Here is a 230686-nt window from a genome sequence, read left to right as displayed (position 1 = left end):
GAGGTCGCTGTTGCCCGAGGGTTCAGAAGGCAATGCGCTCCTCTCAGAAGGCAAGGAAGACGGTCTCCTTGTCGCCCTGCAGGTGGATGTCGTGGCGAAGGTACCCGTCCGGGGTGCGCGTGGCGATGAGCGACGCGCGCTCGGCCTCGCTCAGCTGCGACAGGAAGGGGTCGGCCGCGAGCAGCGCCTCGTCGTCCGGAAGGTAGATGCGCGTGTGCAGCTTGTCCGGCAGGCCGCGGGCGTAGACGATCGCCGCGAAGAAGGGCGCCTTGCCGCCGACCGAGCCCGGGTTGCGGGTCCAGAAGTGGTAGCGGCCCTCGTCGGAGGTCATCGCGCGGCCGAAGCCCGTGAACGTGTGCCCGTCGCGGTGCAGCGAGCCGCGCGCGTCGGGGATCGTGCCGTCCGAGTCGGCGCCGAAGATCTCGACGCACGAGTCGGGGATCGGCGCGCCTTCGCCGTCGTACACGATGCCGGTGAGCGCGATCGAGCCGGGGCTGTGCGGGAAGGCGACCTCGCTCATCCCGTCGTACTCGAGCCCGAACTTGAAGAACGGGCCGATGGTCTGGCCGGCGGTGGCCTCGAGCTTCTTCTCGCCGAGAGCGGTGGGGGTGGGCGTGCTCATCAGTGCTCTCCCTCTTCGGGCTCGAACCAGGTGGCGTCGGGACCGTCGACGACGATGTCCCAGCGGTAGCCCATCGAGAACTCGGGCACCGTGAGGTCGTGGTCGTAGTCCGCGATCAGGCGGTCCCGATCCTTCTGCTCGCGGATCGAGTTGTAGATCGGGTCGAGCGCGAACAGCGGGTCGCCCGGGAAGTACATCTGGGTGATGATGCGCTGCGTGAAGCCCGCGCCGAACACCGAGAAGTGGATGTGCGCGGGGCGCCAGGCGTTGAGGTGGTTCTTCCACGGGTAGGGACCGGGCTTGATGGTCGTGAAGTGGTACTCGCCCGCGTCGTTCGTGATCGTGCGGCCCGCGCCCGTGAAGTTGGGGTCGAGGGGGGCGGGGTGCTGGTCGCGCTGGTGGATGTAGCGACCGGCCGCGTTGGCCTGCCACACCTCGATCAGCTGGTTGCGGATCGGCCGCCCCCAGCTGTCGAGCAGACGGCCCGTGACGGTGATGCGCTCACCCTGCGGCTCGCCGGTGTGCTGCAGTGTGAGGTCGGACTCGATCGCCGCGACGTCGCGCTGGCCGAACGCCGGCGAGAAGAGCTCGATCGTCTCGGGGTCGACGAGGCGGGGGTTCTTGGTCGGATGGCGCAGGATGCTCGACCGGTACGGCGGGAAGTCGCGGACGGTCTTGGGAAGCTGCTCACCCCCCGCGACCCGCTGCGCGAACTCGGCGTGGAGATCCTGGATCTCCTGCGTGATCTGGGACTGCGGCGGGAAGTCGTGGGACTTGAGAAGCGACTCCGGCGCGGCCGCCTGAGGGGCGGTGTCAGTCATGGCGTCTCCTTCGACGGACGGGTTCCTCCAGGCTGACACCGGGGTTCCGGAGCGCTCCGCGTTTCTCCCATCCAGTGGGAGTCTAGCGGGTGCTTGTCCCATCTCGAGGGAATCTACGGCGCCGCGGGTCCGGCCGGCTGAGCCGTCGCCTCCGCGAGCAGGCGCCGCAGGGTGAGGGCGTAGAGGTCTGCGGACGCGCGCGCCGCGGGCGTGTCCGGCACGCGGATGACGACCGACAGCCCATCGTGGTCGCGGTTGATCCACAGCGCCGAGTTGGCCGTGCGGCCCTCGCCCGTGAAGTGCAGCGCGTTGCGATAGGCCGGCAGGTCGGAGCCCGGGAACCGGCGCAGGTCGAGGTACGACACCATGTGCGGGTTGTACAGCTGGTCGGGTGTGGTCGCCTCCTCGGCGAGCAGGACGCCGAGCGCGGCGTGAACCGGCATCGCCGCGACCTGCTTCGCCACCTGCAGCGCGTGCTCGGCCGCCGGGATGGTCTCGGCCATTCCGGCCCGGATGGGGAACTCGACGGGCGCGAAGTTGCAGAACCAGCCGTGCGAGGTGGCGGTGCTCTCGTCGCGCGTGCCCAGCACGGTGACGCCCCAGTACCGCTGCGCTCCGCCCAGCTCGCGCTCGACGAGGCCCAGCGCGGCGTACACGCCGCTCGTGAAGCGCGCGCCCGCCGCGCGGCACAGCCGCTCCAGAGCAGCGCAGCCGTCCCCGTCCAGCAGCTCGTAGCCGCGGATGGCATCGGGCGCGGTCTCGCCCGGCGCCAGCCCGAGCGGCAGCGGCAGCGCCGGCATCCGGCCCTCGTGGCGCACCACGACGTCACGCCACACCGAGACCTCCGCGGAGGCGGGTGTGAACGTCGCCGCGTGGGCGCGCTCGGCATCGGCGTAGCCCGGGAACCCTGCCGCGGGCGGCAACGCCACCGGCTCGCCGCCGGTGCGCGCCGCGTAGGCGAGCGCGAGCTCCACCGGCGCCATGAGCTGCGACGCGCCGTCGGTGAAAGCGTGATCGGCGCCCCAGAACAGGCTCCACGAGCCCGCGCGCACGATCGCGCCGAGCACGAAGCCCGGCCAGGAGTCGGGCGTGCACGCCTCGTCGTACAGGGCGACGATCGCGTCGTACCACTCGGCGTCCCAGTCGGCCGGCGGGGAGACCTCGCGCGCGACGAACGGCGGGACGTCCGCGATCATCCGCTCGACCGATCCGTCGGCCGCGCCGAAGTCGAACCAGGTGCGCAGGCCCTCGTGGCGGCTCACGAAGGCGGCGAGCGCCGCGGCGAGCGCGGCCTCGTCCAGGTCGCCGGGCATCTCGGTGACCGTGCCGGTCCATGCGCGGCTGCGGCCGCCCGCGGCCCGCAGGGCCGCGAAGGCCCCGAGGTGGTCGGCCTGCAGGAACGACGGCTCGCCGGGCAGCGGACGCGACGTCGCATCGGCGGCGGGAAGGAACACCAGGATGCGACCGGGCTCGGGGCGCCAGTCGCGGAAGGGACCGAGTCTCATCGCGCCGTCACCCCGCGGTCGGAAGGGCCATGTCGGCGGCGGAGGCCTTGCCCATCACGTGCAGGTGATGGCCGACCCGGTCGAGCAGCGCGCGCACCGCCCGCTCGGCCGCCAGCGTGGCCGGGTAGCGGGCCGAGACGTTGAGCCCCTCGCGCGTGCGGATGAACCAGAAGTAGATCTCGTCGCCCGCGTACGAGGTCGAGCGCAGAGCCCGCGCGGCCCACTCGTCCCACCGGTCGGCGCCCGGCACGAAGCGGGTGTCGACGTACGAGATCGCGAAGTGCGGGCGATCCTGGATGCCGCCGAGCTCGGCGATGCGCGGGAAGGGGAAGTGCACGAGATCCTTGCCCTGGCCCGTGGCCGCGTGCACCGCCGCGACGAGATCGTCCACCTGCTCGATCCCCGTGATGTCGATGTCGATCGGGGCCAGACCGACGTACCAGCCGACGGCCGCCGTGTGCTCCGCCGAGGCCCGGGTGTGCATGGGCAGCACGTAACGCAGCCGATCGATGCCGAACGCCTCGCGGAACGCCACGCTGACCGAGGCGAGCAGCCCCGACTGCATCGAGGTGCCGAGGTCGCGGCACACGGCGCCGAGCCGCTCGGTCTGCTCGGCGCCCGCCAGCCAGACCGAGATGCTCGTCTGCGGCAGCGTGATGCGGCCGTCGAGGTCGATCGGCACCGGGAAGCGCGGGAACGCCTTGCCCTCCCCCAGGAACTCGAGCCACCGGGCGACGGGCGCGCTGGACTCGTCCAGCGCCGCCGCGATCGCCCGCTCGCGCTCCGAGTGGTCGACGTGGCTCCCGACCTCGAACACGATCAGCTCGGCGGCCGTGGCCCCGGCGGCCGCGCGCTCGTAGAGCCCCGCGAACTCCTCGAACCAGAGCAGCTGCGAGTACGCGTCCATCACGCTGTGGTCGGCGCCGAACGCGAGCACGAAGTCGTCGCGCTCGGGATCGGCGACCGTCGCGAACAGCAGATGCGGCCACCGGAGCGGGCTGACGGTCGCGAAGAAGTCCTGGATCCACCGCTGGCTGTGCCCGGCGCCGAGCCATCCGATCTCGGTCGACTCGATGTCGACCGCGCGGGCGGGCACGATGCGCCTCGTCCAGCCGCCGCCGTCGGCATCCGCGACGACGTCGCTGCGCAGCGCCTCGTGCCGGTCGATCCACGCGACGAGCGCCGCCCGCAGCGTCGGGGCGTCGAAACGGTGGGGGATGCGCATGACGGAGCCGATCCATGCGCCGGTGTCGCCGCCGCCGAGGTGCGCCTCCTGATCGGGCGACAGCCCGCGGTCGTCGCGCAGCCACGCCGACTGATCGGCGATCGGAACCCAGGTGGTCACGACGCCGGGCGGCACGTCATAGGCGGACAGCTCGGTGTACTCCATGCGGACGGAGCCTCTCTCTGCGGCGCTCGTGGGGCGAGGGCGGTGCCCGTGGGCGTGCGGTGCTCGTGGGCGGTGAACACGGAGGCGCCCGGCGGCTCCATTCCGGTCTGATTACTATATTGCGACGGCGAGAGCGTGATGCGCTGACCGCTCGCTCGCCCCACCCGAGCCCCGAATGGAGTGCCGATGGCGTCTCGCCTGGATCGTCTCGAGTTCGCCGACGACATGTTCCTGCGGCTCCACCGCGGCGCCGGCAGTCCGGCGGTGAACCAGTTCGTCTGGCGCCTTCCGGGGGCGTACGACCCGCGCAGCCTGCACGCGTTCGGCGAAGCGCTGTCGCGGGGCGCACTGCACCGGCGCGTCGCCCGCACCCCCGTGCCGCTCGCGCGCGACCGGTGGGCCCCCGCGGCGGTGCCCGCGGTCGTGCGCGTGCAGCGCGAGGCCGTTCCCGTGGACGGTGTCATCGACTGGATGGAGGCGCAGGCCGCTCTCGACGTCGACCCCCACCGCGGCACGGCGTGGGCGCTGTCGGCCGCCCCCGCGGACGACGGCTCGATCGTCTCGCTCACGGCGACGCACGCCGCGGCCGACGGGGCCGCGCTGCTCGAGGCGATCCGACGCGCCGCCGCGGGCGACGCGCCCGCTCCTCCCGCCCCGCTGCCCCCGATCGGCGCCCTGATGGCTGACGACGTGCGCGACGCCGCCGCTCAGGTGCGTGCCATCGCCCAGTGGGCGCGCAGCCGCCGCGGCGCGGCTCCTGAGCCCGCGCGGGCCGCGCTGACGCCGCTCACGGACGAGCCGCCGCTGCCGGCCGAGTGGCGCGTTCCGATCGCCGTCGCCGAGATCGCGACCGCTGACGCAGAGGCCGTCGCCGCCGCGCGCGGCGGCACCCTGAACTCGTGGTTCGTGGCCCTCACGGCACGGATCTCTGCCGCCTCCGGGCGGGTCGCCCCGGGTGACCACGTGCCCGTGGCGCTGCCCGTCTCCACGCGCCGCGATCGCGACGACCGCCGCGCCAACACCACCGACATCGCGCGGGCCGACATCGACCCCGAGACTCTGGCGGCGCGCGACCTCGGGCGCGTGCGCGCCCTGTGCAAGCAGGCGTACGTCGAGCTCGCCGCGGCTCCGCCGCCCCCGGTGCCGCTGGCGGCGCTGCAGATGCTGCCGGATGCCGTGGTCAAGCGTCTGCCGCAGCCGCCCACCGCGACGCTGCTCGCCTCGAACGTGGGGCTCTTCCCCGATGTGGCGCGCTCGGCGTTCGGGCCTGAGGCCACCGCGATCACGGGCCTCGCCCACCAGATCGGCGCGAACGCCGAGGCGATCGATGCGGCGGGAGCCGGCATCTACGCCTGGACGACCCAGAGCGGTCCGCGCCTCACCGTCACGCTCGCCGCCTGCGACCCGCGTCGCATCACCGACCGCACGGCGCTGCACCGCCTGCTGCAGGACGAGCTGGCGGCGTGGGACCTCACGGCCCGGCTGTGGTGATCGCGGCGACGCCCGGCTCAGCGCGCCTGCTCGACCAGCCGCGCCGTCTCGGCCACCGCCACGCCCGCCGGCGTCATCCGGTCGCGGATGCGCGCAGCCCGCTCGCGGACCTCGGCGCCCAGCACGCGCGCGAGCGCCTCCCGCAGCCGGCGTCGGTCGAGGCCGGCGGCCTTGACCGACGCACCCGCCCCCGCGCGGCGCAGCAGCTCGCCCCACATGGGCTGGTCGGCCGAGATCCACGCCACGAGCGACGGGATGCCCGCGCGCAGCGCGGCGCCCACCGTGCCGGCGCCGCCATGGTGCACCGCCGCGACGCAGCGGGGGAAGACCGCCGAGTGGTCGGCGGCTCCGATGCGCTTCACGTGCGCGGCGCTGTCGCGCGGCGCCCATCCGCCGCTGAGCAGGGCACGCACGCCCAGATCGGCCGTGGCGTGCTCGATCGCGCTCAGCAGCCTTTCCGGATCGTCGACGGGCATCGACCCGAAGCCGATGTACACGGGCGGCTCGCCGTCGTCGATCCAGCGCCCGAGCTCGTCGCCCACGCCCGGCTCGGCGAGGAGCGCACGGTCGTCGGCCCGGAAGTCGAGGAAGCCGGTGAAGGGCCGGTGCGCTCCCCATCCCGCGGGGAGGCCCGGGACCAGCAGCGGGTCGTAGACCTGGATCTCCAGCGCGCCGCGGTCGCGCAGCCGCTGGGGCAGGTCGACCACGGCCGGCGTCAGACCGAGCGCCTCCCGCTGCGCGTTCTCGGCACGACGCGTCAGGGCCCAGCGCAGCCGCTCGCCCGCACGCCACGCCGCGCGCTGCACGCTGCGGGCACGCACTCCGGGGATCAGCGGGGCCGCGTCGTTGGCCCGCACGGGGCAGTAGTGCAGGGCGGCGAATGCCGCGCCCTGTCGCTCGGCGACCGCCGAGCCGATCTCCTGCCCGAGCAGGCCCGTCACGATCGTGTCGGCGTCGGCGGCGAGCGCCGCGACGTCCCGACGCAGCTCGTCCCACCCGTAAGCCGCGACATCCTGCAGGGCGCGGTAGCGGATGCGCGGATCGGCCGCGCTCTGATGCAGCCGGAAGGCCTCGGACGAGAGCAGGTCGCCCGTGGGTCGGCCGATGGGCCGCGGGTCGAGACCCAGCCGGGCGGCGAGGTCGAGCAGGTCGGGGGCCACGCCCACCGCGACGTCATGCCCCCGCCGGCGCAGCTCGAGCGCCACGGAGAGCGCGGGCTGCACATCGCCGCGGCTCCCCGGCAGGGCGAAGGCGTACTTCACGAAGAACCAGCATATCGGTGCGAAAGGCGGCCACGATCGTGACCAGCACTCCCCCATCGGCGGGGTCCGCCCGTCGGAAGGCGCTCCCGGGCCCACCCGCGGCGACGAATCGCCTCACCTACGACGACGACCTCTTCCTGCGCATCCACCGAGCGCTGCGGACCCCGCTGGTCAATCAGATGGTGTGGCGCTTCGACGCGCCGCTCGACCTCGAGGGCGTGCAGCGGCTGCACGAGGGACTGTCGCGTGGCCCCCTGAACCGCCGTGTCGTGTCGGGCGCCGTCCCGGGCGCGCGCGACCGGTGGGTGCGCTCGTCGCACACGGTGCCGGTGCGCGTGCACCCGGCTCCGCTCGCCGCCGGCGAGATCACCGCCTGGCTCGAGGCCGAGGCGCAGATCGATCTCGACCCGTACGACGGACCGTCATGGGTGCTCGCCACCGCCGCGACGGCCGAGGGCGGCTCGGTGCTGTCGTACCTCGTCTCGCACGTCGTGGCCGACGGCGGCATGATGGTCGCGGCGCTGAAAGCGGCGCAGAACGCCACCACGCAGAACGCCACCCCTCAGGACGGCCCCGTGCGGCGCCTGCCCGTCGACGACCTCGGCGCCGCCCAGGTCACGCTGCGCGACGAGTGGCGTGACGCGCGCGCCCAGCTCATGGCAGCGGCACGCGGGCTGCGCGACGCGCGCCGCCTGCCGCCCGCACCCGCGCACGACGTGCCGGTGCAGCGCTCGGCCGACAAGCCGCGACCGCCCCGGCGCGCGGACGACCACCTGCCGCCCGATCTCGCCAGCGTGTTCGTCGACTGCCGCGCCGCGGACTGGCACGCGGCGGCCGAGGCCGCCGGCGGCACCGCGAACTCTCTCTTCATCGCGATCGTCGTCGAGATCCTGCTCGCCGGCGGCGGCGCCGAGGCCGGCCGCCCCGTCGAGGTGTCGCTTCCGGTCTCGACCAGGAAGTCGGACAGCGATCTGCGCTCGAACGCGACGAGCGGGGTGGCGATCGTCGTCGACACCGAGACCCGTGACGGCGACCCCGTGGTGCGGGACCTGGCGCATATCCGCACGCGGTCGGGTGCCGAGTTCCGCGGGCTCGTCACGGGCACGCGCCGCGACGAGCTCGAGCCGCTCAAGCCGTTGCTGCAGATGGTGCCCGACGCGCTGGCGAAGATGGCGAGCGCCAATGCGGCCACCCCTCTCGCCCTGGCGTCGAACATGGGGGCCGCGCCGTCCGCGGTGACGGCGCCGCTCGGCGAGCCCACGCGGTCGATGATCATGCGCTCGGTGACGCAGCACGCGACGCGCGGCATGTTCCGCCGCATGCGGGGCGGGCTCACCGCCTGGTGGAACGAGTCGGGCGAGCGGTGCACGCTCGCCCTGCTGGGATTCGACGAGTCGGCGTTCCCCGACCGCGCGGCGCTGAACGACGCCGTGGATCGCGTCTACCGCCGCTGGGGGCTCACGCCCGAGCCGTGGTGAGGCCGGTCAGGCCGAGCGCAGCGCACGGCCCAGATCGGTGGCCGTCTGGGTCACGAGCGCGCCGAGCCGGCGCGTATCGGCGCCGTCGATGCGCGTCACGACGCCCAGCGCCGTGGGGGGCAGGCCCGCCACCGAGCCGACCGGGGCGGCCACCGAGACGTTGCCGAGCGTCATCTCCTCGCGCGTGGTCGCGTAGCCGCGCGCCCGGGCCCGGTCGATCTCGGCTCGCACGGCGTCGGGGTCGATGATCGAGTGCATGGTCTCGCGCTCCAGCGGGCGCGAGAGGAACCGATCGAGCCAGTCGCCGCTCTGCGTGGCGAGCAGGGCCTTGCCGACCCCGGTCGTGTGCAGGGGCTGCCGACCGCCCATCCTGCTCAGCGTCGGGATCGACGAGCGGCCGGTGAGGCGCCCGACGAACAGCGCGGTGGCGCGCTCGGGGGCCGGGCCGTCGAGCACCGCGAGGTGCACGTTCTCGCCCGTGGCCTCGTACAGGCGCGACATATAGGGCAGAGCGGTCTCGCGCAGTCGCAGCGCGAGCGGCGACAGCTCGCCGAGCTCCCACAGGCGCGCGCCGACCGCGTAGCGGCGTCCGGGTGTGCGGGCGAGCAGGCCCAGTTCGAGCATCTGCGCCAGGATGCGGTGCAGCGTCGACGACGACAGGCCGGTCAGCGCTCCGAGCCGCGACGCCGACAGCTCGGGCTCGTCCGCGGTGAAGCAGCCCAGTATGCGCATGGTGCGCGAGAGCATGCCGTCGGCATCGACGGAGGTCGGCGCGATCTCTTGAATCGTTGCGGTCGACATGCCGAACACCGTAGCGATGCCGGACGATCTGCACAGAGGGGGTTGACGGATCGGCGCGGCAACGCAAGCCGGTATCTCGGTCGGCCGGCCGGATGACGCGGGGCGCGCGAGGCGTCGATACCATCGACGGATGCGGATCGACGGCCTCACCGACCATGCCGGCCTCATCGTCTCGGGCCCCGACCAGCAGGGAATCGTGGCCGCCATGGCGGCGCTCCTGGCGCGACACGACGGCAACATCGTGTCGCTCGACCAGCACTCGACCGACCCGGTGGGTGGCGACTTCTTCCAGCGAGTGGTGTTCCACCGCGCGGGCCTCCAGGCAGCGCTCCCCCAGATCGAGGCCGACCTGGCGCGCACGCTGGAGCCGTTCGGGATGACGTGGACGCTGCGCGACATGTCGGTGCCGAAGCGGATGGCCATCCTGGCGTCGACCGAAGACCACTGCCTGCTCGACCTGCTGTGGCGCCACCGCCGCGGATCGCTGCCCGTCGACATCCCGATGGTGATCTCCAATCACACCCGCGCGGCCGAGGACGTGCGCTCCTTCGGCGTGCCGTTCGTGCACGTGCCGTCGCAGCCCGGGCCCGACAAGAGCGAGTCGGAGGCCGAGCTCCTGCGTCACCTGGACGGGCAGGTCGACTTCGTCGTGCTGGCACGGTACATGCAGATCCTGTCGGGCGACTTCCTGAGGAAGGTCGGCGTGCCGGTGATCAACATCCACCACTCGTTCCTGCCGGCCTTCATCGGCGCCAACCCGTACCAGAAGGCCAAGGACCGGGGCGTGAAGCTCGTCGGCGCGACGGCCCACTATGTGACCGAGGACCTCGACGAGGGCCCGATCATCGAGCAGGACGTCGTTCGCGTCACGCATGCCGACTCGACGCCCGAGCTGCGCCGCCGCGGCGCGGACGTCGAGCGCGCCGTGCTCTCGCGCGCCGTGCTCTGGCACGCGCAGGACCGCGTCATCCGCCACGGCAACCACACGATCGTGTTCTAGAGACGCCTCGCGTCAGCCGGGTGAGCCGGGCGCAGATCCGCGCGAGCTTCGCGTTCACGGCCTCGTCGGCCCACGCGAACGCGTCGGTGCCGCGCAGCACGACCTCCGCGCCGCTGCCCGAGGGCAGGAGCTCGCCAGGCATGGCGCTGAGCACAGCCACTGCCGAGACCACACCAATGTGCGTGTGGTCTCGGGCCGGTGGATGCTCGCTCCCCCGGATCAGGCGCCTCCGCGACGAGCACGCCGAGCACGTGCGACGGCGGCCCGTTCCCACCCAGTGGGACGTGTCGACGCACGAGGGCGCCGAGGCGCGGGATAGAGTCACGCCCTGTGACCGATGACGCGCAGATCCAGGATGTCCGATCCGGCGAGCGCGCATCCGGGACGCGGCGCGCCGCACGGCCCGTGCATCTGGGCTTCCTGCTGCTGACCCTGTGCCTGATCGCGGTCAACATGCGCGCGACCATCACAGGCATCGGCCCGCTGCTCGAGCAGATGACGGCCGACACCGGCGCCTCGCTCACCACGCTCAGCGCACTGACGTCGGTGCCGCTCGTGGCGTGGGCGCTGTGCTCGCCGCTGGCCCACACCGCGGCGCAGCGGTGGGGCATCAACCGCGTGCTCACGATCTCGCTCGTCCTGCTCACCGCGGGCACGCTCATCCGGTCTCTGCCCGGCCCGGTCGCCAGCGTGTGGATCGGCACGGCCGTGATCGGCGCGTCGCTCGCGGCGGCCAACGTGCTGCTGCCGGCGGTCGTGAAGCAGTCGTTCGGCACGCGCGTGCCCGCCGTCACGGCGCTGTACACGGCCCTGCTCGCGGGATGCGGCGCGGTGGCCTCGGGGCTGGTCGTGCCGATCTCGCACGTGACGACAGGCGGCGAGCAGTGGGGCTGGCGCGCGGCCCTGGTGGCCGTCTGCGCCACCCTGCCGATCGCCGCCGCGCTCTGGATGATCCACCATCGCCGCGCGGGAGACGGCCGCCCGCCGGCACGGCAGCCGGGCGTGAAGCGGGGCCCGAGCGTGTGGGGCGACGGCGTGGCCTGGCAGGTGGGCATGTACTTCGGCGTGCAGGCGTCGCTGTTCTATGTGCTGCTGACGTGGATGGCGCCGATGGCGCTGTCGTACGGGCGGGGCGAGGCGCAGTCCGGCGTCGACACGATGCTGTTCCAGATGACGGGCGTGATCAGCTCGCTGGCTCTTCCGCTGGTGCTGCGCGGCCGCCTCGAGCGCTGGGTGCCCGCTCTGCTGCCGGTGCTGGCACTGATCGCCCTGATCGGGTTCGTGCTCGCGCCCGGAGGCATCCTGTGGTGGGGCATGCTCGCGGGCCTGACCAGCGGCGCGTCGCTCGCGATGGCGCTCACGCTGATGGCCTCGCGCGCCCGCGACCACCACACCGCGTCGGCGCTGTCGGGCATGGGCCAGTCGGTCGGCTATGCGTTCGCGGCGTTCCCGCCGATCGTGTTCGGCCTGCTGCACACGGCGACCGGCGGCTGGGTCGCGCCGCTGGCGTTCTCGGGCGCCCTGCTGGTCGTGCAGGGTCTGCTGGGCCTGCTCGTGGGACGCGACCGCTACGTGCTCGAGCCCCGCTGAGCCACCCGGGATCGCGGCGCCCTTCGGAAGGGATGCCTCGGCCCGAGCGCCGACGCCGCCGCGGCCACCGCGCGTTCAGGGGGCGGGAGGACAATGGACGGGTGACCGACACGTCCCCGCATCTCGTCGCCCCGCGACCCAAGGACGTGTTCCGGATGGCGCCCGGTCAGCGCGAACACTGGGTCGCCCTGCGAGCACTGCTGTCGGTCGGTGCGCCGCTGCTCGTGCTGTGGTCGATCGATCGCGTCGATCTCGCCCCTTTCGTCGTGTTCCCCGCCTTCGCCGCGGTCTTCGGACGGCGCCATGGCCACCGGCACCGCGTCCGGCTGCAGGCGATCGTCGCCGCGACGCAGGTCGCATCCCTGCTCCTCGGCGCCCTGGTGCCGGTGCTCGAGGCCGGCCCGTGGGCGACGGTGGCGGGCGCGAGCGTGCTCGCGTTCGGGATGTCGCTGCTCGGCGACCGGGTGCGGTGGACGCCCGTCGGGCCCATGTTCCAGGTCTTCGGGTTCGTGACGCTCGCCGCGGCGCCGGTGACGGTCGAGAGCCTCGGCTGGGGAGCCGTCGCGGCCGCAGGGACGGCCGCCTGGGTGCTCGTGCTCGCGCTGGTGTGGGCTCTGGTGCGCCGGGCGGCTCGCGCCCGCGGCGCCGTTGACCCCCTCCGGGCGCCCGCGGCGCCGCGACCGGACGCGAGCCGCATGTGGGGCGACGCCGTGACGTACACCGTGGCCGTGGCGATCGCCGGCACCGTGCCGACGCTGCTCGGCATCGGGCACGTCGGATGGGCGATGGTCGCGGCGATCGCCGGACTCGCGGCGCCGACCGTCTTCCACCGCGTGCTGCGCGCGACGCAGCGCCTGTTCGGCACGCTCGTCGGACTCGGCGTGGCGGCGCTGATGGTGCTGCTGCAGCCGACGGGCGTGTGGACCATGCTGCTGGTCATCCTGCTGACGGGGCTGATCGAGCTGGTCGTGACGCGCAACTACTCGCTCGCGCTCATCCCCATCACGCCCCTCGTCGTGCTCATGGGCCAGCTCATGAACCCGTCAGCGCCGCCGTGGCCCATGATCACCGATCGCCTGATCGAGACCGTGATCGGCATCGCGGTCGCGGTGATCGTCGCGCTCACGGTGGACGCCATCCGCCGGGCCCGCACGCGCCGCGTCGAGGCGGGCTGAGGAGCGAGGCGGGTTGAGGAACGAGGCCGGTTGAGGAGCGAGGCCGGCTGAGGAGCGAGGCGGGCCGTCAGGCGTACAGCTGCCGCTCGAGGTCGCGCGCGGCCTCCAGCAGCGCCGGCACGTGGTCGAGGTGCCTGCCGTCGGACATGCGGCTCAAGGGCCCCGCGATCGAGAGCGCCGCGATCGCCCTGCCTCCCCGGTCGCGCACGGGCACGGCCACCGCGATCACGTCGTCGCGCGTCTCGAGGTGGTTGACGGCATAGCCCTGCTCGCGCACCCGCGCCAGCTCGGCCTCGAAGCCCGCGCGCCCGCCCTTCCGCAATGCCAGCACCTCCGGCTCGATGCTGTCGAGAATGCGTTCCAGCTGCTCGGCGGGCAGCTCGCTGAGCAGCACCTTGCCCCCGGACGACGCATGCCCCGACCGGCTGTCGCCGACCCGTGAGCCGACGCGCACGGGCTGGCTCGACTCGACCGAGTCGATGAAGCGGGCGTCCTTTCCGTCGCTCACCTGCAGGCTCGCCGTCTCTCCGGTGACGGCCGCGAGCCGCAGCAGGAACGGGTGGGCCTTCTGCCGGATGTCGAGCTGCGTCAGGGCGGTGATCCCTGTCTCGACGAGCTCAGGACCCGGCTCGTAGACGTGACTGCCGTCGTTCTGCCGCGCGAACCCGCGGTACACCAGCATCGTCAGGAGACGATGCGCGGTCGACTGCGCGACGCCGAGTTCTTCGGCTGCCTCACGCACGCGGATGCTGGGACGATCCTTGAGCAGCAGCAGCAGCCGCAGTGCATGGTCGACCGACGCGATGCGGTACGCGGGCGGCTGCTCTGCCGAGACCATCTCAGGATCCTAGCGCCGAGCCCGCCGCCTCTGACGGATCCTGCGACGCCCGCTGCAGCGTGTGGTAGCCCTGCGCTCGGCGTGCCTCCGCGATCGTCGATCCGGCGAGCACCGCCTCGACGATCCGCTCCTCGCGCTCGTGGATGCCCGACGCGATCTCCAGCACCTCGGCTTCCAGATCCAGCGGCACGGCGAGCACGCCGTCCGCGTCGCCGACGAGCAGCTGCCCGTTCTTCACGTTCACACCGCCGATCGAGACGGCACCGCCCACCTCGGCGACCTCCACACGGTCCTTGCCTGTGCGCATGAAGCGGCCGCGGCTGTAGATCGGGTAGCCGTTGCCCAGCGCGCGCTCCACGTCGCGGCACACGCCGTCGATCACGGTGCCGCCCACTCCGCGCGCATGCGCCATGGCGGTGAGGATGTCGCCCCAGACGGTGCAGTCGGTGCGGCCCTGGTTGTCGAGCACGACCACACGGCCGGGCTCCACGTCGTCGAGGTAGTCGCCGACGGTGCCGACCGGATGCCCGCCGGTCACGTATCGCACGGTGAACGCACGGCCGCAGACGCGCACGTCGTCGGTGAGGGGCGCGATGCCGAGCATGCTGCCGGGCCGGCCGAGCTTGTCGAGCGCATCCGAGATCGTGGCCGTCGAGAACGCCGCGAGCGGCGAGACGGCCCGGGATGATTCGAGGTTCGTCATGGGGTGTTCGCTTCCTGTGGGGGCCGTCACGCGGCGGGGTCGTCTGCCGACGGGAACTCGGAGTCGTGCATCACGTCGGTCACACGGCCGCCCGAGCGCACGGCCTCGGCCATGCGCTCCTCTCGCGCGGCGATGCGCTCGGCCAGCGCGACGACGCGCTCGGCCTCCTCCGCCGGCACGAACACCGTGCCGTTGCGATCCGCCACGACCCAGTCGTGCGCGCGCACCGTGACACCGCCGAACTGCACGGGCTCGTCCTTCGCCAGCTGCACGATGCGTCCCCGCGCGCTGACGGGGACCACGGCCCTGCCGAACACGGGGAAGCCGAGGTCCTCGCTCTCGCCGATGTCACGACAGGCGCCGTCGATGACGACGCCCTCGATGCCGCGCGATGACGCGGACAGAGCCAGGATGCCGCCCCAGCACGAAACATCCAGGCGGCCGTCGTTCGCGATCACCAGCACCTCGCCGGACCCCGCATCGTCGACGGACGCGGCGGCGATGTGCGCCGCCGGCGCGTCGGCGCGCCGCGGACCGGCCTGGATCGTGCGTGCCCGGCCGACCACGGGCCGCCGGACATCCCACAGGGGCCGCACTCCGAGGGTCGCCCCCGGCATCCCCAGCGTGTCGAGCGCGTCAGACAGCGCGCACGAGTCGAGAGCCGCGATCCGGCCGGCGATGTCGCCGCGGGCCGTGTCAGAGGTTGAAGAGGGCACGGGCGTTCCCCTCGAACAGCGCGGTGCGCTGGTCATCCTGCAGCCACTCGATGTCGTCGATGAGCAGCTTGATGTCGTCGTACCAGCGCCCGGTCTCGGGGTTCTTCGCCGAACCGGTGCCGGGCTTCTCCGAGCCGAACAGCACGCGGTCGGTGCCCACCGCCTTCAGCAGCAGCTCGATCGAGTCCGAGGTGTACAGGCAGCTGTCGTAGTAGAGCTTGCGCAGCGCATCCTCGAAGTTGCGGCCGTTGCGCACGGCGCCCGGGAAGTACCGCCCGCGCTGGTAGGGGATCGCGCCGCCGCCGTGCGAGACGATGATCTTCAGGTCGGGGAAGTCGTCGAACACCTTCGACCGCGTCAGCGCGTCGACCGCGAGCGTCTCCTCCTGGATGAAGTGCAGCGAGTAGCTCTCGCGCGCCGGCGGCTTGGACGCGGCCGAGTGGATGAGCGCCGGCACGTCGAGCTCGCAGAGCGCCTCCCACACGGGGTACCAGAACCGGTCGGCCAGCGACGGCGGCTGTGCCGCGCCCTCGCAGGGGTCGGGGTTGAGCATCACGCCGACGAAGCCGAGCTGCTCGACCGTGCGGCGCGCCTCCTTCATCCAGTGCTCCGGGCTCGTGTCCATGGACTGCGGCAGGCCGGCCATCCCCTTGAAGCGGGGCTCGATCTGCGAGACGCGGTGGATGATGTCGTTGGTCTCCTCGGTGAACCAGTCGACGAGGAACGCGGGCTGCTCGCTGTGCATGGCCTGGTACGGGCGCGGCGAGATGATCTGGATGTCGATCCCCGCCTCGTCGAGGTGGTCCATGTGCGACACGTTGCCGAAGCTGGGCTGCGGCGCGTACAGCGCGTCGCGCAGCTGGTCGTCGCTCATGTGCGTCTTCCCGCGGCCGTGCGCGCCGCGGTGCGACAGCAGTCCGGCCTTGTACGCGTAGAGGTCTGCGGGGGCGCTGAGGTGACCGTGGACGTCGATGATCATTCGCTGTCTCTCCCTTGAGGTGCGGCGTTCTGCTCGAACGCTAATGGGGCGTTGCGGATCTGTGACCGCGTTTGGGAATTTCCTGGAGTAACGTTCTGCACCACGGAAGCGGCCACCGCTTTCGCACCCCCTGCACCGCTGTCGATGGAGATGAACGGTGATCCAGAACTACGCCCCCGGTCCCACGCCCGCCTATCGCGTCGCTTCGGTCGACCACGCCCTGCAGCTGTCGATGCTGCTGTGGCAGTCGCGCACGCTGCGCGTCTCAGACGCCGCCGAGTACCTCGGCGTCGCCCGCTCCACCGCCCATCGGCTGCTCGCGATGCTCGTCTTCCGCGGCTTCGCGCGCCAGCTCGAGGGATCGCACCTCTACGTCCCCGGCCCCGTGCTGTCAGAGGCCGGCTCGCGCGCGATGAGCCAGCTCGAGATCCAGCGTCGCGCGCAGCCCTTCCTGCACCGCCTCGCGGATGCCACGGGCGAGACCGCCACGCTGCAGACCCTCGACGGCCGGCAGGTCGCGTTCGTCGACACCGTGCTGCCGGCGAACGCGGTGCGGGTCGGTTCGCGCACCGGCCTGACGCTGCCGGCTCACACCAGCGCGGGCGGCAAGGTGCTGCTGGCGCAGCTGGACGAGGACGAGATCCAGCGCCTGTACCCGGCCGAATCGACGCTCGAGCAGATCACGCCCAGCTCGGCGCCTCCCACGCGCGAGACGCTGCTGCGCGAGCTGCGCGAGATCCGCCGCACGGGTCGGGCCATCGACATCCGCCCGGCCGTGGTCGCGGCCGGCGTGCCGGTGATCGGCCGCGGCGGACAGGCGGTCGCCGCGCTGGCGGTGGCCGCGCCTCGCGCCCGCACCGGCAAGGAGACCGTCCGGGCGCTCGTCGACGAGCTGCAGTCGGTGTCGTCCGATCTCTCGGAAGCCCTGGCCGCGTGACCCCGGGGTGAGGGGCGCGGCGCCCCTCGCCCGGGCCTTTCCGGGCTGCGGAATCGCCTCTCGAACGCCCTGGCGTCGCCCGCACCGCGCCATAGAGTCCTCACGCGCCCGGCGCGAGCCGGAATCGCGCTTCACGAATCGAGGGATCTCATGGCTGACATCGTGCTTCCGCAGAGCGCCGAGAACCCGCCGGTCGCGGGGCTGCACGACGACCTCGTCCGCCTCGGCACCGCGACGCTGTTCGAGGCCTCCAAGCTGCCCATCGCGCTCCCCTCGCGGCTTCGGCCGACCTGGCCCGGCGCGACGGCCATGGGCCGGGCGCTGCCCGTGGCGTGCGTCGCCGGCGACAACCTCGCGCTGCATGTCGCGATCGAGCGGGCGCAGGCGGGCGACATCCTGGTGGTCGACGCCCAGAACGCGCCGCACGGCTATTGGGGCGAGGTGATGGCGGTGGCCGCGATGGCGCGCGGCATCCGCGGCCTCGTGATCGACGGCGGCGTCCGCGACACCGCCCGCCTGGAGGCGCTGGGCTTCCCGGTCTGGAGCTCACACGTCGCGATCCTCGGCACGGGCAAGACCTCCTCGGGCGTCATCGGTCAGCCGATCGTGCTGGGCACGGCCACCGTGCGAGAGGGTGATGTCGTCGTCGCCGATGCGGACGGCGTCGTCTCGATGTCCGCCTCCGAGGTGGCGCGGATCCACCAGGCGGGCCTGGCCAGGGAGGCGGCGGAGGAGGCGCACTTCGAGCGCCTGCGCGCGGGCGAGACCACCATGGAGATCTACGCGCTGCCGCGGGACGTCTGACGCGGCCGATCGCGCGACGCGTCGGATCGTGCGGGGCCGACGGCGCCGACTCAGGAGATCACGGGTTCTCCGGGGCCGAACGCACATCCGCGCCCTGAGAACGCGTGATCTCCGGCCCAATCGACGCCGATTCGAAACTGCCTATGGACATTCCCTATCGCCATAGGTAACGTGCCTCGCGGATGCGCAAGGAAGCGCAGCAGACCCGGAAGGACGACCCCCCGTGTCCGACAACGTTGCAGACACCACTTCGCCGCAGGCGCGCCTCGCGGCCGACTACTCGCTGGAGATGACCGGCAAGGATGTGCCGGGTCTCCATGAAGCGCAGGACGTGATCCCCCCCGGCACGCGCGTGAACGTCACGTTCCTCGGCAACGAGGATCTCGAGATGCGCGTCGCCGCCGCCAAGGCCGTGAAGGACGCGGGGTTCATCCCCGTCCCGCACATCTCGGCCCGTCGCCTGTCGTCGCAGGCGCAGCTCGAGGAGTTCCTCGACCGGCTGCAGCAGGTGGGCGCCACCGAGCACGTGTTCGCGGTCGGCGGCGACCCCGCGACCCCCGAAGGCCCGTACGACAGCGCGTTCGACGTCATCCGCTCGGGGGTGCTGCAGTCGTACGGCGTGCGCGAGGTCTCGATCTCCGGATATCCCGAGGGACACCCCGACATCTCCACGGACGTGCTGTGGGACCACCTCGAGAAGAAGGCCGAATCGCTCAAGGATCAGGGCCTCGGCGCGGTGATCCTCACGCAGTTCGCGTTCGACACCGACCCGGTCATGTCGTGGATCGACGGCGTGCGCGACCGCGGCATCGACGCCACGATCCGCATCGGCACCCCCGGGCCCGCGGGCATCAAGCGCCTGCTGAACTTCGCCCGCCGGTTCGGCGTGGGCGCCAACGCGATGATCGTGAAGAAGTACGGCTTCTCGCTCACCAACCTCCTCGGCACCGCCGGCCCCGACACCTTCGTCACCGAGCTCGGCGACCTCGTCGCGAACGACCCGAAGGCCGGCGATGTCAAGCTGCACATGTACGCATTCGGCGGCCTGCGCGCCACGGCCGAGTGGGCGCGCGAGTACCAGCGGAAGGTCTCGTCATGACGGTGCACACCGCCGCGGGCCTCGACCACGCGTGCCTGATCGTGCACGGACCGGATCAGCCCGGCGTCGTCGCCGCGATCGCCGCGCTCATCACGCGCAACAAGGGCAACATCATCTCGCTCGACCAGTACTCGACCGACCCCGAGGGCGGCGACTTCTTCCAGCGCGTGGTGTTCCACCGGCCCGACCTGACAGCCGCGCGGGGCGACATCGAGGCCGATCTCGACGAGACGCTCAAGCCGTTCGGCATGACGTGGACTCTCACCGACCAGTCCATCCCGAAGCGGATGGCCATCCTGGCGTCCAAGAGCGACCACTGCCTGCTCGACCTGCTGTGGCGCCACCGCCGCGGCGAGCTGCCCGTGACCGTGCCGATGGTGATCTCGAACCACACCAACACGGCCGAGGATGTGCGCTCGTTCGGCGTGCCGTTCTTCCACGTGCCGTCGCAGGCCGGGCCCGACAAGAGCGAGTCGGAGGCCGACATCCTGAAGCTGCTGGCCGGCAACGTCGACTTCGTCGTGCTGGCCCGCTACATGCAGGTGATCTCGGGCGACTTCCTGCAGAAGGTCGGCGTGCCGGTGATCAACATCCACCACTCGTTCCTGCCCGCCTTCATCGGCGCGGGGCCCTACCGCAAGGCCAAGGAGCGCGGCGTCAAGCTCATCGGCGCCACCGCCCACTACGTGACCGAGGACCTGGACGAGGGCCCGATCATCGAGCAGGACGTCGTGCGCGTGACGCACGTCGACACCGCCGAGGACCTGCAGCGCCGCGGCGCCGACGTCGAGCGCGCCGTGCTCTCGCGCGCGGTGGCCTGGCACGCCGAGGACCGCGTCATCCGGCACGGCAACCACACCATCGTCTTCTGACCCCCAACACCACCACCCACCCCAGACAGAGAGGTTTCACCGTGGGACACAAGAACCTGCAGGAGGTGCTCGACGCCAAGGGATCGGCCGTCGAGCTGCTGCGCAACTCCCAGATCGGCTCGTACATCTACCCGGTCGTGCCGGCCGACTTCCAGAACTGGATCAAGGAGCAGCGCGCCTGGCGCGAGACCGCGGTCCTGTACGACCAGTCGCACCACATGGACAACCTGTTCCTCAAGGGATCCGACGCGATCAAGCTGATCAGCGACACCGCGATCAACTCGGTCGCGAACTTCCCGGTCGACAAGGCCAAGCAGTACGTGCCGACCAGCTCGACCGGCGGGGTCATCGGCGACGGCATCCTGTTCCGCGAGGCCGAGGACGAGTACGTGTACGTCGGCCGCGCGCCGGCGGCCAACTGGCTGCTGTACCACGGTGAGACCGGCGGCTATCAGAACCTCGACATCGAGGTCGACCGCCGCTCGCCGTCGCGCCCCTACGGCGACGCCGTGACGCGCAAGTACTACCGCTTCCAGATCCAGGGCCCCCGGGCCTGGGAGGTCATCGAGAAGCTCAACGGCGGCCCGCTCGAGCAGCTGAAGTTCTTCAACATGTCGACCATGACGATCAAGGGCAAGACCGTGCGCACCCTGCGCCACGGCATGGCCGGCGCCCCGGGCCTCGAGATCTGGGGTCCCTACGCCGACCACCACGAGATCCGCGACGCGATCGTCGAGGCCGGCGCCGAGTTCGGGCTCGTGCCCGTGGGTTCGCGCGCCTACCCGTCGAACACGCTCGAGTCGGGCTGGATCCCCTCGCCGCTGCCCGCCATCTACTCGGGCGAGGCCGAGCGCGCCTACCGCGAGTGGCTGCCCGCCGACAGCTACGAGGCCACCGGAACGCTGGCCGGATCGTTCGTGTCGGAGAACATCGCCGACTACGAGCTGACCCCGTGGGAGCTCGGCTACGGCTCGTTCGTGAAGTTCGACCACGACTTCATCGGCCGTGACGCGCTCGAGAAGGTCGACCCGGCGTCGCAGCGCAAGAAGGTCACGCTGGCCTGGAACCCCGAGGACCTGGGCAAGGTGTGGACGTCGCTGCTCGACGTGGAGGGCCCGCAGTACAAGTTCTTCGACCTGCCGCTGGCCAACTACGGCTCAGCCAACTACGACAAGGTCGTGGACGCCGACGGCACGGTCGTGGGCTTCTCGATGTTCACGGGCTACAGCGCCAACGAGAAGCGCGGCCTCTCGCTCGCCACGGTCGACGCCGATGTGCCCGAGGGCACCGAGCTCAAGGTCGTGTGGGGCGAGCCCGACGGCGGATCGAGCAAGGCCTCGGTCGAGCCGCACGAGCAGTTCGAGGTGCGCGTGGTCGTCAGCCCCGTGCCGTACTCGACGGTCGCCCGCCAGGAGTACCAGGGCGGCTGGCGCACGGGCTACAACGCCTGACCGGCGCGAACGAGGGGCCCGGGCCGCACGATTCGGCGCCCGGGCCCCTCGTCCTATACAAGTGGATGACGATCCCACGGCGATCGTGCCGAGAGGAGGGGCAGGATGAGCCTTCGCTATGCACTGCTGGCGCTGCTGCGCGTCGGCCCGATGTCGGGCTACGACCTGCAGAAGCAGTTCCAGGTGTCGGTGGGCCACCTCTGGCACGCCCCGGACAGCCAGATCTATCCCGAACTGCGCAAGATGGAGTCGGACGGCCTGGTGGTCGGCGAGGACCAGCCCCGCGGCGAGCGCGGCACGCGCCGCGTGTATCACCTCACCGAGGAGGGCGAGCGCGACTACGTCCGCTGGATGGAGGAGCCGCTCGCCTACCAGCGCGTCCGCGAGCCTGCGAGCCTGAAGGCCGCCTACCTCGAGGCGGCGTCGCCTGTGGCGGCGCGCGCCTTCCTCGACGAGCACATCCGGCACTGGAGCGGGGAGCTCGAGCAGTGGGAGGCCGAGCTCGAGCGCATCGATGCACGCGTCAACCCCATGCTCATGCGGCGCCTCGAGGCGAGCGCCGCCGCCGACCACGATCGCGTCGTCGCCTTCAAGCGCTTCGGCTACGAGGGTCTCGTCGACCGCGCCCGGGCCGAGATCGCGTGGGCCGAGCGCGGCCTCACGCTGCTCGACCGCCTCTACGGCGCCTGACCTGCGAGCGCACATCCACCGCGCGAGACCACACGCACATTGGTGTGGTCTCGGCAATCGGATGTGAACTCAGCGGCTGGACGTGCGCCGCCCCGGCATCACCCGACTCCGTCGCCGACCCCGACGACGGCCTTCGCGCGGGAGCGGCCGCTGGCGCTCTTGAGCACGACGTACGACGCGTCGACGTGGGGCTCGAGCGCGCTCACCTTGTCGTTCGGCGCGCCGATCACGAGCTGGAAGCCGAGGCCGCGCCAGGCGCCGACCGCGCGGCCCGAGAACTGGGCATCGGCCTTGATCAGGGCCTCGTCGAGCAGCACGGGCGCGTAGCGCGGCCGCTCGGCGCGCGCGTCGCCGAGCTGGTAGCGCAGCGCCGCGCCGACGATGAACGCGACGAGCTCCTGCGACTCGCCGCCCGACTTCTCGCCGATGTGGTCGTAGAGCGCCACGTGCCGCCCCTCCAGGTCGACCTTCTCGGCCGACAGCCGCACGTGCCGGCGCACGTCGATGAGGTCGGCGAAGTCGGGCGAATCCCGTCGGATCCGGTCGATGAGGCGCGCCATCCGGACGTACCGCGCCTCCCGCTCGGCGTCGGTCGCCTCGCCCGACAGCACGGTGCGCAGCTCGCGCAGGTCGCGGCGGAACCCCTGCAGCACGGTCGAGTGCACCTGGCGCGCGTCGATCCTCAGACGGTGGGCGTCGTCCGCGAACGGCAGGTCGGAGAGGATCTCGTTCACGGGCGCGATGCGCTGCGTGATCTCGTCGCGGGCCCGGCGCAGCGCGTTCTCCAGGTCGAGCAGGTCGGCGCCCGACAGGCGCATGAGGCTGCGGCGCCATTCCTCCTCGAGCTCGTGCAGCTTGTCGGCCTCAAGCGCCGTCAGCACCCGATCGAAGTCGTCGTACGCGTCGACCGGGTCCGTGCCGAGGTTCGGATCGGGCCACTGCCGCAGGAACGCCTCGAAGATCGTGCCGAGCGCGTCGAGCGCCGTGCGGACGGCCGTCTCGGCGGCCTCGCGATCGCGGCGCAGGCGCTCGGATGCGCGGGCCGCGATCGCGTCGAACGCCGCCAGCGCCGCGGCGGGCGTGGCGTCCGGAGACACGCCCGTGTCATCGGCGAGCAGCTCCGCGAGGTACGCGTCGTGCGCGGCCGTGACCCGCTCGTCGCCCGCGTCCGTCTCGGCGGCGTCGATCACGCGAGCCGATGCGTCGACCTCGTCGGTGATCCGTTCCCACTCCGCGCGCAGGCTCGCGGCGGTCGTCTTGGCGGCGCCGAGCTCCTGGGCGAACGTGTCCACTGCGACGTCCAGCTCCGCAGCCCGGCGCTTCAGCTCGGCCAGGTCGGCGTTCTCGGTCGATACCCGCTCGATCGCGGTCGCCCAGCGGGCGCGCTGGGCCTCCGCCGCGCCGACGTCCACCTGCTCCCATGCCAGCTCGGCGACCGCGCGGTACGCGTCGCGCTCGTCGTCGAACGCGTCGATCCGGCTGTCGGCCTCGCGCAGCCCGGTGCCGATCTCCTGCAGCGCGCGCTCGGCGTCGGCGATCTGACGATCCAGCTCGGCGAGGCGGCGGTGGTTCGTGAAGCCCAGCGCGTTGCGGGCGCCGTGGCCGCCGTGCGCACCGCGCGCCCCGTCGCTGGTCTGGCCTGCCCGCGTGAGCGCCTTGTCGTGGTGCGCGAACTCGGCCGGGCTGTCCACGCACACGTACGCGAAGCGCTCGGCGAGGCGCGACCGCAGCCAGCCGCTGAACGGTCCCGGCGCGTAGTCGAGCCGGCCCGGCAGGGTGCGGTGGTCGAGCCCCACGTCGGATCGCAGGCCCGTCGGCGCCCCCTGGAAGCTGATGCGCTGCGCCGACGGCACGCCGTCGATCGCCGTCCGGAAGCGCGCGAGGTGTGCGGCATCGACCAGCATGGTGTTCTTGAAGCCGCCGAGAGCGAGGTTGAACGCCTCGCGCCAGACCTCGTGCGGCGTCTGCACCTCGATCAGCTCGCCGACGAACGGCAGCTCCTCGATGCTGAGCCCCGCTGCGTGGGCCAGCGCGACGCGGGCCTGGTGCAGCCGCTCGTCGATGTTGCCGCGCCGGCCCGCCAGCGCCGCCCTCTCGGCACGCAGCGCCGAGAGCTCCGCGTTGGCTTCGCGGGCGCGATCGCGCACCCGGTCCCGCTCCTCGAATACCGCGTGACGCGCGTCCTTGCTGGCCAGTCGGGTGCGCGCCGCGGCGGCGAGACGGTCGAAGTCGTCCGCCGACGCCACCGTCGCGCCGAGCGTCTCGAGCGCGCGGTCCAGCCGCCGACGGGCGGCCTGCACGGTCTCGAGGCGGCTCTCCGCCGCCGCGAGCTCACGCTCCGCGGTCTGCAGCTGCTGTCCGCCCGATGCCCACAGCATCTCCCTCACGCCGCCCAGCTCGGCCTTGCGAGCCCGCACCGCGACCTCCAGGTCGACGACGCGATCCTCCGCGGCGCGTGAGCGCGCCCGCACGTCGTCCTCGACGGCGCGCAGCAGGTCGCGCCGCCTGCCGTGGCGCCAGACCGCGACCGGAGAGGCGTCGTCCTCGGGGCGCCCGACCGCCTCGATCAGGTCGAGCCGGGCGCGCGCCTGGTCCATCGCCGCGCGATGCTGCCGAATGCCCGACAGGGCGCGCACCTGCTGTCGCGCGGTGACCATGCGCGCACGCGTGTCGGCGAGCTCGTCGAAGTGCTGCACGACCTCGTCGGCCTTGGCGAGGGTCTCGGGCTCCTCCAGCACCATCGCCTTGTACAGCGCGTCGACCGTGGTGATCTGCTGCCCGGCCTGGATGCGGGCGAGCAGCGAGACCGCCTTGGCTCCGCCGCCCGCCGCGCCGATGCCGAGGGTGGAGTGCAGGCGGGCCGTGAACTCCTTGTCGGTGTCGAAGCAGGCCAGCCCCATCCGCGTGAGCGCCGGGCGGGGGAAGCGCTGCGCGGCCGCGGCGCCGAGCTCCGTCAGGTCGAGCTCGCCGCCGAGCGTCATGCGCACCGGGGTCAGCTCCTCGAGCGCCCGCGCCCCTGCGGGCACGTACCAGGCTCGGATGGCCGTGAACATCGATCCGGCCTGATCCGACCAGGTCATGGCGATCGCCGACCAGATGTCCTCGCCGTCGCCGCGCAGCACCCGCTGCTGGGTGCCCTCGTCGGTGCGCGACTCGTCGATCTTGCCGCGCGCGTACGAGAGCACGTTGCGCTGGTCCTTGCCGCGCGGGCGGCCGATGACTCCGCCGTTCGACGCGCCGTTGAAGGGCACGGTGTGCGGCATGAGCAGCGCGATGTAGGCGTCCATGAGCGTGGACTTGCCCGATCCGGATGCGCCCGACAGCAGGGTCGCCCCGGGCGCGAACCGCACTCGGTGGTGACCGTCGTAGCCGCCCCAGTTGACCAGCTGCAGGTCGCGCGCGATCCACTGGCGCCCGGTGGACGCCGCCGGGATCAGCCCGAACAGCGTGTCGATCATCGTCATGCGTCGTCCTCGTCGTCCGCGCGGTCATCCGCATCCGAGCCGTCCGGCCCGGCCTCCGTCGTCCCGGCGTGTTCCGCGCCGCCCTCACGGTGCGCTCCCGAGCGGAGCCAGGCGAGCAGCTCGGTGAGGCGCTCGACCGACAGCACGACCTCGACCAGCGGCGCGACGCGGTAACGGCCCTCGGACTCCTCCTCGAGGAAGCCCTCGGTCGCAAGCCGCGCTACGGCCTTGCGGATCTCGCGCTGCCGCGCGGCGACATTGGTCTCGTCGGGATCGAGGAAGCTGAGCGCGGTCTGCTCGAGATCCTCGGCGTCCACGCGCGCCGAGACCTCGCCCGCTCCGCTCTCGCGGTGGAAGAGGCTGCGCAGGTGCACGAGCAGCACGGTCTCGATGCGGGTGTAGGGCTCGTCGCGCAGCAGCACCGGCACTTCGATCTCGCGCGAGCGCACCTGCTGCTTGTAGGCCAGACCGCGGTCGTGGTCGACCACGAGCCGCACGAACATGTCGTGCAGCCGCGACTCGATCACCTGCTGGTGCGCGATCAGCGCCTTCCACTGCTGGGGGTTGACGTCGGCACGCAGGTAGCGGCGCCGCAGCAGCTGCACCAGCACGCGCCGCGCCTCGACGTCGAGCGTGCCGGTGTCGCCCGGGAAGAGGTCGGCCGGATCGTCCTCCATCGCGACCGGCTCGATGAACGCGCTCTCCGTCACAGCGCTCTCCGTCACAGCACTCTCCGTCACAGCACTGTCCGTCACAGCGCTGTCCGTCACAGCCGTGTCGCTCATGCGGGTGCTCCTTCGTCGGCGGGCTCACGGGCGGGAAGGCGGGGATCCGGATCGGCGGCATCCGGCTGAGCAGGATCGGCGGCATCCGGATGATCCACGTCCTCACCGCCGCCGGGCTGCGGGACGCGCGTGGTCACGCCCGCGAAGGCCAGCCGCCGCCGCGTGCCGTCGGGGCGCACGGCCACGACCTCGACGACCTCATCGCCCTCGTCCAGCCCCCATCGATCGGCGATCTCGAACAGTCCGACCAGGTCGGCCGGGCGCCGCAGCTCGTCCGGCGCGGCCTCGAACGCCGCCGCGAGGTCGACCACGCCGCCCCGCCTCGTGAGCTCCTCGATGTGCGCGCGCAGCTCGGCATAGCGCGGGCCGCCCCAGCTGCGCGCCTCGGCCAGGGTGGCCGGATCGTCGTCGTCCGCCCACACGGCCAGCTCCGCCGGGGCCCGCTGGGGTCGCAGGGCGTCGAGCGTGGTGCGCAGCGGCCCGACCTGGGCGCGCGGCAGCCGGCGCAGGCCTCGCACCGGCTCGTTGCGGCGCGTCGTCGGCATCCAGCCCGCGAGCTCGACCATCGCGTCGCGCAGCAGGTCGTCGACCTGTCGGTCACGCAGGGGGTCGTGGTGGCGCACCTGCGTCGTGATGACACGCGAGGCGGTGCGCTGCGCGGTCAGCACCGTGTCGAGGCCCTGCTCGATCTGCCGCGACAGATTCGCCAGCTCGTCCCTCTGCTGCTGCGGCAGGCTCGTCGCGAAGGGCTGGCGCAGCACGAGGTCGAGCTGCGCCGAGAGCTCCTCCAGCCGCTCCGGGTCGCCGACCAGCCGCAGCGCGCCGGCGAACGCCCTGCCCTCGGCCGTGGCGTCGAGCACGTGCTCGGCGCGATCGAGATACTCGCGCAGCACGTCGCCGGTGGGGCGCTCATCCTGCCGCAACGCGGCGACGACCTCGCGCTGGAGGGCGCGGATCGACTCGGCCACGCGCGTGAAGTCGGCGGGCAGCTCGCGCACCAGCGACAGCACGTTCTCGGCATCCTCGCGCAGGCGCTCCTCGTCGGCGGTCTCCACGACGCCGGTGCGGTCGAGCCGGTCGAGCTCGCGCTTCAGACGCAGGATCTCGGTGTTCAGCCGGGCGCTGCGGCGCAGCACGTCCGGATCGGCGTCCTGTGCGAGCCGCTCGACCGCGTCGAGCAGCGTGCGCACGCGCGAATGGGTCACGCGCGCCCGCGGCCCCCCGGCCCGGCTGGCGATGTCGAGCGCGCCGACGGCGTGGGCCGAGAGGCGGTAGACCTCGGTGTCGGCGTCGTCGGCCTGCCGCACGAGCCATCCGGCGTCGACCCACTGCCGGCACAGCTCGCGCGCCGATCCGACGGGCAGGGCCTCGCGACCGGCGGCCCGCAGCTGCTCCAGCGCGTCGCCGATCTCGGTGTGCGCGTCGGCCACCGGCACGCTCGGCCGCACGCTCGTGAACACCGACGCGAGCAGCGTGACGACGAGCGGAGCGTGCCTCTTGTGCAGCAGCGCGAGCATCGGGCTCTGGAAGGCTCGCAGCGCCCCCTCGTAGGCGCCCTCGATCCGCGTGCTCATAGACGTTCCAGGCTAATCGGCGCAGCCGGCATCCCCGCGCGCGATCAACCGTCGACCAGGCCGCGGAAGTCGGCCGCCGTGAGCGCCCCGAGGCCCTCGGGGTCGTCGTCACCCAGCACGTCGCGGAACAGTCGCGACTTCTTCTCCTGCATCTGCACGACCTTGGCCTCGATCGTGCCCCTCGAGATCAGGCGGTAGACCATGACCGGCCGCGTCTGGCCGATGCGGTGGGCGCGGTCGGTGGCCTGCGCCTCGGACGCGGGATTCCACCACGGATCGAGCAGGATGCAGTAGTCGGCCTGGGTCAGGTTGAGACCGAACCCGCCGGCCTTGAGCGAGATGAAGAACACCGGCACGTCGCCCGCCGTGAAGCGCTCGATCATGCGCCGACGCCTGCCCGCGCCGACCGACCCGTCGAGGTACGCGTAAGGGATGCCGCGTGCGTCGGCCACGCCGGCCGCCCGCCCCAGGAACGAGGTGAACTGGCTGAACACCAGCGCGCGGTGCCCGTCGCCCACGATCTCGTCGAGCAGCTCGCCCAGCTTGTCGAGCTTGGCCGACGGCGCCGTGCCCTCTCCGACCAGCTCGGGATCGAGCGCCAGCATCCGCAGCGTCGTGAGCGAGCGCAGGATCTCCATCCGGTTCGCCTGCACGTCGTCGAGCAGGTTCATGACCTTCTGCCGCTCGCGCTGGAGTCGCAGCGTGTACGCGCGCTGGTGCGCGGGATGCAGCTCCACCTCGAGCAGCTGCTCGGTCTTCTCCGGCAGATCGGTGGCGACCTGCTCCTTCGTGCGGCGCAGCATGAACGGCCGGATGCGTCGGCGCAGGCGGGCGAGACGGGCCCCGTTGCGCTCGCGCTCGATCGGCTTGCGGTAGTGATCGGTGAACGACTTCTCGCCGCCCAGCAGGCCCGGGGCGGTGAGCGTGGCGAGCGCCCACAGCTCGAGCAGGTTGTTCTCGAGCGGCGTGCCCGTGATCGCGAGCTTCGTGGGCGCCGACAGCAGCCGAGCGCACCGGTAGCCCTGCGAGCGGTGGTTCTTGATCTGCTGGGCCTCGTCAAGCACGAGCACCCGGAACCCCATGGCCTGATACTCGTCGAAGTCGAGGCGGAACAGCGCGTAACTGGTCACGACCAGGCTCGCCCCCGCGGCCGCCTCGGCGAGTCGGGTGCCGCGCTTGCCCGTGGTCTCCTCGATGCCGACGGGTGCCAGCGCGGGTGCGAACCGCTCGGCCTCGCCCACCCAGTGGCTCACCACGCTGGTGGGCGTGACGACCAGGAACCTCGAGCCGGGCTCATCCTGGCGCGCCTTCTCGAGGGCGGCCAGCACCTGCACGGTCTTGCCGAGGCCCATGTCGTCGGCCAGGATGCCGCCCAGCCGGTGCGCGCGCAGGAAGTCGAGCCACGCGTAGCCCGTGCGCTGATACTCGCGCAGCGTGGCGCGGAAGCCCTCGGGTGTCGGCACCGGCTCGAGCCGGTCGATGTCGCTCAGCGCACGCAGGCGCTCGAACCACTCCTGGGTCTGCGCCTCGACGACCCCGCTCGCCACGAGCTCCTGCCAGAGATCGACCTGCCAGCCGCTGATGCGCAGCGGGCCGCCCTGGCGGTCCTGCAGCCCGCGCGCCTCTTCGATCATGTGCCGCAGCGGCTCGAACTGCGCCGCCCCCAGCGTGAACACCGTGCCGCTCGGGAGCACGAGATAGCGATGACCGCCCACCAGCGCGGCCAGCAGCGTGCCGAACGGGACCGGCTCGCCGCCCACGTCGACGCTGACCTCGAGGTCGAACCAGTCGTTGCCCGACGGCTCTGCCGACACGTGCACGACGGGCAGCTCATCGGCGAAGCGGTACTCGGGCAGCGCGTCGGTCTCGTCCACGCGCAGGCCCTCGACGCCGCGCAGCGCGGGCAGCACCTCCGCCAGGAACTCCACCGTCTCGTCACGGGTCAGGCTGGCCGCGCCGAAGGCAGTGCCCTGCCGCACCCCCAGCAGCCCGGCCCGCTCCCCCGCAGCCGCCACCACCGCGTCGCCGACCTCCCGCTCCTGGGCAGGCATGCGCGTGCCGCCGCCGTCGGGGTACTCCCAGCTCCACGCGAGCCGCGCGAGGTGGTCGGCGTGCGCGACCGTCAGGACCAGGATGGGCCGGGCGGGCGCGGGGACGTCGTAGGTTCCGCCCAGCGAGCGCAACGGGGCGATACGCCGCAGCCGCGGCAGGTAGTCGCGCTCGAAATCCGCGATGGCCTCCTCGGGCACCGTGAACGGCTCGCCCTCCGCCAGACGGGCGAACGCGTCGTCCAGCGGCTCGGCCAGCGGCACCAGCTCCCGCACGCGATCGTCGTCGACCAGCGCCATGCCGACCACGGGCGACCCCAGCGGCATCAGCCGCAGACCCGGATCGGCATCGAGGTCGATCACGGGCTGCACGACCAGCGAGCCGTCGCGGCGGGCGAGGTCGAGGAAGTGGCGGGCCGGCTGCGCGCGCAGGCCGACGTCATCCTGCGTCTTCGACGCGCCCACGAACGGCACCGCCGCGTCCCGCAGCTCCTGCAGCACCTGCCACAGGCCGCGACTGGGCAACTCGTCGAGCCGGATCCACTGCGGTGCGCGATCGTACGAGCCCCAGCGGCTGGCGTAGGCGCGGCCGCCCTGGCCGCGCGCGGCCGACTCGAAATGCTCGCGCGACTCGTGCAGCGCCGCGATCTCGCCCAGCGCGCGCACCTGCGCCGCCGACAGCCCCTGTGACGCCAGGTCGCGCCAGCCGATGCCCGTGCGGATCCACGTGCCCCGGCTGCCCTTGATCGCCGGGCGCACCTGCACGCCCGGCCGATCGCCGCCCTCGTCGACGCCGAACAGCAGGGCGACCTCCGCCGGACGCTCGTCGGCCTCGCCGCCGAACGCCCGGTCGAGCGCGCGTCGCCACGGCTCGACGCGACCGCTGCCGCCGCCCACCGGACGCGACCCGCTCGCCAGGGCGTACAGAACGCCGGCCGAGTGCACGCACAGCCGGTCGCCGCAGGACTCGCACTCGAACGCCACACCGCCCGTGCGGTCGTCGACGTCGACGAACACCGCGAAGCGCCCCACCTTGGCCTCGTACGACGTGACATCGCGCGAGACCGCATCGGCGATGATCCGCACCGTCCCCTGTGCCGCGAGGTGCGCCCCCGAGCGCATCACCCACTCGGGCACGGTGGCCTCGAGCCCGGCGAGGTCGAGTTCGAACGGCACCCGTCGAGCCTACGTGCGCCCTCCGACAGTCGGCCCGATGGTCAGAGGGCTCGCTCCATGAGGTCGCGCCCGAGCGCGTGGAACGCGCTGTGCACGCGGTGACGGTCGAGCGCCGACTCGTCCTCGAACGCCACGATCAGCGCGAACGCGAACGCTCCCCGGCGACCCGCGACCACGCCGGCCTCCGCCCGTGCACCCGCCTCGCGGCCGGTCTTGCCGAAGAACGTCACGCCGTGGTCGTCGCGCCCGCCCCAGAACGGATCGACCCCGAGCATCGCGCCCACGAGCCCGGCATCGGCGGGAGGCGAGAGCCAGTCGACCACGCGCGAGCTGACCGACTCGCTCACGGCTGTGCCGGCCGCCAGCGCGCCGAACAGCGCCGCGAACTCCCGCGCCGTTCCCAGCGCGAGGTGCGGCGCGTCGTCGGGGCCCCGGCGGTCTCGGAACCGATCGAGCAGCGCCGTCCGCGGCATCCTGAGCGCCAGGATGCGCCGCGTGACGTTCTCGTGGCCCACGCGATCCAGCAGAGCATTGGCCGCGAGAGCGTCTCCCGCGGCCGCCAGCACGGCCAGATCGGTCACGGGAAGCGAGGGGACCGCCATGGTGCGCCACAGCCCGGTCGGCGCGGCGCCCTTCTCCTCCGGCCGGTCGACCAGCTCGAACGGCTCCAGTGAGCCGTCGTCGAAGCGCGCCGCGGTCTCGATCAGCAGCGGCACCATGCCGAGACCGCCCACGGGCAAGGGCACGTGACCATCTCCCGAGAGCACGCTTCCGCCGGGGAGCGCCATGCCGCCGGGGGGCGCCGTGCTCTCGGGGAGTGCCGTGCCGTCGGGCAGCGCCGAGCCATCGGGGAGCGCCGGGCCATCGGGGAGCGCCGGGCCGCCGCCGTCCAGGTCGACCACCTGCACCGCGACGCGGGCACCGTGCAGCGAAAGCGACTCGAGCGCCGCCAGCGTCGCCCCGAACGAGCCGCGAGCCGACCGCGCGCGCCCACGCCGGGCGCCGGCCGGCGCCTGGGTGCCGGTCACACCGAGCCGCTCCTGGCGGTTGTGTCTGCGGGGGTCTGCGCCCACGTTCGGTTCCTCCGTCGATCCGTCCTCGCGCGGCGGCCGGATCTCTGCTTCCTCGTCGCACGATTCTGCACCCGTCCCGAGGCGCCCCGACATCCGTCAGGCGAAGATCCGATGAAGTTCGCCGAAGGACGCCCGGTCAGCGGCGCATCTCGGCGATATTCCGCTCGGGCCACCCCGGGCGTGGCGCGCCCGCTTCCATGGTCGTCCCAGCGGGGTCGCGGCACAATCGGTGCGTGCCCTCCGATACCGCGTCTGCCGCCGCGCCGGCGATCCCGTCCGTCGACGCTCCCCTCGCGCAGGTCGTGCTGATCGGGGGCGCCAGCGGATCGGGCAAGTCGCGGCTCGCAGCGCAGTCGGGGCTCCCCATGCTGCGGCTCGACGACTTCTACCGCTCGGGCGACGACCCCGCCCTGCCGCGCCGCGACAACGGCGAGGTCGACTGGGATCATCCGGGCTCCTGGCACGGCGACCGGGCGCTCGCCGCGCTCGAGCAGCTGGCCCGCACGGGCAGGGCCGAGGTCCCGGTCTACGACATCGCCGCCAACGACACGGTCGGCACGCGCCTGCTCGAGCTCGACGGATGCACGCGCTTCGTCGCCGAAGGCGTGTTCGTGGCGGAGGTGGCGGCCGAGGCCCGCCGCCGCGGACTGCTCGCCGATGCGCTCTGCGTGCGTCGTTCGCGCTGGATCACCATGGTGCTGCGGTTCGTGCGCGACGTGCGCGAGCACCGCAAGCCGGTCGGCGTGCTCATCCGGCGGGGCGTGCGGCTCGCGCGACAGGAGCCCGTGATCGTCGCGCGCCTGCGCACCGCGGGCTTCCGCACGGTCTCGGTACGCGGCATCCGTCGCCTCCTCGCCCGCCCCTGACCGGGCTACCAGATCGTGACGCGCTGCTCCTCCGGAAGCCACAGCGCATCCTGCTCGGTCACGTCGAACGCCTCGTAGAACGCGTCGATGTTGCGCACGATCTGGTTGCAGCGGAACTCGTTGGGCGAGTGCGGGTCGATCGTCAGCAGGCGGATGGTCTCGGCCTCACGGCCCTTCTGCTGCCACACCTGCGCCCACGAGAGGAACAGGCGCTGCACGCCCGTGTAGCCGTCGATCACCGGCGCCTCCTCGCCGCCCAGCGACAGCTCATAGGCCTTGAGCGCGATGCCCAGGCCGCCCAGGTCGCCGATGTTCTCTCCGATCGTGAGCGCGCCGTTGACCTTGTGCGACGCATCGAGGCCGACCGGCGTCAGCGCGTCGTACTGCGCGATCAGCGCCTTGGTGCGCTGCTCGAACGCTGCGCGGTCGGCGTCCGTCCACCAGTCGGTGAGGCTGCCGTCGGCGTCGTACCGGCTGCCCTGGTCGTCGAAGCCGTGGCCGATCTCGTGCCCGATGACCGCTCCGATACCGCCGTAGTTCGCGGCGTCGTCGCGCTCCGGGTCGAAGAACGGGTACTGCAGGATGGCCGCCGGGAACACGATCTCGTTCATCAGCGGGTTGTAGTACGCGTTGACGGTCTGCGGCGTCATGAACCACTCGTCGCGGTCGATCGGCTGGCCGACCTTGGCGATCTGGCGGTCGTGCTCGAACGCGCTGGCCCGTCGCACGTTGCCCAGCAGGTCGGCCGCGTCGATCTCGAGGCCGCTGTAGTCCTTCCACTTCGCCGGGTAGCCGATCTTGGGCACGAACGAGTCGAGCTTCTTGAGCGCCCGCTCGCGGGTCTCGGCACCCATCCACTCCAGGTTCGTGATGCTCTGGCGGTACGCCTCGATCAGGTTGGCGACCAGCTCGTCCATCGCCGCCTTTGCAGCCGGCGGGAAGTGACGCTCGACGTACACCTTGCCCACGGCCTCGCCCAGGGCCCCTTCGGCGAGCGCGACGCCGCGCTTCCAGCGCTCGCGGATCTCGGGCACGCCGGTGAGCTCGGTGCCGTTGAACGCGAAGTTCTCCTGCACGAACTCCTCGGTCAGATACGGCGCCGCGGCGCGCACGATCTTGAACCGCAGCCAGGCCTTCCAGTCGTCGATGCGCGCATCGGTCAGCAGCGTGCCGATGCCTTCGAGGAACGAGGGCTGGTACGCCACCACCTCGGCGAAGGCCTGCGGGTCGCCCGGTGCGACGCCGTCGAGCCACGGCGTCAGATCAAGCCCGGTGAGCCGCTCGATCTCGTCCCACGTCTTGAGGTTGTACGTCGCGACGGCATCGCGGCTGCGCACGTTGTCCCAGTGGTGGGAGGCGATGTCGGTCTCGAGCGCGACCACGCGCTCGGCCTGCGCGGCCGCCTCCGGGATGCCGGCCAGCTCGAGCATGCGCTCGACGTGCTGGCGGAACTTCGCGCGGGTGCCGGCGAAGTTCTCGAGGCGGTAGTAGCTCTCGTCGGGCAGCGACAGCCCGGCCTGCACCAGGAAGGGCACGTAGCGCGTCGGGTCGCCCGGGTCGGGCTCGACGAACACGGCGATGACGTTGGCCACGCCCTGCCGGTCGAGGGCCCCCACCGTGCCGAGGAACGACGGGATGTCGGCGACCGCGTCGGCCAGCGCCAGCGGCTCCGCCAGGGGTGCGGCGCCGAGCTCGGCGATGCGCTGCTCGTCCATGAAGCTCGCGTAGACGTCGCCCACCTTGCGGGCCAGGGTGCCGGGCTCGGCCTGCTGCGACTCCTCGACGATCGCACGCACATCCTTCTCGGCCTGCTCGGCCAGCAGGTGGAAGGAGCCCCACCGCGCCTTGTCGCCCGGGATCTCGGTGCGCTCGATCCAGGCGCCGTTCACGTGGCGGTAGAGGTCGTCCTGCGGGCGGATCTGCGGGCTCAGCTCGTCGAGGGCGATCCCGGATCGGAGAGTGGCGGCGTCGGTCATGGCACCACCCTACGGGCGCGCTTCCCAGCACGAGTCCATTCGCGCCCACCGCACATCGGCACCGCCCGGGACACATCCGTCCAGCCGACGCACATCCCTCCCGCCAACCCACATCCCTCCCGCCAACCCACAGCCACCCGGATATGCCGTGGCGGGGACCATATGCACTGAGCGCTGATCATGGCCGGATGCCGAAGTGCGCAAGTCGTCGACGCAGTGCGTCGGCAGTCTCCATGTGGGTGTCCATCCACCTCACGTACGGGTCCCGGGAGTGCCCGCGGATCCAGTCGCCTCGCTCCTTCTCGTCGAGCAACGCCTCCTGCGGGGTCCTTCCCGTCACCTCACCCCCGTCCGGATGCGCTTCCACGCCGTGGATGTGCGCTCTCCGCGCAGGATGGACTCTCGGCGCAGCACGGGGCCCACGTGTCGGGGGCCCGAACTACCCTCGAACGGTGACCCGCACGCGCACGCTGAACCGCGACATCCTGCGGCTGGCCGTGCCTGCGCTCGGCGCGTTGGTGGTCGAGCCGCTGTTCCTGCTCGTGGACGCCGCGCTGGTCGGGCATCTGGGGGTCGTGCCGCTCGCCGGACTGGGCATCGCGTCGTCGATCCTGCAGACGATCGTCGGGCTGATGGTGTTCCTCGCGTACTCGACCACGCCCGCGGTCGCACGGCGGTTCGGGGCCGGGGATCTCCGCGGCGCCGTGTCTGCGGGCGTCGACGGCCTCTGGCTCGCGCTCGCCATCGGAGGCGTGCTCGCGCTCGCGGGATCACTCGCGACGCCGGCGCTCGTGTCGGCTTTCGGGCCATCAACCGCGGTGGCCGCCCAGGCGCAGACGTACCTCGGCATCTCGATGTGGGGCCTGCCGGCGATGCTCATCGTGTTCGCCGCGACCGGCCTGCTGCGCGGCCTGCAGAACACGGTGACCCCCCTGTGGATCGCCGGCCTCGGCTTCACGGCCAACGCGGCCCTGAACGCGCTGTTCATCTACGGGGTCGGGTGGGGCATCGCCGGGTCGGCGGCGGGCACGGTCGTCGCGCAATGGGGCATGGTCGCCGCGTACGTGGTGGTGGTCGGGCGGCTCGCGCGCCGGCATGCGGCGCCGCTGCGTCCGCACCGGGCCGGGATCGGCGGCTCCGCCAGGGCCGGGGGCTGGCTGTTCCTGCGCACCGTGAGCCTGCGACTCTCGCTGCTGCTCACCGTCGCCGTCGCGACCGGGCTCGGCACACACGAGCTCGCGGGATGGCAGATCGTGTTCACCATCGCGTCGACCGCTGCCTTCGCACTCGACGCGCTGGCGATCGCCGCGCAGGCGCTGATCGGCAAGAGCCTCGGCGCGGGGGACGTCGACGAGGTGCGGCACGTGCTGCGGCGCACCGTGGCGTGGGGCGCCTGGTTCGGCGCCGCACTGGGCCTCGCGATCGCGGCGCTGTCAGGGGTGCTGGGCCTGGCCTTCACGAGCGACCCGCAGCTGGCGACGCTCATCCAGCCCGCACTGCTGCTCATGGGTCTGCTGCAGCCGCTCGCGGGCGTCGTGTACGTGCTCGACGGCGTGCTGATGGGGGCGGGCGATGCTCGCTACCTCGCGCTCGCGGGCGTGCTCACCCTCGTGCCGTTCCTGCCCGCCCTCGCGGTGATCGCATGGGCCCACCCCGCCGGGCCGGCCGGCCTCTCGTGGCTGACAGTGGGGTTCTTCGCGATCCTGATGGCGGCTCGGCTGGCCACGCTCGGCTTCCGCGTGCGCGGGAGTCGCTGGATGACGGTCGGCGAGCGCCCGGTCGAGGTCGCGCCCTAAGGTGGCACGCGTGACGACCGAGACCACCGCCGTGACCGACCTCATCGAACTGGGCGACGGCCTGCGGGTGCCCCGCCAGGGCTATGGCGCGATGTCGCTGAGCGACATCTACGGCCCCGTGACCGACGACGACGCGCTGCGCACGCTGACGCACGCGGTCGACGCCGGGGCGACGTTCATCGACACCGCCAACATCTACGGGATGGGCCGCAGCGAGCGGATCATCTCGCGGCTTCTCCGCACCCGTCGCGACGAGGTGCAGCTCGCGTCGAAGTTCGGCATCGTCGCCGGCGGCGGCGTCGGACAGCGCGGCATCCGGGGCGATCGCGCGTACGTGCGCGAGCAGCTCGAGCTCAGCCTCGAGCGCCTCGGCACGGATCACCTCGACCTCTACTACCAGCACCGCGTCGACCCGAACGTGCCCATCGAGGACACCGTCGGGGCCCTCGCCGAGCTCGTCGCCGAGGGCAAGATCCTGCACATCGGCATCTCCGAGGCCACGGCCGACGAGCTGCGCCGGGCGGCGTCCGTGCATCCGATCGCCGCGGTGCAGAGCGAGTGGAGCATCGTCAGCCGTGACGTCGAACAGCACGTGGTGCCGGCTGCGCGTGAGCTCGGCATCGGCTTCGTGCCGTATTCGCCGGTCGGCCGCCAGTGGCTGACCGGCCTGTTCGATCCCACGGCGATGGAGGCGGCCGACGGCCGCCCCAAGTTCCCGCGCTTCGCGCCCGAGAACCTCGCGGCGAATCAGCCGCTGCTCGACGAGGTGCTCGCGGTCGCCGACGAGGCCGGCGTGACGGCGGCCCAGTTGTCCATCGCGTGGCTGTACGACAAGGGCCGGGCGCTGGACCTGCCCGTGGTGCCCATTCCCGGCACGCGCTTTCCCCACCGGGTCGACGAGAACCTCACGGCCGCCGGCATCACCCTCTCCGCCGACCACGTCGCGCGGCTCGATGCCCTGGCCGCACGGGTCGTCGGCCACCGCTCGTTCAACCCGACGTGGGTGTCCTCAGGGCGGGAGTGACCGCTACGCCAGGGCCTCGAGCTCGGCGATCTCGATCTTCTTCATCCGCATCATCGCCTGGATCTGCTCGGGCGTGCGCATGAGCGCCTCCATGTCGGCGGGCACGATCTGCCAGCTGACGCCGAACCGGTCCTTGCACCAGCCGCACTGCTCCGACTCCGGCACGGCCGAGAGGCGATCCCAGTAGTAGTCGATCTCGGCCTGGTCGCGGCACGCGACGACGAAGGAGATGGACTCGTTGAACGTGAAGTACGGACCGCCGTCGAGACAGCCGAACGGCACGCCGCCGAGCGTGAACTCGCCGTTGATGACCTTGCCGGCCATGCCTTCGAAGTGCGGGTCGATGTTCTCGTCGGGGTATTCGTCGACGCGATCGATCCGGCTCTCGGGGAACACCTCGCAGTAGTACTCCATCGCCTCTCGGGCATTGCCGTCGAACCAGAGAAAGGGGCGGATGAGGGGAGCGCTGATCATGGACGACCTCCTTGTCGCGGGTCACGCTACGCCGGGCCTCGGCCGCCCGACACCCTCAGATCGCGGCCTGCGCCACTCATCCCCCCGCGAGCGCCACCCAGCGGCGGCGGCGAGCGCCGCTGAGACCTCGCGCGACCCCCGCACCGGGCACGCGCCCGGCGCCAGGATGGACCCCGAGGTGAGGACGCCAGACATGGAGCATCGCAGGCACCGCTGCATGGGTAATTCAACCCAGGGCCTTCCATCCCTCGCCCAGCGCAGGCACCATGAGTGCGGAGCGACTCCGTCGACCCTCCGGAAAGACCAGATGCAGACCCCGATTTCGAAGCCCGTGCAGCACCTCGTGATCACACGGCGTGGTCATGAGCTCCGGGTGCGCGCAGGCCGTTCGGCGTCCGCCATGGCTCTGCTCGCGGTGACGATCGCGGCCACTGCGGCCGCCGTCCCGCGCGATGCCGAGGCCCCCTCCGCTCCGGAGCCCGTCTCGATCGTCGCGCAGGCCGCGTACGCCGGATCGCCCGCAGCCGCGGAGGACGAGGGGTTCGGCGCCCCCGACCTCGAGCTGCCGCGCTTCGAGGGCGAGGGGCTCTCGCACGAGGCCGCGCAGTTCGCGGAGGAGGCGCAGACGCTGCCGCCGGGCTTCGAGACGCGGTCGTACGCGGCCACCACCCCGGAGGAGCTGAAGGAGATCCAGCGCAAAGCGCGGATGGAGCTCATCCGCAAGGCCATCGCGGCCGGCATCCCTGTCGATCTGTCGCGGTTCTCCGACGCCGACATCGCCCGGCTGGCCTCGCTCGACTCTCTCGCATGGCCCCTTGCGGGGGGCGCCCTCACCGACGGATTCGGCGCGCGCGGCGGGCGCCACATGGGCCTCGACATCGCGGCGCCGGCCGGCACGCCCATCGGCGCGGCGGCGCCCGGCATCGTCATCCTGTCGAGCGAGAGCTATTTCGGCTACGGCGTGGCCGTGATCATCCAGCACCTCGACGGCATGCAGACGCTCTACGGCCACATGCTGCACGGCAGCCGAGTCGTCGAACCGGGCGACTGGATCGAGGCGGGTGACCCCATCGGCCTGGTCGGCAACACGGGGCGCAGCTTCGGCAACCATCTGCACTTCGAGGTGCGCGTGCGCGGCACCGCGGTCGATCCCCTCGCGCATCTGTCGCGCGACAAGCGCGGCCCGGTGAACCTGGCGTCGTGGAAGCCGTCGTCCGTTCCCGTGCCGGATGAGTCGGAGTCGGGCGCACCTCGGCCTGCGGCTGTGCGTCCGGCGCCGTCGACTCCACCGAAGCCCGCGCCGGCGGCCGTGCCTTCGCGCACCCCCAAACCCGCGGTCACACCCCCTTCCGGCAGCACGCCGACGCCGACCCCGGGCACGCCGAGCCCCACGCCGTCGCAGACGACTCCGCCGCCGGCCAGCCCTCAGCCGGCGCCCGCACCGACCACGCCGGCGCCCGCACCGGCGCCCGCCCCGACGCAGAGCACCCCCGCTCCCGCGCCTTCCACGTCGGCGCCGGCCCCCGCTCCCAGCTCGCCGGCCCCGGCACCGAGCCCGTCACCCACGCCGGACGGGGGCCTGCTCGGCGGGCTCCTCGACACCCTGCTGGGCGGCTAGCCCGCGTATCGCCGGCACGGCTAGCCCGCGTATCGCCGGCACCACTCGTACATCACGACCGCGGCGGCAGCCGAGGCGTTGATCGAGCGCGTCGAGCCGTATTGGGTGATCTCGATGTGCCCCGACGCCGCGGCGAGCGCCTCGTCCGAGAGCCCGGGACCCTCCTGGCCGAACAGCAGCACGCACCGCTCGGGCAGCTCCGCCCGGTCGACGGGAACCGCGTCGCCCACGTTGTCCACCGCGATGACCGGGATGCCCTCCCCCCGCGCCCATGCAGCGAACGTCGCGACGTCGGGATGGTGCACGACGTGCTGGTATCGGTCGGTGACCATGGCTCCTCGGCGGTTCCAACGACGCCGTCCGATGATGTGCACGGTGTCGGCGAGGAACGCGTTGGCGCTGCGCACGATCGATCCGATGTTCATGTCGTGCTGCCAGTTCTCGATCGCGACATGGAACGGGTGGCGTCGCTCATCCAGCGCGGCGACGATCGCCTCCATGCGCCAGTACCGGTAGCGGTCGATGACGTTGCGGCTGTCGCCCTGCGCCAGCAGCTCCACGTCCCACACCGACTCGGGGTCATGCGCATCCGGGGGCCACTCCCCCGGCCAGGGACCGACACCGTGGGTCGATCGCTCGGGCGAGGCCTCCACGCTCTCGGGCAGCTGGGCATCCGTCACCCCGAAAGGCTATCCGCGCGCGGCACGCCGGAGGTGCGTCGCCGCTACAGTTTTCGGTGCACCTAAATCTCTGGCAGACTGTCCGCACCGCCCCCGCCGGATGACCAGGGAGAACGCATGACGACACTGACGTCTCAGCCGCCCACCGCCCGCCCGCCCCGGGTGGCGTGGCTGCTCGGCCCCGCTCTCGTGGCGGGCGTCGCCTACCTCGATCCGGGCAACGTGGCCAGCAACATGACGGCGGGCGCGCGCTACGGCTATCTGCTCGTGTGGGTCGTGGTCATCGGCAACGTGATGGCGTGGCTCATCCAGTACCTGTCGGCGAAGCTGGGCGTCGTGACGGGCCAGAGCCTGCCCGAGCTGCTGGGGCGGCGCATCCGGGGACGATGGGCACGGCGCGGGTACTGGCTGCAGGCCGAGCTCGTGGCCATGGCGACCGACGTGGCGGAGGTGATCGGCGGTGCGGTGGCGCTCAACCTGCTGTTCGGCGTGCCTCTGCTCTGGGGCGGCGTCATCACGGGCGCGGTCTCCATGGCGCTGCTGGTGATCCAGTCGAAGCGCGGGGCGAAGCCGTTCGAGTTCGTCATCATCGGCCTCATGGCGATCATCGCGATCGGCTTCGCGGTGGGAGTGTTCGTCGCCCCACCCGACGGTCCCTCCGTGCTCGCCGGGCTCGTGCCGCGCTTCACCGACGCCGGATCGGTGCTGCTGACGGCGTCGATCCTTGGTGCGACCGTCATGCCCCACGCGATCTACGCCCACTCCGCGCTGAGCCGCGACCGGTTCGCGCCGCGAGGCACGACCGAGCCGGTGTCCGGCGGCTCGCTCCGCGCGGGTGGCGTGAGCGTCAGCCGCATCCTGCGCGCGACGAAGTGGGACGTGACGATCGCGCTCGGCGTCGCCGGCACCGTGAACCTCGCGATCCTGCTGCTGGCGGCGGCCAATCTTCCCGGCGTCGCGGGCACCGACAGCCTGGAGGGTGCGCATGCGGCCATCGCAGAAGGCCTCGGCCCGGCGATCGCGACGCTGTTCGCGGTGGGGCTGCTGGCGAGCGGCCTCGCGTCGACGTCGGTGGGCGCCTACGCGGGCGCCGAGATCATGCAGGGCCTGCTGCGCGTGCGGGTGCCGCTGCTCGTGCGGCGCCTGGTGACGCTCGCGCCGGCGCTGATCATCCTGGCGGTCGGGTTCGACCCGACGCTCGCGTTGGTGCTGAGCCAGGTGGTGCTGTCGTTCGGCATCCCGTTCGCGCTCGTGCCTCTCGTGGTGCTCACGGCGCAGCGCCGCACGCTCGGCGAGCACCGCAACCGTCCGTGGACGACGGTCGCGGGCGCCGGCGCGGCGACGTTCCTGATCGTGCTGAACTCGCTGCTGCTGTGGCTGGTCGCGACCGGCGCGTGATGGTCATCCGGATCTTCCCGGGCGAGCCGCTTACGATCGACCCGTGCCCAACTCGCCCGCCGTCGACGACTACCTGAAGACGGTGTACGCCCACACCGAGTGGCAGGATGCCCCGATCACGCCGTCGGTGCTCGCCGCGAAGCTCGGGATCGCACCGTCGAGCGTGACCGAGATGGTCAAGAAGCTGAGCGCCCAGGGGCTGGTGGCGCACGAGCCGTACCGCGCCGTGCGGCTCACGGCCGAGGGAGAGCGGCGCGCCCTCGAGATGGTGCGACGCCACCGGCTGATCGAGACATGGCTCGTCGAGGACTTCGGGTACGCGTGGGACGAGGTGCATGAGGAGGCCGAGGTGCTCGAGCACACGATCAGCGATCGGCTGCTCGAGAAGATTGACGAGCGGCTGGGCCGGCCCCGCTTCGATCCGCACGGAGACCCCATCCCGGATGCCGCGGGCCTGGTCGAGCGCGAGGGCTTCGTGCTGCTCGCCGAGGCCCCGGTCGACCACCGGGGGCGCATCCTGCGGGTCAGCGACCGCGATCCCGGCCTGCTGCGGCTCATCGAGCGCGCCGGCATCGGCGTGGGCCAGGAGGTGCGCGTGAGGCCCGGCGGGATCGAGCTCGCGGGCGACACGGTCGACCTGCCCCCGGCCGCAGCCGAGGTCATCTGGCTCACCGCCTGAGCGCGCCTCGCACGGGGATCCCGCGTACTCAGGATCGGGATGCCCTGCCAGGTCCTGCGAAACCGGGATGTCCGGACGAAGCGATCACCGCGCGGCGCGCGCCGCGCGGGCAAAGGGCCACTCGATGCCCGTGAGCCGCTCGCACTCCTGCCACACGCGCGTGCGCACGTCCTGATCCAGCGCCCGACGCGACGGACGCTGGCGCACGGGCCGGCCCAGCGTCCAGAACCGCGGGCCCCAGTACTCGCCGCCGCGCACGTCGGGGTCGACCAGCGCGCGCACGAGCGACTCCGCGCCGCGCTCCTTGCTCTGCGCGAAGGGCTGCAGGCCATCGCGCACGCGCTTCCACCGACTCGGCTCGTTGACGCCGTGCACCCGCGGCGTGCGGCCGCCGATCGAGTAGCCGGGATGCGCCACCACGCTGTCGACCGGCACCCCGGCCTCACGCAGGCGCGCGTCGGCCTCCAGGCCGAGCGCGTGCACCACGAGCTTCGACTGCACGTAGGCCTGCCAGGCGTCGTAGCGGTTCTCGAGCTGGATGTCGGTGGGTTCCGGAGCGCCGAGGTGCGTCGACATGCTGCCGAGCCAGACGATCCGCGTGTTCTGGCGCCGGCTCGCCGACTTGGCGAGCGTCGTGAGCAGCTCGGCCGCGAGCACGAAGTGGCCCAGAGCGTTCGTGGCGAAGACGAGCTCGCGCCCGTCGCGCGTGAGCTCGCGGCGGCGGGGGGTGTGCACGATGCCGGCGTTGAGCAGCACGCCGTCGAGCCGCGAGCGCGAGAACAGTCCGCCCCGCACGGAGGCTGCTGCTGCGCGGATGGAGCCGGGGTTGCTGACGTCGAGCAGCAGGGTCTCGACCGACGCGCCGGGGTTGCGCGCCTCGAGGGCGTCGTGCGCGGCGGCGAGCCGATTGGGGTTGCGGCCGCTGAGCACGACGTGCGCTCCGGCGGCGGCGAGCTGCTCGCTCGCGAAGAACCCGAGGCCGGCGTTGGCGCCGGTCACCAGGTACATGCGGCCCGAGAGGTCCGGCAGCGCGGCCGGATCCCAGTCGTCGCCGCCGTGTTGGATCACATCCGAACGATATCCCCCGGGCGTGCCGCACCTGCACCGACGCCCCGGTCGCGACACAACGCAGCACCGTGCCGCTGCCGCGGCGGGTCGCACGGTGTGCTCGACACGCCGGAAGCCGTCGGCGGTTCCTGCGTTGTGGCACACCACCCGCCCACGACAATCCGCGGCGCCCCGCAGCCGCCCATGCCGCGCATGCATGCCAGCCCACCCGCCCACTCCCGCACCTACTCTGGTGCCATGGCGCGACGCGACGAGATCGAGTGCTGGCTCACCGACATGGACGGCGTGCTCGTGCACGAGAACGTCCCCATCCCCGGCGCCCGCGAGCTGCTGGCGAAGTGGCGCGACGACGAGACCCCGTTCCTCGTCCTCACGAACAACTCGATCTTCACGCCCCGCGACCTCAGCGCCCGGCTGCGCTCCTCGGGCATCGAGGTGCCCGAGGACCGCATCTGGACCAGTGCGCTGGCCACCGCCGACTTCCTGAAGTCGCAGGCCCCCGGCGGATCGGCCTTCGTGATCGGCGAGGCCGGCATCCTGACGGCCATGCACGAGGCCGGCTTCATCATGACCGAGACCGACCCCGACTACGTCGTGGTCGGCGAGACCCGCAACTACTCGTTCGAGGCGATCACCAAGGCCATCCGGCTCATCGGGCGCGGCGCGCGCTTCATCGTCACGAACCCCGACGCCACGGGGCCGAGCGCCGAGGGGCCGCTCCCCGCGACCGGCGCGATCGCGGCCCTGATCACCAAGGCCACGGGCCGCACGCCGTATGTCGTCGGAAAGCCGAACCCCATGATGTTCCGCTCGGCGCTCAACCGCATCGGAGCGCACTCCGAGAACACGGGGATGATCGGCGACCGGATGGACACCGACATCGTCGCGGGCATCGAGGCCGGGCTGCACACCGTGCTGGTGATGACCGGGATCAGCGACGAGCGCGAGATCGCGCGCTATCCGTTCCGCCCGAACGAGGTGCTGGGCTCGGTGGCCGACCTGCTGCATCCGGCGTCCGACGACGAGCAGGATGCGCCGGGCCGGGCCGCCGCAGAGCCCGCGGAAGGCACCCGCCCGCGCACGTCGACGGGCGAGGGCGCCTCGTGACGAACGCCGCGACCGACGTCGCCCTCAGCCCCGCGCGTGTGCTGCGTTGGAAGGCCGCGATCTTCGCGGTCTTCCTCACCAGCGGCCTCAGCGTCGCCACGTGGGCATCGCGCGTGCCGGCGATCAAGACCGCCCTCGGCATCGACAACACCGAGGTGGGCGGGATGCTGATGGGCGCGGGAGTCGCCTCGATCCTCGGCCTGTCGATGGCCGCCGCTCTGATGGCGCGCTTCGGCGCCCGGCGCGGGATGCTCGCGAGCATGCTCACCTTCATGGTGGGCATCGTGCTGATCGGCGTCGGCACCGACGTCGTGGGCTCGTTCCCGGTCGTGCTGGCGGGGCTCATCCTGTTCGGCTTCGGCAACGGGTGCGTCGACGTGATGATGAACGTCGAGGCGACCGCGATCGAGCAGCTCGCGAAGAAGACGATCATGCCGCTCTTCCACGCCTTCTTCAGCTTCGGCACCGTGATCGGCGCCGGTCTCGGCGTGCTGGCGGTCAACCTGGGCGTCGACGTGCTGGGCCACACCTCCGCCGTCGCCGGGCTCATCGCCGTGATCGCGATCGTGGCGGTCGCGAACGTTCCCCGGCGCGATGCCGTCGACCCCGATCCGGCCGAGCACGGCGCAGGATGGCGCGAGCGCCTGCACGTCGCACTCTCGGCATGGCGCGAGCCGCGCACGTACCTGCTCGGCGTCATCATGCTCGGCATGTCGTTCGCCGAGGGGGCGGCCAACGACTGGCTCGCGCTGGGTGTGGTCGAGGGCCACGGCGGCGAGGAGGCGCTCGGGGCCGTGGGCCTGACGATCTTCTCCGTCGCCATGACGACCGTGCGCGTGCTCGGCGGTCCGCTGGTCGACAGGTTCGGCCGCGTCACGATGCTGCGCGCGCTCGCGGTCTCGGCGGCGGGCGGCCTGACGCTGTTCATCCTGGCGCCGAACCTGCCGCTCGTGCTGGTGGGTGCCGCGCTGTGGGGCATCGGGGCGTCGCTCGGCTTCCCGCTGGGCATGTCGGCCGCGGCCGACGATCCGGCCAAGGCGGCGGCGCGAGTGAGCGCGGCCGCGACGATCGGCTACGTCGCCTTCCTCGCAGGCCCTCCTGTGCTCGGCGCGATCAGCGACACCATCGGCCTGCTCAACACGCTGTGGATCATCGTCGCCCTCACGGTCGCATCCGGCATCGCGTCGGGCGCCGCCCGTCCGCTGGCGCCCGCCCGGGACGCGGCCGACCGCAGCCGCGCGGACGGTTAGGCTCGACCGGTGCGTCTCGTCATCGCCCGCTGCTCCGTCGACTACACCGGCCGCCTCAACGCGCATCTGCCGCTCGCCACGCGACTGCTGATGCACAAGGGCGACGGCAGCCTGCTCGTGCACTCGGACGGCGGCTCGTACAAGCCGCTGAACTGGATGAGCCCGCCCTGCCGTCTCGACGTCGTGCGGCCGAGCGAGGAGCTCGTCGAGGCCGGGGTCACCGAGATGTGGAAGGTCACGCACCAGAAGACGGGCGACGCGCTCACCGTGCACATCTACGAGGTGCTGCACGACTCCAAGCACGACCTGGGTGTCGATCCGGGACTCATCAAGGACGGCGTGGAGGCCGATCTGCAGCGCCTGCTGGCCGAGCAGGTCGACCTCATCGCCGAAGGCGCGAAGCTCGTGCGTCGCGAGTATCCGACCGCGATCGGCCCCGTCGACCTGCTCGTGCGCGACGCGGGCGGCATGCCGATCGCGGTCGAGGTCAAGCGCCGGGGCGACATCGACGGCGTCGAGCAGCTCACCCGCTACCTCGAGCTGCTGGGCCGCGACCCCCTGCTGTCGGGCATCCAGGGCGTGTTCGCGGCGCAGGAGATCAAGCCACAGGCACGCGTGCTGGCCGAGGACCGCGGCATCCGCTGCCTCACGCTCGACTACGACGACATGAAGGGCATCGACTCGGGCGCCCCCCGGCTGTTCTGACGCCGCCGGGCGCGTTCCGCCCCGCCTGGGCGCAGCACCCCAGTGCACACCAATGTGCGTGTGCACTGGGCCGACCCCGAGTACACACGCACATTGGTGTGCACTCGAGGGCGAGGGGGCCACATACGCGCCGTTCGCACGGACACGTATGCCGCCTCACTAGGCTGGCCCCATGACGTCGTCGCCCTGGTCGTGCATCCTCTGGGACGTCGATGGCACGGTGGCCGACGCGTCCGCCGGCATCCTGCCGCGCATCACCGAGGTGCTCACCGCGCTGGGCCGCACCCCTCCGGGGCCCGACGAGCTGCGGCACTGGATTGGGCCGCCCCTGCTCGAGTCGTTCCAGAAGCGCGCGCTGCTCAGCCCCGAGCAGGCCACCGAGGCGGTGGCCGCGTATCGCGCCCTCGCGTCGCGTGACGGCTACGCCGCATCTGTCGCGCTGTACCCAGGCGTGCCCGCGCTGATCCGCGAGCTGCACGACGCCGGCGTGCCGCAGGCCACCGCCAGCACCAAGCCGCAGAACCAGGTGCGCGCGATCCTCGAGCACTACGACCTCGACCACGCGTTCACCGCCATCGCGGGCGCACGCCCGGAGGCGGACGTGCTCGACACCAAGTCGGATGTGCTGGGCCGCGCGCTCGAGGGACTCACCGCGGCCGGCGTCGACACCTCGCGCGCGGTGCTGGTCGGCGATCGTCACCACGACGTGGACGGCGCGGCCGAGCACGGCATCCCGGTCGTGTTCGTGCGCTGGGGGTTCGGCAACCCCGGCGAGGAGGAAGGCGCCCAGGCCGTGGTCGACGACGCGTCGCAGCTGCGCGACCTGCTGCTGTCGGGGGCGTGACGTGACCGCCACCGGGTTCGACCTGCTGAGCTGGCTGGTTCCGGCCCTGGTCGTGCTCGGATCGGCGGCGGTGCTGGTGGTCGTGGTTCGGGTGGCCGTGCGGCGCCTGCGACGTGGCGCACGCGCCCGAGGGCGCGCGCAGCTCGCCGTCGAGAGCGCGGGGGCCGCACTCCTGCACCTCGACGAGGCGGTCGACGAGCTCGACCTCGAGGTCGGGCTGTCGGGGGCCCTGTACGGCGGCGACGCCCTCGCGTCGCTGCGGCGCGCCCGGATGACCGCCCAGCACACGCGCGACGACGGGTTCGCCGAATTCCGCGCCTTCGACGATCCCGCGGCAGTGCCGGCCGTGACCCGGCGCGCAGCGCGCGACCTGACCGGCCGGATCGAGCGCGTGCTCCAGGCGGTCGACGCCGCCCGCCGCGAGCACCGCGCGTGGATCGACGCGCACGTCACGGCGCCGGAGCAGATCGCCGCCGCCGACCGCCGGCTCGCCGAGCTGCGCTCCCGCATGGGCGATCCGGCCGGTCTGCTGCGCGAGCTCGCGCATCGCGTCGACGCGGACGAGTGGGCAGTCGCCGCGCGCGCCGCCGAGGAGGCCGAGTCGTCCGCCGACGAGGCCGCGGCCGCCATCGCCCGGGCGCACGCGCTGGCGCCGGATCGGTCGCGCGCGGCCCTCGATGAGCTCGCGGCGGCCGAGCGGGCCCTCCGTCGCGCCGACGCCGCGTCGCGCACCATCGAGGAGACGCATCGCCTGGTCACGCAGGCCGGGCTGGCGGTCGCGGATGAGATCGCGGCTGCGCGTGCCGCCATCCGCTCGGCGGCTTCCCTCCACGCCTCCCTCCCGGCGGACGAGGCTGACCGGCTCGGCGCGGAGGTCGTCTGGGCGCGGAAGGAGATCGAACGCATCGAGCCGACCGCGACGCGCCGCCCGGTCTCGGCGAACGAGGCCATCGCCCGCGTGCGCGAGCGGCTCGATCTGGCGCTGGGCGACGCCCCCACCGCCCAGCAGCGCGTGCGTGGCGCCCGCAGCGCGCTCCCCGGAACGCTCGCCGCCGCGCGAAGCGCGATCGCGCGCGCCGAAGCCGCTGTGCCGCCCCCTGCGGGCGGTCTCGACACGCGGGTGCGTCTCGACGCGGCGCGGCAGGATCTCGCGTCGGCGCGGCAGATGCAGGATCCGGTCGCGGCGCTCGACGCGGCGCGGCGCGCCATCCGTCATGCCGACGACGCTGCGGCCGAGGCCGGCCCCGATCGGCGGGGTCGGTCCGACGCGCCCGGTACCTCCGCCGATCCCGCGCCCGATCCCGCCTGATCCGCGAGCACGAGCAGACCCCGGGCAAGACGAAGGGCCCGGTGCGTCAGCACCGAGCCCTTGCTGCCGATCCGCTATGCGGAAGGCGTGGTGAGACCGCTGATCAGAGCGGGCGGATGTTCTCCGCCTGCAGGCCCTTGGGGCCCTGAGCGATCTCGAACTCGACGCGCTGGTTCTCCTCCAGTGCGCGGTATCCGGAAGACTGAATCGCCGTGTAGTGCGCGAAGACGTCAGAGCCGCCCTCGTCGGGAGAGATGAAGCCGAAGCCCTTCTCCGAGTTGAACCACTTGACGGTGCCCTGCGTGCTCATTTACTGCCGTTCTATCGGTATGAAATCGGCACGAATGTCCGTGCCGACGATCCTCACGCTAACGGAGTCGCCGGGAAAGGGATAGGGGTACGCGAAACGTGACGCAACCGTTGCCCCGCCTGGTGGGAGTGTTCCGCTCGTGAACGCGCTCGACGGGGTGCGCGGCGATCCGAGACCGTCCTGAAACGGAGACGGCCCTCACCGGAGGGGGGATCCAGTGAGGGCCTGACGACCGTTAGGGGGGACGTCACAGACAGAGTATCGGAGATCCCGACCATTTGTCCCCCATTCGGTGGACATACCCGGGCACCGGCGCCGTCTCGGTTTGGCGCGAACGATGCTCTTCCGCACGATGGACGCATGCCCCTCGCGTCGTCGATCCGCCGCCGGCTCGCCATCGCGCTCGTCGTCGTGGCGGCTGTGCCGCTGACCGGATGCGCGGTGGGGCTGTCGTCGCACGCGGGGACCCCGTTCACGGCGTGCCTGCTGACATCCGGGGTGGATCTGTCCGCCATGGGCTCCTGGACGCGGGACGAAGAGCGCGAGACGCTCAGCGACCCGCGCGCGCTGGAATGCGTGCTGACCGATCTGCCGGTCGAGGAGCGCCGGGATGTGCTCGGCTGGGCGTTCCCGGATGTGGCGGAGGATGCCGCCCCGGAGGCGCAGGCCGGCGTCGCCGACGCGGTCGCCGGGTTCCTGGAGCAGCGGGTCGCGGCCGGTGGCGGTGCGGCGGCCGACCAGGATCTGGCCGATGCGGGCATCCTGCTCGCCGCGCTCGGAATGAGCGGCGCCGAACCGCCGAGCGTGCGGGAGGCGGTGGCACTGCCTCCGCACCTCAGCGCGGCCGGGCCGCTGTACGAGGCCTGGCGGGAGTCGGAGGCGCTCGACGACGACTTCGCCGCCCGCGCGCGCTTCGTGGAGGAGCAGCTCGCGGCGGGAGGCGCGCTCGCGGAGTTCTTCACCGAGACAGCGGATGCGCTGCTCGCGGCTCAGCAGTCGGCCATCGCCGCGCGGTCGGCCGGCTGACGCGCTCCCGCCCACCCGGCGCGACCCCCGCGGGCGCGTCAGGCCTGCTGCGGCGGAGCGGGTGCGAGCAGCAGGATGGGCGCGTTCGCGTTCATCAGCACGTCGTGCGTGAGCGCGCCGATCGGGGCGGCTCCGGCGGCGCGTCCCCGGCCGCCCGCTCCCAGCACGAGCAGCTGCTTGTCGAGCGCGGCGTCCAGCAGCGCGTCGGCGGCGGGGCTCGAGAGCGATCGGCGCGTGATGGTCGGCGCGTCGCCCGCCCGCTCCGGGTCGCCTGTGACGGCGCGCTCGGCGGCGTCGAGCGCGTCGTCGCAGCGCCGCGGACAGGAGCCGTGCACGAGCGTGAGGGGCGCGCGCATCCGGCGCGCCTCGGCTGCCGCGGCGAGCGCGACGGGGCCCGCCGTGCCGGCCCCGCCGATGCCCGCCACCACACCGCGGCGGAATCGCAGGTCGAGGTCGGGTACCACGACGAACTCGGCGCGTGTGGCGAGCGCGAGCCGCAGGGCCAGCGATCCGGTGACGCGGCCGTGGGCGAGGCCGGTCTTGTGGGTGCCGATCACGAGCCGGTCGTCGGCGCCGGCCGCGCGCGACAGTTCGCGCCAGGCGGCGCCGACGAGCGGCAGCTCCTCGACCGCGAGCTCGGGATGCTCGGAGCGGACGAGGGATGCGGCGTCGGCGAGCAGGGTATCGCCGACGCCGCTCTCGTCCTCAGGGGATGCGACATACGCGAGGACGAGGGGTGCGCCATCCGGGGCGGCTCGGGCAGCCGCCCAACGCAGGGCGGCGCGGCTAGGGGGGGACCCGTCGACGCCCACGATGGTGCGGGGAAAGGGGGACTCGTTCGTCATGGTGCTGATCAAGCATCCGATCGTCCGCCGAATGTCAATAGGGTCGAAGGTCCCACGGCGGCGCCGCTACCTTGCCTCGGCAGGAGGTGGCACGTGCCCGAGCAGTCAGGTGTCTCCGAGCCGCCGCGCCCACGACGGGAGAGCGCGCCGGCCGGGAGGGCCCCGCATGCCCGGGGCGTGCCCGAGGACCGCCTGCCCGAGGACCGCCTGCGCCAGCTCCTGACCGCCTATCGCTCCGTGGTCGAGACACTCGACATCGACAGCGTGCCGCGGCGGATCATGGACGCCGCCGCGTCGCTCGTCGGTGCCTCGGCCGGCGCGATCGCGCTCTTCGACCGGTCAGGCGCGCTGGAGAACCTCATAAAGGTCGGCTCACAGCGGGATGCCGACGCGCTGAGCCGTGCGCTGTCGAGCGCTCGGCTCATGCCGCTCGACGGTGTTCGGCGCGACGCCGGAGCCGCGGGGCTGTCCGACGATCTCGGCGAGGGGTTCCTCGCCGTGCCGATCCGCTCCCATCAAGGCGCCTACGGCACGCTGTATCTCTGCCGCGGCGAGCGCGGTGCGTTCTCGTCCGAGGACGAGGACCTCGTCGGGGCGCTCGCGGCGACCGCTGGCATCGCGCTGGAGAACGCGCGCATGTATGAGGAGTCGCGCCGGCGCGTCCGCTGGAGCTCCGCCCTCACCGAGGTCTCGTCCGCGCTGCTGTCCGAGGACGTCACGGATGTGGTGGGCGTCGTGCTCGCACGCGTCGGCTCGGTGGTCGAGGCCGACATGATCGCCGTCGTCCTGCCGCTCCCCGACACCGGGGAGCTGATGATCCACACCGCCCGCGGCCCCGGGTCCGAGCCGCTCGAAGGGCGCCGCTACGAGCGCACCGGATCGCTGGTCGACCGGGCCCTCACCGGCCGCCAGGTGGTGCTCGCCGATGCGAGCCCGGCGCAGGTGGCGATCGATGCCGACCTGGGCCCGAGCATGGTGCTGCCGGTCGTGGTGTCGGGAGATCCCGTGTGCGCGCTCACCCTGTCGCGGGCGGCCGGCGGCGCCCGATTCACGGCCGGCGACGTCGACATGGCCGCCGAGTTCGCCAGTCAGGTCGGGCTGGCGGTCGAGCTGACGCGGGCACGTGCCGACCGGCAGCGGCTCGAGCTGACCGACGAGCGCGGCCGCATCGCTCGCGACCTGCACGACCACGTCATCCAGCGCCTGTTCGGGGCGGCCCTGTCGTTGCAGGGCCTGGCGGCGCGCTTTCCGCAGGCCGCCGCGGGCCTGCAGCAGCAGGTCGACGCGATCGACGCCGCGATCGCCGAGATCCGCACGGCCGTGTTCGCGCTGTCGGCGCGCACCACCTCGGCAGCCGACGGCACGCGGCATCGCCTGCTCGACGTCGCCACCGAGATGAGCGGATCGCTGCCCGCCACTCCCCGCATGACCTTCGGGGGCGCCGTCGATCTGCTCGTCACGGGCGAGCTGGCGGATGACGTGGTGGCCGTGGTGCGCGAATGCCTCGCGAACGCCGCCCGTCACGCCCAGGCCGATCAGGTGAGCGTGGACGTCTCGGCCGACGACGGCGAAGTGGTCGTCACGGTGATCGACGACGGCGTGGGCATCTCGGCCGCGCCGGCGCGGCGCAGCGGCACGGCGAATCTCGAGGAGCGCGCGGGTCGCCACGGCGGCTCGTTCGACGTCGGCCCGGCCGAGGCGGGTCCGGATGGATCCCGCGGCACGCGTGCGGTGTGGCGCGCGCCCCTGGATGCCGAGCGGAGGCGCGCATGACGCGCGTGTTCCTGGTCGACGACCACGAGATCGTCCGGCGCGGCGTGGCCGACCTGATCGGCGCCCAGCCCGATCTCGACGTCGTGGGCGAGGCCGGCTCGGTGCTGCAGGCGCTCCCCCGCGTCGCCGCCACCGCCCCCGACGTGGTGGTGCTCGACATGCGGCTGCCCGACGGCGACGGCATCAGCCTGTGCCGCACCATCCGATCCGCGAACCCCGACATCCGGTGCCTCATGCTCACGGCGTACGACGACGACGAGGCGAGCATCGCCGCCGTGCTCGCCGGCGCCTCCGGATACGTGCTCAAGGACATCCGCGGACAGAGCCTCACGGACGCCGTCCGCCGGGTGGCACGCGGCGAGGCGCTGGTGTCACGCGCGCTGGCCGAGCGGGTCGTGGACCGGATGACCGAGGCCGCACCCCGCCACTCCGCCGGCGTGGCCCCGCCCGAGCTGACCCTGCGCGAGCGCCAGGTGCTGCGCCTCATCGGCGACGGGCTCACCAACCGGCAGATCGGCGAGCAGCTGGGCCTGGCCGAGAAAACAGTGAAGAACTACGTGTCGGGCCTGCTCGGCAAGCTCGGCATGGAGCGCCGCACGCAGGCCGCCGTCTACGCGACGCAGCACCTCGCCGATCGCTGACCGCCCGGGAGACGACGAAGGCCCCGGCATCTGCCGGGGCCTTCTGTGCGCTGTGCGCGAGGGGGGAGTTGAACCCCCACGCCCTTTCGGGCACTGGCACCTGAAGCCAGCGCGTCTGCCTATTCCGCCACTCGCGCGAGACCGGATCGCTCCGGACTCAACTTTCCGAGGATATCACGCCTTCGCGCGCTCCGCGAACTCGGCCCCGCACCGCACTCGCCCCGCAGCGGCCGGATCGGGCGCCGAGCCGCCCCCGGCGAAGGCGGTGCCCAGGCATGCTGGCTACGATGTGCCTACCGGTCGGCCGGACTGAGGAGACCCGTGGGACTACTGGACAGCTTCGAGCAAGGTCTCGAGCGCGCCGTCAACCGCGCGTTCGCGAAGACCTTCCGCAGCGGCATTCAGCCGGTCGAGATCGCCTCCGCGCTGCGCCGCGAGCTCGACACCAAGGCGGCCGTCGTCGCGCGCGACCGCATCCTCGTGCCCAACGACCTGACCGTGCGGCTCAGCCCCGCCGACCATGAGCGGATGCGCGGCCTCGGCAGTGCGCTGGTCACCGAGCTCGACACCATGCTGCGCGGGCACGCCTCGGCCCAGGGCTACAGCCTTGCGGGGCCGCTGCGCATCTCCCTGCAGCCCGACGAGTCGGTCACCACGGGAACCGTGACGGTCGAGTCGCGCAGCGCCGACGGCGAGGTCGAGTGGCGCGCCGTGGTCGATGTGAACGGCCGCCGCGTGCCGCTCCTGAAGGCGCGCACGGTGATCGGCCGGGGCAGCGACGCCGACATCACGGTCGACGACCCGGGCACGAGCCGCGCGCACGTCGAAGTGCTGTGGGACGGCGAGCGCGCCATGGTGCGCGACATGGGATCGACCAACGGGTCCAAGCTCGACGGCGCACGCGTGACCCAGGCGCCGCTCGCGGACGGTCAGACGATCACGATCGGCCGCACCGACATCGTCTTCCACGTCGTGCCGCTCGCCTCTCCCGAGACGCGCCGGCCCACACGCGACGCCCGCACGACATCGACGCGCATCCTGCCGCAGAACGGGGACTGGTCGTGAGCGAGCTGACGCTGCTGATCCTGCAGGTGGGCTTCCTCCTGCTCATGTGGCTGTTCGTGTTCGCGGTCGTGTTCGCGCTGCGCTCCGACGTGTTCGGCGTGCGGGTGCGCCGCATGCCCGACGCCGCGCCGGCCCGCGCGTCGGCCAAGGCTCCCGCGGCCAAGGCTCCCTCTGCCGCACCGCGACCGGCGCCGGCGCCGAGCGCCGCGCCGGCCGGGCCGGCCACGACGACCACCGCCTCGCGCATCGTCATCACGTCGGGCCCGAAGGCGGGGCTCGAGCTTCCGCTCGGCACCGATCCGCTCACGATCGGCCGCTCGAGCGAGGCGGGCCTGGTCATCCGCGACGACTACACGTCGAGCCAGCACGCGCGCCTGGTGCTGTGGGGCGAGCAGTGGATGCTGCAGGACCTCGAGTCGACCAACGGCACGTTCCACGGCGGCGAGCGCGTGTCGCCGAACTCGCCCGTGCCGGTGCAGACGTCCACGCCCATCAAGGTCGGCGCCACGACGTTCGAGCTGCGGAAGTAAGCCCCCATCGACATGTTCGTGGGATCGAGTGCCGCCATCTCCCATACGGGAAAGGTGCGATCAAACAACCAGGATTCCGGGTACGCCGGCTCCAACCTGTTCGTCGTCGCCGACGGCATGGGCGGTCACGCGGGCGGTGACGTGGCGTCGAGCGTCGCCGTGAACACCCTGCAGGAGCTCGACCACACGTATCCCTCTCCCGAGGACGCCGAGGCCACGCTGCGCGAGACCATCGCCGCGACCGCGGGCGACCTGATCCACCTCGTGGGCCGCCGCCCCGAGCTCGCCGGTCTGGGGACGACCGTCAGCGCGATCGCCATGGTCGACGACTACGCCGTCATCGCCCACATCGGCGACTCGCGCATCTACCTGTGGCGTGACGGCGCGCTGACGCAGATCACGACCGACCACACGTTCGTGCAGCGCCTGGTCGACTCGGGCCGCATCACGCCCGAGGAGGCGCGCTACCACCCGCGGCGCTCGGTGCTCATGCGCGTGCTCGGCGACATGGATCCCGATCCCGAGATCGACACGTTCATCATGCCCACGCGTCCGGGCGACCGCTGGCTGCTCTGCTCCGACGGTCTCAGCGGCGTGGTCGACGAGGCGCACATCCAGAAGGCGCTGAAGCTCGGCCTGCCGCCGGGGCGCACCGCGGACATCCTGCTGAAGTACGCGCTCGACGGCGGCGCGCCCGACAACGTCACGATCGTGATGGTGGATGTGGGCGGTCAGCACCCGCTCGTGAGCGGCACCGCGACGATCGTCGGCTCCGCGTCGAACCCGCAGGGCATCAAGGTGCCGGCCGTGACGGGGCGCGCGCTGCTGTCGACCGGATGGCTGCACCCCAACCGGCACGCCGCGAACGAGCCCACGCACTTCGAGCCCGAGCCCGAGTACCTCGAGGAGCTCATCGAGGAAGACCGCCGGCGCGCCCGCCGCCGGCGCATCGGCGTGATCGCGGTGCTCGTGCTCATCGCGGCCGCCATCGCGGGCGGCTTCGCCGTGTTCTACAACTGGACGCAGACCCGCTACTACGTGGGAGCCGACGACGACACGGTCGTGATCTACCAGGGCATCCAGCAGTCGATCGGCCCGCTCCAGCTGTCGTCCGTGCACGACGACACCGAGATCGTGCTCGCCGATCTGCCGGCCTATCAGCGAGCACGCGTCGAGTTCACGATCCCGGCTCGCTCGCTCTCCGACGCCGAGGCGATCGTCGATCGGCTGCGCGACGCCGTGCCCGAGCCCGAGCCGTCTCCGCTGCCCACGCCCGTGCCGTCGCCCTCGGGCGCGCCGACGCCGAGCTCCACCCCGGGAGGCGAGGGATGACCCAGGTCACCACCGACACCGCCGTGCTGAAGGCGCTGCGCCGCGTGCGCCAGCCGCAGCCGCAGCGCAATCGCGAGCTGGGGCTGCTGCTCTTCGCGATCCTGATCATGCTGGGCGCCACCGCGCTGTCGCAGCTCGGCGAGCTCGGGTCCATCGATCCGGGCGTGCTCGTCGCCGAGGGCGTGCTCGCGGTGCTGGTGCTCGCGCTGCACGTCGTGCTGCGGCTGCGCGCGCCGCAGGCCGACCCGTTCGTCGTGCCGATCGCGACCCTGCTCACCGGCCTGGGCATCGCGATGATCTATCGCCTCGGGCTGTCGCTCGAGGAGTGCGTGGGCGGACAGCGCTGCGTCGACCCGTCGGCGGGCGCCAAGCAGATCATCTTCGCGGGCGTCTCGGTCGCCGCTGCGGCCGCCCTCGTGTGGTTCCTCGGCAACTACCGGGTGCTGTTCCGCTACACCTACATCTTCGGCTTCACGGGCATCGTGCTGCTGGTGCTCCCGTTCGTGCCGTTCATCAACGGCGGCGGCAACGCGGCCGTGTGGATCTCGATCGGCGGCGTCAACTTCCAGCCCGGCGAGATCGCCAAGATCTGCCTCGCCATCTTCTTCGCCGGCTACCTGGTGCGCACGCGCGAGAGCCTCACCTCCACCGGCCGCCGCTTCCTGGGGTTCACGTTCCCGCGGGCGCGCGAGTTCGGCCCGCTGCTCGTGATCTGGCTCATCTCGATGGTCATCATCGTCGCGCAGCGCGACCTCGGAACCGGTCTTCTGATCTTCGGGATGTTCGTCGCGACGCTGTACGTCGCGACCGGGAAGACCGGATGGGTGCTCATCGGCGTGTCCCTCGCCCTCGCGGGTGCCATCGCGGCCTCGTACGTGCTGCCGTACGTGCGCGGCCGGTTCGACGCCTGGCTCGGAGCGTTCGAGCCCGAGCTCTACGACAGCACGAGCTTCCAGCTCGTCAACGGCATCTTCGGCCTGGCGCACGGCGGTCTGCTCGGCACGGGGCTGGGGCTGGGCCGCCCGTACCTGACGCCCGTGTCGCAGAGCGACTACATCATCCCGAGTCTCGGCGAGGAGATCGGCCTGATCGGACTGTTCGCCGTGCTGTGCCTCTACCTCGTGTTCGTGGCGCGCGGCCTGCGCATCGGCGTGGCCGGCCAGGACGACTTCGGCAAGCTGCTGGCGGTGGGTCTGTCGTTCACGCTCGCGCTGCAGGTGTTCATCATGGTGGGCGGCGTGACGCGTCTGATCCCGCTCACGGGCCTCACGACCCCGTTCCTTGCGGCGGGCGGGTCGTCGCTGCTCGCGAACTGGCTGATCGTGGGCATCGTCCTGCGCATCAGCGACGCGGTGCGCCAGCAGCCCAGGGCGGTGATCGGCTGATGCTCGTCTCGCAGACGTCCGTCACGTACCCGGAATCCCGCAGGGAGGTGCCCGCCGCATGACCAAAGAGCTCCGACGACTGAGCATCATCGTGCTGGTGATGTTCCTCGCGCTGTTCGGATCGACCAGCGCGATCCAGGTGATCCAGGCCAACCAGCTCGCCGACATGCCGCGCAACAGCCGCACGCTGTTCGACAGCTACGAGACGCAGCGGGGCGCCATCATCGCGGGCGATCAGGAGATCGCGGTGTCGGCGCCGAGCGGCGACCTGTACGCGTGGCAGCGCCAGTACGCCGACTCGCCGATGTGGTCGGGCGTGACGGGCTATCTGAACCCCGTGCTGCAGTCGGCGACGGGCATCGAGCAGATCATGGGTCAGGAGCTGTCGGGAACCGCCGGCTCGGCGTTCTTCTCGCGTCTCGACCAGATCGTGACAGGACAGCCGCCGCGCGGCTCGAGCGTCGTCCTGAGCCTCGACCCGGCCGTCCAGAAGGCCGCCTTCGACGCCCTCGGAGGCCTTCGAGGCGGTGTCGTGGCGATCGAGCCCGACACAGGGCGCATCCTCGCGATGGCGACGACGCCCGGATACGACGCCAACTCGCTGGCACAGCACGACTCCGAGGCCACCGACGCGGCATACCAGTCGCTGCTGGACGATCCGCTCCGCCCCCTCAACAACCGCGCGCTCACGGGCGACAACCCCCCGGGCTCGACCTTCAAGCTCGTGGTCGCCGCCGCCGCGCTCGCATCCGGCGACTACGACGAGGACTCGCAGCTGCCCAACCCCGCGTCGTACACGCTCCCGCAGTCCACCCATCCCGTCCGCAACGCGAACGGCGGCACCTGCGGCGGCGGCAAGACGGTGACGATCGCGACCATGCTGCGCCTGAGCTGCAACGTGCCGTTCGCCGAGCTCGCTGTCGAGCTGGGCGACCAGCCCATCCGCGAGATGGCCGAGCGCTTCGGCTTCAACCACGAGTTCGCGACGCCCCTGCCCGCGCAGATGTCGAGCTACCCCGACGCGCTGGATGACCCGCAGACGGGACTGACGGGCTTCGGGCAGGGGCAGGTCACCGCGACGCCCCTGCAGATCGCGATGGTCTCGGGCGCGATCGCGAACGACGGGGTCGTCATGAACCCGCAGGCCGTGGACGAGATCGTGGGTGCCGACCTGTCGGTGCAGCAGAGCTTCGGCCCGTCCGAGTTCGGCCGCGCGATCGAGTCGGATCTCGCCCAGGTGATGACCGACATGATGGTCGCGAACGTCCAGGATGGCGTCGCGTCGGGTGCAAGAATAGACGGCGTCGATGTGGCCGGGAAGACGGGCACCGCGGAGATGGGCGACGACCGCCCGTACACCCTGTGGTTCACCGGATTCGCGCCGGCCGACGACCCGGAGGTCGCTGTGGCCGTGGTGGTCGAAGACGGCGGCGGGCAGGGTCAGTCGGGCAGCGGAAACACGATCGCGGCACCGATCGCGAAGAAGGTCATGGAGGCGGTGCTGAGCAGATGAGGCCAACACAGGGCGTGTCCTTCGGCGGTCGGTACGAGTTGATCTCGCGGATCGCGATCGGCGGGATGGGCGAGGTCTGGGAAGCCACCGACCACGTCATCGGACGCACGGTCGCGATCAAGATCCTCAAAGACGAGTACATGGGCGACCCGGGCTTCCTCGAGCGCTTCCGCGCCGAGGCGCGCCACGCCGCGCTCGTGAACCACGAGGGCATCGCGAGCGTCTTCGACTACGGCGAGGAGAACGGATCGGCGTTCCTCGTCATGGAGCTCGTCCCGGGCGAGGCGCTGTCGACCATCCTGGAGCGGGAGTCGAAGCTCCCGCCCGAGCGCACGCTCGACATCGTGGCGCAGACCGCGTCGGCGCTGCAGGCCGCGCACGCCGCGGGCCTCGTGCACCGCGACATCAAGCCCGGCAACCTCCTCATCACGCCCGACGGCCGCGTCAAGATCACCGACTTCGGCATCGCGCGCATCGCCGACCAGGTGCCGCTGACGGCGACCGGTCAGGTCATGGGCACCGTGCAGTACCTGTCGCCCGAGCAGGCGTCGGGTCATCCGGCCTCGCCGGCGACCGACATCTACTCGCTCGGCATCGTCGCGTACGAGTGCCTCGCGGGGCGCCGCCCGTTCACGGGCGAGTCGCAGGTCGCCATCGCGATGGCGCAGATCAACGAGCAGCCTCCGCCGCTGTCGGACGAGATCCCCGAGCCGGTGCGCAACCTCGTGCTGGCGATGATCGCCAAGAAGCCCGAGGACCGGCCGGCCTCGGCAGCGGTCGTGGCCAGGGCGTCGAACGCGCTGCGCCGCGGCGATGTCGCGGCCGCCGCGGCAGCCGTGCCGGCCATCGCCGGAGGCGCCGCCCTCGCCGGGGACGCCTTCACGCAGCTGCTGTCGCCGGGCGACGACAGCACGACCCGCATGCTGCCGCGCACCACGCCCGTTCCGGTCGGCGGCGACGTCGCGGCCGCCCCCGAGGACGACAAGCCCAAGAAGAAGCGCAGCCCGTGGACGTGGCCCCTGGTGGCGCTGATCGTGCTGCTGCTCGTGGTGCTGGGTGGCACGATCTTCGCCCTGTTCGGCGGCGACCTGTTCGGCTCCCCCGAGGAGACGCCGTCGTCTGCGCCCACCTCGAGCGCTCCGTCGCGATCGGCGACGCCCTCGAGCACGCCCACGCCCACCCCGGAGCTGGTCGACATCAGCGCGCTGCCCCTGCAGGGCGCGACCTGCCAGGAGGGAGAGGCCATCCTGGCGGAGGCCGGTCAGTTCGGCTGGACCTGCGAAGAGGACACCCCGGCGCCGTCGGCCGACCTCGAGCACACGATCTACGACTGGAGCCCTCGCGGCTTCCAGGCCCCCGGCGCGAACATCTCGGCGCGCGCATACGGCCCGATGGCCGCCGTCGGCAAGCCGTCGGCCGCGCCGACGTTCGAGGCCGACGGCGCAACGACGACCGAGCTCACCGTGGGCGAGCCCGCCACGGTGCGGTGGAGCGTGTTCAACTGCCCGAGCGGCACCGGCACGATCACGGGGTACACCGTCAGTCTGCAGGGCCCCGCGACGTTCGCCGACGGCTCGCAGCAGCACGAGAGCGGTGACCTGTCGGCGCCGATCACGGTCACCGGCACGGGCGACATCACCGCGACCTACGTGGCGCACTGCTCGGGCGCCGACGGCGGCACCGCCCGCGACTCCGAGGCCTCGGATGTCGGTCAGGCGCGGGCCGTCGCCGCCGCGGAGGTGCCCGTCCCGACCCCGACCGGCGACCCGAACGGCGCAGGCGCGGACGACACGGGCTCGGCCGGCGCGAACGGCACCGGCGCCACGGGCAGCGGCAACGGCTGACACCTTCGGGGGCTCTCCTGCCTCCGGCACACGAACGCACGTCTGATCCGGGGGGATTGATGACCGACGAGAGCCGCTCCACGACGGGGCGCATCGGCGACGACGCGGGTGACGCCCGCGTGCTCGCCGGGCGCTACCGCGTGGGCGAACTCATCGGACGCGGCGGCATGGCCAGCGTGTACCGGGGGTACGACCTGACGCTGGGCCGGGATGTCGCCATCAAGATCCTCAAGCGCGATCTGGCGGGCGACAGCGCGTTCCGCACCAGGTTCCGTCTCGAGGCCCAGGCCGCATCGCGGATGGCCAACCAGGCGATCGTCCGCGTGTTCGACGCCGGTGAGGACGTCGCCGCCGACGTCAACGGCGAGCGGCCCATCCCGTTCATCGTGATGGAGCTGGTGCAGGGCACGCTCCTGAAGGACATCATCTCCCGGGGCCCCGTCCCGGCGCAGGACGCCGTGCGCTACGTCGATGGCATCCTGGAGGCGCTCGAGTACTCGCACCGCGCCGGCGTCGTGCATCGCGACATCAAGCCGGGCAACGTGATGGTCACCGACGCGGGACAGGTGAAGGTCATGGACTTCGGCATCGCCCGCGCGGTGTCGGACAGCTCCTCGACCGTCGCCGAGACGACGTCCATCCTGGGCACGGCGGCCTACTTCTCGCCCGAGCAGGCCAAGGGCGAGCCGGTCGACGCCCGCGCCGACGTCTACTCCACCGGCATCGTGCTGTACGAGCTGCTCACCGGACGTCCGCCGTTCCGCGGCGACTCCCCCGTGGCCGTCGCGTACCAGCACGTCAGCGAGACTCCCGCCACCCCGTCGCAGGTCAACCCGGCGTCGCCGAAGTCGTTCGACCCGGTGGTGCTGCGCGCGCTCGCCAAGGATCCGTACCAGCGCTTCCCGAGCGCAGCGGCGTTCCGCACGGCGCTCGACGCCGCGTCAGACGGCAAGGAGCCGTCGAAGCGCGAGCTCGGCGCCCTCACGAGCGAGCTGTACGGCCCGAACCCGCGCCAGGCCGCCGAGACGGCCCGGTCGCTGCGTCAGCTCTCGACCGACAACACCATGACGCGCACCCAGTCGGGCCCGCCCGTCGCGTGGATCTGGGCGGGTGTGGCCCTTCTGGCGGTGCTCATCGTCTCGGTGCTGTTCTGGGTCGTCACGATGCGTCCGGTCACCGAGGTGCCCGCGAACGCCCGGCTCGTGCCGGACGTCACGGGCATGACGCTCGAGCGCGCGACGGAGGAGCTCACGGGCGACGACCTGACCGCGGTCCCCCAGCACGAGCCGAGCGACACGGTGGCCGAGGGCGTCGTGATCCGCACCGATCCGCTGGCAGACGCCTCTGTCGCGCCGGGCACCGAGGTGACGGTCGTGGTGTCCGAGGGCGCCAGGATGTCGACCGTGCCCGCGCTCGAGGGCAAGACCGAGAAGGAGGCGCGCGACGCGATCGAGCGCGCCGGGCTCTCGGTGGGATCCATCACGCCCGAGAACGACCCGAGCCTCCAGGCGGGCATCGTCATCACCGCCGCCTCGGGCGGACGCGAGGTGCTGGAAGGTGACGAGCTCGAGGAGGGCGCCGTGGTCGACCTGGTCATCGCGTCGGGCCGTGTCACGATCACCGACTATCAGGGCTTCCCGCTCGAGGTCGCTCAGAGTCAGCTCGAGGAGCTCGGACTCACCGTGACCCTCGAGCCGCTCGCCGACTGCGAGCCCACGGGCGACCAGGAGGTCGTGAGCCAGTCGGCTTCCCCCGGTGACGTGCCGGTCGGCTCGACCGTGCAGCTGCGCTACTGCGAGGGCACCGAGGGCGAGTGACGCGGCGCCGCGGCGCGCCGCGCGGGATCGTCCCTACTGGACCGTGACCTCGTCGGGCACGAACGTCATCGCGATCCATGGGTAGACGTAGACGAACAGCCCGTAGAGCACGGCCCCGAGCAGGATCAGCAGGATGAGCACCCGCACCCACCAAGGGCCGGGAAGCAGTCGCCACAGCGCCGCGTACATCAGATCAGCTCCTCGGTCAGGGCGGGCGGCGTCTCGCCCGTCGAGCGCGGCAGGAACGACTCGAAGACGCCGTACCCGACCAGGCGCTCGGTCATCGCGAAACGCGGCGAGCAGGTCGTCAGCGTGATGTAGCGCTCGCCCTTGGGCACCTCGGGGGCCTGCGGCACGTCGGCCAGCACGTCGTACTCCCCCGGCTGCACGTACTCGAGCGTGCGGAACCGGTACGTGTACCAGCCGACCTCGGTCTCGACCACGATCGGATCGCCCACGCGCAGGTTCTGCAGGTTCGCGAACGGCTTCCCGAACGTGGTGCGATGCGCCGCGAGGCCGAAGTTGCCGACGTCGCCCGGCATCTCGGTGTCGAGGTAGTGGCCGATGCCGATCTGGTCGAGCGTGCCCGCCCGCGTCACGCCGCCGGCGATCGTCACGGCGTAGTCGTCGCCCCACCGCGGCACGTGCATCACGCCGAACTCCTCGCGGTCGGCCGGCTGTGGCAGCACGACCGGCTCGTAGGTGCCCTCGGTCGGCTCGGGTGCCGGCTCGGGCGACTCGATCTGCGCCCACTCACGCGACTTCTCGGCGGCCTGGGCGTTGTGCTGCGACGCGTAGATCACGTCGCCGATCCAGATCTGCCACAGCACGTAGAGCAGGATGACCGCACCGAGGGTGACGAGGATCTCGCCGAGCACGCTGGCGAACGTCGCGCTGCTGCGCCGCCGTCGCACCCGTCGGTTCTGCGCCAAAGCCGTCACGGTGCCAGCTTACCGAGGCCGGTAGGATGTCTCCCATGGCCCGATCCAACAAGCCCGCCCGCCAGAACGGCGACGACGAGCTCGTCGAGCGCACCAGCCCCGAAGCCGCGCCCAATCCCGTGTGGTTCAAGCCCGTCATGATCGGCTTCATGCTCATCGGGCTCGTCTGGATCCTGGTCTTCTACCTCTCGGGCATGCAGTTCCCGATCCCGGGCATCGAGGCCTGGAACCTCGTGATCGGCTTCGGCATCGCCTTCATCGGGTTCCTGATGACCACCCGCTGGCGATAGCCCCTCGCTTCGAAGGCGCCTGACGACCGGATCGTCAGGCGCCTTCGGCATGTCGAGGTCGTCCGCGAACGGATGTCCCGACAGGAATTACACGCGTGTGATTCATCCCCAGCAGGGGATAACCCTGTGGATAACCGTCACGCGTAGAGGAACGCGGGCACCACGAGGAGCGCGATCAGCGCTGCCACGACGACCCCCAGCAGGACGAGCTGCCTGCGCCCGTCCCGGGCGCCCCGCGTGGAGGCGAACACGAGACCGACCGCCGTGCCGGCCACGAGACCGCCGACGTGGGCCTGCCAGGAGATGCCGCCCAGGAAGAACCCGACCACCAGGTTGATGCCGAGGATCACGAGGATGCCCGTCACGTTGCCGCCGAGGTGCCGTCCGATCACCACCAGCGCGCCGAGCATGCCGAACAGCGCGGCCGACGCGCCCACCACGGGAGTGGTGAACGCGAGCAGCGCCGCCGCGGCCGCCCCTCCGAGCCCCGAGATCAGGTACAGCGCCAGGAAGCGCCAGCGCCCGAGCATGGGCTCGAGCAGGCGGCCGATCATCCAGACCGACAGGAGGTTGAGGCCCACGTGGATGAACCCGCTGTGAACGAGCAGCCACGTGAACACCCGCCACGGCTCGAAGGCCCCGAACTGGGGGTAGAGCCGCGGGGCGAAGAAGGCCAGCAGCGGCTGCAGGTGGATGCCCGCCAGACCGAGCAGCAGCTCGAGCAGGAACGCGCCGGCGGTGATGCCGACGATCCAGTTGGTGACCGGCGCGCCGCCGGCCGTCGCGACGACGCCACCGCCCCGACCCCATCGCCTCTCGGCCCGCTTCTGCGCCGGCGTGCGCGACTGGCGCTGCGCCTGCAGGCATTCGGGACAGATCACGCCGACAGCCGCCGGGGTCTGGCACTCGGGGCAGATGGTGCGCTGGCAGCGCTGGCACAGCGCGAAGCTCATCCGGTCGGGATGCCGGTAGCAGAAGTTGTCGGGATTGCGTGAGAGATCGGACGTGGTCACGGCGGTGGCGTCGTGCGACCGGGGACGGTCAGACCGCGGCGATGTCGATCGACTGCAGCACGACCGGCTCGAGCGGCCGGTCCTGCGCGCCGGTCGGCACCTGCGAGATGGCGTCGACGACCGCGCGCGACGCGTCGTCGGCGACCTCGCCGAAGATCGTGTGCTTGCCCATGAGCCAGGGCGTCGGGTCGGTCGTGATGAAGAACTGCGAGCCGTTGGTGCCGCTCATCCGGCCGGTGATGGCGTTCGGGCGCTTGCCGGCGTTCGCCATCGCGAGCTTGTAGGGCGCGTTGAAGTCGAGCTCGGGGCTGATCTCATCGTCGAACGTGTAGCCGGGGCCGCCGATGCCCTGCCCTAGCGGGTCGCCGCCCTGGATCATGAAGCCCGGGATGATGCGGTGGAAGATGACGTCCTTGTACAGGGGGCCCTCGCCGGGCTGCCCCGTGGCGGGATCCGTCCACGAGCCGGTGCCGTCGGCGAGTCCGACGAAGTTCTTGACGGTCTTCGGGGCGTGGTCGCCGAAGAGGTTCACGACGATGTCGCCGTGGTTGGTGTGCAGAGTGGCGACGGCAGTGTGCTGAGGCATTTACACATTCTCTCAGAGACCGGCAACCCTCTGCCGCTGAACGGGTGATCTGGCAGGATGGGGTCACACCACATCCCCACGACAGGGAGGGCAACGTGAGCCTCAGCAAGAAGCGCAAGAAGGAACTCCGCAAGCTGCAGGAGTCGGCCACCCGGCTGTGGGAGGCCCAGCAGGTCGTGCTGGCCGGTGCGACGGACGTCGCCCGCGAGGCCGGGCGCCAGCTGGGGAACCTCAACCGCGAGCAGGTCGCTCCGGTGATCGACGAGAAGTACCACCACTACGTCGAGCCGGTCGTGGGCCGCGTCACGCCGTACGTCGAGACGAGCCGTCAGGCGTCGAAGGCGTTCCTCGACAAGCGCGTCGTTCCCGCTGTGGGCGGCGCCATGGGCAAGGCGCTGTCGGCGCTCGACGCCGCCAACGAGGCACGCGTCAAGATCGCCGCGAAGCGCGCCGGCGTGCCCATCGTCGAGCCCAAGAAGAAGCGCAGCGCCGGCCCGGTGATCGCGCTCGTCCTCGGTGTCGCCGCGGCTGCGGCGGTGCTCTACGCGGCCTGGCAGACCCTGCGCGCCGACGACGAGCTGTGGGTCGCCGACGATCCGCTGGCCTCGCCCGACGCGTGAGCGGACGGGAATCCGACCCCACTTCGCGCGTACGCGAAGCCGCGGCGGCTCGTGGTCTCGAGATCGAGATCCGCGAGTCGCCGCGGGCGTCTTCGCTGGAGGAGGCCGCGGCGCTGCGCGGCATCACCCCCGCCGACATCGTCAAGACGCTGGTGGTGAAGGGCCGCGGAGACGACGGGTTCCTGTTCGCCCTGATCCCCGGCGATCGCTCGATCTCGTGGCCGAAGCTGCGCGCACTCGTCGGCGTCAACAAACTGCGGCTGCCCGAGCCCGAGCTGGCGTTGGAGGCCACCGGCTACGAGCGGGGCACCATCGTGCCGATCGGCAGCACGCGCGAGTGGCCCGTGTACGCCGACGAGCGGATGACCGGGCGCCGCGTCTCGATGGGCGCGGGGGCGCACGGCTGGACGCTGTTCGTCGACGCCGACGCGCTCATCTCCGCCTACGGCGCGACCGTGGCCGACATCTCGGACCCGATCGACGCGATCCGCTGATCCGCTGACCCGCGAGCGCCGCTCATCCGAGTGCAGCTCATCCGAGCGTCGCGGGTCACCAGCTTTCGCTGACCAGCTTCGTGACGAAGTAGTCGGCGATGCCCTCGCTGCCGCCCTCCGAGCCGTAACCGCTCTCCTTGACCCCCCCGAAAGGGGTCTCGGGACTCGTCAGCCCGAAGTGGTTCACCGCGAGCATGCCCGCTTCGATCCTCTCCTCCACCTCCACCGCGGTGGCGGCGGACCCGGTGAAGGCGTACGAGGCCAGCCCATACGGAAGCGCGTTGGCGCGCGCGATCGCGTCGTCGACGTCGACGAACGGCACGGCGAGCGCGACCGGGCCGAACGGCTCCTCGTTCATGATGCGCGCGCCGTCCTCGACGTCCGCGATCAGCGTGGGCTGCCAGAAGTATCCGGAGCCGTCGATCGGCGTTCCGCCCACGACGACCCGCGCCCCTCGATCGCGTGCGTCGTCGACGAGCGCCGCGACGGCGGGCGGTCGCCGGTCATGCGCGAGCGGACCCATCGTGACCTCCGGGTCCAGGCCGTTGCCGACCCGGAGCGCACGGATGCGCGACGCGAACGCGTCGACGAACCGGTCGTAGACGCCCTCCTGCACGAGGAACCGCGTGGGGGCGATGCAGATCTGGCCCGCATTGCGGAACTTGGCCGATGCCGCCATGGCCGCGGCCCGCTCGACGTCCGCGTCGTCGAAGACCAGCACCGGGGCGTGCCCGCCGAGCTCCAGCGTGGCGCGCTTGATGCCCTCCGCCGCCAGGTGCGCGATCTGCCTGCCGACCGCCGTGGATCCGGTGAACGACACCTTCCGGATGCGCGGATCCCGGATGAGCTGCGTCGAGATGGCGGCGGGCTCGCCCATCACCACGTTCAGCACACCGGCGGGCAGGCCGGCATCGTGCAACGCGCGGGCGAGCGCGAGACCGGTCGCCGGCGTCTCCTCGGCCGGCTTGAAGACCATCGTGCATCCCGCGGCGAGCGCGGCGGCGATCTTGCGGGCCGGGATCGTGATCGGGAAGTTCCAGGGCGTGAAGGCCGCGACCGGTCCCACGGGCTGGCGCAGCACCAGATTGCGCACGCCCTCGCGCCGTGACGGCACGACGCGTCCGTAGGCACGTCGCCCCTCCTCGGCGAACCAGTCGAAGATGTCGGCCGCCGCATGGACCTCGGCCGTCGCCTCGCCGATCGGCTTGCCCTGCTCGACGGTGGTGGCCCAGCCGATGTCGGCCGCGCGCTCGCGCAGGAGCTCGCCGGCACGTCGCAGGATCCGGCAGCGGTCGAACGCCGTCGCGCTCCGCCAGGCGGGGAAGGACTGTGCGGCCGCGGCCGCGGCGTCGTCGAGATCGGCCGTGGTCGCCACCGGCAGCGACGCGAGCGCCTCTCCGGTGGCCGGGTTGACGACGGGCCGCGTCTCGCGGCCCGTCGCGCCGCGCCACTCGCCCGCGATGAACAGGCCGATCGGCGGGTACTCCCCCGTCACCGTCGGATCTCCAGGCCCGCGATGCGATCCGCGGCGATCCGGATGCGCTCCACGAACGGATCGGCGGGATCCGTCGCCGGTCGCGCACCGCCGCGCAGCACGGTGTCGAGGGCGCTCTGCAACGCCACGGTGGGCTCGGGGGGCGCCTCGAGCACGCGCCAGGCCACCATCCAGTCGGGGCGGACCAGGAGCGCACCGGACGGCTCGATCTCGCGCACCGCCGTCCACTCCTCCTCCCTCTCGGGGATGGCGACGACCGAGACCGGCAACGTCGACTCGACGCCCGCCACGGCCTCACGCCACGCGTCCTCCGCGTCCTCGCTCACGAACAGCGTGAACCCGTCGTGCGCGACGAGGTCGACGGTCGACACCGGCTCGGCCGCCGTGCCACCGTGCGATCGCCGCAGCCACGCGTGCGGGATGTGATGCCCCGGGCGCGAGACGGGCTGGAACACGATCGGCGAGTCGTACCCCTCCGGCAGCGGCGAGTTGTCGGGCACGAGCGCGCCTGCCGAGTAGTGATAGCCCGCCTCCACGTTGAGCTGGCTGAAATCGTAGGAGTTCGCGCTCACCGCGGTCCGCACGCGCTCCCGCATCGCGTCGGACTCGGGCCCGTCGCCGACGAAGACGTCCAGCGACCGCTGCTCCTCCTCGATGGAGCGGTCGTCCGAGAACCCGAGCGCCTCGGCGATCGGAGGGTGCCGGTTCGCGTTCTCCAGCGAGTGAGCCGTGTAGAACGCCGCGACCGGGCGGCGCTCCTGCTGGTAGCTGTCGAGCAGCGACTCGGGCGCGCGGCCGTCGAGCACCGCCGCGAGCTTCCAGGCGAGATTGCCCGCGTCCTGAATGCCCCCGTTCAGCCCCAGGCCGCCGGTCGGGGGGTGCCGGTGCGCCGCGTCGCCGGCGAGGAACGCACGCCCGACGCGGTACTTCTGCGCCACCACGCCGTTGTACGTCCAGCCGTTCACGGAGTGGATCTCCAGCGGGTGGTCGTCGGAGAGGTTCAGCAGGCGCCGGATGGCACGGTCGTGCGTGGCCCGGTCATCGGGATCGCCCTCGAGCATCCAGCCCGCGAGTCCCACGAGCCACTCCTCGGACTCGCGGCTGTAGTTGACGGGACCGATGGCCTGCATGGTGCCCATGCGGCGGCCGTGCCCGGACGGATGCACGAAGTGCGCGAGGATCGCGTCCGGCTCCGTCCACATCGACAGGTCCGTGCTGACGTGGTACGTCGTGACGTTGCGGATCGCCTTCACGCCGTCGAACTCGATGTCCAGCAGCTCGTTGCTGGTGCGGCCGCCGTCGGCGAAGATCGCGTACTGCGCGCGCTGCTCGCGCACGGTGCCGGTCTGCAGGTCGACGATCGTGACGACGACGCCCTCGTCGTCCTGCGTGAAGCCCCGCACCTCCTGATGGCCCCGCAGCCGCCCGGGAAGCGCCGCGGAGGCGTGCGCGTGGATCAGCGGGTCCAGGCGGATCTGCGGCAGGTTCGCGTACCCCCGCGGGCTGGCCTGCGCGTACCGCTCGCGGTCCTCGCCGCCACCCCAGGCCTGCACCTCGCCGATCTTCAGGCCCTCGTAGGGCGTGCGGGGGTCGACGGAGGTGTACCACGCGACCTTGTGCCACCGGTCGTGGTCGGGGCCCATCCGGTAGATGTCGTCCGCCACGCCCATCGCGTGGAAGATCTCCATCGTCCGCACGTTGAGCAGGTGGGCTCGCGGCAGGCGGAACTCGAAGTCGCGGCGGTCCACCAGCAGCACCTCGATGCCGCGCTGGGCCAGCAGCAGGGCGCACGACATGCCCACCGGTCCCCCGCCGATCACGATGACGGGGACCTCGTCGGGCCATTCGCCGGGGGCGAGCGGGGGGAGCAGCTGCGGCCGGTCGACGGCGGGCATGGGCATTCGTTCTCCTCGGGGGTGAAGACGGACCCGCTCAGGCGGGTACGCGGGTCGTCATGGTCGATGCGATGGGCTCGGAGTGAGCGTCGTCGTCGGGCGCAGGCAGCCCGACCAGGTGCGAGGGCGAGATGCGCAGCGAGACCGGGTGTCCGTCGACGAGGTCGTCGGGGCCGTAGCGGCCGAAGTCGCGCTCGTCGATCTGTGCGCGGATGACGCCGTTCGCCGTCTCGACGAGCACTCGCAGCGAGGTGCCGAGATAGGTCACATTGCGGATGCGGCCCGCGATCGAACCAGGGACGTCGCCCGCGAGCGACACCTCCACGTGACTGGCGCGGAAGGCGACCAGGAGGGCATCCCCCACGGCACGGGGCTCGTCGGAGGCCATCTCGATCCGCGCGTCGATGCCGTCGAGCTCCACCACCGCGCTCGAGGAGTCGGCTGTCACCACCGTGGCGGGCAGGATGTTCTGGAACCCCATGAAGTCGGCGACGAAAGCGTTCCTCGGTCGCGCGTACAGCTCGCGCGGGGTGCCGACCTGCTCGATCCTGCCGGCGTTCATGACGACGACTCGATCGGCGAGGGCGATCGCCTCCTCCTGGTCGTGCGTCACGTAGACCGACGTGGTGCCCAGCTCGTTGTGCAGCTCGCGGATCTGCGTGCGCATCGAGTTGCGCAGCTTGACGTCGAGGTTCGACAGCGGCTCGTCGAACAGCACCAGCGACGAGCGGTTCGCCATGGCGCGGGCCAGGGCCACGCGCTGCTGCTGGCCGCCCGACAGGGCGACCGCCTGGTCGTCCTTGCGTGCCAGCAGATGCACCCGGTCGAGCATCTCGTCGATGCGCTCGAGGCGCTCGGCCGCCGGCACCTTGGCGAGCTTGAGCGGATAGCCGACGGTCTGCGCGACGGTCATGTGCGGCCAGAGCGCGTAGCTCTGGAACACCATGCCGATGGCGCGCTTCTCGGGCGGCACGAACTTTCCGGTTCCGGCCGAGTACACCGTCCGATCGCCGATCGTGATCGTGCCGTCCGTGGGCACCTCGAGTCCGGCCAGGCACCGCAGCGTCGTGGTCTTGCCGCAGCCGCTCGGGCCGAGCAGGGTGACGAACTCGCCGTCCGCGATCTCGAGCGAGAGATCATCGACGGCGGCGGACGACGCGGAGCCGTACCGCTTCGTCATGTGCTGAAGCGAGACGGCGCTCATGCCGCGGGCGACTTCCAGGTCATGAACCCCATGCCGCAGCCCGTGCCCGCCTCGGTGCGGTACGCCGGCACGTAGTCGACGATCTCGGCCTGCAGTCCGGCGGCGTTGGCGGCGGCGCCGGCGACGATCCAGTTGCGGATCTCCGAGGACCCCGCCACCAGGACGTCGTCGCGGAGCCCGCGAAGCGGCTCCGCCTCGCCCTCGACGAAGGCGTTGAGCACCGTGCGGTCCAGGTCCTCGTCGATCACGAAGTGCGACAGACCTCCCGAGCCGACGACGCCGACCTTGATGTCCTCCGGGTAGCTCTCGATCGCCTTCGCGAGGGCGAGGCCGAAGTCGTACGAGCGGTCGGCGGTCGGCGGGTTGGGGTGCCAGAAGGTGTTGACGAAGATGGGCACGATCGGCACCGGCACGTCGCCCTTCAGCACCTGCTGCATGATGAAGCCCCAGCCGTGAGGGATGCCGTGGTCCTCGAACTTCCCGGCGGGCAGCATCCGCGACGCCGCGGGGTCGAAGCCGCTCGCCTGCACCGACTGCAGCAGGTGCAGCGCGAGCTCGCTGTGGCACTGCCGCGTCGTGCTCACGTCGGGCACGTTCTTCGCCTCGGCGATCGCGAGCCCCGGCGCCATGGCATCGAGGTCGGCCTGGCTGAGCGGTTCGTGCTGCACCGTGTCGCCCCAGTAGATGACGAAGGGCGCGAGCTCCTCGTCGGTGAAGGTCTCCTTGTGGTCGCTGCTCACGATCACCAGCACGTCGACCCCGGAGGAGCGCACGAAGCTCTCGAGCTCGTCGATCGCCGCCCGGCAGCGCTCGTACTTCTCGCGGTAGATGTCGACGGACAGCTCGCCGGCGAACGCCGATCCTCGCAGCTCGTTGAGCTCGTCATACGGATAGGCCTCGCCGCGGAACGCCAGGCGCTGGTTCTTCTTGTCGGCCGCGGCCCGTCCGTCCCAGTTCTCCGGGGGCGTGCCCAGCTGGGGAGCATGCGAGGTCGCGAAGGCCATCGTCACGGATGCCATGTTCTTCTGCCTTTCGGATCAGTTGAACGCGCCCTGGACGATCTCCAGGTTCTGCGCGTTGATGGTGCTGAGGTCGGTCAGGCTGAACGGCTTGAGCAGCTCGAGGTCGTCGATCGAGGGGTACCCCGGCACACCCTCCTGGCCGGGAACCAGCGGGTAGTAGCCGATCTCGGCCATGGCCTGCTGGGCCTCGGGCGTGAACAGCCACGTCATCAGCAGCTTCGCGGCCGCAGGGTTCGGGGCACCGTTGATCAGTCCCAGGTAGTGGGGCGAGATGTGCACGCCGCCCTCGGTCGGGAAGACGTACTCGACGGGTGCGCCGGCGGCCTTGTCTCGCATGAAGAAGGGCATCGGGTACCAGCTCTGCAGGGCGTACTCGCCCGTGGCCACGGCGTTTCCCGCCGCCGGAGAGGACGCCTGGAACACGATGTCCTGCGCGGCGAGTCCCTCGATGAAGTCCGCGTCGGCGGCGCCGTCCCAGAGCAGGTGCGACAGCGTGCCGAAGCCGGCGCCGTTGCGCGTGACGTCGTCGGTCGTGATCCGGCCGGCGAGAGCCGGGTCCAGCAGGTCCTCCCAGCCCGACGGCGCCTCGTCCGCCGACATCTCGTTCGTGTTGTACATGTAGCCGAAGGCCGTGCCGCTGGCCGCCCAGACGGTGCCGTTCTCGTCGGAGTACGACTCCTGGTCGACCTCTCCCGCGGTCACCGGCTGGAAGGCCTCGTAGTAGTCCTGGCCGAGGCCGGGGGCGATCGAGGTGTCTCCTGCCTGGACGAGATCGGCGACATGCTGACCGCTCGCGAACTCCGCCTCCAGCTTGGCGGCGTAATCCGGGCCGAGGAGGTACACGCCCTTCACCGAGATCTCGGGGAAGCGCGCGGAGAACAGGTCGTCGTAGAGCGACTGCTTGTCGGTCTCGCCGGGGCCGTAGATCGTGACGGTGGTCTCGCCGGCGTCGAGCGCCTCCTGGTAGAGCTCGTCGAGCGCTGCTGCGGCCTCTTCGCCGCCGAGCAGCTCGACGTCGTCGCCCGGGGCGGCGCCGGGAGCGGCCGGAGCGGTCTCGCCGCCGCTGCAGCCGGTCAACAGGAATGCGACGGCGACGATGCCGCTCGCGACCTTCAGGGTGGTTCGCATGATGTCGGGTCCTAACTCTTGCTCGCTGAGGCGATGGAGGGGCGGTTGTCGGAGAGGGAGCCCGCGCCGGGCGCGACCGGGCGCCGGGAGGCGGCTGCCCGGCCGGCCTGTGCCGCGGCGCGGCGGGAGCGGACTGCGGCGGTGACGATGCGCTGCGCCGCCAGGAGCAGCAGCATGCCCACCGTGAGGGTGCCGAGCACCAGCACGAGCAGGGCCGCCGCACGCGAGGCGTAGCCCTGCGTGTTGAGGTCGTAGACCAGCAGCGGCACGGTCGGCGTGAGGGCCGACGAGAGCAGCACGGGGATGGCGAGATTGCCGGCGATCACGATCGCGACGACGAACCAGCCGGAGAAGAAGCTCGGCGCGATGAGCGGAAGCACGACGCCCAGCACCACCCGCGTCGGGCGCGCCCCGCTGATCCGAGACGCCTCCTCGAGCTCGCGGTTGATCTGCATCAGCGCCGGCTGGATCGCGCGTGTCGCGATGGGCACGGCGGCGATGACCAGGCCCATCCCCACGAGGAACATCGAGCCATAGAGCTGACGCAGTCCCGGGATGCTCACGTACGTCCACGACAGGCCCAGCGCCAGCACGATGCCGGGCAGCGTGAAGGGCAGCCACGTGAGGAGGTCGAGAACCCGTCGCATCATCGTCTCGTTGTGCGTGACGGCGTACATCGTGATGAACGCGAGCGCGACAGCGGCCAGCCCGCCGACGATCGCCACGACGATCGTCGACTGGATCGCCTCGACCGTCTCGGCGTCTCCCAGCAGCACGTCGTAGTTGGTCGTCGCGTAGACCCCGCCTCCGAAGAACGGCTGGAAGCTGCCCAGCAAGAGTTGCACGATCGGCAGCACGACCCCGAAGAGCACATAGAGCGCGATCACCGCTGTTCCGACCCAGCGCCAGCCTCCGATGTTCCAGGGGCTCGTGTTGTAGCTCTTGCCGGTCACCGTCGTGTAGCGCTTGCGTCCGAGGAGAGCCCACTGCACGCCGACCATGAGCAGGACGAGCGCGACCAGCAGCAGCGACAGCACACTGGCCCCGCCGTAATCCGCCGGCGTCTGGTCGGAGATGTAGCCGTAGATCTCCGTCGAGAAGACGTCGATGCCGGCAGGTGTGCCGAGGAAGAGCGGGACCTCGAAGGCCTCGAGCCCGATGATCAGGTTGAGGATGACGACCCCCGAGATGGCCGGAAGCAGCACAGCCAGGTCGATGTTGAAGATCGTGCGCAGCCGCCCCGCGCCCGACATCTGCGCCGCCTCCTCGAGGCTCCGGTCCATCGCGCGGAACGGGCCCAGCAGCAGCAGGTAGCAGAACGACGTGCCCTTGAGGATCATCACGGACACCAGGCCCAGCCACGAGTACGCCGAGAACAGGGGCTCGTCGCCGCCGGTGACGCTCATCCACCACTGGTTGACGAGCCCGAGCTTGGGGTTCCACAGCATGCCCCAGCTCATGGCGTAGAACAACGGCGGCAACGCGAGCACGAGCACCATGACCGGGGTCACGATCTTCCGCAGCGGCGCGGTGGTGCGCACCGCGAAGAAGACGAGCACGAGCGCGAGGATCACCGAGCACGCCGCGCACACGACCGCGATGACGACCGAGTTGGCGAAGGTGGCGTACGTGTCGGCGTTGCCGAGCGTGCGTCCGAAGGCGTCGAACGACCAGTTCGCGCGCTGTCCGGGCGGGGCGTTGCGGAACGCGCCGATCACGAGCATGACGACCGGCAGCGCGAAGAGCAGCGCCGCGATCACGACCAGCGGCAGCATGCTGCGTGATGTGCTGAACGCGCCGTTGCTCGGCTGCCTACGGGTCTTCATCACGTGCGCGATCCCTCACTCTTCGTCGAGTCGGTGACACCGCTGCGGATCTCGGGGCATCCGTCCGCGGTCAGCACCTAATCTGCAGGCATGGCGGCCCACAGTGGGAATGCGCGGACTCCCTCTTCCGCTAGGAGGAATCCGGACGACCGCTGAGCGCGCCGTCCGGCACGGCGCGACGCCCCTGACCGGCGCGCACCGGGCTGCTGCGGAGAACCCGGGCTACAGGATGGCGGCCAGGCGGCGCACCGCGAACTCGTAGCCCTGCACGCCCGCCCCCACGATGACGCAGCTGGCGACATCCGAGAGGTACGAGTGGTGCCGGAAGGGCTCGCGCGCGTGCACGTTCGAGATGTGCACCTCCGCGAACGGCAGGCCCACGCCCGTGAGCGCGTCGCGCAGCGCGATGGATGTGTGCGTGAAGGCGCCGGGGTTGATGACGATGCCGTCGCAGTCGGCCTTGGCCTCGTGGATCACGTCGATGAGCGCGCCCTCGTGATTGCTCTGGAACGCGCGCAGGTCGAAGCCCACCTCCGCCGCGACCGCGGTCGCGCGGATGAAGACGTCGTCGAGCGTGTCCGTCCCGTAGATCTCGGGCTCCCGGGTGCCCAGCAGGTTGAGGTTCGGTCCGTTGACCAGCAGCAGGCGGTTGTTCACGAGGGGATTCCGTTCGGCTCGGCCCGAGTGCGTGCGTCTCAGTGCGTCGGTCTCAGTGCTCAGGTCTTCGGTCTCAGTGCTTCAGGCCGGCCATGGCCAGTGCGGTATCGACCAGCGCCACGCGCTCGATGCCGCGCACCTTCGACAGGGCGATCCACTCGGCCATATCACTCGAGCCGTCGAGCTCGTGGGTCAACGTGCCGCCCGTGACGGTGGCCCGGTAGACGATGCGCAGCGCGTGCAGCGGGCCGACGGCTCCGGGAGCGAGCCGCTTGCGCGCCGGGATCACGTGGGAGTCGACGCCCAGCAGACCGTCGAGGCGCACCTCGTAGCCGGTCTCCTCGCGGGCCTCGCGGCGTGCGGCGTCGGCCGGGTCCTCACCCGGCTCCAAGCCCCCGCCCGGCAGGGACCACGCCGGCACACGTCCCTCGATCCACCGCGTCAGCAGCACTCGCTGCTCGTCGTCCACGATGACGCAGTAGGCGGCGACGCGCATGTCCATGCGCACAGCCTAGCCATGCGACACGCGCGACGATGGCCGCCCCCGTGGGGACGGCCATCGTGCGCGTAGGGGGCGCGCTTACTTGAACGCGTCCTTGATGTTCTCGCCGGCCTTCTTCAGGTTGGCCTTGGTCTGGTCGCCCTGGCCCTCTGCCTCGAGGCGCTCGTTGTCGGTCGACTTGCCGGCCGCCTCCTTGGCCTTTCCGGAGAGGTCCTGGGCGCCGTTCTCGATCTTGTCGTCGAGTCCCATATGCGGCTCCTTCCGTCTCGGATCCGGGTGTCTCCCGGATCAGTCACGTTAGGCGACTGCCTCGGAACGAGCACGGGGGTCGCGCAATCGACGCCGATGCGCTAGACGGCGGGTGCTCACCCGCCGCCCCCGCGCTCACGCCGCTGAGGTCATGCGCCGGCCTCCTCCGGGCGGCCCGCCGCCTCGATCTCGGCGTCATCGGGCTCGTAGCCGTCGATGTGCCGCTCGTCCGGTCCGTTGTAGGCCGACAGCGGGCGGATGAGCGCGTTGGAGGCCTGCTGCTCGAGGATGTGGGCCGTCCAGCCCGTCACACGCGAGGCGACGAAGAGCGGGGTGAAGGTGAGCGTGTCGAAGCCGATGAGGTCGTAGGCCGGCCCGGAGGGGTAGTCGAGGTTCGGGTAGATGCCCTTGCGCGCGACGAACTCCGACTCGAGCGCGTCGTACAGCTCGGCGACATCCGGCCGGTCGTAGTGCGCGACGAGCGCATCCAGAGCCGCCTTCATGGTGGGCACGCGCGAGTCGCCGCGCTTGTACACGCGATGCCCGAAGCCCATGATCTTGCGCTTCTCGGCCAGCGCCGTGTCGAGCCACGGCTTGACGTTCGACGCGTCGCCGATCTCGGTCAGGATGTGCAGCACGGCCTCGTTCGCACCCCCGTGCAGCGGCCCCTTGAGGGCGCCGATCGCGCCGACCACCGCGGAGTACAGATCGCTGAGAGTCGAGGTGATCACACGCGCGGTGAACGTCGACGCGTTGAACGAGTGCTCGGCGTACAGGATCATCGAGCGGTTGAACGCGTCGACGACGACCTCGTCGGCCTCCTCCCCGAACGTGAGCCACAGGAAATTCGCCGCGTAGTCGAGATCGTCGCGCGCCTCGACGGGCTCCAGGCCGCGGCGGCGACGCTGCCCGTAGGCGACGATGGCCGGCAGCTGCGCGAACAGACGGATGCTGCGCTCGAGGTTCTGCTCGGGAGTTCCGACCGCGTCGAGCACGTTGGAGATGCCCGCGGTCTCCTCGGCCCCGATCGCGCTCACAGCGGTGCGCACCTCGTCCATCGGGTGCGCGTCCACGGGCAGTCCGTCGATCACGTCCTTCACGCTGGGCAGCAGCGCCCGGTGACGACGCTCCGTCGCGCGCAGCTCGGCGAGCTGGGCGTCGGTGGGCAGCTCGCCGTGCCAGAGCAGGTACGCCACCGCCTCGAACGGCTGCGTGGCCGCCAGCTCCTGCACCGGGTAGCCGCGGTACAGCAGGCTGTTGGTCTCGGGGTTGACCTTGCTGATGGCGGTGTGGTCCACCACGACGCCTGCGAGGCCCTTCTTGATGTCGGTGTCGCTCATGTCTCTCCCTTGAGTGTGTGGAACCGCGTGATCCGGCGCTCGAGCGGAATCAGCGCTGGATCGTGAAGTCGAAGACGCTCGTGTCGAAGTGGCTGTAGCCCTCGTAGTCGACCAGCTCGTAGAGGTCGGCGCGATGCTGCATCTCGTCGAGCTTCGACGTCAGCTGCCCCTCGTCGGTCAGCGTGTCCAGCGCTCTGCCGGCCGCCCCCATGGCGATCCGCAGCAGCGAGACGGGCCAGATGACGATGTTGACGCCGACGTCGCGCAGCTGATCGACCGAGAACAGGTCGGATTTGCCGAACTCCGTCATGTTGGCCAGGATCGGCACATCCACTGCGGCGCGGATGGCCGCGAACTCGTCGAGCGTGCGCATCGCCTCGGGGAAGATCGCGTCGGCGCCCGCGTCGACCAGGGCCTTCGCCCGGTCGACCGCGGCGTCGAGTCCGTCGACCGCGCGGATGTCGGTGCGCGCCATGATGAGGAAGTTCGCGTCGCGGCGGGCGTCGACGGCGGCACGGATGCGCTTCAGCGCCGTCGACTCGTCGACCACGGCCTTGCCGTCCAGGTGCCCGCAGCGCTTCGGGTTGATCTGATCCTCGATGTGGGCACCGGCGAGTCCCGCGTCCTCGAGCGTCTGGATCGTGCGCGCGACGTTCATGGGCTCGCCGAAGCCGGTGTCCGCGTCGATGATCGCCGGCAGCTCGGTCATGCGCGCGATCTGCTGGCCGCGCCCGGCGACCTCTGTCAGGGTCGTGAGACCGATGTCCGGCAGCCCGAGGTCAGCGGACAGGACGGCCCCGGAGATGTAGACGCCTTCGAAACCCTTGCGCTCGATGAGGCGCGCGGACAGCGGGTTGAAGGCCCCCGGGAACCGCAGGATCTCGCCGGTGGCGAGCCGCTCGCGGAACAGCCGGCGCTTCTCGGCCGCGGGCGTGGTGGCGTACAGCATCAGAACAGTCCCTTCGGGCCGCGCACGATCACTCCGGGCTTCGCGACGATGCTGAGCTGGCGCACCTCGTCGGCCGTGAGCTCGGGCAGACGCTGCACGAGCGCGAGGAAGCGCTCGATCTCGGCCGGCTCGAGCACCGGCTCGGCCAGCAGGCGGAACTTGCGGATGTAGTCCTCGCGGGCGAACGGCCGCGCACCGAGCGGGTGCGCATCCGCGACGGCGATCTCGTCCTGGATCGTGGATCCGTCGGCGAGGGCGATCTCGACGCGGCCGCCGAACGCCTTCTCGTTCGGGTCCTCCGAGTGGTACCGGCGGGTCCACTCGGCATCCTCGAGCGTCGTGACCTTGTGCCACAGCTCGACCGTGTCGGCACGGCCGGCGCGCTCGGGGGTGTACGAGTCGACGTGATGCCAGGCGCCATCCTGCAGCGCGACCGTGAAGATGTACGGGATCGAGTGGTCGAGCGTCTCGCGGGACGCGGTGGGGTCGTACTTCTGCGGGTCGTTCGCGCCTGATCCGATCACGTAGTGCGTGTGGTGCGACGTGTGCAGCACGATCGAGCGGATGTTCGCCGGATCGCGCAGCTCGGGCCGCTCGTTGCCGAGGCGGCGCGCCAGATCGATCCAGGCCTGCGCCTGGTACTCGGCCGAGTGCTCCTTGGTGTACGAGTCCAGGATGCCCCGCTTCGGCTCGCCCACGGCGGGCAGCGGCACGTCGTACGCGGCGTCCTTGCCGTCGAGCAGCCAGGCGATCACGCCGTCCTCGCCCTCGTAGATCGGCGACGGGCTGGTCTCACCGCGCATCGCGCGGTCGACCGCCTCGACGGCCATCTTGCCGGCGAACGCGGGGGCGTGCGCCTTCCACGTCGAGATCTCGCCCTTGCGAGACTGCCGCGTGGCGGTGGTGGTGTGCAGCGCCTGGGCGACGGCCTGGTAGATCGTCTCGGTGTCCAGTCCCAGCAGCGTGCCGATGCCGGCGGCGGCCGACGGGCCGAGGTGCGCGACGTGATCGATCTTGTGCTTGTGCAGCGAGATCGCCCGCACCAGGTCGATCTGGATCTCGTATCCGGTCGCGAGGCCGCGCAGCAGGGCCGCGCCATCCTGTCCCGTGTGCTGGGCGACCGCGAGGATCGGCGGGATGTTGTCGCCCGGGTGCGAGTACTCCGCCGCCAGGAAGGTGTCGTGGTAGTCGAGCTCGCGCACGGCCACGCCGTTCGCCCAGGCCGCCCACTCGGGGCTGGTGACGCGCTCCAGGGCGCAGCCGAAGACGGTCGCTCCGGCTCCCCCGGCCGAGACGGCATGGTCCTCGGCCTGCTGGCGTGCCGCAACGACGGGACGCCGCGTCAGCGATGCCGCGGCGACGGCGGCGTTGTCGATCACCCGGTTGACGATCATGTCGGCCACCTCCGGCTCGACCGCGACGGGGTCGACGGCGACCTCGGCGATCTTCCAAGCCAGCTGCCCCTCGCGCTCGAGGTTCTCGTCGCTGCGGTGCACACGAACGTGGTGGGTGACGGTCATGAGGGCTCCTCCTGGAGGGATTCGAGGATGGTGGTCAGGGCGTTGTGCAAGTGCACGTGAGTCGCGTGGGCGGCCAGATCGGCGTCGCCGGCGGCGATCGCCGACGCGATCAGCCGATGCTCGGCGACCGACTGCGCCAGCCGGCTGGGATTGTCTCGGGCCATCCGACGCACGCGCACGAGGTGCGTGCGCAGCGTCCGCAGCGCCGAGACGAGGTGCGCGTTCGCGACGGCCGCGTCGACCGCCGCGTCGAAGCGCGCGATGAGCTCGTAGTAGGCGTCGGCGTCGACACCGGGATGCGCGCCGGCGAACTCGTCGGCGAGGGCCGCGAACAGCGCGCGATCGGCACGCTGCGAGGCCAGCCGCACGGCCGTCTCCTCGAGCGCGCGACGCACGTCGAACAGGTCGCGGATGTCCTCGGCGTCGATGTCGGCGACGACCGTCACGCGGGGAGACTGCTGCACGACGAGGCCTGCCCCGATCAGGCGGCCGATCGCCTCGCGCATAGGCGTGCGGCTCACTCCGATGCGCGTCGCCTGCTCGACCTCGCTGATGACCGCGCCGGCCGGCAGGCGCCCGCACTGGATGTCGTCGAGCAGGATGGCATACGCCCTCTCGCTGGCCTTCATTCCGCGCTCCGTCCGTCTTTGTATACACTAACGCGGCCATCGCCCCCTGTCGAGAGGAAAGCTAGGCGTAAGGGATACATTAGCCGTCGCGACCCGCGGCCGGACGTTGCGGGGGGAGCCCGAGCCGCGCTACCGGACCGTGGGCATCCGGACGGTCGATCCACCCGCCGTGGGCCGGGCGGCGGTACGGCGGATGCCCGACAGTCCGCCCAGGGTGCGCCCCAGGGGCGATCCGATGAACAGACCGAGGGTCGCGCCCGCGGCGAGCGCGATGCCGACCATGCCGGCAGTGATGAGCGAGGAGGTGGCGAACAGGATGTGCTCGGTCTCACCGCCCGATTCGACGAGGCCGAGCAGGCCGCGGAAGACGGCGGCACCCGGAACGAGCGGCAGGATGGCCGCGGTCGTCACGGCGACGGACGGCACGTGCAGGCGGGCCGCGAAGAGCGCGCCGATCACGCTCGCGACCAGAGCGCCCACGAAGCTGGCGGGCGCCTGCTCGAGACCCGTCGCGCTCGCGCCGGCGAAGCCCGCCCAGGCGATGATGCCGAGCACCGCGCTGACCACGATGATGCGCATTCCGGCGCCGTTGAAGACGGCCACGGCGACCGCCACCACGACGGCCCCCGCGAACTGACCGGCCAGGCCGCCCAGTGGCAGCGGCTCGCTCGGCGGCTGCATCCCGACGCCCGTCGCGCGGGCCAGCTCGAGGCCCACCACGATGCCCAGCACCACGCCGAGCGTCTGCACCGTCAGCTCCAGGATGCGCCCGCCGGCCGTGAGCGAGAACCCGTCGATCGCGTCCTGCGCGGCCCCGACGACGGCGAGACCGGCCAGCATGAGCACGATGCCCGACGAGACCACGATCGTGGCGCGCACGTCGACGAAGGGCTCGATGCCGGCCCGCCCCAGCATGGCCGTCACGACGGTGAGCGCGGTCAGCACGAACGCGCCCGCGATCTGGCTGAAGAACAGGGGAACCTGCAGCTTGGCCAGCCCCGCCTGCGTGAGCGCGACGCCGAGCGCCGCGACGAACGTGACGGTCAGGATCACCCACGACGCCCCGAACATGGCGCCGACCCCCACGGCGAGCAGCGCCTGGGACAGGATCACCATGGCCGGCCGGTACCGGAACGGCATGCGCCGGATCTGGTGGAAGCGCACCCGCGCCTCGCCCAGGTCCAGCCCGGACTCCACATCCCGCACGAGCGCCTGCAGGCGCTGCAGCTTCGAGTGATCCGGCACGGCCGAGCGCACCACGCGCATGAGCGTGATGGGCCATTCGTCGCCGTGCCGGTGGTCGGACACGGTCACGGAGTTGAAGGTGACGTCGACATGGACGGTGCCGAGGCCGTAGGCGCGCGTGATCCGCAGGGCGGCCAGCACGACCTCCTTCGCCGACGCGCCGACCGAGAGCATGACCTCGGCGACGCGCATCGCGAGATCGATGACGCGCACGGCCGTCTTGTCGTCGATGATCGGCAGCGCCTGCGTCGCCGTGCGGTCGGACGCATCCGCGTGGATCGCCCTTCGCACGCTCTCGATCACCCGTCGACTGCGCTCGCGAACCATGCCTCCATCCTCTCCGACGATGCTTCCGAGGACGCCGGGCGCTCCCGCCGTCGCTCCCGCACGACCCGCAGGATTGCTCGCGCGCCCGAGCCACCGACCCTTGTCGCGCAGCGACACGCCACATAGGATCCAAAGGTCCAGCCATTGCAGAGGAATGGCCCAGACCACGCGACAACGGGATGGACGGCTCGTCGTCGCCGAGGTGCGAAGAGCCGAGAGATGAGCAAAACGGTGCAGTTCCAGCCTACGAAGCCCCGGCGTGCAGTCGACGACATCATCGAGCAGGTCCGCGTGATGCTCGACGAGGGCACGTTGACGCCGGGCATGAAGCTGCCCAGCGAACGCGAGTTCGCGGAGCAGCTGGCGGTCAGCCGGAACACGGTGCGCGAGGCCCTGCGCATGCTCGAGGTCGCCGGTCTCATCACTATCAAGCGCGGCGCCACGGGCGGGGCGTATGTCGTGGATTCGAACACACAGGCGATCACGCAGAGCCTCGTCGACGGCATGACGCTGACGAAGTACACGCTGCTCGACATCATCGAGGCGCGTATCGCGATCGAGACCAGCGCCGTCATCAAGGTGGTGGAGAACGCCACAGACGATGAGCTCGACGAACTGGACGAGCTCGTCGCGCAGTCCGCGGCGATCGACCCCCAGGCAGACTGGGAGGGACGCCTCGCGTCGTACTTCCGGTTCCACGACCGCCTCATCGAGCTCAGTGGAAACCCGATCTTCCCCGTAATCGCGAGGCCGCTCCACGAGATGGCGAACCGGGTCTCGGCTCGCATCGGGTCCTTCGCCGGCGATGTCATCATCCAGTCCCGACACCGCCTGATGCACGCCCTCCACGCCCGAGACGCCGAGGCCGCCGTGGCTGAACTGCGCTCCTATCTCGAGCTGCTCTACGAGCGCTGGGTCAGCCGCCCCATCGACTGAGCCACGAGGCCTTGACATCGGACGGCCCTCCATCGAGAATCGCAAATGTTGGACCAATAGACCAACGGTATCGACGAGGAGCCGTACATGGATGTTCAGACGACCGCCGCGCCCGAGCGCGTGCTCTTCCGCCATAGCGACCTGTCGCGCCTGATCGACCCGAAGGTCATCGCGGTCGTCGGGGCCTCCCCCACGCCCGGCGCATTCGGCCAGCGCACGCTCGAGAACCTCGCGGACTTCCCCGGCGCCGTCTACGGCATCAACCCGAAGTACGACGAGGTGATGGGCCGCCCCTGCTTCCCGTCGATCGCCGATCTTCCCGAGGTTCCGGACGCGCTCATCGTCGGTGTCGGCCAGGCCTTCGTCGCGCAGACCCTCGAGGATGCCGCGGCGGCCGGCGTCGGAGGCGCGATCCTCTACGCATCCGGCTACGCGGAGACGGGCGAGCCCGAGAACATCCAGGCACAGCAGGAGATCGCGGAACTCGCGCAGCGCACGGGCCTGCGCGTCGCGGGCCCCAACTGCGTGGGGCTCGCGAACCTCGGCACCCGCGCGATCATGAACTTCATGACCGACTGCGGCGAGGTCACCCGAGGCGCCGCGGGAGGCATCGGCATCGTGTCGCAGAGCGGAGCGCTCGGCTACACCGTGCTGCAGGCCGTTCAGCGCGGTGTCGGCATCAGCCACTATCTCGCGGCCGGCAACTCGGCCGACGTCGACGTCTGCGACTACATCGCCTACCTCGCCGAGGACCCTGCGGCGAAGGCGATCGTCTGCCTCATGGAGGGTGTCAAGAGTGGCGAGCGCTTCCTCGAAGCCGCCCGCCTCGCCCAGCGGTCGGGGACCCCCCTCATCGTCTACAAGGCGGGAAACAGCGAGGCCGCCGGCAAGGCGGCACTCTCGCACACGGGCACGCTGAGCGGATCGACCGCGGCGTACCGCGCGGCGGTCGAGGAAGCCGGCGCGATCTGGGTCGAGGATCTCGAGGCGCTGACCGAGGTCGCCTCGTTCTTCGTCAAGAACCCGACCCCCCCGCGCACGGCCGGGGTCGGCATCATGGCGACGTCCGGTGGCGCTGGCGTGATCAACGCCGACAAGGCGGAGGAGCACGGCCTCACGCTGCCGCCGCTCTCGCCCGAGACCGTCGCGACGTTGGAGACGATCGTCCCGTCGTTCGGGTCCGTCGGGAACCCCGCCGATCTCACGGCGGAGGTCTTGAAGGATCCCGAGACCTTCGTCCGCTGCCTGGATGCATTCACCTCCGACCCCATGCTCGGCGCGCTCCTGGTGCCGCTGGTGTTCGCGCACGAGGCCACCACCGGCGCGCGAGCGAAGGTGCTGTGCGAAGCCGCTCGCCACACCGACATCCCCCTCGTCGCGGTGTGGATGAACGACTGGCTGGAGGGCCCGGGCAGCCACACCCTCGACGCCGACCCTCGCGCAGCCATCTTCCGCTCGGCCGATCGCGCGGCGTGGACGATCCGCCAGTGGCAGCACTGGCACGAGCGTCGTGCGAACAGCGGCGGCGCTCCCGCACGGATCTCGGATCCCGGCGCGCGAGCGATCGCCGAGGGGATCCTGCGGTCCGCCCATTCCGGAGAGGCCGCCGACGGTCGTCGGGTTCTCAGCGAATCCGACTCGAAGGCGATCCTCGCCGCATACGGCATCCGGGTGCCCGGCGAGAAGCTCGCTGCCACACCCGCAGACGCCGCGGACGCGGCCGACGCGATCGGCTACCCCGTCGTGCTCAAGATCGCCTCGGCCGACATCGCTCACAAGAGCGACGTCGGCGGCATCCGGCTCGATCTGGGAAGCCGTGAAGAGGTGGTCGCCGCCGCCACGGAGATCCTCGAGAGCGTGCCGCGGAAGGTACCGGATGCCACCATCGACGGTGTGAGCGTGCAGACCCAGATCGCCTCGGGGCCCGAGCTGCTCTTGGGCGCACGCATCGACGCGCAGTTCGGTCCGATCGTCACCATCGGCATGGGCGGAGTGCTCGTCGAGGTGCTGCGCGACGCGACGATCGAGCTCGCCCCGTTCTCGGCGTCGACCGCGCGCCGAGGTCTCGAGCGCCTGCGCGGCTTCGCTCTGCTGGAGGGCGTGCGCGGCGACACCTCGTACGACATCGACGCCGCGGCGGATGCCGCCGGGCGATTCTCCGAACTCGTCGCCGATCTCGCGGACGTGCTCGACGAGGTCGACGTGAACCCGCTGATCGTCGGCAAGAACGGGGCGACGGCGGCCGACGGCCTCGTCGTCACACAGGTTCGCACTGCGGCTCTCGTCGGCTGACGCATGAGCACCGGACCGCTATCGGGTCTCCGTGTCGTCATCCTGCTGAGCCCGGGCCCGACCGCCCACGCCGGGCTGATGCTCTCCGATCTCGGCGCAGATGTCGTGCAGGTCGCGCGTCCGGGCTGGCTCGCCCAGCAGGTCGGCGGCCCTGACCACACACGCCGCGGACAGCGGATCGTCGAAGCCGACCTGAAAGACCCCGCACAGCATCGTCAGGTCTTCGACCTGGTGAGCCGGGCCGATGTGCTGGTCGAGGGATACCGGCCAGGCGTCGCTGAACGCCTCGGACTCGGTCCGGAGGACTTCTCCTCCGCGAATCCGGGCCTGGTCTACGGACGCATGACCGGCTGGGGGCAGAACGGCCCCCGCGCCCAGTCGGCCGGCCACGACATCAACTACCTTTCGCTCACCGGGCACCTGCACGCGATGTCTCGTCAGGGCGCGCGCCCTCAGCAGCCTCTGAACCTCGTCGGTGACTACGGGGGCGGATCGATGTTCCTGATCGTCGGTGTGCTGTCGGCCCTGCTCGAGCGCGTGCGTTCGGGTCGCGGCCAGGTGGTGGACGCCGCGATGGTCGACGGGGCCAGCATGCTCGGGCACTGGGTCTGGGCGATGCGGGCACGCGGGCGCTGGAGCGATGCTCCGGGCACGAACATGCTGGACGGCGGGCTGCCCGAGTACGACGTGTACGAGACGGCCGACGGCCGATACGTGGCCGTCGGCGCACTGGAGGCCCCGTTCTACGCGCAGCTGCTCCACGGTCTCGGCCTGAGCGAGAACGACCTCCCGCTGCAGACGGACGTGACAGGACGCGAGCGACGCCGCGCGTCGATCAGCGCCGCCTTCCGCACGCGCACGCGCGAGGAATGGGTCGAGACGTTCGCCGGCACCGACGCGTGCGTCACCCCGGTCCTCGGCTATGCGGAGGCTGCGGCCGACGAGCATGTCGTCGCTCGCGGCACTCTCATCGAGATCGACGGCGTCACGCAGCCGGCGCCCGCGCCGCGATTCTCACGAACCGCGGCCGGGCGGCCCCAGCCGCCGGCGACGAGGCTGGACACGATCGCGACGATCTGGGCCTGAAAGAGCTGCGGCCGAAGGCCCGGCGCACGCTGTTCAGCGCTCGCGGTTCCCGAGCAGCACGGCGGCTCCCGCGGCGGTCGCCAGCATCGCCATCGTCACCGATACCGCCGCGAACCCGACGCTGCCGAGGAGGGTTCCCCCGAGCACGAACGTGCCCAGCGCGGTGCCCGCCCACATCGCCGAGGTGTTCCACGACCCCGCCGATGCGCGCATGTGGGGATAGGCCGCCACGAGCATCCCCTGGCTGCCGCTGATGAACCCGGAGCCACCGAAGTTCGACACCAGGAAGCCGAGGATGCAGACCCACTCCTGGTCGCCCAGGGTCGCCGCCACCAACCCGCCCGTGAGGAGCAGGCCGTTGACGATGTTGACCCGCGCGGGGTTGCGGTCGCGCGCGCGGAAACTGTCGATCCAGAATCCGCTCACGAGCGCTCCGAGCAGCGACGACAGTCCGACGGCAGCGCCGAGCACGCCGATCTGCACCACGTCGAAGTCGAACCTCAGCGCGAACAGCGCTCCGGCGAACGCGTACGTCGCGTTCCTGGCTCCCTGGCCGAACAGATTGGAGACCACCAGGAAGGTGAACCGCCGCCGCCGCCACAGCTGCGCCGACGTGAGGAACGAACGCAGGAACGGCGAGTTCCGCTGCGGCACGCGCTCTTCCTCGCCGAGCCGCAGCAGGATGACCAGCGCCAGCCCGCCCAGCGACACGGCCAGGACGACGAACACCCACCGCCAGGACGCGAAGGCCGCCAGCAGAGAACCGAGCGGCACACCCACGATCTGCCCAGAGGCGAAGATCGCCGCCACCCGGGAGGTCGCCTTGCCCCGTTCGGAGGGAATCGCGGTCTCGGCAGCGTAGGCCCAGATCGTCGGCCCGATCATCGCGCCGCCGGCACCCGAGATCGCGCGTCCCGCGATGAGGACGGCGAACACCGGTGATGCGGCGCTGATCGCCCCGCCGACGACGAAGATCGCCGCCCCGGCGACCACCGCCGAGCGCCGCGTCATCCGGTCGCCGATCACGCCCATGATCGGCGAGACGCAGGCGTAGGTCACGGAGTACGCCGCGACGGTGAGCGCGGCGGTCGCGACGTCGACATCGAACGCGTCGGCGATCAGCGGGATCAGCGGCGTCAACAGGTAGAGCTCGGCGCCTATGACGAAGAAGAGCGAGCTGAGCAGTGCCTGTTTTCCCCAGGGTGTGCGTTCCACTGAGAGGTCCGTCACTCCACTGTCGTGCAGATGGACGGCAGGAGATCGGCGACCCATCGCGAGTCGGTCTGCTCCTCGATCCGCATGATGGTCGCGTGCAGCTGCTCGGCACGCTCGGCCCCCAGGCGAGGGGCGGCGAGGGCGTGGAACTTGCGCTGCACCGCTGCCGCATCCAATGGATTGCCCAGGGACCCCGCCGGCGCATCGCACTCCGCGGTGGCTCTCGTGCCGTCCGCCCACACGGCGGTGACGCGCGCCGAGTTGTACTTGAACCCGGCCTGCTCCACGCCGTCGGTCAGCTCCTGCACGCGGATCCGCGGCAGCAGCGCCTGCACGCCCGCGTCCGCGAAGCGGGACGTGAACTCCGTGCTGTGCTCGGGAGCGATGGGGTACACGCCCTGCGCGACGAGGGCCAGCATGTAGTTGAGGTGGAACCGCGCGTCGTTCTCGGAGCGCGGCGGGGCGTCCTTCGCCACCACGAGCCGTACGTACGCGGGCACCTCCACGATGATCTCGTTCGCCGAGGCGACGTCATGTCCCGCGACGACGAGCTCACGCACGGCATCGAGCGACGCGTGGATGTACCCGCAGCATGCGTGCAGCTTCCGTTGCATCTGGTCGGTCAGGCACCACCCGGTGCGTCCGAGCATGATCTCTGCGTCGTAATCGCTCGCGGCCGTCGAAAGCCATCCGATCGGGCTCTCGAGGATGCGGGGCGGCCCGGTGAGGCCGGCACGCGCCGCGGCCACCGCGCGGAGCCCCTTCTCGGCCGGCGCGGCCCCGAACTGTGTCGGCTTGAGGGTCCCGCCGTCACCGAAGATCACTTCCGCAGGCCCCCACCCGGCAGTGGCGATCGCGAGCGCGAGCGCCTCGCGACGTTGCTCCGCGGAGATGTCGGTCATGAGCGAAGCCGCGGCGGCTGCGCCCGCAGACGACAGGACCGTCGTCACCACCGCGCCGAAATTGTCGTACCCCTTCCAGAACATGGAGTGCGAGCGATACAGGCGTGCCGTCGTCTCGACACCGGCGACGACCGCACGCAGCAGGGTCTCTCCGTCGGCATCGGATGCCTGTGCAGCGACGAGCACCGTCGGCACGGTGCCGATGCTCGCATGCCCGCCGATCAGATCGTTGAGCTCGAAGATGTCGCCCTGATAGGCGAGCTGTCGGGCCACCCGGATCTGGGCGCCGAGGCCGCTCGCGCTCCACGTCTCGCTCTCGCCCCGCGCGAACGCCCGGGCCGCGGGATGCCCGGAGCCCGCGATGACGCACCCGATGGTGTCGAGCAGGCAGAGGCGGCCCTGTTCGCGAACCGCGCCGGGCAGGTCGCCTCTTGCGATCTCTCCCGCCTGATCGGCGACGGCATGGATCAGGGGCACCTGCGCTGCACGGGCGGTCATCGCGCTCTCCTTCGAGCCGGGGATGGGCGGACTTCCGTGAATCCACCTTTGGTCCTACCAAAAATGACATCGCTGAGGGGGCGCGTCAACAGGAATCTCACGAGCCGGACGCCCCTCTTGACACCCCAGAGTGCGAGGACCTAGCGTGGCGACCGGAATCCACCTTTGGTTGAGCCATTGGCCCGAAAGATCAGCCACAGCCACTCCGGACAACGATGTCTGCGCGACACCCGACGTCGCGCGAGGAATGAGTGCCCATGAAGACCACCCCTCTCACGCGAGGTCTCGACCGCGCATTCGCCTGGGTCGGCGGGATCGCGCTCGTCGCGCTCATGCTGCACACCGTCGCGAACGCGCTCTCGCGCTATCTCGGCGGGCGCCCCATCGAGTACTCCACCGAGATCATCGCGGGCTACTACCTGCCCACGCTGGTGCTCATGGGCATCCTGCTCGCCCACCTGCGCCGAGAGCACACGTCCGCAGACCTGCTGACGGCGAAGCTCACTCCCGCCGGCCAGAAGGCGCTCGCGATCGTCGCCGAGGTTCTCGTCAGCGTTCTCGCGATCGGCATCGCCGTCTTCTCCGCCCAGGAGGGGATGCACGCCATGTCGATCAATCAGGTCTACGGCGTCACGGACGTGCCGATCTGGCCCATCAAACTCCTCATCCCCCTGTCTTTCGCCCTCTACGCCGTGCTGGCCATCGCCACGCTGGTCGCGACCATCCGCCACGGCGTGCCCGTCCAGCCGCACGACGACGTCCAGCCGCATGAGGAAGAGGAGGTCGTCGCATGACCATCGCCGATGACGTCATCACCATCACCGCGAAGACCATCCCGCCGAAGCGCAGCCGCAAGGCGAGCACGATGACATGGGTGCTCGGTGCCCTCTCCGTCCTCGCCACGGCCATGATGTTCACAGGGCTGCTCACCCGTGAGGCGATCGCGGCCTGCGCGATCGTCCTGATGATCGCCCTGGTCATGCTCAACATCCCCGTCGCCGTGGCGCTCACGGTCCCGGGAGTGCTCGGACTCATCGCCATCCGCGGATGGACCGCCGGCTTCGCCGCCCTCGCCGACATCCCCTTCGAGTCGATGGCCTCGTGGTCGTTGAGCGTGCTTCCCATGTTCATCTTCATGGGCATGCTGCTCTGGCGCTCGGGTCTGACGACGAAGCTGTTCGACGCCGCCCACCAGTGGCTGCACTGGCTCCCCGGGGGGCTCGCCGCGTCGACCGTCGGCGCCGGCGCGGGTCTCGCGGCGATGAGCGGGTCGACGATCGGCACCACGCATGCGCTCGCCCGGGTCGCCGCTCCCGAGATGATCAGAGCGGGATATCCCAAGCACTTCGTGACCGGAAGCCTCGCACTGTCGGGACTTCCGGGTCAGCTCATCCCGCCGAGCATGACGCTGATCATCTATGCGGGCATCGCCGAGGTGGCAGTCGGACCCCAGCTCATCGCCGGCATCCTGCCGGGCGTGCTGATCGCCGTGATCTGCATCCTGCAGATCATCATCATGGGCGCCGTGTCGAAGAAGCTGCGGGCGGCGACGGCAGCCGTCGGGCAGTCGCCCACGTGGGGCTCCCGCTTCCGGAGCATCGGGCCCATCTGGCCGCTCCCCGTGCTGATCGTGATCGTCATCGGCGGCATGATGTCCGGCGCCATGACGGCCACGGAGGCCGGATCGGCGGGAGCCCTGGGCGCGCTCATCATCCTCGTCGTCGCGAAGCTGCGTGACGGCGCGATCGGCGCGATCGGGAAGGCTGTGGCGAGCACGCTCACCGCCACCGGCTCGATCTTCTTCCTTCTGATCGGCGCGCACTTCCTCACCCGCATGTTCCAGATGTCGGGGCTCGGAGCGATGCTCACCGAGTGGATCTCGGCGCTCGGCTTGAACGCGACGACGTTCCTGCTGCTGATGTTCGTCGTTTACATCCTGCTCGGCATGGTGATGGATCCGCTCGCGATGATGCTGCTGACGGTTCCGCTGCTGATCCCGACGCTCAACGCGCTCGAGATCCCGCTCATCTGGTTCGGCGTCTTCGCCGTGTTCCTGGGTGAGCTCGCGATCCTGACGCCCCCGGTCGGCATCCTGACCTACGTGCTGCAGGGCATCCTCAGCGACAAGGAGATCAGCCTCGGCACGAAGTTCTCCGTCGGGGACATCGTGAAATCGCTCGGCTGGTTCGCGCCGGCCATCGTGCTCTTCGTGCTGCTCCTGATCTTCTTCCCGCAGCTCGTCATGTTCCTTCCCAGCATCTCCGCCCAGTAGTCCGGGCGCACGCACCCACAGATCCGGCGCACGCACTGCGCCCTCACACCCGAAATGAGAGACCGTCATGTTCACACGTCCGACGCGACACCTCCCCCGCACGACCGCGCTCGCCGCGGCCGCGGCGACCATCACCCTCACGCTCGCGGGCTGCGTCGGTCAGCCTGCCGGCAGCGGCGGCGCGGGTAGCGCCGGCGAAGGCGTCCCTGTCGGCGCGACGAAGGAGGAGTACATCGCCGCCTTCGAGAACGTCGATCCGATTCACATCATGATCCCCGAAGCCGCGCAGGCCGGCTCGGTCGGCGCGAAGAAGACCGAGATGTATGCCGAGGCGCTCGAGGAGTGGTCCGGTGGGAAGATCACCACGGAGATCGGCTACAGCAACTCCTTCGCCGCAGCGCCCGAGGTGGAGGGTGCGCTCTCGGACGACCGGGTGCAGGTGGGAACGTTCTATCCGTCGATGAACCCCGCCGGGTTCCCGGTGCTCACCGACGTGATGAACGTCAGCAACCAGACCCATGTGTCCCCGGTCGTGGGACTCATGCAGGCGCTCGGCGCGATGAATGAGACGATCTGGTCGAGCGAGGAGATCCTCGGCGAGATCGATGAAGCGGGCATCGCGCCGCTGCTGCCCGGCATGTCGCAGTCCGTGACGCAGGGTTTCATGTGCACCGAGCCGCTCAACAGCGCGGACAACGCCGCCGGTCGCCTGGTGCGCGCCCCGAGCTCGCCGGTGAGCGGTCAGATCGAGGCGATCGGCGCCACTCCGGTCTCGATCACGACCGCGGAGATGTACGAGGGTCTGCAGCGCGGCACCGTCGAGTGCAACACCGCCTCGATCTATGGCAGCTACGTGCTGAACGCCGTGGACGTCGCTCCGCACTTCTCCACCAGCGAGAAGATCGCGACGATCGCAACGGTGGGGTCGCTCGGCTTCAGCAAGCTCACCTGGGATGAGCTGCCGCTCGTGGCGAAGCAGCTCCTATGGGATCGCAGCGACGCGTTCCTCGTCGGATACATCGAGGGGATGATCGAGTCCGACGTCGAGGGCATCGAAGCGATCAACGCCGCGGGCGGATCGATCACGGAATGGGACGACAGCATCGTGAGCGCACTCGAAGAGTCGCGCGACGAGGCGATCGCCGGCGTCGCCAACCCGGAGCTCGCCGAGCTCTACGGCGAGAACGCGGAGAAGTGGTACTCCATCGTGACGGATGAGCTGGGCTATGACGACGGGGGCTCGCTCGCGGAGCTCGCGGACTGGTACGACCCGGCCGAAGCCGACTACCAGCCGTTCGCCGACTATCTCCTCACCGACGTGCTCGCAGAGCACCGCCCGTCCTGACGGGGACACAGATGAAGATCGTCGTCCTCATGAAGGAAGTCCCCGACACCTATGGGGATCGCATGCTCGACCTGGAAACGGGCTTGGCCGATCGCGGTGCCGGTGACCGCGTTCTCGACGAGATCACCGAGCGGGCCCTCGAGGCGGCGCTCGCGTACGCGGATGCCGCGGGCGACGCCGAGGTGATCGTGATGTCGATGGGCCCCGAAGAGGCGTCGGCGGCGATCCGGAAGGGTCTCGCGATGGGAGCGGCGCGCGCGGTGCAGATCGTCGACGAGGATCTCGTCGGCGCCGACCTGACGCTCACGGCCGAGGTACTGGCCGCGGCGCTCACGCGCGAGGGATACGACCTGGTTCTCGCAGGAAACGTCTCGACCGACGGATCCGGCGGCATGCTGCCCGCCATGGTCGCCGAACTGCTCGGGGTGCCGCAGGTCACCGGCCTCAGCGACATCACGATCACGGCCGACAGCGTCTCCGGCACGCGTCGCTCCGACGCCGCGACGCTGCAGGTCACCGCACCGCTGCCGGCGGTCGCATCCGTCACCGAGGCTCTGCCCGATGCGCGCTTCCCCAACTTCAAGGGCATCATGGCGGCCAAGAAGAAGCCGTTCGACACCGTCTCGCTGGCCGACCTCGGCGTCATCGCCCTCAGCCCCGAGGCGCCCCGCGCGATCATGACGGCAGTGAGCGCGAAGCCGCCGCGCGCGGCCGGCGTGAAGGTCGTCGATGAGGGCGATGCTGCCCAGCAGCTCGCCGACTTCCTCGTGTCGAAGAAGCTGGTCTGAAGGGGTTCACGATGACTGTTCTCGCTGTTCTGGATGTCACCCCGGATGGTGCCCTGGCCTCGAGCGCGGCCGGCCTGCTCGGCGCCGCGTCCGAGATCGGAGCCCCCGTCGCGCTCGTCGTGACCGCTCCCGGCCAGGGAGACGCCGCCGCTGAGGCGGCTGCGGCCCTCGGCGCCACGAAGGTCCTCGTCGCGGAGACCGCCGCTCTCGCCACGCAGGTGACCGCGCCGGTTGTCGACGCGGTCACGGCAGCGGTTGCGCACACCGACCCCGAGGCGGTGCTGTTCTCGCACTCGATCGAGGGCAGGGACGCGGCCGGCCGCTACGCCGCACGCTCACGCTCGGCCCTCCTCGTCGACGCGGTTGGCGTCGCCAAGGACGACGAGGGCGTCATCGCCCATCACTCCGTGTTCGGCGGGGCCTTCACCTCGACGTCGGCCGCCACGTTCGGCAGACCGGTCATCACGGTGCGCGAGGGCGCGGTCGACACCCGCGCGGGTGCGAGCGATCCGGTCGTCGAGCCGCTGGTCGCCAGCCCGTCAGGCGCCGCCGCGGCGACGGTCACTGCGATCGAACCCGCAGTCGTCGAGACCTCGCGCCCCGAGCTCAAGGGGGCAGCCAGGGTGGTCGCGGGCGGCCGAGGTCTCGGGTCGCAGGAGCAGTTCGCGCTCGTCGAGCAGCTCGCCGACGCGCTGGGGGCCGCCGTCGGGGCCTCGCGCGCCGCGGTCGACGCCGGGTACGTGCCCTACGCGCACCAGGTCGGCCAGACGGGAGTCTCCGTGTCGCCGCAACTGTATGTGGCCCTGGGAATCTCGGGCGCGATCCAGCACCGTGCCGGCATGCAGACCGCGAAGACGATCGTCGCCATCAACAAGGATGCCGACGCCCCCATCTTCGACGTCGCCGATTTCGGCGTCGTGGGCGATCTGTTCACGGTGGTTCCCGCGTTGATCGACACTCTCAACCGACGAAAGGGCTGATCATGGCCACGACCGTGCGACGCGGCCTGCCGCGCGCGCGCGGCGGCGCGGCGTGGCCGCCCGCCGATTTCGCGCCCGAGGCACCGATCGCCTCACCCGAACTCGCGAACGTCGCGGAGGATGCGCCTCTCGCGGGCGCGCCGCCGGTGGCGCGCCCGCGAGAGGCGTCGACTCCGGTCGATGTGCCGGTCACGACCACGGCCGCACCGGCCGCCGTTCGTCGCGGCCTGCCCCGCGTCGCCGGAGGAGATCCCTGGCCTCCGATCAGTTCCGGCCTCGCCACGGCAGCTCCCGTCGATGCCGTACCCGTCCGTGTGGAGACACCCGTCACCGAGCCGGCGCCGGTCCTGCCCGGGACGCCGGGGGTGGCGCCGGTGCGGGTCGTCACCTCATCGACCAGCGCGCGTCGAGGGCTGCCGCGCACCGCGGGCGGAGAACCGTGGCCTCCGGCTGACTACGCACCCGTCCTGCTGGTCGCCGAGGCCGACCCTCGTGAGTCGACTCCGACGGCCGCGCCCGTCGGAGATCACCACTCCGTGCCCATGGACGCGGTCGCCCCAGGACCGGCGGCACCCGTGGTGCAGCCCCCGGTCAAGGCCCGTCCCGTCCTCAGCCCGGTGGCTCAGCGCACACTCGCGAACGCGGCGAAGACAGGGGAGGTCGAGCCGGTTCCCGCTCCGACGGTCGCGTGGCCCCGCGTCCTCCTGGGGCTGCTCGCCCTCCTGGCGCTCGGAGCCGTCGCGTTCACCCTGGTCTTCTTCGTGCGCTTTGCGCTCAGCACCGGGCCCGGCATGGACTTCCTCGCCCGCTACCCGGGCGAGTATCACCCGGCGGTCGAGGTCGCCGAGGGTTTCCCCGCCTGGGCGCGCTGGCAGCACTTCCTGAACTTCTTCTTCATGATCCTCATCATCCGCTCGGGCCTGCAGGTGCGTCACGAGAAGAAGCCGCCCGCCTACTGGGCGTCGAAGAACGGCAAGAAGATCTCGATCAGCCTGTGGTTGCACCAGAGCCTCGACATCCTCTGGCTCGTCAACGGCGTCGTCTTCATGGTGCTGATCTTCGCGACAGGCCACTGGGCGCGCATCGTTCCGACATCCTGGGAGGTCTTCCCCAACGCCCTCAGCGCGGGGCTGCAGTACCTCTCCATGGACTGGCCGACCGAGAACGGGTGGGTCAACTTCAATTCGCTGCAGCAGCTGGCGTACTTCGTCACGGTGTTCCTCGCGGCACCGCTCGCGGCGATCACGGGAGTGCGCATGTCGGGAATCTGGCCGAAGAACGCGACCGCGCTCAGCAAGGCGTATCCGCTGGAGGTGGCCCGCGCGCTCCACTTCCCTGTGATGCTGTACTTCGTGATCTTCGTGATCTTCCACGTCGCCCTCGTCTTCGCCACGGGTGCCCTGCGCAACCTGAACCACATGTACGCAGGCCAGGACGTCGTCAACTGGGCGGGGTTCGGCATCATGCTGCTGTCGGTCGGCGCGGTGGTCGCCGCGTGGATCGCGGCGCGACCGGTCGTGCTCGCGCCGATCGCGTCGCTGTTCGGCAAGGTCAGCGAACGGTAGGTCGCACGGCGGCGTGGCCGGGCGGAACGTGCTCTAGGTGCGCCCCGCCATCATCCCGGCCGCCATGGCCTGAGAGATCTTCGCCGCAGCGGACGTGAGGACGGTGATCGCCGCGTCGACGCTGCGATAACCGCGGGGGACGACGACGTTCAGCGCCGCGACGATCTCCTGTGCTGCTCCGAAGACGGGAACGGCGATGCCGTCCGAACCGTCGATGATCTGGCCGCGCGAGACGCACGCCCCTCGCTTGCGGATCTCCGCGAGCTCCGTGCGCAGGGCGACAGGACTCGTGAGGGTGTGCTCGGTGAACGCCGGGTGCTCCTGCGAGAGGAATGCCTCGCGCTGCTCCTGTTCGGCATAGGCCATGAGAACGAGCCCCGATGAACAGGCGTGCGTCGGCAGGCGGCCGGCGATCTGGGCGATGTTGCGTGCAGCGCGGGCCGAGCTGAGCCGCTCGACGTAGAGCACTTCGCCGTCGTTGATGATGGCGAGGTTCGTGTGCTGCTGGATGTGGCGCTGCACCTCGTTCATGTAGGGCAGGGCGACCTCTCGCAGGCGGCGGACGGAGAGGCTGCGGTAGCTGAGCTCCCAGATGCGCATGCCGACGCGCACCTTGCCGTCGGGCAGGCGGTCGACGACACCGTGCCCCGCGAGTTCTGCGATGAGTCGATAGGCGGTTGCCCGGGGCAGGTCGGCACGGCGCGCGATCGCAGAGATCGTCAGCTCGCTGTGCCGGGCATCGAATGCCTCGAGCACGCGCATCACGCGGTCGATCATCGACTCGCCGGATCCTGAGTTGGCCATGTCGCCGCTCCCTTCCCATCCCCATCGTGCTGCGTCCGATGAATGAGACGTGGAGATGTCCATTGAACGGGACGGAAAGTCAGGCGCGCAAGCCCCGATCCTAGGCTCGCCTCTCGTCGGTCATTGCAGGCCGCACCCGCTTCCAGACGATGACGTCGAAAGGTCCAACATGAAACTGGTGAACGGCGAACTCGCCCCGCGCTACGACGTTGTGGTGCTCGGATCGGGCGCGAGCGGCCTCGCTGCCGCGGCGGTCGCCGCACGCAAAGGCAAGAAGGTGCTCGTGCTCGAGAAGGCGTCGCTGCTCGGTGGCACATCGGCGGTGTCGGGAGGCATGATCTGGGTGCCCGCGACGACCCACGCGGCCGCCGCGGGCAACCCCGACACGCTCGACGAGGCGGCGACCTACGTGCGTGCGGTCGCTCGCGGACGCGGACGCGAGGAGCTGCTCGATGCCGCTGTGCACTATGGCCCCGAGACCCTGACGTTCCTGGAGGAGGAGTGCGGTATGCGCTTCATCTTCCTCGATGACTTCCCCGACTACCGACAGGATCTGCCGGGCGCTTCGGCGGGCGGTCGCACTCTCGAGCCGGAGCTGTTCGACGGCACCGTGCTGGGCGACCTCATCGACCATGTGCGCACCGACGGTCGCGCGCCGTTCACCATGCAGGAATACGAGCGCTGGGGAGCCTTCACGAAGTTCCCCTGGGACGAGCTCGCGGAGCGGCAGAAGAAGGGTCTCCTCGCGAAGGGCCGTGCCCTCGTCGCCGGACTGCTCGCGTCGTGCGTACGCGATGGCGTCGACGTCGCGATCGAGGCTCGCGCGCTGACTCTCCGCACGTCCGACAACGGCGTCGACGGTGTCATCCTCGAGGACGGCACCGCTGTGACGGCCGACAACGTGGTCGTCGCGACCGGTGGTTTCGAGTGGGACAAGAAGCTCGCGGATTCGATGGTGCAGTCGCGCATCTACACGCAGTGCTCGCCGCCCTCGAACACGGGCGACGGCCTGCGCATGGCCCAGCGCATCGGATCGATGACACGCGGCACCCGCGAGGCGTGGTGGGCGCCCATGTCGGTCATCCCGGGCGACCTGCGCGATGGCGAGCAGATCGGATCTCTGCTGCGTTTCGAGCGACAGGGACCGGGCTCACTCATGGTGAACCGCAACGGGGTGCGCTTCGCGAACGAATCGCAGAACTACAACGACCTGGCGCGCGCCCTGCACTCCTGGGACTCGCCGAACAACCGGACGCTGAACTCGCCTGTGCACGTCGTGTTCGACACGACCTACCTCAAGCAGTACGGCGTGTTCGCGCACCGCTATGGGCAGCCGACGCCTGAGTATCTCATCGAGGCCCCGACGCTCGCCGAGCTCGCTGCGAAGATCCACGTACCGGCCGAGGCCCTGGAGGCGACCGTCGCCCGCTTCAACGGCTTTGCCGAGCAGGGCGTCGACAGCGACTTCGGTCGTGGCGAGTCGGCGTACGACAAGTACTGGGGTGACCAGGACAACCCCTGGCCCAATCCCTCGCTCGCGCCGCTCACCGAGGGCCCGTTCTATGCCCTGCCGGTCGTCAACGGCGTATTCGGCACCAACGGCGGCATCGCCACGGACGGCGAGGGTCGAGTGCTCGACGTCGACGGCCAGGCGATCGCGGGACTCTACGCCGTCGGCAACGTGACCGAGAGCGCGTATGCCGCCGGATACCCGGGTGCGGGTGCGACGCTCGGTCCGATTCTCGTGTTCGGCTACCGCATCGGCCAGGCCATCGCCGCATGATCCGCCATGTCGTGATGTTCCGCTGGAAGGACGAGTTCAGCGCCGACCAGCGGAGCTCCTGGATCGACGCCGTGCGCGCCCTGCCGGCGTCGATTCCGCAGATCCGGAACATGACCGTGGGGTCCGACGTGGTCGGCTCCCCTCGATCCTGGGACGCCGCGATCGTCTGCGAGTTCGAGACTCTGGACGATCTCGCCGCCTACGCGGATCACCCGGACCATCTTCCCCTCATCGCGATCTCGGGGGCAGGGGCGGAGCAGATCTGCTCCGTCGACTTCGTCCTCGATCGACACCACCAGGAGATCTGACAATGACGTCAGCAGTGACACCTGCACAGACCCCGAAGAAGGCGGCGCTCGCCTCGTTCCTCGGCAGCACGCTCGAGTACTACGACTTCTTCATCTACGGCACGGCCGCAGCGCTGGTATTCCCGGCGCTGTTCTTCCCGACGAGCAATCCGACCATCGGCCTCGTCTCGTCGTTCGCCACCTTCGGCGTCGCCTACATCGCTCGACCGCTCGGTGGTCTCGTGATGGGGCATTTCGGCGATCGCATCGGCCGCAAGCGTGTGCTCATGCTGACGATCATGTTCATGGGCATCGCCTCGCTCGGCATCGGCCTGCTGCCCACCTATGACGCGATCGGCGTGTGGGCTCCGATCCTGCTCACGTTCGGTCGTCTGCTGCAGGGATTCTCGGCCGGGGCGGAGTCGGCGGGCGCGTCGACCCTCACCCTCGAGCACTCGCCGGTGGGAAAGAGAGGCTTCTTCACCTCCTTCGTCATGGGCGGCTACGCGATGGGCATGGTGCTCTCGACTCTCGTCTTCGTTCCCATCACCGCGTTGCCCGAAGAAGCGCTCTTCTCCTGGGGCTGGCGCATCCCCTTCCTGCTGTCGGTCTTCGTGCTGATCATCGCCTACTGGGTGCGCACGCATCTCGACGAGACGCCGGCCATCACCGAGGCTCAGAAGGTGGGCAAGACCCAGAAGGTGCCGCTGCGCGAGGTGCTGCGGTTCCAGTCCGTCGACGTCGTGCGCGTCCTCTTCCTCTCGACTTTCTCGGCGATGCAGACGCTGTTCACCGTGTTCGGACTCTCTTACGCGACCGAGCAGGCGGGCTTCGACCGCGGCGCGATCCTGGCGATCAACGCGACCGCCGTCGGCCTGTCGATGATCGCGATGCCGCTTGCGGCCAACTGGTCGGACCGAGTCGGGCGCAAGCCCGTGATGGGCATCGCCATCGGCGGCGGCATCGCGTCGCTGTTCCTGTACTTCCTCGCACTCACGACGGGGAACCTCTTCCTGGTGTTCGGCGCGAGCTTCCTCTTCATGACCGTCTTCTACTCCGGGTACAACGGCCTGTGGCCCGCATTCTTCGCCGAGCATTTCGCAACGCCCATCCGCTACTCGGGCATGGCGCTCGGAAACCAGCTCGGTCTGATCGTCGCGGGATTCGCGCCGACCATCGGCGGCCTCCTCATGGGAGAAGGCACGTGGGGCTGGATCCCCGTCGCCTTGTTCGGACTCGGCACGGCGGTGCTCGCGTTCATCACGCTCCTCACCTCGCGTGAGACGGCGTTCACGCCGATCGCCGAGCTCGGCGAGCCGTATCTCCGGGCCGAGCTCCGCTCCGCTGCGTCCGAGAAGGTGACGCTCCCGTGACAGGCCGCGTCGCCGGGAAGACGGTGCTCATCTCCGGCGGCGGTCGCGGAATGGGCGCTGCCCACGCGCGCCGCCTGGTCTCTGAAGGGGCTCGCGTCGTGATCGGCGACGTGCTCGTCGATGAAGCGGAGGCGCTCGTCGCCGAACTCGGACCGGACGTGGCGATGGCTGTCCGGCTCGATGTCACCGACTATGAGAACTGGCGGCGCGTGGTGGACGAGGCGACAGCGCGATTCGGTCATCCGGACGTGCTCGTCAACAACGCCGGGATCTTCACCCGCGGCGACGCGGAGATCGCCGACATCGAGGAATGGCGTCGCACGATCGATATCGATCTGACGGGCGTGTTCCTCGGCACGAAGGCCGTGATCACGGGGATGAAGCGGAAGGGCGCGGGGTCGATCATCAACATCTCGTCGATCGCGGGCCTCGTCGGCTTCAAGAACCGCGCGGCCTATGCCGCGGCGAAATGGGGCGTCGTTGGGCTGACGAAGACGAGCGCACTCGACTTCGGGGAATTCGGCATACGGGTCAACGCGGTGCATCCCGGCAGCGTCCGCACGCCGCTCACCGCGGGCCTGGAGCGCGGATTCGGCCAGATTCCCCTGGGGCGCGACGCCGCGGCCGACGAGGTTTCGCAGCTGATCCTCTTCCTCGCGAGCGACGAGTCGTCGTTCTGCACGGGAGGATCCTTCGCCGTCGACGGTGGGGAGACGGCGGGCAACAACCTGCGCGCTGACGCGTAGCCGCCCTCGTCTTGAAGCGCGCCTCTGCGTCACACGCTGCGTGCGGCGTATGTGGTGAGGTCGCGGTACTGCACGGCCACCAGCTCGACCGGGCTGTCGAGCGGCGTCGTGACGGGTCCCAGGAAGCGCGTCGCCAGGCGCACGCCCTCCTCGAGGTCGACGATCGCCACGCAGTACGGGACCTCGGCGGCGAAGGCCGTCGGGGCGGCATGGATCTGCGTGACCGAGTACAGCAGGCCGCGACCTGACAACTCGACCCATTCGACGTCCTTCGACCAGGTCGCCTTGTCGAAGGCCCGGGGCGGGAACACGGGGGTGCCGCCGGGCGTGCGGGTCGTGAGGAACCGGGCCTGCTTCAGCCCGTCCCAGAACGGCCGCGTCACCTCGGTGATGACGGGCGGATAGGGGTGCTCGCGGTCTTCGACGACGGTGGCGATCACGGGCGCACTCCTTCGAGAATGTGTACCATCGCGGCGTTGTAGTTGCCGAGTTCGGCGGTGGTGAGGGCGAGTTCTGCGTTCGGAACCTGTCGTGACCCGGCTCGACCGGTGACCTGCTCGAACGACTCGAGCAGGGAGTACAGAGGCGTGACATATGACGGGTGGCCGCGTGAGGTGAGGCCGCCGGATGTCGCGACCGGGATGTCTCCGTCGAAGCGGGTGCGCCCTTCGCGCGCCCAGTACGCCCCCTCGCCGGTGGGGATGAGTCCCAGCGCCTCGGTCACGAGTACCTCGACGATCGTGCAGGGGGCGTACAGCTCCGACACGTCGATGTCGGCGGGAGAGAGGCGTGCCGACTCGAACGCGGCCGCGCCCGCACGCCGCGCGGCATTGAGGCGGATCATGTCGCTGGGAGCCGACGTGATCTGGTGGGCGCCTTCATGGTGGAATCCGTGTCCGCGCACGAGCGCGTACGGCCGGCCGCTGGCCTTCGCGAATTGCTCCGACGCGAGGACGAGGCAGATCGCGCCGTCGCCTCGCGGCGGGACCTCGTACAAGCCCAAGGGCTCGACGATCGGGCGCTGTGCGAGTACGTCGTCGAGCGTCAGCGCCTTCTGAAACTGGGCGACCGGGTTCATCGACGCGTGCAGCCGGTTCTTCACCGCGACCGTGGCGATGTCGGCGCGCGTCACGCCGTGCTCATGCATGTAGCGCATCGCGTCCATCGCGTACCAGGCGATCGGGCTGATGCCGAACTGCGCCTGGAAGTTGACGTCGCCGACCGCTCGCATGGAGCTCATCATGTGCTCGGCGGCGGAGGTCGCCGTCTCGAAGTTCACTCCGAGTGCGAGGGCGACCTCGGCACGGCCGGATCGGATGTTGTCGGCCGCGTGCTCGAACGCGAACGCGCCGGTCATGCCGTTGCCGAGAACCTCGGTGACATAGCCATCCATCGCGATGCCGAGGTAACTCGCCATGAACGTGCCGAAGTACTTCTGCAGCGTGTAGGGACGCGGCATCGCGAACCCCATGCCGCCGATCACGGAATGATCGATCCCGGCGTCGGCCACGGCGTCGATGACGACGTCGGCGAGCACCTCCTGCTCGAGCACCTGCACTTCGGCGTCCGGGGGGGACTGGATCTTCCCCACCCGTGTCGCCGCGGCTCCGATGATGGCCACGTTCATGTGCTGACCTCCGTTGGCTCGTCCGCGTCGTCGCGTCTGGGTCGACTCTACTCAATGGCTAGACCATTTACACCAATGGCTGTACCATTAACCCGAATTCAGCATCTGAGCCTGTGCGCAAAGAGGCGCGCATGCAGCCAAAGCGGGAAGGTGGCATCCGATGGGGAAATGCGTCGAGGACTTCGCGGTCGGAGACGTTGCGGTGAGCCCTGCACGCACCGTGACGGAGACCGATGTCGTGGTCTATTCGTGGATCTCGGGAGACAGCAACCCGATGCACACCGACGAGGTCTATGCCTCCGGCTCGCCGGTCGGAGCGCGTATCGCCCACGGCACGCTCGGCATGTCGATCGTCACGGGGTTGAGCGCCCGCATCGGCGATTTCGACGGCACGGCGATCGCAGCCCTCGGGGTCGATGAGTGGACCTTCCTCGCCCCGATCTTCATCGGCGACACGGTTCACCTGCGCTCGACGGTGCTCTCGGCAGACGTCAGCCGGTCGAAACCCGACCGCGGCATCGTCTCGCGGCGGATGGAGCTCGTGAACCAGGACGGCATCGTCACGCAGCGCGGACTGATGAAGACGATGGTCTACTCGCGCGCCGGACTCGCGGCCTCCGCGGCCTCGAACTGACAGAACTCAGCACGACCCCCAGACACGAATCACAGAGGAGTACACCGTGTCCACGAGCCTTGTGAACACCTTCGGTCTCAGCGAAGACCAGATCATGATGCGCGACGTCGTTCTCGACCTGCTCGCGAAGACCCTTCCGCGCGAGGAGATCAAGCGACTCGACGACGAGCGGGAGTGGCCTGAGGCCGCGTATCAGGCGCTCGCCGAGGCGGGCTTCCTGGGCATCCCGTTCGAGGAGGAGTACGGCGGAAGCGAAGGCTCCTACAAGGACCTCACTGTGCTCATGGAGACGCTCGGCTACTACTACGGCGGCATCGGTCAGGCGCTGATGATCACGCTGCTCTACGCGGGCGGCCACATCTCGAAGTTCGGCTCTCCGGAGCTCAAGCAGCGCATCATCCCGGGCATCGTCGACGGATCCATCAAGCTGGCTCTGGCGATGTCCGAGCCGGGAACCGGATCCGACGTCGCGGGCATCAGCACGAAGGCCGTACGAGGCGACAACGGCTATGTGCTCAACGGCACGAAGGTGTGGATCTCGGGTGCGCATGTCGCGGACTACATCGTGGTGATCGCGAAGACCGACCCGAACGCCGGCCGCCATCAGGGCGTGAGCACCATCCTCGTCGACACCAAGAGCCCCGGAGTGAAGATCTCGCCGCTCGCCATGCTCGGTCGGCGCACGACGCATGCCAACGAGGTCGTCTTCGAGGACGTCGAGGTTCCGTTCGAGAACCTCATCGGCGAGGAGGGTGCGGCCTGGAAGAACATCATGAAGGCGCTCGCGGTGGAGCGCCTCGCGCTCGCCGCGATCGCCGCGGGCAACTGCTTCCGGATCACCGAGGATGCCCGGGACTACGCGAAGCAGCGCGTCCAGTTCGGCCAGCCGATCTCGGACTTCCAGGTCATCCAGCACAAGCTCGTCGATATGTGGACGATGGCCGAGACTGCGCGTCAGCAGGTCTACCGCGTCGCCGAGCTCCTCGACGGTGGTCAGGGAGCGATCGAGGAGGCGTCGATCGCGAAGATCGTCGCGACCGAGAACGGGTTCAAGTGCGCCGACATGGGCCTGCAGATCTTCGGCGGCTCGGGCTACGCGATGGAATACGACATGCAGATGTACTTCCGCGATGCGCGCGTCGGGCCGATCGGCGGCGGCACGAATGAGATCCAGAAGAACGTGCTGGCCAAGCGCATGGGCATCTGACGTCGGATGTGGTGCGGGGCAGGAAGGACGTCGGCCTTCCTGCCCCGCGCTGTGTCAGATCCAGTGGGGTATCGCCTCACGGATCCCCCGCAGGTACGCCGACATGGCGCTCGTCGCGAGTTCGGCGTCGCGTGAGTCGATGCCGTCCACGATGCGCGTGAAGTGGACGACGATCGGCGCGTACGAATCCGGGGCACCGGACCGGAGCAGCTCCTCGAGCGCGTCGATGAGCGCCTTCACGAACGACGCCAGCACGGCGTTCCCCGAGGCGCGGGCGATGATCACGTTGAACTCCAGAGCCTCGTGTGTACGCTGTTCGCGGTCGTCATCGGGCCTCGGGCGCCTGCGGATGCGACGCAGTGCTTCGCGCAGGGCGGCGAGGTCGGCGTCGGTGCGCCGTTCGCAGGCGAGGCGCACCGCGGCGTCCATGATCCAGGCCCGAGCCTCGAACATCTCCTGCCAAGAGGCGCTGCCCACCGCGGCCATGTCCCGCAGCGTGCGGGTGAACACCGGGGAGGAGCCGCTGGTCACGAACGCGCCGCCCATGCGGCCCTTGCGGATCTCGACCAGTCCGGCCTCCTCGAGACCACGCAGGCCTTCCCGCACCACGACGCGGCTGGCACCGTACTGCTCCGCGAGGCTCCGCTCGGAGGGCAGCCGGTCCCCGAGCGTGAGTTCGCCGGCGCTGATGAGCCTGCGGATCTCCCCGCCGATGCGTTCTGAGAGCCGGTGGGCAGAGGGCGACGTCATCTCGGCAGTATGCCGCACGCTGTGTAAAAGGTCAGTCCAATCGGGCGTCGTATGAGCAAGACGAGCAGGGAGGCGAGTGCGAAAATGAGGACTCAACGGGGGCCGGCGGACCGGAACGCATGGAAATCGGGCGGTGCCGAAGCGATTGCGCCGGGGGTGATGCGGCTGCCTCTTCCCGAGCCCCGTGGCGACGTGGGCGCTGTGAACTGCTATGTCGTGCGCACGGGGCGAGATGTCGTGCTCATCGATCCCGGCTGGTCGAGCGAGGTCGCCCGTACGGCGCTCGACCGCCATCTCGTGAACCTCGGCCTCACCTATCGCGCGATCGATCTGATCCTGGTCACTCATCACCACTACGACCACTTCTCACAGGCGGTCGACCTGCGGGCGCAGTTCGACATCCCCATCGCCGTCGGGCACGGTGAACAGCACAGCCTGCGGGCCTCGCTCGGAGAGGGCTCCGGATACCACGCACAGAACGAGCGGCTTCGTCGGTGGGGCGCCGTCGACCTCGCAGAGGAAGCGGCCGCATATCGCTCGACCGAGCGCGAGGGGTCTCTCCCGACCGGTCTGGCCGATCGCTGGATAGAGGAAGGCGCGATCATCGGCGGGATCCGGGCCCTGGCCTCGCCGGGGCATACGCGCGGTCACATCACCTTCGTGCTCGACGAGCCGCGGGTCGCCTTCACCGGTGACCATCTGCTCACCCACATCGTGTCGGGGACGGGTATCGAGCGCGTGCCCGCCGAGTTCCCCGTGCGCGAACAGCTCGCGTCGCTCAGACGCACCGCGCGTGACCTGGAGGGATATGCGCTCGCGCCCGCGCACGGCTGGGTCGAGCCTGACGTCGCAGACCGCTCCGTAGAGGTGATCGCGCATCACGAGCGAAGGATCGCCGAGTTGAGGGAGGCGGTTCACGCCGCGGGCTCATGCACGGCGCTGCAGATCGCCGAGAGCCGCACGTGGACACGCAGGTCGCTGCGGTTCGCCGAGGTGGGTCTGCTGCGCCGGGTGGCCGCCATCAGCGAGATCGGGATGCATCTCGATGAGCTGGTGGCGCGAGGGGAACTCGCGCGGATCAGCAGCGCGAGGGGCTTCGTCTATCGCGCCGCCTGATGCACCACGGTCGCAGCAGCGGGGCGCCGTCGTCACACCGACGCGTACGTCGCCACGCCACGTGAGGCAGCCCTCTCCCTGCGACCGCCGGCCAGCAACAGGCGGGATATGAGCAAGAGATCGCGGCGAAATCGCCTGCCGCGGCTGACTGCGCAGGACAGCGGTTCGAAATGTGGAGCCTAGGAGATTCGAACTCCTGACATCCTGCTTGCAAAGCAGGCGCTCTACCAACTGAGCTAAGGCCCCGGGCGATCGCCCGCTACGCGGACCCCTCGGCCCCGGAAGGCCTACGGGAAGAGCCCCCGCTGCTGCGAAGGCTCTCGATGGTGGGGGTACCAGGACTTGAACCTGGGACCTCTTCATTATCAGTGAAGCGCTCTAACCGCCTGAGCTATACCCCCGGGAGGCATCGGACTCGCGTCCTCAACCTCAGAGACTTTACCCGATCCGATCACGGTTCGCGAATCGGGGCGCGTCTCGCGTGTGTCAGTTCGAGGTGAACCCGACGAGCAGGCCGCCGGTCACCTTCACTGCGAGGTTGTAGATGCCGGCGATCACCGCGCCGAGCACCGTGACGACCACCAGGTTCAGGATGGCGACCACGGTCGCGAAGGCCATCACCTGCGGCAGTCCGATGAACTGCGAGATCGAGAAGCTGCCGTCGGTGAAGCTCTGGAAGAACTCGTCCATCTGCGCGATCAGGCCCGTGGTCTGCACGACCATGTAGACCAGGAAGAACGACACGATCGTGACGATCGCCAGCGCCACGGCGGCCAGGAACGACAGCTTCACGGCCGACCAGAAGTCGACATAGACCAGGCGCAGGCGCACCTGCTTCGCGCTCGTCTTGTGCGTGGACTTCTTGGCGAGCTTGTCGGCTACCGTGCTCATGCGTTCTCTCCGGTGGTCTCGGGCGCGGACTCCTCCGCGGCGTCCCCGTCGGCCTCGTCCTCGACCGCTGCCGCCCGCTCGCTGTTGCGGGCGATGGCGAGGATGCGGTCGTCCTTGTCCGGACGCGCGAACAGCACGCCCATGGTGTCGCGGCCCTTGGCGGGGACCTCGGCAACGGCCGAGCGTACCACCTTGCCCTTGGCGAGAACCACGAGCACCTCGTCGTCCTCCGACACGATCAGGCCGCCCGCCAGGCCGCCGCGCTCGTCCGACAGCTTGGCCACCTTGATGCCGAGACCGCCACGGCCCTGCACGCGGTATTCGCTCACGTGCGTGCGCTTGGCGAAGCCGCCCTCCGTGACCACGAACACGAAGCCCTCGTCCGTGACGACCGAGGCCGACAGCAGACTGTCGCCCTCGCGAAACGACATGCCCTTCACGCCGCTGGTCGATCGTCCCAGCGGGCGCAGCGCCTCGTCGGTCGCCGAGAACCGCAGCGACTGGCCGCCGCGGCTGATCATCAGGATGTCGTCGGTCGCGTTGACGAGCAGCGCGCTGACCAGCTCGTCGTCCTCGCGCAGCTTGATCGCGATGATGCCGCCCTGACGGTTGGAGTCGTACTCGGCCAGACGCGTCTTCTTCACGAGACCGGCGCGCGTGACGAGCACGAGGTTCTCGGCCGCCTCGTAGTTCTTGAGCTCGATGATCTGCGCGATCTGCTCATCCGGCTGCAGCGCGAGCATGTTCGCGACGTGCATGCCCTTCGCGTCGCGACCGGCCTCGGGCAGCTCGTACGTCTTCGTGCGGTAGACGCGCCCCTTGGTCGTGAAGAACAGCAGCCAGTGGTGCGTCGTCGTCACGAAGAAGTGCTCCACCACGTCGTCGGCGCGCAGCTGCGCGCCGCGCACGCCCTTGCCACCGCGACGCTGCGAGCGGTAGTTGTCGGTGCGCGTGCGCTTGACGTAGCCCTCGCGCGTGACCGTGACGACCATGTCCTCCTCGGCGATGAGGTCCTCCATGGACACGTCGCCGTCGAAGCCGTGCAGGATGTGCGTACGCCGCTCGTCGCCGAAGCGGTCGACGATCTCGGTGAGCTCCTCGCGCACGATGCCGCGCTGGCGCGACTCGTCGGCGATGATCGCCTTGAAGTCCTCGATCTGCGCCTCGAGCTCGGCCGCCTCGTCGATGATCTTCTGGCGCTCCAGCGCCGCGAGGCGGCGCAGCTGCATCGACAGGATGGCGTCGGCCTGGATGTCGTCGATCTTCAGCAGGTCCTTCAGGCCCTCGCGCGCCTCGTCGACCGTGGGCGAACGGCGGATCAGCGCGATGACCTCGTCCAGCGCGTCGAGCGCCGCGAGGTAGCCGCGCAGGATGTGCATCCGCTCCTCCGCCTTGCGCAGGCGGAACTTCGTGCGGCGCACGATCACGTCGAGCTGGTGGGTGATCCAGTAGCCGATGAAGCCGTCGAGCGGCAGCGTGCGCGGCACGCCGTCGACGATCGCGAGCATGTTGGCGCCGAAGTTGGTCTGCAGCTCGGTGTGCTTGTAGAGGTTGTTGAGCACGACCTTCGCGACGGCGTCGCGCTTGAGCACGACCACGAGACGCTGACCCGTGCGGCCCGATGTCTCGTCGCGGATGTCGGCGATGCCCGTGACCTTGCCCTCGCGCGCGAGCTCGCCGATCTTGACCGCGAGGTTGTCGGGGTTGACCTGGTACGGCAGCTCGGTGATCACCAGGCACGTGCGGCCCTGGATCTCCTCGATCTCCACCACCGCGCGCATGGTGATCGAACCGCGCCCCGTGCGGTACGCCTCGTGGATGCCCTTCGAGCCGAGGATCTGGGCGCCGGTCGGGAAGTCCGGGCCCGGGATGCGCTGCATCAGGCCCTCGAGCAGCTCCTCGCGCGGCAGGCCGGCGTTCTCGAGCGCGAACAGCGCGCCGTCCGCCACCTCGCGGAGGTTGTGCGGCGGGATGTTCGTGGCCATGCCGACCGCGATGCCGACCGAGCCGTTGACGAGCAGGTTCGGGAAGCGGGCCGGCAGCACGGCCGGCTCCTGCGTCTCGCCGTCGTAGTTGTCGTGGAAGTCGACCGTGTCCTGCTCGATGTCGCGCACCATCTCGAGCGCGAGCGCGGCCATCTTGGTCTCGGTGTATCGCGGCGCCGCGGCACCCTGGTTGCCGGGCGAGCCGAAGTTGCCCTGGCCCTGCGCGAGCGGGTACCGCAGCGACCACGGCTGCACCAGACGCACGAGGGCGTCATAGATGGCCGAGTCGCCGTGCGGGTGGTACTGACCCATGACCTCGCCGACCACGCGAGCGCACTTCGAGAACTTCTTGTCGGGACGGTAGCCGCCGTCGTACATCGCGTACACGACGCGGCGATGCACGGGCTTGAGGCCGTCGCGCACGTCGGGCAGCGCACGCCCGACGATCACGCTCATGGCGTAGTCGAGGTAGCTGCGCTGCATCTCCGACTGCAGATCGACCTGGTCGATCCGGCCGTGGTTGTGGGCCGCCGTGATGTCGGGGCGCTCTTCGTCAGTCATGTGGATTCTCTTCGGTTGATCGGGAGGTTCGCTCGGACCGTTTCGACTCGCTTCGCTCGCTCAACGACCGGATAACGGCTCGCTGACGCTCGCTGAGTCTCAGATGTCCAGGAACCTGACGTCCTTCGCGTTGCGCTGGATGAACGAACGGCGCGACTCGACGTCCTCGCCCATGAGCACCGAGAAGATCTCGTCCGCCGCGGCGGCGTCGTCGATGGTCACCTGGCGCAGCGTGCGGGTCTCGGGGTTCATGGTCGTGTCCCACAGCTCGTGGTCGTTCATCTCGCCCAGACCCTTGTAGCGCTGGATGCCCGCGTCCTTCGGGATGCGCTTGCCGGCGGCGGCACCCTCCTTGAGCAGCGCGTCGCGCTCGCGGTCGCTGTACACGTACTCGTGCGGCGCGTTCGCCCACTTCAGCCGGTACAGCGGCGGCATCGCGAGATAGACGTATCCGGCCTCGACCAGGCCGCGCATGTAGCGGAACAGCAGCGTCAGCAGCAGCGTCGTGATGTGCTGGCCGTCGACGTCGGCATCCGTCATCAGCACGATCTTGTGATACCGCGCCTTCTCGATGTCGAACTCGGGCCCGATGCCGGTGCCGAAGGCCTGGATCATCGCCTGGACTTCCTTGTTGCCCAGGGCCTTGTCGATGCGCGCGCGCTCGACGTTCAGGATCTTGCCGCGCAGGGCCAGGATGGCCTGCGTGTGCGGGTCGCGGCCGCCCACGGCGGACCCACCGGCCGAGTCTCCCTCGACGAGGAAGATCTCGCTGATCGACGGGTCCTTCGACGTGCAGTCCTTGAGCTTGTCGGGCATCGCGGCCGACTCGAAGACGCTCTTGCGGCGAGCCGTCTCACGCGCCTTGCGGGCCGCGAGCCGCGCGGTCGCCGCGTCGATCGCCTTGCGGATGACGTTCTTGGCCTGCTGCGGGTTGCGCTCGAACCAGTCGCCGAGCTGATCGCCGACCACCTTCTGCACGAACGCCTTGGCCTCGGTGTTGCCCAGCTTGGTCTTGGTCTGGCCCTCGAACTGCGGCTCCGACAGCTTCACCGAGATGACGGCGGTGAGACCCTCGCGCACGTCGTCGCCCGTGAGGTTGTCTTCCTTCTCCTTGAGGATGTTGTTCGCGCGCGCGTACCGGTTGACGAGCGTCGTCAGCGCCGCACGGAAGCCCTCCTCGTGCGTGCCGCCCTCGTGGGTGTTGATCATGTTCGCGTACGTGAAGACGTTCTCGCTGTAGGAGGTCGTCCACTGCATCGCGACCTCGACCGACATCCGCCCGTCCGACTGCTCCTGCTCGAGCACGATGATGTCCTCGTTCACGCGCTCCGCCTTGCGCACCTTGTTCAGGTACTCGACGTAGTCGACGAGGCCGCGCTCGTAGTGGAACACGTTGTGGCGCTTTACCAGCTCGGTCGAGCCGTCCTCCTTCTCGACCTCCTCGGCCGAGTCGGCGCGCTCGTCGTAGAGCTCGATGCGCAGGCCCTTGTTCAGGAACGCCGTCTGCTGGAAGCGCGTGCGCAGCGTCTCGTAGTCGAAGTCGACGCCCTCGGTGAAGATCTCGGGGTCGGGCCAGAAGGTGATGGTGGTGCCCGTCTCGTCGGTCTCCTCGCCCTGCTCGATCGGAGCGAGCGGCGCACCGCCGTCGGCGAACGACTGGCGCCACACGTAGCCGTCGCGCTTGACGACCGCGTCGAGGCGCGTCGACAGCGCGTTCACGACCGACGAGCCGACGCCGTGCAGACCGCCCGAGACGGCGTATCCGCCACCGCCAAACTTGCCGCCCGCGTGGAGCACCGTCAGCACGACCTCGAGCGTCGACTTGCCCTCGGTCTTGTGCATCGCGACCGGGATGCCGCGCCCGTTGTCGACGCAGCGCAGCCCGCCGTCCTCGAGCAGCGTGACCACGATCGTGTCGCAGTACCCGGCGAGATGCTCGTCGACCGAGTTGTCCACGATCTCGTACACCAGGTGGTGCAGACCGCGCGGACCGGTCGATCCGATGTACATGCCGGGGCGCTTGCGCACGGCCTCGAGTCCCTCGAGGACCTGGATGGCGTCTGCTCCGTACTCTCCACCGACCTTCTTCGAGGAGCTCTCCTTCGAGAGACTTTCCGATCCGGCTTCCGTCGGCTCGGTCTGCGGGTCCTGGGGATTGTCAGTCGTCATCTGGAAGGGCGCTCCACATCTGCATTCCGGTGCACCGCCATCCTATCAAGCGGCACCCCTCCCACCGGCCGTGACGGGCCCGCAGGCGAGAGAAAATCGCCCCGGATGTCCCAGGAGGTGTCCTAGCCGTAGGTATCGCGCGGGCCACGCCCTGGAATCGATCTGGGACCCCATTTCCAGGTGGGGACGTCCGGCCCTACGAACCGCACCCCCTCGACGCCCGCCTCGGGATACCGAGTGACGATCTGCGTCAGGATGTGCGACCGCATGTACGACAGGTTCTTGGCCCACGCGGTCGAGTCGCACTGGATCGTGAGCATGCCGTCCGTCAGCGAGACCGGATGCGAGTGCTGTGCCGTGTCGGCGCCCGCGACGTCCTCCCACTGACGCACGAGGTCTTCCCGCGCCAGCTGCGGCTCCCAGCCGTGCGCCTTGGTGAGCACGTCGAGCGCGTCGCCGAGCGAGCGCGGATCGCGTCCGGCCGTGAACGGCTGGTTCTCGTCGTCCTCGCCGCCCCGGCGCCGGCGCTTGCGCCACTTGGCGCGCTTGCTGGGCTCGAGGCCCCGCAGCCTCAGATAGGTCGAGATGGTCTCGGGGATCTCGTCATTCATGACACGTCCTCCCGAGATTCGAGCGGGTGCTCGCTGAGCGGTCCGAGCACCTGCCCGGAGTCGATGCGCACGGCGTTGGCGCGCAGCGCCTCCGGCACGTCGCCGGCCACGGCCGCGGTGACCAGCACCTGCTCGTATCCGGCGACGACGCCGGCGAGGCGCGCGCGCCGGTCGGCGTCGAGCTCGGCGAACACGTCGTCGAGGATCAGCACCGGGTCGCCGCCCGGCGACTCGGCGCGCAGCAGCTCGGCCGATGCCAGACGCAGCGCGAGGGCGACCGACCACGACTCGCCGTGCGATGCATACCCCTTCACGGGAAGCCCGCGCACGCGCAGGATGAGGTCGTCCCGATGCGGACCCACCAGCGTGAGACCGCGATCGAGCTCGGCCGCCCGCTTGGCCTGAAGCGCGGCCCGGAACAGGTCGGCGGTCGCGCCGCCGCCGGCATCCTGCGCGTCCTCGCCCTCTTCCGGATCACCGCCGCGGACCGACAGGGCCCATTCCAGCTGAGGTCGGTGATCCTCCCCCGCGATCGCGGCATACGCGGCGGCGACAGGGGCGGAGAGATCCTGTGCGAGCCGGGTGCGGGCGTCGATGATCTCGGATCCGAGCGCCACGAGCTTGTCGTCCCAGACGTCGAGGGTCGGCAGCTGCGCCGACTTCAGACCGCGCGCCCGGGCCGACTTCAGCAGCGCCGTGCGCTGCCGCAGCGTGCGCTCGTAGTCGGCGATCACCGCCGACATCCGGGGGGTGCGCTGCACCAGCAGCTGGTCGGCGAAGCGCCGGCGGGCCGACGGGTCGCCGCGCACGATCTGCAGGTCCTCCGGCGCGAACAGCACGACCTGCGCGTACCGCGGCAGCTCGTTCGTGCGCACGGGAGACCCCCCGATGCGGGCCTTGTTGGAACCCTGCTTGTTGAGCTGCAGCTCGAGCGTGACCCGGCGCTCGCCGTGCGCGAGCCGGGCTCGCACGAAGGCGGCGTCGAATCCCTCCCGCACCAGGGGCGCATCCGCCGACACCCGGTGCGAACCGAGCGTCGCGAGGTATGCGATCGCCTCGGCCAGGTTGGTCTTGCCCTGCCCGTTGCGCCCGACCAGCACATTCGGCCCGGGCCGGAGCGCGAGCTCGGCTTCCGCATAGTTGCGGAAGTCCTTGAGGCTCACGTGCTCGACGATCATGGGGATTCCAGTCTCCCACGGGGGTCGGAGATGTTCTTTCTCTTCACTCGCCCGCTCGGCTTCGCGAGCGACCCGCTCGCGGGCGAGTCCGGCTTCGCCGGGCCGGCGCTTCGCGCCTGGTTGGACGCATCCGCGGCACGCTCCGCGCTGACGCGCGTCGCACACCATCAGGCGTCGCACCTCGTCACCCGTCGAAGCGGCGCCCGCAGGCACCCGAGGTGCAAGCCCCACGGCGGTGACCCCTGTGCGAGCGAAGCGCGCGTGGAGCGAAGCGACTGCCGACCGCCTCGACAACGCAAGGTCCGTCGTGGGATGGAGCGCCTGCGACAGCCCGCGAACACGAGTGCCCGCGCGGAGCGTGGGCGCGAGCGTTCGCGTACGTCCTCTGCACTACCCCGCGAAGCGGGAAGTCAGCGAAGAAGCAGGTTCGGCTGCAGCAGGTACTTGAACGAGTCGTTGCCCGCCTGGTCTACCGAGGTCTGGCTCGTGATGAGCACCGGGCTGAGCTTGTTGGCGTTGTCGCTCGACGTGAACGTGATCCGCACGAACTCGCTGCGCACGGCGGCGAGCGACTCGAGCAGGTACTGCGGGTTGAGGCCCAGGGTCACGTCTTCGCCCTGGAGGTGCGCGTCGACCGACTCCGAGGCACGCGCCTGGTCGCCGCCCGAGGCGTCCATCGTGACCGACGACGTCGTGAACGTGAAGCGCAGCGGCGCCGAGCGGTCGAGCACGAGCGCGACACGGCGCACGGCCTCGGTGAGGTCTGCCGTGTTCACGACCGCGTAGTGGTCGGTCTGCTCGGGGAACAGTCGTCGCACGGGCGGGAAGTTGCCCTTGATGAGCAGCGACGTGACGGTCTTGTTGCCGGCGGTGAAGGCGATGATCTCGCGATCTCCCGAGCCGGAGAAGGCGATCGAGATGTTGCCGCCGTGCGAGAAGGTCTTGCCGACCTCCTGCAGCGTGCGGGCCGGCACCAGCGCGTGAGCCTCCTGCTGTCCGCCGTCCCAGTCGATGTCGCGCAGTGCGACGCGGTAGCGGTCGGTGGCGACGAGTGCGAGCTGGTGGCCCGAGACCTCGAGCTGCACACCGGTGAGCACGGGCGTGACGTCGTCGCGGGAGGCGGCGAAGGCCACCTGCGAGATGGCGGTGGCGAAGTCGTCGGCGGGGACGAGACCCGACTCTCCGGTCACTTCCGGGATCGCGGGGTATTCCTCGACGGGCATCGAGGCCAGGGCGAAGCGGGCCGAGCCGCAGGTGAGGGCGATGTTGCCGTCATCCTCGGTCGTCATCTGGATCGGAGCGTTCGGCAGACGGCTCGCGATGTCCGACAGCAGACGACCGTGCACGAGGATCGTGCCGGGCTCATCGACGGTCGCTTCGATCGTGGTGCGCGCGGAGGCCTCGTAGTCGAATGCCGAGAGCGCGAGCGCGCCGTCCTCGGTCGCCTCGATCAGCACGCCGGCCAGGATCGGCTGAGGGTTGCGCTGAGGAAGCAGCTTGACGACGAACGACACGGCCTCACTGAAGACGTCACGGTTGACGTGGAACTTCACTTAGCGCTCCCTCGGATGACTGCAGCCACGGGTCGACCGCCCGTGGGCCTCCCATGCTAGTGCCCGCGCCGGATTCCTGTGATTCCACGTCCTGCGGCCGGGAAGGTCATTGGAGAGCCCATTCAAAGAAGAGATCTCTTAACGGTGTTAACAGCTGTGGAAAATGTGGATAACTCTGTGGATCCCGGTCGCCCGTAGGGAACTACACGCGTGTGAGATGTGGAACTGCTGCGGACGACACGGGGACGACGGCCTCGTCGCGATGCGGCGGCGAACATGCGCATCCACATGTGATTCGCGTGTCGCTCACATCGCTGCAGGCGTGTCTCAACAGTTATCCACAAGTTTTCCACACTGGGGAGAAGTGTTATAGAGCCGCCTCGGGAGCGGTGTCAAGCGCGGATCGGGGCATACGTCGGCAGGCTCGCGCGTGCGCGATCCGGAATGCTCACGGGGCGCTGTCAACGACCGGAGATGAGCCGGATGGGCCTTCCATGGGCCCACGCGCGCACGTCTTCGAGGGCGTCGCGGTAGAAGACCGCGTACTGCTCCCTGGTGACGTAGCCGATGTGGGGTGTGAGCAGCGTGCGCGGGGTTCGCAGGAGAGGATGGTCCGACGGCAGCGGCTCTTCGTCGAACACGTCGAGTGCGGCGCCGCCGAGGGCTCCCGAGTGCAGAGCCGCGACGAGTGCATCCGTGTCGACGAGTCCCGCCCGTGCGGTGTTGACGAGGAGCCCGTCCGTGCCGAGAGCCTCGAGCTCCGTCGCACCGATCACGTGGCGGGTGCGATCCGAGAGCCTCAGGTGCAGCGTCGCGATGTCGGCGCGTTCGAACAGCTCCTGCTTGGACACCAGCTCGGCGTCGGCCGCACGCGCCGCGTCCGCGGTGAGGTTCTGGCTCCAGGCGATCACACGCATGCCGAACGCCCGGGCATAGCCGGCCATCCTCGTTCCGATCTTCCCCAGCCCGACGATGCCCAGCGTGCGACCGCAGAGCTCACGTCCGACCGCCGTCTGCCAGCGGTCCCCCGCACGCAGCGCGTCCTGCTGTCCCGGGATGTCGCGCACCGCGCTCATCAGCAGCGCCCACGAGAGCTCGGGCGCGGCCGTGGCCGACGCGCGGGTGCCGCAGACGGTCACGCCGAGCTCCGTCGCGGCGCCCACGTCGATCGACGCGTTGGCGGCCCCGGTCGTGATCAGCAGTTCAAGACGCGGCAGGCGCTGAAGCACTCGGCGGGGGAACGCGGTGCGCTCGCGCATCGCGACGACGGCCGTGGCGTCCTCGAGGGCGGCCACGAGCTCGTCGTCGTCGGCGTGATGGTCGTGCAGCACACGGACGTCCCACCCTGCGAGCTCATGCCAGGGCGCGAAGCCGAGCGCGACATCCTGGTAGTCGTCGAGCAGGACCAGAACGCGCGTCATGAGGGGCTCCCGGCGTCAGCGTCGGCCGAGCTGCGTGGTGATCTCGGTCACCTGGTTGTAGATCGAGCGGCGCTCCTTCATGAGCTCGCTGATCTTCTTGTACGCGTACATGACGGTCGTGTGGTCGCGGCCGCCGAAGAGCTGGCCGATCTTCGGCAGCGACAGGCTGGTGCGCTCTCGGCACAGGTACATCGCGATCTGCCGCGCCTGCGCCACGGCCTGCGAGCGGCTCGATCCGTACAGGTCGTCGACCGTGAGCTTGAAGTAGGCCGCGGTGGCCGTGATGATGTCGTTCTCCGACACCACGTTGTCCTCGGTCTGGTCGACGATGTCGCGCAGCACGTTCTGCGCGAGCTGGATGTCGACATCCGACCGGTTCAGGCTGGCGAACGCCGAGACGCGGATGAGCGCGCCCTCCAGCTCGCGGATGTTGGTGGACACCACGGTCGCGATGTACTCGACCACGTCGTCCGGGATGTAGAGCCGCTCCGACTGCGCCTTCTTGCGCAGGATCGCGATGCGTGTCTCGAGGTCGGGTGCCTGCACGTCGGTGATCAGGCCCCACTCGAAGCGACTGCGCATGCGGTCCTCGAAGCCCGTGAGGTGCTTGGGCGCGACATCCGACGTGATCACGACCTGCTTGTCGTGGTCGTGCAGCGTGTTGAAGGTGTGGAAGAAGGCCTCCTGCGTCTCGGCCTTGCCCTGCAGGAACTGGATGTCGTCGATGAGCAGGATGTCCACATCGCGGTAGCGGGCGTTGAACGCGGCGCCGCGGTTGTTCGCGATCGAGTTGATGAAGTCGTTCGTGAACTCCTCGCTCGACACGTAGCGCACGCGCACGCCCGCGAAGAGATTCTGGGCGTAGTCGCCGATGGCATGCAGGAGGTGCGTCTTGCCCAGCCCGGAGTCGCCGTAGATGAAGAGCGGGTTGTACGCCTTGGCCGGCGCCTCGGCGACCGCCACAGCGGCCGCGTGGGCGAAGCGGTTGGACTGCCCGATGACGAAGTTGTCGAAGGTGTACTTCGGGTTGAGGCGCGTGTCGCTGCGGCTGGGGGTGTGCGTCTCCGCCGGGCTCTCGACCGGGCGCGGCGGGGGCGGGGTCTCGGCCGGCGCCATCGTCGGAGCCCCGAGGCTCGTCGGGTACTGAGCCTCCGACAGCTCGGGGCTCACCGTCACCCGGAAGCTCTGCGCGTCTCCGCCGATGCGGGCGAGGGCCTCCATGATCGGCTCACGCAGACGCTTCGTGATCTGTGCGGCGGTCAGGTCGTTCGGCACGTCGAGGTAGAGCGTGCCGCCCATGACGCCCTGCGCCACGACCAGGCTGAGGAAGCCCTTCATCTGCGGTGTGACGCGGTCGTCGCTCTCGAGCTCGGCGAGCACGGAGCGCCACACCGGCACATCCGGGATCCGCTGGCCGGGCGGGACGTCTTGCGTGGACATGGGCTCCCTCTGGGTCTGGGACGATCCACAGGGCATCCTCTCGGGTGAGGTACGCGCGCGGGATCACGCGCATCTGCCTGTGGATAACTGGTGCCACGCTAGTCATCCGGAGGCCCATCGGCAAACCGTCTTCCGGCTCTCCGGAGGAGATCCGGCGCGGTTCGCGGGCGGACATCACGCGTGTCCCTGCGGGTGGCGGCGCGGTGCTGTGGAGATACTGTCAGGTTGTCGCGCTGGTTTGCGAGAATCACAAGACCGGACGTAACCTAGGTCGGTTGACTTATGCCCTCGTGGCATTCCCGTACACATCCACGTCTCCGGCGGCTTTCATCCCGGTGACACCATCTCCCGGAGAGATCCCATGAGCAAGCGCACCTTCCAGCCCAACAACCGTCGTCGCGCCAAGAAGCACGGCTTCCGCGCCCGCATGCGCACGCGTGCCGGCCGCGCCATCCTCGCCGCGCGCCGCGCCAAGGGCCGCACCGAGCTCTCGGCGTAACAGCGCCGGCGCTTCCACCGGCACCCAGCCAGGATCGTGCTCGCGAGGCCGAGGCGCCTGACCCGCGGGGACGACTACAGGTTCGTCGTCCGGCGGGGTGCTCGGTGCGCAGGCACGAGCACGGTGACACACGTCGTGTTGACAGCCGAACCGCGCGCTGCGCGGTTCGGCTTCATCGTGTCCAAGGCCGTCGGCAACGCGGTGACGCGCAACACGGTGCGTCGACGGCTGAAGGCCGTGTGCGCCGAGGCGCTGCCCGACGTCCGCGAAGGCGCAGACGTGGTCATCCGCGCGCTTCCTTCGGCGGCGACCGCCTCCTTCGCGGAGCTGCGTGCCGAGGTCACACGCTGTCTGGGCCGACGCGCCGCGAAGGACCGCACTGTGGCCGACGCGTCGAGCGATCGGGACGGAGCGCGATGAGCGTGCTCCCCCAGACCGCGCGCGGGGCGGCTCGGTTTCACGCAGCCGACGCTCTCGCGGCGGTTCCGCTGCTTCCGCGCAATGCGGGGATCGCACTGCTGCATGGCTATCGCGCCGTCATCTCCCCGCTCTACGGCGAGGTGTGCCGCTACTACCCCTCGTGCTCGGCGTATGCCGTGACCGCGGTGCAGCAGCACGGTCTCGTGAAAGGATCGGTGCTCGCGGGAGCGCGCATCATCCGGTGCCACCCCTGGGCGGCTGGTGGTCAGGACGACGTGCGTCCGCACCCCGCCTTCCGCTACGACCTCACCCCTCACGGCTTCGTCGTGCCGTGTCGAAAGGACTGATCCTTCGTGGACTTCTTCGGAACGATCCTCTGGCCGCTGAAGTGGGCCGTGGAGGCCATCCTCGTCGCATGGCACTGGCTGTTCACGACAGCGGGGCTGCCCGCGGCCGGCGGTGTGACGTGGATGCTGTCCATCCTGGGCGTCGTGCTGGTCGTGCGTGCGGCTCTCATCCCGCTGTTCGTGCGTCAGATCAAGAGCCAGCGAGCGATGATGGAGCTCGCGCCGGAGATCCGCAAGATCCAGGAGCGGTACAAGGGCAAGCGGGACCAGCTCTCTCGTGAGGCCATGAGCCGCGAGACCATGGACCTGTACAAGAAGCATGGCTCGAGCCCGCTCAGTGGCTGCTGGCCGCTGCTCGTGCAGATGCCGATCTTCTTCTCGATGTACTACACGCTCCTCGACGTGAAGGCGCATGCCGATCGGGGCGTGGGCGGTGTCGGACTGCTCAACGCCGACCTGACGCGTCAGTTCAACGAGGCGAAGCTGTTCGAGGTGGCCCCGTTCCACCAGACTCTCGGCGACGCATGGGCCCAGGGATCGACCGCCACCATCGTGATCCTTGCGGTGCTCGTGGTGCTGATGATCGCGTCGCAGTTCTACACGCAGCTGCAGATCATCTCGAAGAACCTCTCCCCCGAGGCGAAGACGGGTCAGGCGTACCAGATGCAGCGCGTCATGCTGTACGTGCTGCCGCTCGGCTTCATCTTCTCGGGCGTGTTCTTCCCGCTCGGTGTCGTCCTGTACTGGTTCTTCAGCAACCTGTGGACGATGGCGCAGCAGTTCGTCGTCATCCGCGAGCTGCCGACTCCCGGCTCCGAGGCCGCGAAGGCCCGCGAGGAGCGTCTGGCGCGGCGCGGCAAGGCCCTGAACTCGAAGGGCAAGGTCGTGTCGATGGCGGAGTACGAGGAGGAGCAGCGCCGCCTTCTCGAGGAGAACGAGAAGCGCAAGACGCAGCAGCCCAAGCGTCAGCAGCCGATGAGCAAGCAGCGGGCGAAGAAGCAGGCGCAACGGACCGACGGTCCGGGCAGCGCTCGCCCCGACGAAGGCGACGCGGGCGTCCCGCTCTCCATGTAATACCCTCTGATCAGGCATTATCCTTCTGAAACCCTTGAGGACGGCGACATGAGCACCACTCCCCTGACGGGCGACGCACCCACCGAGGCTGAGCTCGAGGCCGAGGGCGACATCGCAGCCGACTACGTCGAGGGCCTGCTGGACATCGCCGACATCGACGGCGATCTCACGCTCGACGTGAAGCAGGGACGCGCGTACGTGTCGGTGGAGTCGGATGACGACTCTCTCTCGGTGCTGGCGCAGCCCGATACGGTGCAGGCGCTTCAGGAGCTGACGCGTCTGGCCGTGCAGGCCAAGACCGGACGCTTCTCGCGCCTGATCCTCGACGTGGGCGGCTCGCGCGATGCGCGTCAGCGGCAGCTCGAGAAGCTGGTCGACGCCGCGGTGGCTCGTCTCGATGAGGGGTCGTCGCAGGCTTCGCTGCCGGCCATGTCGAGCTACGAGCGCAAGCTGGTGCACGACATCGTCGCCGAGCGTGGCCTGGTGTCGGAGTCGTACGGCGAGGGTGCCGACCGGCACACCGTCATCCGCCGAGGCTGAGCGATGCAGGGCCTGGAGCGCGAGCCTTCGGTCGCGGCAACCCTGTTCGGCGATCGCATCGATCTGGCCCGCGCCTTCACAGCTGCGTTGGCGGAGCACGGGGAGGAGCGGGGGCTGATCGGGCCCCTCGAGCTGCCGCGCCTGTGGACGCGCCACATCCTGAACAGTGCGATCGCGGCTCCCCTGTTTCCCGCCGGCGGAACCGCTGGCGATGTCGGGTCCGGGGCCGGCCTGCCAGGGCTTGTGCTTGCGATCGCGCGACCTGATGTGCGCTGGGTGCTGATCGAGCCGATGGAGCGCCGGGTCGCCTGGCTCGAGGAGCAGGTCACTGCACTCGGGCTCGACAACGTCGTGGTCGAGCGGGCGCGGGCGGAGGATGCGGGCCGTTATGAGGGCGTGCTTGATGCCGTGACGGCCCGCGCGGTCAGCGCTCTGCGCACACTGATCCCATGGGTCGCGCCGCTCGCGCGCGACGGCGGGGAGCTGATCCTGCTGAAGGGACACAATGCGCCCGTGGAGATCGAGGCGGCGCAGAAGCAGATCCGCAGGTTCAAGCTCTCGGACGTTCGCGTCGAGGTACTGGGCGCAGGTGTGCTGGACGAGGAGACCCGCGTCGTCCGCGCCACCGTTCGCGGCTGAAGCGACCCAGCGCTGATCCCCTTCCTCGCCCCGTGGGTACCTGCCGGCTCGGCAGATGTTTCACGTGAAACCTCACAAGCCCACGCCGTCGGAGTCGCGGCGCCGTGGATCGGGCGGGCGTCCGCCGCACTGACGAGGCGATCACGTCGTCGTCGCGCCGTTTCACGTGAAACATACGCGTGCCCGGGACCCCGGACGACACTGCGACGGGCCGCAACCGCTGGCGCTGGCTGCGACGCCGGGCCTTGCGTTAGGCGCGGCCCGGGAGCGGGCGCTGACTAGTGACACAAAATCGACCCTGGCGTGGGCTGTACTCCCCCTGGCCCGTTTCACGTGAAACATCGGCCAGCGGTAGCGTTGTCAGTGTGCAGGACGACGCGATGCTCATCGGGATCGCGGTGAGCCCAACGGCGGGCAAGGGGACCGCATCGACCGTGGGCACCGAACTCGCCCGCGCTCTTCGTGCGGCCGGGCAGCAGGTGATCGAACTCTCGGCCACCGGTCTTGCGGAGATGCACATCACCGTCGACTGTGCGGTGCACGCGGGCCTCGGCGCGCTGGTCGTCGTGGGCGGCGATGGCATCGTTCACCTCGGCATTCAGTCGGTTGCCCAGACGGGCATTCCGCTCGGAATAGTGCCGGTGGGTACGGGCAACGACTTCGCGGCGTGCGCGGGCATCCCACTCCGGACCGATCGAGCGATCGAGGCGCTGGTGGCTGCCTTGACGAGTGGCGCTTCCGCCCGCGAGGTCGACCTCCTGCGAGTGACGGGAGCCGGGCTGAATGGCAGTACTGCGCAGTGGGTGGCCGGTTCAGTCTCTGCGGGGCTGGACGCGGCGGTGAACGCACGCGCGAACCGGATGCGTTGGCCGCACGGCCCGCTCCGCTATGTTGTGGCGGCCCTTCTGGAGATCCTGCGCTACCGGTCGTGGTCGTACCGAGTACGCATGGAGGGTGTGGCCCTCGCTCCCCCGCAGCGTGCGGAGATGGAGCAGTTCCCCGGGATGAGGGTGGGCGATGCTGGCGTCGACCGGAGCGTGACGTGGAAGCAGCGCGGTGCCTTGATGACGGTGGCCAACGCCGCGACGCTCGGCGGTGGCATCCGGATCGCTCCCCGCGCCGAGCTCGACGACGGCTACGCCGACGTCGTCGTCGCTCAGGACGTTGGGCGTCTCACCGCCGCGCGGCTGTTTCCGCTACTGGTGGTCGGTCGGCATCTGAGGTCGAAGCGGCTGCGGTGCGTACCGGCACGGATGGTTCACATCGCGTCGGGTGGGCCGCGGGAGGCTGCTCCGCCCGTGTACGGTGACGGCGAATGGCTAGGGACACTCCCCGTGCAGGTGGAAGTGCGGTCGCGCGCGCTGCGCCTGGTCGTCTGAATCCCGGCGTTTCACGTGAAACACGGCGACGCGATGCTCCGGCCGCGGCGGCTGGGACCCGAGCTTCCTTGTCGCCCGGGTGAATTCTGACGTCCTGGCGTGTGACTGGGCGTGCCGCGGCCAGCTCGCCCGCGCGCGGCTCGTCGCCGGTGCGCGAGCGGTCGGCCGCCTCCGGACGACAGCGGGGCGACGCTGGGGCGCGCCGGCCGGCGTGCTCGTTTCACGTGAAACGCTCGCCTGAGCGCGTGTCCTGGCCTCTTCACGAATCCCGTCCGTCCGCCGCGCCTGAGAGTCATCGCCGGAAATGTCGGCAGCGGCGGTTAGAGTGGGAGAGTTGATCCGCTCGCGAAGGGAAAGTGTTTCACGTGAAACAGTCCGAGAAGGCGGCGTCGTTCGCACTCCCCGACGACACCCCTCTCGCTCGTGAACTCGCTGACCTTTCCGCTCGGCGCCGCGCGCTCGAGTCGGTGAGCGTGGAGTTCCCCGGGCGCACGCGCGTCATGACGATCTCGAACCAGAAGGGCGGGGTCGGTAAAACCACGACGACGGTCAACATCGCCGCCGCCCTGGCGTCTCTCGGCGGACGGGTGCTCGTCATCGATCTCGATCCGCAGGGCAACGCCTCCACCGCACTCGGCATCCCTCACAATGCAGACACACCGAGCATCTACGACGTGCTGATCGACGGCTTCCCGCTCTCTGACGTGGTCCAGACGAGCCCGGAGTCAGAGACGCTGTTCTGTGCGCCGAGCAATATCCATCTGGCTGGGGCGGAGATCGAGCTCGTGACGCAGGTCGCGCGAGAGCAGCGCCTCAAGACCGCGATCGACGACTTCGTGCGGGAACAGGAACAGGCACTCGACTTCATCCTGATCGACTGCCCGCCTTCGCTGGGACTGCTGACGATCAATGCCTTCACCGCCGCGGAGGAGGTTTTCCTTCCGATTCAGTGCGAGTACTACGCGCTCGAGGGACTGAGTCAGCTGCTCGGCAACGTCAAGATGATTCAGAAGCATCTGAACTCGCGACTGCGCCTCTCGACCATTCTGCTGACCATGTACGACGGCCGCACCAAGCTCTCGCAGCAGGTCGCGGAGGAAGTGCGGACCCACTTCAAGGATGAGGTACTGGGGACGATGATTCCCAGGTCAGTGCGCATTTCCGAGGCACCCAGCTTCGGGCAGACCGTCATCGCTTACGACGGCAACTCCGCCGGCGCGATCGCGTATCGCGAGGCGGCGGTGGAGATCGTGCGGCGGGGACACGGCAGTGAGAAGGAAGAGGAATCCTGATGGCGAAGAGGACAGGCCTGGGACGTGGGATCGGTGCGCTGATCCCCACGGCGGAGTCGACTGAGGCGCGGCCGGTCGACGTCTTCTTCCCCGGTGGGCCGATCGCGAAGACCGAGGCCGACGACAAGCCGGTGCCGGTTGCATCGGAGTCGGCGGATGACCTGGTCGCGGTTCCCGGTGCCCGGCTGGTGCACATCGACCCGCATCGCATCGTGCCGAACCCGCGCCAGCCACGCACGCACTTCGACCCCGAGGACCTCGCGGAGCTCGTTCACAGCGTGCGCGAGTTCGGCGTACTCCAGCCCGTCGTCGTTCGCGACAAGGGCGACGGGCAGTACGAGCTCATCATGGGCGAGCGCCGGACGCGCGCGTCGCGCGAAGCCGGACTGGCAGAGATCCCGGCCATCGTTCGCGACACCTCCGACGAGGACCTGCTGCGTGACGCGCTGCTCGAGAACCTGCATCGCTCGCAGCTCAACCCGCTGGAGGAGGCCTCTGCCTACCAGCAGTTGCTCGACGACTTCGGCATCACTCAGGATGAGCTGGCGAGACGACTGGGCCGGTCACGACCGCAGATCAGCAATACCATCCGGCTGCTGCGTCTGCCGGTGCCGGTGCAGCAGCGCGTCGCGGCCGGCGTGCTGAGCGCGGGGCATGCGCGCGCCATCCTGTCTCTCGACGACGCCGAGGCGATGCAGCGCCTCTCGGACAAGATCGTCAACGAGGACCTCTCTGTGCGTGCCGCCGAGAGTGCCGCGAAGAGCGTCGCGTCGGAGGCAGGACCGAGAGCTCCCAAGCCGCAGCCGGGAGCGCGCCGCGCCTTCCTCAACGATGTGTCGGAGCGCCTCGGCGACCGTCTCAACACCAAGGTCAAGATCGATCTGACGTCGCGCAAGGGGCAGATCAAGATCGACTTCGCGACGATCCAGGACCTGAACCGGATCCTCACGGAGCTGGGCGAAGAGGGGTACGGCAACTGAACGGGTGCGGCCCCTAGGTCACTCCCCCACGAGCGTCAAGACCCTGGGCGCCGTTCGACCGCCTCCGTAGCGTGTGGAGCACAGTTTTCCACGCGAAGGAGGTTGCCGTGACCGACACCCAGAACCAGGACGATCCGCGTGAGCCGTCGGGCTCGTTCCCGGAGCAGGAGCAGCCTGACCAGCCCGGTCTCACCGGCGCGATGGAGCCGACGCCCGATCACGGCGAGAACAACTGGGTGGGTCGAGGCCGACTCGAGGGACGCAAGGCGCTGATCACGGGCGGCGACTCGGGCATCGGCCGGGCGGTGGCCATCGCCTACGCGCGTGAAGGCGCCGACGTCGCGATCGTCTATCTGCCCGAGGAGGAGCAGGACGCGCAGGAGACCGAGCGGTTCGTCCGTGAGGCGGGCCGCACCTGCGTGCTGCTTCCGGCCGATCTGACCGACGAGCAGGCCTGCATCGACGTGGTCGCGGCGGCGCGGGAAGAGCTCGGCGGCATCGACATCCTCATTCCCAACGCGGCATATCAGCGCCAGCGGGAGGGCGTGGACCAGCTGGCGGTGTCGGAGGTCGAGCGCACGTTCCACACGAACCTCATCGCGCCGATGGTGCTGGCCCGCGAGGCGGTGCCTCATATGTCGCCCGGAGCATCCATCATCGTCACCACGTCCATCCAGGCGTCGAACCCGAACCCAGGGCTGCTCGACTACGCCATGACCAAGGCGGCTCTCGTGGCGTTCACTCAGGCGCTGGCCCAGGAGCTGGGCGAGAAGGGCATCCGCGTGAACGGCGTCGCGCCCGGGCCGATCTGGACGCCCCTGATCCCGGCGACGGGATTCCCGGCCGACAAGGTAAAGGAGTTCGGTCAGGACACGCCGCTCGGACGAGCGGGCCAGCCCGTCGAGCTCGCGGGGGCCTACGTCTACCTGGCGAGCGATGAGGCCACCTATACGTCGGGCGCCATCCTGCCCGTGACGGGCGGAAAGGGGTTCTGAGATGCCCAACAACAGCATCAAGGACGAGAAGCTCTACGAGAAGCTGCGCGACGAGGGCAACTCCAAGGAGAAAGCCGCCCGCATCGCCAACGCCGCAGCGCGCGACGGCCGCGACGAGGTGGGCGAGCGAGGCGGCAACGCCGAGAACTACGAGGACCGCACCGTCGACGAGCTCCGCGACCGCGCGAAGGAGCTGGGCATCGAAGGGACCTCGAAGCTCAAGAAGGACGAGCTGATCGACAAGCTCCGCAACCACTGATCCACGGCGCGGGAAGGGCCGATGGCAGACAGCCGTCGGCCCTTCCTCCTGCCACCGTGACCCGCGCTGTGCGCCGGCTCGCCGCCTTCGGCGCCACGGGCGGGAGAATGTCGTCTAGCGCCTCCCTCGATGAAGAACGGAAGATGACATGACCATTCAGATGCAGACGCCCGTGTGGCACGAGTCGCTCTACTCGGACGGCTGGCGCGCCGGCTCAGGCGGCACGCTCACCGTCACCGCTCCGGGATCCGGCCAGACGGTCGGCTCGATCGCCCAGGCCGGAGCGGATGACCTCGAGCGGGCGGTGGCGTCGGCGCGCACCGCGCAGAAGGCCTGGGCCAAGCTGCCCTACGCCGCGCGGGCGGCCGTCATGCTCAAGGCCTCGCAGCTGCTCGCCGCCGACCCGGGCCGTCTGGCGGACGTGCTCGTGCCGGAGAGCGGGTCGGGTCAGGGCAAGGCGGGCTTCGAGGTCGGACTTGTCGTCAGCGAGCTGCAGGAGGCCGCGGCTCTCGCGTCGCACCCCTATGGCGAGCTGCTGCGCAGCGTGAAGGACCGCACATCGATCGCACGCCGCGTGCCGCTCGGCGTCGTCGGTGTGATCTCGCCCTTCAACTTCCCCGCGATCCTCGCGATGCGTTCTGTGGCGCCCGCGCTCGCGGTCGGCAACGCCGTCATCCTGAAGCCCGACCCCCGCACCTCCATCTCGGGCGGCCTCGCGCTCGCGGCGCTGTTCGAGGATGCGGGGCTGCCGCAAGGCGTGCTGCACGTGCTGCCCGGCGGCGGCGACCTCGGTGCGGCCCTCGTGACCCACCCCGAGGTGCCGTGCATCTCGTTCACCGGCTCGACGCCCGCCGGGCGCCGCATCGGCGAGGCCGCGGCGCCGCTGCTCAAGCGCGTGCACCTGGAGCTGGGCGGCAACAACGCCATGCTCGTGCTGCCCGACGCCGACGTGCAGGCCGCCGCCTCGGTCGGCGCCTGGGGCTCGTTCCTGCACCAGGGGCAGATCTGCATGACTACGGGACGTCATCTCGTGCACCGCTCGATCGCCGACGAGTACGTCGCCGCGCTGGCCGAGAAGGCCAAGGGCATCCCGGTGGGCGACCCGACCGAGGGCCTGCCGCTGGGGCCGATCATCGACGAGAAGCAGCGCGATCGCGTGCACGGCTACGTCACCGCCGCCGTGGAGAACGGCGCGACGCTCGCGGCGGGTGGCGAGTACGACGGCCTGTACTACCGCCCGACCGTGCTGACGGACGTGGCGGGCGACAACCCGGCGTGGACCGAGGAGATCTTCGGCCCCGTGGCGCCCGTGCAGATCTACGACGACATCGACGAGGCCATCGACATCATCAACGCCTCGGAGTACGGCCTGTCTGTCTCGATCATCACGGGCAACCCCTACGCGGCGTATGAGCTGTGCGATCGCATCGAGTCGGGTGCCGTGCACATCAACGACGCCACGGTCGACGACGAGGCCGTGATCCCGTTCGGCGGGGCGAAGGCGTCGGGCGTCGGCGGCCGGTTCGGCGGGCCGCAGGCGAACCTCGACACGTTCACCGAGACGCAGTGGATCACCATGCAGAGCCAGGTGGAGCGCTACCCGTTCTGAGACCCGAGGTCGGTCGTGAGGGCGCATCCATCCCGTGAGACCCCATGCGGATGGATGTGCCCTCACGCCGGACATGTGCCCTCACGCCGGCTGGCCGGATCTCGCCCATCCGGAGCCCGTTCAGGCAGGCGCGCGTAGCCTTGATGGGTGAGCGATCCCACCCCTCTCCCCCGCCGGCGCGCGAGCGTCGAGGTGCTGCGCGCGGAGGCGGCGGATGAGCTCGCGGCGCTCATCAACGAGCGCCTGCGCGGCGGCGAGGACCCGTGGGACTTCATGGAGGATCTGCCCACGATCGACGAGCTGGTGGTCTTCACCCTGCGCGCCGAGCACATCGAGGCCGACGGCGGTCTGCGGCCCACCGCGGCGCGCAACCAGCGCCTGCTTCGCCTCATCGCGCAGGAGTATCCGGAGCTCACTCGCGCCGTCTGGCGCCTGGTGGGTCAGGAGAACACCCACCGCCGCTGGGACGCGGTCGTGCGCGTCATCGACGGCCCCTGAGAGCCCGTCACTAAGGTGGGGCCATGATCGCCGGCACGCACCTCGTCATCCTGCTGCTCACCTGGGCCGTGGCCCTCGCCGTGGTCGGCTTCGCCCTGTACTGGGTCGTGCGGCTGGCGGTGCTGCACGCGCTCAAGGCGCACACCGAGTGGCAGCGCGCCGAGCAGGCGTCTCGGCGGGGCACCGATCTCGCCTGATCCGCGGTGAAACGACGGATCCCCCCGGCGGTGCCAGGGGGATCCGTCGCGAAGAGCTCGGTTTACTTCAGGAACTCGGCCAGGTCCTGCTCGAGCGCGAACTTCGGCTTGGCGCCGATGATCGTGGTGGCGACCTCGCCGTCCTTGAAGACCTTCATCGCCGGGATCGAGGTGATCTGGTACTTCATGGCCAGATCCGGGTTCTCGTCGACGTTGAGCTTGAGGATCGTGATCTTGTCGGGGTTCTCGGCCTGGATCTCGTCGAGAACCGGTGCGACCATGCGACATGGGCCGCACCACGCGGCCCAGAAGTCGACGAGCACGGGGCCCTCGGCGTTGAGCACGTCCTGCTCGAACGTGGCCGAAGTGGTGGCCTTGGCGGTCATATGCGTCTCCTGTCGTGAAGGATCTCTGCTCGCGTGAACGCGAAGCGGGGCTCGGATGTTCCCGGGTCGGGCCCGGGTCAGGCCGGGGTCTCGACCAGCTGGTCCTCGGAGGGGGCCGGCTGGCCCGCGTCGCCACGCGCCGCGAGGTAGTGCTCGGCGTCGAGCGCCGCGACGGTGCCGCTGGCGGCGGCCGTGACGGCCTGGCGGTAGCTCGGGTCGATGACGTCGCCCGCGGCGAAGACGCCGGCGACCGAGGTGCGCGACGAGCGGCCGTCGACCCAGATGGTGCCGTCTTCCGTGAGCTGGAGCTGGTCGTGCACAAGGTGCGTGCGCGGGTCGTTGCCGATCGCGATGAACAGGCCCTCGACCGCGAGCTCGCGGGTCTCCCCCGTGACCGTGTCGCGGAGGGTCACGCCGGTCAGCGCGCCTTCTCCCAGGATGTCGGCGACCTCGGCGTTCCAGACGAACTCGATCTTGTCGTTGGCCAGGGCGCGATCCTGCATGATCTTCGAGGCCTTGAGGGTGTCGCGGCGGTGGATCACGTAGACCTTCGAGGCGAACTTCGTCAGGAAGGTCGCCTCCTCCATCGCTGAGTCGCCGCCGCCCACCACGGCGATGGTCTTCTCGCGGAAGAAGAAGCCGTCGCACGTGGCGCACCACGAGACGCCGTAGCCCGAGAGGCGGTCCTCGCCGTCGAGGCCGAGCTTGCGGTAGGCCGAGCCGGTGGCGAAGATCACGGCCTCGGCCTCCTCGACCTTGCCGCTGCCGAGCGTGACCTTCTTGACGTCGCCCGCGAGGTCGAGCGCGGTCACGTCGTCGTAGGCGATCTCGGCGCCGAACTTCTCGGCCTGCTCCTGCATCTTGGCCATCAGGTCGGGCCCCATGATGCCCTCGGGGAAGCCGGGGAAGTTCTCGACCTCGGTGGTGTTCATCAGCTCACCGCCCACCTCGACCGAGCTGGCGACGACCAGCGGGTTCAGGTTGGCACGGGCCGCGTAGATCGCGGCGGTGTAGCCGGCGGGACCGGATCCGATGATGATGAGCTGTCGCACGAGCGCCTCCTAGGTTCCGACTGCCTCAACACATGCTACGCGCGGCCTATTCCATAGATTAGCGTCTATGGAATAGGCCGCGCGTGTGATCAGGCTCTGGCGCAGGACTTGCGTCGTCAGTCGTACGCCGCGTCGCGCGCGCCGCCGCGTCCCAGCAGGATGCCGAGTCCGATCATGGTGACGGCGAGCACGAAGTGCAGCCAGTTGTCGGCCGTGTTCAGCGGCACGAAGTTTGCGCCGCTGTCGTGCGGCACGAACAGGCCGTACAGCCAGAGCACGGCGTACACCGCACCGCCCCAGATCAGGTACTGGCGCGAGAAGCCGAACGCGCGCGCCGCCATGAGGCCGACCACGCCGTACAGCAGGTGCACGATGTTGTGCAGGATCGATACCTGGAAGATGCCCAGCAGCATGGCCTCAGACGTGTGGCCCGCGAACTGCAGACTCTCGATGTTCGACGTCAGCCCCGGGATGAAACCACCCAGCCCGACGATGAGGAACACGATGCCGTAGACCAGCGCCGCCTTCTGGACAGGTGTCTCGGCGAAGCCGTTCGTTCGCCTCGTTGTACTACTCACGATGCCCCGCTCTCTCCGCGTGCTGTGTGCCGCGGAATAGCAGGACACCACGGGCGAAACAGCCGCCGACAGAGGCTTGACGAACAGCCTCGCGGGGTGCGAGGGCTTCGCGCCCCATCCCGTCGGCGGTTCGGCCTCAGCGGCCGAGGAGGCGGCGCACCAGGGTGCCCGTTGTGCGCAGCTCCGGGGCGCGGAAGAGCGCGAGGACGAGCACGTAGACCACGAGCGCGACGCCGCCCACCACACCGGTGCCGACCGCGCCCAGCAGGCGGCCTGCGATGCCGGTGACGTCGGCGGCCGCCATCCATCCGTTCGCTCCCCCGCTCACGAGGTAGACGCCGAACGCCGCGGCGCCGGCGGGGATCGCCGCGAGCGTGAAGCGCGTGAGGGCCCACAGCGATTCGCCCATGCCGAGCGGCCCGAGCCGGCGGCGCAGCAGCCACGACGCCAGGATCACCTGGGCGAGGCTCGAGATCGACTGGCAGACGGCGACGGCCGCCGCGAGGTGGTCGGGGGCGACGACGAGCGGCATCAGCACCGCGAGGCCGATGGCGATCGCGGCCTGGAACACCGTGAACAGGAACGGCGTGCGGGTGTCGCCATAGGCGTAGAACGTGCGCTGCACGATGAACTGCACGGCCAGGGGGACGAGGCTCACCAGGAACCCGATCAGCACGGGCGCCGCGGCGGCGGCTTCGGTGTCGCTCGCGGTGAAGATGCGGGCCGCGGGCACGGACGCCGCGATCAGCGCGACCGCGGCGATCACGACGAGCAGGCCGAGCGTGCGCACGCTGCGGCCGATGTCGGCGCGCACCTCGTCGTCGCGCCCGGCGGAGGCGTGCTCGGAGAGCTGTGTGAAGTACGGGGTGCCGATCGACATCACGATCACCGAGTACGGCAGCATGAACACCAGCCAGGCCGTGAACCAGACGGTGGCGGATGCGTCGTCGCCGGAAGCCGCCGAGATCACCCGCTGCTGCACGGTCGAGACCACGAGGCCCACGACGAGCATGGCGAAGCTCCATCCGGCGAGCGAGCGGATGTCGCCCAGGCCCATGCCGCGCCAGCCGAAGTCGGGGCGCAGACTGAGCCCCGTCCGGCGCCAGAACACGAGAAGCAGCACGGTCTGGGCGACGATGCCGAACGTCGCCACGCCGCCGAGCACGGCGATCATCGCCGGATCCCACTGCCCCACCTCGCTGCGCTCACCGCCGAACGCGACGATGAAGAGGCCGAAGCCCACGATCGAGACCACGTTGTTGACGATCGGCGCCCACGCGTACGGCCCGAAGACGCGGCGGGCGTTGAGCGTCTCGCCGATCAGGGCGAACATGCCGTAGAAGAACACCTGCGGCAGGCACCAGTACGCGAACGCGGTGCCGAGAGCGAGCTGGTCGTCGGTGAACTCGGCGCCGAAGAGGGCCACCAGCCACGGGGCGACCGCCATGGCGACCGCCGTGACCGCGAAGAGCACCACCGCCCCGAGCGTGAACAGCTTGGAGAGGTGCTCGCGGCCGCCGTCGTCGCGGCTGCTCCACTTCACGATCTGCGGCACGAGGACGGCGGTGATGAGGCCCGCCGACAGCACCTGGAAGACGTAGTTCGGCAGCTGGTTCGCGATGGTGAACGCATCCGAGGCGTGCCCGTACGCGCCGATCGCGGCGACCAGCACGATCGACCGGATGAGCCCTGTCACGCGCGACACCAGGGTGCCCGCGGCGATCATCGCGCTGGCCCGACCGAGACTATGCATCCGCGTCCTTCTCCTCGCCGGCAGCTCTCTGGCCGGAGGCACTCTCGCCGGCGGCTTCCCGGGCGGCAGGGCCGGCCGGCTGTCCGTCGGGATCCGCGCTCGCGGCATCCGGTGTCTGATCTTCGGGCCCCGGCGGCTCGGCGGACGCGGCCCCGCGGCGCCGGCGACGGATCGTGCGCACGATGCCGGTGCCGATCAGGCCGACGACGAGCACGACCAGCACGACCAGGCCGATGCGCTCCCAATCCGCCCGGACGGTCACCTCGACCGTCTGCGGTGCGCCGATCAGCTCGCCGGTCGGACTGACGAGAGTGAGGTCGATGTCGACCTCGCCGCTTCCGACACGCGCCTCGACCGGCACCTGCACGGCCGTGCTGCTGCGGGCACCGGCGGTCACCGTGAGCTCGTCGGCGACATCGAGTCGCGGGTCGGTCGGCTGCGTGCGCAGCGTGACCGTCACGGGATACGGCAGGTCGTTGCGAATCCACACGGGCAGGGACGCGCCCGCGCTGAGCAGCTGCACGGGCGTCGGAGGCTGGATGCCCACGGCGTCGGCGCGCCCGCGCGTGCGCTCGCGGAACGTGACCACGGCGTCCTCCCACGCGGCGCGCCGGCCGTCCCATCCGACCGCGAGCACCTGCAGCGCCTCTGCGCGCACGAGACCCGACAGCACCTCCGGGTCTTCGAGCGTCGTGGCGGTGACCGCGACATCCTCTTCGGCGGCGCCGACCTCGGTGACGAACGCCGCGCGCGAGGCGTCGGCCGGGGTGTCGAGCGGCGTCACGCGCTCCTGCTCCGCGGCGACCAGGTCGTCGAGGTCCTGCGGCTCGACGGCCGAGCTCAGCCCCACGACGTCGATCGCGGCCGTGAGCTGCGCCTCGAGATCGGGCATGGTGTCCTCGATCACCGGGATGTCTTCCTCGGCCTCCGCGGAGGGGGTCGCCTCGGGGGTGCCGCTGGGTGTGGTCTCGGTCGGAGCGACATCGCCGGTGGCCGATCCGCCGTCGTCCGAGCCGCCGGGTGTGACGTCGCCGCCATCCTGCCCGGTGCCATCCTGCCCGGTGCCATCCTGCCCGGTGCCGTCCTGGGAGGTGCCCGCTCCGGCCCCGCGCGGGAGCGCCACCAGCAGCGGCGCGTCGCCGGCTTCCTGGCCGGCGAGCCACAGCTCGGCGCTCGCCTCCGCGGCGGCGGCCGTGCGATCGACCTCGTCACGCGTTCGGGCGACCTCGGCCAGTGCAGCGGACGCGCCCGCGTCGTACACCAGCACGCCCGCCCCACCGCCGGTCGTCCCCGCCGCGGCGACGGCCGATCCATCGGCGCCCTGCTCGGTCGCGTCCGAGGGGGTGAGCGTGAACGCCTCGTCGTCCGCTGCGTGGAGGCCGTCGATCACGGACTCCACCGCGGAGCCGGGCAGAGGCCAGTACACCGACTGGGCGGCGTCACCGATGTCCAGCAGATCTTCGAGGGCGACCTCGGCGTCCTTCTCGCCGGCGTCCGCGACTGTCGGCGAGGGTGACGGGGAGGTCGACGGCTGCGGCTCGGCCTCAGGGGCGAGGTATCCCGCGAGCGAGAGCGGCCGCATGGGCTTCGGGAGCCCCGCCTGCAGCTGGGCCGCGACGTCGGCGTCGCCGAACTGCAGGGCGAAACGGTCGTTGGGAAGGATCATCAGCCGATCGAGCCATTCCCTTGCGGACTGGGGGGCGCGCTCGCCGAGCGCGCGGATCGCAGCGGGGATGGCCGGATCGACGGCGAGGATGGCGTCGGAGCCGACGGCGGCCAGCTGCGCCGTCAGTGCGCCATCCGGAGCCGTGAGCGCCTCGAGCCGCTCGGCGTCGAGCATGCCGCCCACCGGCACCGTGGTCGTGATGGGCACCACGAGGCCCACCGGCTGCGCCTCGTCGGACACCACCACGACACTCGTGGCCGACGTCTGGCCGAAGCGCGCTCGCAGGGGATAGACGCCCGGATCAAGGTCGGCGATCACCGCGTGGTCGCCATCGACCGTGATGCCGACGGTGTCGGTCTGTCCCGGGGCGACGTCGTCTCCGGATCCGGTGCCGATGACGGTGAAGGAGATGTCGTCGCCCTCGCCCCGCAGCCAGGACCGCAGCGCCTCGCGGTCGGCGAGCGGGGTGCGGGCGATCTCGAGCACAGCGGTGCCGCCGTCGAGCGGCGCGCTGGACGCGTTCTCGATCGTCACGGTCGTGGTCAGCGGAAGCCCGGGGCGCAGCACGCCCTGGGACGCGGCCGCCACGGTGAGCTGGGCAGCGTCCTGCCCATCGACCGCCGCGTGCACCGGCCCAGCGCACGACAGGCCGACGAGCACAGCGAACGCCGCAGCGGGGAGAGGGGCGAGGTGGCGCCGCCTGCTGTGGGCGGCCCGGCCCCGGGTGAGGTGCGTCGAAGTCATAGTGCGCTCTGATCGCGGGTCGGCACGGCGGAGCCACAGACCTCGGATCCTCTCGATTCTACGGAGGCGCCTGAGGAACGCCCGGATGCGCAGGGCGCTCCGCGCGTTGTCGGAGCCTCGGGAGTGTGGTCGCGGACGTCGTCGTCGGGCGTCTCAGCCGCTCTGACGCACCACGAGCCGGGTCGGTACGAGGGTGCGCTCCGGAGGCTGCCGGCCCTCGACGAGGTCGAGCAGCAGCGTGACGGCGCCGGCGCCGAGCGCCCCGAAGTCCTGGGCGACCGTGGTGAGCGGCGGCAGGAAGTGCGCCGCGTCGATCACATCGTCGAAGCCCACCACGGCCACATCATCGCGGCCGTCCTCGCGCAGCGCGCGCAGCAGCCCGAGCGCCATCTGGTCGTTCGCCGCGAACACGGCGGTGACGGAGCGGTCGGCCGCCAGTTCGCGCCCGCGGTCGAAACCCGACTGCGCGCTCCAGTCGCCGCGGGCGGGCTCGGGAGCGGGCGAATCCGCCAGCCCGCGGCGCCATCCGCGCTCGCGCTCGTCGGCCGCGTAGGATCCGGCCGGGCCGGCGAGGTGGTGCACGGTGGCGTGTCCCGCGGAGCGCAGGTGCGCGACGGCGGCCGCGGCTCCCCCGGCATGGTCGGACGCGATGACCGCGAGGCCGGGGCCCGGCGCCGCGTCGATCGCGACGAGCGGGAACCCCGGCGCCTCGGCCGCGCGCACGCTGGGGCTCGCCTCGTTCAGGGCGATCGCGCCGTCGACGCCGTGGTCGTCCAGAGCCGCGAAGGCCCGCGCGGCGGCGTCGAGGGTGTCGTCGGCGAGAGTCACGACGAGCACGGCGTGGTCGTGCTCCGCCCCGGCGGCGACCACGGCCTCCAGCGCCCGGGCGCTGCCGACCGATGCGAGCGTGCGCACGAGCACGCCGATCGTGCGGGTGCGGCCCGTGCGCAGGGCGCGTGCGGCGCGATTGGGTCGGTAGCCGAGCGCGGCCATGGCCGCCTCCACCCGGGCGCGGGTCGAGGGATCCACGCGCGCCGATCCGTTCGCGACGCGGGACACGGTCTGACCCGAGACGCCTGCGAGCCGGGCGACATCCGCCGCCGATGCGCTTCGCGTCATCCTGCCCCTTTCCCGTCGCCTGCCCCGCCGCACCTGCCGCAGCGCCCCTCCGCCACAGCCCTGCCTCCTTGCGGCCGCGGGGTGAGCCGCCTCTATCATGCATGTTGACGTCAACATGCGAAGGATCCCATGACGAACCCGCAGAACCCACCCGTGCCCGAGGGTGTCGCGCTCGGCGCAGGAGTCGTGCGCCGCAACGCCGTGCTCGCGGACGGCCGCGAACTGATCTACTACGACGACCCCGGTACGAGCCTGCCGCCCGAGCGCCGGATGGATGAGCGCGAGCTGACCCCGCGGCCCGAGACGGCCACCATGCGGCGCGACGTGCTGACAGGCGACTGGATCTCGGTCGCCGCCGCCCGTCAGAGCCGCGTCGTGATGCCTCCGGCCGACCTCGACCCGCTCGCTCCGCAGTCGCCCACCAACCCGTCGGAGCTGCCCAGCCTGTACGACGTGGCGGTGTTCGAGAACCGCTCGCCCTCGTTCGGCCCCGCCCTCGATGAGGCCGTGGGCGCGGCACCCGTCGCCGTCGATCCGCCCCGCGGGCTCGACGACCTCGACGCCCCCGGGCTGGGCCGCTCGCGCACCTCGGTCGGGCGATGCGAGGTCGTGTGCTTCAGCCCCGAGCGCACGGGATCGTTCGGAACGCAGTCGGTCACACGTGCGCGCACGGTGATCGAGGCCTGGGCCGATCGCACCGCGGCGCTGTCGGCCCTCCCCGGCGTGCGGCAGGTGTTCGTGTTCGAGAACCGCGGCGCCGAGATCGGCGTGACGCTGCAGCACCCGCACGGTCAGATCTACGCGTACCCGTACGTCACGCCCCGCACGACGTCGCTGCTCGCCTCCATCGAGCGGGAGGGCCCCGACCTGTTCGAGCGCATCATCGCGTTCGAGCAGGATGGCCCCCGCGTGCTGCTCGAGGGCGAGCACTGGATCGCGTACGTGCCGTTCGCGGCGCGCTGGCCGATCGAGGTGCATCTGGCGCCACGCCGCCACGCGCCCGACTTCGCGGCCCTGACCGCGCAGGAGCGCGATGAGCTCGCGCCGCTGTACCTGCGGCTGCTGCGCGGCATCGACGCGCTGTACGGCGACGAATCGCATGCCGCGTTCGCGGGTGGCACGCCGTACATCGCGGCCTGGCACCAGACGCCGGTGGCGGTGGGGCGTGACACCGCGCGCCTGCACCTTCAGCTGACGTCGCCGCGCCGGGGTGCCGACAAGCTCAAGTACCTGGCCGGATCGGAGGCCGCGATGGGCGCCTGGATCGGCGACATCCCGCCCGAGCAGGCCGCCGACCGGCTGCGCGAGGCGATCGCCCGAGTCGCCGATCCGGCGTCGGGCGACACGACGGCCGGCGGATCGATCGAAGGGAGCCAGCCGAGATGACGGCGCTGCAGGATGCCCGTGACCTGTTCGGCTCGCTGACCGGCAGGGCGCCCGAGGGCGTATGGTCGTCGGCCGGTCGTGCCAACCTCATCGGCGAGCACACCGACTACAACGAGGGATTCGTGCTGCCCTTCGCCATCCAGCACCGCACGTATGCCGCTGCGGGCATGCGGGGCGACGGGCTCATCCGGGTCGCGTCGACGTTCGCGCCGGACGCGGTGGAGCTGCGCGTCGCCGACCTGGAGGCGACGTTCGGCGGAGCGGCGGGGAGCGCCGTGGCGGAGGGACGCGTGCCCGAGTGGGCCGCCTACCCGCTGGGCGTGGCATGGGCTGCGCTCGCGGCGGCGCGGCGCGAGGCGGGCGACGTGGCGGGTGTGGACATCGCGATCGCGTCGGACGTGCCGATCGGGGCGGGGCTGTCGTCGTCGGCCGCGATCGAGGGAGCCGTCGCGACCGCCCTCGACACGCTGTGGGACCTCGGCCTCGAGCCCCTCGACAAGGCCCGAGTGGGACGCCGGGCCGAGAACGAGGCGGTGGGAGCGCCGACCGGGATCATGGACCAGGTCTCGTCGATCATGGGGCGCGCCGACGCGGCGACATTCCTCGACTGCCGCACCCTCGAGACGCGCTCGGTCGACCTCGGCCTCGGGCGCGAGGGGCTCGCGCTGCTCGCGATCGACACGCGGGTCAAGCACGCGCACGCGACGGGCGGGTACGGGGACCGTCGTGCCGCCTGCGAGCGGGGCGCTGCCGCCCTCGGTGTCCCTGCCCTGCGCGACGTGGCGGCGGCCGACCTGGATCGCGCGCGCGACATCCTGGACGACGTCACCTTCCGCCGCGTGCGGCACATCGTCACCGAGAACCAGCGCGTGCTCGACACGGTCGGGGTGCTGAGCGCATCCGGCCCTCGTGCCATCGGCGAGCTGCTGGTCGCCTCGCATGCCTCCATGCGCGACGACTTCGAGATCTCGGTGCCCGAGCTCGACCTGGCCGTGGAGACCGCGCTCGAGGCGGGGGCGCTCGGCGCCCGCATGACCGGCGGCGGCTTCGGCGGCTCGGCCGTGGCTCTGGTGGAGGTCGAGGCGGTCGACGTGGTGGCCCACGAGGCGGCCCGCGCCTTCGCCGCGCGCGGCTACACGGCGCCGCACTGCTTCACCATCGAGCCGTCGGAGGGGGCTCGTCGCGACGCGTGACGTGCGCCTCCGCCGAGGTGCAGCGCAAAACCTCGCGCCGTCACGGGCGTTCCGGCCGGGCTGTCGGCGGCACGTGGGTGGCGTGCAGGTGGACCACACCGCGGCCGGGAGCCAGACATCCGGCGCCGTATCTCCCGGCATGCGAAAGGGGACCCGGATGATCCGGGTCCCCTGGGGTGCGGGGGTCACGCCGTGAGCTCGGGAGTGACGTCCTGCGCTCCGGCGACCGAGCGCTGCACCTCGACCTTGCGGGGCTTTGCCCTCTCGCTGATCGGGATGAGCACGCTCAGCACGCCGTTGTCGTAGGTCGCCGAGATGGCGGCGGTGTCGATGCCCTGCCCCAGGTTGAGCTGACGCAGGTACGACCCCGTCGGGCGCTCGCGCGTGATCCACTTCACGCCCTCTCCGCTGCGGGCGGTGCGCTCGGCACGGATGGTGAGCAGCTGGCCGTCCACGTCGATGTCGACGCTGCCCGGGTCGATGCCGGGCAGGTCGGCGCTCAGCACGTAGTGGTCACCGTCGCGGTAGAGGTCCATGGGCATCACCCGGGGGCCCTGCCGGTCGAAGAGCTGCTCGGCCATGCGGTCGAACTCGTGGAACGGGTCGAAGAACATCGCCATCGTGATCCTCCTCCTGTCTGTTCGTGGCGGTTCAGACCTGAGTCATGAGGACTCGATACATGATTTAGCACTCTCGTGGTGAGAGTGCCAGAGTCTGTGCTCGAAGAATCCTAAGAATCGGCTGAAAGCCCCGGTGAGGAGGTGGATCGATGTGTGCGCCAGTGCCCGCGGATGCCGGGGCCGTGTCCCACTTCACGCCGGAAAGAGCCCTCGACAAGGGCCAGGAGTGGGACACGCGCCGGCGCGGATGGGCCACAACCGGGACAGGGGTTCGGGGTTGAATGGTGCCGTGACCCCGAACCCCGATCCCGACCTCTGCGCGGTGCTGGCCGCTGACCTGCAGGCCGCGCGCTTCCGTTCCGAGGCACTGCGCGCCGCGTGGGGGGTCGAGGCCGACGACGCGATCGGCCGGGGGCTGCGCGTGCCGGCGCTGCGGGGGCTCGGCGACCGGTCCGATGCCCTGGCGACGCTGGGCCGCCTGCTCGTGCTCGGGGTCGCCCAGCCGCTCGCCGCCGTGGACGCAGCCCTGCCGCGGCTCGGCGCCACGGGTCTGCGGGCCCTGGGCCTGGCTGCGCTTCGTGATGACATCGTCGAGCCGCGGGCGATCATCCGCCCGCAGTCGTACCTCGACACCGACGGGGCGGGCGAGTGGTGGTTCGCCAGCGACCTCGACGAACTGGCGCTCGGCGGCGGCGCCCTCGCGGAGGACCACGTTCTCGGCGTGGGCGGCGCCTCGCTCACGCTCGCCGGGCTGCAGCTTCCGACCCCCGCCGGTCGAGTGCTGGACCTCGGCACCGGATGCGGCATCCAGGCTCTGCGCGCGCGCCGATACGCGACGTCCGTCGTCGCCACCGACCTGTCGGAGCGAGCGCTGGCGTTCGCCCGCCTGAACGCGCTGCTCAACCACGACGAGCACGTCGAGACCCGCCACGGCAGCCTGTTCGAGCCCGTGGCCGGGGAGACGTTCGACCGGATCGTGACCAACCCGCCGTTCGTGATCACTCCGCGGGTCACCGGCGTGCCCGGCTACGAATACCGCGACGGCGGGCTGGTGGGCGACGCGCTCGTCGAGCAGGTGGTGCGTGGCGTCGGGGCCCACCTGGTGCCGGGCGGAGTCGCGCAGCTGCTCGGCAACTGGGAGTCGCGCGACGGCGTCGATGGCCTCGAGCGGGTGCGCGCGTGGGTCGACGCCTCCCCCGTGCCTCTCGAGGCGTGGGTGGTCGAGCGTGAGCAGCTGAACCCGATCCAGTACGCCGAGATGTGGATCCGGGATGGCGGCACGACGCCGGGTTCGCCGCGTCACGACGCCATGCTGACCGCCTGGCTCGACGACTTCGCGGAGCGCGGCGTGACGTCCATCGGCTTCGGGTACGTGCTGCTGCGGCGCGCGCCGGACGGGGTCCCGCAGCTGGGCCGGTACGAGCGCGTGAGCCAGCCGATCCCCTCCGAGGGCGGGCTCGGCTCGCACCTCGCGCTCGCGCTGGCCGCGCACGACCGGCTCGCCGGCATGGACGACGACGCGCTCGCGACAGCCATCCTGCGCACGGCGGCCGACGTCACCGAGGCCCGACACCACCTGCCGGGCATCGGCGACCCGCAGGTGATCGAGCTGCGGCAGGGCGCGGGGTTCGGGCGGTCGATCCAGGTGGATCCGGGCCTGGCGGCGCTTGTGGGGGCGTGCGACGGCGAGCTGGCCGTCGGGCCGCTCATCGCCGCGATCGCCGACCTGCTCGAGGTCGACGGCGACGCCCTGCGCGCCGAGCTGCTGCCGCGGGTGCGCGAGCTGGTGATCGACGGGTTCCTCGCCTTCGCCTGACGCCGGCGCGCCGGTGGCCGTGCCGGGAGCGTCAGGCCAGGGCGACGAGCGCCACGGCGACGGCACAGGCCGCCAGGCCGATGCTCTGCCCGCGGTGGATCCGCTCCCGCAGCACGACGGCCGCCAGGATGACCGTGGCCGCCGGGTAGAGCGCCGAGATCACCGACACCACGGTGAGGAGGCCGTGCTGGGTGGCGAGCAGGAAGAACGTGAGGGCGACCGCGCCCAGCACGCCCGGCAGCAGCGCGAGCGCGGCGGATCGACGCGGCAGCGTCAGCGGGGCGCGCACCAGCAGCGCGGCCACGAGCAGCACGACCACGGCCGTCAGCATGCTCGCGGCGTTGGGCCACAGGCCGGCCTGCTCGCGCACCTGGCCGATCGCGGCGAACGACGTTCCGAAGCCGATGCCCGCGAGCACCCCATCGCGGATCGATGCGGCCGTGCCGGAGGGCCGGGCGAAGACGGCGTCCGGCGCGCCGGCGGGATCGGGCGTGCGCGCCACGAGCCAGATGGCCACGAGCCCGACGGCGATGCCGACCCAGGCGAGCGGCTGCGGCCGCTCCCCTGTCGCGACGCCGACGACCACGGGCACCGCAGCGCTCACGACGGCGGAGATCGGAGCGATCACGCTCATGCGGCCGCCGGCGAGTCCGCGATACAGGAACGCGCCGCCGAGGCCCGAGCCGATCCCCGCTACGACGGCCCACATCAGGTCGACCGGAAGCGGCGTGCCGCCCAGGATGAGCCCCAGCGCGCCGGCGGTGAGCAGCGCGCCGAGCTGGCTCCACAGTGCGATGGTCCAGGCGCTGTGCCGCTTGGAGAACAGGCCGCCGAGGAAGTCGGACAGGCCGTACGCGACCGCGCAGGCCAGCGCGAGCAGGACCGCCGTCACGGGCGCGCGGCGCCGGGCAGCAGCAGCGACTTGATCGCGCGGCGCTCGTCCATGGCCGCGTAGGCCGCGGCCACATCGGAGAGCGGCAGCGTCAGGTCGAAGACCCGACCCGGCTCGATCGCGCCCGACAGCACCTCGGGCAGCAGCTCGTCGACGTAGTTGCGCACCGGCGCGACGCCGCCGCGCACGCCCACGTTCGAACGGAACATGGTGCGCACCGGCAGCTCAGGGCCGCCGTTCGGCACGCCCACGAAACCCACCTGCCCGCCGGGCCGGGCCGAACGCAGGGCCTGATCCATCGATTCCTTGGTGCCGACGCACTCGAGCACGGCATCCGGTCCGATGCCGCCGAACATGTCCTTCACGGCCTGGACGCCCTCGTCGCCGCGCTGGGTGAGGATGTCGGTCGCCCCGAACGCCTGCGCCACGGCCTGACGCGGCTCGTGGCGTGACATCGCGACGATGCGCTCGGCGCCCAGGCGCTTCGCCGCCAGCACCCCGCTGAGGCCGACGGCGCCGTCGCCCACGACAACGACGGTCGAGCCCTTGCTCACGCCGGCCGACACGGCCGCGTGGTGCCCGGTCAGGAACACGTCCGACAGCGTCAGCAGGCTCGGGAGCAGGGCGTCGTCCGGCGTGCCGCCGGGCACGACCGTGAGCGATCCGTCGGCGTGCGGCACGCGCACGTACTCTCCCTGGCCGCCGTCCATGGCGTCGCCGGCGTGGTCGGAGCCGCCCCACCAGCCCGACTCGAGGCACGACGTGCTGAACCCGTTGCGGCAGTTCGGGCACGTCATGTCGCAGTCGTAGAACGGCGCGATCACGAAGTCGCCGGCCTTGACGCGCGAGACATCCGCTCCGACCTCCTCGACGACGCCGATGAACTCGTGGCCGATGCGCTGCGGCTGGGAGGGAGCGGTCGTGGCGCCGCGGTAGTGCCAGAGGTCGGATCCGCAGACGCAGGAGGCGACCACCCGCACGATCGCGTTGCGCGGCTCGCGGATGACGGGATCCGGCACCTGCTCGAAGCGGACGTCGCCGGGGCCGTGGAGGAGGGTCGCGCGCATGGGTCCAGGCTATCGGCGGGGTCGGACACCGAGGCGGGCGGGCGGCGTCCGATGCGGGCCGGGTCGGACGCGTCCGACGCCCTCCGTAGACTGAAGACCATGCTCAACATGGCCGCCGGCGTCGCCCGTCTCGGCGAACTCGCGGCCTCGCCCGTGGTGTCGACCCTGGCTCGGGCGTTCGCCGACGCCGGACACGACCTCGCCATCGTGGGCGGGCCCGTGCGCGACGCGCTGCTCGGCCGCACGACGCACGACCTGGACTTCACGACGGATGCGCGGCCCGACGACATCCTGCGCATCGTCACGCCGATCTCGAGCGCGCAGTGGGACATCGGACGCGCGTTCGGCACGATCGGCGCGCGCGTGCGCGGCGAGCAGGTGGAGATCACGACGTATCGCGCCGACAGCTACGACGGTGTCACCCGCAAGCCCACCGTCGAGTTCGGCGACACGCTCGAGGCCGACCTGACACGGCGCGACTTCACGGTCAACGCCATGGCGCTCAAGGTGCCCGAGGTCAAGCTCGTCGACCCGACGGGCGGCGTCGAAGACCTGATCGCGGGCGTGCTGCGCACCCCGATCGATCCGCGCATCAGCTTCGGCGACGATCCCCTGCGCATGCTGCGCGCCGCGCGCTTCTCGTCGCAGCTGGGGTTCGACGTCGAGGAGCGCACCCTGGAGGCCGTGTCGGCCCTGCGCGAGACGCTCTCGATCGTCAGCCCCGAGCGGGTGCAGAGCGAGCTCACGCGGCTGCTGGGAACCGACGATCCGGTGCGCGGCATCCGGGTGCTGGTCGAGAGCGCGCTCATCGACCAGTTCCTCCCGGAGGTCTCGGCCCTGCGGCTCGAGGTCGACGAGCACCACCACCACAAGGACGTGTACGAGCACTCGCTCACGGTGCTGCGGCAGGCGATCGAGCACGAGCACGAGCGCTTCCCCGACCAGCAGCCGGATGTCGCGCTGCGGCTGGCGGCGCTGCTGCACGACATCGGCAAGCCCCGCACGCGCAAGCTCGAGAAGGGCGGCGTGGTCACGTTCCACCACCACGACATCGTGGGGGCGCGGATGGCGCGCAAGCGCCTGCAGGCCCTGCGGTTCGACGGTGAGACGACCGACGCCGTGACCAAGCTGATCGAGCTGCACCTGCGGTTCTTCGGATACGCCGAGGGCGCCTGGACCGACTCGGCCGTGCGTCGGTACGTGCGCGATGCGGGCGACCAGCTCGAGCGGCTGCACATCCTGACCCGGGCCGACGTCACCACGCGCAACAAGCGCAAGGCCGTGCGTCTGGCCCGGGCGTACGACGACATCGAGGCGCGCATCGTGGCCCTGCGTGAGCAGGAGGAGATCGACTCGATCCGTCCCGAGCTCGACGGCAACCGCATCCAGGAGGTGCTCGGCATCAAGCCCGGGCCGGAGGTGGGCAGGGCCTACCGCTTCCTGCTCGACCTGCGCCTCGACGAGGGCGTGCTCGGCCCCGAGGAGGCCGAACGCCGCCTGCGCGAGTGGTGGGCCGCCCAGGCCTGACGGCTCGGGCGCGAGCCCATCCTGTCGGGCCGCGAACGCGCTGTTCGGGGCGGGCGGAAGCGCGTGCCGCGCGCGGCCGGAGCGGTGTCCCACTTGTGGCCGGAATGAGCCCGCCATATGGGCGCGAAGTGGGACACGGTTGGGGTGAAACGGGCGCGAAGGGGGACATGGCCGCCCGGCTCGCTGGACCCCGGCACGCCTCCGGGGGCGTCATACCTCGGTCGGTTAGGCTCTGACCTCGACTTCCCTGACGCCGCGCGCCCGCGGGCGTTGCCGCGACCGATACAGCGAGGCCGCCGTGACCGACTCCTCCTCCGAACCAAAGCCCCTGCGCATCCTGCTGGGCTGCGACACCTTCGCCCCCGACATCAACGGCGCCGCGCGGTTCGCCGAGCGACTCGCCGCGGGGCTCGTGCAGCGCGGGCACGATGTGCACGTGGCGGCGCCCAACACGCGTCACGTCGACGAGCCGAACCGCACCGAGACGATCGAGGGGCAGCCGATGACGCTGCACCGGTTGCCCTCGGTCAAGCTGTGGTGGCACGAGTGGCTGCGCTTCGTGTGGCCGTGGCGCGCCAAGCACCACGCTCGTCGGGTGCTCGATCGCGTCAAGCCCGACGTCGTGCACATCCAGTCGCACATCGTCATCGGTCGCGGTCTGGCGCGCGAGGCGCGCAAGCGCGGCATCCGCATCGTCGCGACGAACCACGTGATGCCAGAGAACATCCTCGACTACACGACGCTGCCCGAGTGGGCGAACCGGCTGTTCATCAAGCTCGCGTGGGACGATGCCAAGCGCACGTTCGACCTCGCCTCGGCGGTCACGACGCCCACGCGGCGGGCGGCCGACTTCCTCAAGGCCGCCACCGGCATCGACGGCGTGATCCCCATCAGCTGCGGCATCGACCGCACGCAGTACACGGCAGACCTCACGCCCCGCACCGAGAACCGCATCGTGTTCGTCGGCCGGATGACCGCCGAGAAGCAGGTCGACGTCATCCTGCGGGCGCTGGCGAAGCTCGATCCGGCGCTGGACGCCAAGCTCGACCTGGTCGGGCAGGGCGACCAGGAGCACGCCCTGCAGGCGCTCGCCGCCGAGCTGGGCGTGCTGGACCGTGTGGTCTTCCACGGTCGTTCGACCGACGAGCACCTGCGCGCGACGCTGACGCGCGGCAGCGTGTTCGCGATCGCGTCGATCGCCGAGCTGCAGTCGATCGCCACCATGGAGGCCATGGCCTCGGGGCTGCCTGTCGTCGCGGCCGACGCCGTGGCCCTGCCGCACCTGGTGCACGACGGCGACAACGGCTACCTCTTCACGCCGGGCGACGCCGACGAACTCGCGGCCAAGCTCACGACCGTGCTGACCGCTTCGCCCGAAGAGCGCCGGCGCATGCAGCAGGCGTCGCTCGACGGGGTGCTCGTGCACGACATCAACCGCACGCTCGACACGTTCGAGGCGCTCTATCGGGGCTCCCGGAACCCCGATCGTCCGGCGCCCGGCGACGACACGCTGCCCGGCTGATCCGGATCGGCGGCGGCGCGGCATGCACATCCTGATGTTCGCGGACCAGCACGTCGAGACGCTCGGCGGAGCGCAGGTCTCGATCCGGCTGCAGCGGCGCTACCTCGAGCGCGCGGGGCACACGGTCACGATCGTCGCGCCGCGGCGCCACGGAGACCGTGCGCGCACCAACCCGGATGATCCGGGCTACATCGATCTGGCCTCGGTGCCCGTCACGCTCGACCGGGAGTACGGCTTCAGCTGGCCGGGCCGGGCGGCCGACCGCGCGATCGACCGCGGAGTCGCGGGGCGTCCGCCCGTCGACCTCGTGCACATGCAGGCCGACTTCTGGGCCGCGTTCCTCGGCTATCGCTACGCGGGGCGCCATGGGGTGCCGGTGGTGCACACGATGCACAACCGGGTCGACGTCGGGATCGAGGCGACCGCGCCGTTCCCCGGTCTCGTGCTGGGTGCGCTCAACCGGTGGCGCCGGCTCGCGTTGCGGGGGCTGCCGGGCGGCGCCGACACCGGGCGCGGGGGCTGGGCGTACCTCGCCGGGCTCGCGCGCGGGGCGCGGGCCGTCACGGCGCCGTCGGGGCACTTCGCTCGCCGCCTGGAGGCGAACGGCGTGTTCGGCGCCGTCGACGTCGTCTGGAACGGCATCGACGACGACGTGCTCGACCGCGTGCTCGCCGATGCGCCGACGGGACGCCGGCCGGGCCCGCCGCGGTTCGTCTGGCTGGGGCGCATGAGCGCCGAGAAGCGGCTGCTGCCGTTCCTCGAGGCGGTCGCCCGAGCGGCAGTCGCGTGCGAGGTCGAGGTGATCGGCGGCGGCGCGCAGCTCGCCGCCGCCCGCAGGCTCGTCGCCCAGCGCGGGCTCGAGGCCACGGTGCGGTTCGCCGGACGGCTGAGCTACGACGAGACCCTGCGCCGCATCGCCGCGGCCGATGCCCTCGTGCAGACCTCGATCGGCTTCGAGACCCAGGGCATGACCCCGTTCGAGGCCGCATGCCTCGGGACGCCGTCGGTCATCAGCGACCCCGACATCGCCGGCGAGATCGGGGTCGGGGTGTGGCGCGTGGACGCCCCGGCCGACGAGCCCGCGCGGGTCGCGGCGCTCGCCGCGACCCTGCGCCGCGCGGCCGCCGACATCGAGGCGGGGGCCGCTCCCCTGCCCGACCCCGAGATGCCCGTGAAGTTCCGCCAGTCGTCGCGCACGGCCGCGATGGTGGCGGTGTACGAGCGGGTGCTGAGGCTCGGCGGTCCCGGTCGCTGAGTCGCTGGGTCGCCGGGTCGCTGAGTCGCTGGGTCGCTGAGTCGCTGGGTCGCTCAGTCGCGCGTCGGCAGGCGGCGCGGATCCGTGCGCACACGGCCGTAGCCGTCGAGGCGCACCTCGCGAACGGTGGCGGCGATGCCGAGCGCCCCGAGGACCGTGAGGAGGATGAGGATGATCATGGCAGACATCCTGCGCTTGCAGTGATCCTGCCAACAGTGGCAGGATCGACGCGAAACGCAGGAAACCTGCCAATCGAAAGGCGTCCATGAGAACCGTCGCGTGCATCGTGCAGGAGGGCTTCGCGCCGTTCGAGTTCGGCGTCGCCTGCGAGGCGTTCGGCCTCGACCGGTCGGATGAGGGCATCGAGCGGTTCGACTTCCGCATCGTCGCGCCCGAACCCGGCGCCGTGACCTCGAACCTCGGGTTCTCGATCAACGTCGAGCACGACCTGACGTTCGCCGAGACGGCCGACATCATCGTGGTCTCGACCCAGCCCAGATCGGCGTGGGGCCGCATCGACACCCGCGTGGCGGCGGTCATCCGGTCGGCCGTCGAGCGCGACGCGTGGCTGCTGAGCGTGTGCAGCGGCGCGTTCGTGCTGGCCGCTGCCGGCGTGCTCGACGGGCGCCGCGCCACCACGCACTGGATGTACGCCGACTCCATGGCGCGCATGTACCCGCGCATCGACGTCGATCCGGATGTGCTCTACGTGCAGGATGGCCGCATCATCACGAGCGCCGGCACCGCAGCGGGGCTGGACGCGTGTCTCCACCTGCTGAGGCAAGAGCTCGGCGCCGAGGCGGCCAATCGCATCGCGCGGCGCATGGTGGTCGCTCCGCAGCGCGAAGGTGGGCAGGCGCAGTTCATCCTGAAGCCCATGCCCGACCACACGGGCCTGTCGCTCGCGCCGGTCGCCGACTGGGCCCTCGAGAACCTGCACCGCGACCTCACGGTCGAGCTGCTGGCGAACCGCGCTCACATGTCACCGCGCACGTTCGCCCGCCGGTTCAAGGCCGATTACGGTACGACGCCCGCGGCCTGGCTCGCGCGGCAGCGCATCATCCAGGCCCAGCGCCTGCTCGAGCGCACGGAGTGGGGTCTCGACCGGATCGCCGACGAGTGCGGCTTCGGCTCGGCCGCCGTGCTGCGCCAGAACTTCTCGCGCGTGCTGGGCACGACGCCCACCGCCTATCGCGCCCGCTTCGCGTGCCCGCCGAAGCGGTCTGAGGTGACCACGGCGGCCTAGCCGCGTGGCCCGGCGCGGGTCGCGAGGCGCGGGGCGGAGGGTGCGGGGTGCGGGGCGTGGGGCGCGGGGCGCGGGGCGGCATGTCCCACGTGTGGCCGGAATCAGCGGGTCATACGGGCCAGAAGTGGGACACGCCTCGGGTGATACGGGCCAGAAGTGGGACACGCCTCGGGTGATACGGGCCAGAAGTGGGACATGCCCTCGGCGGAGGCGCGCCTGGCGGCGATCGCTCGAACCGGATCTAGCCACCTGCGGGCATCCGTTGCTAAACTTGAGCCAGCAAGACTCAAGTTTGTCGGCGACGTCTTCGGGAGGCATCACATGGCGGATCAGCAGCAGGAGCAGCAGAGCGCGCTCGAGCAGTTCGGCATCGACCTGACCGAGCGGGCGCGTCAGGGCAAGCTCGACCCCGTGATCGGGCGCGACTCCGAGATCCGGCGCGTCAGCCAGGTGCTCACACGCCGCACGAAGAACAACCCCGTGCTGATCGGCGAGCCCGGCGTGGGCAAGACCGCCGTGGTCGAAGGGCTCGCGCAGCGCATCGTGGCGGGCGACGTGGCGGAGAGCCTCAAGGACAAGCGCCTCATCAGCCTCGACATGTCGGCGCTGGTGGCCGGAGCGATGTACCGGGGCCAGTTCGAGGAGCGTCTCAAGAACGTGCTCAAGGAGATCACCGAATCCGAGGGCCAGGTGATCACCTTCATCGACGAGCTGCACGTGCTGATGGGCGCGGGCGGCGGCGAGGGCTCTGTCGCGGCCTCCAACATGCTCAAGCCCATGCTGGCGCGCGGCGAGCTGCGGCTGATCGGCGCCACCACGCTCAACGAGTACCGCGAGTTCATCGAGAAGGACGCCGCGCTCGAGCGCCGCTTCCAGCAGGTGTACGTGGGCGAGCCCAGCGTCGAGGACACGGTGGCCATCCTGCGCGGGCTCAAGGGCCGCTATGAGGCGCACCACGGCGTGACGATCAGCGACAGCGCGCTGGTCGCGGCGGCGGCGCTCTCCAACCGCTACATCCCGAGCCGGCAGCTGCCCGACAAGGCGATCGACCTGATCGACGAGGCCATGAGCCGCCTCAAGATGGAGATCGACTCGTCGCCCGTCGAGATCGACCAGCTCAAGCGCCAGGTCGACCGGATGCGGCTCGAGGAGCTGGCCCTGAAGAAGGAGAAGGATCCGGCGTCGAAGGAGCGGCTGGCCAAGCTGCGCGAGCAGATGGCCGAGTCGGAGGCCGAGCTGAAGACCCTCGAGGCGCGATGGGAGCGCGAGCGGGGCGGCCTGAACCGGGTGGGTGACCTCAAGAAGCGCCTGGACGAGGCCGTGACCGAGCGCGACCGCGCGCTGCGCGAGGCTGACTACGCGAAGGCCTCCCGTCTGCAGTACGAGACCATCAAGCAGCTCGAGCAGCAGCTCGCCGAGGCCGAGCGGCAGGCCGACCTGGGCGCCGACGAGCCCCGGATGGTCAACGAGCAGGTCACCGACGACGACATCGCGCAGGTGATCGCGTCGTGGACGGGCATCCCCGTCGGCCGGCTGCTGCAGGGCGAGACCGAGAAGCTGCTGCACCTCGAGGCCGAGCTCGAGCGCCGCCTGATCGGGCAGAAGGACGCCGTGAAGGCCGTCGCCGACGCCGTGCGTCGCTCGCGCGCGGGCATCAGCGACCCGAACCGCCCCACGGGATCGTTCCTGTTCCTCGGCCCCACCGGCGTCGGCAAGACCGAGCTGGCCAAGGCGCTCGCCGAGTTCCTGTTCGACGACGAGCACGCGATGGTGCGCATCGACATGTCGGAGTACGGCGAGAAGCACTCGGTGTCGCGCCTGGTGGGCGCCCCTCCGGGATACATCGGCTACGAGCAGGGCGGCCAGCTGACCGAGGCCGTGCGGCGCCGTCCGTACAGCGTCGTGCTGCTCGACGAGGTCGAGAAGGCGCACCCCGAGGTGTTCGACGTGCTGCTGCAGGTGATGGACGACGGGCGCCTGACCGACGGGCAGGGCCGCACGGTCGACTTCAAGAACGTGATCCTGATCCTGACGTCGAATCTGGGCTCTCCGATCCTGATCGACCCCACGATCTCGCTGGAGGGCAAGCGCGAACAGGTGCTGCAGCTGGTGCGGCAGGCGTTCAAGCCCGAGTTCGTGAACCGCCTCGATGACATCGTGATGTTCCAGGCGCTCAGCCAGGACGACCTCGCGCAGATCGTCGAGCTGCAGGTCGACCTGCTGCAGCGGCGACTCGCGGACCGCCGGCTCACGCTCGCCGTCACGCCGGATGCGCGGGCCTGGCTGGCCGACCGCGGCTACGACCCGCTGTTCGGCGCGCGCCCGCTGCGCCGTCTCATCCAGAGCGAGATCCAGGACCGGCTGGCCCTGGCCATCCTGTCGGGCGGCGTGCGCGACGGCGACACGGTGCGCGTGGACGTCGCGGCCGACGGCTCGCAGCTGGTCGTCACCAGCGAGAGCCAGGCGCCCGCGCCGGATGAGGACGACCGGGACGACGTGATCGACGCGGAGATCGTGGACGACTGAGCCTGCGGGCGGCGGGAGGTGCGCCGGGTGCGGCAGGATGTGGCCATGCCCGACTCGCCCGACTCGCCGCAGGATGCCGACTCGCCGCAGGGGGACGTGGCGCCGGATGGCGCACGCCCCAGTGGCGGGCTGCCGCAGCCCGAGGTGAGCGGGTTCGCGCCCCCGCGGGCCGTGGTTCCCGGCCTGCCCGACCTCGGCGGACCGGAAGGATTCGCGTCGCTCGACCTGCCGAAGGTCGAGCTGCCGGGGCTGGCGCCGCTGAGCTTCGCGACATCGGCGACATCGGCGACGGAGGCCGGCGGAAGGGCCGGCGGGCAGGCCGGCGGAACCGACGCGGCCGGCCCGACGGCGCCGCAGCCCACGGCACCGGATGTGGGAGCGCCGCTCGGCGAGCTGCCCACGGTGGCCGACGACATCGTCGCGCAGGCCGCTGCGCAGCCTGTGCCGGCGCAGGTCGTCGAGGCCGCGCAGCACCTCGCCGCTCAGCCGCTGCCCGCCGAGGTGGCGGAGGCCGCGCAGCACATCGCCGCGTCGGCCGACGCGGCGCGGGATGAGCAGACGGGGCTGCGTGAGGCTGCGGCCGAGGCGTATGACGGCGTGCGCCGCGGGATGACCGATGCGCAGCGGGCTCGCATCGCCGCGCATCGCGACGAGCTCGTGCAGCGCCGGGATGCCCTGGCGGCGCGGCTGTCGTCCACTCCCCAAGGCGCGTCAATGGTCGACGCGGTGCGCCGCGACCTCGCCGACGGGGGCAAGGGCTGGACCGCCACGAAGCGCGCCGCGGGAGCGGCGGCGGGAGGGGCGGCACGCAAGGCCGCCGGATGCGCGGGGCTCGTGCTGGGGGCGATCGTGGTGGTCATCCTGCTGATCGCCGGCATCGGGATCGCGACGAGCGCCGATGGCGACGGCGGGGACGAGTACGCGGAAGAGGCGTACGACATCCCGGAGATCACGGGCGAGTCCGCCGATCAGCCGGACGGCGGCATCCCGCTCACCGGGGTGGTCGACCGGCCGCTGTACTTCGATGTCCCCGCACCGGTGTGGCAGCCGGACGGCGACCTGTATGAGACCGAGGACTCGCTGCTGGCCCGGTATGTGCACGCCACCGAGCCCTGCGAGCTGTCGCTGCACCGTATGGACTGGGGCATGACCGACCCGGATGGCGACGACCTGCGCAGCACCGCGTATCAGCACGTGAGCAACGCCGATTGGGACTTCCCGGTCTACGAGCCGCGCGTCAGCCAGTACTACCCGGTGCGCGGATCCGGCATGAGCGTGGAGTTCCCCGTGCCCTACGTCGAGCTGCCGGATGACGCCGATGTGTACGCTGCCGAACGGCGCGCGAACGCCACACGCGACATGAACGGAGCGGGCATCCTGCTCGACGCCGAGGTCACGTGCTCCCGCGACGCGGGGCTCTCGGCCGACGACATGGTCGACCTGGTGCGCGACCTCGAGCTGGTCGAACGGCAACCCGATTACATGCGGTGACCGCGTGCGTCCGGATGCGGCGGAGGGGCTGGTGGGATCATCCCACCAGCCCCTCCGCGTGTGCGCGATCAGGCGTTGACGACGAGCGACTCCGCGATCGGGCGGCGCGTGCGCGGCGCGATCTCGCGCTCGCGGAGGGCCTCAGGCAGCGCCTCGAGGTCGCCGAACTCGCCGAGCGCGGTGACCGTGAAGGGACGCTCGTTCTGCGCGAGCTGGAAGCGCTCGGCGATGGCGGCCGGGTCGAACCCCGTCATCTGGTGCACGACGAGGCCGTCGTGGTGCGCCTGCACCGACAGGTGCGCCATGGCCTGGCCGAGGTCGTAGAGCGCGGTCGGGATCTCGTTGCCGTCGGCGTCGTGGGTCTCGGCGATCGCGACGATCAGCACGGCGGCGGCGGGCGCCCACGCCTGGTTGAAGCCCATGAGCGTCTCGGCGATGGCCGCGTGCTCGGCGCTGCCGCGGCGCGCGACGATGAACTTCCACGGCTGCAGGTTCATGGCCGACGGGGCCCAGCGAGCGGCCTCGAGGGCGCTCGCGAGCTTCTGCTCGTCGATGGGGGTCTCCGCGTCATACGCACGCGGGCTCCAACGTCCGGCGAGGACGTCGAGCACCGGGTGGTCGGTGGTCGCGGTGCGGTCGAGCGTGGCAGCGCCCATTCTTCGTCTCCTCAGGGTCGGGATCGATGTCCGGGGCGCCGTTGCCCTCCGCGGGGATGCAACCCCGCGCCCGCCCGATTCTATTCCCCTGAATCGATCCCGCCCGCGGGCACCTCTCCCCGCGGTCCCACCCGCGTGCTCCCGCCCCGAATGCACACCAAAGTGCGTGTGCACTCGACCAGCTGTACGCCCGCCCGAATGCACACCGAAGTGCGTGTGCACTCGACCAGCTGTACTCCCGGCCGAATGCACACGCACATTGGTGTGCATCAGGCGCTGAGCGCCTCGCGCAGCTTCACCCGGGCGCCCATGCGCAGCAGCGAGTTCTCGTAGATGCGGGCGCCGATGCCGATCACGGCGATGCACGAGGCGAGCAGGACGGCCAGCGACAGCAGCGGCTCCCACCACAGCGCCTCGCCGAAGAACAGGCGCACGGGCATCCCGACCGGGGCCGAGAACGGCACGTACGACATGATCGTCATCACGACGGGGTTGTCGTTGAACAGGATGACGATGAAGTACGGCGCCATCACGAGGTAGGTGACGGGGCCGGTCGTCGAGCCGATGTCCTCCTGCCGCGACACCATGGCCCCGGTCGCCGCGAACAGGGCCGCCGTCAGGATGAACCCGAACAGGAAGAACACGGCGAACCACACGACCGGCGCGCCCAGGCCCTGCAGCAGCGCCACCTGGTCGGTGACGACCAGCCCGATCACCGCGACTGCCACGAGCGACAGGATCTGCCCCATCGCCAGCACCGTGTTGCCGATCACCTTGCCCGCCAGCAGCACGCGGGTCGGGATGGCGGAGATCAGGATCTCGACCACGCGCGTCTGCTTCTCCTCCACCACGCTCGCGGCGATGGTCGCGCCGAACGTCATGGCCGCCATGAAGAACACGAGCCCGAACCCGAAGGCGACGAAGTAGCGCAGCAGCGGATTGAGCGCGTCCTCGTCGAGCAGCTCGACCGTCGGCTGCACCGACAGCGCCTGCACCAGCCCCGACGGTACGTCGCTCTCGGCGATGACCGTGAGTCCCGTCGGCGAGGCGTCGTCGACCACGATCGCGGCCTCGACGTCGCCGTCGCGCACGAGCGTCTCCGCCTCGGCGCGGTCCGCCGCGTCGACGATCTCGAGGCCCGGGGCATCCTGCACCGCAGCGGCGGCGTCGGCGGGCGCGGCGACCTTCGTCGTCTCCTCCTGTCCGGCGGTGAAGCCGCCCCACAGCACAGCCGCGAGGGCGATCAGCACGAGCACGATCGAGGAGATCACGAACGAGCGGCTGCGCAGCTTCGAGCCGATCTCGCGCTCGGCGACGAGCCACGTGGCCTGCACCGGAGAGAGGTCGGATGCACGTGCGGCGGCCCGGTTGCCCCCGGGCCTTGTGGTGGTGGCGCTCACTGGATGACCTCCTTGAAGATCTGGGCGAGAGAGGGATGCTGCGGGGCGAAGCTCGCGACGTCGCCGCGCGCGACAGCCTGTCGCAGCACATCCTGCGCGGCGGCATCGGTGTGGGCCTCGAACACCGCGTATCCGCCGGCGAAGTCGACGACCTCGATGCCCGGCTGCTCGCGCAGCCATCCGGTGTCGCCGGATGAGACGAGCTCGTAGCGGTGCGACGAGTGCGCTGCGCGCAGCTGCTCGCGCGAGCCGCTCGCGCGGATCACGCCGCCCGCGATGATGACGAGGTCGTCGCACAGGCGCTCGACCACGTCGAGCTGGTGCGACGAGAACAGCACGGATGTGCCCTGCGACGCGCGCTCCTGCAGCACTCCCGCGACCACGTCGACAGCGAGCGGGTCGAGACCCGAGAACGGCTCGTCGAGGATCAGCACCTTCGGGTCGTGCACGAGCGAGGCTGCGATCTGCGCCCGCTGCTGGTTGCCGAGCGACAGTGACTCGACGTTGTCGTTCAGGCGCTCCCCCAGGCCCAGCTGCTCGAGCAACGCGGTCGCGCGCTCGGTGGCATCCTGCTTCGAGAACCCGTGCAGGCGAGCCAGGTACACGATCTGCTCGAGCACCTTCATCTTGGGGTAGAGCCCGCGCTCCTCGGGCATGTACCCGAAGTCCCGGCGGTCGGCCGCCGTGAGCGGCGTGCCGTCGAGCGTGACGTCTCCGGCCTCGTGGGCGAGCAGGCCGAGCACGATGCGCATCGTGGTGGTCTTGCCCGCGCCGTTGCCGCCGACGAAGCCCGTCAGTCGTCCCGGCGCGACGTCGAACGACACGTCATCGAGCGCCCGCCTGTCGCCGTAGCTCTTCACGATCCCGCGCAACTGCAGCATCCGCGATCCCTTCTTCCGTTGCCTTCACGCTAGGGAGGGCGCGGATGCCCGCGGATCCCCCGGCGGGTGGATTCTCGGGCTCCCCCGCGCGGGCGAGCGGCCCTCGGTCGTTCCGCCGCGAGGCGGGGCGGCCTGTGCCTCAGGCGAGCCCGTGGCGGTGGGCGTATACGACAGCGGCGACGCGGTCGCGTGCGCCGAGCTTCTGCAGCACGTTCGACACGTGCGTCTTGACCGTGGCCTCGCCGATGTAGAGGCGCTCGGCGATCTCGGCGTTGCTGAGCGCCTGCGCGAGCAGCCGCAGCACCTCGCCCTCGCGCTCGGTGAGGCCGGGATCGCGCGGCGGCGCCGGCTCGTCGCGCGGGCCCCTCCCGAAGCGCTCGATCACGCGGCGCGTCACCTCGGGCGCCAGCAGCGCGTCGCCTGCGGCCACCACCCGCACGGCGGCCACCAGCTCCTCGGGGCCGGCGTTCTTGAGCAGGAAGCCGCTCGCGCCGGCATCCAGGGCGGCGAAGAGGTAGTCGTCGCGGTCGAAGGTCGTCACGATCACGATGCGCGGCGGGCGCTCCCCCGCCGCGCGCAGGATGCGACGGGTCGCCTCGATGCCGTCGACATCGGGCATCTGCACGTCCATGCAGATCACGTCGGGGCGCAGGGCTGCGGCCGCCGTGACCGCCTGGGCGCCCGTGGCCGCCTCGCCGATCACCTCGATGCCGGATGCTTCGAGGATGGCGCGGAAGCCCATCCGCATCGTCGCGTGGTCATCGACCAGCAGCACCCGCGCGCTCATGCGCCCGCTCCCGCCGCGGCGGTCGCCGCCGGCTCGCGCAGGGGCACGCGCACGCGCACGAGATAGCCGTCGCGCTCCCCCGCCTCGCCGCGCGTGCGCGGGCCGAAGTCGAGCTGTCCGCCCGAAGCGATCGCACGCTCGCGCATGCCGAGCTGGCCCACGCCCGGCCGGGCGCCGGGCCGCACGCGGCCCGTGTTGGAGACCTCCAGCTCGACGGCGCCCGGTTCGTACCGCAGCCGCACGTCGGCCGTGACGTCCGGACCTCCGTGCCGGCGCGCGTTCGTGAGCGCCTCCTGCGCGATGCGGTAGAGGTTCACGTGCACCACCTCGGGAAGGTCCACTGGATTGCCGATCACCATGAACGACGTGGGCGTGCCGGCCGCCGACACCTCGTGCGCGAGGTCCTCCAGCGCGTCGATGCGCACGGTCGAAGGGGCGGGGTCGTCCTCCTCCGGGGAGCGCAGCGTGTCCAGCAGGTGATGCAGCTCGTCGATCGCGGAGCGGGCCGAGTGCTCGACCGAGGCCAGCATGCCGCGCGCGGCATCCGGGTCGCGATCCATCACGGTGCGGGCCGCCCCGGCCTGCACGCCCATGGCCGAGACGTGGTGCGCGACCACGTCGTGCAGCTCTCGCGCGATGCGGATGCGGTCGAGCGCCACGGCCTGCGTGGCGGAGGTCTCGCGCTCCTCCTCCAGCTCGCGCGTGCGCCGTCGCAGCGACTCCCGGTCACGGGCGGCGGCGTATGCCCGGTCGCCGAGCACGTAGGCCCCGCCGAAGTACGCCACGTTGATGAGCCACAGGATGAGCATGTACGCCAGGTACGGCGAGAACGCGCCCGCGTAGAGCTCGGCCTCCTCGGTCGGGTTCACCGCGCCGAGATATGTCTCCACGAGCATCCATACGAACATCCCCGCGATGATGAGCATCCGGCTCCACTGGGCCCGACGCCGGTCGTCCACCCACGCGCCCACGGTGTAGAACGCGATGAACATCGTGACCTGGCTCACGTACAGCTCGATCGACTCGAACGAGACGCCCGCGAAGTAGGACGCGCAGATCACCAGCGCGACGGCCACCGGATAGCGCCGTCGCACCGCGAGCGGCAGGGTCGTCAGGGCGCTGAAGAGCACGGACCAGCCGTTGCCGCCGTCCTCCTGGAACGCGAAGAGCTGGGCCACGGTGGACAGGGCGACGCTCAGCATCGATGCGATGAACAGCGCGACGGCGAGCGCCACGTCGCGGCGGAGGTCGCCGGGCGTCACACCGAGGCGCGCGGAGGCGGGATCGGAGGAGGCGGACATGTCCTCCACGCTACGGATGCGCACGGCACTCGTCCTCCCCCGGGCGGCGGAGCCGGCTCAGCCGAAGATCATGGGCACGTCGTCGTCATCGGCGTCGCTCGGGAAGTCGAGGTCGACGACGACGGGAACGTGGTCGCTCGGGGCGTCGCCCTTGCGCTCGTCGCGGTGGATGGCGGCTCCCGTCACCGCGTCGGCCAGCGCCTGCGAGCCCAGGATGAAGTCGATGCGCAGCCCCTGATTGCGGGGGAACTTCAGCGCCTTGTAGTCCCAGTACGTGAAGCCCTCGGGCACGAGCGGACGCACCACGTCGCTCACTCCGGCCGACTCCAGCGCCGCGAACGCCTCGCGCTCCGCGGGCGACACGTGCGTGGTGGCGCCTTCGACCACCTGCGGGTCGCCGTTGTCGGCGTCGGTCGGGGCGATGTTGAAGTCGCCCACGAGAGCGAGCGGCAGGTCGGGATCGGCCGTCAGCGCGGCTCGCGTGTGCTGCTCGAGCGCCTTCAGCCAGTGCAGCTTGTACACGTAGTGCGGGTCGTTCAGCGAACGGCCGTTCGGCACGTACAGGCTCCACACGCGCACGCCCCCGACCGTGGCGCCGATGGCGCGCGCCTCCTGCGGGGCGTCGGGGCCCTCGTGTCCCTTCAGGAACCCGGGCATTCCCGTAAAGGCATACTCCACATCCTCGATCGGCTCCCGGCTGGCGATCGCGACGCCGTTCCACTGGTTCAAACCGTGCGCCTCGACGTGATAGCCGGCTGCCTCGAACTCCGCGTACGGGAACTGCTCGGGCTTGCACTTGATCTCCTGCATCGCCAGCACGTCGATGTGCTCGCGCTCGGCGAAGGCGACGATGCGCCCCACGCGGGCGCGGATCGAGTTCACATTCCAGGTGGCAAGCCGCATGGATCCAGCCTAATAAGGGCCACGGACGCCTCTCGCCCGCGCCGATAGGGTCGGGGGCATGGTCGCCCCGGACATCGACGTCACCGTCGAGCTGGCGCGGGCGCTGCTGGCCGAGCAGCACCCGGACCTCGCCGATCTGCCCATCCGGATCGCGGCCAACGGGTGGGACAACACCGTGCTGCGGCTGGGCGCAGACCTCGCCCTGCGGCTCCCTCGCCGCGAGGCCGCGGCGGAGCTCATCCGGCACGAGCAGCGCTGGCTGCCGGTGCTCGCCCCCGCGTTGCCGGCAGGCGTTCCGGTTCCGGTGCCCGTACGCCGCGGAGCGCCGAGCGCGGCGCACGGCTATCCATGGGCGTGGTCGGTGCTGCGGTGGATCGACGGAACGCGCGTCGCGGATGTGCCGGTGCGCGAACGACGTCATCTTGCCGAACCGCTTGCCGCGTTCCACCGCGCCCTTCACCGCCCCGCGCCGGGCGAGGCTCCGCGCAACCCCGTGCGAGGAGTGCCCCTCGCGACCCGTGCTGAGGCCTTCCGCGCCCGTCTCGTGCGCAACCACGGGGGCGACGCCGCCCGTCTGCGGGCCCTGTTCGACGCGAGCGCCGCCGCGCCGATGTGGGACCGAGCACCCGTGTGGCTGCACGGCGATCCGCATCCGGGGAACCTGCTCGCGACACGCGACGGCGGACTGGCAGTGATCGACTTCGGCGACCTGGCGGCGGGTGATCCGGCCACCGACCTCGCCGTCGCCTGGCTGGCGTTCGACGCCCACGGGCGCGCGACCTACCGCGCGGCGCTCGCCGAGGTCCATCCGACCGAAGACCCCGTGTGGCACCGGGCATACGGCTGGGCGCTCAACGTCGCCACAGCGATGCTCGACTCCACGGACGGCGACGCCTGGATCCGCCGGATGGGCGAACGCGCCCTGCACGAGCTGCTCACCGCGGACTGACGCGGCAGCACGAGGCGCCCTTCTAGACTTGCCGGTATGCCCGCATCCACGCCCGAGCTCGAGTCCGACCGCCAGGCCCTCATCGGCCTCATCAAGGACGAGGCGGTGTTCCACGGCGACTTCACGCTCTCGAGCGGCAAGAAGGCCACCTACTACGTCGACATGCGCAAGCTCACCCTCGACCACCGGGCGGCTCCCGCTATCGGACGCATCATGCTCGACCTCATCGCCGACATCCCGGATGTCGTCGCGGTCGGCGGCCTGACGCTCGGGGCCGATCCGATCGCCAACGCGGTCATGCACGAGTCGGCCCGCACCGACCGGCCTCTCGACGCGTTCGTCGTGCGCAAGGAGCCCAAGGACCACGGCCGCGGCCGTCAGATCGAGGGTGCCGACGTGAAGGGCAGGCGCGTGGTCGTCGTCGAGGACACCTCCACCACGGGCCAGTCGGCGCTCAAGGCCGTCGAGGCGCTGCGCCGCGAGGGCGCGGAGGTCGTGGCGGTGGCGGTGATCGTCGATCGCTCGACGGGAGCGCAGGCCGCGATCGAGGCCGAGGGTCTCGAGTGGCGGGCCGCGATCGGCCTCGACGACCTCGGGCTCGACCCGCAGTAAGCACCATGACGCGCTTCGCGCTGGCCCTCGACCTCGGCGGCACCAAGCTCGACGCCGCGCTGGTGTCGGCCGACGGCGCGGTCATGCCGGCGAGCCGCAACCGGCGGCCATCCGGTCGCGATGCGACCCCCGCCGACCTCGACGTGGCGATCGCCGCGACGGTCGCTCAGGCATTGGCGCACCTGCCGCAGGATGCCGAATTCGCCGGCGTCGGCATCGGAAGCGCGGGTCCCATCGACCTCACGACCGGGGCGATCCATCCGGTCAACATGCCACGACTGCACGGCTACGCCCTCGCCGAGGCGGCCGCACGTGCCACCGCGGACGTCCTGCGACGCGACGACTTCCCCACGCGCCTGCGGCACGACTTCCCCACGCGCCTGCGGCACGATGGCGGATGCCTGGCGCTCGCCGAGTCGTGGATCGGAGCGGCCGCCGGATCGCGCGCGTCGCTCTCGATCGTCGTCTCGACGGGGGTCGGGGGCGGCATCGTGGTCGACGGGGCGCCCATCGGAGGCGCCTCGGGCAACGCCGGCCACCTCGGCCAGATGATGATCGGCGACCTCACGCTCGAGCAGATCGCGTCAGGGCCAGCGAGCGTGACATGGGCGCGCTCTCAGGGCTGGACGGGCGAGTCGGGTGAGGACATCGCGCGCGACGCCGCGGCGGGCGATGCCGTCGCACGCGCCGCGATCGAGCGCTCGGCCGCGACCGTCGGGCTGGGGCTCGCCAATGCCGCGACCCTGCTCGACCTCGATGTGATCGCGATCAGCGGCGGGTTCTCGCGCGTCTCGGACGACTATGTCGAGCTCGTCGGCGCAGCCCTGCGCGAGGCGGCGGTGCTCCCCTACGCCCGGGCCACACGGGTCGTGCGCAGCGCGCTCGGCGATGACGGCCCGCTCGTAGGGGCCGCCGCGCTCATCCTGCGCTGACCAGCCGACAGGCCCAGCGATCTCGGCGGGTCACCGCGCGCCCGCGACCCCGCGTCGCGATACGACCCGATGCACCACCACGGCGATGGCGGACACGGCGCAGCAGGCCGCGAGGTACAGGGCGGCGAGCCACGTCTCTCCCCCGGCCGCAGCGACGAGTGCGGCGGCGATCAGCGGGCTGAATCCCGCGACCAGAGCGCCGTTCACCTCGCGGGCCAGGCCCACGCCCGAGAACCGGCGCTCGGCGGGGAACAGTCCCGTGAGGAATGCACCCTGCGCGCCCGACGTGCACGAGATGATCAGGCCGTAGCCCACGGCGAGTCCCAGCAGCGACAGGCCGAACGAGCCCGACGTCAGCATCGCGAACAGCGGGTAGGCGTACAGCGCCCCCAGCACCGAGCCGATGGCGAGCACGCGCCACGCGCCGATCCGGTCGCTCAGGATGCCCGCGAGCGGCGTCAGCACCACCGCGGCCAGCGTGCCCAGCGTGACGGCGAGCAGCGCATCCGACGGGGCCATGCCGGACCCGACCATCACCGTGACGGCGAACGCGGCCATGATGTAGTTCAGCGCGTTGTGCCCGGTGATCGAGAGGAACCCGACCAGCAGGTGCGCCGGGTCGCGCCGCAGCAACTCGACGAACGGCACCTTGCGCTGCTTCGCGGCGCCCGATGCCATCGCGGCCCGGTACTCCGGCGTCTCCTCGAGGCGGGAGCGGATGTACAGCGCCAGGGCGAACAGCACGATGGACGCGAGGAACGGCACGCGCCACGCCCACTCGAGCAGCGCCTCCGGCCCGGCCGAGGACGCGAGGAAGAACGCGAGCGTCGCCAGCGAGATGCCCGCGGGCGGGCAGGCCAGGATGAGCGAGGTGATGATGCCGCGCCGCTTGGCGCCCGCGAACTCCGACACCATGGTGGCGGCGCCGGCGAGCTCGGCGCCCGCGCCGAAGCCCTGCACCAGGCGCAGCAGCACCAGGAGGATCGGCGCGGCCAGCCCGATCGCGGCGGCCGTCGGCAGCAGTCCCATCCCGACGGTGGCGGCCCCCATCAGGATGACCGTGAGCAGCATCGCCGGGCGGCGCCCCACCCGGTCGCCCATGTGCCCGATCAGCACGCCGCCGAGCGGACGCGCGACGAAGCCGACGGCGAACGTCGCGAAGGCCGCGAGCTGCGTGGCCGACTCCGACCCCGTGAAGAACAGCGGGGCGATCACGACGGAGGCGGCCGCGCCGTAGAGGGCGTAGTCGTACCATTCGATGATCGTGCCGACGATGCCCGCGATCACCGCGCGGCGGGCGCCGGGTCGGAAGCGATGCTCGTCGGCCGGGTCGGCGAGGTCCGCGGCGGACGACGGGCCGGAAGCGGTCTCACTCGACGCTGAGTGGTTGTCCATGTGAAGCTCCAATGTCGGTGCGCCAGAAATATCTTTCACGCGCACCGCCGAGTGTAGTGACGCCGGCATTCGTGTCAACACGCCGTCGCGCGATGGCAGACTTGCTGTGCCGTGCGCGGGCGCGCGCGGCACGAGGGGATCGGGCGCGACGGTGAGCCCGGGATCGGGGAAGAGATGGCCGTGTCGCTCACGGATCGGCTCACGGACGACCTGCGCACCCGCATCCTGACGGGTTCGCTCGAGCCGGGGTCGATCGTCGTCGAGCCGCGTCTGGCCGAGAAGTTCGGCGTCTCCAAGACGCCAGTGCGCGAGGCGCTGGGACGTCTGACCAGCGAGGGGCTCGTCATCGTGCTGCCCAAGAAGGGCTACCGGGTGCGTCCGATGGGGCTGCGCGATGTCGAGGAGGTGCTCACCATGCGGGAGCTGCTGGAGCCCCACGCGTGCGCCGAGGCGGCGAGCCGGATCACCCCGGAGGAACTCGATGCCCTGCGCGGCATACTCGACACCCAGCGCGCGCATGCGGGGGAGGAGCCCCTGGAGGCGATGCGGGACGCCCGCGTCTTCCACCACCGGATCGCCGTGGCGTCCGGAAACGCACGTCTCGCGGAAGCCGTCGCCGGGCCCCTGGATGAGACGTCGCGCGCCCATCATGTGCTGACCGGAATGCAGCGATACATGGCCCAGCCGCAGGAGGTCGCGGCGCATGCGCGCATCATCGACGCGCTGGCATCCGGTTCGCCGGAGGAGGCCGCCGAGGCGATGCGTGCGCACCTCGCATCGATCCGGGCGGCGATGCTCGGCGCCGCCGGGGCGTACGTCGGGCGCGGCTGACGCGGCTTCAGCCCACCAGTGCCGACGTGCGCGGGCCGAGCCCGAGCCCGGCCGCGGCGCGCAGCTGATCGGCCGTGTCGACGTCGCGCCGCAGCGTCGAGGTCGCCGGCAGGTCGAGGAGCGCGAACCCGGCGGCCGCGTGCCGTGAGCGCGATCCGGCCCCGAAGGCGGGTTCGAGAGCTGCGCCCGCGCCAGCGGTGATCAGCGTCGTGCCCGTGCCCTCCGCGTCCGGTACGAAGGCCCGGGCGTGCCGCGTGGCGAGCTCGAGCGCGACGTCGAGGTCGATCGGGTCGAGGGCCGGCAGGTCGCCGAGCAGCGCGCCCCGTCGCCCCGCGGCGACGGCGTCGAGGCCTGCCGTGACGGCGGCATTGAGACCCGCGCCCGGATCGGGCACGACGCGCGGCCGGCCACGGGCGGGGAAGCGGGCCAGTTCGCCCGCGACATCCTCATCCGATGTCACGACCACGACCTCGGAGACATGCGCCGAGCGGCATACGGCTTGGATGGTGTCGAGGGCGATGGCGGTCGCGAGCTCGGCGCGGTCCGGACGTGCCAGTCGCGACTTGCCGGTCGACCCCTTGACGGGGATCACGACCGACCAGCCCGCCGGGTTCACCGGAAGCGCTCGCGCAGGCGGGGCAGCACCTGCTCGCCGTACAGCCGCAGGAAGGCCTCCTGGTCGTGGCCGGGGTCGTGGAAGACGAGGTGACGGAAGCCGAGGTCGACATACGTCGCGATGGCCTCGATGTGCTGCTCCACGTCGTCGGAGACGATGAAGCGCGACGCCGCGCGCTCGATCGGCAGCTCCTCGGCGCGCCGCTGCATCTCGATGGGGTCGTGCACCCCGGTCTTCTCCTCGGGCTTGAGCGCCAGCGGGGCCCAGAACCGGGTGTTCTCCCGGGCCTTGTCGAGGTCGGGGCGGAACGACACCTTCACCTCGATCAGCGTGTCGACGGCATCGCGCGACCGCTTGCCCTTCTCGATCCCCTCGTCGAAAGCGGGCAGGAGGTTGTCGGTGTACAGCGACGGGTCCTTGCCGCTGGTGGTGATCCATCCGTCGGCCATCCGGCCCGCCAGCCGCGTCGCAGCCGGGCCGGAGGCGCCGATGTAGATCGGCACCTGGGTCTCCGGGCGGTCGTAGATCGTGGCGTTGTGGGTCTGGTAGTACGTGCCCTCGAAGGTCACCCGCTCCTCGGTCCAGAGCCGGCGGATGAGGGTGATGGCCTCCTTCATCCGCTGGAAGCGCTCGGGCGACTCGGGCCACTCGAGGCCCAGGGTCACCTCGTTGAGCGCCTCACCCGTGCCGACGCCGAGGATGAAGCGACCGGGATGCATCGCGCCGAGCGTGCCGAAAGCCTGTGCGACGACGCCCGGGTGATAGCGGAACGTCGGGGTGAGCACCGAGGTGCCGAGCAGCACGCGACTCGTGCGCTCGCCGACCGCGCCGAGCCACGGCAGGGCGGCGGGGGCATGGCCGCCGTCATGCATCCAGGGCTGCATATGGTCGGAGAGGAATACCGAGTCGAAGCCCATCTCCTCGGCCAGCACGGCGTAGTCGAGCAACTCGCGCGGCCCGAACTGCTCGGACGAGGCCTTGTAGCCGAAGCGCATCGGGATGGTCATGAGGCTCCTTGTCGTCGGGGGTGTGTCCCAGTTCGGGCCGGAATCGGTTCCTCAATGCGGCCACAAGTGGGACAAGCACCGAGGGAGACAGGCCAGAAGTGGGACATGGTCGAGGGTGAGGATCAGGGGGTGAGGGCAGGGGACAGGATGTCGTCGCGCACCGTGCCGAGCCGGCTGCGGAAATCCGCGACCGTGCCGGGCCAGAGCAGAGTGAGTCTGCCCGAGCGGGGATCGGTGTACCAGTTGCGGCATCCGCCGGCCAGCCACGGAGTGCCGGCCGCGCGCTCGGCGATCTCGGCGGTGTAGCCCGCCTCGGCCGCGGCGCTCACCCGCACCGGGCCGCCCGCTGCGACGAGCTCGGCGGTGAACGCGGCCTGCTCCTCCATGATCAGCACGGCGGAGTTGTGGCCGAGCGATGCGTTGGGCCCGTTCACGACGAAGAGGCTCGGAAAGCCGTGCACCAGCGTCGACCCGACGGACGTCATCCCGTCGCTCCAGTGCTCATCGAGGGTGCGGCCGTGCTCGCCGACGACGCGGCGAGCGTACGGCTGGCGGGCGGCCTCGAAGCCCGTGGCCAGCACGACGACGTCGACGTCGTGTCGCGCGCCGCTCGCGGCGACGAGCGTGGGCCCGTCCGCCGCCGCCAGGGCCGATGCCTCCAGGCGCACGGCGCCGGAGGCGATGGCCGGATAGAAGTCGTCGCTCAGCAGCACCCGCTTGCAGCCGAAGGCGTACCGGGGTGTGAGGGCGTCGCGCAGCGCCTCATCCGGCACCTGTGCGGCGAGGTGATCGAGCGCCTGCCGCTGGGCCGCTGAGGCCGCCACGGGATCGCCCGATCGCGAGGCGAAACGCGCCTCGCCCTCGGCGTAGAGCTCGGCGCGCAGGGCCTTCAGGGAGGCGGGGTCGCGCCACGCGGCGCGCTCCGCCTCGGCGTACGCGCGGTCGCCACGGGGCACGATCCACGCGGGCGTGCGCTGGAACAGCGTCACGCCCGCACCGCGGCGTGCGAGCTCGGGCACGAGCTGGATGGCGCTTGCGCCCGTGCCCACCACGGCGATGCGCGCGCCCGCGATCGTCGCCGAGTCATCCCACCGCGCCGAATGGAACACAGGCCCCGGGAACTCGGCGAGGCCGGGCACATCCGGCAGCGCCGGCTCGGTGAGCCGGCCGCACGCCAGCACGAGGCCGTCCGCCGCGAACTCCGTCATCGGCACTTCACGCCCCGACGGCACTTCACGCCCCGACGGCACTCCACGCTGCGGCGGCACCCCATGCCCCGAGTGCACTCCAATTTTCGTGTGGTCTCGAGGGTCCTCGGGGCCGGTGTCCGAGTGCACACGCACATTGGTGTGCACAGGGGGAGAGGGGACCCGAGACGCCGCGATGAGCCAGTGGTCGTCCTGCCACCGGGCGGCGGTCATCTCGGTGCCCAGGAGCAGGTGGCGGTCGAGGCCCTCGTCGCGCACGATCCGCTCGAGATAGGCCCGGATCTCGCGGCCCGGGGCGAACGTGCGCGACCAGTCGGCCGAAGGGTGCGTCGAGAGGCCGTAGAGGTGCGAGGGCACGTCGCACGCGACCCCCGGGTAGACGTTGTCGCGCCATGTGCCGCCCACGGCATACGAGCGTTCGAGGATCACGAAGTCGTGCTCGCCCCGGGCGCGCAGGGCCAGCGCCGCGGCGATGCCGGCGAAACCGGCACCCACGATCACCGTGCGCACCCGCGTGCTCACGCGCGCCGCCCGGTCTCGCGGACGACGCTGACGTCGCCGTACGTCGTGGACCGCTGCCGGAACGGGCGGAACAGGCCCCGCGCGATCCGGCGCGCCTCGGGCAGGGGCAGCTCGAGCCCGCGTTCGACTCCGGCTCCCGGCAGCACGCGCCCGTCGAGCAGCGTGCCGCCCAGGTCGTCGCCGCCCGAGCGCAGCAGCTCGACGGTCGCGGGCACGCCATGGCGGGTCCATGGGATCTGGATGTGCGGGATCGTGCCCGACAGGAACAGGCGCGAGACGGCGACCATCGCGCGATGCTCGTCGAGGGCAGCGCGGCCGGGCACCAGCGGAACGCCGCCGCCCAGGGGTTCGGGCAGCGGGATCGGCACGAACTCGGTGAAGCCCCGATGACGCCCCTGGATGACGGCGAGCTCGCGCAGGTGCGCCACGCGCTCGCCGGCGGTCTCTGCGTGGCCGTAGAACAGCACCGAGGTCGAGCGGAAGCCTGCCGCGTGAGCGGCCAGGATGTTCTCGCGCCACCGGTCGATCTCGAGGTCGCCGGGGGCCGTGATCGCCCGTACCCGCTCGCTGAGCACCTTCACGCCCGTGCCCGGGACGGTGTGGACCCCGGCATCGCGCATGGCCGCCAGAGCACCGGCGAGGCCGCGGCCCGTTCGATCCGCGAGATCGGCCACATCCTGCGGGCGGAAGGCGTGGAGGTGTATGCCGGGGGCGGCATGCTTGATGGCGCGGGCGATGTCGAGGTACGCCTCGGCATCCTGTCCGGGGGAGACCAGGCCCTGCACGCAGATCTCCGTCAGCCCCAGGGCCACGGCGTCGCGGGCGATCTCGGTGAGCCCGGCGAGATCGTACGTGTCGGGCTCGCCCGTGGCACTCCGGCGGAAGTTCGTTGACGCGACGTTGCGGTTGGCGACGATCGTGATCGCCTCGCCGACCGTATAGCGGCGCACGTCGTCGGCGGTGGCCGCCAGGGCGTCGGCATCGGGCCCCTCGGCTCGCAGCAGGACCTCCCACTCGGCATCGTCGAGCGACGACGGAGACGCGGCGGCCCGCTCGAGAAGGCGCCGGAGCGCAGAGGCGGGGCCGGCCTGCCTCGTCCCCGCGTCACTGCGCGCGGAGGACGCGCCCGGGCGGCCCTCGCGCGCCAGGCCGTCCGGGCCCGCGAGGGCGTACGTCGCGTCGCGGATGGCCGGATCCAGCCACTCGTCGGAGACGTACGGCGGGTGGGCGGTCAGGCGCTCGCGCAGCTCGAATCCCGATTCCGCAGTGAACCGCGCCAGGTCGTCGAGGTGCGGCCATGGACGCTCGGGGTTGACGTGATCCGCGGTGAGCGGAGAGACCCCGCCCCAGTCGTCGGCGCCCGCGCGGACGAGCAGCCCGAACTCCCGGGGGTCGGAGAGGTTCGGCGGCACCTGGATGCGCATGCCGGCTCCCAGCACGAGCCGGGCCACCGCCACGGCCGCGACGTACTCGATCAGGTCGGCGTCGGGCGCATCCTGCATCGCCGTGCGCGGCTTGGCGCGGAAGTTCTGCACGATCACCTCCTGCACGTGACCGTGGCGCGCATGCGCGTCGCGCAGCGCGACGAGCGACTCGGCGCGGTCGCGCAGCGTCTCGCCGATGCCGACCAGGATGCCCGTGGTGAACGGGATGCGGGCTCGGCCGGCGTCGTCGAGCAGCTGCAGCCGCACATCCGGGTCCTTGTCGGGGGAGCCGTAGTGCACCTGACCGGGCTCTTCGTACAGCCGGCGCGACGTGGTCTCGAGCATCACGCCCATCGACGGCGCGGTGGCCCGCAGCATGGCGAGCTCGGCCGGCGTCATGATGCCGGGGTTGAGGTGGGGGAGGAGGCCGGTCTCCTCGGTGATCGCGCGTGCCATGTCGGCGACGTACTCGAGCGTGGACGCATACCCGTGCCGATCCAGCCATGCGCGCGCCTCGGGCCAGCGGTCCTCCGGCCGGTCGCCCAGGGTGAGCAGCGCCTCCTTGCAACCGAGAGCCTGCCCCTGCCGCGCGACGGCCAGCACCTGTGCGCGCGACATGTACTCGGGCTTGTGCTGCCGGAGCAGCTGGCCCGGCGTGTCGACGAAGATGCAGTAGTGGCAGCGATCGCGGCACAGCGTCGTCAGCGGGATGAACACCTTGCGCGAGTACGTCATGACGCCGGGGCGGCCGATCGCCTCCAGGCCGGCGTCGCGCACGCGGGCAGCGGCGTCGAGCAGCCGCTCCAGCATGTCGCCGCTCGCGCCCAGAAGGAGCTCCGCGTCATCGACGTCGAGCTGATCGCCCGCTTCCGCGCGACGCAGCGCCGGCTCCAGCAGCGAGACATCCGGATCGAGCAGGGTCACCGCTTCAGTCTCGCACCGTGCGCAGGCACGCGGGCCCGCTGCGGGCGCGTTCCTGTGGGCTGGTCGGGCGCCACCCGGCAGCATCCGGCGCGCGGTTTGGGCAGGATGGAGGCATGACCACTCTGCTGCTCGACCAGTCGCGGCTCGAGATCGCGCTGACCCGCACCGAGCGCCTGCTCGCGTTCCAGCGCGGCAACGTCTGGATCGAGCGGGAGACGATCGCGAGGCTGCAGCTGACCGACGAACCGGCGACGTGGCTGCGCGGCGTGCGCGCACCGGGCACGCACGTTCCTCGTGTGGTGTCGCTCGGCACGTGGCGCTCGGCGCAGGGGGACGACTTCGTCGCCATCCGTCACGGCAGGCCGGGCGTGGTGATCGACCTCGAGGGCGACGCGCATTTCAGTCGACTCGTGCTGTCGACGCGTCACGGCCTCGCGCTCGCGAAGGCGCTGCATCTCGACGACGGCGACGCGGCGGACGCCGAGGTCTGAACCCCACGCCGCCGAGCCTCAGTCGCGCTCGTCGCTGCCCTGTGCGCCGTCGGGGTGCTGCGCGCCGGGGGTGTCGGACTCGGTCGCGGTGACCGAGTCGATCGCGTCCTGCGTCTCTGCCTGCGCGCCGAAGGAGGCCACGAACGAGTCGAACTGGGCCTCGTTCTCGGCAGCCGCGTCCTCGGCCCCGGCGTCCTCGGAGCCGGCCTCGGCCTCGGTCCCGGATGCGGCCTCGGCCTCGGCGGCGGATTCCTCCGCTTCGTCGAGGAACGACTCGACGAAGGCGTTGGCCTGCCCGTCGTCATCCGCGTCGGCGTCCGCCTCGTCGTCCTCGTCTTCGCCGGCGCTCCAGTCGAGGCCGGGCCACGGCTTGCGGGCGGGGGACGCGGCGAAGGGGGCGTGCTCGTCGCCGAGGGCCGTGCTGGCCGGGCGCGGCTTCAGCTCGTCGACCGACGCCTCGACCTCGGGCAGCGGCTCGACGTCGTCGTCATCGCCAGGATCGCGGCCGTCGTCATGCGGTGCCATCTCGTCCTCGCTCTCGTCCGGCGCGTCGTCCTGAGCAGCCGCCTCGTCCTGCTCGGACCGGCCGTCCGGCTGGTCCTCACCGGCCGCGTCGGACTGCTCGTCCACCTCGGCCGCGTCGGGCTCATCCGCGGCCGCGGTGTGCTCATCCTGCTCCGCCGCGGGGCCGTCGTCCAGAGCCTCGTCCTCGTCGTCCGGGGCGGCCACGCCGACGCCGGGCAGCGGCTCCTCCGCAGGGAACTCGTCGTCGGCGTCGGCCGGGGTCACCGGCTCGCTGCGCGGCAGGTCGATCACGGCGTCGGGCGTCTCGAGCGCGTCGGGGTCGTCGGCGTCCTCCTCGGCAGGGGACGGAACATCCTCGGGCACGGGAAGCCATCCGGGCGTCGGCTGCTCGCCCTCGGGCGAGGCCGCGATCAGCTCCGCCTCTCCCGCCACCACATCCTTCTCGATCTCCCAGAGGGGGCGGTTCAGGAACTCGAGCGGATCCGCGTCCGACGCGCGCTTCGAGTCTCCCAGCACCGATGCCACCGGCTGGGGGTCGACCATCACCTCGGTGTCGACGGTCGTCGGCACGAAGGGCAGCTCGTCGACCGTCTCGATCTGCGCGCCGGCGTCGTCGACGTGCCGGCCCTCGACCACGTCATCCGGCATCGGGGGCACATCGTCGTCGGTCACGTCGTCGGTCGCCAGGTCGTCACCGGCGCCGTGCGGGTCGTCCTGCGCCTCGTCGGATGCAGCGGGCGGCGGCGCATGCCACGTGCCGTTCACGATCTTGAGGAACACGTCTTCGAGCGTGTGCTGCTTGAGCTGCAGCGACGACAGCGGCACGCCCGCCTCGGCGGCCAGCGTGCCGATGTCGGCCGTGGTCACGCCCGTGACGTTGATGCCCGATCGCAGCACCTCGAACTCGATGCCCCGCGCCCGCAGCGCATCGCGCAGCGCGGCGCGGTTGGGCGAGTCGACCATCACGACCGCGTCGACATCGGCCAGCTGCTCGATGCCGCCGCTGAACAGCAGGCGGCCGTTCGAGATGATCAGGATGTTGTCGGCCACCTGCTGCACCTCGCTGAGCACGTGCGACGACATCAGCACGGTGCGGCCCTCGTCGGCGAGACGGCGCATCAGCAGGCGCATCCACCGGATGCCCTCGGGGTCGAGACCGTTGGCCGGCTCGTCGAAGACCAGCACGCCGGGATCGCCGAGCAGCGCCTCGGCCACACCGAGGCGCTGGCGCATGCCCAGCGAGAAGCTGCCGATGCGCATGCCGCCCACGGCGCCCAGTCCCACGACCTCGAGCACCTCGCCCACGCGCGACGCCGGCGCGCCCACGGCGCGCGCGGCGAGGTGCAGGTGCTTCTCGGCCGTGCGCCGCAGGCGGTAGGGCGGGTTCTCGAGCAGCGAGCCCACCTCCCGGCGCGGCTGCGCGAGCTTCGCGTAGGGCACGCCGCCGATCAGCGCGGTGCCCGCGGTGGGACGCACCTCGCCGAGCAGCATGCGCAGGGTCGTCGACTTGCCGGCGCCGTTGGGCCCGACGAAGCCGGTGACGACACCGGGCTCGACGCGCGCGGTGAAATCGGACACCGCGGCGACATCACCGAAGATCTTGGTGAGCCCGCGGAACTCCAGCACCTTGCCGTCGGCCATCCGCTCCCTCTCGTGCGTGTACAGGTATCTCCTTATCTTGGCGGACATCCTGCCGAACCTGGGGATCCTTGCCCTCATGCGCCGGATCGGGCACGTGGGGGAGCCGCGACATCCGCACGGACGGGGCGGGCAGGATGCGCCGGTAACGTGGCCGCGTGACCTTCCCCACGTCGGATCCCCGCATCCTCGCCCGCCGCGAGGGCGGGCTCGGAACCATCACGCTGAACCGCCCCGAGGCGATCAACGCGGTCGACACCGAGATGATCGCCGCCATCCGCGGCGTGCTCGACGCCTGGCTGACGGACCCGGATGTGCAGGTCGTGCTGTTCGACGGCGCGGGGGAGCGCGGCTTCAGTTCGGGCGGCGACGTGCGCCGGCTCCACTCGACCTTCACGACCGGCGACCTCTCTCACGCCGACCGGTTCTTCCGGACCGAGTACACGATGAACGCGATCATCGACGAGTACCCGAAGCCCGTGGTGGTCTTCGCCGACGGCGTGACCATGGGCGGCGGCATCGGCATCGCGGGGCACTCGCACATCCGCATCGTCACCGAGACGTCGAAGCTGGCCATGCCCGAGACGCGTCTGGGCTTCACGCCGGACGCGGGCGGCTCATGGCTGCTGGGCCGGGCGCCGGGTCGCGTGGGCGAGTTCCTCGCGCTCACGAGCTGGGTGATGGGCCCGGCCGACGCGATCTTCGCGGGCTTCGCCGACCACTTCGTGCCGCGTGAGCGCCTGCCGTCGCTGCGCGAGGCGCTCACGACGCGCGCCGATCCGTCGACGCCGACCGAGCTCGTGCTGCTGTTCGACGAGACGCCGGATCCGGGGCCCATCGAGAGCGCGCGCGAGTGGATCGACGACGCGTTCGCCGCCGACACGGTGCCCGAGATCATCGAGCGGCTGACGCGGATGGCCGACGCGGGCGTGGCGGAGGGACAGGATGTCAGCCCTGCGACCGCGCTCGCGGCGCTCGCCGAGCGCTCGCCCGTAGGCCTGACCCTCACGCTGGCCGCGACGCGCTCCTCGCGCGCGCTGCCCGGGCTGCGCGCCGCGCTGTCGCAGGAGTACGGCCTGGTGTCGTGGTTCATGGCCACCCAGCCCGACATGGCCGAGGGCATCCGGGCCCAGCTGGTCGACAAGGACCGCGCGCCCCGGTGGCGGCCGGCTTCGCTCGACGAGGTGGCGGCCGACACCGTGGGCGAGGCGTTCGCGTTCGAGCCCACGCGGCCGCTGTTCCCGTAGGCCCCGCGCCGGTCCACGGCGAGGTCCTGCCCGCACGCGCGCCCGGCGGGTGCAGACTGTCGGCATGGTGGCGACACGGCAGTTCGGCACGTACGGAGTGTGGCGCGGTGCGGCGGCGCTCGACGAGGACTTCGCGGCCCGGGTCGAGCAGCTCGGCTACGGCGCCCTGTGGGTGGGGGGATCGCCGAGCGGCGACCTGCGCCTGGTCGAGCAGCTGCTCGACGCGACCGAGCGCATCACCCTGGCGACGGGCATCGTCAACATCTGGAAGGACGACGCCGCGGATGTCGCCCGCTCGTTCCAGAGGATCGAGCAGCGCCATCCCGGCCGGTTCGTGATCGGCATCGGATCGGGGCACCGCGAGGCGACGGCCGAGCGCAGGCGCCCCCTGGCCTCCCTTTCGGCATATCTGGACGTGTTCGACGCCGAGGGGATCGATCGGGATCAGAGGATCCTCGCGGCGCTCGGCGACAGGACCCTCGCGCTCGCCGCGGAGCGCTCCCTCGGCGCTCATCCGTATCTGACGACCGCCGAGCACACGAGCCGCGCGCGCGGGATCTTCGACGCCACCCGTCCGGGGGCGCTGCTCGCGCCCGAGCAGAAGGTCGTGATCCATGAGGACCGCGACCGCGCCCGCGCGATCGCGCGGCGCTACCTCACGCGCTACTTCGGTCTCGAGAACTACGTGGGGGCCCTCGTCCGCAACGGCGTCGACGAGGAGGACCTCGCCGATGGGGGCTCGGACGCCCTGATCGATCTCGTCGCCTCGAACCCGACGGTCGCGGCCGCGGTGGCCGGGATCGACGCGCACCTCGACGCGGGGGCCGACCACGTGGCGATCCAGCCGCTCGGCGATGACCCGCTGGGCTCTCTCGAGCAGCTCGCCGACGAGCTGGCCCTGACCCGCTGACCCACACTGCGCGAGCGCGCAGGGCGCGGGAAAAGCGCACCGGCGGCTCAAGTTCCGCAAGGTCGGCTCAAGAATCGACGCGCCGAAGGCTCAACTTCCTGTCCCCTGGATGGGGGACGAGGGCGTGTCCCCCATGGGGGACGCCGGAATGTCCCCCATGGGGGACAAATTCTTGTCCCCCATGTGGGGGACAAATCCAGAGGAGCCCTTAGGGATGGCTTGATCCCGACCTGAGTCTTCATCCGTATGGTCGTCAGTGGCGGCGGCCGGGTCAGCACACCCGAAGGCTGACGCGGCAGAGAGATCGCACCCTCCCCCCACGCGATATGTCCCACTCTGCCGCGCGGCCGCCGGCCAGGTCTTCGGCGTACCCCACGCCGTGTCTTCGGCGTGCCCTCGCACGCCCTTTTCCTCACAACCTCTGGAGTTGAAGTGAACAAGTTCGTCAAGGGTTCGATCGCAGCCGCCGCCGGTGTCGTCCTCCTGCTGGGCGGTGCCGGATCGCTCGCCTACTGGAACAGCGAGGCGTCGCTGGAGGGCGGTTCGGTCAGCACCGGCCACCTGAAGCTGACCGAGGCAGAGAAGCCCGCGGGCTGGATCAAGGGGCTGACGCAGTGGGTCCCGGGTGACACGGACGTCTACCGTACGACGCTCACGCTCGACGCGGAGGGCGACAACATCCGAGGCACCGTGGTCCTCGATCCCGCTTCGATCGACGACGCAATCACGATTGTCGGACAGGACGGCAAGCCCGTTTCTGCCGCCCAGGACGTTCTCGACCAGTTCGATGTCACCGTCGCCGCGAACGCAAGCCTGCAGGAGGAGCAGGGAAACGGCACCATCCGTTTTGCCGCGGGGGCGTTCACTTTCGATGGTGACGCGGAGTACACGATCCCCGTGGACATCTCGGTCGCCTTCCCGAACCTGAGCGGCATCAACGAGGGATCCCAGGACGTCACCATCGACTTCTCGAAGCTCGCGTTCATCGCGGAGCAGGACAAGCCGCTCAACTAAGCCCTTCCCCATCCCGCGCCCAGCGGTGCCCCGCTCCCGTCCCGAGCGGGGCACCGTGGCGCAGCCATGCCCAGAAACCGCCCCCGCCGAACAGGATCCGTCGTGCCGCAGTCGAGCAGCCCCGCCCCGCAGCCCCGCCGGCTGCAGCGCGCGGCGCGTCGCCGGGCGCAGCGCATCCGCGGCGTCGTCAAGGCGACGCTCGGCGGGCTGGCCCTGACGTTCTTCATGCTCACCGGAATCGGCGGCAGCTACGCCATGTGGACCTCCACCGCGACCGTCGACGCCGGCACGATCACCACGGGCACGGCAGAACTCGTGGCGGCACCGGCCGACCCGGCCGCCTCCTGGTCGGACATGCTCCCGGGCGAGGCCCTGGGCCGTCCGGTCGTCCTGACGAACCGGGGCGATGTGCCGCTGGCAGTGACCGTGGCTCCGGCGGCGCAGACGGAATGGACGCTGCGCGTGCTGGCCACGTGCGGCGCCGATACGCCCGTGCCGGCCATCCAGCCCGGGGAGGTCCTCACCGTCTGCCTCGAGGTCAAGGCCCCCCTCACGCTCCTTCCGGGGCAGACCGCCGCCTTCACCGCCGTCTTCACCGGCACCCAGGTGCCCCGGTGAGCGCCGCACGCTGGCGCCGCAACAGCGCACTGGTCGCCGTGCTCACGGCCATCCTGACGCTCCTCGGCGGAGGTGCCGCGGTCGCCCACTGGAGCGTGAGCGACCAGGTGGAGGGGCGAGCGCAGGCCGCGACGGTCGGGATGACGCAGCTCGCGTTCCCGGCGGCGGCCACGCCCCTCACGAGCACCTACACCGCGCAGGCCACCACCGCCGCCGACGCCGCGTCGATCAGGAACACCGGCACGCGCGAGGGCACGTACACGCTCACGCTGCAGGCGTCGTCCGGCCTGGGCACGGCGATCACGGCGACGGTCGGCCCCGTGCAGAACGGGGCAGCCTGCACGCCGACAGCCGCTCTCGTCCCGGCGCTGACGCAGACGAAGCCGCTGTCGGCCGCCGCCCCCGTCTTGTTCACGGGCAGCGTGCGCCAGGGCGAGACGCTCACGCTGTGCGTGCAGACGTCGATGACGCCCGCGGATGTCTCGGCACGCGCCGGCGAGTCGACGAGGATCACCATGGGATCGCACCTTCGATACGCCGACGCCCCGGGGTGGACGATCGGCGGCGCCACGGCGACGTTCACCCAGTCGGTCGAGTCGCGGCTGCTGTTCTTCACCGACAGCTCGGGGCGCTATCGCATCAAGCAGGGCGGTCATTGCGTGGCCCGGCAGAGCGAGAGCTCGAACGCCTACGTCATCCGCGACCCGTGGAACTGCCAGGGCACCACGAGATACGAGTGGCGCATCACGGCGCTCGGCGGCGGGAGGTTCACGATCGCCTGGGCGTTCAACGAGGGGGGCACGGCGACATCGCCGCTGTGGACCGCGAAGAACGGCGGCGACATCGTGCGCTCGCAGTCCCCGAACAAATCGGGCGACCAGGAGTGGTCCATCGTGGCGGTCACCGCGACGGAGTACCAGATCAGGAGCGCATCCGGTCTGTGCGCCGCGCTCGGGGCGCCGTTGACCCCGTCCGATCCCAACGGGCTGCGCAGCATCGTGCTCGCCACCTGCAATGCCGGCGCCACCGAGCAGCGCTTCACCTTCGAGCTGATCGGCAACCCCATCGTGCCGGTCGCGACGATGGTGTGCACCCCGGGCGACATGACCCAGGTCGGCTTCTCCTTCCCCCGCAACGAGGGTTACGAGTTCGAGGTGAAGTACCGGGTGCTGTTCTCACCGGCGAGCGCGCCCGATCGGAAGTCGGTGGTCACGCTGGACGGCCGGCCCTACCGTCACGACACCGCGTTCCGGATCGCGCGGGAGTTCGCCGGCGTCTTCGCCTACGCCGACACCACCTCCGGCGCGATCGGCGAGAACCGGGTCTTCGTGGAGCAGCAGATCGCCGACAGCCCGTGGACGACAGTCGCACAGGGCCGCTTCACCATCGCCCGCAACGGCGGCACGATCGACCTGGGGTGCCCGCGATGAGCCTGATCGCCCCCGCCGCCGCGCTCGCCGCGGCCCTGCTTCTCACCCCCGCCGCGGCGGAGCCCGCGGTCGGCGGCCTGCAGTTCTCGCCCGACGGCGCGAGCTGGTCGTCCACCGCGCCCGCGTCGGTGTTCCCCGACGCACCGGTGCTCGTGCCGGGCGACCGGGCGACCGCGACCCTGCGCCTGCGCAACGGCCATGACGCGCCGGCCGTGCTGGTCGTGGTCGTGCGCCAGCCGCCGGCGGCCACGCCGCTCGCGGCGGCATCCGTGCGCATCTCCGGCCGCGACGGCGCCGGTGCGGGGCTCGCGCCCACGCCGCTCGCCGAGCTCGGCGCCTGCACGCACGTCGTGCCCGCCCGCGCCCTGGCGCCGGGGGAATCCACCACGGTCGACGTGTCGCTCGACCTCGACCCGAGTCTCACGGGCGACCACGGGCAGCGCGAGCGGATCGACTTCGATCTCTGGCTCGGCCTCACCGACGGCGCGGCCGCCGATCTGACCGACCAGGGCTGCCCCCGCCACGCGGTGCCGGTGCCCTCCCATCCGGACGCGCCGGCCACCGAGCCCGTCCCCGAGCCCGGCGACGCGGCCGGCTGGGTTCCGGCCGGCCCCGGAGGCCCAGGCGGTCTCGCCGCCACCGGCGGCCTGGTCTCGGCTGCCGCCATCATCGTCGGACTCATGACAGGAGGTGCCGGATGGCTGCTGCTGACGCTCTCGAGGAGACGACGCCGGAGCGCGTGAACCGGGGTGCGGAGATCCTGCGCTCTCTGCTGTACGGCCTGAGCGTCGGCGTGTTCGGGCTGGTGCTGCTGCTCGCCGGAGCCGTCGTCGTGGCGCCCGCCGTGGTGGGCGGCGTGCCGCTGACGATCCTCACCGGCTCCATGACGCCGACCTACCCGCCGGGCACGCTGGTCGTGGTGAAGCCGACCCCGATCGAGCAGATCGGAGTGGGGGATGTGCTCACCTTCCAGCTCGAGTCGGGCCAGCCGACCCTCGTGACCCACCGCGTGGTCTCGGTGATCGCCGACTCGAGCGGCGAGACCCGCTTCGTCACGCAGGGCGACGCCAACACGAGCCCGGATGCCGATCCGGTGCGGCCCGTGCAGATCCGCGGCACCGTCTGGTACGCCGTGCCGTGGATCGGATGGGCCAATCAGGCCGTGAACGGCGAAGCCCGGTCATGGCTCGTGCCCGCCGCGGCGGCCGCGCTGTTCGCCTACGCGCTGTGGCTGGTGCTCTCGGGCATCCGCGACAGGCGACGGAGATCTCGGAAGTGATCTTCCGACATATCGAGATTCCCTTCTCATCAGGCATTCTTGCGCCTGCCATATACCGGGAGCCGGGCGCGTTCCGCCGGGTCTTCTGCGATATCGTCGTGCGGGATTCATTGGGTGTGGGGGAAGGCGGTTCGGTGGAGTCACCACGCGTGGCCGTCGTGATCGAAGACGACCCCGACATCCGTGGGCTGCTCACCGAAGTGCTCACCCAGGGCGGCTTCGACGTGCGCGCCGCCGCCAACGGCATCGATGGCATCGCCCTGGTGCGCGAGCACGACCCGGTCGTCACGACGCTCGACATCAGCATGCCCGGCATCGACGGCTTCGAGACGGCCAAGCGCGTGCGCGAGATCAGCCCGACGTACCTGGTGATGCTCAGCGCACGGTCCGAGGAGATCGACGTGCTGCAGGGTCTGCAGGCGGGCGCCGACGACTACATCACCAAGCCGTTCCGGCCGCGCGAGCTGCGGGCGCGCATCGAGGCGATGCTGCGGCGCCCCCGCGTGCAGGGCCCGGCGGCCGAGCTGCCGTCGCCTGAGATCGCGGAGGGCTGGCTCGAGCACCGCGGGCTGCGCCTGCACCCCGACATGCGCACGGCCTCGGCCGACGGCGTGGCCCTCGACCTGACGCGAACCGAGTTCGACCTGCTGCAGGAGCTGCTCGAGGCAGGGTCCCGCGTGGTGTCGAAGCAGCAGCTCACGCTGGCCCTGCGCGGCGAGCGGCACAGCGACTTCGTCAGCGACCACGACCTGCGCGCCATCGAGGTGCACATGGCCAACCTGCGTCGCAAGCTCGGCGAGTCTGCCACCAGCCCGCGCTGGATCGAGACCGTGCGCGGCATCGGCTACCGGCTGACCGCGGGCTGACGCGCCGACCGCGCGCGCCGACCACGCCGCGCGTCGCTCAGCGGGTCGCCTGCACGACCGGCATGCCCGACGACCGGGCCGACCGGCAGGCCGCCTCGAGCGCCGCTTCCGCCAGCCGGTCGGCGTCGTAGCCGTGCTCCTGCGCCAGCGCGAAGCCCACGCCGATCGCCGGCAGCACGGCGCCCTGCTGCGTGGCGAGATCGTCGATCAGGCCCTGGCGCAGCTCGTTGCCGATGGCGCCGACCTCCTCCGCCGTCGCGACATCCAGCACGAACGCGACCGTCGAGTCGTCCAGAGCGCCCGCCGGCGACAGGATGGGCAGGTGGCGATGCACGGCATCCCGCCACCGATGCTCCACCAGCTCGGCGGTGCCGGCACCGAACGCGGCCGCGATGTCGCCCACCCCCTCGACGCGCACCGCCACCACGGTCATGGGCGCACCGGCGCGCTCACTGCGACCGGCGACATCCGCGATCGCGATCATGAAGAAGTCGGAGGGCAGCAGCAGCGCGCCGGTGGGGATCTCGGTGCGGCTCTGCCGAGCCGTGGCCGAGACCACGCGCAGCACCGACGTGGTGACCACCGCGACGATCGTCAGCGCCACGACCACGAGCGACGTCATGTTCGTGCCGAACCAGTCCTGGAACAGAGCGCTCTCGGGGCCGGCCACCAGGAAGGCGATCGTGCGCCCGGCGTAGTAGAGAGCGGCGGCACCCAGCACGAACGTGAGCCCCCGCGAGGCGAAGACCTCGTGCAGCGCGCCCCGCAAGGTCTCGATGGCTCCCAGCACGGCGAACGCGCAGATGCCGATGAACATCGCGGGGGCTCCGGCCCAGTCGCCGGCTCCGCGGTCCATGACCGCTGCGGCGAACGCGCAGATCGCGCCCGCCGCGACGAGCACGTGCGCCCACGCCCGAGAACGCGCGTTGTAGACGCGGCATCCCAGCCACATCAGGCCCATGTGCGCCACGAACGCGCCGTTGCCGAGCGCGACGGCGACCCACAGCCCCGGGTCGACGACCCAGATGATCGAGCAGAACGTCACGAGGATCCCGCACAGGAACGAGGCGGCCCAGTACCGTCCCGGGCCGCTGTCGCGGCGCACCACGGTCTCCAGCAGGAAGACGACGCCCGCGGCGATCACCACCACGGCGGTCATGAACGACGCGGTGAACAGGTCGAGTTCGGTCAACGGCCCTCCTCGGGATCGGGGGACGGTGCGGGAACGCGGGACTGCTCGGGGAAAGGGGTCTGATCGGCGGCGGGCCCGGCGGGGTGCTCCGGGTCTGCAGGATGTCTCGGGGCTGCGGGATGTCCCGGGCCGGCGGGATGCGCATCCCCGCGTCCGCCGGCGGCGGCAGCGTCGGGCGCGGCGGGGTCGTGCTGGGGGAGCGTGACGACGAACGTGGCACCCGCGTCGACGGCGCTCTGCACGCTGATCTCGCCGCCGTGCGCGCGCACGATGTCGCGCGCGATCGCGAGGCCCAGCCCGCTGCCGTGCGTGCTCGAGCGGCGCACGGCATCCGACCGGAAGAAGCGCTCGAACAGCCGGCGCTGCTCGGCCGGTGCGATGCCCGGCCCTTCGTCGCGCACCGCCACGATCGCCCGGCCGTCCTCGTTGGCGCATCCGATCCACACGCGTCCGCCGTGGTGGCTGTACTTGATCGCATTGGACAGCAGGTTGTCGATCACCTGCCGGATGCGCGTGGCGTCGGCGAAGGCGGTCGTCGCCTCGACGCCCTCGGTGTCGATCGTCAGCTGGCGGGCCACGGCCCGGGGCAGCGCTGCCTCGACCGCCTGGTGCACGACCGCTCCCACGTCCATCGAGGCAGGCCGCAGGCGCGCGTCGAGGTCGGCGGCGGGGTCGGCCGCCGACGACAGGATGTCCGTCACCAGCGTGAGCAGGCGCTGGGCGTTGCGCTCGGCGACCTCGAGATTGCGCCGGGTGCCGTCCGACAGCCGGTGGTCGTCGAGCGCCAGGTCGAGGTAGCCCATGATCGAGGTCAGCGGCGTGCGCAGCTCGTGCGAGACCGAGGCCACGAGGTCGTCGCGGGCGCGCAGCGCCTCACGCTCGGCGGTCACGTCGCGCGACACCAGGACCACGCCCGACTCGCCGTCGCTGCGGATGCGGCGGGCCGTGACGTGCAGCGCCCGCCGGCCGCTGCCGAGGCCGCCGTGCCACAGCTCCACGCCGTCGAACGTCTCGCCGCGTCGGGCCCGGGCCAGCGGGCGTTCGTCGGCCGGAACGGGAGTGACGCCGTCGGCGCGGAACAGCGGCGCATCCGGATCGCCGTGCAGTCGCGCATGCGCCGCGTTCGTGACGGCGACCTGCCCGTCGGCGTCCACGCGCACGACGCCGAAGTCGACGGTCTGGAGCACCTCGCTGACCAGCGCCTCCTGGCTGCGGGCGCGCTCGAACGCACCCTGCAGGGTGAGCGACTGGCGTGCGAGCAGCTGCCGCTGGGCGGCCCCGCGGCGCGACATGAGCTGGCCGTACATCGCCAGGGCGGCGACGGTGAGCGAGAACAGGGCGCCCCGCACCTCGAAGTCCGTGGTGGTCAGCACGAGCAGGATCCAGTAGGCGGCGATCACCGCCAGGGCGGTGACCGTGGTCAGGATCTCCCCGAAGGTGAGAGCGATCCACAGCACCGGGAAGACCCACAGCAGTGCGAGTCCCGCGGTCGGATGCGCGTACTGGAAGAAGCCCACCGCGACGATGTCGACGAGGGGAACCGCGGCGCTCACGCTCGGAGGCAGCGCGTCCCACCGCGCCACCACGGCGAAGACGCCCGCGAGGAACACCATCGACGTGCCGATGATCACGGCGCCCAGGTCGCGCAGACCATCCGACATCACGACCAGCACGCTCGCGAAGAGCACGATCAGCGTCAGCAGGAGCTGGTTCAGGATGACGGTGCGCGCGCGCGAAGGATCACGCGGCGACCGCACGTCGGGTGCCATGCGCCGACGTTACCGTGCCGGTCCTGGGCCGCCTCCTCTTTCTCCCGGCGACCGGCCGTTTCCGCGCGCGGGGAGTTGCGCCCTGAGCGGACACCGGTGCGCCGCGCTGGAGGGATGTCGGAGGCCGGTGGCAGAGTCGATGCGTCCTCGCGCGCGCCCGCGCGAAGGATGTCCCGCTCGTCCCGCGGGCCAGTTCTGTCTGTGGAGGCTCCGTGCTCGGCAAGCTCCTGTTCCGATATCTCTGGCGATACAAATGGCTGCTGGCCGGCGTGCTGGTGTTCCAGTTCGCGTCGGCGCTCGCCGCGCTGTATCTGCCGTCGCTCAACGCCGACATCATCGATCGAGGCGTCGCCAACGGCGACACCGGGTTCATCGTGCGCACGGGGCTCGTCATGCTGGCCGTCTCGCTCGGCCAGATCGTCGCCTCGATCCTCGCCACCGCGTGCGCCGCGCGGTCGGCGATGGCGGCCGGTCGCGACATCCGCCGCGACGTGTTCACCAAGGTCAGCTCGTTCTCCGAGCGCGAGGTGTCGCAGTTCGGATCGGGATCGCTCATCACCCGCAACACGAACGACGTGCAGCAGATCCAGATGCTCGCGATGATGGGCGCGACCATGCTGGTGCAGGCGCCCATGCTGGCGATCGGCGGCATCATCATGGCGGTGCGTCAGGATGTCGGCCTCAGCTGGATCATCGGCGTCGCCGTGCCCGTGCTGCTGGTGGTGGCGGGTCTCATCATCGCCCGCATGGTGCCGCTCTTCCGCAGCATGCAGGCGAAGCTCGACGCGGTGAACCGCATCCTGCGCGAGCAGCTCACCGGTGTCCGGGTCGTGCGCGCCTTCGTGCGGGAGCGGATCGAGGAGGAGCGCTTCCGCGGCGCGAACGACGACATCACGCTCGTGGGGCGCAAGGTCGGATCGCTCTTCGTGCTGCTGTTCCCGCTCGTGATGCTCGTGCTGAACGTCACGGTCGTGGCCGTGGTGTGGTTCGGCGCCTTCGAGGTGAACGACGGCAACACCCAGATCGGAACGCTGTTCGCCTTCATGCAGTACGTCGGTCAGATCCTGGGCGGCGTCATGATGGCCACCTTCATGACGATCATGATCCCGCGCGCGGCGGTCTCGGCCGATCGCGTGGCCGAGGTGCTGGCCGTCGACAGCTCGCTGCAGCGGCCCGCCCGGCCCGTGACGACCATGCCGCGACCGGGAGCGATCGCGCTCGAGGACGTGTCGTTCACCTACCCCGGCGCCGACGAGCCGGTGATCCAGGGCGTAAGCGTCCGCGCCGAGCCGGGCGAGACCGTCGCCATCATCGGATCGACCGGAGCCGGCAAGACGACCCTGATCAACCTCATCCCGCGCCTGTTCGACGCGACGTCGGGTCGCGTCATGGTGCACGGCGTCGATGTGCGCGAGGCCGACCTGGAGACGCTGTGGGCCGGCATCGGGCTCGTGCCGCAGCGGCCGTACCTCTTCACCGGCACGATCGCCTCGAACCTCCGCTTCGGACGCGAGGAGGCGACCGACGACGAGCTGTGGCACGCCCTCGAGATCGCGCAGGCGGCCGACTTCGTGCGCGAGAAGCCGAAGGGCCTGGATGAGCCGATCGTGCAGGGCGGCACCAATGTGTCCGGCGGCCAGCGTCAGCGCCTGGCGATCGCGCGGGCCATCGTGAGCCGGCCCGACGTCCTCGTGTTCGACGACTCGTTCTCGGCGCTCGACCTCACCACCGACGCACGCCTGCGGCAGGCGCTGTGGCGGGAGCTGCCGCACATCACGAAGATCGTCGTGGCGCAGCGCGTGTCGACCATCACGGATGCCGACCGCATCCTCGTGCTCGAGGACGGCCGCGTGGCCGGCATCGGCACGCACGACGAGCTCCTCGCGAGCAGTGAGACGTACCGCGAGATCGTCGACTCGCAGCTGGGAGTGCAGGCATGAGCGGCGTGGACGAGACGACGCAGGACGAGCAGGCCCGCATCGAGGCGGAGCTCGCCGAGAAGGCGCGGCAGGACGGCGGCGGCTGGGATGCGCCGCCTCCCGGCAAGCCGAAGGCGTTCGGCACCAGCTTCGTGCGCTTCATCGGGCTGCTCGGCCCGTACAAGTGGGTGTTCGGCCTGGTGATGCTGCTCGGCGCCGTGGGCGTCGTGCTCTCGATCATCGCGCCGAAGGTGCTGGGCGAGGCGACGAACATCGTGTTCGAGGGATTCATGTCCTCGCAGTTCCCGGCCGGCACCACCCAGGAGCAGGCCGTCGAGGGCCTGCGTGCGGCGGGGCAGGGCGATCTGGCGAACACGGTCGCCGCCATGCAGCACTTCCAGGCCGGCGCGGGGGTCGACTTCGCCGCCTTGAGCGTCGTCATCCGCTGGGTGCTCGCGCTGTACGTGGTCTCGTCGCTGCTGCAGTGGCTGCAGGGGTACGTGATCAACGTGATCATGGTCAAGACCATGTGGCGCGTGCGCGAGCGGGTCGAGGCGAAGATCAACCGCCTGCCGCTGTCGTACTTCGACAAGGTGCAGCGCGGCGACCTGATCTCGCGCGTCACGAACGACATCGACAACATGACCAACACGCTGCAGCAGTCGCTGTCGGGTGCGGTCACATCGATCCTGACCGTGGTCGGCGTGCTGATCATGATGTTCTCGATCTCGTGGCAGCTCGCTCTGGTCGCGCTCGTCGCGCTGCCGCTCATGGCGGTCATCTTCGGCGTCATCGGGCCGCGCTCGCAGAAGGCGTTCCAGGCCCAGTGGGGCAAGGTCGGGCGGCTCAACGCCCGGGTCGAGGAGGCGTTCTCGGGCCACGCGCTCGTCAAGGTCTACGGTCGGGAGAAGGCCAACGAGGAGGGCTTCGACGGCGAGAACCAGGAGCTGTTCGAGGCGGCCTTCAAGGCGCAGTTCTTCTCGGGCCTGATGATGCCGGGCGTCCAGTTCATCGGATCGCTCACGTACGCCGGCATCGCGGTGCTGGGCGGCGTGATGGTCGCCAGCGGCCAGCTGCGCATCGGCGACGTGCAGGCGTTCGTGCAGTACTCGCAGCAGTTCACCCAGCCGCTCATGGAGCTCGGCGGCATGACCAGCGCCGTCATGTCGGGCACGGCCTCGGCCGAGCGCGTGTTCGAGCTGCTCGATGAGGACGAGCAGGAGCCCGACGCCGACGACGCCCCCGCGGCGCCCGAGGGCCGCGGCGTGATCGAGTTCCGCAACGTGTCGTTCTCGTACACGCCCGAGCAGCCGCTGATCCGCGACCTGTCGTTCCGCGTGGAGCCCGGGCAGACCGTCGCCATCGTCGGTCCGACCGGCGCGGGCAAGACGACCCTGGTCAACCTCATCATGCGGTTCTACGAGCTCGACGGCGGCGCCATCCTGCTCGACGGCCAGGACACCTCGCAGATGACCCGCCACGACGTGCGCGAGCGCGCGGGCATGGTGCTGCAGGACCCGTGGCTGTTCTCGGGAACCATCCGCGAGAACATCCGGTACGGCCGCCAGACCGCCACCGACGACGAGGTCGTCGAGGCCGCCAAGGCCACGTATGTCGACCGGTTCGTGCACACCCTGCCCGAGGGTTACGACACCGTGCTCGAGGAGGACGCCGCCAACGTGTCGGCCGGCGAGCGTCAGCTGATCACGATCGCGCGCGCGTTCGTGTCGCAGCCGAGCGTGCTGATCCTGGATGAGGCCACCAGCTCGGTCGACACCCGCACCGAGCAGCTGCTGCAGCACGCCATGGCGGCGTTGCGTGAGGGGCGCACGTCGTTCGTGATCGCGCACCGCCTGTCGACCATCCGCGACGCCGACCTCATCCTGGTGATGGAGCATGGCGACATCGTCGAGCAGGGCACGCACGACGACCTGATCGCCCGCGAGGGCGCCTACTGGCGCCTCTACCAGTCGCAGTTCGAGCACGCGGCCGTCGATCTCGACGCGCAGGCCGCCATCGAGGCGGCGGCCGACCCGGAGGCCGACGACGTCGCCGCCGCGGCGGGGGCTCCGGGCGACCCGGTCTGACCCCGCCCACCGCACCGATCAGGAGATCTGCACCGTTCAGGACCACCGGACCCCGGATGATCCTGAGCCGTGCGGATCTCCTGAATCGTGCAGGGACCGGCCGGGTTACTGCAGGCCGAGGAGGTCGAGGGGGTGGGTGAGGCGCCAGCCGAGGCTGGGGCCCTCCATGCCGCCCTTGAGCACGAGCGGCACGCTGGCCGAGTCGAAGGGGCCCGTGGCCGTGAGCTCACCGACCTCGGTGCCCGAGGTCTGGCCGACCTCGACGTCGTACTCCGACTCGACCGACGGGATGCCGCCGTCCCACAGCACGACCTGCGCGTCCTCGCCGGTCACGACCTCGGCGGGCTCGCCCCATTCGGTCGTGATCGATGCGACTGTCGTGCCCTCTGCCACGGTGGGCGTGGGCTGCAGCGACTGCTCGACCTCGTCGAGCAGCTGCCGGCTGACGCTCGCGCGCATGTCGGCGTCGGGCTGTCCGAGCACGGCGGCGTACACGCGCACCGTGGTCTGGCCGAGCGTGATGTCCTTGGCCGTCAACAGGTTCCACGACTCGATCCACCACTCCGAGAGCGTGCCGGTCTTGATGCCGACCACACCCGCGTCGCCGATGAGCGGGTTGCTGTTCTTCACGACGCCCGCGCCCGGCAGCTCGGTCTCCGGCATCGCCACGATCTCGGCCACGACCGGATGCGCCAGGGCCAGGCTCGCGAGCTTGACGAGCGCGGCGGGGGTGGCGGTGTTGTCGGGGTCGATGCCGCTGGCGTCGACCATCGTGATGTCGCTGAGGCCGTGCGCCGCCAGCCACTCGGGCACCCCCAGCACGAACGCGTCCTTCGACCCCCACAGGTCGGTGGTGAGGCGGTCGATGTAGTTGTTGGCCGAGCCGATCAGGATGCCCTCGAGCATCTGACGCTGCGTGAGCTCTCCGTCGATCGGCACATCCAGGGCCGACTCGTTCTGGTACCGGTACTGCCAGTACAGCTGGTTGTCCTCGACCGTGAAGGGGTAGGAGGGGCCGGTCTCGCCGACGGCGAGCGGCGCCTTGTCGAGGATCATCAGCACGGTCACGACCTTGGCGATGCTCGCCATGGGCACGCTCTCGGTGTTCAGCGCGGCGATCGTGCCGAGACCCTCGGCGCCGACGGCGGCGGTGCCCTCTGCGGGCCACGTGAGACCGAGCGGGCGGCCCGCGGCGGGCTGAACGGCGGCCTCCGAGACCGTCGGGGCGACGGCGCCCAGCGGCCACAGCGCGCAGCCGACAACGTACGCCAGCGCCAGGCCGCCCGCAGTCAGCAGGGGGGCGGCGACGGAGGTGCGCCGGGTGCGCGCGGGCGGCAGCAGGCCGGCCGTGGCGGGAACGTGCGGCGCCGCCGAGAACGACGCGGGCGCGGGGCTCGCCTGGACGGCTGCGGGATCGACCCACGCTAGCGCGGCCGTGCGCGGCTGCGCCGGATCGACCGCTGCGGCGAGGTCGAGAGCGCTGCGTCCGGCCTCACGGCGTGCGCGGCGGCTCTCGGACTCGGGGGTGGGAGGCTCGGGCGTCGGGTCGATGTCCTCGGCCGACAGCGCGCGGCGCGTAGCGCGGCGCTCGAGCGCGATGAGCTCCGCGACGTCGAGGGCCTGCGTCGGACCCAGATCGTCCTCGTCCCCGGTCAGGTCGGCGCGGCGCGTCAGGTCTGTCCGACCCTCGCCGGTGCCGTCCTCTCCGGCGGCGTGCCCCTCGGTGCCGTGCTCTTCGAGGCCGGTGGAGTCATCCGGATCCTGCGGCTGAAGGCTCATGTCGACGGCCACCTCCGGCACATCGTGGGGCGGGACATCCGTGGCGACCGTGCCGACGGGGGCCTCCGGCGCGGACGCGAGGATTGGATCGCGCCGGTCGGGGAGGAGGTCGTCGGTTGCCACGCGCCTACGGTACCGGGCGATCCCGGGAGAACCCGGACATGGGGCGTTGAGCGCAGGGCACGTCGGAGTCGTAGAATCGCCTCACACACCACGGGAGTCCGGCGAGCCGGGCTGAGAGGAAGCGAACCGCGCTTCGACCGTCGAACCTGATCCGGATCATGCCGGCGCAGGGAGGAGAGAGATGAACACGTCTACGTCCGCACGCCCTGAGGCGTCCACCGCCCGCGGAGCCCGCCGCCTCACCTGGCGCGTCGTCGACATCGTCGTCGCCAGCGTGATCGGCGTCGCCTGCGCCGTGATCTTCCTGATCTGGAACGTCGGCTACGAGGCGCCCGGCGCGCTGCTCGGCGCCGCGCTGCCGGGTCTGGGCGGCCTCATGGCAGGGCCCTGGCTGATCGCCGGCGTGCTCGGCGGGCTGATCATCCGCAAGCCGGGTGCGGCCCTGTACGCCGAGCTGCTGGCGGCGGTGATCTCGGCGCTGATCGGCAACAGCTGGGGACCGCTCACCATCGTCTCGGGCCTCGTGCAGGGCCTCGGCGCCGAGCTGATCTTCGCGGCCTTCCTGTACGCGTCGTTCCGGCTGCCCGTCGCGGTGCTCGCGGGCGCGCTCGCCGGTGTCGCGTGCGGCATCAACGACCTCGTGCTCTGGTACGCCGGCGCCGACGCGCTGTTCTCGACGGTCTACGTGATCTCGACCACGGTGTCGGGCGCGCTCGTGGCGGGCCTCGGCGGCTGGGCGATCGCGCGCGGCCTCGCCGCGACGGGAGCGCTCAACCGCTTCGCGGCCGGGCGGGCCGCGGCCAAGCGCGTCTGACGTGACGGCGTCGGCCGCGCCGGCCCCCGCCGCCGTCGAGGCGCGCGGCTGGGGCTGGCGCTACGCGACCCGCCGTGCGTGGGCGGCCCGCGGGCTCGACCTGTCGATCGCGCCGGGTGAGCGGGTGCTGCTGCTGGGCGGCAGCGGATCCGGCAAGTCGACGCTGCTGCACGCGCTCGCGGGCGTGCTGGGGGGCGACGAGGAGGGCGAGCAGCAGGGATCGCTGCGCCTCGACGGCGTCGCGCCGCACGCCGCGCGCGGCCGCGCGGGACTCGTGCAGCAGGATCCGGATGCCCAGGCCGTGCTGGCCCGCGTCGGTGACGACGTGGCGTTCGGATGCGAGAACCTGGGCGTGCCGCGCGCCGAGATCTGGCCCCGGGTGCGCGAGGCTCTCGACCTCGTGGGCCTGCACGTGCCGCTCGACCGCTCCACCTCGGCGCTGTCGGGCGGCCAGAAGCAGCGGCTGGCGCTGGCGGGTGCCCTCGCTATGCGTCCGGGGCTGCTGCTGCTCGACGAGCCCACCGCCAATCTCGACCCGGCGGGCGCGCGCTCGGTGCGCGACGCCGTCGGCCGGGTGCTCGATCGCACGGGCGCGACGCTCGTGGTCGTGGAGCACCGCATCGACGTGTGGCTGCCGCTGATCGACCGGATCGTGGTGCTCGGCTCCGCCGTGGCCGCATCCGGAGGCGACGGAGCGGGGGGCTCCGGCGTCATCGCCGACGGCACTCCGCACGAGGTGCTGGACGTCCAGGGCGCGGCGCTGGCCGCGACGGGCGTCTGGGTGCCCGGCATCCTGCCGCCCCATCCCGTCGCTCCCACGTCGCCGCCGGGCGCCACGCTCCTGTCGGCGCGGGCGCTCGAGGTGGCCCGTGTCGCTGGCCGCCCCGTGGCGGGCCCACTCGACGAGCGGGTGCGCGAGGGGGAGGTGCTCGGCGTCATCGGCGCGAACGGCGCGGGCAAGTCGACGCTCGGGCGCACGCTCGCGGGGCTCCTGCCGCCCGCGGCGGGTGTCGTCGAGGCGGTACCCGAGCTGGCGGCGGGCGCGGGGTCGGCGCCCATCCGGTGGTCGTCACGCCAGCTGCTGACCCGCATCGGCACGGTGCTGCAGTCGCCGGATCACCAGCTGCTGGCCACGACGGTGCGGCGCGAGCTCGAGGTCGGGCCGCGGGCCCTGAAACTCCCCGATGCCGAGGTGAGCGCCCGCGTCGACGAGCTGCTCGAGCGGCTGCGCCTCGCGCGCCTCGCCGAGGCCAACCCCCACACGCTGTCCGGCGGCGAGAAGCGGCGGCTCACCGTCGCGGCGATGCTCGCGACACGGCCCCGCGTCGTCGTGCTCGATGAGCCGACGTTCGGACAGGATGCCCGCACGTGGGCCGAGCTCGTCGACATCATCGCGGCGCTGCGCGACGGACGCGCCGACGGCGGCGGGGGACAGCAGCGATCGGCGGTCGTCGCGATCACGCACGACGCCGACGTGCTCACGGCGCTGCACGCGCGCGTGCGGGAGCTTCCCGGGCGGTCGGCCGGAGCCTCCGACAGCGGGGCACGCGCGTGATCCTGCCGGCACCGAGCTCGCGACCCGGCCCTCTCGCGCGGGTCAATCCCGTGGCCAAACTGGGCGCCGGGCTGCTGATCGCGCTTCCGCTCATCCTGTCGGTCGACTGGGTGTCGGCCCTGACCGCGCTCCTGCTGGAGGTGCCGCTGCTGCTGCTCGCCGGGCTCGGCTGGCGCGAGTTCTGGTGGCGCACGGCGCCCGTGTGGATCGCCGCGCCGCTCACCGGCGTCACGATCGCGCTCTACGGCCAGGCGAGCGGGGCCGTGCTGTTCGAGTGGCTGTTCATCCGTGTCAGCGAGGGCTCGCTCGAGCTCGCGGCGGCGGCGACGCTGCGCATCCTCGCGATCGCGCTGCCCGGCGTCGCGCTGTTCGCGACCGTGGATCCGACCGACCTGGCCGACGGGCTGTCACAGCGCGTGCGCCTGCCCGCGCGCTTCGTGCTGGGGGCGCTCGGCGGTCTGCGCCTCGTCGGCCTGCTCGTGGACGATTGGCGCGAGCTCGCGGTCGCGCGCCGCGCGCGTGGCGTCGCCGACACCGGGCGGCTGCGACGCCTGTTCGGCATGGCGTTCGCACTGATCGTGCTGGCGATCCGCCGCGGCTCGACCCTGGCGACGTCGATGGAGGCCCGCGGCTTCGGGGCGCCGACGAGGCGCACCTGGGCGCGCGTGTCCCCGTGGGGCGCACGCGAGTGGGTGCTGCTCCTGGCGGGCGCCGCCATCTCGGCCGCGGCCGTCGCGGTCTCGATCGCCACCGGCGCGTGGAACCTCATCCTGGGCGGCACGATCTAGCGACCGGTGGCTCGAACCGACGGCGAGGACCGGTCATCGTGCCCGGGCCGCCAGCCGTCCAGCCTGCAGCTCGCGCACGAGTCGCAGCCGGAACAGTCGCACCTGGCGACCGGCGTCGCGCTCGTACGCGCGGTAGCCCGGCCACTGGCGCTCGATGCGCAGCCAGGCCGCCTCGCGGGCATCCGGATCGGTGTCGATCCGAGTCGCCTGCACCGCATATCGCCGGCCGCGCACCGTGATCTCGGCGTCGGGATGCGCGAGCAGGTTGTGCGTCCATCCGGGATGGCTGCCGCGCGCGAAGTTGGTGCCCGCGACGATGGCGCTGCCCGCTCCGTCGGGGGTGTACATCAGCTCGCTCGCTCGCGGCTCGCCCGACTTCGCCCCCACGGTGTGCAACGTGAGAGAGGGCACGAGCAGCCCCGAGACCTGCACGCGCCCGCCGGTCAGGCGCCGCGTAAGGCGCTCGGCCATCGGCAGCGCGCGCGGCCCGAGCCACCGGAACGCGCGCGTGCGCGTGAGCGGCGCGAGCAGCGACCGCACCCATCCCACGACGCGTGACATGGTGCGATCCTCCCGCTCGGCGGGCTGCCGGTCCAGAGCCCGCGCGCCGGGCTCAGCCGCCGAGCACGCCCGCGATGGCGTTCCAGGCCTGGTAGACGCCCAGCACGATGAACAGCAGGGCCGTGATGCCGAGCGCCACGTTGAGGTACCACTTATTGCGGTACTCGCGCGGCACGCGGTCGGTGTTCAGGATCGGCAGCAGCGTGATCGCCAGGAACGGCATGAACAGCGCTCCGAGGAACCCGTACAGCAGCACCAGGAAGATCGGCTGGTCGAACAGCAGCAGCAGCATCGGCGGGAACGACAGCCACAGCACGTAGACCTTGAACCACTTGCCGCCCGCCTTCGAGTCGGGGTGATCCGACCCCTTCCCGGTGACGTTGCCCATGAAGTCGGCGAACATCAGCGAGACGCCGTTCCAGACACCCAGCACCGATGAGAAGCCCGCGGCCCAGAAGCCGACGAGGAACCAGACGCCGATGAAGTCGCCGTAGCGGTCGCGCAGCACGCCGTCGAGCTCGAGCAGGCCCTGGTCGCCGGCGGCCAGGGAGACCCCCGCGGCGCGTACGACCTCCGCGCCCACGATGAGCATCGAGATGACGAAGATGCCCGTCATGACGTACGCCATGGTGTTGTCGATGCGCATCACGCGCAGGAAGCGGGGCTTGTCCCAGCCCTTCTCGCGCAGCCAGTAGCCGTAGGCCGCGAGCGTGATGGTGCCGCCGACGCCGCCCGCCAGCGCCAGGGTGTTGAAGACGCCGCCCTCGGGGATCATCGGCACGAGGCCCGCGATCGTGTCGAGGAAGTTCGGGGCCGCGATGACGGCCAGGATGACGATGGTCACGAACATCAGGCCGACCAGCGCCGCCGTGACCCGCTCGAAGACCTTGTATCGGCTGAACCAGATCATGACGAACGCGACGATGCCGGTGAGCACGGCCCATGGCCACACCTGCGCGCCGAAGCTGCCCTCCGGGAAGAGCGCCGCGATCGGCAGGGCAGTCGAGCTGATCGCCGAGGCGGCGTAGACGAGGCCCCAGATCACGATGTACGGCGCGAAGTACCAGACCGGCCAGCGTCCCAGCGAGCGCCAGCCCTCGAAGATCGTCCTGCCCGTCGCGACTGTGTAGCGGCCCGCGCCCTCGACGAGCACGATCTTCAAGATGACGCCCAGCACGACGGCCCACAGCAGTCCGTAGCCGTAGTTCGACCCGGCCACGAGGGTGGCCACCATATCGGCCGACCCCACACCCGTCGCGGCGACCACCAGGCCAGGGCCGATCACTCGCCAGCGGGGAGTCTCGCTCGTCTCGGTGGTCTGCTGCGCGCTCATCCGTCCTCCTCGATCGGGGTGATGGCCCGACCCTAACGGCGGCGACGGACATCGCGGGGGAGCGATGGGCAAGAGTCCACAGATCCGCCCGGCGGGCGTTCGGCCGGCCGGGCGTCCGACCCGCCGGGCGTCCGACCCGCCGGGCGTCCGACCCGCCGGGCGACGGACCCGCGGGGCGACGGACCCGCGGGGCGACGGACCCGCGGGCGCGGAACCGTCTCCCGGGCGGCTCAGCGAGCGAGTGCGGCGACGTCCTCGGGCGTGGCCGTGTCGGGCGCGTTGACGCAGACGGTGTCGGCCAGGTCGCCGTATCTCTCGCGCAGCCGCTCCCGCACCTCGCTCGGCGTGCCCGAGACGGCGAACGCGTCGAGCATCTCGTCGCTCACGAGCCCCGCCATCTCCCGCCACTCGCCGCGGCGCGACGCGTCGTGCATCCTGTCGGCCGTCTCGGCCCAGCCGTGCAGCTCCATCACCGCGCGGTAGGCGGGAGTCGAGCCGTAGAACGCGATCTGCTGGCGCACGGCGGCCTCCTGGGCGGCGCGGGCGGCGGCATCCTGCGCCACGACGACGAACGGCAGCAGGATGAGCTTGACCGGCTCGGTCAGCTCGGAGCGCGCGCGTCCGGCCGCCAGAGCGGGCAGGCTCACCTCGGTGAGGTACTCGCGCGTCGTGAAGGCGTGTGCGACGAATCCGTCGGCCGCCTCGCCCGCGAGCCGCGTCATGGCCGGCCCCACGCCGGCGAGCCAGATGGGCGGGTTGCCGTACGGGTTCGGACCCGGGTCGAACACGGGCGACATCAGCGTGTGGCGGTAGTGCTCGCCGCGCACCTCGAGCTTCTCCCCGGTCTCCCACGCGCGCCAGATCGCGCGCACCGCACCGATGAACTCGCGCATGCGCGGCACGGGCGCCGACCACGGCATCGAGAAGCGCTTCTCGATGTGTGCCTGCACCTGCGAGCCCAGGCCCAGCGCGAAGCGGCCCTCGGCCGCGAGCTGCACGTCGTTCGCGGCCACGGCGACCGTCATGGGATTGCGGGCGAACGCGACGGCGATCGCGGTCGATACCCGGACGTCGCGCCCCGCGCGCCGCGCCTCGCGGGCCGCCAGCGCGCAGGCGATGAAGGGGTCGTGCTGCGTCTCGGCCAGCTGCAGGCCGCTGAAGCCGGCCTCCGCGGCGAACCGTGCGGCCCGCTCTGCGCCCTCGGGGCTGGCATCGCGTGTGCCGATCTCGATGTGGAACTCCGTCGTCTCGCTCACGCGGCCATTCTGCCGGTCGGTCGCGTGCCCGCCCACATCCGCTGTCGCATCCTGCCGACCGTGCCCCGCCTGGCCGGCTCGGATTCGGAGAAATCCACGGATTCGGATCATCCGGTCTCGTCCGATCCGGAGATGCGCAGATCTCCGCATCCGTGGCGACGTCGCATCCCTGGTTCGCCGCCGCGGGCGCGGCGGATCTCTCCAAGCAGGACGACGCACCAGCGCTCTCGCAGGCGCCTCCCCTAACCTGAAACGCATGACCGACACGCCTGCGCGCCCCGCGAACACGCCCGTCCGCAGCACGGGCGCCCGTCAGGTGCGCCCCCAGACCGAGGGATGGCAGCAGGCCAAGGACGAGTCCGGTCGCCCGCTGCTGCAGTTCGCGAGCCCCAAGCGCGGCAAGCCGCCCGTGCACCTGGCCGACCTCACGCCCGAGGCGAGGGTCGAGAAGATGAAGGAGCTGGGTCTGCCGGGCTTCCGCGCGAAGCAGATCGCGAAGCACTACTTCCAGCACTGGACGAGCGACCCCGCCGACATGACCGACCTGCCGGCCGCCGGCCGCGAGGAGCTGGTCGCGGGCATGCTGCCGAACCTGCTCACCGAGGTGCGGCGCCTGGAGACCGACAAGGGCGACACCATCAAGTTCCTGTGGCGTCTGCACGACGGTGCGCTGGTCGAGTCGGTGCTGATGCGCTACCCGGGCCGCATCACGCTGTGCGTGTCGTCGCAGGCCGGATGCGGCATGAACTGCCCGTTCTGCGCCACGGGCCAGGCGGGACTGACGCGCAACATGTCGTCGGCCGAGATCATCGAGCAGATCGTGCGCGCCAACCGCGCGATCGCCAATGGCGAGCTGGGCCGCCGCGAGCACCCCGACGAGCGCGTCACGAACATCGTCTTCATGGGCATGGGCGAGCCGCTGGCCAACTACGCCCGGGTGATGCACGCCGTGCGCACGATGGTCGACAAGAAGGACGGCCTCGGGATGAGCGCGCGCGGCATCACGATCTCGACCGTCGGGCTGGCACCGGCCATCCGCAAGCTGGCGGATGAGGACATCCCGGTGACGTTCGCGCTGTCGCTGCACGCGCCGGACGACGAGCTGCGCGACGAGCTGATCCCGGTGAACTCGCGCTGGAAGGTCGACGAGGTGCTCGACGCCGCGCGCGGCTACTTCGACAAGACCGGGCGCCGCGTGTCGATCGAGTACGCGCTGATCCGGGACATGAACGACCACCCGTGGCGCGCAGACCTGCTGGCCGACAAGCTCAATGCCCGCGGGCGCGGCTGGGTGCACGTCAACCCGATCCCGCTGAACCCGACCCCCGGATCGGTGTGGGACGCGTCCGAGCGCTCGGTGCAGCAGGAGTTCGTGCGCCGCCTCAACGACGCGGGCGTCCCCACCACCATCCGCGACACCCGCGGCAAGGAGATCGACGGTGCCTGCGGCCAGCTGGTCGCCACCGAAGAGGACAAGGCCGCGGCGGCGCTCTGAGCCGCGAACCCCGTCGTCCCACTGCACACCAATTTTCGTGTGTACTCGGCGACCCGCGAGTGCACACGAATATTGGTGTGTACTCGGCGACCCGCGAGTGCACACGAAAATTGGTGTGCACTCGGGTGAGACGCCGCAGGGCGCGTCGTCGTGAGCCGCCCCGCCCCTGCCCCGCGCCGATAGCGTGGGGGCATGGTCAACTATCGCTACCTCGGCAACAGCGGCTTCAAGGTCTCGGAGATCACCTACGGCAACTGGGTGACCCATGCGTCGCAGGTCGAGAACGACGCCGCGATCGCCACGGTGCACGCCGCGCTCGACGCCGGCATCACCACGTTCGACACGGCCGACACCTACGCCAACACGGCGGCCGAGGAGGTGCTCGCCGAGGCGCTGAAGGGCCAGCGCCGCGAGGGCCTGGAGATCTTCACGAAGGTCTACTTCCCGATCGGCCCGAAGGGACCGAACGACCACGGACTGTCGCGCAAGCACATCATGGACGGCATCCACGGATCGCTGCGCCGCCTGAACGTCGAGTACGTCGACCTGTACCAGGCGCACCGCTACGACCACGAGACGCCGCTCGAGGAGACGATGCAGGCGTTCGCCGACATCGTGCGCCAGGGCAAGGCGCTCTACATCGGCGTCTCCGAGTGGACCGCCGAGCAGCTGCGCGACGGCCACGCTCTCGCGAAGCAGCTGGGCTTCCAGCTGGTCTCGAACCAGCCGCAGTACTCGATGCTGCACCGCGTGATCGAGGGCAAGGTCATCCCGGCCTCCGAGGAGCTCGGGATCTCGCAGATCGTGTGGTCGCCCATGGCGCAGGGTGTGCTGAGCGGCAAGTACCTGCCCGGCCAGCCGGTGCCCGCCGGCAGCCGCGCGACCGATGAGAAGAGCGGTGCGGCGTTCATCCAGCGCTTCATGAACGACGAGACGCTCACCGCCGTGCAGAAGCTCAAGCCGATCGCCGAGCAGGCGGGCCTCACGATGCCGCAGCTGGCCATCGCATGGGTGCTGCAGAACCCCAACGTGGCCGCGGCCCTCGTGGGCGCTTCGCGCCCCGAGCAGCTCGCCGACACGGTCAAGGCGTCGGGCGTGAAGCTGGAGCCCGAGGTCATGACGGCGATCGACGAGGCGCTGTCGGGCGTGGTGAACGACGACCCCGAGCAGACGTACTCGGTGTCGCCGAAGACCCGGCTCGTCTGACCCTCCTCGCCACAACGCAGGACCTCCTGCGGCTCGGCGGCGTGTCGCCGTCGTCCCGCGGCGCGGCATGCCCGAGCCCTCGGGAGTTCCTGCGTTGGGCGGGAGGGCCCGGCCTCGCACCCTCCTCCCGGCGATCCTTGGCATGATCTACTGGTGACCCCTGCCCGCATCCCGACGCCGCTGCGCGTCGTCTACGGGCTCTTCGCGGTCGCGGCCCTCGCGCTCGCCGCGTTCACCCTCGTGTTCTTCACCCGGTGGATCGCGTCGCTCGAACCGGTCGCCGCGTTCCTCGCCGCCTACCCGGGTGCCGCGCCGATGCCCGAGGGGCAGGGGATCGGCATCCCGGGCTGGCTGTCGTGGAGCCACTTCCTCAACGCGTTCTTCCTGCTGCTGATCATCCGGTCGGGCATCCGCATCCGCGGCGAGAAGACCCCTGGCGGACTGTGGACGTCGCGGCGCGTCAAGAAGCGCCGGATGAGCCTGACGATGTGGTTCCACATCGCGGTCGACGTGCTCTGGATGCTCAACGGGCTCGCGTTCGTCGTGCTGCTGTTCGCGACGGGGCACTGGGTGCGCATCGTGCCGACCAGCTGGGACGTGTTCCCGAACGCGCTGTCGGCGCTCATCCAGTACCTGTCGCTCGACTGGCCGACGCACAGCGGCTGGACCGGCTACAACGGCCTGCAGCAGCTGCTCTACTTCGCGATCGTGTTCGTGGCGTCGCCGCTGGCCATCCTGTCGGGAGCACGCCTCAGCGCCTTCTGGCCGCGCGGCGATTCACGCCTGAACCGGGCTTTTCCGTTCGAGCTGGCGAAGGCCGTTCACTTCCCGGTGATGCTGTTCTTCGTCGGATTCGCGATCGTGCACGTGGGGCTGGTGCTGGCCACGGGCGCGCTGCGCAACCTCAACACCATGTACGCCGGGCAGGATGCGGTCAACTGGACCGGGTTCTGGATCTTCGTGGCCTCGCTGCTCGTCATGGCCGCCGGATGGATTGCCGCCCGCGACCGCGTGATCGCTCCTATCGCCCGGGTGTTCGGCGACGTGCGCATGCGCGGCGGGCGCTGACCGGGCGGTGACCCGGGCCCGTCGGGGCGCCGGCTATTCGACCGTGAACTTCACGGCTTCGGACGACACATGCAGGTTGTCGCCGGCACCGACCTTGGCGTCGCCGGCCCTGGCGTCCTCCGGCACCGTGAACGTGCCCTCGAGCGAACCGTCTTCGCCCACGCGCGCCTCGCCGAGCACCTTCTGGCCGCCGCCCTGCGTCCAGAACAGCCGCACCAGGGTCACGGGATCGGCCCCCGAGGGGCCGGACGACGCGGCGATGCTGTCCTCGCAGACGACATAGCCGTCGCCGCTGACCTCGATGGTGTCGCCCGGGGCGCCCCGCGTGGGCTCGAGCGTGAGGCTGGCTGCTTCGCAGGCCTGGGCCGAGGCGCCGTCCTGCGGTGACGAGCCGTCCACCGCCGCGTCGGATGGCTCCGACGACGCGCCGCATCCTGCCAGCAGCAGGGCGAGCAGGGGAACGGTGATGAGCGCGGAGCGGAGCATGGCGATCACGACGCTACAGAATCATCCGGGATGCGCACAGCAAGGCCCCGCCGAGGGACGACGGGGCCTTGCTGTCCGGATCAGCGGCTGGGGCCGCTCACCGGATGTCCGCGGTGACCGCCCGTCGCCGGAGGATCATCAGCACACCGCCCGTCAGGATGAGCCCCAAGGCCGCGAGGGCGACACCCCAGGGCGACTCGGCGCCGGTCGCCGCCAGGCCGCCGGCGGCGATGACGGTGAGATCGGCCGTGACGGGGTCGAGCCCGTCCGAGGTGATCTCGAGCGTGTGCGGGCCGACCTCGAAGTCGGCCGGGATGGCGATCTCGAACGCGATCGATCCGTTCGCGTCGGCGGCGGGCAGGCCCTCCACCACGATCGGGTCGCTGTGCAGCGTGGCACCGACCCGCTGGCCGGGCTCCAGGCCGGTGAGACGCACGCCGAGCGTGTCGCCCTGCTCGACCGCGGTGCTGCTGAGCGTGATCGTGACCCAGGCCTGCTCATCCAGCTCCTCCGTCGGGGTGGGCGACGGGGCCGGCTCGTCACCGGTCCACACCACGGCTCGTCCCAGCGGGGCGGGGTCGACCAGGTCGCGCGAGGCGAAGTAGTCGACCGTGGCCGACAGGTCGATCAGGCCGGTGTCGGCGGTGCCACGGCCCTCCGCGAGCGTCGCGAAGCCGTCGCCGCCGGCGGCGAGGAACGAGTTCGTCACGATGAGCAGCTCATCCGTCGGCTCGATCTCCTCGCCGAGGTACGACATCGAGATGATGTGCTCCCCGGGCTCCGCGTCCTCGACGTACTCGTACGCGAAGCCGTCGGAGACGCCGAGGTGCAGCTTGGGTCGCTCCGCGCCAGGCTGCCACTGCTCCTCGAGCACCTGCTCGAGCTGCTCGCCCGTGAGCGCCAGCGTGACGAGCGTGTTGCCGAACGGCTGGACCGCGGCGACATCCGCGTAGGTGACGGTGCCGTCACCCTTGAAGAGCAGGTCGTCGCGCAGTCCGCCGGGATTCATCAGGGCGATCTGCGCCGGCTCGGCGCCGCCGTAGTTCTCGTACTCCGACGCCGCCCAGAGGTAGACGTCGGCGACCAGGTTGCCCATGGCCGACTCCACCCCGCGGTCGGAGCCCGCAGGGCTGCCGCCGCGCAGGATGTCGCCCGAGATCCTGCCGACCGGCTGCGATCCGAGCACCTCGGCCTCGGCCTCGGCCGCCGCCACGATGTCCGCGACCGTGGGATCGGCCGGGAAGTTGGCGACGGGCTCGTCGCCCGAGTCGTCGACGAGGTCGACCGTGGATCCGTCGATCGAGATCAGCTCGTTCGTCTCCGAGTCGACCACGATGTCCAGGGCGCCGAGCGTCGTGCCGTACTGGTGCGCCTGGATGACCGGACGCCCGCCGATCTCGCAGCCGTACAGCTGGTGCGTGTGGCCCGAGACGATCGCGTCGATGTCATCCGATGCGCCGCGCAGCAGGGCGCCGTACTCGGAGTCCTCCGACGCCATCGCCGCGCAGTCCTCACCGGCCGAGCCGGAGTGGGTCAGCAGCACGATCACGTCGGCCTCTCCCGAGGCCGTCAGCTCGGCGGCGACGCGGTTCGCGGCCTCCAGCTGGTCGCCGAACTCGATGTCGGCGATGCCCGCGGGGCTCACGAGCGTGGTGGTGTCCGACGTGACGGTGCCGATGAAGCCGACCGTGACGCCGCCCACCTCGCGGATGGCGTACTCCTGCAGGGCCGGATCCGTCGTGCCCTTCCTGTAGACGTTCGCACCGAGGGCGAAGTCGCCGCCGGGCAGGCCCGTCTTCTCCTCGTAGCGCGGGAGGACGCGGCCGGTCAGGTCGGAGAAGCCCTGGTCGAACTCGTGGTTGCCCACGGCGCTCACATCGAGCCCGCCCGCGGACAGGGCGTCGATCGTCGGGTTGTCGTCGGCGATGAACGACGTGAACGTCGAGGCGCCGATGTTGTCGCCCGCCGACGCGAACAGCGTGTTCGGGTTCTCGTCGCGGTAGTGCGCGACGGCACCGGCGAGCACCGCGGCGCCCGCCTCGTCGCCGTTCGCCGAGACGCGGCCATGGAAGTCGTTGATCGTCAGCACGGAAACCTCGGTGGTGCCGTCGTCGATCGTCCAGAGGGTCGTCGATCCGGTGATCTCGTTGCCCACCGCGAGCATCGGCTTGCCCGTGGGCGAGTCGGCGGCCGGGATGAAGTCGAGACCCTCGGGGCCCAGGTCGCCCGCTGCGTTCACAGTGTCGGCGATCTCAGCGTCGCTCGCACCGGCGTCCTGGAGCTGCTCGACGGCCTCGCCGAGGTTCACGTCCCAGTTGCGGTTGTCGACGTACGACACGTAGCGGGGCGCAACGGGCTCGGTGATGTCGTAGACCATCACGCCGCTCAGGCGCTCGAGGCCGATGAACGCGTACGTGCGGTCGTTCACCTGGCCGATGGCGAGGTTCTCGGGCTCGACGCCCTTGGCGTCGCTGCGGCTCTCGGCCTCGTTGTCGTCGTGGCCGGCGTTGAACACCACGCCGTCGAGCTGCGAGGTGATGTCCTCGAACGCCGAGCCCGAGTCGAACACGAGCTGGCCATCGGGCGTCCACACCGAGAACGACCGGCCGCCGTACGTGTACAGCTCGTCGTAGCACTCGCCGTCGAAGCCGTCTTCGATCGAGACGTCGAGGCGCCCGAGCGCGGCGTCGTCGGCGTATGCCGCGATGCTGTCGCAGAGGGGGCCCTGGCCGTCGGCGGCGAGGTCCTTCACGCGCGCTGCGTCGACGTAGGCGCCCCACTCGCGCACATCGCCTTCGTTCGCGGTGACGAGGAACGTCTGCCCGTTCGCCTCGTAGGCGGCGATGCCGTCGGGCATGTACATGCCCTTGAGGCCCGGGTACCGGGCGATGTTCACGCTGGGCGCATCGCGGGGATCGCGATCCGACGCGTCGATGCCCACGGTGCCGTAGTCCTTGGTGCCGAGCGGCAGGATGTCCGTCACGGTCGCGGAGGGCAGGTCGACGACCGCGATCGAGTTGGCCTCCTGCAGCGTGGCGTAGGCGGTGGTGCCGGAGACGGTCACGTACTCGGGCTCGAGGTTGCGCGACACGGGCAGGTCGGTGCCGTGCGGTGCCGGGCCGAAGACACGCACGCCATCCGGCAGCGCGGCGCCCTCGAACGCGTGGAAGTCGGCGGTGGCCACGGCCGACTGGCCAGCGGCGGCCACGGTGTCGGGCAGCGCGATGACGCTGAGGGATCCCTCGGGGTCGGTCGAGAAGTCGTCGGCCGGCTCTCCCTCGTTGGCCACGACCGCGTACGCGCCATCGGGCGAGACGGTGACCATGTCGGGCAGCGCGCCGACCGTCACCGTGCCCAGCACGGCGGCCTCGGCGGTGTCGGCGTTCGCGTCGAAGAACAGCACGCGGCCGGGAGCCGTCTTGTCGGCGGCGTCCTCGAGCGCGACCACGCCCAGCCCGTCGTCACGGATCGCGACCGAGTTGGCCACCGCGCCATCGGCGCCCAGCTCGAACAGCTCGGCGAGGTTGGCGGGATCGCTCATGTCGATCACGAACACGGTGCCGGCCGCGGCGTTGACCGAGAAGAGGCGGTCGCCGTGCGACTGCACGATCTCGGAGGCGCCCTGGTCGAACAGACCCGTCTCGAACGTGCCGGTCGGGGTGAGGGTGAAGGGCGCGTCGCCCGCGGCGTCGGAGACACGGTCGTCGACGATGGCGCCGTGCGCGGCGAGCGGCACGAGCGCCAGCGCGCACGCCGTCGCCGCGGTGGCCGCGCCGGCGAGCAGGCGGGCGGCGCCACGGCGGCCGGGCAGCGCCCGGCGGCTGAGGGGTGAAGGCATGGGATCCTCTTGGGTCAGAAGGGTGGGGGAAGCGCCGCGGGCGGGCGCCCTTCCAGTCCTAGGCCCGCCAGGTTGCGGGCGGGTGAACGCCACATCACGGACCCGTGGCGAGCGGCGCGCCGCCGACACCGGCGGTGCAGCGGCCGCGCGCGCCAGCCGGCCCGGCGTCATCCTGCGGCGCCGTCCGGGCCGTCGCGATCCGGCATGCTGGGACGAGCACCATGCGAGGAGGCAGGATGACCGACAGCACGTACGAGACGATCCGCACCGAGGTGCGGGGGCGCGTGGCATGGATCACGCTTGACCGGCCCCAGGCGCTCAACGCGCTCAACGGGCAGGTGATGCGCGACATCGTCGCCGCGGCGACCGCGTTCGACGCCGACGAGGGCATCGGCGCCATCGTCGTGACCGGGTCGGAGCGCGCGTTCGCCGCGGGCGCTGACATCAAGGAGATGGAAGGCCTGAACGGCCGAGACGTCGCGGTGGGCGATCGGTTCCAGGGCTGGCAGACGTTCGCGGACGTCCGGACGCCCGTGGTCGCCGCGGTGGCGGGGTACGCGCTTGGCGGCGGCTGCGAGCTCGCGATGATGTGCGACATCATCCTGGCGGCCGAGACGGCGAAGTTCGGTCAGCCCGAGATCACGCTGGGCGTCATCCCCGGCATGGGAGGAACGCAGCGCCTGCTGCGCGCCGTGGGCTACTACAAGGCCGCCGAACTGGTGCTGTCGGGCCGGATGATCGACGCCGCCGAGGCCGAGCGCATCGGCCTGGTGTCGCGTATCGTGCCGGCGGACGAACTGCTCGCCGAGGCCGAGAAGCTCGCCGCGACGATCGCCGAGAAGCCCCTGCCGGCGCTCTACGCGGCCAAGGCCGCGCTCGACGCCGCCCTCGAGTCTCCGCTGCGCGAGGGACTGCGCCTCGAGAAGCACCTGTTCGCGTCCATGTTCGACACCGAGGACCAGAAGGAGGGCATGGCGGCCTTCCGCGAGAAGCGCGCGCCCGAGTTCCGTCACCGCTGAGGGGCAGCCGGCGGGGGCGCGGCCGGGCGTGGAGCGGCCGGGGCGTGGAGCGGCGGGCGGGGCGTGGCGCGCGGCCGGGCGTGGCGGGGCCCGGCTCGGGGTGTGGGGCGGCGGCCGGGCGTGGAGCGGCCGGGGCGTGGGGCGGCGGCCGGGCGTGTGGGCGGCCGGGCGTGTGGGCGGCCGGGCGTGTGGGCGGCCGGGCGTGGGGCGGCGGCCGGGCGTGGCGGGGCCCGGCTCGGGGTGTGGGGCGGACCGGGGTTCGGCGCTCTGGCGTCCTCACCCTGCGCTGACTAGCCCCGGGCGCAGTCGCTAGCGTCGCCGACGGCAGTAACTGCGCCCGGCGCTAGTCAACGACGAGAAGCGCGCACTGTGCGGACCGCGTTGCTCACCGCGGCGACGACGCGGGGGTCGGCGGGCGCGACGCGCGGCACGCCGGCGTCAGCGAGGATGCGCTCGAGGCGCGCGGGAACGATCACGTCGGCCCATTCCCAGCGGGCGATCCGCGTGACCAGGCGCTGCAGCTGAACCTCGCGGCGGCGCTCGTCACGGATGCGCGCCGCCGTCTGAGCGGCCGGCACATCCAGGTACTTCGAGGCACCGTCGGCTTCGCCGATGATGCCGGCGCCTCGCCATAGGAAGTCGGCGCGGCGGACGCCGTCCTCCACCGTGAACTCGACCTGCAGCTCGGGTGCTGCGAAGCCCAGCAGCTGGATCACGACGCGACTGACGCTCTCGAGGACCGACTCCGACAGCGCGGCGGACCGACGGAGGGCATCCCACGCGCGGGCGGTGCCGCGTGGATTGCGCTGCGTGCGGAGACGGTCCTCGAGGTCGGTCAGGCGGACGCCGCCCCGCAGTGCGGCATCCACCACCGCCACGCCGAACGCCAGGGGAAGAACCCGGATCAGGTCGACGACGGTGTCGACCAGGTCCGTGACGCGGATGCCGGAGACGCGCACTTCGCGGCGGCCGTCGACGCCGGTGTGCGAGAGGACGTCGCCATGGCGGTAGGAGTGTCCTGCCACCGTGACGAATACGTGCACGTCTTTCGGTTCCGCGAAGACCGGCAGCCCGTGGACCAACGCCGCAGACTCGAAGGCCAGCAGCGGATCGCCGAGTGAAAAGACGGCCGCGAGCACTCGCTCGCGGTAGCGCTCATGGGGGAGGAGGTTCTGCCACTCCGACTCATGCGCCCGGATGCCGCGCCTGATGGGTATCGTGCCGCGACGTTGCTGCGGGGTGGTGTGGCGGTCGGTGCGGACGAGGCGTGTCATAGTCGCAGGATGGCGACCCCACCGGGACGCGGCGGGCCGCATCCGCATTCCGCAAGCGGACTCCCGACATCCGCCGCCTGTGGACGAATGGCAGGCCCCCCTGCGCCTGGCCCCGCCTCTGTCCTCCCGCTGACTAGCCCCGGGCGGACTTGCTAGCGTCGCCGACCGCAGTATCCGCGCCCGGCGCTAGTCAAAGCTCTGGCCGGAAGCCGCCCAAGCGCTCCCACCACCCGCGCCGCCGGCCACACCCACGGCGCCGGTCGCGCCCGCGCCCGCACCCCGGGCGCCGCTCGCACCCGGGGCGCCGGTCACGCCCGGGCGCCGCCCGCGTCACCGCCCGCGCCCGCACCCCGGGCGCCGGTCGCGCCCGCGGCGCCGGTCGCACCGGCAGCGCCGCCCCCAGCGCCGCCAGCGGCGCCAGCGGCGAAGCCCTCGGCGTACGCCTCGTCGTAGCCGAGGCGGAACATGTCGCGGTCGCCGGTGCGGGGGATGGTGCGGGCGCCGGGCAGATCGAGGTCGCCCACGAGATCGCCGCGGCCGCGCACGACGGCGACGGGCATTCCCGTCGCCTTGCGCTTGACGAGGTCGGCCGCGGCGCACAGCTCGTCGGCCACACAGGGCAGCGTGACGTGGAGGGGCCGCCCCTGGGCGTCGGTGGAGCCGCGCAGATCCTCGAAGACCCGCACGCCGCCGGCGCCGATCGCGTGGTCGATCTGACCGTCCCGCCACGCGCGGCCGAGGGTGTCGGACACCAGCACGCCGACGTCCGCGGCCAGCCGCTCGCGCAGCCCGGCCGCCAGCGCGCGGGCGGACGCATCAGGATCCACCGGCAGCAGCAGCACCGTGCCCTCGGGGGTGTTGGAAGCGTCCACGCCGGCCGCGGCCGACACGATGCCGAGGCGGTTCTCGACGATGCGGGTGACGTGCCCCGACTCGGCGACGCGGGTCGCGACCACCCGCACGGTCTCGGCCGTGATCGCGCCCTCGCGATCGGCGGCCTCGACGAAGCGCCCCTCGGCCTTCGACACGATCTTGCTCGTCACCACCAGGATGTCGCCGTCGACGACCGGATGACCCGACGCGTCGATCGCGGTGACGATCGCGTCGACGAGATCGTCACCCGCGGCGATCTCGGGCATGCCTGCGAGCGGCCAGATGGTCAGCACATCAGGCGCGGTCACGGGCGGACGTACCGCACCTCGCACAGCGTCTCGCCGAGGAACGGCTCCTCGCGGCGGCCGCCGTCGAGGTGGAACCCGCGCTTCTCGTAGAACTCGCGCCCGCCCGGATACCCCTCGGCCAGCCACAGGTAGAGCGGCTCGCCGTCGTCGACCACGGCGTCGAACAGCGCGCGCCCGATGCCCTTGCGGTGCCACGAGTCGAGCAGGTACACGAAGTACAGCTCGCGCGGGGCGGGCGCCTCCTTGTCCCGGGCGGGACCCGTGGCCGCGAAGCCGACGATCTCGCCGTCGACCAGCGCGGCGGCGTGCCGGTGCTCGGGGCCCTGAGAGGTGTAGTGCGTCCACAGCTCCGCCATGCGGCGGGGCGAGACGTTCTCGAGCGTGGCGCTCGAGATGAGGCCGTCATAGGTCTCGTGCCAGACCTTGGCGTGCACGCGGCCCATGGCCTCGGCGTCCACGTCGCGAATCGGCCGGATCAACACGTCGGGGGGAGATACGGTCGCCATGGCGAGACTCTACGCACGGACATCCGCTCTCGGGAAATCCGCGCGTCACGTTGTCGCTCATGGACAACGATGCCGCCTTGGATGCGCGGGATGTGCCAGCATCGCGGTTCGTGAACGTGATCTGGCGAACCCTCCTCGTGATGCTCCGCGCCCGTGTGCGACGCCGGCGCCAGGGGCGTCTGCCGGCCACCGCGGTGGGGCGCGTGCGGCTCACGACGCTGCCGACCGACATCGACCTGCTGCGGCACATGAACAACGGTCGGTACCTGTCGCTGTTCGACCTCGGCCGATGGGACCTCATGATCCGCACCGACCTGGTGGAGATCCTGCGCGAGCGCGGCTGGTACCCGGTCGTCGGAAGCGAGACCGTCACGTTCCGCAAGTCGCTGAACCTGTGGCAGCGCTTCGAGGTGCAGACGCGTTGGATCGGCCACGACGACCGGGCGCTCTATCTCGAGCACCGCGCCGTCGTGCGCGGCGAGGTCTACGCCACCGCGATCATCCGCGCCCGGATGCTGCGCCGCGCGGGCGGCACGGTGCCGATGGACGAGCTGCTCGCAGCCCTCGAGCTGCCGCAGGAGCTGCCGGAGGTGCCCTCCTGGATGCACGAGTGGGCAGAGCACGTCGCGCTGCCCTCGACGCGCCGCCCGGCGCCCAGCGACTGGGACTGAACCGCCCCGCCTCCTCCGGGCGCGCCCTCCTGGGCGGCGCCTGGGCGGCCTCGGTCAGCCGACCCGCGCCCGGGACCACGCGGCGCGGCCGACATATCGCGGTGCCGCGTGTGCGACACGCCTGCGGTCAGGGAGGGGCGACTTAGGCTTCCTCTATGGCCGACGACCTCGACCCGATCCAGCCCCCCGCCGCCGATCTCGTGGAGGGGGCGGTCGCGCTCGCACAGCGGTGGGTGAACGAGGCCGCGGAGGTGAAGGCGGACCCCGCCGCCGAGCGCCTCGCGGGCGTGCTGAAGGATCCGAACGGGCTGCCCTTCACGCTCGGATTCGTCGATGGTGTCATGCGACCCGAGAGCGCCACGGCCGCGGCCGGCAACCTCAGCCGGGTCGCCCCGCTCGTGCCCGAGTTCCTGCCCTGGTACCTGCGCGGCGCGGTGCGCGCGGGCGGTGCCGTGGCGCCCGTGCTGCCGGTGCCGGTCGTGCCGATCGCGCGCCGCGTGCTGCGCGAGATGGTGGGGCACCTGATCGTCGACGCGCGGCCCGAGAAGCTGGGCCCCGCCATCGCGAAGCTGCGCGAGGGCGGTGCGCGCCTCAACCTCAACCTGCTGGGCGAGGCCGTGCTGGGCGAGCAGGAGGCCAAGCGCCGTCTCGCGGGCATCCACGACCTCGTCAAGCGACCGGATGTCGACTACGTCTCGGTCAAGGTGTCGGCCATCGCGAGCCACCTGTCGATGTGGGCGTTCGACGAGACCGTCGACCATGTGGTCGAGCGGCTGCGCCCGCTGTACCTGTCGGCGGCGACGCACGGCACGTTCCTCAACCTCGACATGGAGGAGTACCGCGATCTCGACCTGACCATCGCGGTCTTCCAGCGACTGCTGGCCGAGCCCGAGCTGAAGGCGTATCGCGCCGGCATCGTGCTGCAGGCCTACCTGCCCGACGCGCTGCCCGCGCTCGAGCGGCTCACGGCGTGGGCGACCGCCCGCGTCGACGCGGGCGGAGCGCCGATCAAGGTGCGCCTGGTCAAGGGCGCGAATCTGGCGATGGAGAAGGTCGACGCCGTCATGCACGGCTGGTCGCTCGCGACGCACGGCTCGAAGCTCGACACCGACGCGTCGTACATCCGGTGCCTCGACTACGCGGTGCGACCCGAGCGCACGCGCGCGGTGAACCTCGGCATCGCGGGGCACAACCTGTTCGACATCGCGTACGCGTGGCTGCTGGCAGGCCAGCGCGGTGCGCGGGAGCACCTCGAGTTCGAGATGCTGCTCGGGATGGCGCAGGGCCAGGTCGCCGCGATCGCGCGCGAGGTGGGCCACGTGCTGCTGTACGTGCCGGTGGTCAGCCCCGACGAGTTCGACGTGGCGATCAGCTACCTGGTGCGCCGCCTCGAGGAGAACGCCTCGAGCGACAACTTCCTGTCGGCCGCGTTCGGGATGGCCGAGGATCCCACCCTGTTCGCGCGCGAGCGCGACCGGTTCGTGGCGTCGGTCGAGCGCTCCGCCGATCGGTCGCTGCCCGTGGGGCCGAACCGGGAGCAGGATCGCGCGGACGCACCGACGCCCGAGGAGGTCACGGGCGACACGGACGACGAGGACATGACGCAGCTCGTGCTCGACATCGCGCGAGGCTCGAGCTCGCCGGCACTCGCGTCGGCCGACGACACGGTCGCCGTCGACCCTGCCGACGAGTTCCGGGCGGTGGTCGACGCCGAGTTCGTCGAGACCGCCGTCTTCGCGCAGCGCGAGGCCGGGCGAGCGGACGGGGCCTCGGGCTTCCGCAACGCGCCCGACACCGATCCGGCGCTGCCGGCCAACCGGGAGTGGGCGCGCGACATCCTGGCCCGCATCCCGTCGTCCACCGCCGGCGAAGCGACGATCGCCGCGGCGCGCGTGACCGACGCGGATGCGCTGGAGGCGATCATCGCGCGCGTGCGGGGCGCGGCGGAGGCGTGGGGGCGTCGGCCCGCGGTCGAGCGCAGCGCCTTGCTGCAGCGCGCCGCCCGGGCCCTCGAGGCCCGCCGCGGCGAGCTGATCGAGGTGGCCGCATCCGAGACCGGCAAGGTGTTCGCCGAAGCCGACGTCGAGGTCAGCGAGGCCGTCGACTTCGCCAACTACTACGCGTCGACCGCGCGTGAGCTCGATCGCGTCGCGGGCGCGGTGTTCGAGCCGTCGCGGCTGACCGTGGTCACCCCGCCGTGGAACTTCCCCGTCGCCATTCCGGCCGGCGGCGTGCTGGCCGCGCTCGCCGCGGGGTCCGGCGTCGTGTTCAAGCCGGCTCCGCAGGCCCGTCGCTGCGCCGCGGTCGTGGCTGACGCGCTGTGGGACGCGGGCATCCCGCGCGACGTGCTCGAGCTGGTCGACATCGATGAGGGGTCGGTGGGGCAGCGGCTGGTGTCGCACGAGGCGGTGGACCGGGTCATCCTGACCGGCTCGTGGGAGACCGCGCAGCTCTTCCGCAGCTGGCGGCCCGAGCTGCCGCTGCTGGCCGAGACCAGCGGCAAGAACGCCATGATCATCACGCCCTCGGCCGACCTCGATCTCGCGGCCGCCGACCTCGTCAAGAGCGCCTTCGGCCACGCGGGCCAGAAGTGCTCGGCCGCGTCGCTGGCGATCCTGGTCGGCTCCGTGGGCCGCTCGCGACGGTTCGCCCGGCAGCTGGTCGACGCGACGCGGTCGCTGCGGATCGGCCCGCCGTCCGACCCGCTGTCGGAGATGGGCCCCGTGATCGAGGTGCCGCGCGGCAAGCTCGAGTGGGCCCTGACCACCCTCGAGGAGGGCGAGCAGTGGCTCGTGCCGCCGAAGGCCCTGCGCGACACCGGTTGGCCGTACGAGGAGGGGCGGTTCTGGACCCCGGGCATCCGCACGGGCGTCAAGCCGGGCTCGCGCTTCCACCGCGAGGAGTTCTTCGGTCCGGTGCTCGGCATCATGCACGCGCCGAACCTGGCCCGCGCGATCGAGCTGCAGAACGCCGTCGAGTACGGCCTGACCGCGGGGCTGTACACGCAGAATCCGGATGAGCTCGCGCTGTGGCTCGAGACGGTGGAGGCCGGCAACCTCTACGTCAACCGCGGCATCACCGGTGCGATCGTGCAGCGTCAGCCGTTCGGCGGCTGGAAGCGCTCGTCGGTCGGCGCCGGCACCAAGGCCGGCGGCCCGAACTATCTGATCGGCCTCGGCTCGTGGCGGGCCACGTCGGGTGGCCCGTCGGGCAAGTCGCTTCACCTGCGCGGGCTCGACACCCGCATCGTCGCCCTGATCGAGGCCGCACAGCCGTCGCTGTCGTACGAGGAGTACGACTGGCTGCGCCGCGCCGCACTGTCGGACGCCATCGTGTGGGACCGCGAGTTCGGCAAGGTCAAGGACGTCTCGCAGCTGGGCGTCGAGCGCAACCTCTTCCGCTACCGACCCGCGCCCGTCGCGGTGCGGGCGACGGCCGATGCCACCTGGCAGGGCGTGCTGCGCGTGGTGATCGCGGGCGTGCGCGCCGGCGGGTCCTTCACGCTCTCGGCTCCCGTGGGGCTGCCGCCCGCCGTGCGCCGCGTGCTCGGTCAGCTCGACGTGCCGGTGCACGTCGAGACCGACGAGCAGTGGATCGAGCGGATGCGCGGCGTGGCATCGGCACCGGATGCGGCGCACGCCGCGGAGCCCGATGCGGCCGACGCGCCGGAGCAGGATGGCCCTCGCGCCGCGGCTGCCGAGCCGGCCCCGGCGACGGGCACGATCGCGGTCGGCGAGCTGATCGAGGAGCGCACCCGCCCGTCGCGCGCCCGTCTGGTCGGATCGCCGGATTCGGTGGCCGCCCTGCACACCGCGCTCGCCGCGGGCGTGGCAGGCGACCCCGACCTCGCGGTCTACGCGGGCGAGGTCACCACGGCGGGTCGCATCGAGCTGCTGCCGTTCCTGCGCGAGCAGTCGATCACCATCACGGCGCACCGCTTCGGCAACCCCGACCCGTGGAGTGCCGAGGTCATCTGACCCGCGGCCTACCGCCCGAGCGGCGCGTGACCTACGGTGGCGGCGTGGAGGCATCCTGGTTCTCGGTCAGCGCCGACGGCGTGGTGTATGCCGGCGGGGCGGGGCTGATCGCGGCCTTCGTGGTCGGGGCCGTCCTGTGGCGGCTGCGCGAGCGGCGCCGCGAGCGCGAGGCGGTGCGCGTCGACACTCCACACGATGACACCCTGCGGGCCGGAGTCCCGGCCGACCAGACGCCCGAGAGCGCCGCGCTGCGCGCCGAGGGCGGCAGCGCCTGGATGCGCCCGACGCTCTGAGCCGACAGCCCCGGCCACCCCGGAACTCAGGGGATCTCGCGTCCTCAGGGGCATCCGGTGCGGTCCGATCCTGAGAACGCGGGATCTCCGTGCCAGACGCTCCCCGGTCGCTCAGCGCCCGCGTGCGAGAATGACTCGTGGCGTGCCCGTGCCGCTGGCGGCTCTTCCGCCCCGCCGGGCCTCTGGACAGCGTCCGCCGCTACCCCCAGCAGAGGAGCCCGATGTCTGACATCGCACCCGCCCGCGTCGCGCACAAGCGCCGCTACCTGATGTGCCGCCCCGAGCACTACACGGTGAGCTACTCGATCAACCCGTGGATGGAGCCGGCCAAGCCGACCGACACCGCCAAGGCCGTCGCGCAGTGGCAGACGCTGTACGACACCTACATCGAGCTGGGCCACGAGGTCGAGCTGATCGACCCGCTGCCCGGCTACCCCGACATGGTCTACACCGCCAATGGCGGCTTCCTGATCGACGGCATCGCGTACGGGCCGAAGTTCCGCTACGTCGAGCGCCAGGGCGAGGCCCCGGCGTTCATCGACTGGTTCCGTGCCGCCGGCTACGACACCCGCGAGCCGGTCGAGGTCAACGAGGGCGAGGGCGACTTCCTGCTCGCAGGCTCCGTCATCCTGGCGGGCACGGGCTTCCGCTCGACCGGCGACAGCCACGCCGAGGTCGCGCGCGTCTTCGGCAAGGAGGTCGTGAGCCTGACGCTGGTCGACCCGCGCTTCTACCACCTCGACACGGCGCTGGCCGTGCTCGACCCGGTGGTCGAGCCGGGCGCCGAGCCGGGGATCGCGTACCTGCCGCAGGCGTTCGACGACGCGAGCCGCGCGGAGCTCGAGCGCCGCTTCCCGAACGCGATCCTCGTGTCGGACGAGGATGGCGCCGTGTTCGGCCTCAACTCGGCCAGCGACGGACGCAACGTGATCATCTCGCCCCGTGCCAAGGGCTTCGAGGCGCAGCTGCGTGAGCGCGGCTACAACCCGATCCTGGTCGACCTGTCCGAGCTGCTGCTGGGCGGCGGCGGCATCAAGTGCTGCACGCTCGAACTGCGTGGCGTGGCGGGCGAACTGCGCGGCGCGCAGACGCGAGGTGCGGAGGTCACCGCGTGACGGCCGCGCACGAGGCGCACGTCGCGCACAACTACCACCCGCTGCCCGTCACGATCGCGACCGGTGACGGTGCCTGGGTCACCGACACCGAGGGCAAGCGCTACCTCGACATGCTGTCGGGCTACTCGGCGCTGAACTTCGGCCACCTCAACGCCGAGCTCGTGAAGGCGGCGCAGGATCAGCTGGGTCGCCTGACGCTCACGAGCCGCGCGTTCTACAACGATCAGCTCGGTCCGTTCGCGCACGCCCTCGCCGAGCTGTGCGGCAAGGACCTGGTGCTGCCCATGAACACGGGCGCCGAAGCGGTCGAGACGGGCATCAAGGTCGCGCGCGCATGGGGCTACCGCGTCAAGGGCATCCCGGCCGACCAGGCCAGGATCGTCGTCGCGCTGGGCAACTTCCACGGCCGCACGACCACGATCGTGGGCTTCAGCGACGACCCGACCGCGCACGACGACTTCGGGCCCTACGCGCCCGGCTTCGTGGCGGTGCCGTACGGCGATGCGGATGCCCTCGAGGCGGCGATCGACGAGAACACGGCGGCCGTGCTGGTCGAGCCCATCCAGGGCGAGGGTGGCGTGGTGATCCCGCCGGACGGCTACCTGCGCCGGATCCGCGAGGTCACGAGCGCGCACAACGTGCTGTTCATCGCCGACGAGATCCAGTCGGGTCTCGGACGCGTGGGCGAGACGTTCGCGTGCGACCGCGAGGGCGTCGTGCCCGACGTCTACCTGCTCGGCAAGGCGCTGGGCGGCGGCATCCTGCCCGTGTCGGCGGTCGTGGCGAACGAGGACGTGCTCGGGGTCATCCGGCCCGGCGAGCACGGCTCGACGTTCGGCGGCAATCCGCTGGCGGCCGCGGTGGGCCTCAAGGTCGTGGAGCTGCTGAAGACCGGCCGCTTCCAGGAGCGCTCGCGCGAGCTCGGCGCCCACCTGCGGGCCGGCCTCGACAAGCTCGATGGCGTGACGGCCGTGCGCTCGGCGGGCCTGTGGGCCGGCATCGACATCGACCCCGCGTGCGGCACCGGCCGCGAGGTGGCCCAGCGCCTGATGGCGCGGGGCGTGCTCGCCAAGGACACGCACGGCCAGACGCTGCGCATCGCGCCGCCGCTGGTCATCCGGGCCACCGAGCTCGACTGGGCGCTCGAGCAGCTGGCGGTTTCGCTCAAGGGCTAGCCGATCCTGGGCCGTGTCCCGCTTCTGGCCCGAATGGGCCGGAGCGTGTCCCCGTTGGCGCCCGAATGCCTCGCGCATAACGGCGCCGATGGGGACACGCCCCGCCGGGACGCCGAAGCCCTCTCAGCGCGCGGGGAACCGGGCGTCGAGCCAGGCCAGCAGGTCCGCGCGGATCTCGGCCTGCGCCACCTCGTTGAAGATCTCGTGGCGGGCATCCGGATACACGCGCACCGTGACATCCGTCAGCCCGGAGCGGTCGCGGTAGGCGTCGGCCAGGCGCTGCACCGATTCCGGGCCGCCGACCGGATCGTCGGCCCCCACCATCAGCAGCAGCGGGATGTCGTGCCCCGCGATCTCGCGCAGCCGGCGCCGCGGGCGGCCATAGAGCCGCGCCGCGTCCACCACGCCGAACAGCTTCAGCAGCGGCGTCGAGGTGGTCAGCGGGTCGTCGATGAACGCGCGGCCCACGGCCGGATCGGATGACAGCCATTCGGTGCCGAGGGCCTCAGGGCCCTTCCATCGCCGGTTGAGCGGTGCGGCGTTGAGCGACACCGGGGTGCGCAGGGCCGACCCGCTCAGAATGGCCGCGTCGTATGCGTCGGGGTGCTTGTCGAGCAGCATCTGCGCCAGGAACGAACCCCACGAGTGCCCGAGCAGGATGAGCGGCAGCCCGGGGTTCTCGTCTCGCGCGATGCGGGTCATCCACGAGCACGCCTCGACCGCGGCAGGATGCCCTCCCACGCCGAGCCGGCCCAGCTTCGCGGCGTCGCCGTGCTGCTTCATGCCGGTGCGGCCGTGGCCGCGGTGGTCGTCTGCGTACACCGTGAAGCCGGCGTCGGCGAGCGCCTCGATGAGGGCGACATAGCGGCCGGCGTGCTCGCCGACGCCGTGCAGCAGCTGGATGATGCCGCGCGCGCCGCCCTCGGCGCGGGCCTCGTGCACGTCGTACACGATGGCGACCCCGTGGTCGTCGATGAACTCGGGCATGGCCCGATCCTGCCAGAGCCGCTCGCCGGCCGCCGGGCGGGCATCTGTCGCGGGTCGCAGTGGCCGGGCGGGCATCCTGTCGCGGCGCGGGTCGCCGGCGGGCGGGGCCGTGCGCATCCGGCGACTGGTACCGCGCGGAATGACTCGTGGGGGGCCGGGACCAGCGATCACGCCAGGACCAGTCAGCGCACGGCAGGACCGACAGATCCTTAGCAGAACTAATGAGTTAGACTAAGGAACACGATGCCAGATCTCTCCGCCGATGCGTCCGAGATCCGTGCAGCCACCTTCCGCCTCTCCCGGCGCCTGCGACAGCAGCGCGCGGTGAAGACGATGTCCGACGGGCAGTTCGCGGTGCTCGTCGTGCTCAAGCTGCACGGACCCCACACGCTCACCGCCCTCGCCGAGCGCGAAGGCGTGACCGCGCCCTCCATGAACCGCACGGTCAACTGCCTGGAGGACGAGGGCTACATCACCCGTGAGCCCGACGCCGGCGACCGCCGCAAGGTCAACATCGCGATCACCGAAGCGGGCGAGACCGTGGTGGACGAGACCGTGCATCGGCGCGACGAGTGGCTCGCTCGCGTGCTGTCCGAACTGCCCGACGCCGACCGCGCCACGCTCCGTGCGGCGGCCACGATCATCCTGGAGGTCATCGAGCGATGAACGCCATGTTCCGATCCTTCGCCTCCTTCAACTTCCGCGTCTGGTTCATCGGCGCGCTGGTGTCGAACATCGGCTCGTGGATGCAGTCGACCGCCCAGAGCTGGGTCGTGCTGACGCAGCTGACCGACAACGACGCCGGCGCGATGGGCGTCACGATGGCCCTGCAGTTCGGCCCGCCGCTGCTGCTGGTCGGCGTCTCCGGATGGGTCACCGACCGCTTCGATCGGCGGCGCATCCTGATGGTCACGCAGAGCACGCTGCTGCTGTTCTCGGTCGCCATCGGCGTGCTGCTGCTGCTCGACGTCATGAACCTGCCGCTGATGTACTGCTTCGCGCTCGCGACCGGCGTCGTCGTCGCGTTCGACAACCCGTCGCGTCAGGCGTTCGTCTCCGACCTCGTGCGCCGCGAGAACGCGTCGAACGCGGTCGCCCTCAACGCGGCGTCCTTCAACGGCGCGCGCATGTTCGGCCCCGCGGTCGCGGGCCTGCTGGTGGTGGCGCTCGGCACCGGATGGGTGTTCCTCATCAACGCCGTCGCCTACCTCGCGATGCTGGGCGCGCTGCTGATGATCCGCACGCACGAGCTGATCCCGCGCAAGAAGGCGGATGCCTCGTCTCGCCTCGCCGATGGATTCCGCTACGTCGCGCGTCGCCCCGACCTGATGGTCATCTTCGCCATGGTGTTCCTGATGGGCGCGCTCGGCATGAACTTCCCCATCTTCGCGTCGACCATGGCGCTCGAGTTCGGGCAGGAGGCGGACGGCTTCGGGCTGCTCAGCTCGATCCTGGCGATCGGCTCGCTCGTAGGCGCGCTGCTCGCCGCGCGCCGCGCCCGGGCACGACTGCGGGTCGCCATCATGGCGACGGGCGCGTTCGGCGTCGTGTCGATCGTGTCGTCGTTCATGCCGGTCTACTGGCTGTACGCGGTGTGCCTGATCTTCGTGGGCTTCACGACCGTGACCACTCTGACCACCGCGAACGGCTATGTGCAGACGACCACCGACCCCTCGCTGCGAGGCCGCGTGCTGGCGCTGTATGTGGCGATCCTGATGGGCGGCACCCCGCTCGGGGCGCCCCTGGTCGGGTGGGTCGCGGCCGAGTTCGGCCCGCGGGCCGCGATTCAGCTCGGCGCCGTCGGCGGGCTCGCCGCGTGTGCCATCGGCCTCACGTGGGTCATCGCCTCCGGCCGGCTGCACCGCCGTCCCGAGGACGAGGGGTTCGGTCTGGTGCTCGACGAGACCCGTCCGATCTCGGTCATCACGCGCCCGCAGCCCACGGTCGCGCCCGAGGAGTTCAGCCCGGAGGGGGCGCAGACCGCGGCCATCCGCCTGACGAGCCGCGACGACGACCTCGACGACCTCGGCGACCTCGGCGCGCGGCGGCGCTGAGTGCGGCGGGCGCACGGCGCCGGCCGGCGGCGCTGTCGCCGGATGGGGCACGCGGCGATCGCACATGCGTCCCGCCAACGCGCATCCCTCCGTATGTGTCGTCACGGGGCACGTGTCGTCTCGGGACGGATGCGCCGCCACGGCTCCCATGAGAGCCGGTGGCGACGTCAGCCGTGCTCAACCGGCCGGGACGTCGTGGATGACCGCGGAGCTGAGCGCGTGACCCCCGCTGCCGCTCAGCAGCAGCAACAGGATGAAGACCGCCGTCATCGCCCCGTAGATCCAGGTGAGGGGCCCGTGAAGGCGGCGGGCGGATGCGGCGGTGCGGCCATGCGCGCTCAGGCCTGCGGGCCGTCGCCCCCTCGCGCGCCTCAGCCGCGCAGGATGTCGTCGACCAGCGCGTCGACGGGCAGCGACGCGTCGAGCGTCATGCCGCGTTCGTCGCGCGCCAGCGGCTCGAGCGTGGCGAGCTGTGAGGCGAGCAGCGACGCGGGCATGAAGTGCCCCTCGCGCGCGCCGATGCGCTTGCGCAGCTCGGCCGTGTCTGCGGTGAGCAGCACGAACCGCACCGACCCACGCGCCCCTCGCAGCACGTCGCGGTAGCGGCGGCGAAGGGCTGAGCACGCCACGACCGTCGACTCGCCGGCGGCGCCGCGCTCGTCCATCCACGCCCGCACGCGCTCGAGCCACGGCTGGCGGTCGTCGTCGGTCAGGGGCTCGCCGGCGCGCATCTTGGTCACGTTCGCCGGTGGATGCAGCTCGTCGCCCTCGGCGAACGGCCATCCGGTGCGGTCGGCCAAGGCCCGTGCCACGGTCGACTTGCCCGCTCCGGCGACCCCCATGACGACGATGTGCTCCACGGTGTCAGTCTGCCGCGGTCCGCCCACGGCCGGCGAGCGCCCACGCCCGCGGCGAGCTCCCACGTCCCGCGCCAGCGCGCACCCCTGCGGCGAGCTCCCACGTCCCGCGCCAGCGCGCATCGCCCCCGGCGAGCTCCCACGTCCCCCGCCACCGCACATCCATCCGGGTGTGCGGTCGCCGGATGGATGGGCCGCCGCAGCATCCGGCCACGGCTGGGGCGCTCGGGGCCCGGTGCACGGGGTGCGCTGGGTGCTCGGGGGCTCGGTGCGCTGACTAGCGCCGGGCGGGTCTGCTTGAGTCGGCGACGCTAGTGAGTGCGCCCGGCGCTAGTCGACTACCGGGGCGGTGACCGAACGTAGGCTGGAGCCATGCACGGCGAATACAAGGTGCCCGGGGGCAAGCTCGTGGTCGCCGACCTCGAGGTGGTCGACGGGAAGATCAGCGAGTTCCGCCTCGCGGGCGACTTCTTCCTCGAGCCGGATGACGCCCTGCTCGACATCAACGCCGCCGTGAACGGCTTGCCCGAAACCGCGGATGTGCCCACGATCGCCGCCGCCGTGCGCGGCGCGCTGCCCGACGGAGCACAACTGCTGGGCTTCACGCCCGAGTCGGTCGGCACGGCCGTGCGGCGGGCGCTCGTCACGGCGTCGGCGTGGACCGACTTCGAGTGGGAGATCGTCGACGACCCTGCCGTGTCGCCGCGCATGAACCTGGCCCTCGACGAGGTGCTCACGGGGCGGGTCGGCGACGGTCGCCGCAAGCCCACGCTGCGCATCTGGGAGTGGGACGAGTCGGCCGTCGTGATCGGATCCTTCCAGTCGTACCGCAACGAGGTCGATCCGGACGGTGCGGCGAAGCACGGCTTCGACGTGGTCCGCCGCATCTCGGGCGGCGGCGCGATGCTGATGGGCGCCGAGCAGATCATCACGTACTCGCTCTACGTGCCCGCGTCGCTGGTGGCGGGCCTGACGTTCGCCGACTCGTACGCGTTCCTGGACGACTGGGTGCTGCAGGCGCTGCGGTCGCTCGGCATCGAAGCGACCTATCAGCCGCTCAATGACATCGCGAGCCCGAGCGGCAAGATCGGGGGCGCCGCCCAGAAGCGCCTGGCCAACGGCGGCGTGCTGCACCACGCTACCCTGAGCTACGACATCGACGGCGAGGTCATGACGCAGGTGCTGCGCATCGGACGCGAGAAGCTCAGCGATAAGGGCACCGCCTCGGCCGCCAAGCGCGTCGACCCGCTGCGCACCCAGACCGGCATGAGCCGCCGTGCGATCATCGACCGGCTCATCCAGTCCTTCCAGACGTTCACGGGCGCCACGATGGGCGCCATCTCGCCCGACGAGTACGCCGAGGCCGAGGCGCTGGTCGAGTCGAAGTTCGCCACTGACGCCTGGCTGCATCGGGTGCCGTGAGCCGGCCCGCGGTGACCGCCTCCGGCTCATCCGGCGCTCTCCCACGCGGTTTCGTCGACATCCACCACGGCGACAACCTGGAGGTGGCGCGCCGCCTGCCCGACGGCGCGTTCACCGTGGTGTATCTCGACCCGCCGTTCAACACCGGCCGCGCACGCGAGCACCGCACGCAGACCGCCATGCGTGCGACGGCGGCCGTGGGATCTGACCACGCGGTCGGTTCCGACCCGACGCAGGATGTCTTCGCCGATGCCGGCGTGCCGGAGGCGGGACACGGCGATCCGCGCCCGGACGTCCCGCGTCCTGGCGGGGGCGGGCCGATCTGGGCCGGGTTCCACGGGCGCAGCTACGAGCGCGTCCGGGGTGCGCTGCGCACGTACGACGACCGGTTCGACGACTACTGGGCGTTCCTCGAGCCGCGCCTGGTCGAGGCCTGGCGGCTGCTGGCGCCGGACGGAACGCTCTACCTGCACCTCGACTACCGCGAGGCGCACTACGCCAAGGTCATGCTCGACGCCGTGTTCGGGCGCGACTGCTTCCTCAACGAGCTGATCTGGGCCTACGACTACGGCGCCAAGTCGCGCAGCCGCTGGCCCACGAAGCACGACACGATCCTGGTGTACGTGAAGGATCCGCAGCGCTACTGGTTCGACTCGGCGGCGGTCGACCGCGAGCCGTACATGGCGCCAGGGCTGGTCACGGCCGAGAAGGCCGAGCGTGGCAAGCTGCCCACCGACGTCTGGTGGCACACGATCGTGACCACGAGCGGGCGCGAGCGCACCGGCTATCCCACCCAGAAGCCCGAGGGCATCCTCCGCCGCATCATCACGGCGTCGTCTCGCCCCGGCGACCGGGTGCTCGACCTGTTCGCGGGCAGCGGCACCACGGGCGCGGTCGCATCGGCCCTCGGCCGGCACGCCGTGCTCGTCGACGACAACCTCGACGCGATCCGGATCATGGGCCAGAGGATTCCCCACGCGCACCTGCATCCCTAAGGTGAGAGCCATGCGATTCGGAATCTTCATCCCGCAGGGCTGGCGCTTCGACCTGGTCGACATCGACCCGGCGCAGCATTGGAGCACGATGCAGTCGCTCGCGATCGCCGCGGATGCGGGGCCGTGGGAGTCGCTGTGGGTCTACGACCACTTCCACACCACGCCCGTGCCGAGCCAGGAGGCGACGCATGAGGCCTGGACGCTGATGTCGGCGTTCGCGGCGTCGACCAGCCGCATCCGGCTCGGCCAGATGTGCACGTGCATGGGCTACCGCAACCCCGCGTACCTGGCGAAGGTGGCCGCGACGGTCGACCACGTGTCGGCGGGCCGCGTCGAGATGGGCATCGGCGGCGGCTGGTACGAGCACGAGTGGCGCGCGTACGGCTACGGCTTCCCCGAGGTGCCGGATCGGCTGAGGATGCTGGGCGAGGGCGTGGAGATCATGAAGCAGGCCTGGGAGACCGGGTCGGCCACGCTCGACGGGAAGTACTACCAGGTCGACGGAGCCATCGTGCGGCCGCTGCCCGTGCAGGGCGGCGGCATCCCGTTCTGGATCGCGGGCGGCGGCGAGAAGGTCACGCTGAAGATCGCGGCGAAGTACGCGTCGTACACGAACTTCAACGGCGGCGTCGAGAACTTCCAGCACAAGAGCGAGGTGCTGCGCGGTCACACCGACAAGCTCGGCCGCGACTTCGCCGAGATCACCCGCTCGGCCAACTTCAACACGGTGATCGGGGAGACCGAGGCTGAGGTGCAGGATCGCCTGAGGGCCATCGAGGCGCGCGTGAAGCCGTACCTGGGCGACGCCACCGAGGGGTACATGCGCAACTACTCGGCGGGCGAGAGCCTGGTCGGCACGGTCGAGCAGGTGGTCGAGCAGCTCACGGCGATGCAGGATGTCGGACTCGGCTACGCCATCCACTACTTCCCGGAAGCCGCGTACGACCCGACGGGCATCGAGCTGTTCGAGCAGAAGGTCGTGCCCGCGCTGAGCTGACCTCGCCCGCGTCGTCGGAACGGCGTGGGGCGTGGCACCTACGACAGCCCGAAGCGGTCGTTCGGCACCGACTCGTCGGTCTCGGGGCCGGGCGCGGGCGGGAGCGGGCGAGCGTCATCCGGAGTCTGTCCGGGCTCAGGCTGAGGTGGCGCCGACTCTGCGTATTGGCGCGAGATGGTGCGGTAGACCGGTGAGAGCATCGCGATCACGCAGAGCAGCGTTGCCAGGAGCCCTCCGACGAGGAACACGAGCGCGATGCCGCGCGCCTCGCCCTCGCCGAGCAGCCAGGCCCATTCGGCACGGCCCTCGGAGCTGTCCATGTACGGGATGATCCAGTACTCGGCGAGCGGCGCGATCAGGAACGACGTGATCGGTGCCGCGGCGGCCTCGAACATCATCGCGAAGCCGAATACGCGGCCCTGCTTCTCGTAGGGCACGACGCGCTGGATGACCGTCTGCTCGGCGGCCTCGACCACCGGCATCGCGGCCATGTAGAGCCACATGCCGCCGACGAACAGCCACGACCATTCGCGGATGCCGAACAGGGCCCCGATCAGCCCGATGATCGCCCCGACGATGAGCAGTGTGCGCACCGGGTTCGCGCCGAGTCCGAACTTCGCGACGATCGATCCGCCGACGATGAACCCGGTGGAGGCGACCGCGAGCCAGATGCCCCACATCTCGGTGGAGAACAGCGTGAGTCCGTACGGGTCCATCAGCGCCATGAAGACGCCGCCCACGAGGTTGTTGAGGGTCGTGAAGAGCACGAGGCCGAACAGGCCCTTCGCCGCGCGCACGGCACGCCACCCGACCACGACGTCGTTCCAGCCCGTGCGGCCCTCGACGTGGGCCACCTGGGGCTCGGGGATCGAGAGCAGCGTGAGGTGCAGCAGCGCCAGGGCCATGGCGACGATGCCGATGATGAGGGTGGGCCCCATGCCGAGCAGGCCGACCGACAGGCCGCTCAGCACGCTTGTGACGAGGAACGACAGGCCCTGCACGGTGCCCACGAGCCCGTTCGCATTGGCGTGCTTCGGCTCGGGCACCAGCAGCGTCACAGACGTGGACAGCGCGATGTTGCGCAGCTGCTCGACCACCGCGCCCGCGAGCATGACGACCGCGAAGATCCAGAACCAGGGAGTGCGCTCGATGTCGAGCATCTCCGCCTCAGGGATGGCGAAGTAGAACGCGGCGTCGAGGCAGAACACCGCCAGGGCCGCGAGGGTCGCCCAGACCATCACCGGCTTCTTGCGGAATCGGTCGACCAGCGTGCCGAACGGCATGCTGAACAGCGCGATGAACAGCATGAACGCGCCGCCGATGACACCGGTGGCGAGCACGTTCTCGGTCTCCACGTAGATCCAGAACGTCAGCGCCCACCAGAGGTAGTTGGTCGTGATGTTGGCGAGCCCCGTGTTGATCAGCACGTGGACGAACGTGCGGAAGCCGTTCTCGGGTGGAGCGGCCGCAGGCGCGGCGGCGGCATCGGTCATGGGATCAACGTTAGATCGGACTTCCGACATCCGACATGTCGGCCACGCCCCCCGAAACGCGCGTCGGCCCTCCCGGGCATCCGGGAGGGCCGACTCGGAGAGCGGATCAGGCCGTCACGCCGCCGACCAGCCGCCGTCCGACGCCACGATCGCGCCGTTGACGTTGGTCGAGTCGTCGCTCAGCAGCCACGTGATCGAGGCGGCGAGCTGCTCCGACTGCGCCACCCCGGGCAGGATCGCCATCGCGCGCTGCACGCGCTCGGCGCCGAGAGGCGAGCCGAACGAGGCCTGGATGTTGGTGGCGACGCCGCCGGGGCAGACCGCGTTGATGCGGATGCCCGTGCCCGTGTACATGAAGGCGCTCGACTTGGTCAGCCCCACGACCGCGTGCTTCGACGCGGTGTACGCCGCGCCGGCGGCCGAGCCGCGCAGGCCGGCCTCGCTCGCGACGTTGACGATCTGGCCCGAGGCGACCCTCTGCATCGCGGGGATCACGGCGCGCATGAGCTTCATCGTCCCCGTGACGTTGACGTTGAACACGCGGTTCCACACGGCGTCGGTGACCTCGCCCACGGGCGTCATGTCGTCCATGATGCCCGCGACGTTGGCCAGGCCGTCGATGCGCTCGCCCGCCGCGGCGACGATCTGCGCCACGCCCGCGTCGTCGGTGATGTCGGCGGTCAGCGTCACGATGTCGGCGCCCGCGTGAGCGGCCTTGAACTCGTCGAGTCGCTCCTGGCTGATGTCGACCGCGATCACGCGACCGCCCTCGCGCGCGACGCGCGACGCCGTCGCGCGGCCGATCCCCGAGCCCGCGCCCGTGACGATCACGGTCTTGCCGGCGAAGCGTCCCTCCGTGATCTTCTCCTGGAAGTCGGCGGGCGTGGGGGCCGCGACGCCCTCTTCGCCGACCGCCTCGGCCGTCTCGCCGCCGACCGCCGCGATCAGGGCGTCGGCCATCTCGTCCGTGAACGCGCCCTGGCTCATCGACACGAGCTGCTTCAGCGACAGGCCCTTGGCCGGCTCGAGCGACTCGACCGAGGCTCCTCCCTTCGCGAGAAGCTCCGTGAGCGCGGCGTTGCCGGCCGGGTCGGCCAGCCACTCTCCGACGGTGCTGTTCCTGCTGAGTGCCATGGGGTTCCTTTCCCTATGCGGGTACCGGACAACCGTGTCCGGTAGTTAGGCTACGCCGGTGAGCGCCTCTCGTCCACGCCCCGAGCCCGCGCGTCGGGCCGCGCCCAACCGCGGCCCGGCGGCGGCCGCCGACAACCGACGTGCCCTCATCGCCGCGGCGCGCGAGATCTTCGCCGAGGAAGGGCCGGACGTCCCGTTCAGCGCCGTCGCCAAGCGCGCGGGGGTGGGCCAGGGCACGCTGTACCGGCACTTCCCCGACCGCGTCGCGCTGGCCGTGGCGGTGTTCGAGGAGAACGTCGGTGCGCTCGAGGCCGCGCTGGGAGACGAGGGCACCGTCGCCGGGCTGCTCGACCGCGTGGTCGAGCAGGCCTCCGCCTCGACCGCGTTCATCCGGCTGCTGACAGGTGCCCGGCGCGACCCGCGCGCCGACGCGCTCGGCGCCCACTTCGACGGACTGGTCGAACGTCTCATCGCGCGCGATCGCGCCGCCGGCCGCATCGGGGCGCATGTCGAGCCGGCGGACATCCAGATCGCCGTCAGCATGCTGGCGCACGAGCTGGCGGCGACGCCCGCGCCCGAGCGCGAGGCCCTGGCGGCACGCGCCCGCAGGCTGTTCGACCTCGCGTTCGCGCCCCGCTGACACACACCAGCCGTCAAGAGGTGGACGATGTCGGCGGTGCCAGACAGGATGGACGCAGCCGCCGACGAGGGGACCGCATGTTCTGGAAGCACCGCCGCACACCGATCCCGGTCGTGGAGACGCCGCCCACGCAGCCGCCTCGACGGCTGTGGGCCGACGGGCTGGGCACCGTCGCCACCCGTGCGATTCAGATCGTCGCGATCGTGGTGCTCGTGGCCGGCGCGATCTGGGGGCTGCAGTACCTGACGCTCGTCGTCATCCCGGTGCTGATCGCGCTCATCCTGGCCTGCGCGTTCGAGCCCTTCATGCGCGCGCTGCGATCGCGCGGCATGGGCTCGCTGCCCGCCACCCTCATCGTGCTGGCGACCATCCTGATCGCACTCGGAGCCGTCGGATGGCTCATCACCTCGGCGGTGCGCAGCCAGTGGAGCGAGCTCTACGCCCAGGCGCGCGAGGGCGTCGACCGCCTGCTGGAGTGGGCGCGCACGGGGCCGTTCCACATCGATGACCGGCAGATTCAGGAATGGCTCGACCAGCTCACCGGGTTCCTCACGAGCGCCCAGTTCGGCAGCGGGGCGCTCGCCGGCGTCGGCGCTGTGGCGAACTTCGTCACGGGGCTCGTGCTGATGGTCGTCGTGCTGTTCTTCTTCCTGAAGGACGGGCCCGAGATCTGGGAGTTCCTCCGCCGGCCCTTCAGCGGCGACTGGCACGCGCGGGCACAGCGGGCGGGACGCAAGACCGTGACCACCCTCGGCTCGTATGTGCGCGGCACGGCGACCGTGGCGGCCGTCGACGCGGTGGGCATCGGCATCGGCCTGTGGATCCTGGGCGTGCCCCTGTGGCCGGCGCTCGCGGCGCTGGTCTTCGTGCTCGCGTTCATCCCCATCGTCGGAGCGGTGCTCGCCGGCATCCTCGCGGCCCTCGTCGCACTGGTGGCCAACGATCTCGTCACCGCCCTGATCGTGGTGGGCATCGTGGTGGTGGTGAACCAGCTCGAGGGCAACCTGCTGCAGCCCGTGCTGATGGGTCGCGCCCTCAAGCTGCACTCGCTGGTCATCCTGATCGCGCTGACCATCGGCACCGTGCTGGGCGGCATCGTGGGTGCCGTGCTCGCCGTGCCGCTGACGGCGGTGGTGTGGGGCATCGTCAAGGTGTGGGACGGTCCCGACCTGCCGGCCCGCTGGGCGCGGCCCAAGGACGTCCCGGCCCCGTGACACCCTGACAGGCGTCACGTCAGGGGCGGCGGCGGCACCGGCGCAACCCCCTTGTCGACGTCCGCGCGCGCCGATTGCCTAGGGGCATGACAGCGTTCGGCTATCACTGCTCGCACGAGCAGATCGCCCCGTCCCGCCTGCTGCGTCATGTCTCGCGTGCGGCCGAGGCCGGCTTCGACGCGGCGATGTGCTCCGACCACCTCGCGCCTTGGGGCGTCGCGCAGGGCGAGAGCGGCTACGCGTTCTCGTGGCTCGGCGCCGCGCTCGCCGCGGCCCCCCTGTCGTTCGGCGTCGTGACGGCCCCCGGGCAGCGCACGCACCCGGTTACCACGGCGCAGGCGATCGCGACGCTCGGCGAGATGTACCCCGGTCGCTTCTGGGCGGCGCTCGGATCGGGCGAGGCACTGAACGAGCACATCACGGGCGACCCGTGGCCGCCCAAGGACGTGCGCGAGCGCCGTCTGCGCGAGTGCGTCGACATCATCCGTGCCCTGCTGGCGGGCGAGGAGGTCACGCATCATGGCGCCCCGGAGAACGGCGGCGTGCGCGTGGATCGGGCTCGCGTCTGGTCGCTTCCGGCCGAGCCGCCACCGCTGATCGCGGCCGCCGTGTCGCCCGATTCGGCCGCCGCTCACGCCGAATGGGCCGACGGGCTGGTGACCGTGGGGTGCGACCCGCGCGGCGTCGGCGAGGTCATCGCGGCGTATCGCGAGGCGGGCGGACGCGGCCCGGTGCGTCTGCAGGTGCACCTGGCCCTCGCCGACGACGACGCCGCCGCGCTCGCCATGGCGCGGCATCACTGGCCCAACGGCGCCGTGCCGTCACCCGACTCCTGGGACATCGCGACCCCGGAGGAGTTCGATCGCCGCGCGGCGTCCGTGTCGGACGACGAGCTGCGCACGGCGATGATCGTCTCAGGCGACGCGGCGGTGCACCGCGACCGCATCGCCGAGCTCGCCGACGTCGGCTTCGACGCCGTCATGCTGCACCAGGTCGGCGCGACGGCCGAGCAGCAGGATCTCTTCATCGACGTGTTCGGCGAGCGGGTGCTGCCCGAGCTGAGGAGCGCCGGATGACCCGGTTCCGCATCACCCAGAGCCAGATGCTCGCGGGTGCGGCCCGGCGGCCCATCCCGATCGATGCGGCCGACCTGTGGTGGCGTCACGCCGTGTTCTACTGCATCGACATCGAGACCTTTCAGGACTCGGACGGCGACGGCGTGGGCGACATCCCGGGGCTGATCGCGCGGCTCCCGTACATCGCCGATCTCGGCGTGACGTGCCTGTGGCTCATGCCGTTCTTCCCCACGGCGCATCGCGACGACGGCTACGACATCACCGACTTCTTCTCGGTGGATCCGCGGCTCGGCACGCTGGGCGACGTGGTCGAGCTGATCCGCGTGGCCCGCGGTCTGGGCATCCGGATCATCATCGACTTCGTGATGAACCACACCTCGGATCGTCACCCCTGGTTCCAGCAGGCACGGCGGTCGAAGGACGACCCGAAGCGTCACTGGTACGTGTGGCGCGACGAGCCGCCCGAGAAGCCGGATCCGCCGGTGTTCCCCGACAAGGAGGACAGCACCTGGACGCGCGATGAGAAGACGGGGCAGTACTACCTGCACCACTTCCTGCACACCCAGCCCGATCTCAACGTGGCGCTCCCCGAGGTGCGCCGCGAGATCGAGAAGAACCTGGGCCTGTGGCTGGAGATCGGGGTGTCCGGCTTCCGCGTCGACGCGGTGCCCTTCCTGTTCAACAGCGCCGTGACCGACACCGGGAGCGGCGGATCGAACGCCGGCGGCACAGGTTCCGACGGAACACCGGCTCATCCCTACGACGGCACCGATCACCTGTCGCGCGTGCGCGGCTTCCTCGCACGGCGCAGCGCCGAGGCGTTCCTGCTCGGCGAGGTCAATCTGCCGTACGAGCAGCAGACGGACTGGTTCGCAGGGGCGCGCGACGGGCTGCAGCTGCAGTTCGACTTCCCGAGCATGCAGCGGCTGTACCTGTCGCTGGCTCGCGCCGACGCGCGGCCGCTGGGGGATTCGCTCGCCTCCCGTCCGGCCGTGGACTCCGAGCAGCAATGGGCCAACTTCGTGCGGAACCACGATGAGCTCACGCTCGATCAGCTGCCGACGACGGAGCGGGACGAGGTGTTCGAGGCCTTCGCGCCGGACGAGGGCATGCGTGTCTACGCTCGCGGCATCCGGCGGCGTCTGCCTCCGATGCTCGGCGACGAGCGCGCGACGCGCATGGTCTACGCGCTCGCGTTCTCGCTTCCCGGCGCGCCGGTGCTCTTCTACGGCGAGGAGATCGGCATGGGGGAGAACCTCGACCTGGAGGGACGGCTGGCGGTGCGCACGCCGATGCAGTGGGCGCGCCACGGCGGGTTCTCGAGCGCGCCGGCTTCGCGGTGGGTGCGCGCCATGCCGGAGGGCGCGTACGGATCGGAGAACGTGAACGTGGAGGATCAGCTCACCGACCCGGGATCGATGCTGGCGCACGTGCGGCAGATCATCGGTCTGTACCGCTCGACGCCCGAGCAGGCCTGGGCGGAGCTCGAGGTGGTGCAGGGCGGGCCGCGTGAGGTGCTGACGCACGTGTGCCGCGGCGAGGACTGGGCCATGCTCGCCGTGCACAGCTTCTCGGGCGAAGGGGCGTCGCTGCGGGTGACCGTGGACGCCGGCGACGAGACGGCCGACGCCGTGCTGACCGACCGCGTGACCGGCGAGCGGATCGACGCGAGCGCGCCGGTCGCGCTCGAGCTCGAGCCGTACGGCTGGCGCTGGTTCCTGCTTCACCCCGCCGACGCCGCGGTGCGCGTGCGCTGAGCGCATCCGCACCGTGGCGCTGCGGCTCACTCGCCCCAGAACTCGGCGGCGAGCCGCTGTCCCTGCGCGATCTTGGCGCACTGCTGCGGCGCCGACAGCTCATTGCCGTTGTCGCATGACGCGAACCCGCAGTGGTGCGACAGGTGCAGCCGCTCCTTGGGCAGGATGCCTGCAGCCTCTCCGAGCAGGCGGCGCACGCGCTCCCCGTCATCCAGATCGGCGGTCTTGCTCGACAGCAGGCCGAGCACGACCTCGGTGTCGGGGCGGTCGAGGGGAGACCCGGAGGGCGGCGAGCGATCCGGCGCGCTCGTCGTCCCACTCGAGGAAGAAGCGGTCGTAGCGCCGCTGCGCCAGGAACCGCTCGGCGATCTGTCGTACGAACCGCCGCCCATGTCGCGCGAGGCGTAGTTGCCGCGGGGCAGTTGTGGGTCCACACCTTCAGGCTCGCGGCGTTGGCGTGGTCGATCACCTCGTTGTTGATCTCGATGAACTCCTCGGCGATGGGCCGCACGGTCTCGAAGTCGATGCTGCCGCCCGTGAAGGGGGAGTTCGGGTTGTCCTCCGCGAACACGGTGTGTCACGAGCCGTTCATCAGGGGCGGTATCGATTGCGGCGGACGGGACGCGGGCCGCCGCCTCACGCCAGAGCTCAACGGCGCCCCGGGCCTGGGGGAAGCGCCGATTGCAGTGCCCGGTGCTCCGCTGGCTCGGCTTGCCTGTGCCGCGTGCCTAAGCCGCTCCAAGACGCAAGCGGGCGACTCACCGAGGTACTTCTTGAAGTGCCGCTCGAGCGTGCGCACGCTGGTGAAGCCCGACGCCTGGGCGACCGCGGGCCAATCTGCGGTCAGCTGAGTGTGCATCAAGGTGAGTGCAGACGACGTCCGTCGCTGTGCGATCAGTTGAGTCGGAGTCGGGAGCGAGCCCCTGAAGACCCGGTCGAGGTGGCGGCGCGACGTGCCCAGCGCGTGCGCGAGCGTGTCCGCGGTGAGTTGCGGTTCACGGTAGTGCTCGTGAATGTACGCGAGTGCACGAGCCAGCAACGGATGGTGCGGTGTGAATGTCAATTCTGATCCAGCGCATGTGGCCAGGCCCGTGTCGGTGCGACTGGTTGGGGCCCGCAAAGGGTCGGGCGCGCCGATGGTCGCGTGCGGCTCAGGTGTGACTCGTGAACCGATGTGCCGACCCCTGTAGCGGGGGTCTTGCGGCACGTTTGGCTCGCTTCGATGTTGCTGGGTACGGCGGGACGCCGGACCGGTCATGCCTTCGCGGCCACTGGGAGCGTATGTGTCGTGTTCAGGGGGGTGGGCAAGTTCATGGGGGCTCCTGCGGGTGGGGGAGAGAATGCGGTGCGGCACAACATAATGGAATCTCGGATGCGGTCGCACGCCTAGTACTACAGTCGCGTTTATTTCGCGTGGTGCGGCGCGTTAGCGCCGTTGTGGGTGATGATCGTGTTAACCCTTGGCGGTGGGTGACGATATT

Annotated in this window: 204 protein-coding genes, 3 tRNA genes and 1 riboswitch (1 of these 208 cut by a window edge); of the genes, 110 read left to right on the top strand and 97 right to left on the bottom strand. The window is 71.1% G+C overall.

Going from position 1 to position 230686, the window contains the following annotated elements:
* The 5 genes from ABTW64_RS07645 to ABTW64_RS07625 all read right to left on the bottom strand — a co-directional run.
* Positions 1-33: the 5' portion of a lyase family protein gene (locus ABTW64_RS07645; protein WP_350620941.1), read on the bottom strand. 1491 nt of this gene lie to the left of the window's left edge; the window shows 33 of its 1524 coding nt (coding positions 1-33); it begins with the start codon at positions 31-33; its stop codon lies off the left edge, out of view.
* 10 nt (positions 34-43) lie between these two features.
* A complete protein-coding gene (pcaG, locus tag ABTW64_RS07640; RefSeq protein ID WP_350620939.1) occupies positions 44-622 on the bottom strand; it encodes a protocatechuate 3,4-dioxygenase subunit alpha in 579 nt (192 codons plus the stop codon).
* Complete coding sequence (gene pcaH, locus ABTW64_RS07635) at positions 622-1443, bottom strand: protocatechuate 3,4-dioxygenase subunit beta (RefSeq protein WP_350620937.1); 822 nt, start codon at positions 1441-1443, stop codon at positions 622-624. Before pcaH ends, pcaG begins: the two co-directional genes overlap by 1 nt.
* A 113-nt stretch (positions 1444-1556) precedes the next feature.
* Entirely contained in the window at positions 1557-2948 is a 1392-nt protein-coding gene (locus tag ABTW64_RS07630) for a condensation domain-containing protein (protein WP_350620935.1), read from the bottom strand.
* Between the two features lie 7 nt (positions 2949-2955).
* Positions 2956-4338, bottom strand: a complete 1383-nt coding sequence (locus ABTW64_RS07625) for a condensation domain-containing protein (protein ID WP_350620933.1) — start codon at positions 4336-4338, stop codon at positions 2956-2958.
* 186 nt (positions 4339-4524) lie between these two features.
* Between ABTW64_RS07625 and ABTW64_RS07620 the strand changes: the two genes are divergently transcribed.
* Positions 4525-5829 (top strand): hypothetical protein, encoded by a 1305-nt coding sequence (locus tag ABTW64_RS07620; protein WP_350620931.1) that lies wholly within the window; start codon positions 4525-4527, stop codon positions 5827-5829.
* A gap of 17 nt (positions 5830-5846) precedes the next feature.
* Here ABTW64_RS07620 and ABTW64_RS07615 read toward each other — a convergent pair whose 3' ends face one another.
* Complete coding sequence (locus ABTW64_RS07615; RefSeq protein ID WP_350620929.1) at positions 5847-7091, bottom strand: glycosyltransferase; 1245 nt, start codon at positions 7089-7091, stop codon at positions 5847-5849.
* 38 nt (positions 7092-7129) lie between these two features.
* Between ABTW64_RS07615 and ABTW64_RS07610 the strand changes: the two genes are divergently transcribed.
* A complete protein-coding gene (locus ABTW64_RS07610; RefSeq protein WP_350620927.1) occupies positions 7130-8569 on the top strand; it encodes a hypothetical protein in 1440 nt (479 codons plus the stop codon).
* A gap of 6 nt (positions 8570-8575) precedes the next feature.
* On the opposite strand, the gene ABTW64_RS07605 is transcribed toward ABTW64_RS07610, so the two are convergent.
* Entirely contained in the window at positions 8576-9370 is a 795-nt protein-coding gene (locus tag ABTW64_RS07605) for an IclR family transcriptional regulator (RefSeq protein ID WP_350620926.1), read from the bottom strand.
* Positions 9371-9500: 130 nt separating this feature from the next.
* On the opposite strand from ABTW64_RS07605, the gene purU (ABTW64_RS07600) reads away from it, so the two are divergent.
* Complete coding sequence (purU, locus tag ABTW64_RS07600; protein ID WP_350620924.1) at positions 9501-10370, top strand: formyltetrahydrofolate deformylase; 870 nt, start codon at positions 9501-9503, stop codon at positions 10368-10370.
* Here the strand turns inward: purU (ABTW64_RS07600) and ABTW64_RS07595 are convergent.
* The gene (locus tag ABTW64_RS07595) at positions 10336-10512 is read right to left on the bottom strand and encodes a hypothetical protein (RefSeq protein ID WP_350620922.1); all 177 of its coding nucleotides are present in this window, start codon (positions 10510-10512) and stop codon (positions 10336-10338) included. The genes purU (ABTW64_RS07600) and ABTW64_RS07595 overlap by 35 nt on opposite strands.
* Before the next feature lie 188 nt (positions 10513-10700).
* Here ABTW64_RS07595 and ABTW64_RS07590 point away from each other — a divergent pair, with 188 nt between their 5' ends.
* Together ABTW64_RS07590 and ABTW64_RS07585 are read left to right on the top strand one after the other, a co-directional pair.
* A complete protein-coding gene (locus ABTW64_RS07590) occupies positions 10701-11960 on the top strand; it encodes an MFS transporter (RefSeq protein WP_350620920.1) in 1260 nt (419 codons plus the stop codon).
* A gap of 101 nt (positions 11961-12061) precedes the next feature.
* Positions 12062-13135, top strand: coding sequence for an FUSC family protein (locus ABTW64_RS07585; RefSeq protein WP_350620918.1), 1074 nt, complete (start codon positions 12062-12064; stop codon positions 13133-13135).
* Between the two features lie 67 nt (positions 13136-13202).
* On the opposite strand, the gene ABTW64_RS07580 is transcribed toward ABTW64_RS07585, so the two are convergent.
* From ABTW64_RS07580 to ABTW64_RS07565, 4 genes are read right to left on the bottom strand one after another with little or no spacing between them, the layout of a single operon-like run.
* Positions 13203-13973, bottom strand: a complete 771-nt coding sequence (locus tag ABTW64_RS07580) for an IclR family transcriptional regulator (RefSeq protein ID WP_350620916.1) — start codon at positions 13971-13973, stop codon at positions 13203-13205.
* Between the two features lies 1 nt (position 13974).
* The gene (locus ABTW64_RS07575) at positions 13975-14676 is read right to left on the bottom strand and encodes an RraA family protein (protein ID WP_350620914.1); all 702 of its coding nucleotides are present in this window, start codon (positions 14674-14676) and stop codon (positions 13975-13977) included.
* Between the two features lie 26 nt (positions 14677-14702).
* Complete coding sequence (locus ABTW64_RS07570) at positions 14703-15392, bottom strand: RraA family protein (protein ID WP_350620912.1); 690 nt, start codon at positions 15390-15392, stop codon at positions 14703-14705.
* Positions 15373-16371 (bottom strand): amidohydrolase family protein, encoded by a 999-nt coding sequence (locus tag ABTW64_RS07565; protein WP_350620910.1) that lies wholly within the window; start codon positions 16369-16371, stop codon positions 15373-15375. Before ABTW64_RS07565 ends, ABTW64_RS07570 begins: the two co-directional genes overlap by 20 nt.
* 157 nt (positions 16372-16528) lie before the next feature.
* Here ABTW64_RS07565 and ABTW64_RS07560 point away from each other — a divergent pair, with 157 nt between their 5' ends.
* From ABTW64_RS07560 to ABTW64_RS07535, 6 genes are all read left to right on the top strand, one after another.
* Positions 16529-17308: an IclR family transcriptional regulator gene (locus ABTW64_RS07560; protein WP_350620908.1), complete on the top strand. Its 780-nt coding sequence runs from the start codon at positions 16529-16531 to the stop codon at positions 17306-17308.
* A gap of 150 nt (positions 17309-17458) precedes the next feature.
* Positions 17459-18112, top strand: coding sequence for a 4-carboxy-4-hydroxy-2-oxoadipate aldolase/oxaloacetate decarboxylase (locus ABTW64_RS07555; RefSeq protein ID WP_350620906.1), 654 nt, complete (start codon positions 17459-17461; stop codon positions 18110-18112).
* A 223-nt stretch (positions 18113-18335) separates the two neighbouring features.
* Positions 18336-19211: a methylenetetrahydrofolate reductase gene (locus ABTW64_RS07550; protein ID WP_502892309.1), complete on the top strand. Its 876-nt coding sequence runs from the start codon at positions 18336-18338 to the stop codon at positions 19209-19211.
* Positions 19208-20083 carry a formyltetrahydrofolate deformylase gene (purU, locus tag ABTW64_RS07545; RefSeq protein ID WP_350620904.1) on the top strand — a complete coding sequence of 292 codons (876 nt, stop codon included), beginning with the start codon at positions 19208-19210 and terminating at the stop codon, positions 20081-20083. Before ABTW64_RS07550 ends, purU (ABTW64_RS07545) begins: the two co-directional genes overlap by 4 nt.
* Before the next feature lie 41 nt (positions 20084-20124).
* On the top strand, positions 20125-21534 hold the full coding sequence (ligM, locus tag ABTW64_RS07540) for a vanillate/3-O-methylgallate O-demethylase (RefSeq protein WP_350620903.1): 1410 nt from the start codon (positions 20125-20127) through the stop codon (positions 21532-21534).
* Positions 21535-21639: 105 nt separating this feature from the next.
* Positions 21640-22224 carry a PadR family transcriptional regulator gene (locus tag ABTW64_RS07535; RefSeq protein ID WP_350620901.1) on the top strand — a complete coding sequence of 195 codons (585 nt, stop codon included), beginning with the start codon at positions 21640-21642 and terminating at the stop codon, positions 22222-22224.
* A gap of 98 nt (positions 22225-22322) precedes the next feature.
* Here the strand turns inward: ABTW64_RS07535 and ABTW64_RS07530 are convergent, their stop codons facing one another.
* Genes ABTW64_RS07530 through ABTW64_RS07510 form a run of 5 tightly spaced genes read right to left on the bottom strand, consistent with a single transcriptional unit; the run spans position 22323 to position 32344 of the window.
* The gene (locus ABTW64_RS07530; RefSeq protein ID WP_350620899.1) at positions 22323-25688 is read right to left on the bottom strand and encodes an ATP-binding protein; all 3366 of its coding nucleotides are present in this window, start codon (positions 25686-25688) and stop codon (positions 22323-22325) included.
* On the bottom strand, positions 25685-26473 hold the full coding sequence (locus ABTW64_RS07525) for a DUF4194 domain-containing protein (RefSeq protein WP_350620897.1): 789 nt from the start codon (positions 26471-26473) through the stop codon (positions 25685-25687). The genes ABTW64_RS07530 and ABTW64_RS07525 overlap by 4 nt, the downstream gene beginning before the upstream one ends.
* Positions 26470-28047: a DUF3375 domain-containing protein gene (locus ABTW64_RS07520; RefSeq protein WP_350620895.1), complete on the bottom strand. Its 1578-nt coding sequence runs from the start codon at positions 28045-28047 to the stop codon at positions 26470-26472. The genes ABTW64_RS07525 and ABTW64_RS07520 overlap by 4 nt, the downstream gene beginning before the upstream one ends.
* Positions 28048-28091: 44 nt before the next feature.
* Positions 28092-31271 (bottom strand): DEAD/DEAH box helicase, encoded by a 3180-nt coding sequence (locus ABTW64_RS07515; RefSeq protein WP_350620893.1) that lies wholly within the window; start codon positions 31269-31271, stop codon positions 28092-28094.
* 41 nt (positions 31272-31312) lie between these two features.
* Positions 31313-32344, bottom strand: coding sequence for a serine hydrolase (locus ABTW64_RS07510; RefSeq protein WP_350620891.1), 1032 nt, complete (start codon positions 32342-32344; stop codon positions 31313-31315).
* A gap of 233 nt (positions 32345-32577) precedes the next feature.
* Between ABTW64_RS07510 and ABTW64_RS07505 the strand changes: the two genes are divergently transcribed.
* On the top strand, positions 32578-33210 hold the full coding sequence (locus ABTW64_RS07505; protein ID WP_350620889.1) for an ATP-binding protein: 633 nt from the start codon (positions 32578-32580) through the stop codon (positions 33208-33210).
* Positions 33211-33215: 5 nt separating this feature from the next.
* Here the strand turns inward: ABTW64_RS07505 and ABTW64_RS07500 are convergent, their stop codons facing one another.
* Positions 33216-35186 carry a M13 family metallopeptidase gene (locus tag ABTW64_RS07500; RefSeq protein WP_350620887.1) on the bottom strand — a complete coding sequence of 657 codons (1971 nt, stop codon included), beginning with the start codon at positions 35184-35186 and terminating at the stop codon, positions 33216-33218.
* Positions 35187-35638: 452 nt separating this feature from the next.
* Here ABTW64_RS07500 and ABTW64_RS07495 point away from each other — a divergent pair, with 452 nt between their 5' ends.
* Both ABTW64_RS07495 and ABTW64_RS07490 read left to right on the top strand, forming a co-directional pair.
* Positions 35639-36982, top strand: a complete 1344-nt coding sequence (locus tag ABTW64_RS07495) for an MATE family efflux transporter (RefSeq protein WP_350620885.1) — start codon at positions 35639-35641, stop codon at positions 36980-36982.
* Between the two features lie 10 nt (positions 36983-36992).
* The gene (locus ABTW64_RS07490; protein ID WP_350620883.1) at positions 36993-38006 is read left to right on the top strand and encodes an aldo/keto reductase; all 1014 of its coding nucleotides are present in this window, start codon (positions 36993-36995) and stop codon (positions 38004-38006) included.
* Between the two features lie 3 nt (positions 38007-38009).
* Here the strand turns inward: ABTW64_RS07490 and ABTW64_RS07485 are convergent, their stop codons facing one another.
* Positions 38010-38480 (bottom strand): VOC family protein, encoded by a 471-nt coding sequence (locus ABTW64_RS07485; protein WP_350620880.1) that lies wholly within the window; start codon positions 38478-38480, stop codon positions 38010-38012.
* A gap of 307 nt (positions 38481-38787) precedes the next feature.
* Between ABTW64_RS07485 and ABTW64_RS07480 the strand changes: the two genes are divergently transcribed.
* Complete coding sequence (locus ABTW64_RS07480; protein ID WP_350620878.1) at positions 38788-40098, top strand: M23 family metallopeptidase; 1311 nt, start codon at positions 38788-38790, stop codon at positions 40096-40098.
* 20 nt (positions 40099-40118) lie between these two features.
* Here ABTW64_RS07480 and ABTW64_RS07475 read toward each other — a convergent pair whose 3' ends face one another.
* Positions 40119-40778: a TrmH family RNA methyltransferase gene (locus tag ABTW64_RS07475; RefSeq protein ID WP_350620876.1), complete on the bottom strand. Its 660-nt coding sequence runs from the start codon at positions 40776-40778 to the stop codon at positions 40119-40121.
* Between the two features lie 117 nt (positions 40779-40895).
* On the opposite strand from ABTW64_RS07475, the gene ABTW64_RS07470 reads away from it, so the two are divergent.
* Both ABTW64_RS07470 and ABTW64_RS07465 read left to right on the top strand, forming a co-directional pair.
* Positions 40896-42176, top strand: a complete 1281-nt coding sequence (locus ABTW64_RS07470) for an Nramp family divalent metal transporter (protein ID WP_350620874.1) — start codon at positions 40896-40898, stop codon at positions 42174-42176.
* Positions 42177-42219: 43 nt separating this feature from the next.
* Positions 42220-42855 carry a metal-dependent transcriptional regulator gene (locus tag ABTW64_RS07465; RefSeq protein WP_350620872.1) on the top strand — a complete coding sequence of 212 codons (636 nt, stop codon included), beginning with the start codon at positions 42220-42222 and terminating at the stop codon, positions 42853-42855.
* Positions 42856-42939: 84 nt separating this feature from the next.
* Here the strand turns inward: ABTW64_RS07465 and ABTW64_RS07460 are convergent, their stop codons facing one another.
* Positions 42940-43923, bottom strand: a complete 984-nt coding sequence (locus tag ABTW64_RS07460) for an SDR family NAD(P)-dependent oxidoreductase (protein WP_350620870.1) — start codon at positions 43921-43923, stop codon at positions 42940-42942.
* Positions 43924-44160: 237 nt separating this feature from the next.
* Here ABTW64_RS07460 and ABTW64_RS07455 point away from each other — a divergent pair, with 237 nt between their 5' ends.
* The 5 genes from ABTW64_RS07455 to ABTW64_RS07435 all read left to right on the top strand — a co-directional run bounded on the left by ABTW64_RS07455 (position 44161) and on the right by ABTW64_RS07435 (position 49138).
* Positions 44161-45030, top strand: a complete 870-nt coding sequence (locus ABTW64_RS07455) for an HAD-IIA family hydrolase (RefSeq protein WP_350620868.1) — start codon at positions 44161-44163, stop codon at positions 45028-45030.
* On the top strand, positions 45027-46280 hold the full coding sequence (locus ABTW64_RS07450) for an MFS transporter (protein WP_350620866.1): 1254 nt from the start codon (positions 45027-45029) through the stop codon (positions 46278-46280). The genes ABTW64_RS07455 and ABTW64_RS07450 overlap by 4 nt, the downstream gene beginning before the upstream one ends.
* A gap of 9 nt (positions 46281-46289) precedes the next feature.
* Positions 46290-46985 carry an endonuclease NucS gene (gene nucS, locus ABTW64_RS07445; RefSeq protein ID WP_350620864.1) on the top strand — a complete coding sequence of 232 codons (696 nt, stop codon included), beginning with the start codon at positions 46290-46292 and terminating at the stop codon, positions 46983-46985.
* Positions 46986-47157: 172 nt separating this feature from the next.
* Entirely contained in the window at positions 47158-47829 is a 672-nt protein-coding gene (locus tag ABTW64_RS07440) for an HAD hydrolase-like protein (RefSeq protein ID WP_350620862.1), read from the top strand.
* 1 nt (position 47830) lies between these two features.
* Positions 47831-49138 carry a hypothetical protein gene (locus ABTW64_RS07435; RefSeq protein WP_350620860.1) on the top strand — a complete coding sequence of 436 codons (1308 nt, stop codon included), beginning with the start codon at positions 47831-47833 and terminating at the stop codon, positions 49136-49138.
* A gap of 103 nt (positions 49139-49241) precedes the next feature.
* Here the strand turns inward: ABTW64_RS07435 and ABTW64_RS07430 are convergent, their stop codons facing one another.
* Positions 49242-49448 carry a cold-shock protein gene (locus ABTW64_RS07430; RefSeq protein WP_350620858.1) on the bottom strand — a complete coding sequence of 69 codons (207 nt, stop codon included), beginning with the start codon at positions 49446-49448 and terminating at the stop codon, positions 49242-49244.
* 360 nt (positions 49449-49808) lie between these two features.
* Between ABTW64_RS07430 and ABTW64_RS07425 the strand changes: the two genes are divergently transcribed.
* Positions 49809-50474, top strand: a complete 666-nt coding sequence (locus ABTW64_RS07425) for a hypothetical protein (RefSeq protein ID WP_350620856.1) — start codon at positions 49809-49811, stop codon at positions 50472-50474.
* Positions 50475-50512: 38 nt separating this feature from the next.
* On the opposite strand, the gene ABTW64_RS07420 is transcribed toward ABTW64_RS07425, so the two are convergent.
* Positions 50513-51319, bottom strand: a complete 807-nt coding sequence (locus ABTW64_RS07420) for a universal stress protein (protein WP_350620854.1) — start codon at positions 51317-51319, stop codon at positions 50513-50515.
* 177 nt (positions 51320-51496) lie between these two features.
* Here ABTW64_RS07420 and ABTW64_RS07415 point away from each other — a divergent pair, with 177 nt between their 5' ends.
* Positions 51497-53092, top strand: coding sequence for a GAF domain-containing sensor histidine kinase (locus tag ABTW64_RS07415; RefSeq protein WP_350620852.1), 1596 nt, complete (start codon positions 51497-51499; stop codon positions 53090-53092).
* Positions 53089-53733 carry a response regulator gene (locus ABTW64_RS07410; protein WP_350620850.1) on the top strand — a complete coding sequence of 215 codons (645 nt, stop codon included), beginning with the start codon at positions 53089-53091 and terminating at the stop codon, positions 53731-53733. Before ABTW64_RS07415 ends, ABTW64_RS07410 begins: the two co-directional genes overlap by 4 nt.
* Before the next feature lie 53 nt (positions 53734-53786).
* Here the strand turns inward: ABTW64_RS07410 and ABTW64_RS07405 are convergent.
* A tRNA-Leu gene (locus ABTW64_RS07405) sits at positions 53787-53870 on the bottom strand.
* Between the two features lie 184 nt (positions 53871-54054).
* Here ABTW64_RS07405 and ABTW64_RS07400 point away from each other — a divergent pair.
* The 7 genes from ABTW64_RS07400 to pknB are packed head-to-tail and all read left to right on the top strand — an operon-like array spanning position 54055 to position 63219.
* Positions 54055-54798 (top strand): FHA domain-containing protein, encoded by a 744-nt coding sequence (locus ABTW64_RS07400; protein WP_350620848.1) that lies wholly within the window; start codon positions 54055-54057, stop codon positions 54796-54798.
* Positions 54795-55328, top strand: a complete 534-nt coding sequence (locus ABTW64_RS07395; protein ID WP_350620846.1) for an FHA domain-containing protein FhaB/FipA — start codon at positions 54795-54797, stop codon at positions 55326-55328. Before ABTW64_RS07400 ends, ABTW64_RS07395 begins: the two co-directional genes overlap by 4 nt.
* A 12-nt stretch (positions 55329-55340) precedes the next feature.
* The gene (locus ABTW64_RS07390; RefSeq protein ID WP_350620844.1) at positions 55341-56660 is read left to right on the top strand and encodes a PP2C family protein-serine/threonine phosphatase; all 1320 of its coding nucleotides are present in this window, start codon (positions 55341-55343) and stop codon (positions 56658-56660) included.
* Positions 56657-58045 (top strand): FtsW/RodA/SpoVE family cell cycle protein, encoded by a 1389-nt coding sequence (locus ABTW64_RS07385; protein WP_350620842.1) that lies wholly within the window; start codon positions 56657-56659, stop codon positions 58043-58045. The genes ABTW64_RS07390 and ABTW64_RS07385 overlap by 4 nt, the downstream gene beginning before the upstream one ends.
* Before the next feature lie 58 nt (positions 58046-58103).
* The gene (locus tag ABTW64_RS07380; protein ID WP_350620840.1) at positions 58104-59558 is read left to right on the top strand and encodes a penicillin-binding transpeptidase domain-containing protein; all 1455 of its coding nucleotides are present in this window, start codon (positions 58104-58106) and stop codon (positions 59556-59558) included.
* A complete protein-coding gene (locus ABTW64_RS07375) occupies positions 59555-61402 on the top strand; it encodes a serine/threonine-protein kinase (RefSeq protein ID WP_350620838.1) in 1848 nt (615 codons plus the stop codon). The genes ABTW64_RS07380 and ABTW64_RS07375 overlap by 4 nt, the downstream gene beginning before the upstream one ends.
* A gap of 59 nt (positions 61403-61461) precedes the next feature.
* Positions 61462-63219 carry a Stk1 family PASTA domain-containing Ser/Thr kinase gene (gene pknB / locus ABTW64_RS07370; RefSeq protein ID WP_350620836.1) on the top strand — a complete coding sequence of 586 codons (1758 nt, stop codon included), beginning with the start codon at positions 61462-61464 and terminating at the stop codon, positions 63217-63219.
* A 33-nt stretch (positions 63220-63252) separates the two neighbouring features.
* On the opposite strand, the gene ABTW64_RS07365 is transcribed toward pknB, so the two are convergent.
* Both ABTW64_RS07365 and ABTW64_RS07360 read right to left on the bottom strand, forming a co-directional pair.
* A complete protein-coding gene (locus ABTW64_RS07365) occupies positions 63253-63408 on the bottom strand; it encodes a hypothetical protein (RefSeq protein WP_350620834.1) in 156 nt (51 codons plus the stop codon).
* Complete coding sequence (locus tag ABTW64_RS07360) at positions 63408-64160, bottom strand: class E sortase (RefSeq protein WP_350620832.1); 753 nt, start codon at positions 64158-64160, stop codon at positions 63408-63410. Before ABTW64_RS07360 ends, ABTW64_RS07365 begins: the two co-directional genes overlap by 1 nt.
* 35 nt (positions 64161-64195) lie before the next feature.
* Here ABTW64_RS07360 and ABTW64_RS07355 point away from each other — a divergent pair, with 35 nt between their 5' ends.
* Positions 64196-64450, top strand: coding sequence for a cell division protein CrgA (locus ABTW64_RS07355; protein ID WP_350620830.1), 255 nt, complete (start codon positions 64196-64198; stop codon positions 64448-64450).
* 137 nt (positions 64451-64587) lie between these two features.
* On the opposite strand, the gene ABTW64_RS07350 is transcribed toward ABTW64_RS07355, so the two are convergent.
* Both ABTW64_RS07350 and ABTW64_RS07345 read right to left on the bottom strand, forming a co-directional pair.
* Positions 64588-65463: a rhomboid family intramembrane serine protease gene (locus ABTW64_RS07350; protein ID WP_350620828.1), complete on the bottom strand. Its 876-nt coding sequence runs from the start codon at positions 65461-65463 to the stop codon at positions 64588-64590.
* Between the two features lie 28 nt (positions 65464-65491).
* The gene (locus ABTW64_RS07345) at positions 65492-66049 is read right to left on the bottom strand and encodes a peptidylprolyl isomerase (RefSeq protein ID WP_350620826.1); all 558 of its coding nucleotides are present in this window, start codon (positions 66047-66049) and stop codon (positions 65492-65494) included.
* A gap of 95 nt (positions 66050-66144) precedes the next feature.
* Between ABTW64_RS07345 and ABTW64_RS07340 the strand changes: the two genes are divergently transcribed.
* Positions 66145-66669 (top strand): DNA helicase, encoded by a 525-nt coding sequence (locus ABTW64_RS07340; protein WP_350620824.1) that lies wholly within the window; start codon positions 66145-66147, stop codon positions 66667-66669.
* Positions 66666-67163, top strand: a complete 498-nt coding sequence (locus ABTW64_RS07335; protein WP_350620822.1) for an aminoacyl-tRNA deacylase — start codon at positions 66666-66668, stop codon at positions 67161-67163. The genes ABTW64_RS07340 and ABTW64_RS07335 overlap by 4 nt, the downstream gene beginning before the upstream one ends.
* Before the next feature lie 55 nt (positions 67164-67218).
* Here the strand turns inward: ABTW64_RS07335 and ABTW64_RS07330 are convergent, their stop codons facing one another.
* The 14 genes from ABTW64_RS07330 to ABTW64_RS07265 all read right to left on the bottom strand — a co-directional run bounded on the left by ABTW64_RS07330 (position 67219) and on the right by ABTW64_RS07265 (position 83151).
* On the bottom strand, positions 67219-68658 hold the full coding sequence (locus ABTW64_RS07330; protein ID WP_350620820.1) for an NAD-dependent succinate-semialdehyde dehydrogenase: 1440 nt from the start codon (positions 68656-68658) through the stop codon (positions 67219-67221).
* Positions 68655-70559 (bottom strand): FAD-dependent oxidoreductase, encoded by a 1905-nt coding sequence (locus ABTW64_RS07325; protein WP_350620818.1) that lies wholly within the window; start codon positions 70557-70559, stop codon positions 68655-68657. The genes ABTW64_RS07330 and ABTW64_RS07325 overlap by 4 nt, the downstream gene beginning before the upstream one ends.
* Positions 70560-70590: 31 nt before the next feature.
* The gene (locus ABTW64_RS07320; RefSeq protein ID WP_350620816.1) at positions 70591-71733 is read right to left on the bottom strand and encodes an ABC transporter ATP-binding protein; all 1143 of its coding nucleotides are present in this window, start codon (positions 71731-71733) and stop codon (positions 70591-70593) included.
* Between the two features lie 20 nt (positions 71734-71753).
* Positions 71754-72776: a DODA-type extradiol aromatic ring-opening family dioxygenase gene (locus ABTW64_RS07315; protein ID WP_350620814.1), complete on the bottom strand. Its 1023-nt coding sequence runs from the start codon at positions 72774-72776 to the stop codon at positions 71754-71756.
* Positions 72777-72794: 18 nt separating this feature from the next.
* Positions 72795-73907, bottom strand: coding sequence for an ABC transporter substrate-binding protein (locus ABTW64_RS07310; RefSeq protein ID WP_350620812.1), 1113 nt, complete (start codon positions 73905-73907; stop codon positions 72795-72797).
* 11 nt (positions 73908-73918) lie between these two features.
* Positions 73919-75733 (bottom strand): ABC transporter permease, encoded by a 1815-nt coding sequence (locus ABTW64_RS07305; protein WP_350620810.1) that lies wholly within the window; start codon positions 75731-75733, stop codon positions 73919-73921.
* 222 nt (positions 75734-75955) lie between these two features.
* Positions 75956-76390, bottom strand: a complete 435-nt coding sequence (gene aroQ, locus ABTW64_RS07300) for a type II 3-dehydroquinate dehydratase (RefSeq protein WP_350620808.1) — start codon at positions 76388-76390, stop codon at positions 75956-75958.
* A 73-nt stretch (positions 76391-76463) separates the two neighbouring features.
* Positions 76464-76892, bottom strand: coding sequence for an NUDIX hydrolase (locus tag ABTW64_RS07295; RefSeq protein WP_350620806.1), 429 nt, complete (start codon positions 76890-76892; stop codon positions 76464-76466).
* A 78-nt stretch (positions 76893-76970) separates the two neighbouring features.
* Positions 76971-77141 carry a CsbD family protein gene (locus tag ABTW64_RS07290; protein ID WP_350620804.1) on the bottom strand — a complete coding sequence of 57 codons (171 nt, stop codon included), beginning with the start codon at positions 77139-77141 and terminating at the stop codon, positions 76971-76973.
* 149 nt (positions 77142-77290) lie between these two features.
* The gene (locus ABTW64_RS07285; protein ID WP_350620802.1) at positions 77291-78481 is read right to left on the bottom strand and encodes a bifunctional 2-methylcitrate synthase/citrate synthase; all 1191 of its coding nucleotides are present in this window, start codon (positions 78479-78481) and stop codon (positions 77291-77293) included.
* Between the two features lie 49 nt (positions 78482-78530).
* A complete protein-coding gene (prpB, locus tag ABTW64_RS07280; RefSeq protein WP_350620800.1) occupies positions 78531-79430 on the bottom strand; it encodes a methylisocitrate lyase in 900 nt (299 codons plus the stop codon).
* The gene (locus tag ABTW64_RS07275) at positions 79430-80950 is read right to left on the bottom strand and encodes an MmgE/PrpD family protein (protein WP_350620798.1); all 1521 of its coding nucleotides are present in this window, start codon (positions 80948-80950) and stop codon (positions 79430-79432) included. The genes prpB and ABTW64_RS07275 overlap by 1 nt, the downstream gene beginning before the upstream one ends.
* Positions 80947-81579 (bottom strand): GntR family transcriptional regulator, encoded by a 633-nt coding sequence (locus tag ABTW64_RS07270; RefSeq protein ID WP_350620796.1) that lies wholly within the window; start codon positions 81577-81579, stop codon positions 80947-80949. Before ABTW64_RS07270 ends, ABTW64_RS07275 begins: the two co-directional genes overlap by 4 nt.
* 129 nt (positions 81580-81708) lie before the next feature.
* Positions 81709-83151: a threonine/serine exporter family protein gene (locus ABTW64_RS07265; RefSeq protein ID WP_350620794.1), complete on the bottom strand. Its 1443-nt coding sequence runs from the start codon at positions 83149-83151 to the stop codon at positions 81709-81711.
* A gap of 231 nt (positions 83152-83382) precedes the next feature.
* On the opposite strand from ABTW64_RS07265, the gene ABTW64_RS07260 reads away from it, so the two are divergent.
* The 3 genes from ABTW64_RS07260 (at position 83383) to ABTW64_RS07250 (ending at position 87465) form a co-directional block, all read left to right on the top strand.
* Positions 83383-84087 carry a FadR/GntR family transcriptional regulator gene (locus ABTW64_RS07260; RefSeq protein ID WP_350620792.1) on the top strand — a complete coding sequence of 235 codons (705 nt, stop codon included), beginning with the start codon at positions 83383-83385 and terminating at the stop codon, positions 84085-84087.
* An 87-nt stretch (positions 84088-84174) separates the two neighbouring features.
* The gene (locus ABTW64_RS07255; protein ID WP_350620790.1) at positions 84175-86379 is read left to right on the top strand and encodes an acetate--CoA ligase family protein; all 2205 of its coding nucleotides are present in this window, start codon (positions 84175-84177) and stop codon (positions 86377-86379) included.
* A gap of 3 nt (positions 86380-86382) precedes the next feature.
* Positions 86383-87465 carry a CaiB/BaiF CoA transferase family protein gene (locus ABTW64_RS07250; RefSeq protein ID WP_350620788.1) on the top strand — a complete coding sequence of 361 codons (1083 nt, stop codon included), beginning with the start codon at positions 86383-86385 and terminating at the stop codon, positions 87463-87465.
* Between the two features lie 33 nt (positions 87466-87498).
* On the opposite strand, the gene ABTW64_RS07245 is transcribed toward ABTW64_RS07250, so the two are convergent.
* The gene (locus tag ABTW64_RS07245) at positions 87499-88680 is read right to left on the bottom strand and encodes an MFS transporter (RefSeq protein ID WP_350620786.1); all 1182 of its coding nucleotides are present in this window, start codon (positions 88678-88680) and stop codon (positions 87499-87501) included.
* Between the two features lie 11 nt (positions 88681-88691).
* The gene (locus tag ABTW64_RS07240) at positions 88692-90080 is read right to left on the bottom strand and encodes an MmgE/PrpD family protein (RefSeq protein ID WP_350620784.1); all 1389 of its coding nucleotides are present in this window, start codon (positions 90078-90080) and stop codon (positions 88692-88694) included.
* A gap of 257 nt (positions 90081-90337) precedes the next feature.
* Between ABTW64_RS07240 and ABTW64_RS07235 the strand changes: the two genes are divergently transcribed.
* The 6 genes from ABTW64_RS07235 to ABTW64_RS07210 all read left to right on the top strand — a co-directional run bounded on the left by ABTW64_RS07235 (position 90338) and on the right by ABTW64_RS07210 (position 97030).
* Positions 90338-90874, top strand: a complete 537-nt coding sequence (locus tag ABTW64_RS07235; protein ID WP_350620782.1) for a TRAP transporter small permease — start codon at positions 90338-90340, stop codon at positions 90872-90874.
* Positions 90871-92352 (top strand): TRAP transporter large permease, encoded by a 1482-nt coding sequence (locus ABTW64_RS07230; protein WP_350620780.1) that lies wholly within the window; start codon positions 90871-90873, stop codon positions 92350-92352. Before ABTW64_RS07235 ends, ABTW64_RS07230 begins: the two co-directional genes overlap by 4 nt.
* A 67-nt stretch (positions 92353-92419) precedes the next feature.
* The gene (locus tag ABTW64_RS07225) at positions 92420-93697 is read left to right on the top strand and encodes a type 2 periplasmic-binding domain-containing protein (RefSeq protein ID WP_350620778.1); all 1278 of its coding nucleotides are present in this window, start codon (positions 92420-92422) and stop codon (positions 93695-93697) included.
* A gap of 11 nt (positions 93698-93708) precedes the next feature.
* A complete protein-coding gene (locus ABTW64_RS07220) occupies positions 93709-94485 on the top strand; it encodes an electron transfer flavoprotein subunit beta/FixA family protein (protein WP_350620776.1) in 777 nt (258 codons plus the stop codon).
* 11 nt (positions 94486-94496) lie between these two features.
* The gene (locus ABTW64_RS07215; protein WP_350620774.1) at positions 94497-95465 is read left to right on the top strand and encodes an electron transfer flavoprotein subunit alpha/FixB family protein; all 969 of its coding nucleotides are present in this window, start codon (positions 94497-94499) and stop codon (positions 95463-95465) included.
* Positions 95466-95467: 2 nt separating this feature from the next.
* Positions 95468-97030 carry a cytochrome b/b6 domain-containing protein gene (locus tag ABTW64_RS07210; protein WP_350620772.1) on the top strand — a complete coding sequence of 521 codons (1563 nt, stop codon included), beginning with the start codon at positions 95468-95470 and terminating at the stop codon, positions 97028-97030.
* 33 nt (positions 97031-97063) lie between these two features.
* Here ABTW64_RS07210 and ABTW64_RS07205 read toward each other — a convergent pair whose 3' ends face one another.
* A complete protein-coding gene (locus ABTW64_RS07205) occupies positions 97064-97834 on the bottom strand; it encodes an IclR family transcriptional regulator (RefSeq protein WP_350620770.1) in 771 nt (256 codons plus the stop codon).
* Between the two features lie 169 nt (positions 97835-98003).
* Between ABTW64_RS07205 and ABTW64_RS07200 the strand changes: the two genes are divergently transcribed.
* Genes ABTW64_RS07200 through chcB1 form a run of 4 tightly spaced genes read left to right on the top strand, consistent with a single transcriptional unit; the run spans position 98004 to position 102023 of the window.
* Entirely contained in the window at positions 98004-99617 is a 1614-nt protein-coding gene (locus tag ABTW64_RS07200; protein ID WP_350620768.1) for an FAD-dependent oxidoreductase, read from the top strand.
* The gene (locus ABTW64_RS07195; protein ID WP_350620766.1) at positions 99614-99925 is read left to right on the top strand and encodes a Dabb family protein; all 312 of its coding nucleotides are present in this window, start codon (positions 99614-99616) and stop codon (positions 99923-99925) included. Before ABTW64_RS07200 ends, ABTW64_RS07195 begins: the two co-directional genes overlap by 4 nt.
* Before the next feature lie 2 nt (positions 99926-99927).
* Positions 99928-101277: an MFS transporter gene (locus ABTW64_RS07190; RefSeq protein WP_350620764.1), complete on the top strand. Its 1350-nt coding sequence runs from the start codon at positions 99928-99930 to the stop codon at positions 101275-101277.
* On the top strand, positions 101274-102023 hold the full coding sequence (chcB1, locus tag ABTW64_RS07185; RefSeq protein WP_350620762.1) for a trans-4-hydroxycyclohexanecarboxylate dehydrogenase: 750 nt from the start codon (positions 101274-101276) through the stop codon (positions 102021-102023). The genes ABTW64_RS07190 and chcB1 overlap by 4 nt, the downstream gene beginning before the upstream one ends.
* A 29-nt stretch (positions 102024-102052) precedes the next feature.
* On the opposite strand, the gene ABTW64_RS07180 is transcribed toward chcB1, so the two are convergent.
* Together ABTW64_RS07180 and ABTW64_RS07175 are read right to left on the bottom strand one after the other, a co-directional pair.
* On the bottom strand, positions 102053-102463 hold the full coding sequence (locus tag ABTW64_RS07180; protein ID WP_350620760.1) for a Zn-ribbon domain-containing OB-fold protein: 411 nt from the start codon (positions 102461-102463) through the stop codon (positions 102053-102055).
* Positions 102460-103650, bottom strand: a complete 1191-nt coding sequence (locus ABTW64_RS07175) for a thiolase family protein (RefSeq protein WP_350620758.1) — start codon at positions 103648-103650, stop codon at positions 102460-102462. Before ABTW64_RS07175 ends, ABTW64_RS07180 begins: the two co-directional genes overlap by 4 nt.
* Before the next feature lie 202 nt (positions 103651-103852).
* On the opposite strand from ABTW64_RS07175, the gene ABTW64_RS07170 reads away from it, so the two are divergent.
* Entirely contained in the window at positions 103853-104284 is a 432-nt protein-coding gene (locus tag ABTW64_RS07170) for a MaoC/PaaZ C-terminal domain-containing protein (RefSeq protein ID WP_350620756.1), read from the top strand.
* Positions 104285-104330: 46 nt separating this feature from the next.
* On the top strand, positions 104331-105491 hold the full coding sequence (locus tag ABTW64_RS07165; protein ID WP_350620754.1) for an acyl-CoA dehydrogenase family protein: 1161 nt from the start codon (positions 104331-104333) through the stop codon (positions 105489-105491).
* 54 nt (positions 105492-105545) lie between these two features.
* Here the strand turns inward: ABTW64_RS07165 and ABTW64_RS07160 are convergent, their stop codons facing one another.
* Positions 105546-106241 carry a FadR/GntR family transcriptional regulator gene (locus ABTW64_RS07160; RefSeq protein WP_350620752.1) on the bottom strand — a complete coding sequence of 232 codons (696 nt, stop codon included), beginning with the start codon at positions 106239-106241 and terminating at the stop codon, positions 105546-105548.
* 192 nt (positions 106242-106433) lie between these two features.
* On the opposite strand from ABTW64_RS07160, the gene ABTW64_RS07155 reads away from it, so the two are divergent.
* Positions 106434-107357: an MBL fold metallo-hydrolase gene (locus tag ABTW64_RS07155; protein WP_350620750.1), complete on the top strand. Its 924-nt coding sequence runs from the start codon at positions 106434-106436 to the stop codon at positions 107355-107357.
* A 173-nt stretch (positions 107358-107530) separates the two neighbouring features.
* Here the strand turns inward: ABTW64_RS07155 and ABTW64_RS07150 are convergent.
* The 10 genes from ABTW64_RS07150 to dnaA form a co-directional block, all read right to left on the bottom strand.
* Positions 107531-107603: transfer RNA gene (locus ABTW64_RS07150), tRNA-Ala, on the bottom strand.
* Between the two features lie 78 nt (positions 107604-107681).
* Positions 107682-107758 (bottom strand) — tRNA-Ile (locus ABTW64_RS07145).
* Between the two features lie 85 nt (positions 107759-107843).
* Positions 107844-108248 (bottom strand): DUF3566 domain-containing protein, encoded by a 405-nt coding sequence (locus ABTW64_RS07140; RefSeq protein ID WP_350620748.1) that lies wholly within the window; start codon positions 108246-108248, stop codon positions 107844-107846.
* Entirely contained in the window at positions 108245-110794 is a 2550-nt protein-coding gene (gene gyrA, locus ABTW64_RS07135; protein ID WP_350620746.1) for a DNA gyrase subunit A, read from the bottom strand. The genes ABTW64_RS07140 and gyrA overlap by 4 nt, the downstream gene beginning before the upstream one ends.
* Before the next feature lie 99 nt (positions 110795-110893).
* Positions 110894-112963 carry a DNA topoisomerase (ATP-hydrolyzing) subunit B gene (gene gyrB, locus ABTW64_RS07130; protein WP_350620744.1) on the bottom strand — a complete coding sequence of 690 codons (2070 nt, stop codon included), beginning with the start codon at positions 112961-112963 and terminating at the stop codon, positions 110894-110896.
* Positions 112964-113085: 122 nt separating this feature from the next.
* Complete coding sequence (locus tag ABTW64_RS07125; protein ID WP_350620742.1) at positions 113086-113574, bottom strand: DciA family protein; 489 nt, start codon at positions 113572-113574, stop codon at positions 113086-113088.
* On the bottom strand, positions 113571-114752 hold the full coding sequence (gene recF / locus ABTW64_RS07120; RefSeq protein ID WP_350620740.1) for a DNA replication/repair protein RecF: 1182 nt from the start codon (positions 114750-114752) through the stop codon (positions 113571-113573). Before recF ends, ABTW64_RS07125 begins: the two co-directional genes overlap by 4 nt.
* A 410-nt stretch (positions 114753-115162) precedes the next feature.
* A complete protein-coding gene (dnaN, locus tag ABTW64_RS07115) occupies positions 115163-116305 on the bottom strand; it encodes a DNA polymerase III subunit beta (RefSeq protein ID WP_350620738.1) in 1143 nt (380 codons plus the stop codon).
* 461 nt (positions 116306-116766) lie between these two features.
* Positions 116767-117726 (bottom strand): D-2-hydroxyacid dehydrogenase family protein, encoded by a 960-nt coding sequence (locus tag ABTW64_RS07110; RefSeq protein ID WP_350620736.1) that lies wholly within the window; start codon positions 117724-117726, stop codon positions 116767-116769.
* A gap of 15 nt (positions 117727-117741) precedes the next feature.
* Complete coding sequence (dnaA, locus tag ABTW64_RS07105; RefSeq protein ID WP_502892312.1) at positions 117742-119064, bottom strand: chromosomal replication initiator protein DnaA; 1323 nt, start codon at positions 119062-119064, stop codon at positions 117742-117744.
* Between the two features lie 463 nt (positions 119065-119527).
* Between dnaA and rpmH the strand changes: the two genes are divergently transcribed.
* From rpmH to ABTW64_RS07035, 14 genes are all read left to right on the top strand, one after another.
* Positions 119528-119665 carry a 50S ribosomal protein L34 gene (gene rpmH / locus ABTW64_RS07100; RefSeq protein ID WP_058724833.1) on the top strand — a complete coding sequence of 46 codons (138 nt, stop codon included), beginning with the start codon at positions 119528-119530 and terminating at the stop codon, positions 119663-119665.
* Positions 119666-119701: 36 nt separating this feature from the next.
* Positions 119702-120085: a ribonuclease P protein component gene (rnpA, locus tag ABTW64_RS07095; RefSeq protein WP_350620731.1), complete on the top strand. Its 384-nt coding sequence runs from the start codon at positions 119702-119704 to the stop codon at positions 120083-120085.
* The gene (gene yidD, locus ABTW64_RS07090) at positions 120082-120432 is read left to right on the top strand and encodes a membrane protein insertion efficiency factor YidD (protein WP_350620729.1); all 351 of its coding nucleotides are present in this window, start codon (positions 120082-120084) and stop codon (positions 120430-120432) included. The genes rnpA and yidD overlap by 4 nt, the downstream gene beginning before the upstream one ends.
* A 6-nt stretch (positions 120433-120438) precedes the next feature.
* Positions 120439-121506 carry a membrane protein insertase YidC gene (gene yidC, locus ABTW64_RS07085; RefSeq protein WP_350620727.1) on the top strand — a complete coding sequence of 356 codons (1068 nt, stop codon included), beginning with the start codon at positions 120439-120441 and terminating at the stop codon, positions 121504-121506.
* Between the two features lie 48 nt (positions 121507-121554).
* Complete coding sequence (locus tag ABTW64_RS07080; protein WP_350620725.1) at positions 121555-122046, top strand: Jag family protein; 492 nt, start codon at positions 121555-121557, stop codon at positions 122044-122046.
* Between the two features lie 3 nt (positions 122047-122049).
* The gene (rsmG, locus tag ABTW64_RS07075; protein WP_350620723.1) at positions 122050-122685 is read left to right on the top strand and encodes a 16S rRNA (guanine(527)-N(7))-methyltransferase RsmG; all 636 of its coding nucleotides are present in this window, start codon (positions 122050-122052) and stop codon (positions 122683-122685) included.
* Positions 122686-123050: 365 nt separating this feature from the next.
* Positions 123051-124064 carry a diacylglycerol/lipid kinase family protein gene (locus ABTW64_RS07070; RefSeq protein WP_350620721.1) on the top strand — a complete coding sequence of 338 codons (1014 nt, stop codon included), beginning with the start codon at positions 123051-123053 and terminating at the stop codon, positions 124062-124064.
* Between the two features lie 365 nt (positions 124065-124429).
* Positions 124430-125356 carry a ParA family protein gene (locus tag ABTW64_RS07065; RefSeq protein ID WP_350620719.1) on the top strand — a complete coding sequence of 309 codons (927 nt, stop codon included), beginning with the start codon at positions 124430-124432 and terminating at the stop codon, positions 125354-125356.
* Positions 125356-126336, top strand: a complete 981-nt coding sequence (locus tag ABTW64_RS07060) for a ParB/RepB/Spo0J family partition protein (protein WP_350620717.1) — start codon at positions 125356-125358, stop codon at positions 126334-126336. Before ABTW64_RS07065 ends, ABTW64_RS07060 begins: the two co-directional genes overlap by 1 nt.
* Before the next feature lie 107 nt (positions 126337-126443).
* Positions 126444-127331 carry an SDR family oxidoreductase gene (locus ABTW64_RS07055; RefSeq protein ID WP_350620715.1) on the top strand — a complete coding sequence of 296 codons (888 nt, stop codon included), beginning with the start codon at positions 126444-126446 and terminating at the stop codon, positions 127329-127331.
* 1 nt (position 127332) lies between these two features.
* Positions 127333-127590 carry a DUF7218 family protein gene (locus ABTW64_RS07050; protein ID WP_350620713.1) on the top strand — a complete coding sequence of 86 codons (258 nt, stop codon included), beginning with the start codon at positions 127333-127335 and terminating at the stop codon, positions 127588-127590.
* 148 nt (positions 127591-127738) lie between these two features.
* Positions 127739-129199, top strand: a complete 1461-nt coding sequence (locus tag ABTW64_RS07045) for an aldehyde dehydrogenase family protein (RefSeq protein WP_350620711.1) — start codon at positions 127739-127741, stop codon at positions 129197-129199.
* A 147-nt stretch (positions 129200-129346) separates the two neighbouring features.
* Positions 129347-129697 (top strand): tryptophan synthase subunit alpha, encoded by a 351-nt coding sequence (locus ABTW64_RS07040; RefSeq protein WP_350620709.1) that lies wholly within the window; start codon positions 129347-129349, stop codon positions 129695-129697.
* Between the two features lie 23 nt (positions 129698-129720).
* Positions 129721-129894: a hypothetical protein gene (locus ABTW64_RS07035; RefSeq protein WP_350620707.1), complete on the top strand. Its 174-nt coding sequence runs from the start codon at positions 129721-129723 to the stop codon at positions 129892-129894.
* 62 nt (positions 129895-129956) lie between these two features.
* Here the strand turns inward: ABTW64_RS07035 and trxA are convergent, their stop codons facing one another.
* The 6 genes from trxA to ABTW64_RS07005 all read right to left on the bottom strand — a co-directional run bounded on the left by trxA (position 129957) and on the right by ABTW64_RS07005 (position 137192).
* Positions 129957-130280, bottom strand: coding sequence for a thioredoxin (trxA, locus tag ABTW64_RS07030; protein ID WP_350620705.1), 324 nt, complete (start codon positions 130278-130280; stop codon positions 129957-129959).
* Positions 130281-130357: 77 nt separating this feature from the next.
* Positions 130358-131332: a thioredoxin-disulfide reductase gene (trxB, locus tag ABTW64_RS07025; RefSeq protein ID WP_350620703.1), complete on the bottom strand. Its 975-nt coding sequence runs from the start codon at positions 131330-131332 to the stop codon at positions 130358-130360.
* Positions 131333-131448: 116 nt separating this feature from the next.
* Entirely contained in the window at positions 131449-131910 is a 462-nt protein-coding gene (locus ABTW64_RS07020) for a DUF4383 domain-containing protein (RefSeq protein ID WP_502892308.1), read from the bottom strand.
* 136 nt (positions 131911-132046) lie between these two features.
* On the bottom strand, positions 132047-133663 hold the full coding sequence (murJ, locus tag ABTW64_RS07015) for a murein biosynthesis integral membrane protein MurJ (RefSeq protein ID WP_350620701.1): 1617 nt from the start codon (positions 133661-133663) through the stop codon (positions 132047-132049).
* Positions 133656-136073, bottom strand: coding sequence for a DUF6049 family protein (locus tag ABTW64_RS07010; protein ID WP_350620699.1), 2418 nt, complete (start codon positions 136071-136073; stop codon positions 133656-133658). Before ABTW64_RS07010 ends, murJ begins: the two co-directional genes overlap by 8 nt.
* Before the next feature lie 153 nt (positions 136074-136226).
* Positions 136227-137192 (bottom strand): LacI family DNA-binding transcriptional regulator, encoded by a 966-nt coding sequence (locus ABTW64_RS07005; RefSeq protein ID WP_350620697.1) that lies wholly within the window; start codon positions 137190-137192, stop codon positions 136227-136229.
* Between the two features lie 129 nt (positions 137193-137321).
* On the opposite strand from ABTW64_RS07005, the gene galT reads away from it, so the two are divergent.
* Positions 137322-138578 (top strand): galactose-1-phosphate uridylyltransferase, encoded by a 1257-nt coding sequence (gene galT, locus ABTW64_RS07000; RefSeq protein WP_350620695.1) that lies wholly within the window; start codon positions 137322-137324, stop codon positions 138576-138578.
* Positions 138575-139771 (top strand): galactokinase, encoded by a 1197-nt coding sequence (gene galK, locus ABTW64_RS06995; protein WP_350620693.1) that lies wholly within the window; start codon positions 138575-138577, stop codon positions 139769-139771. Before galT ends, galK begins: the two co-directional genes overlap by 4 nt.
* A 185-nt stretch (positions 139772-139956) precedes the next feature.
* Here the strand turns inward: galK and ABTW64_RS06990 are convergent, their stop codons facing one another.
* Positions 139957-140391, bottom strand: coding sequence for an Hsp20/alpha crystallin family protein (locus tag ABTW64_RS06990; protein WP_350620691.1), 435 nt, complete (start codon positions 140389-140391; stop codon positions 139957-139959).
* A gap of 247 nt (positions 140392-140638) precedes the next feature.
* Between ABTW64_RS06990 and ABTW64_RS06985 the strand changes: the two genes are divergently transcribed.
* On the top strand, positions 140639-142207 hold the full coding sequence (locus tag ABTW64_RS06985) for a DUF7059 domain-containing protein (RefSeq protein ID WP_350620689.1): 1569 nt from the start codon (positions 140639-140641) through the stop codon (positions 142205-142207).
* A 31-nt stretch (positions 142208-142238) separates the two neighbouring features.
* On the opposite strand, the gene ABTW64_RS06980 is transcribed toward ABTW64_RS06985, so the two are convergent.
* Positions 142239-143099, bottom strand: coding sequence for an EamA family transporter (locus ABTW64_RS06980; RefSeq protein WP_350620687.1), 861 nt, complete (start codon positions 143097-143099; stop codon positions 142239-142241).
* Positions 143096-144166, bottom strand: coding sequence for a zinc-dependent alcohol dehydrogenase family protein (locus ABTW64_RS06975; RefSeq protein WP_350620685.1), 1071 nt, complete (start codon positions 144164-144166; stop codon positions 143096-143098). The genes ABTW64_RS06980 and ABTW64_RS06975 overlap by 4 nt, the downstream gene beginning before the upstream one ends.
* A 99-nt stretch (positions 144167-144265) precedes the next feature.
* On the opposite strand from ABTW64_RS06975, the gene ABTW64_RS06970 reads away from it, so the two are divergent.
* The 3 genes from ABTW64_RS06970 (at position 144266) to ABTW64_RS06960 (ending at position 148470) form a co-directional block, all read left to right on the top strand.
* Entirely contained in the window at positions 144266-145693 is a 1428-nt protein-coding gene (locus ABTW64_RS06970) for a CCA tRNA nucleotidyltransferase (RefSeq protein WP_350620683.1), read from the top strand.
* 298 nt (positions 145694-145991) lie between these two features.
* Positions 145992-147215 carry a glycosyltransferase gene (locus tag ABTW64_RS06965; protein ID WP_350620681.1) on the top strand — a complete coding sequence of 408 codons (1224 nt, stop codon included), beginning with the start codon at positions 145992-145994 and terminating at the stop codon, positions 147213-147215.
* Positions 147216-147237: 22 nt separating this feature from the next.
* Positions 147238-148470 (top strand): glycosyltransferase, encoded by a 1233-nt coding sequence (locus tag ABTW64_RS06960; protein ID WP_350620679.1) that lies wholly within the window; start codon positions 147238-147240, stop codon positions 148468-148470.
* A gap of 53 nt (positions 148471-148523) precedes the next feature.
* On the opposite strand, the gene ABTW64_RS06955 is transcribed toward ABTW64_RS06960, so the two are convergent.
* The gene (locus ABTW64_RS06955; protein ID WP_350620677.1) at positions 148524-148649 is read right to left on the bottom strand and encodes a hypothetical protein; all 126 of its coding nucleotides are present in this window, start codon (positions 148647-148649) and stop codon (positions 148524-148526) included.
* Between the two features lie 86 nt (positions 148650-148735).
* On the opposite strand from ABTW64_RS06955, the gene ABTW64_RS06950 reads away from it, so the two are divergent.
* The 3 genes from ABTW64_RS06950 (at position 148736) to ABTW64_RS06940 (ending at position 153733) form a co-directional block, all read left to right on the top strand.
* The gene (locus tag ABTW64_RS06950; RefSeq protein ID WP_350620675.1) at positions 148736-149716 is read left to right on the top strand and encodes a GlxA family transcriptional regulator; all 981 of its coding nucleotides are present in this window, start codon (positions 148736-148738) and stop codon (positions 149714-149716) included.
* Positions 149717-150037: 321 nt separating this feature from the next.
* Positions 150038-152242, top strand: coding sequence for an ATP-dependent Clp protease ATP-binding subunit (locus ABTW64_RS06945; protein ID WP_350620673.1), 2205 nt, complete (start codon positions 150038-150040; stop codon positions 152240-152242).
* Between the two features lie 45 nt (positions 152243-152287).
* A complete protein-coding gene (locus tag ABTW64_RS06940) occupies positions 152288-153733 on the top strand; it encodes a hypothetical protein (RefSeq protein ID WP_350620672.1) in 1446 nt (481 codons plus the stop codon).
* 68 nt (positions 153734-153801) lie between these two features.
* On the opposite strand, the gene ABTW64_RS06935 is transcribed toward ABTW64_RS06940, so the two are convergent.
* The 6 genes from ABTW64_RS06935 to ABTW64_RS06910 form a co-directional block, all read right to left on the bottom strand.
* The gene (locus ABTW64_RS06935; protein WP_350620670.1) at positions 153802-154389 is read right to left on the bottom strand and encodes a nitroreductase family protein; all 588 of its coding nucleotides are present in this window, start codon (positions 154387-154389) and stop codon (positions 153802-153804) included.
* A gap of 269 nt (positions 154390-154658) precedes the next feature.
* Positions 154659-155789 carry an ABC transporter permease gene (locus ABTW64_RS06930; protein WP_502892307.1) on the bottom strand — a complete coding sequence of 377 codons (1131 nt, stop codon included), beginning with the start codon at positions 155787-155789 and terminating at the stop codon, positions 154659-154661.
* Entirely contained in the window at positions 155786-156670 is an 885-nt protein-coding gene (locus ABTW64_RS06925; protein WP_350620668.1) for an ABC transporter ATP-binding protein, read from the bottom strand. The genes ABTW64_RS06930 and ABTW64_RS06925 overlap by 4 nt, the downstream gene beginning before the upstream one ends.
* Positions 156671-156809: 139 nt before the next feature.
* Positions 156810-157457 (bottom strand): response regulator, encoded by a 648-nt coding sequence (locus tag ABTW64_RS06920; RefSeq protein ID WP_350620666.1) that lies wholly within the window; start codon positions 157455-157457, stop codon positions 156810-156812.
* Positions 157454-158758, bottom strand: a complete 1305-nt coding sequence (locus ABTW64_RS06915) for a sensor histidine kinase (RefSeq protein WP_350620664.1) — start codon at positions 158756-158758, stop codon at positions 157454-157456. The genes ABTW64_RS06920 and ABTW64_RS06915 overlap by 4 nt, the downstream gene beginning before the upstream one ends.
* Positions 158759-158815: 57 nt before the next feature.
* Positions 158816-159661: an exodeoxyribonuclease III gene (locus ABTW64_RS06910; RefSeq protein ID WP_350620662.1), complete on the bottom strand. Its 846-nt coding sequence runs from the start codon at positions 159659-159661 to the stop codon at positions 158816-158818.
* A gap of 58 nt (positions 159662-159719) precedes the next feature.
* On the opposite strand from ABTW64_RS06910, the gene ABTW64_RS06905 reads away from it, so the two are divergent.
* Genes ABTW64_RS06905 through ABTW64_RS06895 form a run of 3 tightly spaced genes read left to right on the top strand, consistent with a single transcriptional unit; the run spans position 159720 to position 162154 of the window.
* The gene (locus ABTW64_RS06905) at positions 159720-160610 is read left to right on the top strand and encodes an aminoglycoside phosphotransferase family protein (protein WP_350620660.1); all 891 of its coding nucleotides are present in this window, start codon (positions 159720-159722) and stop codon (positions 160608-160610) included.
* A 36-nt stretch (positions 160611-160646) separates the two neighbouring features.
* Complete coding sequence (pyrE, locus tag ABTW64_RS06900) at positions 160647-161222, top strand: orotate phosphoribosyltransferase (protein WP_350620658.1); 576 nt, start codon at positions 160647-160649, stop codon at positions 161220-161222.
* Between the two features lie 5 nt (positions 161223-161227).
* Positions 161228-162154, top strand: a complete 927-nt coding sequence (locus tag ABTW64_RS06895; protein ID WP_350620656.1) for an ROK family protein — start codon at positions 161228-161230, stop codon at positions 162152-162154.
* 30 nt (positions 162155-162184) lie between these two features.
* On the opposite strand, the gene ABTW64_RS06890 is transcribed toward ABTW64_RS06895, so the two are convergent.
* Complete coding sequence (locus ABTW64_RS06890; RefSeq protein ID WP_350620654.1) at positions 162185-163549, bottom strand: MFS transporter; 1365 nt, start codon at positions 163547-163549, stop codon at positions 162185-162187.
* A gap of 174 nt (positions 163550-163723) precedes the next feature.
* On the opposite strand from ABTW64_RS06890, the gene ABTW64_RS06885 reads away from it, so the two are divergent.
* Entirely contained in the window at positions 163724-164380 is a 657-nt protein-coding gene (locus ABTW64_RS06885) for a GntR family transcriptional regulator (RefSeq protein ID WP_350620652.1), read from the top strand.
* A 7-nt stretch (positions 164381-164387) separates the two neighbouring features.
* Here the strand turns inward: ABTW64_RS06885 and cofC are convergent, their stop codons facing one another.
* The 4 genes from cofC to cofG form a co-directional block, all read right to left on the bottom strand.
* On the bottom strand, positions 164388-164972 hold the full coding sequence (cofC, locus tag ABTW64_RS06880; RefSeq protein WP_350620650.1) for a 2-phospho-L-lactate guanylyltransferase: 585 nt from the start codon (positions 164970-164972) through the stop codon (positions 164388-164390).
* Positions 164973-164992: 20 nt separating this feature from the next.
* Complete coding sequence (fgd, locus tag ABTW64_RS06875; protein ID WP_350620648.1) at positions 164993-166003, bottom strand: glucose-6-phosphate dehydrogenase (coenzyme-F420); 1011 nt, start codon at positions 166001-166003, stop codon at positions 164993-164995.
* Between the two features lie 122 nt (positions 166004-166125).
* Positions 166126-167733 (bottom strand): flavin-containing monooxygenase, encoded by a 1608-nt coding sequence (locus tag ABTW64_RS06870; protein WP_350620646.1) that lies wholly within the window; start codon positions 167731-167733, stop codon positions 166126-166128.
* Positions 167730-170081, bottom strand: a complete 2352-nt coding sequence (gene cofG, locus ABTW64_RS06865) for a 7,8-didemethyl-8-hydroxy-5-deazariboflavin synthase CofG (RefSeq protein ID WP_350620644.1) — start codon at positions 170079-170081, stop codon at positions 167730-167732. The genes ABTW64_RS06870 and cofG overlap by 4 nt, the downstream gene beginning before the upstream one ends.
* 113 nt (positions 170082-170194) lie before the next feature.
* Here cofG and ABTW64_RS06860 point away from each other — a divergent pair, with 113 nt between their 5' ends.
* Positions 170195-170572 (top strand): hypothetical protein, encoded by a 378-nt coding sequence (locus tag ABTW64_RS06860; RefSeq protein ID WP_350620642.1) that lies wholly within the window; start codon positions 170195-170197, stop codon positions 170570-170572.
* An 18-nt stretch (positions 170573-170590) separates the two neighbouring features.
* Here the strand turns inward: ABTW64_RS06860 and ABTW64_RS06855 are convergent, their stop codons facing one another.
* Positions 170591-172786: an ATP-binding cassette domain-containing protein gene (locus ABTW64_RS06855; protein ID WP_350620640.1), complete on the bottom strand. Its 2196-nt coding sequence runs from the start codon at positions 172784-172786 to the stop codon at positions 170591-170593.
* 107 nt (positions 172787-172893) lie between these two features.
* Here ABTW64_RS06855 and ABTW64_RS06850 point away from each other — a divergent pair, with 107 nt between their 5' ends.
* The 8 genes from ABTW64_RS06850 to ABTW64_RS06815 all read left to right on the top strand — a co-directional run bounded on the left by ABTW64_RS06850 (position 172894) and on the right by ABTW64_RS06815 (position 180099).
* Positions 172894-173982 (top strand): enoyl-CoA hydratase/isomerase family protein, encoded by a 1089-nt coding sequence (locus tag ABTW64_RS06850; protein ID WP_350620638.1) that lies wholly within the window; start codon positions 172894-172896, stop codon positions 173980-173982.
* 64 nt (positions 173983-174046) lie between these two features.
* Positions 174047-174892 (top strand): TIGR03620 family F420-dependent LLM class oxidoreductase, encoded by an 846-nt coding sequence (locus ABTW64_RS06845; RefSeq protein ID WP_350620636.1) that lies wholly within the window; start codon positions 174047-174049, stop codon positions 174890-174892.
* A 390-nt stretch (positions 174893-175282) separates the two neighbouring features.
* The gene (locus ABTW64_RS06840; RefSeq protein ID WP_350620634.1) at positions 175283-175906 is read left to right on the top strand and encodes an alternate-type signal peptide domain-containing protein; all 624 of its coding nucleotides are present in this window, start codon (positions 175283-175285) and stop codon (positions 175904-175906) included.
* A 102-nt stretch (positions 175907-176008) separates the two neighbouring features.
* Positions 176009-176524, top strand: a complete 516-nt coding sequence (locus tag ABTW64_RS06835; protein WP_350620632.1) for a SipW-dependent-type signal peptide-containing protein — start codon at positions 176009-176011, stop codon at positions 176522-176524.
* Positions 176521-177954 carry an RICIN domain-containing protein gene (locus ABTW64_RS06830; protein WP_350620630.1) on the top strand — a complete coding sequence of 478 codons (1434 nt, stop codon included), beginning with the start codon at positions 176521-176523 and terminating at the stop codon, positions 177952-177954. Before ABTW64_RS06835 ends, ABTW64_RS06830 begins: the two co-directional genes overlap by 4 nt.
* Complete coding sequence (locus tag ABTW64_RS06825; RefSeq protein WP_350620628.1) at positions 177951-178697, top strand: hypothetical protein; 747 nt, start codon at positions 177951-177953, stop codon at positions 178695-178697. The genes ABTW64_RS06830 and ABTW64_RS06825 overlap by 4 nt, the downstream gene beginning before the upstream one ends.
* Positions 178652-179233 (top strand): signal peptidase I, encoded by a 582-nt coding sequence (locus ABTW64_RS06820; protein WP_350620626.1) that lies wholly within the window; start codon positions 178652-178654, stop codon positions 179231-179233. Before ABTW64_RS06825 ends, ABTW64_RS06820 begins: the two co-directional genes overlap by 46 nt.
* A 134-nt stretch (positions 179234-179367) precedes the next feature.
* Positions 179368-180099: a response regulator transcription factor gene (locus ABTW64_RS06815; protein WP_350620624.1), complete on the top strand. Its 732-nt coding sequence runs from the start codon at positions 179368-179370 to the stop codon at positions 180097-180099.
* Between the two features lie 37 nt (positions 180100-180136).
* Here ABTW64_RS06815 and ABTW64_RS06810 read toward each other — a convergent pair whose 3' ends face one another.
* Both ABTW64_RS06810 and ABTW64_RS06805 read right to left on the bottom strand, forming a co-directional pair.
* Positions 180137-181291, bottom strand: coding sequence for a hypothetical protein (locus ABTW64_RS06810; RefSeq protein WP_350620622.1), 1155 nt, complete (start codon positions 181289-181291; stop codon positions 180137-180139).
* A complete protein-coding gene (locus tag ABTW64_RS06805) occupies positions 181288-183060 on the bottom strand; it encodes a sensor histidine kinase (RefSeq protein WP_350620620.1) in 1773 nt (590 codons plus the stop codon). The genes ABTW64_RS06810 and ABTW64_RS06805 overlap by 4 nt, the downstream gene beginning before the upstream one ends.
* A 212-nt stretch (positions 183061-183272) precedes the next feature.
* Between ABTW64_RS06805 and ABTW64_RS06800 the strand changes: the two genes are divergently transcribed.
* Both ABTW64_RS06800 and ABTW64_RS06795 read left to right on the top strand, forming a co-directional pair.
* A complete protein-coding gene (locus ABTW64_RS06800; protein WP_350620618.1) occupies positions 183273-185000 on the top strand; it encodes an ABC transporter ATP-binding protein in 1728 nt (575 codons plus the stop codon).
* Positions 184997-187066 carry an ABC transporter ATP-binding protein gene (locus ABTW64_RS06795; protein ID WP_350620615.1) on the top strand — a complete coding sequence of 690 codons (2070 nt, stop codon included), beginning with the start codon at positions 184997-184999 and terminating at the stop codon, positions 187064-187066. The genes ABTW64_RS06800 and ABTW64_RS06795 overlap by 4 nt, the downstream gene beginning before the upstream one ends.
* A gap of 105 nt (positions 187067-187171) precedes the next feature.
* Here ABTW64_RS06795 and ABTW64_RS06790 read toward each other — a convergent pair whose 3' ends face one another.
* Complete coding sequence (locus ABTW64_RS06790) at positions 187172-188968, bottom strand: D-alanyl-D-alanine carboxypeptidase family protein (RefSeq protein WP_350620612.1); 1797 nt, start codon at positions 188966-188968, stop codon at positions 187172-187174.
* A gap of 80 nt (positions 188969-189048) precedes the next feature.
* A riboswitch (TPP riboswitch) is annotated at positions 189049-189158 on the top strand.
* Here ABTW64_RS06790 and ABTW64_RS06785 point away from each other — a divergent pair.
* The 3 genes from ABTW64_RS06785 to ABTW64_RS06775 all read left to right on the top strand — a co-directional run bounded on the left by ABTW64_RS06785 (position 189150) and on the right by ABTW64_RS06775 (position 192125).
* Positions 189150-189782 carry an ECF transporter S component gene (locus ABTW64_RS06785; protein WP_350620610.1) on the top strand — a complete coding sequence of 211 codons (633 nt, stop codon included), beginning with the start codon at positions 189150-189152 and terminating at the stop codon, positions 189780-189782. Its footprint overlaps the riboswitch before it by 9 nt.
* A 1-nt stretch (position 189783) precedes the next feature.
* Entirely contained in the window at positions 189784-191337 is a 1554-nt protein-coding gene (locus tag ABTW64_RS06780) for an ABC transporter ATP-binding protein (RefSeq protein ID WP_350620608.1), read from the top strand.
* A 50-nt stretch (positions 191338-191387) separates the two neighbouring features.
* Positions 191388-192125: an energy-coupling factor transporter transmembrane component T family protein gene (locus tag ABTW64_RS06775; RefSeq protein WP_350620606.1), complete on the top strand. Its 738-nt coding sequence runs from the start codon at positions 191388-191390 to the stop codon at positions 192123-192125.
* A gap of 33 nt (positions 192126-192158) precedes the next feature.
* On the opposite strand, the gene ABTW64_RS06770 is transcribed toward ABTW64_RS06775, so the two are convergent.
* The 3 genes from ABTW64_RS06770 to ABTW64_RS06760 form a co-directional block, all read right to left on the bottom strand.
* The gene (locus tag ABTW64_RS06770) at positions 192159-192686 is read right to left on the bottom strand and encodes a nitroreductase family deazaflavin-dependent oxidoreductase (RefSeq protein WP_350620604.1); all 528 of its coding nucleotides are present in this window, start codon (positions 192684-192686) and stop codon (positions 192159-192161) included.
* Between the two features lie 52 nt (positions 192687-192738).
* Positions 192739-194019, bottom strand: coding sequence for an Nramp family divalent metal transporter (locus tag ABTW64_RS06765; RefSeq protein WP_350620602.1), 1281 nt, complete (start codon positions 194017-194019; stop codon positions 192739-192741).
* 230 nt (positions 194020-194249) lie between these two features.
* Complete coding sequence (locus ABTW64_RS06760; protein ID WP_350620600.1) at positions 194250-195275, bottom strand: TIGR03617 family F420-dependent LLM class oxidoreductase; 1026 nt, start codon at positions 195273-195275, stop codon at positions 194250-194252.
* 256 nt (positions 195276-195531) lie between these two features.
* On the opposite strand from ABTW64_RS06760, the gene rlmN reads away from it, so the two are divergent.
* The 3 genes from rlmN (at position 195532) to ABTW64_RS06745 (ending at position 199044) form a co-directional block, all read left to right on the top strand.
* Positions 195532-196770: a dual-specificity RNA methyltransferase RlmN gene (gene rlmN, locus ABTW64_RS06755; RefSeq protein WP_350620598.1), complete on the top strand. Its 1239-nt coding sequence runs from the start codon at positions 195532-195534 to the stop codon at positions 196768-196770.
* 192 nt (positions 196771-196962) lie between these two features.
* Positions 196963-197976 (top strand): aldo/keto reductase family protein, encoded by a 1014-nt coding sequence (locus ABTW64_RS06750; RefSeq protein ID WP_350620596.1) that lies wholly within the window; start codon positions 196963-196965, stop codon positions 197974-197976.
* 153 nt (positions 197977-198129) lie between these two features.
* Positions 198130-199044, top strand: coding sequence for a cytochrome b/b6 domain-containing protein (locus ABTW64_RS06745; protein WP_350620594.1), 915 nt, complete (start codon positions 198130-198132; stop codon positions 199042-199044).
* 33 nt (positions 199045-199077) lie between these two features.
* Here ABTW64_RS06745 and ABTW64_RS06740 read toward each other — a convergent pair whose 3' ends face one another.
* Both ABTW64_RS06740 and ABTW64_RS06735 read right to left on the bottom strand, forming a co-directional pair.
* A complete protein-coding gene (locus tag ABTW64_RS06740; protein WP_350620592.1) occupies positions 199078-199530 on the bottom strand; it encodes a hypothetical protein in 453 nt (150 codons plus the stop codon).
* 97 nt (positions 199531-199627) lie between these two features.
* The gene (locus tag ABTW64_RS06735; protein WP_350620590.1) at positions 199628-203368 is read right to left on the bottom strand and encodes a choice-of-anchor I family protein; all 3741 of its coding nucleotides are present in this window, start codon (positions 203366-203368) and stop codon (positions 199628-199630) included.
* A 236-nt stretch (positions 203369-203604) separates the two neighbouring features.
* Between ABTW64_RS06735 and ABTW64_RS06730 the strand changes: the two genes are divergently transcribed.
* Positions 203605-204387 (top strand): enoyl-CoA hydratase-related protein, encoded by a 783-nt coding sequence (locus tag ABTW64_RS06730; protein WP_350620588.1) that lies wholly within the window; start codon positions 203605-203607, stop codon positions 204385-204387.
* Positions 204388-204734: 347 nt separating this feature from the next.
* Here the strand turns inward: ABTW64_RS06730 and ABTW64_RS06725 are convergent, their stop codons facing one another.
* The 3 genes from ABTW64_RS06725 to ABTW64_RS06715 all read right to left on the bottom strand — a co-directional run bounded on the left by ABTW64_RS06725 (position 204735) and on the right by ABTW64_RS06715 (position 207348).
* Positions 204735-205661, bottom strand: a complete 927-nt coding sequence (locus ABTW64_RS06725) for a hypothetical protein (RefSeq protein WP_350620586.1) — start codon at positions 205659-205661, stop codon at positions 204735-204737.
* 308 nt (positions 205662-205969) lie between these two features.
* Positions 205970-206842, bottom strand: a complete 873-nt coding sequence (gene cofE, locus ABTW64_RS06720) for a coenzyme F420-0:L-glutamate ligase (RefSeq protein WP_350620584.1) — start codon at positions 206840-206842, stop codon at positions 205970-205972.
* On the bottom strand, positions 206839-207348 hold the full coding sequence (locus tag ABTW64_RS06715; protein ID WP_350620582.1) for a GNAT family N-acetyltransferase: 510 nt from the start codon (positions 207346-207348) through the stop codon (positions 206839-206841). The genes cofE and ABTW64_RS06715 overlap by 4 nt, the downstream gene beginning before the upstream one ends.
* Before the next feature lie 110 nt (positions 207349-207458).
* Here ABTW64_RS06715 and ABTW64_RS06710 point away from each other — a divergent pair, with 110 nt between their 5' ends.
* The 5 genes from ABTW64_RS06710 (at position 207459) to rocD (ending at position 214579) form a co-directional block, all read left to right on the top strand.
* Positions 207459-208019, top strand: coding sequence for a thioesterase family protein (locus ABTW64_RS06710; RefSeq protein ID WP_350621183.1), 561 nt, complete (start codon positions 207459-207461; stop codon positions 208017-208019).
* 155 nt (positions 208020-208174) lie between these two features.
* Positions 208175-211996, top strand: coding sequence for a proline dehydrogenase family protein (locus ABTW64_RS06705; protein WP_350620580.1), 3822 nt, complete (start codon positions 208175-208177; stop codon positions 211994-211996).
* 44 nt (positions 211997-212040) lie between these two features.
* Positions 212041-212289: a hypothetical protein gene (locus tag ABTW64_RS06700; RefSeq protein WP_350620578.1), complete on the top strand. Its 249-nt coding sequence runs from the start codon at positions 212041-212043 to the stop codon at positions 212287-212289.
* A 221-nt stretch (positions 212290-212510) separates the two neighbouring features.
* Complete coding sequence (gene ddaH, locus ABTW64_RS06695) at positions 212511-213404, top strand: dimethylargininase (RefSeq protein WP_350620576.1); 894 nt, start codon at positions 212511-212513, stop codon at positions 213402-213404.
* A complete protein-coding gene (gene rocD / locus ABTW64_RS06690) occupies positions 213401-214579 on the top strand; it encodes an ornithine--oxo-acid transaminase (RefSeq protein WP_350620574.1) in 1179 nt (392 codons plus the stop codon). Before ddaH ends, rocD begins: the two co-directional genes overlap by 4 nt.
* 123 nt (positions 214580-214702) lie before the next feature.
* Here rocD and ABTW64_RS06685 read toward each other — a convergent pair whose 3' ends face one another.
* Positions 214703-215566 (bottom strand): alpha/beta fold hydrolase, encoded by an 864-nt coding sequence (locus ABTW64_RS06685; RefSeq protein WP_350620572.1) that lies wholly within the window; start codon positions 215564-215566, stop codon positions 214703-214705.
* Between the two features lie 243 nt (positions 215567-215809).
* Here ABTW64_RS06685 and ABTW64_RS06680 point away from each other — a divergent pair, with 243 nt between their 5' ends.
* Both ABTW64_RS06680 and ABTW64_RS06675 read left to right on the top strand, forming a co-directional pair.
* Positions 215810-216232 carry a MarR family winged helix-turn-helix transcriptional regulator gene (locus ABTW64_RS06680; protein WP_350620570.1) on the top strand — a complete coding sequence of 141 codons (423 nt, stop codon included), beginning with the start codon at positions 215810-215812 and terminating at the stop codon, positions 216230-216232.
* 5 nt (positions 216233-216237) lie between these two features.
* Positions 216238-217620, top strand: coding sequence for an MFS transporter (locus tag ABTW64_RS06675; protein WP_350620567.1), 1383 nt, complete (start codon positions 216238-216240; stop codon positions 217618-217620).
* Positions 217621-217991: 371 nt separating this feature from the next.
* On the opposite strand, the gene ABTW64_RS06670 is transcribed toward ABTW64_RS06675, so the two are convergent.
* On the bottom strand, positions 217992-218480 hold the full coding sequence (locus ABTW64_RS06670; protein WP_350620565.1) for a gluconokinase: 489 nt from the start codon (positions 218478-218480) through the stop codon (positions 217992-217994).
* A 369-nt stretch (positions 218481-218849) separates the two neighbouring features.
* Between ABTW64_RS06670 and lplAB the strand changes: the two genes are divergently transcribed.
* The 3 genes from lplAB to ABTW64_RS06655 are packed head-to-tail and all read left to right on the top strand — an operon-like array spanning position 218850 to position 221891.
* Positions 218850-219899, top strand: coding sequence for a lipoate-protein ligase LplAB (gene lplAB / locus ABTW64_RS06665; RefSeq protein ID WP_350620563.1), 1050 nt, complete (start codon positions 218850-218852; stop codon positions 219897-219899).
* A gap of 11 nt (positions 219900-219910) precedes the next feature.
* Entirely contained in the window at positions 219911-220894 is a 984-nt protein-coding gene (locus ABTW64_RS06660; protein ID WP_350620561.1) for a DNA-methyltransferase, read from the top strand.
* A gap of 10 nt (positions 220895-220904) precedes the next feature.
* Complete coding sequence (locus ABTW64_RS06655; protein WP_350620559.1) at positions 220905-221891, top strand: LLM class F420-dependent oxidoreductase; 987 nt, start codon at positions 220905-220907, stop codon at positions 221889-221891.
* 38 nt (positions 221892-221929) lie between these two features.
* Here ABTW64_RS06655 and ABTW64_RS06650 read toward each other — a convergent pair whose 3' ends face one another.
* Both ABTW64_RS06650 and ABTW64_RS06645 read right to left on the bottom strand, forming a co-directional pair.
* Positions 221930-223384 (bottom strand): MFS transporter, encoded by a 1455-nt coding sequence (locus ABTW64_RS06650; RefSeq protein WP_350620557.1) that lies wholly within the window; start codon positions 223382-223384, stop codon positions 221930-221932.
* 114 nt (positions 223385-223498) lie between these two features.
* A complete protein-coding gene (locus tag ABTW64_RS06645; RefSeq protein WP_350620555.1) occupies positions 223499-224518 on the bottom strand; it encodes an SDR family NAD(P)-dependent oxidoreductase in 1020 nt (339 codons plus the stop codon).
* 58 nt (positions 224519-224576) lie between these two features.
* Between ABTW64_RS06645 and ABTW64_RS06640 the strand changes: the two genes are divergently transcribed.
* The 4 genes from ABTW64_RS06640 to ABTW64_RS06625 all read left to right on the top strand — a co-directional run bounded on the left by ABTW64_RS06640 (position 224577) and on the right by ABTW64_RS06625 (position 229205).
* Positions 224577-225158, top strand: coding sequence for a TetR/AcrR family transcriptional regulator (locus ABTW64_RS06640; protein WP_350620553.1), 582 nt, complete (start codon positions 224577-224579; stop codon positions 225156-225158).
* Positions 225159-225235: 77 nt separating this feature from the next.
* Positions 225236-226372: an AI-2E family transporter gene (locus tag ABTW64_RS06635; RefSeq protein WP_350620551.1), complete on the top strand. Its 1137-nt coding sequence runs from the start codon at positions 225236-225238 to the stop codon at positions 226370-226372.
* A gap of 86 nt (positions 226373-226458) precedes the next feature.
* Complete coding sequence (locus ABTW64_RS06630) at positions 226459-227448, top strand: TIGR03885 family FMN-dependent LLM class oxidoreductase (RefSeq protein WP_350620549.1); 990 nt, start codon at positions 226459-226461, stop codon at positions 227446-227448.
* Entirely contained in the window at positions 227445-229205 is a 1761-nt protein-coding gene (locus tag ABTW64_RS06625; RefSeq protein WP_350620547.1) for an alpha-amylase family protein, read from the top strand. The genes ABTW64_RS06630 and ABTW64_RS06625 overlap by 4 nt, the downstream gene beginning before the upstream one ends.
* Before the next feature lie 26 nt (positions 229206-229231).
* On the opposite strand, the gene ABTW64_RS06620 is transcribed toward ABTW64_RS06625, so the two are convergent.
* Positions 229232-229639 (bottom strand): uroporphyrinogen decarboxylase/cobalamine-independent methonine synthase family protein, encoded by a 408-nt coding sequence (locus ABTW64_RS06620; protein ID WP_350620545.1) that lies wholly within the window; start codon positions 229637-229639, stop codon positions 229232-229234.
* A 143-nt stretch (positions 229640-229782) separates the two neighbouring features.
* Positions 229783-230463: a helix-turn-helix domain-containing protein gene (locus tag ABTW64_RS06615; RefSeq protein WP_350620543.1), complete on the bottom strand. Its 681-nt coding sequence runs from the start codon at positions 230461-230463 to the stop codon at positions 229783-229785.
* Positions 230464-230686 lie beyond the last annotated feature (223 nt).

It is taken from the genome of Microbacterium sp. NPDC096154, from assembly GCF_040302945.1.
In the GTDB taxonomy this organism is placed as follows: Bacteria; Actinomycetota; Actinomycetes; order Actinomycetales; family Microbacteriaceae; genus Microbacterium.
Note: the sequence above shows the minus strand (reverse complement) of the source record. Positions and strands in the feature narration are given on the sequence as shown.

Coding starts and splice junctions, on each gene's coding strand:
- pcaG (WP_350620939.1), bottom strand. CDS start 622: ATGAGCACGCCCACCCCCACCGCTCTCGGCGAGAAGAAGCTCGAGGCC.
- pcaH (WP_350620937.1), bottom strand. CDS start 1,443: ATGACTGACACCGCCCCTCAGGCGGCCGCGCCGGAGTCGCTTCTCAAG.
- ABTW64_RS07630 (WP_350620935.1), bottom strand. CDS start 2,948: ATGAGACTCGGTCCCTTCCGCGACTGGCGCCCCGAGCCCGGTCGCATC.
- ABTW64_RS07625 (WP_350620933.1), bottom strand. CDS start 4,338: ATGGAGTACACCGAGCTGTCCGCCTATGACGTGCCGCCCGGCGTCGTG.
- ABTW64_RS07620 (WP_350620931.1), top strand. CDS start 4,525: ATGGCGTCTCGCCTGGATCGTCTCGAGTTCGCCGACGACATGTTCCTG.
- ABTW64_RS07605 (WP_350620926.1), bottom strand. CDS start 9,370: ATGTCGACCGCAACGATTCAAGAGATCGCGCCGACCTCCGTCGATGCC.
- purU (WP_350620924.1), top strand. CDS start 9,501: ATGCGGATCGACGGCCTCACCGACCATGCCGGCCTCATCGTCTCGGGC.
- ABTW64_RS07595 (WP_350620922.1), bottom strand. CDS start 10,512: ATGCCTGGCGAGCTCCTGCCCTCGGGCAGCGGCGCGGAGGTCGTGCTG.
- ABTW64_RS07580 (WP_350620916.1), bottom strand. CDS start 13,973: ATGGTCTCGGCAGAGCAGCCGCCCGCGTACCGCATCGCGTCGGTCGAC.
- ABTW64_RS07575 (WP_350620914.1), bottom strand. CDS start 14,676: ATGACGAACCTCGAATCATCCCGGGCCGTCTCGCCGCTCGCGGCGTTC.
- ABTW64_RS07565 (WP_350620910.1), bottom strand. CDS start 16,371: ATGATCATCGACGTCCACGGTCACCTCAGCGCCCCCGCAGACCTCTAC.
- ABTW64_RS07555 (WP_350620906.1), top strand. CDS start 17,459: ATGGCTGACATCGTGCTTCCGCAGAGCGCCGAGAACCCGCCGGTCGCG.
- purU (WP_350620904.1), top strand. CDS start 19,208: ATGACGGTGCACACCGCCGCGGGCCTCGACCACGCGTGCCTGATCGTG.
- ABTW64_RS07535 (WP_350620901.1), top strand. CDS start 21,640: ATGAGCCTTCGCTATGCACTGCTGGCGCTGCTGCGCGTCGGCCCGATG.
- ABTW64_RS07530 (WP_350620899.1), bottom strand. CDS start 25,688: ATGACGATGATCGACACGCTGTTCGGGCTGATCCCGGCGGCGTCCACC.
- ABTW64_RS07525 (WP_350620897.1), bottom strand. CDS start 26,473: ATGAGCGACACGGCTGTGACGGACAGCGCTGTGACGGACAGTGCTGTG.
- ABTW64_RS07520 (WP_350620895.1), bottom strand. CDS start 28,047: ATGAGCACGCGGATCGAGGGCGCCTACGAGGGGGCGCTGCGAGCCTTC.
- ABTW64_RS07500 (WP_350620887.1), bottom strand. CDS start 35,186: ATGACCGACGCCGCCACTCTCCGATCCGGGATCGCCCTCGACGAGCTG.
- ABTW64_RS07485 (WP_350620880.1), bottom strand. CDS start 38,480: ATGATCAGCGCTCCCCTCATCCGCCCCTTTCTCTGGTTCGACGGCAAT.
- ABTW64_RS07480 (WP_350620878.1), top strand. CDS start 38,788: ATGCAGACCCCGATTTCGAAGCCCGTGCAGCACCTCGTGATCACACGG.
- ABTW64_RS07470 (WP_350620874.1), top strand. CDS start 40,896: ATGACGACACTGACGTCTCAGCCGCCCACCGCCCGCCCGCCCCGGGTG.
- ABTW64_RS07455 (WP_350620868.1), top strand. CDS start 44,161: ATGGCGCGACGCGACGAGATCGAGTGCTGGCTCACCGACATGGACGGC.
- ABTW64_RS07440 (WP_350620862.1), top strand. CDS start 47,158: ATGACGTCGTCGCCCTGGTCGTGCATCCTCTGGGACGTCGATGGCACG.
- ABTW64_RS07430 (WP_350620858.1), bottom strand. CDS start 49,448: ATGAGCACGCAGGGCACCGTCAAGTGGTTCAACTCGGAGAAGGGCTTC.
- ABTW64_RS07425 (WP_350620856.1), top strand. CDS start 49,809: ATGCCCCTCGCGTCGTCGATCCGCCGCCGGCTCGCCATCGCGCTCGTC.
- ABTW64_RS07420 (WP_350620854.1), bottom strand. CDS start 51,319: ATGACGAACGAGTCCCCCTTTCCCCGCACCATCGTGGGCGTCGACGGG.
- ABTW64_RS07410 (WP_350620850.1), top strand. CDS start 53,089: ATGACGCGCGTGTTCCTGGTCGACGACCACGAGATCGTCCGGCGCGGC.
- ABTW64_RS07390 (WP_350620844.1), top strand. CDS start 55,341: ATGTTCGTGGGATCGAGTGCCGCCATCTCCCATACGGGAAAGGTGCGA.
- ABTW64_RS07385 (WP_350620842.1), top strand. CDS start 56,657: ATGACCCAGGTCACCACCGACACCGCCGTGCTGAAGGCGCTGCGCCGC.
- ABTW64_RS07380 (WP_350620840.1), top strand. CDS start 58,104: ATGACCAAAGAGCTCCGACGACTGAGCATCATCGTGCTGGTGATGTTC.
- ABTW64_RS07375 (WP_350620838.1), top strand. CDS start 59,555: ATGAGGCCAACACAGGGCGTGTCCTTCGGCGGTCGGTACGAGTTGATC.
- pknB (WP_350620836.1), top strand. CDS start 61,462: ATGACCGACGAGAGCCGCTCCACGACGGGGCGCATCGGCGACGACGCG.
- ABTW64_RS07365 (WP_350620834.1), bottom strand. CDS start 63,408: ATGTACGCGGCGCTGTGGCGACTGCTTCCCGGCCCTTGGTGGGTGCGG.
- ABTW64_RS07355 (WP_350620830.1), top strand. CDS start 64,196: ATGGCCCGATCCAACAAGCCCGCCCGCCAGAACGGCGACGACGAGCTC.
- ABTW64_RS07345 (WP_350620826.1), bottom strand. CDS start 66,049: ATGCCTCAGCACACTGCCGTCGCCACTCTGCACACCAACCACGGCGAC.
- ABTW64_RS07325 (WP_350620818.1), bottom strand. CDS start 70,559: ATGCCCATGCCCGCCGTCGACCGGCCGCAGCTGCTCCCCCCGCTCGCC.
- ABTW64_RS07320 (WP_350620816.1), bottom strand. CDS start 71,733: ATGACGAAGCGGTACGGCTCCGCGTCGTCCGCCGCCGTCGATGATCTC.
- ABTW64_RS07315 (WP_350620814.1), bottom strand. CDS start 72,776: ATGGCATCCGTGACGATGGCCTTCGCGACCTCGCATGCTCCCCAGCTG.
- ABTW64_RS07310 (WP_350620812.1), bottom strand. CDS start 73,907: ATGCGAACCACCCTGAAGGTCGCGAGCGGCATCGTCGCCGTCGCATTC.
- ABTW64_RS07305 (WP_350620810.1), bottom strand. CDS start 75,733: ATGAAGACCCGTAGGCAGCCGAGCAACGGCGCGTTCAGCACATCACGC.
- ABTW64_RS07295 (WP_350620806.1), bottom strand. CDS start 76,892: ATGGACATGCGCGTCGCCGCCTACTGCGTCATCGTGGACGACGAGCAG.
- ABTW64_RS07290 (WP_350620804.1), bottom strand. CDS start 77,141: ATGGGACTCGACGACAAGATCGAGAACGGCGCCCAGGACCTCTCCGGA.
- ABTW64_RS07285 (WP_350620802.1), bottom strand. CDS start 78,481: ATGAGCGACACCGACATCAAGAAGGGCCTCGCAGGCGTCGTGGTGGAC.
- prpB (WP_350620800.1), bottom strand. CDS start 79,430: ATGCTGTACGCCACCACGCCCGCGGCCGAGAAGCGCCGGCTGTTCCGC.
- ABTW64_RS07275 (WP_350620798.1), bottom strand. CDS start 80,950: ATGACCGTCACCCACCACGTTCGTGTGCACCGCAGCGACGAGAACCTC.
- ABTW64_RS07270 (WP_350620796.1), bottom strand. CDS start 81,579: ATGAAGGCCAGCGAGAGGGCGTATGCCATCCTGCTCGACGACATCCAG.
- ABTW64_RS07265 (WP_350620794.1), bottom strand. CDS start 83,151: ATGGTTCGCGAGCGCAGTCGACGGGTGATCGAGAGCGTGCGAAGGGCG.
- ABTW64_RS07255 (WP_350620790.1), top strand. CDS start 84,175: ATGGATGTTCAGACGACCGCCGCGCCCGAGCGCGTGCTCTTCCGCCAT.
- ABTW64_RS07250 (WP_350620788.1), top strand. CDS start 86,383: ATGAGCACCGGACCGCTATCGGGTCTCCGTGTCGTCATCCTGCTGAGC.
- ABTW64_RS07240 (WP_350620784.1), bottom strand. CDS start 90,080: ATGACCGCCCGTGCAGCGCAGGTGCCCCTGATCCATGCCGTCGCCGAT.
- ABTW64_RS07235 (WP_350620782.1), top strand. CDS start 90,338: ATGAAGACCACCCCTCTCACGCGAGGTCTCGACCGCGCATTCGCCTGG.
- ABTW64_RS07230 (WP_350620780.1), top strand. CDS start 90,871: ATGACCATCGCCGATGACGTCATCACCATCACCGCGAAGACCATCCCG.
- ABTW64_RS07225 (WP_350620778.1), top strand. CDS start 92,420: ATGTTCACACGTCCGACGCGACACCTCCCCCGCACGACCGCGCTCGCC.
- ABTW64_RS07220 (WP_350620776.1), top strand. CDS start 93,709: ATGAAGATCGTCGTCCTCATGAAGGAAGTCCCCGACACCTATGGGGAT.
- ABTW64_RS07215 (WP_350620774.1), top strand. CDS start 94,497: ATGACTGTTCTCGCTGTTCTGGATGTCACCCCGGATGGTGCCCTGGCC.
- ABTW64_RS07210 (WP_350620772.1), top strand. CDS start 95,468: ATGGCCACGACCGTGCGACGCGGCCTGCCGCGCGCGCGCGGCGGCGCG.
- ABTW64_RS07205 (WP_350620770.1), bottom strand. CDS start 97,834: ATGGCCAACTCAGGATCCGGCGAGTCGATGATCGACCGCGTGATGCGC.
- ABTW64_RS07200 (WP_350620768.1), top strand. CDS start 98,004: ATGAAACTGGTGAACGGCGAACTCGCCCCGCGCTACGACGTTGTGGTG.
- ABTW64_RS07195 (WP_350620766.1), top strand. CDS start 99,614: ATGATCCGCCATGTCGTGATGTTCCGCTGGAAGGACGAGTTCAGCGCC.
- ABTW64_RS07190 (WP_350620764.1), top strand. CDS start 99,928: ATGACGTCAGCAGTGACACCTGCACAGACCCCGAAGAAGGCGGCGCTC.
- ABTW64_RS07175 (WP_350620758.1), bottom strand. CDS start 103,650: ATGAACGTGGCCATCATCGGAGCCGCGGCGACACGGGTGGGGAAGATC.
- ABTW64_RS07160 (WP_350620752.1), bottom strand. CDS start 106,241: ATGACGTCGCCCTCTGCCCACCGGCTCTCAGAACGCATCGGCGGGGAG.
- ABTW64_RS07140 (WP_350620748.1), bottom strand. CDS start 108,248: ATGAGCACGGTAGCCGACAAGCTCGCCAAGAAGTCCACGCACAAGACG.
- gyrA (WP_350620746.1), bottom strand. CDS start 110,794: ATGACTGACGAAGAGCGCCCCGACATCACGGCGGCCCACAACCACGGC.
- gyrB (WP_350620744.1), bottom strand. CDS start 112,963: ATGACGACTGACAATCCCCAGGACCCGCAGACCGAGCCGACGGAAGCC.
- ABTW64_RS07125 (WP_350620742.1), bottom strand. CDS start 113,574: ATGAATGACGAGATCCCCGAGACCATCTCGACCTATCTGAGGCTGCGG.
- recF (WP_350620740.1), bottom strand. CDS start 114,752: ATGATCGTCGAGCACGTGAGCCTCAAGGACTTCCGCAACTATGCGGAA.
- ABTW64_RS07110 (WP_350620736.1), bottom strand. CDS start 117,726: ATGACGCGCGTTCTGGTCCTGCTCGACGACTACCAGGATGTCGCGCTC.
- dnaA (WP_502892312.1), bottom strand. CDS start 119,064: ATGAAGGGCTTCCTCAGCCTGGTCGTGGCGCAGGGCGTCATGGGCGGC.
- rpmH (WP_058724833.1), top strand. CDS start 119,528: ATGAGCAAGCGCACCTTCCAGCCCAACAACCGTCGTCGCGCCAAGAAG.
- yidD (WP_350620729.1), top strand. CDS start 120,082: ATGAGCGTGCTCCCCCAGACCGCGCGCGGGGCGGCTCGGTTTCACGCA.
- ABTW64_RS07080 (WP_350620725.1), top strand. CDS start 121,555: ATGAGCACCACTCCCCTGACGGGCGACGCACCCACCGAGGCTGAGCTC.
- rsmG (WP_350620723.1), top strand. CDS start 122,050: ATGCAGGGCCTGGAGCGCGAGCCTTCGGTCGCGGCAACCCTGTTCGGC.
- ABTW64_RS07060 (WP_350620717.1), top strand. CDS start 125,356: ATGGCGAAGAGGACAGGCCTGGGACGTGGGATCGGTGCGCTGATCCCC.
- ABTW64_RS07050 (WP_350620713.1), top strand. CDS start 127,333: ATGCCCAACAACAGCATCAAGGACGAGAAGCTCTACGAGAAGCTGCGC.
- ABTW64_RS07045 (WP_350620711.1), top strand. CDS start 127,739: ATGACCATTCAGATGCAGACGCCCGTGTGGCACGAGTCGCTCTACTCG.
- ABTW64_RS07035 (WP_350620707.1), top strand. CDS start 129,721: ATGATCGCCGGCACGCACCTCGTCATCCTGCTGCTCACCTGGGCCGTG.
- trxA (WP_350620705.1), bottom strand. CDS start 130,280: ATGACCGCCAAGGCCACCACTTCGGCCACGTTCGAGCAGGACGTGCTC.
- murJ (WP_350620701.1), bottom strand. CDS start 133,663: ATGCATAGTCTCGGTCGGGCCAGCGCGATGATCGCCGCGGGCACCCTG.
- ABTW64_RS07010 (WP_350620699.1), bottom strand. CDS start 136,073: ATGACTTCGACGCACCTCACCCGGGGCCGGGCCGCCCACAGCAGGCGG.
- ABTW64_RS07005 (WP_350620697.1), bottom strand. CDS start 137,192: ATGACGCGAAGCGCATCGGCGGCGGATGTCGCCCGGCTCGCAGGCGTC.
- galT (WP_350620695.1), top strand. CDS start 137,322: ATGACGAACCCGCAGAACCCACCCGTGCCCGAGGGTGTCGCGCTCGGC.
- galK (WP_350620693.1), top strand. CDS start 138,575: ATGACGGCGCTGCAGGATGCCCGTGACCTGTTCGGCTCGCTGACCGGC.
- ABTW64_RS06990 (WP_350620691.1), bottom strand. CDS start 140,391: ATGGCGATGTTCTTCGACCCGTTCCACGAGTTCGACCGCATGGCCGAG.
- ABTW64_RS06985 (WP_350620689.1), top strand. CDS start 140,639: ATGGGCCACAACCGGGACAGGGGTTCGGGGTTGAATGGTGCCGTGACC.
- ABTW64_RS06975 (WP_350620685.1), bottom strand. CDS start 144,166: ATGCGCGCGACCCTCCTCCACGGCCCCGGCGACGTCCGCTTCGAGCAG.
- ABTW64_RS06970 (WP_350620683.1), top strand. CDS start 144,266: ATGCTCAACATGGCCGCCGGCGTCGCCCGTCTCGGCGAACTCGCGGCC.
- ABTW64_RS06960 (WP_350620679.1), top strand. CDS start 147,238: ATGCACATCCTGATGTTCGCGGACCAGCACGTCGAGACGCTCGGCGGA.
- ABTW64_RS06955 (WP_350620677.1), bottom strand. CDS start 148,649: ATGATCATCCTCATCCTCCTCACGGTCCTCGGGGCGCTCGGCATCGCC.
- ABTW64_RS06950 (WP_350620675.1), top strand. CDS start 148,736: ATGAGAACCGTCGCGTGCATCGTGCAGGAGGGCTTCGCGCCGTTCGAG.
- ABTW64_RS06945 (WP_350620673.1), top strand. CDS start 150,038: ATGGCGGATCAGCAGCAGGAGCAGCAGAGCGCGCTCGAGCAGTTCGGC.
- ABTW64_RS06940 (WP_350620672.1), top strand. CDS start 152,288: ATGCCCGACTCGCCCGACTCGCCGCAGGATGCCGACTCGCCGCAGGGG.
- ABTW64_RS06935 (WP_350620670.1), bottom strand. CDS start 154,389: ATGGGCGCTGCCACGCTCGACCGCACCGCGACCACCGACCACCCGGTG.
- ABTW64_RS06925 (WP_350620668.1), bottom strand. CDS start 156,670: ATGCTGCAGTTGCGCGGGATCGTGAAGAGCTACGGCGACAGGCGGGCG.
- ABTW64_RS06920 (WP_350620666.1), bottom strand. CDS start 157,457: ATGAGCGCGCGGGTGCTGCTGGTCGATGACCACGCGACGATGCGGATG.
- ABTW64_RS06915 (WP_350620664.1), bottom strand. CDS start 158,758: ATGTCCGCCTCCTCCGATCCCGCCTCCGCGCGCCTCGGTGTGACGCCC.
- ABTW64_RS06910 (WP_350620662.1), bottom strand. CDS start 159,661: ATGCGGCTTGCCACCTGGAATGTGAACTCGATCCGCGCCCGCGTGGGG.
- ABTW64_RS06905 (WP_350620660.1), top strand. CDS start 159,720: ATGGTCGCCCCGGACATCGACGTCACCGTCGAGCTGGCGCGGGCGCTG.
- pyrE (WP_350620658.1), top strand. CDS start 160,647: ATGCCCGCATCCACGCCCGAGCTCGAGTCCGACCGCCAGGCCCTCATC.
- ABTW64_RS06895 (WP_350620656.1), top strand. CDS start 161,228: ATGACGCGCTTCGCGCTGGCCCTCGACCTCGGCGGCACCAAGCTCGAC.
- ABTW64_RS06890 (WP_350620654.1), bottom strand. CDS start 163,549: ATGGACAACCACTCAGCGTCGAGTGAGACCGCTTCCGGCCCGTCGTCC.
- ABTW64_RS06885 (WP_350620652.1), top strand. CDS start 163,724: ATGGCCGTGTCGCTCACGGATCGGCTCACGGACGACCTGCGCACCCGC.
- fgd (WP_350620648.1), bottom strand. CDS start 166,003: ATGACCATCCCGATGCGCTTCGGCTACAAGGCCTCGTCCGAGCAGTTC.
- ABTW64_RS06860 (WP_350620642.1), top strand. CDS start 170,195: ATGACCACTCTGCTGCTCGACCAGTCGCGGCTCGAGATCGCGCTGACC.
- ABTW64_RS06855 (WP_350620640.1), bottom strand. CDS start 172,786: ATGTCCGCCAAGATAAGGAGATACCTGTACACGCACGAGAGGGAGCGG.
- ABTW64_RS06845 (WP_350620636.1), top strand. CDS start 174,047: ATGGTGGCGACACGGCAGTTCGGCACGTACGGAGTGTGGCGCGGTGCG.
- ABTW64_RS06825 (WP_350620628.1), top strand. CDS start 177,951: ATGAGCCTGATCGCCCCCGCCGCCGCGCTCGCCGCGGCCCTGCTTCTC.
- ABTW64_RS06820 (WP_350620626.1), top strand. CDS start 178,652: ATGGCTGCTGCTGACGCTCTCGAGGAGACGACGCCGGAGCGCGTGAAC.
- ABTW64_RS06805 (WP_350620620.1), bottom strand. CDS start 183,060: ATGGCACCCGACGTGCGGTCGCCGCGTGATCCTTCGCGCGCGCGCACC.
- ABTW64_RS06795 (WP_350620615.1), top strand. CDS start 184,997: ATGAGCGGCGTGGACGAGACGACGCAGGACGAGCAGGCCCGCATCGAG.
- ABTW64_RS06785 (WP_350620610.1), top strand. CDS start 189,150: ATGAACACGTCTACGTCCGCACGCCCTGAGGCGTCCACCGCCCGCGGA.
- ABTW64_RS06770 (WP_350620604.1), bottom strand. CDS start 192,686: ATGTCACGCGTCGTGGGATGGGTGCGGTCGCTGCTCGCGCCGCTCACG.
- ABTW64_RS06765 (WP_350620602.1), bottom strand. CDS start 194,019: ATGAGCGCGCAGCAGACCACCGAGACGAGCGAGACTCCCCGCTGGCGA.
- rlmN (WP_350620598.1), top strand. CDS start 195,532: ATGACCGACACGCCTGCGCGCCCCGCGAACACGCCCGTCCGCAGCACG.
- ABTW64_RS06750 (WP_350620596.1), top strand. CDS start 196,963: ATGGTCAACTATCGCTACCTCGGCAACAGCGGCTTCAAGGTCTCGGAG.
- ABTW64_RS06740 (WP_350620592.1), bottom strand. CDS start 199,530: ATGCTCCGCTCCGCGCTCATCACCGTTCCCCTGCTCGCCCTGCTGCTG.
- ABTW64_RS06735 (WP_350620590.1), bottom strand. CDS start 203,368: ATGCCTTCACCCCTCAGCCGCCGGGCGCTGCCCGGCCGCCGTGGCGCC.
- ABTW64_RS06730 (WP_350620588.1), top strand. CDS start 203,605: ATGACCGACAGCACGTACGAGACGATCCGCACCGAGGTGCGGGGGCGC.
- ABTW64_RS06725 (WP_350620586.1), bottom strand. CDS start 205,661: ATGACACGCCTCGTCCGCACCGACCGCCACACCACCCCGCAGCAACGT.
- ABTW64_RS06715 (WP_350620582.1), bottom strand. CDS start 207,348: ATGGCGACCGTATCTCCCCCCGACGTGTTGATCCGGCCGATTCGCGAC.
- ABTW64_RS06705 (WP_350620580.1), top strand. CDS start 208,175: ATGGCCGACGACCTCGACCCGATCCAGCCCCCCGCCGCCGATCTCGTG.
- ddaH (WP_350620576.1), top strand. CDS start 212,511: ATGTCTGACATCGCACCCGCCCGCGTCGCGCACAAGCGCCGCTACCTG.
- ABTW64_RS06685 (WP_350620572.1), bottom strand. CDS start 215,566: ATGCCCGAGTTCATCGACGACCACGGGGTCGCCATCGTGTACGACGTG.
- ABTW64_RS06680 (WP_350620570.1), top strand. CDS start 215,810: ATGCCAGATCTCTCCGCCGATGCGTCCGAGATCCGTGCAGCCACCTTC.
- ABTW64_RS06675 (WP_350620567.1), top strand. CDS start 216,238: ATGTTCCGATCCTTCGCCTCCTTCAACTTCCGCGTCTGGTTCATCGGC.
- lplAB (WP_350620563.1), top strand. CDS start 218,850: ATGCACGGCGAATACAAGGTGCCCGGGGGCAAGCTCGTGGTCGCCGAC.
- ABTW64_RS06655 (WP_350620559.1), top strand. CDS start 220,905: ATGCGATTCGGAATCTTCATCCCGCAGGGCTGGCGCTTCGACCTGGTC.
- ABTW64_RS06650 (WP_350620557.1), bottom strand. CDS start 223,384: ATGACCGATGCCGCCGCCGCGCCTGCGGCCGCTCCACCCGAGAACGGC.
- ABTW64_RS06645 (WP_350620555.1), bottom strand. CDS start 224,518: ATGGCACTCAGCAGGAACAGCACCGTCGGAGAGTGGCTGGCCGACCCG.
- ABTW64_RS06635 (WP_350620551.1), top strand. CDS start 225,236: ATGTTCTGGAAGCACCGCCGCACACCGATCCCGGTCGTGGAGACGCCG.
- ABTW64_RS06630 (WP_350620549.1), top strand. CDS start 226,459: ATGACAGCGTTCGGCTATCACTGCTCGCACGAGCAGATCGCCCCGTCC.
- ABTW64_RS06625 (WP_350620547.1), top strand. CDS start 227,445: ATGACCCGGTTCCGCATCACCCAGAGCCAGATGCTCGCGGGTGCGGCC.
- ABTW64_RS06615 (WP_350620543.1), bottom strand. CDS start 230,463: ATGACCGGTCCGGCGTCCCGCCGTACCCAGCAACATCGAAGCGAGCCA.